This window comes from Bradyrhizobium sp. USDA 4011 (assembly GCF_054063415.1).
This window is the reverse complement of record NZ_JBSSGG010000001.1, coordinates 4,983,790-5,205,000: the sequence shown is the minus strand read 5'-3', so window position 1 is coordinate 5,205,000 and position 221,211 is coordinate 4,983,790. Positions and strand designations below refer to the sequence as shown.

Genomic DNA, 221,211 nt, shown 5'->3' with positions numbered 1-221,211 from the left:
AGCCTTTTTCAACAGGCACCCGTTCGGTCCTCCAGTGAGTGTTACCTCACCTTCAACCTGCTCATGGCTAGATCACTAGGTTTCGGGTCTAATACAACGAACTTGACGCCCTATTCAGACTCGCTTTCGCTGCGCCTTCGCCTATCGGCTTAAGCTTGCTCGTTAAATTAAGTCGCTGGCCCATAATACAAAAGGTACGACGTCACCCAGAACGTATCTTGGGCTCCGTCTGTTTGTAGGTGTCCGGTTTCAGGTCTATTTCACTCCCCTCGTCGGGGTGCTTTTCACCTTTCCCTCACGGTACTGGTTCACTATCGGTCGCTGAGGAGTACTTAGGCTTGGAGGGTGGTCCCCCCGTGTTCAGACAGGATTACACGTGTCCCGCCTTACTCGTGGATACATCATCGCATTACTCGTACGGGGCTATCACCCTCTGAGGCCCTGCTTTCCTGACAGGTTCCGATTGTCTTTGATGTATCACTGGCCTGGTCCGCGTTCGCTCGCCACTACTAACGGAGTCTCGATTGATGTCCTTTCCTCCAGGTACTTAGATGTTTCAGTTCCCTGGGTTTGCTTAAAACCTCCTATTTTATTCGGAAGTCTCATACCTTCTCTTGATAACCGGAAATCCAAAACCTCGCGGTCTGATTTCTTCCATTTCTGGTCGAACCCCAAAACACAAGGTCTTGGAGTTCCGGCTATCGAAGGTGGGTTTCCCCATTCGGAAATCCGTGGATCAAAGCTTCTTCGCAGCTCCCCACGGCTTATCGCAGCGTAGCACGTCCTTCATCGCCTCTCAGCGCCAAGGCATCCACCGAACACCCTTAAGGCACTTGATTGCTCTCATTATCAATGTCCACACACTCGGCAGAATGTTGTCTGCACAACTGCCACTTAAGGCGCGCATCCTCGATGAACGCGATTGCGCAGCCGGACATTGACTAGAAAGACCAGCTTGCTTCGTAAGATCGGCCCGATAGCGAGGCGGTCAAGCTTCGCTAAAAAGATCGTTTTACAACTCGCTCATCTCACTCATCTTGCGATGAGCTGCGATGCGCGAGCGCCGAAAACGATCTGGAGATTATGAATGGTACCCGCGAATTGCTTCGCAGATCCAAACTCGGATCGATCTCCTCTTTACGATGTCAGAAAACACGCACGTCACCGTCCATCCGGACCAATGAGTGCGAAGTGATGTTTCGCGGACGATATGAACAGAGCTTCCTGCACAAGGCGCAATGTCGAGCTTCAATTCCATCTGGTGGAGCCAGACGGGATCGAACCGACGACCTCATGCTTGCAAAGCACGCGCTCTCCCAGCTGAGCTATGGCCCCGTACCAGAAGACGAATGCTCCGCACTCGATCAAAATGGTGGGCCTGGGAAGACTTGAACTTCCGACCTCACGCTTATCAAGCGCGCGCTCTAACCAACTGAGCTACAAGCCCCTAACACGAGGGACATGCCGGCGCGCACACGATTTGTCGTCGATGCATCGCACAGCGCTCAGCCCTGGCGCGTGTTCGTCCGCGAAGAAAGAGAAACGAAGACGGCGAAATCCCGCCAATGGAGCTCAACAATCCTGAAACTGTTGGCCCCTGAATGTTTCTAAAACGGTTCGATAGTGAGCGTGAGCTCGCTGAAGAACCATCCTTAGAAAGGAGGTGATCCAGCCGCAGGTTCCCCTACGGCTACCTTGTTACGACTTCACCCCAGTCGCTGACCCTACCGTGGCCGGCTGCCTCCCTTGCGGGTTAGCGCACCGTCTTCAGGTAAAACCAACTCCCATGGTGTGACGGGCGGTGTGTACAAGGCCCGGGAACGTATTCACCGTGGCGTGCTGATCCACGATTACTAGCGATTCCAACTTCATGGGCTCGAGTTGCAGAGCCCAATCCGAACTGAGACGGCTTTTTGAGATTTGCGAAGGGTCGCCCCTTAGCATCCCATTGTCACCGCCATTGTAGCACGTGTGTAGCCCAGCCCGTAAGGGCCATGAGGACTTGACGTCATCCCCACCTTCCTCGCGGCTTATCACCGGCAGTCTCCTTAGAGTGCTCAACTGAATGGTAGCAACTAAGGACGGGGGTTGCGCTCGTTGCGGGACTTAACCCAACATCTCACGACACGAGCTGACGACAGCCATGCAGCACCTGTCTCCGGTCCAGCCGAACTGAAGAACTCCGTCTCTGGAGTCCGCGACCGGGATGTCAAGGGCTGGTAAGGTTCTGCGCGTTGCGTCGAATTAAACCACATGCTCCACCGCTTGTGCGGGCCCCCGTCAATTCCTTTGAGTTTTAATCTTGCGACCGTACTCCCCAGGCGGAATGCTTAAAGCGTTAGCTGCGCCACTAGTGAGTAAACCCACTAACGGCTGGCATTCATCGTTTACGGCGTGGACTACCAGGGTATCTAATCCTGTTTGCTCCCCACGCTTTCGTGCCTCAGCGTCAGTATCGGGCCAGTGAGCCGCCTTCGCCACTGGTGTTCTTGCGAATATCTACGAATTTCACCTCTACACTCGCAGTTCCACTCACCTCTCCCGAACTCAAGATCTTCAGTATCAAAGGCAGTTCTGGAGTTGAGCTCCAGGATTTCACCCCTGACTTAAAGACCCGCCTACGCACCCTTTACGCCCAGTGATTCCGAGCAACGCTAGCCCCCTTCGTATTACCGCGGCTGCTGGCACGAAGTTAGCCGGGGCTTATTCTTGCGGTACCGTCATTATCTTCCCGCACAAAAGAGCTTTACAACCCTAGGGCCTTCATCACTCACGCGGCATGGCTGGATCAGGCTTGCGCCCATTGTCCAATATTCCCCACTGCTGCCTCCCGTAGGAGTTTGGGCCGTGTCTCAGTCCCAATGTGGCTGATCATCCTCTCAGACCAGCTACTGATCGTCGCCTTGGTGAGCCATTACCTCACCAACTAGCTAATCAGACGCGGGCCGATCTTTCGGCGATAAATCTTTCCCCGTAAGGGCTTATCCGGTATTAGCACAAGTTTCCCTGTGTTGTTCCGAACCAAAAGGTACGTTCCCACGCGTTACTCACCCGTCTGCCGCTGACATATTGCTATGCCCGCTCGACTTGCATGTGTTAAGCCTGCCGCCAGCGTTCGCTCTGAGCCAGGATCAAACTCTCAAGTTGGACTTGAACTTTGAACCGGCTGATCACAACGTTTGACGAGGTCCCACCATTCTTCGCCGACCGAAGTCTGCGAGCTGCCTACGATTCACATCGCTGGCAACGATGGTGTAACCTTTAAACGTGTACCGCCGAAGTCTTTCGTCCACCCTCAGAAAGTCAAAAGCCGAAGCTTTCAAGTATTCCGAGAGACGCAAGGACTCCGCCGTCCACGTTTCTCTTTCTTCATCTTCACTTGTCAAACAGCCCGGGATCCGATGACCCCACACCCTTAGAGGGTGGTTCTACCCTTCAGCGACGAACAGTGAACCTCAACCGATTTATGTCGGCTGCTGTGTCACTCATCGAAGTGAGGAGCATCAGTGGCGCGTTCGCTCGCCTTGGTCAGTGACCCGGCGGCGCCGCGCTCAGTGGTTGGTTTATAGTCCGCACCCCTCGGGATTGTCAACGACCATTGTCAACAAATCGTCGCAAGCTCAAATCGCGTGTGCAGTGCGAAAAAATGCTCGCGTTCTCCATAGCTTAAGTCGGAGGTAAAAATTCGCAACCCAATGCTCGCGGCAAAAAACTTTAAAAAAAGTTTGTCGCCGAAGGGCTCGTGAGGCCCTCCGGAACGGGTCCCCCGGCGCTCCAGACCGGGCGGCGGCATCGACCTGCTTGAGGAAGATTTTCCATCTCAAATGCCGCACTTGAGCCACAATCCTGCGACGTTCTGGCTATAAGACATGCATTGAACCGCTCGTAACCTGTGGGGGCACGGGTGGTTTTTCTGAGGGACCAGGCGATTTTCTCCAAGAACCCGTCGCTTCTTCCCTACGCGGCCGAGCAACATCGAGAGATCTGCACACCATTGACGTTCGAGAGTGCGGCTAGCTAATGCCCATCGTCTTCTCGATTTCGATGCGTGTGGCTCGCCACACTGCCGAGATTCCTCTTCAGGGGATCGAGGTGGGGACGAGGACGAGCAGAGGTCGATCGCAGTTGCTGGAATTTGGGGGGATATCGGGTTGAGCCAACGGGCGTCACGCGGAAGCGGCATTGGGCGCGAGACCGGGATGATCGATCTCGGTCACGAACCGCCGCTTTCAGTCGACGGCACCGAGGCTGCGGTGATCGATCGCCGCCGTGTCTCCGTACAATGGTTCAGCGGCACCATTCTGACTGGACTATGTGGCGCGGCCCTGATCGGCGGCGCCGTTTTTGCGTCGCTCGATGGCGAGATGACCTTCGCCAAGGTGCCGGAGCGCGTCGAAGGCGCGCTGCGCGGCGCCTTTACCGGCAATGATCGCGTCGTCAGCCTGCACAAGGGCGACCGGCTGCCGCCGCCGAGCGAATCCTCCGCCTCCCGCAGCCTGGTGCGCGTGTCGACCGTAACCCGCGTCGGCAATCGCGACGTGATGCGGGTGCGGCCCTTCATCCGGATTTCCGGCAATCTCTCGATGACCACGAGCGATCTGTCGTCCAAGATTCCGGCGTTCAACGCGCAGCGTCTGTTGACCGATGTCGGCTCCGACACGCCGGCGGCGGCCGAGGATCCGAATGCGGCCGAGCCCGACGCCGAGGTCTCTTTCGTCACCAAGGATCTCGGATCCGTGCTGCCGAAAGCCAAGCTCGCCGCCGTGGTCGCGCTCGACGACGTGCTGATGCGGGTCCGCGACGCCGCCAATTGGCGCGGCTCCGGCGGCTCGGTGCGCTACGCCTCGCTGGCCAATGCCGCGGCCGATGCCACCGGCGCCGGCCCCGATATCAGGATGGCCTACGCCACCGAGGGCAACACCTCCGACCCCTATGCAGGCTTCGAGACCCGCGTGGTGCCGGAGAACGTCACCCTGCTGCCGAAGACCAAGGAGCAGGTCACCGGCGGCAATCCGGTCGGTGAACGGGTTCACCTCGTCAAGAAGGGCGACAGCATCACCTCGATCCTGCGCGATCAGGGCGCAACGCCCGACGAGGCGAAGGCGATTGCCGCAACGCTCGGCCCACGCGGCCGCGATGGCGGGCTGAAGGAAGGCCAGAAGGTGCGGATCCTGATGGCGCCGTCAGCACCGGGCGCCCGGCTGCAACCCTATCGGGTGATCGTCGCCAACGACTCCGTCGTCGAAGCCGTCGCCGCACTGTCCGATATCGGCAAATACGTTGCGGTCGACGTGCAGAGCATGAACACCACGACCGACACCGCCGACAATTCCAGCGACGATGACGAGGATGATGGCAGCGGCGTGCGGCTCTATCAGAGCATTTACGAGACCGCCCTGCGCAACAAGGTGCCACCGACCGTCATCGACGACATGGTCAAGATCTACTCCTACGACGTCGATTTCCAGCGCAAGGTCCAGCCCGGCGACTCGTTCGACGTGTTCTATGCCGGCGAGGACGAGGGCATCACCAGCACCGAAAAGACCGAAGTGCTCTACGCCGCGCTGACCGTCGGCGGCGAAACCAAGAAATACTACCGCTTCCAGAGTTCCGACGACGGCGTCGTCGACTACTACGACGAGACCGGCAAGAGCGCGAAGAAGTTCCTGGTCCGCAAGCCGGTCAACAACGCGATCATGCGTTCAGGCTTTGGCGGCCGCCGCCATCCGATCCTCGGCTATGTGAAGATGCACACCGGCGTCGACTGGGCCACCGCCTACGGCACGCCGATCTTCGCCTCCGGCAACGGCATACTCGAGAAGGTCGGGTACGAGGGCGGTTACGGCAAATATATCCGCATCAAGCATTCCAACGGCTACGAGACGGCTTACGGCCATATGTCGGCCTTCGCCAAAGGCATGGAGATCGGCAAGAAGGTGCGGCAGGGCCAGGTGATCGGCTTTGTCGGCTCGACCGGCCAGTCGACCGGCCCACACGTCCACTACGAAATCCTGGTCAACGGCCGATTCGTCGACCCGATGCGCGTGAAGCTGCCGCGCGGCCGCTCGCTCGAAGGGCCGATGCTGGCGAATTTCGAGAAGGAACGCGACCGGATCGAAGCCCAGATGTCCAGCCGCGGCAGTTCGCGCATCGTCTCGGACGCCACGAGTTCCACGTCGCAGACGCGCTCCATTACCAACCGCTGATGATGCAAGAGGCCGGCCTGTCCGGCCGCGCAGATGCCAGCAAACGTTGCAGGCGCAGATCAGAGGCGATGCCGTTTCCAGGCCGTCACGCTGCCAATTTCAATAAATTTCGTGCCCCAGGATGGGAACCCGAACGGCGAGCATCCAGTTGATTCGGCAGTAAAACCTCCAATGGAGGGTGTCATGGAGAACTGGACCAACGCAAAGCTGTGCGACGTCGCAAACCTGATCCTCGGCGCGATTCTCTTCCTGTCGCCGTGGCTGTTCAAGTTCGACGCCGGCACGGTTTCCACCAACGCCCACATCGTCGGCCTCGTGATGGCGGTCCTTGCGATCGCCGCGCTCGCGGCATTCGCGGTCTGGGAGGAGTGGCTGAACCTCATCGTCGGGCTTTGGGCAATGGTCTCGCCCTGGGTCCTCGGGTTCCAGGCAATGACCACCGCGACGACCGTGCACGTGGTGATCGGCATCGCCGTCGCGGTCCTTGCCGCGATCGAGCTCTGGGCGATGTCCCAGCATCCGCCTCGGCTCACAACACACAGCTGAGGGCTTGAAACGATGCGTCCCTACCCGCTGGCGCGGATCGCCGGCGGGCGGGGGTTTGGTCGTGCTCAACGAAGATATCCACAAGGATTTGCGCCATGACCCAGCTCACCCGCGACGATGTGCTTAAAGCCGTCGGCCACGCCGACGATGTCACCATCGCCAGGATCATCGCATCCGGCGCCACGATCACCGAGCTTGCCGAAGCCCAGGCCTGGCTTGCCAATGACGAGCCGCTGATGAACGCCGGCAGGCCGCTGGCCACAGGCCGCACCCGCGAGCTGGTCGATATTCTGTCCGAACTCGAACCCGCCGATGACGACGAGCCCGGTCAGCTCAGTCCACCGATCGTTCCGCAGGAATAGCCTTGATTACGAAGCCCTCCCCGCGACCGCGGGGAGGGCTTTTGCATGCGCGTGTCAGTTCAGCTTGCGCTTCGAGACGGGGGCATCGAACTGCACGATCTCGGCGGTTTTGGGCACCTGACCGTTGAAGGTCAGCACATTGCCCTTCTCCGAGATCAGCACGCGATCGCCGTCCTTGACGTCGCCGGCGAGGATCATCTCGGCCAGTGGATCCTGCACGCTGCGCTGGATCACCCGCTTCAGCGGGCGGGCGCCGTATGCCGGATCCCAGCCCTTTTCCGCGAGCCAATCCCGCGCCTTCGCCTCGAGCGTGAGCTCGATCTTGCGATCCTCCAGCAGCTTGCGCAGCCGCGCGAACTGGATCTCGACGATGCGGCCCATCTCGCTCTTCTGCAGGCGGTGGAACAGGATGATCTCGTCGATGCGGTTCAGGAATTCCGGCCTGAAATGCGCCCGCACCACGCCCATCACCTGATCGCGAACCGCCGCGGTGTCCTCGCCCTCCGGCTGATTCACCAGGAATTCCGAACCGAGGTTCGAAGTCATGATGATCAGCGTGTTGCGGAAGTCGACGGTGCGGCCCTGACCATCGGTCAGGCGGCCGTCATCGAGCACCTGCAACAACACGTTGAAGACGTCGGGATGCGCCTTCTCGATCTCGTCGAACAGCACGACCTGGTAGGGCCGGCGCCGCACGGCTTCGGTCAGTGCACCACCCTCGTCGTAGCCGACATAGCCGGGAGGCGCGCCGATCAAGCGCGAGACCGAGTGCTTCTCCATGAACTCGGACATGTCGAGGCGGACCATCGCGGTCTCGTCGTTGAACAGGTCAGCGGCGAGCGCCTTGGTCAGCTCGGTCTTGCCGACGCCGGTGGGGCCTAAGAACATGAACGAGCCGGTCGGCCGGTTCGGATCCTGCAGGCCTGCGCGGGCACGGCGCACCGCAGTTGCCACCGCACGCACCGCTTCGGCCTGGCCGACGACGCGCTTGGCGAGTGCGTCCTCCATTTTCAGGAGCTTGTCCTTTTCGCCCTCGAGCATCTTGTCGACCGGCACGCCGGTCCAGCGCGAGACGACCTGCGCGATGTGGTTGGCGGTGACCGCCTCCTCCATCATCTCACTGCCGTTCTGCTTGCCGCTTTCGCTGGCCTCGATCTCGGCGAGCTTCTTTTCCAGCTCGGGAATCCGGCCGTAGGCCAGCTCGCCCGCCTTCTGGAATTCGCCGCGACGCTGCGCATTGGCAAGCTCGACGCGGAGCGCATCGAGTTCGCTCTTCAGCTTCTGGGCGTTGGAGAGCTTGTTCTTCTCCGCGCTCCAGCGCGCCGTCAGCGCGGCCGACCTCTCCTCGAGCCCGGCGAGCTCCTTCTCCAGGGTCTGCAGGCGGCTCTTCGAGCCGGCATCGCTCTCCTTCTTCAGCGCCTCCTGCTCGATCTTCAGCCGGATGATGTCGCGATCCAGCGAATCGAGCTCTTCCGGCTTGGAATCGACCTGCATCTTCAGCCGCGCCGCCGCCTCGTCCATCAGGTCGATGGTCTTGTCGGGCAGGAAGCGGTCGGTGATGTAGCGGTTCGACAGCGTCGTTGCGGCCACCAACGCGGAGTCGGTGATGCGCACGCCGTGATGCTGCTCGTATTTGTCCTTCAGGCCGCGCAGGATCGAGATGGTGTCCTCGACCGTCGGCTCGCTGACATAGATCGGCTGGAACCGGCGGGCCAGCGCCGCATCCTTCTCGACATGCTTGCGGTACTCGTCGAGCGTGGTCGCACCGATACAGTGCAATTCACCGCGCGCGAGCGCAGGCTTCAGGAGGTTGGACGCGTCCATCGCGCCGTCGGTCTTGCCGGCGCCGATCAGGGTGTGCATCTCGTCGATGAACAGGATGACGCCGCCCTCCGCGGACGAGACCTCCTGCAGGACGGACTTCAGCCGCTCCTCGAACTCGCCGCGATATTTCGCGCCGGCGATCAAGGCGCCCATGTCGAGCGACAAGAGCTTCTTGTCCTTCAGGCTCTCCGGCACGTCGCCGTTGAGGATGCGCAGCGCCAAGCCCTCGACGATCGCGGTCTTGCCGACGCCGGGTTCGCCGATCAGGACGGGATTGTTCTTGGTCCGCCGCGACAGCACCTGGATGGTGCGGCGGATCTCCTCGTCACGGCCGATCACCGGGTCGAGCTTGCCGTCGCGCGCAGCCTGGGTCAGGTCGCGGGCATATTTCTTCAGCGCGTCGTAGGCGTTTTCGGCCGTCGCGGAATCAGCGGTGCGGCCCTTGCGCAGCGCTTCGATCGCCGCATTCAGGTTCTGCGCCGTGACGCCGCCCTTGCTCAGGATGGAGGCCGCCTCGCTGCCCTTCTCGAGCGTGAGCCCGAGCAGCAGCCGCTCGACGGTGACAAAGCTGTCGCCGGTCTTGTCGGCGGCCTTTTCCGCCGCATCGAAGGCGCGCGCCAGTTCCGGCGACAGGTAGACCTGTCCGGCTCCATTGCCCGAAACCTTCGGCAGCTTGTTCAGCGCCTCTTCGGTCGCTTTCAGGATCGCCCTGGAATTGCCGCCCGCACGGTCGATCAGACCGCCGGCGAGCCCCTCATTGTCGTCCAGCAGCACCTTCAACAGATGCAAGGGCGAGAACTGCTGGTGACCGTCGCGCATTGCGAGCGACTGGGCAGACTGGATGAATCCGCGCGAGCGCTCGGTGTACTTCTCAATGTTCATTCGTTTTCCCTCGGCCTGCCATCGTCACCCATTCAGGCATGACAACGGCATCTTCATTGGGTTTCCGCGGGCCGCGTTGACCTTCCTCAACCAGCCTCTGGTCGTCGCCATCATTTTTCAGGCTTGCCGCAGATGTGGGCACTTGGTTCCGAAACGGAAGAGCCACGGTCTGCGATTTCACCCGATCGAGCTCAGCGCCGCACGATGGCGACAAGGTAGCGGCAGGGCTGAGCAGTTTCGTTACGGAAGACGATATCCGATGGCGGCCCGAGCTCGACGCGGTCTCCCGCAGCGAGCTCATGGCGCTCCGCCCCTTCCATCAAGGTGAGGCAGCCGCTGATGACCCAGACCACCTGACGGATCAGGTGATAGGCGCTGGCCGGGAAGCCGGCTTCCTGCCCGGCAGGCAGCTCGACTTCCACCAGCTCCAGCGGATTGGCCGGATGCAGGAACACCTGCCGCCGCAGATAGGCCGCCTTCGGATCGCGCCACACCGGCTGATCCTTGGCCCGCTGCAGGCGGGAAGTGTGTGAGGCAACCTCGAACAGCGCGGCCATGGTCAGGCCATAGGCCGTGGCAATCCGCGACAGCGTCGCCGCCGTCGGGCTGGCCTCCGCCCGCTCGATCTTGCTCAGCATGGCCTTGGACACGCCGGCCCGCCCAGCGAGTTCCGCCAGCGACCAGCCGCGGCCCTCCCGTTCAGCGCGAACTCGCCGCCCGAGAGCCTCATCGGTGTCCCCTATAATTGACATAGCGTCTTATATAGTAGACGATGGGATCGCTTCAAGAGGCCCGTCGAGGAACTACCGATGATGATCCGCCCCGCCACCGAGCAGGACATTCCTGCGATCACCGCGATCTTCAACGAGGCGGTCGCCAACTCGAACGCGATCTGGACTGAGAAGCAGGATTCCGAGGCCGAACGGTTGGCCTGGATGAAGGCCCGGCTGGCACTGGGCTACCCAGTGCTGGTCGCGGCCGAAGGGCCTGTGGTGCTTGGGTACGGCACGTTCGGCGATTTCCGCGCCTTCCCGGGATACCGCTACAGCGTCGAGCACAGCGTCTATATCCATGCCAACCATCGCGGCCGCGGCCTTGGCCGCGTCATCGTCGACGAGCTCGTGGCCGCCGCGACGGCGCTGGGCAAGCACATCATGATCGCCGGCATTGACGGCGGCAATCCCGCCTCGCTGCGGCTGCACGCGCAGGCCGGCTTTGTCGAGGTCGCGCGGATGCCGGAGGTCGGGCGTAAGTTCGGCCGCTGGCTTGACCTCGTCTTCATGCAGCGCGTGCTGGATGCCGCAGGCGCGGCGCGGCCTGACTAGCTGCCTTCGCTTCGGCGACGGTTCTCCTCGCGCGCCAAACAGGCTAGAGGGAGCGGATGGACAGCACGCACACCTCCTCCGCCCGGATCACCGGCATCTACCGCTATCCCGTCAAGGGTCTGACGCCCGAGCCCCTGCCGCGCGCCGAACTCAAGGTCGGCGAGACGCTCCGCTCGGATCGCCGCTACGCGATCGAGAATGGCCCGAGCGGATTCGATCCGTCAGCGCCGAAATGGCTGGCGAAGCCGCATTTCCTGATGCTGCAGCGGGACGAATGGCTGGCGCCGCTGCGCGCCCATTTCGACGACGACAGCCACGTGCTGACCTTGCGCCGGCACGGCGCGATGGTCGCCCAGGGCGATCTCGAGACGGCAGCCGGGCGCGCGGCGATCGAGAGTTATTTCGCCGATCGTCATGCCGGCCAGATCAAGGGACCGCCGAAGGTGCTGGTGAGCGCCGGACACAGTTTTTCCGACGTGCCGCGCAAGGTGGTCTCGATCATCAATCTGGCGAGCCTGCGGGCGATCGAGGACATGGTGCAGGCGCCGGTGCATCCGTTGCGCTTCCGCGCCAATCTCTATGTCGACGGCTGGCCGGCCTGGCATGAGGCCAGCCTGCTCGACCAGACCATTGCGATCGGCAGCGCGCGGGCCAAGGTGGTGAAGCGCATCACCCGCTGCGCCGCGGTCAATGTCGATCCCGATACCGGCGCGCGCGACCTCTCGGTCCCGAACACGCTGATGCAGCGCTTCGGGAACAACGAATGCGGCATCTACGCCGAGATCATCAGCGACGGCGGCGCGGCCGTCGGCGACACGATTGCCGCCGAATAGCCTGTAGCGTCGCAGGCTGGGCAAGACGCGGATGCGCCCTGCCCAGCTTTCGACAGCTCAGTTCGTCGGCATCACATAGGCATAGATGCGGCCGCGCGAGACCGGCGCCTCGCGAACACGATGGCTGCTATTGCCCGAGATCATGATCGGATTGCCCTTGGCATCGACGCCGGTGATGATGCCGACATGACCGCCGCCACGGCGGCCCATCACGGCGATGGCGCCGACCTGCGGCCCCGAAACGCGCGTGCCGTATTTGGCGAACGAGCTCGCCATGTCGGAGCCCGTGCCGCGATGGCCGGTCTGCTGCAGCACCATGTTCATGAAGCGCGCGCACCACAGGCTGGAGCGGCCAGTCGGATTGCCGCCGAGATAGCGTCGCGCCGTGTCGACGATGCCGGAGGAGCCGAAGCCACCTGACGCGCTCACATCGGTGTTGGACGCGGCCTCAGCGCCGGGCATCACGGCCGCATTGGCCTCGCCGAATCCGCTCGCCTGCATCTGGGCGCGGCGCTCGGCGCGCGACAGCCGCGCTGTGTGCCGGTAGCGATGATGAGCGGAATGCCGCGCGTGATGGCCGGCATGGGCCGAATGCGCGTGACGCGAATGATGCGGACGGGCGGACGCCGGAGCGGCGGAGATCACGGCGAGCGTGAGCGAACACAGAGCCAGCGCCAAAACTCGAAGCGACCGGCGATACGCAAGCAACTGAACCATACTTCACGAGATCCTCTGAAACGCCCCCCCAACTCCCCGTCGCGTTCCCTCGGAAACGCGGCGGTGGTTTTGAAAATCGGGATGCGGCGTGAGGAAGACTTCATGCGGCGCATGGGAGAACGATTTCTGGGTCATTCCGCGCAAATTCCATGACGAAAATAGCCAGAACTGCCGCATTGCAGCCGCGGAAATTAATTGCAAATCTGGGGGCGGCCAACGAGAGGAGATTTCAATGCCCCATGCCGTCACGAAAGATAACGTCCGCCTGCATTTCGAAGAGGCGGGCAGTGGCACCCCGATCATCTTCCTGCACGAGTTCGCAGCGGATCACACCAATTGGGAACCACAGATGCGATACTTCTCGCGCGGACACCGCTGCATCGCCTATTCCGCGCGCGGCTACACGCCGTCGGACGTGCCGCCGAGCGCCGACGTCTACACCTACACGCACTTCTACACCGACGCGCTCGCGGTGCTCGACCATCTCGGCATCGCCAAGGCACATTTCATCGGCCTCTCGATGGGCTCCTATTCGTCGCTGCAGGTCGCGCTCAACGCGCCGGAGCGCGCGCTCTCGATGACGCTGGCCGCGGTCGGCTCCGGATCCAGCCTCGAGAATCTCGCTGCCTTCCGCGCGCAGTGCCGCGCCAATGCCGAGCAGTACGAGGCGATCGGCTCGGTCGAGGTCGCCAAGGTGACGCGCGAGGCGCCGAGCCGGATCCCATTCCTGGTGAAGGATCCGCGCGGCCACGCCGATTTCTACGCCGCGCTCGCCCGCCACGACGCCAAGGGCTCGGCCAACACGATGCGCAGCTTTCAGGGCGGCCGGCCCTCGATCTACACCATGACCGACGCCATCAAGCGCGTGCCGACGCCGGCGCTGATCCTGTGCGGCGATGAGGACGACAATTGCATCGCGCCGAGCATGTTCCTGAAGCAGCATCTGCCGGCCGCCGGCCTCGCCTTCTTTCCGAAGTCGGGCCATGTGCTCAACCTCGAGGAGCCCGCACTGTTCAACGAGATGGTGGAGCGCTTCATCGCGCTGGTGGAAGCCGGCCGCTGGCCGGTGCGCGATCCGCGGTCGCTGGTGGCGGCGCCGGTGTAAATCGTCATTGCGAGCGAAGCGAAGCAATCCATCTTCCCGCATGCGCGAAAGCATGGATTGCTTCGTCGCTATCGCTCCTCGCAATGACGGAAGCTATTTCGCCTTCCCACCCCGGCTGAGCAGGAACACGCCCTGTTCACCGAACATGTTCCACACCCACCAGGGCAGATTGAGCGGCACGGGGCGGCCGTAGAGGTCGAGCGCCACCGCGCGCTCCATCTTGACGTTGATCTCCTCGCAGAGCTGCACGAAATCCTTGATGGTGCAGAAATGGATGTTGGCGGTGTCGTACCAGCTCGCCGGCAGATTCTCCGTCCGCGGCATGTGGCCGCCGATCAGGAGCTGCAGCCGCATCTTCCAGAACCCGAAATTCGGGAACGAGACGATCGCGCGATGGCCGATCCGCAGCAGGTTCTCCAGCACCACCTTCGGCTGCCGCGTCGCCTGCAAGGTCTGCGACAGGATCACGTAGTCGAAGGCGTCATCGGGATAATTGACGAGGTCGGTGTCGGCGTCGCCCTGCACCACCGCGAGGCCCTTGGCGACGCAGCCATTGACGCCCTCGCGCGACAGCTCGATGCCGCGGCCGTCGATGCCGCGGCTCTCCAGCAATTGCAGCAGCTCGCCGTCGCCGCAACCGACGTCGAGCACGCGCGAGCCCGGCCGCACCATGTCGGCGACCAGCAGATGATCGGTGCGATAGCCGCCGGTCCGCTCCGGCGCGACGCCCGGCAAGGGAAGTGTCTGCTGCATGCTCATGATCGGCCGTCGTCTTTCAGTCCGCGCGCCTTGCCTGCGGCCAGCAGGAAGGCGCGGGAGATCTCCAGGAATTCCGGCACGTCGAGCAGGAACGCGTCATGGCCGCGATCGGTCTCGATCTCGGCGAACGACACCCGTGCGCTCGACGCGTTCAGCGCATGCACCAGCGCGCGCGATTCCGAGGTCGGAAACAGCCAGTCGCTGGTGAACGACACCACGCAGAACCGCGTCTTGATGCCGGTGAACGCTTTCGCAAGCACGCCATTGTGGTCGGCGGCAATGTCGAAATAGTCCATCGCACGCGTCAGATAGAGATAGGAGTTGGCGTCGAACCGCTCGACAAAGGACGAGCCCTGGTAGCGCAGATAGCTCTCGACCTGGAAATCCGCATCGAACGAGAAGGTCGGCAGCTCGCGGTCCTGCATCCGCCGCCCGAACTTGCGGTGCAGCGCGGCGTCCGAGAGATAGGTGATGTGCGCGGCCATCCGCGCCACCGCCAGTCCGCGATGCGGATGGGTGTCCTCGTCGACATAGCGGCCGCCGCGCCAGTCCGGATCGGCCATCACGGCCTGACGACCGAGCTCGTGGAACGCGATGTTCTGCGCCGAGTGCCGCGTCGAGCACGCGATCGCAAGCGTCGCGAACACGCGCTCGGGATAGGCCGCGGTCCATTGCAGTACCTGCATGCCGCCCATCGAGCCGCCGACCACGCAGAACAGCGTCGCGATGCCGAGCCGATCGATCAGCATCGCCTGCGCGCGCACCATGTCGGGGATCGTGATGATCGGGAAATCGAGCCCCCACACCTTGCCGGTCGCAGGGTTCAGCGACGCAGGGCCAGTCGAGCCCATGCAGCCGCCGATCACATTGGAGCAGATGATGAAGTATTTTTCGGGATCGATCGGCCGGCCGGCGCCAACCATGGTGTCCCACCAGCCCGGCTTGCCGGTGACGGGATGGGTGTTGTTGACGTGCTGATCGCCGGTCAGCGCGTGACAGATCAGGATTGCGTTGGATCTGTCAGCATTGAGCTGGCCATAGGTCTGATAGGCGATCTGGAACGGCGCGAGATCGACGCCGCAATCCAGCTTCAGCGGCTGATCCATGCCGAACTTCGCCACCAGTGACGACGGGTGATCGGCCTCATGGGCGCGATCGTCGCTCGAGGTTTGCGGGCTGGGTATCGGACGCACGTTGCTCATCTAGGCGACCCTGCCTCCGCGCGGGAGGGCTCGAACAGAAATCAGGCCATAAAAAACCCGGCCTGAACAAGGTTCGGCCGGGAGCTGATCTGTCCCCGGCCTGTTTAGCGAGTTGTTTAACGTGGCTGCAAGCCGGCCGGCTCAAATGACCACGGAGTGCAGCGAACCTAGTCCTCAGGCCCCCCGTCGTCAAGGCGGCCAGCGAACCTCCCCTTGCCGGGCGCCAATGGTTAACCGAATGCGCAAGGCACGCCTGCGACGTTTCTCTTTGCTTTCGCTGGCCGTCTTTCCTAATCAGGGACCCTGTCTGGCACGGCATCGGGCCGCCCGGACGACAAGGTTTGAGAGCATGTCCAATCCACCCCCGTCGCCGCCCTCGCTGCAGGAGCTGCGCAAGGAGATCGATGCGATCGACGAGCAGGTTCACCGCCTGCTGATGGCGCGCGGCGACATCATCGACCGCCTGATCCAGGTCAAGAAGACCCAGGAGGTCGGCTCGGCGTTCCGCCCGGCGCGCGAAGCCAGCATGATGCGCGAACTGGTGCAGCGTCATCGCGGCATCCTGCCGCTCGACACCATCGAGAGCATCTGGCGCGTCATCATCTCGACCTTCACCTATGTGCAGGCGCCGTTCGCGGTGCATGCGGACGTCTCGGTCGGCGAGTCCGCGATGCGCGACTCGGCGCGGTTTCACTTCGGCTTCGTGGTGCCTTACGTCTCGCATTTCAGCGCCCAGGCCGCGGTCGAGGCGGTGGCGAAGTCGAAGGGCGACCTCGCTCTGGTCTCCGCGATCGCGAGCCGCACGCCGTGGTGGAATGCGCTCGAGGCCGATGGCGCGCCGAAGATCATCGCGCGGCTGCCGTTCCTCGAGCGCGCCGACCATCCCGCTGCGCTGCCGGTGTTCGTGATCTCGCGGGTCGCCGACGACGCCATGGTCACCGAAGTGCAGACCTGGAGCGTGCGCGTCTCCGGCTGGAACGCCGATGTCGCCCGCGCGCTGGCCCCGCTCGCCGAGATCGTCGCGGTCCCCGACACCGCGTTCGACGGCGCGGCCCTGCTGGTCTCGGTCACCGGGCAAGACCTGACTAACAAGGGTTTCGAGAAGATCAAGCTCGCCTTGATCGAGGCCGGCGCCTCGGTGCGCTCTTCGGCCCTCGTCGGCAGCCACGCAACGCGCTATACGGTGCCGTCTAACGGATCGGCAAGGACCTGAAGCAAGAGCCAGCCGCCCGTAGTATATCCGGAGTTGATGATGTCCCGCCCCGTGCCGAACCCCGGCATCCTCGATATTGCGCCCTACACGCCCGGCAAGAGCCCGGTGCCGGAACCGGGCCGCAAGGTGTTCAAGCTGTCCGCCAACGAGACGCCGTTCGGCCCGTCTCCGAAAGCAATCGCGGCCTACAAGGCTGCGGCTGACCATCTCGAGGACTATCCGGAGGGCACCTCGCGCGTGCTGCGCGAGGCGATCGGCCGCGCCTATGGGCTCGATCCCGACCGCATCATCTGCGGCGCCGGCTCCGACGAGATCCTCAATTTGCTCGCGCACACCTATCTCGCCCCCGGCGACGAGGCGATCTCGACCACCCATGGCTTCCTGGTTTACCCGATCGCCACCATGGCGAACGGCGCCAAGAACGTGATTGCGGCCGAGACCGATTTCACGGCCGACGTCGATGCCATCCTCAAGGTGGTGACGCCGCGCACGAAACTGGTCTGGCTCGCCAACCCGAACAATCCGACCGGCACCTATATCCCGTTCGACGAGGTCAAGCGCCTGCGCGCCGCCTTGCCCTCGCATGTGCTGCTGGTGCTCGACGCCGCCTATGCCGACTACGTCTCGCGCAACGACTACGAGCTCGGCATCGAGCTGGTCGCGACCACGGACAACACGGTGGTGACGCACACGTTCTCGAAGATCCACGGCCTTGCCGCGCTCCGGGTCGGCTGGATGTTCGGCCCGGCGCATATCGTCGATGCCTGCAACCGTATCCGCGGTCCGTTCAACGTCACGACGCCGGCGATGCTGGCGGCGGTGGCGGCGATCGAGGACACGGCGCATGTGCAGATGTCGCGGACGCATACCGAACAGTGGCGCAACTGGCTGACCGAGGAGATCGGCAAGCTCGGGCTCAAGGTGACGCCGAGCGTCGCCAATTTCGTGCTGATCCACTTCCCGGCCGACAAGGGCAAGACCGCCGCGGAAGCCGACGCCTATCTCACCCGGCGCGGCCTCGTGCTGCGCGCGCTCAACAATTACAAGCTGCCGCATGCGCTGCGCATGACCATTGGCACCGAGGAAGCCAACCGCCTCGTGGTCGAGGGCCTGCGCGACTTCCTGGCCGGAAAGTGAACACCGACGTGACCACGGCTCCGCTCTTCAACCGCATCGCGCTGATCGGCTTCGGCCTGATCGGCGGCTCGATCGCGCGCGGCGCGCGCGCGCAAGGCCTGGTCGGCGAGATCGTGACCACCGCGCGCTCGGAGAAGACGCGGGTGCGCGTCGCCGAGCTCGGCATCGTCGATCGCGTCGTCGAGACCAATATCGAGGCGGTGAAGGACGCCGATCTCGTCATCCTCTGCATTCCGGTCGGCGCCTGCGGCCCGGTCGCGGCCGAGGTCGCCGGCCATCTGAAACCCGGCGCGATCATCTCCGACGTCGGCTCGGTGAAGGGCGCCGTGGTCAAGGACATGGCGCCGCATTTGCCTGACGGCGTGCACTTCGTCCCGGCGCATCCGGTGGCCGGCACCGAGCATTCGGGACCGGATTCCGGCTTCGCCGAGCTCTTCATCAACCGCTGGTGCATCCTGACGCCGCCCGAAGGCACCGATCCCGCGGCGACCGACCGGCTGCGCGCGTTCTGGGCCGCGCTCGGCGCCAAGGTCGAGATCATGACGCCGGATCATCATGACCTCGTACTCGCGATCACCAGCCATCTGCCGCATCTGATCGCCTACACCATCGTCGGCACCGCCGACGAACTGGCGCAGGTGACCGAATCCGAGGTCATCAAGTTCTCCGCCGGCGGCTTTCGCGACTTCACCCGCATCGCGGCGTCGGACCCGACGATGTGGCGCGACGTGTTCCTCGCCAACAAGGACGCCGTGCTCGAGATGCTCGGCACCTTCACCGAGGATCTGTCGAAGCTGACGCGCGCGATCCGGCGCGGCGACGGCGAAGCGCTGTTCGACCACTTCACCCGCACCCGCGCCATCCGCCGCGGCATCGTCGAGATCGGCCAGGATTCCGCCGCGCCCGACTTCGGCCGGCCGCATGCGAATTTGAGGAAGTAAGCGATCAGGCACGCGGCCTTCTCCACTTGGTCGTCCTGGCGAGAAAATGGCGGGCGCCTCGGGCTCGATCGGCGCCGCTGAGGCCGCGCGCGCGGCACCGGCAGCCTGCAAGATTGCGGTCACGTTTTTCTCATCGCGGCCGCGGGAATGTTTTGCCGCGACGGACGATATCGCGCGCGAGGGATTAAGGAGTCTATGCAATGCGTAGGGCGGATTAGCGTAGCGTAATCCGCCATCTTGGTGAGTTGGCGCGGCGGGTTACGGCTTCGCCTAACCCGCCCTACGAGCTACGAGCCCTCGACAGAACGCTGCTCAGAACAGCGGCGGAATCTGCGCGACTTTCAGCGGACCCAGAAACACCGCGCCATCGGCGAAGCGCAGCGGGAAGCTGCGCGCCTTCTTGCCTTCGAGCGTCGCTTCAGTGCCGAGCGAATTGATGCCGGCGGAAATGCCCGCATTGGCGTTCTGCTTGATCACCTTGCCGAGGCCGGGGATCGCGCGATCCAGCGCACCGAACAGATTGCTGAGGTCCTGGCTCTTCACGCCCGGTGCAACGCGATCGAGCGTCGCCTGCGGCACGCCCTCCTCCAGCATCTTGTCGATGCCGAGCGCGGGGATGACGCGCTCGAGGCCGGCGACCGTCATCTGCAGTTCGCCCTCGATGCGGCCTTGCGCATTGAGGCGGAGCGTGCCGGCCGCAACCGACAGCACATCGCCCTGCTCGATCCGCGACTGCTGGATCTCGACGCTGCCGCCGGCCGCCTGGATCTCGCGGAAGCGATCCGGCCAAGGCTTCGGCGAGAAATCCTTCAGGCCGTTCAGCCGCGCATGGATGTCGGCGTTGAACGGCTGGGTGAGCAGCGGATGCACGTCCTGCAAGGTGCCGCCGGCGATCTGCAGCACGGTCTCGATCGCGGGGCTGTCCGGCGCCGAGCCGTCGACCTGCCTGCCGTGCAGCTCGATGTGGTTGACCCGCATCAGCGGTGTCGGCGCGGGACCGCCGGTGCGGTCGATGGCGAGATCGTCGAACACCAGCGAGGCGCGCTGCGGCACCGCCGGCAGGCCGACCACGCTGCTGCGGCCCAGGCTCCAGTTGACCTGTAGCGTCGGCTGCGCGTTGCGCTCGGCGATCGTGGCCGGACCCTTGAACTCCGCGATCACAAGCTTGGGATCATAGATCTGCGCCACGACCAGGATCTCGGCGAGCCGCGCCACGAACGACATTTCCGGCGAGGCGGTCTGCGACACCAGCATCACGCTGGGCTGCTCGCAGCGGATTTCGAGCCGGAACGGGTAACCCGCGACCGAGCGCTTGTCGCAATCATAGACCCGGCCGGCCTTCGCCTCCTGCCCGCGCCAGGCATCCGCCTGCACGCCGACCTGCGAAGCGGCAAAGAACCAGAAGCCGCTCCAGAGCACCGCGGCGATCAGGACCACGACAGGGACGGCATAAAGGCCGAGGCGCGAGCGACGGCGGGGGGCGGAGGTCAAATCGGACATGCGGCGTCCTTTGGCGGTCGAATTTGTCAAAATCGAAGCGGCAGCAAGCCGCGGGCAACCCTTACGCACCTCTTGCGCAGCGCTTGCGCAATCCTCGCGCAACCTTTGCGTAACTCTTGCGTAACCCTTGGAAACATCACGGAATCTGCTTCGCTTCGACGGCGTGTTCTGCTAGCCCATCTGCGCGATGTCAGCAAATCCTCCCCATTCCGAAACCGACGGCGACCTCTGGGTGTTCGGCTATGGCTCGCTGATGTGGAAACCGGGCTTCGAGTTCCTGGAGCAGGTGCCGGCGCGGCTGATCGGCGAGCATCGCGCGCTCTGCGTCTATTCGTTCGACCACCGCGGCACGCCGGAGAAGCCGGGCCTGGTGCTCGGCCTCGACCGCGGCGGCGCCTGCCGCGGCATCGCGTTCCGCGTCGCCGCCCGCCTGCGCCACGACACCATCGCCTATTTGCGGGCGCGCGAGCAGACCACCAACGTCTATCGCGAGGTGATGCGCTCGGTGTGGCTGGAGAATGCGGCGCGCGATCGCGTCAGTGCGCTGGCCTATGTGGTCGATCGCGGCCATGTGCAATATGCCGGACGGCTGTCGCTCTCCGAACAACTGCGCCTGGTGCAGCAGGGCCACGGCCGCTCCGGCAACAACCGCGACTATGTGCTCTCGACGGTTGCCGCGATCGAGAAGCAGGGCTTTCGCGATCAGCCGCTGCACCAGCTGGCGGCGATGCTGCATGATTCGGGCACGCTGATGCATCGCGATGCCCGTGCGGCGGACGGGCACGATTCGGCCTGAGCGCGGCCGCGCCATTGATCGCGTGCATCGAGGAACTCCGCTCGCGAATTTTTGCCACGGCGCGAACAATATTGTGGTTTCAATTTCCGGTCGCTGGAATGGAATGACTGGAATGCGCCCCTCATTGCTGAAGCTCGCCGCGCTCGGCCTGCTGTTGCTGCTGAACTCACCATCTCACGCCGGTCTGAGAGAGGATGGCGCGGCGTGCGACGCCAGGGAGCCGCACGCGGAGCTCGCGATCCCGCCTGCACCCGCCTGATCGCGGCCAATCCCAGGGGGCGCGACCTCGCGATCACCTATTACAACCGGGCGCTGGCCTGGCATAACAAGGGCGATCTGGAGAAAGCCAAATCGGATTACGATCAGTCGATCGCGATCAATCCGTCGTTTGCACCCTCCTACGGCCAGCGGGCCAAGGTCTATCTGCAGAACCAGGCCTTCGCGCGCTGGCCGATTACGGCAAGTCCATCGAGCTCGATCCCAACTCGTGGTACGCCTATGTCAATCGCGCGCTGGTCTATGATTTCCGCGGCAAGGACCGGCTCGCGGCGCTGCATTGCCAGGATGCGATCAAGCTCGCGCCGCGCGCAGCCGGCCCCTATTATTGCCGGGCCGTGGTCGAGATCAGCGCCGGCGATCTCGACAATGCCGCGCGGGATATCGACCGCGCGATCGCGATCCAGGACGGGCAAGCCGAGTTCTACTCGCTGCGCGGCCTGACGCTGGCCAGCAGAGGCGAGCTCGACCAGGCGATGCGCGACTACGACCACGCCACGCAACTGAACGCACAGGGCGCGCTGAATTACGCACGCCGCGGTCTCGCCGACGAGAAGAAGGGTGATATCGACGCTGCGCGCGCCGACTTCCGGCATGCGCTCGACGTCATCGGCCTCGACCAGCTCGACCGCACCCAGGGCCAGCGCGTCGCCAGGGACGGCCTGCAACGGCTGGATCAGGTCGCCACCACGGAGAAGAGCGTCGTCGCAGATCACGGCGCGGCCAAACCTGGCACGGCCAATCCTGCTCCCGCGCTCGCCACGGCCGTTCCGATCGCGCCTGTCGGCGCGGGTGCAAAGGCAGCGATGACCGAGAAGCGCGTCGCGCTTGTCGTGGGCAATTCGAAATACCGCTCGGTGCCGGTGCTGCCGAACCCCAGCCAGGACGCCGCGGCGATTGCCGATACGCTGCGCGCGGTGGGCTTTCAGGACGTCCGCCTCGTCACCGACGCGACGCGGGACAGCCTGGTCGAGGCCCTGAAGTCGTTCGCCAACGCGGGCGACGGCGCCGACTGGGCCGTGATCTACTATGCCGGGCACGGCATGGAGATGGCAGGCGAGAACTATCTCGTGCCGGTCGACGCGAAGCTCGCGACCGACCGCGACGTGCCGTTCGAGGCCGTCGCGCTGACCCAGGTGATGGGCGCCACCGAAGGCGCGCGCAAGCTGAATCTCGTCATCCTCGATGCCTGCCGCGACAATCCGTTCGCCAACCAGATCAAGCGCACCGTCGCGTCACGCTCGATCGGCAGGGGATTGGCCCAGGTCGAACCCGACAGCGGTACGCTGGTGGTCTACGCCGCCAAGCACGGCCAGGTCGCGCTCGACGGCGAAGGCGGCCACAGCCCGTTCGTGACCGCGCGGATCAAGCGCATGCAGACTCCTCGGATCGAGATCCGCAAGCTGTTCGACCTCGTGCGCGACGACGTCATGGCGGCGACGGATCGACGCCAGCAGCCTTTCAGCTACGGTTCGGTGCCGGAAGCGAGGACTTCTACTTTGTCGGCGCGAGCCAGAATGCAGCCAAGTAGTCCGCCTCCGCGCGGTCGAGAACCAGCAATCGGGAATACGGCCATCGTCAGGCCTCTGTTGCGATCCGATAAATCGCGGCGGGCGTATGGCGGCGCCCTGTGACATTTAGGCTTTTGCATCGCAGCGCGGACGGATAGAAGCTCATCGGCAAACGCCGATCGCAAATGCAATGAACCTCTCCGCACCCTTCATCCGCCGGCCGGTCGGCACCACGCTGCTGTCTCTTGGACTGGTGGTGGCGGGCATCATTGCGTTCTTCAAGCTGCCGGTATCGCCGCTGCCCGACGTCGATATCCCGACCATCATGGTGCAGGCGACCCTGCCCGGCGCCAGCCCGGCCGACGTCGCCGCAACCGTGGCGAGCCCGCTCGAGCGTCATCTTGGCCAGATCGCCAGCGTTACCGAAATGACGTCGACGTCTTCGCTCGGCTCTGCCCGCGTCACGCTGCAATTCGACATCGACCGCGACATCAACGGCGCCGCGCGCGACGTGCAGGCGGCGATCAACGCGGCGCGCGCCGACCTGCCGACCAACCTCCGCGCCAACCCCACCTACCGCAAGTTCAACCCGGCCTCGGCGCCGATCCTGATCTACACTCTAACGTCGGACACGCTGACGCCGGCCGAGCTCTATGACGCCGCCTCGACCGTGCTGGCGCAGAAGCTGTCGCAGGTCGAGGGCGTCGGCGAGGTCTCGGTCGGTGGCGGCTCGCTGCCCGCGGTGCGCGTCGAGCTGATCCCGCCGGCGCTCTACAAATACGGGATCGGGCTCGAGGACGTCCGCGCCGCGCTCTCGAGCGCCAACGCGCACAGCCCGAAGGGCGGCATCGACGTCGGCGACCAGCGCTACCAGATCTACGCCAACGACCAGGCGCGGAAAGCCGCCGACTACAAGCCGCTGGTCGTCGCCTACCGCAACGGCGCGGCGGTGCGCCTGACCGATGTCGGCGACGTCATCGATTCCGTGGAGAATGTGCGCACGCTCGGCCTTTCCAACGGCAAGCCGGCCGTCGTGATGATCGTGTACCGGCAGTCGGGCGCCAACATCATCAAGATGGTCGACAGCGTGAAAGGGCTGATGCCGCAGCTCAGGGCCTCGGTTTCGCCCGCGATCGACATCACGCTGGCGATGGACCGCTCGAAGACGATCCGGGCCTCGCTGCACGATGTCGAGATCACGCTCCTCATCGCCGTCGCCCTGGTGATCCTGGTCGTGTTCGCCTTCCTGCGCAACGCCCGCGCAACGCTGGTGCCTGTCGTGGCGGTCGGCGTGTCGCTGATCGCGACCTTTGCCGTGATGTATTTGCTGGGCTACACGCTCGACATCTTCTCGCTGATGGCGCTGACGGTGGCGACCGGCTTCGTGGTCGATGACGCCATCGTGGTGCTGGAGAACATCGCCCGTCACCTGGATGCCGGGATGTCGCGGCTGGAGGCGACGCTGGTCGGCACCCGCGAGGTCGGCTTCACCGTGCTGTCGATGAGCGTGTCGCTGATCGCAGTGTTCGTGCCGATCCTGCTGATGGGCGGCCTGGTCGGCCGCCTGTTCCGCGAATTCGCCATGACCATCACCATCGCCATCGTGATCTCGCTGGTGGTCTCGCTGACGACGACGCCGATGATGTGCGCGGTGCTGCTGCGCAAGGAGGAAGGCCAGCCGCATGGCTGGATCTACCGGATCAACGAGCGCGCCTTCGAGCGGATGCTGAGCGGCTACCGCGCGACACTCGGCCTCGCGCTGCGACATCCGCTGCTGGTGATGCTGATCCTGGGCTGCACGCTCTATCTGAACGTGCATCTCTACAAGGTGGTGCCCAAGGGCTTCGTTCCGCAACAGGATACCGGGCTGCTGATCGGCTCGATCCAGGCCGACCAGAGCACCTCGTTCCAGCTGATGCAGCAGAAGCTGACCCAGTTCATCGACATCGTGAAGTCAGACCCGGCGGTCGATACCGCCGTCGGCTTCACCGGCGGCGGCGGCGTCGGTCCGGGCGGCACCAACACCGGCACCGTGTTCGCTTCGCTGAAGCCGATGGACGAACGCAAGCTGCGCGCCGACAAGGTGATCGAGCGGCTGCGCGACCCGTTGGCAAGGGTGGCGGGCGCCACCCTGTACCTGCAATCGATCGGCGATCTCGGCGCCGGCGGGCGCTCGGGCAACGCGGCCTATCAATACACGCTGAAGGGCTCGACCTTCGAGGAGCTGAACGAGTGGACGCCCAAGCTCGTCGCCGCGCTGCAGAAAGAGCCGACGCTCGCCGACGTCAACACCGACCAGCAGAACAAGGCGCTGCAAGCCAACCTGGTGATCGATCGCGACGCCGCCTCGCGACTCGGGATCACGGTCAGCCAGCTCGACAACACGCTCTATGACGCCTTCGGACAGCGCCAGGTCTCGACCATCTTCGTCGCGCGCAACCAGTATCACGTGATCATGGAGGTCGCGCCGCGCTTCTCGCAGGACCCGCAGACGCTGAAGGAGGTCTACATCTCGACTTCGGGCGGATCGGCGACCGGCACGCAGAGCACCAATGCGGTGGCCGGCACGGTGGCCTCGTCGTCGCAGAAGAGCTCGATCAGCGCGGTCGCCGCCAATGTGGTGCGCAATCAGGCGACCAACTCGATCGGCGCCACCGGCAAGGGCGTCGCCTCGACCGGAACCGCGGTCTCGACCAGCGCGGAGACGATGATCCCGCTGTCGAGCGTCGCCCGCTTCGAGCACGGCGAGACGCCGCTTGCGGTGAACCACCAGGATTTGCTGGTCGCCAGCACCATCTCGTTCAATTTGCCGCCGGGCGTCTCGCTCAGCACCGCGACCACCACGATCGAGAACGCGATGCATGCGCTCGGCATGCCGGCGGGCATTTCCGGCGGGTTCGCGGGCTCCGCGAAGATCTTCCAGCAGGCGCTGGCGAACGAGCTGTTCCTGATTCTCGCAGCACTCGCGACGATCTACATCTCGCTCGGCATGCTTTACGAGAGCTACGTCCACCCGCTGACCATCCTGTCCACTTTGCCCTCGGCCGGCGTCGGCGCGGTCGCGGCACTGATGCTGTCGCACACCGATTTCGACATCATCGGCATGATCGGGGTGATCCTGCTGGTCGGCATCGTCAAGAAGAACGCGATCATGATGATCGACTTCGCGCTCGACGCCGAACGCCAGCGCGGGCTGTCATCGCGCGATGCGATCTACGAGGCCTGCCTGATGCGGTTCCGCCCGATCATGATGACGACGCTCGCCGCGCTGTTCGGCGCGGTGCCGCTGATGATCGGCCTCGGCGAAGGCAGCGAGCTGCGCCAGCCGCTCGGTATCGCGATCTTCGGCGGGCTGATCCTGAGCCAGATCCTGACGCTCTACACCACGCCGGTGGTCTATCTCTATCTCGACCGCGCCAGGCTGTGGGTCCAGCGCCGCCGTGCGGCGCGGCGCGCACGGCGGGCCGCCGCCAGCGCGGCCGGTCGTTGACAGGCCGCCGGTCTTGCCAACCTGCCGCGAACCGAGCTGTGACTCCAGCACCTGATATCGCCGCGTCGCGCTGGTTCAACACCGGCGAGCCGCCGACCCTGGCCGGGCGACGCGGCCGCCCGGTGCTGCTGCACGCCTTCCAGATGCTGTGTCCCGGTTGCGTCTCCCACGGTATGCCGCAGGCCCGGCGCGCCTTCGAGCTGTTCAAGCATTCCGACCTCCAGGTGAGCGGGCTGCACACCGTGTTCGAGCACCACGCGGCGTGCGGCTTCCTGCTGTAATTCCCGGTGCGTGTTTCGCGCCTGACGGTTCCTGACCCGGAGCCGTACACGGTACCTTGGTACGACATCGTCCAATCGCTGCATGTTCTTCACGATGCGTTGCTTGCCGGACGGAGCTCAAGTAACAAGTGTTCGTGGTGGAGGTGCGATCGCGGACCTTCAGAAGACGTGGTTGACAACATGGCGCGAATGCCGATGACGGGCCGATCAACGTCCCGCAATTCTCATGCCCGTAGGACCGGTACCGTGCATTCGTGGCGCGCTGCGCTGTTGGCAACCGCCGCCTGGCTGGCCGTCGATACCCGCGCCGGCTATGCGCAGACCTACATCACCAATTATCAGGTGATCTCCAGCCCCAACCAGTTTGCCTCACCGATCTATCTGCAGGGCGGCCAGCTCAGTGCGGCGGCCTCGCTCGCGAGCATTGCGGCAGCCATCAACGTCGATGACAACCAGTCGGGCACACTCTCGGCCCAGAATGGCGGCTCTGTCGGCATCAACATCGGCAGGCTCGGCCAGAACGCGGTGCTGCACCTCGGCTCCGCCAGCGAGCAAGGCACCATCGTCATCAATGGGTTCGCCGGCAATGCGGTTAGCAGTCCACCCTCGCTGTACATCGACGGCGGCTATGTGCGGGCGGGATCCTGGCAGTTCGGCGTAGCGCCCTCCACCTTCGCCGGCACGACAGTGGCCGCGAATGCTTTCCTTGACTTCAATGTCTATGCCGGGAGTGTCCGCAACCTGCAGGGAGCGGGTACGATCGGAAGCCTCGACACCCAGATCACCGTGGACGGTGGCAACTATGCCGGCAGCATCGTCGGCGCGAGTCTGCTCGCATTCTATGGAACCACAATCTGGAGCGGGACCGCGAGCGGCATCCAGGCCTATCATGTGAACAGCGGCGCGACGCTGACAACCTCGGGCGGCGCAACCATGCTGCCCACAGCCCTGCTCACGGTCGACGGAACATACAACCTCAACACCAGCGAAACCGTCGGCTCGCTGGCCGGGGCGGGCAACGTGGTGATCGCATCCGGGCAGACGCTGACCTCCGGCAGCGACAATACCACCACCACCTTCTCCGGCGTCATTTCCGGTCCCGGCGGGCTGACCAAGAATGGCACCGGCACCCTCACTTTGAGCGGCTCCAATACCTATAGCGGCGACACCACGATCAACGCCGGTACGCTCCTGATGGGCACCGCCAATGCCATAGCCAACAGCCGCACGCTCGTCGTGTGGGGCGGCACCTACGACCTGAACAACTTCGACCAGAGCATCGGCGGCATCAACGGCAATTCCGCGACAACGATCGACCTGCGCTCGGCGACGCTGACGGTCGGGGGCGCCAACCAGAATTCGGGTTTTTTCGGCAACATCACCGGCTTCGGCGGCCTCATCAAGACCGGCACGGGCTACCAGGATCTGTACGGCATCAACAGCTACTCCGGATCGACCGTCATCAACAACGGCGTGCTGCGTCTGACCACCGGCGGCACTCTGCTCAATACGCCGACCATCGACGTCTACAACGGCGGCACTTTCATCCTCGGGACGGCCAATGGGCTGTCGACGTCCGTGGGGATCACGCTGCATGATGCCGGTTCGGGTCTGCTGCAGGGGGTCAATCAGACGATTGGATCCCTGGCCGGCAGCGACGGCTCGTTCGTCCTGCTGAGTTCAGCAAGCCTGCTGACCACAGGAACCAGCAATGGCAACGCCGTGTTCGCCGGCCGTATCGACGGCGACGGCGCGCTGACCAAGGTCGGCACCGGCGCGCTGACGCTGTCGGGCCACAACACCTACAGCGGCGCCACCACGGTGAGCGGCGGCTCGCTCTATGTGAACGGTTCGATCGCCGCCTCCTCCGGCGTCACCGTTGCGGCCGGCGCACTGCTTGGCGGATCCGGCACGGTGTCTTCCACCGTGGTGAACGGAACGCTCTCGGCCGGCAACTCGCCCGGCACGCTGACGGTTGCCGGCAACCTCGCTCTCAATGCGGGAGCTACCTCGATCTTCGAGCTGAACACGCCGGGCGTGGTCGGCGGCAGCAATCAGGGGACCGGAAACGATCTCGTCAACGTGAGCAACAACCTCACGCTCGGCGGCACCCTCGACGCGCGGATCGCCGCGGCGGGCTTCTATCGCCTGTTCACCTATGGCGGCGCGCTGTCCGGCGATTTCGCGGCCAAGACCCTCAGTTCCACCACCTCGGGCTTCACCATCGCCAGCGCGCAGCTGGAGACCACGATTCCTGGCCAGGTCAACCTCTCGGTGCTTGGCACCGGACAGAACCTGCAGTTCTGGGACGGCGCCGACAGCACCGGCAACGGCACCGTCAACGGCGGTGCAGGAACCTGGAGCGCCGGCGGCACCAACTGGACCGGCAAACCCGGACAGGCGGCGATCAACGGCACATGGGGCGGATCGGTCGGCGTGTTCGCCGGCGCGGCCGGCGGCACGGTGGTGGTGGCGGGCACACACAGCTTCGATACGCTGCAGTTCTCGACCAATGGCTACACGCTGAGCGGCGGCACCCTGGCGATCGCGCCGGCCAGCGGCAATACCGGCGTGTTCAATGTCGACAGCAACATCTCGGCCACGATCGCGTCGACGATCGCCGATGGCAGTGGCACCGCGCTGGCTAAGGCCGGAGGCGGCACCCTGGTGCTGACCGGCAGCAACAGCTACAGCGGCGGCACGATTCTCGCCGGCGGCACCCTTTCGGTCTCGTCGGATGCCAATCTGGGGCTTGCCTCCGGCGCGCTGACATTCACGGGCGGCATGCTGCAGGTTACCGGCACGTCGTTTACGACGACGTCCCGCGCGGTCACGCTTGCGGCAGGCGGCGGCGGATTCGATATCGCCGACGCGGCGAACACGTTCACGCTGAACCAGGCCGTCACCGGGGCCGGCGGCCTGACGAAATCCGGCGCGGGCACACTGGTGCTGGCAGGCGCCAATACCTATCAGGGCGGCACGACGATCAGCGGCGGCGTGCTGCAGGTCGCTGCTGACAACAACCTCGGGACGGCTGGCAGCGGCGTCACGTTCAATGGCGGCACGCTGAGCACGCAAGGCAGCTTCACCGCTGCTCGCGGGCTGGCTTTCACCGGCGCGGGCTCGATCACAACCGGCGGCGGCACGGTCGTCGACTTCGGCGGCGCCATCAGCGGCAGCGGTCCGTTCACCAAGAGCGGCGACGGACGGCTGACGCTCAGCGGCGACGGCAGCGCGTTCAGCGGCGCGACCACGGTTTCGGCTGGCACGCTGGCGGTCAACGGCGTTCTCGGCGGCACGCTCGCGGTGGACGCCGGCGCGCGGCTGCAAGGCAACGGCACGGTCGGGCCGGTGGCGCTCGCCGCGGGCGCGACCATCGCGCCGGGAAACTCGATCGGCACGCTCAATGTCGCCGGCAATCTCGCGTTCGCGCCCGGCGCGATCTACGAGGCGGACGTCAACGCCGGCGGGCAAAGCGACCGCATCGCGGCGAGCGGACTCGCGACGTTGTCCGGCGCCAGGGTCAGCGTCCTCGCCGGGAGCGGCAACTACGGGCTGCGGACCAGCTACACAATCCTCACCGCGGCCGGAGGGCTCTCCGGCACCTTCGCGGACGTCAGTTCCAACCTCGCCTTCCTGACGCCAAGCCTGGCCTACGATCCGCACAGCGTGACCCTGACGCTGACCCGCAACAGCACGGATTTCGCCGCTGTCGGCGCGACGCCGAACCAACGCGCCACCGGCGCGGCGATCGACCGTCTCGACATCGGCAGCCCGGTGTCGAGCGCCGTCCTCCAGATGGACGAAGCCACCGCGCGCCGCGCATTCGACCAGTTCTCCGGCGAGATCCATGCCTCGAGCCGCGCCGTGCTGCTGCAGGACAGCCACGTCGTACGCGACATGGTGATGGACCGTCTGCGCAATGCCTTCGCCACCGCCGGCGCACCGTCGCTGCCGATGATGGCCGATAGCGGGCAGCCGGCAAGCACGCCCAGCCATGACATCGTGGTGTGGGGCCAGGCGCTCGGCGCGTGGGGCTACCTGGCTGGTGACGGCAATGCCTCGCGCATCAACCGCACTACCAGTGGTGTGCTGGCGGGCGCCGATGCCCGCGTCGGCGACGGCGACTGGCGGGTCGGCTTCGTCGGCGGCTACAGCCAGACACGGCTCGACGTAGCACGGCTCGGTGCCTCGGGCACCAGCGACAACGCCCATGTCGGTCTCTATGCCGGCACCGAATGGAATGCGCTTGCGCTGCGCGCCGGCGTCGCCGGCAGCTGGCAGGACCTTGCTGCGAGTCGCACCATCGTGCTTCCCAATTTCGCCGATCGGCTGACCTCCTCGTACGGGGCCTGGACCACGCAAGTGTTCGGCGAGCTCGGCTATCGCCTGCGTGTCGGCCGGTTCGATCTCGAGCCTTTCGCCGGCGCCGCGTACGTCAATGCGGCGAGCGACGCCTTCCGCGAGACGGGGGGCGCTGCAGCGCTCACCGGCTATAATCCAACGATGGAGGCGACGTTCACCACGCTCGGCGCGCATGCCGCGACCGGCTTCGACCTCGCCGGCGTCTCCACCACCGCCCGCGCGACCGTCGGATGGCGGCATGCGTTCGGCGCCGTCACGCCGATCACCATGGTCAGCTTCGCCAATGGCGACCCCTTCACCATCGCCGGTACGCCGCTCGCCCGCGACGCCGCCGTGCTCGAGGCCGGGCTCGACGCGCGGGTGTCGGTGGACGCGACGATCAATCTCTCCTACAGTAGCCAGCTCTCCGGGGCCCTCATCGACCAGTCGTTCCGCACCGGGCTCAATCTGAAGTTCTAGCCTTGCGCCGACCAAAACCATCGCCTTGCTGGAGGATCTCATGAAGACCTATCAGCTCTACATCGACGGCCAGTATGTCGATCCCGCCAATGGCGAGTGGTTCGACACCATCGATCCCTATCGCGGCGAGGCCTGGGCCAGAATTCCGCGCGGCTCGGCCGCCGACGCCGACAAGGCGGTGAAATCAGCCAATGAGGCGATGTGGCGCGGCCCATGGGCGAAAATGACGGCGTCCGCACGCGGCAAGGCGATGCGCAAGCTCGGCGACCTCGTCGCCGCCAATGCGGAGCGTCTCGCCGAGATCGAGGTGCGCGACAACGGCAAGCTGATGGCCGAGATGCTGGGCCAGCTGCGCTACCATCCGGAGTGGTGGTGGTATTTCGGCGGCCTCGTCGACAAGCTCGAGGGCGGCCTGGTGCCGATCGACAAGGCGGATACCTTCGCCTACACGACGCATGAGCCGGTCGGCGTCGTCGCGGCCCTGACCGCCTGGAATTCGCCGCTGCTGTTCGTCGCCTGGAAATGCGCCGCAGCGCTTGCGGCCGGTTGCGCGGTGGTCGTCAAGCCCTCGGAATTCACCTCGGCCAGCACACTGGAATTTGCGGCGCTGACCAAGGAAGCCGGCATTCCGGACGGCATCTTCAACGTGGTGACCGGCTTTGGGCCCGAGGCAGGCTCCGCATTGATCTCGCATCCCGGCGTCGCCAAGATCACCTTCACGGGATCGGACACGACCGGCGCAAAGGTCTACGAGACTGCCGCCAGGAGCCTGAAGCGGGTCTCGCTCGAGCTCGGCGGCAAGTCGCCGAACATCGTGTTCGAGGATGCCGACCTCACGGCGGCTGCGGCCGGCGCGATCTCCGGCATCTTCGCCGCCACCGGCCAGACCTGCATCGCCGGTTCGCGCCTGCTGGTACAGAGCTCGATCAAGGAGAAGTTCGTCGCGCGCGTGCTGGAGCTGGCGAAATCCGCCAAGATCGGCGACCCCATGCAGGCCGACACCAATGTCGGCCCGATCACGACGCCGGCGCAGTACAAGAAGGTGCTCGACTACATCGATATCGCGAAGGCCGAAGGCGCGCGCTGCCTGCTCGGCGGCAAGCCGGCCTCCGGCGAGGGCATCAAGGGCGGCCAGTTCGTCGAACCGACCATCTTCACCGACGTCGACAACACCATGCGGATCGCCCGCGAGGAAGTATTCGGCCCGGTGCTGTCGATCATCTCCTTCGACACCGAGGAAGACGCCATCCGCATCGCCAACGACACGATCTACGGCCTTGCCGCCGGCATCTGGACCAAAGATCTGGCGCGCGCCATCCGCGTGCCGAAGCAGCTGCGCGCCGGCACGGTGTGGGTCAACACCTACCGCGCCATCAGCTACATGATGCCGTTCGGCGGCATGAAGTTCTCCGGCGTCGGCCGCGAAAGCGGCATCGACGCGGTGCGCGAATATCAGGAGACCAAGAGCGTCTGGATCTCGACCGCGACGGACGTGCCGGCGAATCCGTTCGTCATGCGGTAACTCTCCGCCTACCCCTTCGCCGCACTCGGCACACCGCCGAACAATTTCGCCTGCTCGGCGCGGCCGGCTTCGACGATGCGTGTGGTGGCGGTTTCGATCTGATCGCGCAGGCGGGTCATGAACTCGTCGCGCGGCAGGCCCGGCGGCAATGGATCGAGGAATTCGACCACCAGCGTGCCGGGATAGCGCATGAAGGTGCGGCGCGGCCAGAACAGCCCGGAATTGAGCGCGACCGGCAGGCACGGCACGCCGCTCTCGGCATAGATCTGCGCGACGCCGGCCTTGTAGTTCGGCGTAGCGCCGGGCGCGGTGCGGGTGCCTTCCGGGAAGATCACGAGTTGCCGGCCGAGCTTCACTTCGGCCGCCGCACGCTTGAGCGTCTTGACCAGCGAGCGCGGGCCGCCGCCGCGCTCGACCGAGATCATGCCGACCTTCTTCAGGTACAAGCCGAACACCGGGATCATCATCAGCTCGCGCTTGAGGATGAACAGCGGATACTCGAAGAAGCGCACCAGCGCGAACGTCTCCCAGAACGACTGGTGCTTGGAGGCGACGACCAGCGGCCCGCTCGGAATCTTCTCGACGCCGCGGAACTCGATCCTGATGTTGCAGATCACGCGCATCAGGAACAGGCTGGTGTTGGCCCACGCGGCCTCGATCGCCATCATCGCGCCGCGCGGCAGCAGCAGCGTTGGCAGCGCGACGATGCAGAGCAGCACCAGCACCAGGTAGAACAGCACGTTGAAGATCAGCGAGCGCAGGAAAATCATTTCAGTCCTTGTTTGAGCACGATCTCCGCGCAAACGCGTTCCGCGTCTGTCGCGAGGAAAACCGCTCCGCACCTTTCCGGGTCATGCCTAGTCCCTATTCGCCTGCGCCGTCGCCGGGCGGCGTGGTGCCGCTGCCGGCTCGGCGAGGTCGGAGGTCAGGTCGAGGCCGATATCGGCCAGCCGCACCCGGACCTCCGCGGCAACATATTTGGCGTATTCCGATAGCAAGAGACGGAACGTTCCGCCACTCGTCCACCACGGCTCGTCGCGCCATTTGTCGCCGACGACCGCGAACGGGATCAGCGTGATATCGGGCATCGCGTGTGACAGTTCCACGATCGCGCGCGGCATGTGGTAGTTCGAGGTCACCACGATCAGCGACTTGAAGCCGCGCTCGTGCGCCCAGCGCCGCGTCTCCGCCGCATTGCTGCGGGTATTCACCGCAGAGCGGTCGAGATCGACGCAGCACCGCATCAGCCCCTGGCTGTCCGGCACCGAGCGGGAAATGTCATTGGCGTCGTTGGTCGGATGCACGCCGGAGATCAGCAGGCGCTTGCCGTAGCCCGCCGCCAACAGCTCCATCGCGTCGGATACCCGCGACGAGCCGCCGGTCAGCACCACGATGCCGTCGGCGTTGTGCGGCGGGTCGGTCTCGACGCCGCGCAATTGCGACAGGAAGCCGATGAAGCCGACCGCGGCGGCGACGAAGGCAAGCGCCAGCGGCACGACGATGACGACGCGCAGCCAGCCGCGCGGGGGCGCGGCATGGCCTTTCGGCGACGTATCGTCGGGCTGCAAGCTCATGTGATGCTGATATCCTTCCCCCCGGGGATTTTAGAGCATGATCCGGAAAAGTGGAAACCGGTTTTGCCCGGCCAGGGCGGCGCAGATGCGCGCGAAATCACACTCTGGCGACGAAACGCGATCACGAAACCGGCCCCACGACTCTGATGCCGCGGGCCGTCAGTCGATGTCGTCGAGCGTGGCGAACAGGGTGCGCCGCGACGCCCATGCGGTGATCGCCGCGATCAGCACCGCCTGCAACGCCAGGACGAGGTAGCCCGACGGACGCAGCGAGAACGTGCCGAGCAGCGCCGCGAACTGGTCGCCCACCGGCGTGCCGGAGAACCAGTTGGCGATCGACTCGGAGAAGCCGAACGCCAGCATCGCCGCGCCGCCGCCGATCAGCCCGCCCTCGAGACCGAGCCGGAGGAAGTGCCGCAGGAAGCGGTTGGCGATGAAGCTGTCGCCGGCGCCGACGAAATGCAGCACCTCGACGATCGGACGGTTGGCGGCCATCGCGCCGCGGGTCGCGAACGACACCGAGATGATGGTGGCGATGATCACGAGGATCAGGATGCCGACGCCGGCAAACACCGTGGCGCCGGTCATCGAGCGCATGCGCTCGATCCAGGCGCGATGATCGTCGACACTTGCGGTCGGCGCCACCTGCGTCACCCGCGCGCGCAACGCGGCGAGATCGAGCGGGGTGCCGGGCTGCACCCGCGCCACGATGACGCGCGGCACCGGCAGCTCGTCGATCGAAAGCCCGCTGCCGAGCCACGGCTCCAGCAGCTTGGCGGATTCCTCCTTGCTGAACGGACGCACCTCGAGAATGCCGGACTGCGCCCGCATCGCCTCCACGGCGGCCTGCGTGTCGCGATCGAGGTCGCGGCCCGGCGCGGGGCGCACCTGGATGGTGATCTCGCTCGATACTTCCGATTGCCATTCGGCCGCCGACGCGCTGACCAGCAGTACGGTGCCCGTCGTCAGCGAGGCGAGGAAGGTCATGATCGCGACCACCGCGACCAGCGCGCGGCCCGAGATCGAGGCGCGCGGCACGATCGGCGACATGTTGCGCGCGGTGGCCGGGACCTGCGGACGCTCGCGCCCGAGATCGACCAACGACACTTTCTGGTCGCCGCTCCTACTCATAGATGTGCAGCCGTCCCTGATGCAGCACCAGCCGCCGCGCCTCGTATTGATCCATCAACGTGATGTCGTGGGTCGCGATGATAACCGCGGTGCCCGATTTGTTGAGCTCGATGAACAGCCGCAACAGGCGGCGCCCGAGCGTCGGGTCGACGCTGCCGGTCGGCTCGTCCGCCAGCAGCAATTGCGGCCGCGAGATCACCGCGCGCGCGATCGCCGCGCGCTGCTTCTCGCCGCCCGACAGAATCGGCGGCAGCGCGTCCATGCGCTCGCCGAGGCCGACCCATTTCAAGAGATCGATCACCTCACGGCGGTAGGTCGATTCCTCGCGGCCCATCACGCGGAACGGCAGCGCGACGTTCTCATAGGTCGTCATGTGGTCGAGCAGGCGGAAATCCTGCAGCACGATGCCGATGCGCTTGCGCAGGTCGGCGACCTGATCCTTGCTCAGCAGGGAGACGTCCTTGCCGAACAAATTGACCAGCCCGCGGGTCGGCCGCAGCGACAGGAACAATAGCCGCAGCAGCGAGGTCTTGCCCGCGCCCGACGGCCCGGTGAGGAACTGAAACGAATGGGCCGGGATCATGAAGGAGAGGTCGCGCAAAATCTCCGGGCCGAGCCCGTAGCGCAGACCGACATTTTCGAACCGAACCAATGCGCTAGCTCCGTTCGAGAGGGCCTGTGGCCCAATACCCAACTCCAGAGCCTTTTCCGTTCCGATGAAATCGGAACGGGGCTCTGGATTCTTGTTTGGACGCGTTTTCTTCACGCGAACCGGTACCCACTTCGCTCGAAAACGCTTTCGCGCCCCGAACCCCCACCGAGCGGCCGCGAACCGCACAGAAAGCTTGTGCGTCGGTTATGGTTTCCGATTCGTTAACGGTCGCTCGGTAACATGCGGGCATACCACACGGTGGAGATTCGGCTCCATGCATATCGTTTGCCCACATTGTACAACATCTTACGCCATCAATCCGGCCACCCTGGGCGAGGCCGGACGCACGGTCCGTTGTTCCCGCTGCCGCGAGGTCTGGCTGGCCCGGCCGGAGGACGCGATCGGGGCGACCGCACCCAGTTTGGCCTACGAGGCCGCGGGCTCCAATCTCGCCGCGGAATGGGAGGCGATGGGGCGCGAGGAGGCTGACGCGACCCCGATGGTCGAGAGCCCCTCGATTTCGGCCGATTTACCCGCCGACGAAGACGCCGCCACGGCGTGGCCGGCGGTGGCCGAGGCGGATGCCGCCGCCCATGCCGGCCCCCAGGACGCCCGAAAGCGCCGCTTCGGCCTGCCGCGGCTTCCCCGCCTGTTCCGCCTGCCCTCCCTGCCCCGCATTCCCTTCATGCCCGTGATCGGCGCCCTGCCGACCGCCTGCGCCGCGATGGGGGCACTGATCATTGCGCTGTTCGTCTGGCGCAACGACGTGGTGCGGCTGCTGCCGCAGACCGCGCTGTTCTACAAGATGGTCGGGCTCGACGTGAATTTGCGCGGCCTCGCCTTCAAGGACCTCAAGATCACCAACGAGACCGTGGACGGCAAGCCGGTGCTGGTGATCGAGGGCATGATCGTCGGCCAGACCAGGAAGCCGGTCGAACTGCCGCGACTGCGCTTCTCGGTGCGCGATGCGCAGGGCGCCGAAATCTATGCCTGGAACGCGGTGCTGGAGCAGCCGGTGCTCAATCCCGGCGAGCGCGCCTTCTTCAAGTCGCGCCTCGCCTCGCCGCCGCCCGAAGGCCGCAATATCGACGTACGCTTCTTCAACAAGCATGATCTCACCGGCGGCCGCGCCTGAGCCGCCGGCTAGCAGTTTCGGAAACCCGACCATCACCATGACGCGTGTTCTGATCGCCGACGACGAAGACTCGATGCGCTCGCTGGTCGCGCGCGCCATCGCCATGGACGGCCACGAGACCGTGACCGCGCAGGACGGCGCCGAGGCGCTGGAGATGCTGACGCGCGATGAGGGCGCGTTCGACCTCCTGCTGACCGACATCCAGATGCCCATCATGGATGGCATCGCTCTGGCGCTGACCGCGGCCCGCGATTTCCCCGAGCTGAAGATCCTGCTGATGACCGGCTTCGCCCATCAGCGCGAACGCGCCTCAGGCCTCGAGGCGATCGTGCATGACGTGGTGACCAAGCCGTTCTCAGTGGCCGATATCCGCACTGCGGTCGCGGATGCGCTGGCGGCAAGGAAGGCGAGCTAGCCGTCATTCCGGGCAACACGACCACCGCACACACATCTCGTCATGCCCCGCCACCGGGTCGCGCGAACGCGCGCCCGATGACAGGCTCCAGCGGGGCATCCAGTACGCCGCGGCTTCTCGATTCAATCGCTGGCGTCTCTGGAATACTGGATCGCCCGGTCCCGTCTTCGCCAAGGCTCCGACGAGGCCAGCGGTCCGAGGTGCGCCGAAGCCTTCGGCGAAGGCGGCGAGCCGGGCGATGACAGTGGAATGTGCGGCGGCTCAGTAATCCTTCAGCAGCCGCTCGATGTAGTCGAGCTCGATCTGCGGCCGTGACGGATCGGCGAGGCGGCGGCGCAGCTCTTCGAGGATGCGGCGGACGCGCTGGACGTCGATCTCGCCGGGGATCTTCACCGTGTAGTCGTCGCCGAATTCGCGGCCGTGCAGCGGGCGGCCGAGCGGATCGGTCTGGTTGCCGCCGCTCTGCTGGCGGCCGGCGCGGTTGCCGGGGCCGTCGCCGGGCTGGTCGCCATCGCCCTGCTGCATCGCGTCGGCGAGGCTCTGGGCGCCCTTGCGCAACGCATCCAGCGCGCGGCCTTGCGAATCCACCGCACCGTCGGCATTGCCCTCGCCAAGCCGCCCGGAGGCATCGCCCATCGCGGAGTCGGCCTGGTCGAGCCCGTCGCCGTCGTCATCACCCTGATCGCCGCCCTGGTCGCCCTGCTGCGCCTGATCGCCCTTCTGGCCTTGCCCCTTCTGCCCCTTCTGGCCGCGCTGCTCCGGACCCATGCCGCGCTTGGCGAGCTCCTCCTGCAGCTTCTTCAGGCGATCGCGCAGCGCCTGCTGATCCTGCTGCAGGTCGCCCATCGACTGGTCGCCCTGCTTGCCGCGCATCCGGTCGCGGCGGGAATCCTGGCCCTGCTTGAAGGTCTTGTCGCGCAACTGCTGCTGCTTGCGGATCATGTCGCCGAGCTCGTTGAGCGACTGCTGCATGTCGTCGTCGCCCTGGTTGGGCTGCGCCATCTGCAGGTTTTCCAGCATCTGCTGCATCTGTTCCAGCAACTGCCGCGCCGCATCCTTGTCGCCGGAGCGCGACAGCCGCTCCATGCGGTCGAGCATGTTCTTGAGATCCTGCTGGCTCAGCATCTTGGTGTTGGGATCGAGCGGCCGCGCCAGCTGCTGCGGATTGTTGCGGTACTGCTCGGCGAGCTGGCGCAGGAAATTGTCCAGCGCCGCGCGCAGATTGTCGGTGAGCTTCTTGATCTCCTCGTCGGTCGCGCCACGCTCCAGCGCCTGCTTGAGCGCGTCCTGCGCCGCGCGCAGCGCCTTGTCGACGTCACTGATGTTGCCGTCCTCGATGGTGACGGCGAGCGCCCACAGGCTGGCGACGACCTCGCGCAGCTGGTCGTCGGTGCGGGCGGCCTCGAGCTGGCGGCCCACGGTGTGGAGGCCGAGATAATAGCCGGTTTCCGGCATGAACATTTCCGGCGCGATCATCAGCGCGTCGAGCGCGGCATAGACCTGGCCGTTCTGGTTGGCATCGAGCGCCAGGATGCGGCGCTGCTCGATCAGCGCGCGCGCCAGGGGCTTGGTGAACAGGCGCTCGGGGAGGCGCATGTTGAAGGGCTCGCTCCTGCCCTCATTGCCGGCCTCGTCCTTGGCGGTCAGCGTCAGCGTCACGTCGGCGCCGGCGTAAGGGTCCTCGCTGAGGTCCTTGACGGTCTGGCCGACGCCGTTTCGCGTGCGCGCATTCGGCAGCACCAGCGCAAATTGCGGCGGCTCGAACAGCGGACGCGGCTGTGCCGCCTTGCCGTCGGTATCCTTCTTGCCGTCAGCGTCCTTCGGCGCATCGGTCGGCCGCGCCGCGAACTGCGCACGCGCTTCGGTGACGCCGTAGTCGTCCTCCAGCCTGTACGACATCTGCAAGGCGCCGCGCGCCTGCCGCTCCGGATCCTTGGCGAGCGCAATCGACGGCGGGCGGTCCGCCGTCGCGGTAAATTTCCACTGCGGCTGGCCGGCCGGCGCGCGGACATGCGCGGTGCCGTCGCCGGTGATCTTGAAATGCCGCTCATTGGTGCCCTTGGGCGCCTGCCCCTCCGGCGCGACCTCGGCGACGCCGCCACCGACCACGACGTCGATGGTGCCGCCGCTGGAGCGCACCAGCAGCGTGCTGCCGGCCGGAACCGCGAGCGGAGTGGAGTCCGCCGCGTTGGCGTCCTTGTTGGCGTTGGACAGGATGATCGGCGGCTTGCCGGTGTAGTTCGGCGGCGTCACCCAGGCGTCGACCCGGACATTGGCCGGCGCCATGATGCCGTTCCAGTCGAACGCGGAGGCGACCCGCAGGCCGCGCTCGTCGCCGGCGGCGACGTAGGTCGCGACCAGCATCACGATGACCAGCGCGCGCAGCGCCCAGGGGTCGTGCAGCGAGACGCGCGGCCGCGGTAGGCCGGCGCGGATGCGCTTGATCGAGGCCAGCGTGCGCTCGCGCTGCGCCTGCCACAGCACCAGTGCGAACGGATCCTTGTTGGTGAGCGTGTCGGAAAGCGTGGTCGCCGGGCGATGGCGGACGCCGGCGCCGCGGTCGAGCCGGCTCAGACCCTCCTCGCGGCTCGGCCAGCGGAAGCGCAGCAGCGGCGCCAGCACCACGAGCGCGGCAATGCCAAACAAGGCGGCACCGGCCACGCGTGCGGCAAACGGCAGCACCAACCACAGCCCGGCCCAGGACGCGACCAGGAACAAACCGGCGACCGTCAGGAACCGCGCCAGATATGGCCACGCCCGCTCCCACGCAATCGCGAATTTCGCCCGCTGCAGAGCCTCGGTCAGCTTCAATTGCGTCAGCTTCAGCCGCGCGTCCGCATCGCTGTCGCTGACGGCGCGTGACGGGGTGTCAGACGGGTCGATGTTGGCTCCGCTCAATAAGATCTCCGGGGTAGCCGGCAGGTCAGCCTAGCACAGCGGCGGCTTTGAGGCACCCGTTCCGGGGCGTAACCCACACCGGGAAATACGCATAACACGAAGGCGTGACTGCGGCAGCTCGACCCCGTAACGTCCCGGCCGAACCAACGCCTTACGCACGAGGAAACGACATGGATCAGAAGACGCACGACAAGGGGCTCGAAATCCGCAAGGCGGTGCTCGGCGAGGCCTATGTCAACAATGCGCTGAAGAATTCGGACAGCTTCAACAAGCCATTCCAGGAACTCGTCACCGAATATTGCTGGGGCGCGGTCTGGGGACGCGAGGAACTGCCGCGCAAGACCCGCAGCATGCTCAACCTCGCCATGATCTCGATCCTGAACCGCCCGCACGAGCTGAAGGCGCACATCAAGGGCGCGCTGACCAACGGCGTGTCGCGCGACGAGATCCGCGAGATCTTCATGCAGGTCTCGATCTATGCCGGCATTCCGGCCGGCGTCGACAGCTTCCGCATCGCGCGCGAAGTGTTTGCCGAGCTCGACAACAAAGCGTGAGGCGCTGCTGCCTTCGCATCGTCGTCCCGGCGAAAGCCGGGACCCATAACCACAGGCCTTCGTGGTGAGAACCCGCTGGGGCTCCAGCGGAGCACAGCAATCAAGCGCGGTGGTTATGGGTCCCTGCTTTCGCAGGGACGACATCAAGTACGGGGCGCGCGGCTCGGCACATAACGACGTAGAGGAAACAACACCATGGAAATCGGATTCATCGGCCTCGGGAAGATGGGCTTCCCGATGGCGCGCCGGCTGATCGAGGCCGGCCACAAGCTCACCGTGTTCGACATGCGCAAGGACGCCGTCGACCAGCTGGTTGCGCTCGGCGCCACTGCGGCAACTTCGCCCAAGGACATCGCCGACCGCGTCGAGACCGTGATGGCGAGCCTGCCCTCGCTGCAGGCCTCGCTCGAGGTCGCGACCGGCGCATGCGGTGTGATCGAGGGCAAGCGCGTCAAGCGCTTCATCGATCTCTCCACCGTCGGCTCGCAGATGGCGGTGAAGATCCACGACCTGCTGGCCAAGAAGAATGTCGTGCAGATCGACAGCCCGGTCTCCGGCGGCGTCTCCGGCGCCGAGAAGGGCACGCTGGCGGTGATGGTGTCGGGCCCGCGGGCCGATTTCGAGCTGGTGAAAAGCGCGCTCGACGTCATCGGCAAGGTGTTCTTCATCGGCACCAAGCCGGGCTCCGGCCAGACCATGAAGCTCGCCAACAACTTCCTGTCGGCGACCGCGATGGTCGCGACCTCGGAAGCCGTCGTGATGGGCGTCAAGTCCGGGCTTGATCCGGCCGTAATGATCGACGTGATCAACGCGGGCTCCGGACTCAACACCGCAAGCCGCGACAAGTTTCCGCGTTCGGTGCTGCCGCGCAGCTTCGACTTCGGCTTCGCCACCGGCCTCATGGTGAAGGACGTGCGGCTCGCGGTCGAGGAGATGCGCTCGCTCGGGCTGTCGATGGAAGTCGCCGAAGCGGTCGGCCGGCTCTGGGAAGTCATCATCCGCGAGGAGGGGGCGGAGTCGGATTTCACCGCCGCAATCAAGCCGATCGAGAAAGCCGCGGGCGTGATCGTAGGCGGAGCCAAGGGCGGCGCGCACGCGGCCAAATAAGCGTCGTCGACACAACAAACGCCGTCGTCCCGGGCAAGCGAAGCGCGACCCGGGACCCATAACCACAGGCGCCAGTGATTTAGTTGAACTGGCGCCCCAGCACAGCACAACAACCACGTTCGGTGGTTATGGGTCCCTGCTTTCGCAGGGACGACACCGTTGATGAGGCCAATGGGACGACACCGAATATGAAGCGCCGCTAGCAGCTCACAACCACGGCGCGGGCTTGTCCATCGCGATCAGCGCGTCGACGTCGATGCGCGGGCGGACCACGGCGTATTGGTCGTCCTTGACCAGCACTTCCGGCACCAGCGGCCGCGTGTTGTAGGTGCCGGCCTGCACCGCGCCATAGGCGCCGGCGGTCATGACGGCCAGCAGATCGCCGGCCTTCGACTGCGGCAGCGAACGGTCGAGCGCGAGATAGTCGCCGGTCTCGCAGACCGGGCCGACCACGTCGGCGACCATGGTCGGCGTGCCCAGTGCGGGCTGGCGCACCGGCAGGATATCGTGATGCGCCTCATACAGCGTCGGCCGAATCAGGTCGTTCATCGCGGCGTCGATGATCACGAAGTTCTTGGCATCGCCCGGCTTCACATGGATCACGCGGGTGACGAGGATGCCGGCATTGCCGACGATCAGGCGGCCAGGCTCGAACATCAGCGTGCAGCCGAGATTATGCGTGACGCGCTTGACCATCGCGGCATAGGCGGCCGGCGCCGGCGGCGCGGCGCGATCCATGTAATAGGGAATGCCGAGGCCGCCGCCGAAATCGATATGCGAGATGTTGTGGCCGTCGGCGCGCAGCGTCTGCACGAATTCGGCGAGCAGCCGGAACGCAGCCTCCAGCGGGCCGAGATCGGTGATCTGGCTGCCGATATGCACGTCGGTGCCGGTGACCTGGATACCCGGCAACTTCGCCGCGCGGGCATAGACCTCGCGGGCGCGCGCGATCGGAATGCCGAACTTGTTCTCCGACTTGCCGGTCGAGATCTTGGCGTGGGTGCCGGCATCGACGTCGGGATTGACCCGCACCGAGATGCGCGCGGTCGTCTTCATCTCGACCGCAAGGCGCGACAGCATTTCGAGCTCGGGCTCGGACTCGATGTTGATGCAGAGGATGTCGGCGGCGAGCGCGGCGCGCAGCTCGCCCTCGGTCTTGCCGACGCCGGAGAACAGGATCTTCGACGGCGGGATGCCGGCCGCGAGCGCCCGCTTCAACTCACCGCCGGACACCACGTCGGCGCCGGCGCCGAGCTTGGCCAGCGTGCGCAGCACCGACTGGTTGGAGTTGGCCTTCATCGCGTAGCAGACCAGTGTCTTCTCGCCGGCAAAGGCCTCGGTGAAGACGCGGTAGTGGCGCTCCAGCGTCGCGGTCGAATAGCAATAGAACGGCGTGCCGACGGCTTCCGCCAGCTCAATGAGATTGACCGCCTCGGCATGCAGCACGCCGTTGCGATAGTCGAAATGGTTCATGACGGGCTTTTAAATACTAGTTGCCGAGCAGCGGATCGAGGACGAAGGACCGTTTATTGCCTTTCGACGCGGCCGGCGCGGCATCCGAGCCATAGGTCGGATTGAACACGCTGGGCTGTGCCGCCCGCTCGCTCTCCGTGTCGCCCGGTGCTGCGGCCGGCGCGGCGTTCGCGGTCGGCGGCAGGTCGAGCGGTCCCTTGCGGCCGCAGCCGCCGAGCGCAAGCGTTGCGGCGCTCAGCACAATGATGGCCCATCCCGAGGGGGTCAGGCGGTTCTTGCTAATCACGACGAATTCCCCAATTTGGGCGGCACCATACAAACATTGGCGTGCTCTGGCGAGAGGCGGAGCGCCATGAAATCACGGCCAAAATTTCCGGATCAGCCCAATTTTCGCTCTTTTTCCAGCCGCTTGGCCCAGGCTTTGGCCTGCGCCATCACATTCTTCGGCGCCGTGCCGCCAAACGAGGTGCGGCTCTTGACCGAGGATTCGACGCTGAGCACCTTCAGCGCCTCTGCCGTAATCTTCGGCTCGACCTTCTGCATGGCCTTGAGCGGCAGCTCGTGCAGCGCCACGCCTTGGGCCGAGGCCAGACCGACGATGCGCCCGGTCACGTGGTGGGCGTCGCGGAACGGCATCTTCAGGGTGCGCACCAGCCAGTCGGCCAGGTCGGTCGCGGTGGCATAGCCCTCGCCGGCCGCGGCCTTCATCTTGGCTTCGTCCGGCACCAGGTCCTCGACCATGCCGGTCATGGCGCGGATCGCCAGCGACAGCGCCTCGAAGGCCTCCATGGCGCCCTGCTTGTCCTCCTGCATATCCTTTTGATAGGCGAGCGGCAGGCCCTTCATCACGATCAGGAGCGCGGTCAGCGCACCGATCACGCGGCCGGTCTTGGCGCGCACCAGCTCGGCCGCGTCCGGGTTGCGCTTCTGCGGCATGATCGACGAGCCCGTGGTGAACTTGTCACTGAGCTTGACGAGACCGACGAGCGGCGAGGTCCAGATCACGATCTCCTCGGCGAAGCGTGACATATGCACTGCGCAGATCGCGGCCGCCGACAGCGTTTCCAGCACGAAATCGCGATCGGACACCGCGTCGAGCGAATTGGCCATCGGCCGGTCGAAGCCGAGCGCCTTGGCGGTGGCAGTGCGGTCGATCGGAAACGAGGTGCCGGCGAGCGCGGCGGCGCCCAGCGGCGATTCGTTCAGTCGCTTGCGCGCGTCGGAGAAGCGGCCGCGGTCGCGGCCAGCCATCTCGACATAGGCCAAGAGGTGATGGCCGAAGGTCACGGGCTGCGCGGTCTGCAGATGGGTGAAGCCCGGCATGACGGTTCCGGCATGCTCCAGCGCACGATCGACCAGCGCCTGCTGGAACGCGGCCAGCGCGGCCTCGGTCTCGTCGATGGTGTCGCGGACATAGAGCCGGAAATCGGTCGCGACCTGATCGTTGCGCGAGCGCGCGGTATGCAGCCGGCCCGCAGCGGGCCCGATCAATTCGGACAGCCGCGACTCGACATTCATATGGATGTCCTCAAGCGCGCGCTTGAAATCGAAGTCGCCCTTGCCGATTTCTGACAAAATCGTGTCTAGACCTTTGCCGATATTTTTCGCATCAGCTGACGTGATGATGCCCTGCGCGGCGAGCATCGCGGCGTGGGCCTTGGACGCTGCAATGTCCTGGGCATAAAGGTGACGGTCGACGTCGATGGAGACGTTGATTTCCTCCATGATGGCGTCGGGGCGCTCCGAGAACCGGCCGCCCCACATCTTGTTGCTCATGACATCTCGCTCACGAATTCGTATTTCAGGCCTTGCGGTTTCATCGCCGGAGCGGCGAAACAGCGTGGCGGTTCCGATCGTATTAGTCCGTTGTTTGGGCATGATCTTTTCGGAAAACCGCTTCGCACTTGTCCGGATCATGCTCCAGCCACTGCATAGCCATATCTGACCCAGGATGACAAACGATATGCCCGAGACGACCCCATCCGAACCGACCGCCAAGCCGACTGCCAAATGGCGCATCCCGCTGGTGATCGGCGCCGTGCTGGCCGGGGCCGTGATCGGCTATGTCGGGGTCTCCGGCCTCAGGCATCCCGCCGGCGGCGACGCCGCCTGCAACAGCGCGGTGGATCTGGCGAAGAAGATCGCCCCGCTCGCCCATGGCGAGGTCGCGGCGCTGACCATGGCGACCACCCCCTTGCGGCTTCCCGACTTGACCTTCGAGGACGCCAACGGCCAACCGAAGAAACTCTCGGACTGGCGCGGCAAGACGGTGCTGGTCAATCTGTGGGCGACCTGGTGCGTGCCCTGTCGCAAGGAAATGCCGGCGCTCGACAGCCTGCAGACCAAGCTCGGCGGCAAGGATTTCGAGGTGGTCGCGATCAACATCGACACCCGCGACCCGGACAAGCCGAAAAACTTCCTGAAGGAAGCCAATCTGACCAATCTCGGCTATTTCAGCGACCAGAAAGCCAAGGTCTTTCAGGATCTTAAGAACATAGGCAAGGCACTCGGCATGCCGACTTCGGTGCTGGTCGACGGCAAGGGCTGCGAAATCGCCAATATCGCCGGTCCCGCCGAATGGGCGAGCGACGATGCGATCAAGCTGGTGAAGGCGGCGTTAGCCCCAGCCGCGGCGGGGTTCTGATCAGGCGACGGCGTTGAGGTTGCCGCCGACGCCGGGACCGAGATTGGCGGTCGACGGGGTGCCGAGCAGGGTTTGAACCGCGAACTTTTCCGCATCGAGGTTCTGCTTGGTCACGCGGGTCGCGATCTGACCCTGCAAATTGCCCTGCTGCATCGACAGGATGCTCGACACCATGCTCATCATGTCCATACGCGGCACTCCCAAACTTGCTCTTGCGTAGCGCGCGAAAGTTAATGCTTGGGCAACGGATGGCCGCGTCAGGCTGACGCATCGTCGTCCTCATGGCGCAAGAGATCGCCGGGCTGGCACTTCAGATAGGTGCAGATCCGCTCCAGCGTATCGAACCTGACGCCCTTCACCTTGCCCTGCTTGAGCAGGGACAGATTGGCCTCGGTGATCCCGACATATTCGGCGAGCTCCTTCGATTTCACGTTGCGCTCGGCGAGCATCACGTTGAGCCGGACCCGGATCGGCATCGCAACGGCCTCAGACGAATTGCGCGTGCTCGTCGGCGATCGCATTGGCTTCGGCCATCACCCAGGCCGTCACCGCGACCAGACCGGCGAACAGCAGCGCCAGCAGCGTGTCGGAGCCGAGCACGATGACGATGGACTTGCCCTGCGCGTAGGTTTGCCAGCTCAGCAGGATTGAAAGCAACGCGCCGATCACCGGCTTCAGCAGGGTCGACAGCAGCATCGCAATCGCAAGGTCACGCAACCCCGCGACGTTTGCGGCCGTGAAGAAGCGGCCTGCCGCGAACGAGGTGAAAGCGCGGCGCACGCGCGACAAGCCCCAGATCAGACAGCCGAGCGGCAACGCCGACACCATGAGACTCATCAGGCGGACAAGCCAACCGATCGGATGGAACGCAATGCCGGTCAGCCCTGCATCGCGCAGGATCGTCTCATCCGGGCTCGCCAGCCAATAGGCCAGCAATCCGACCGCAAGCACGAACGAGATGCCGGTGCACGCATACGCAAGCACCCGGCTGACCGCGCGGATGCGTTCGAGGCGGGCCGGCCGCGCGGATGGGGAAAGCTCTGACGAGAGGGACACGGACATGGCTCGACCTCGGGATTGCTGATCAAATGTTATTGTTTTACGATAATTAATATCTGCAAGTCAACATACCTCAGGAGATGAAGTCATGCTCGTTCGTCCGGCTCACGCCATCAGCGCCGTCCTTCTATTGACGACAACGGCGCATGCGCAGCCCTCGACATCGCGCGGACAAATCTCGGTTGCGCAGGTCAGGGCCATGCTGGACCAGGCCGCGACCAATCCGACCGCGCGGCAGACGTTGACGGCGTATCTGGCCGGTACCGGCGAAGCCGCCGGCTGGCTGCTCGACGCCGCGCGCGGCCTGCCGCCCTGCGCGCGGCGGCTGACACTCGACGCGCAGCAGGCCCGTGACGCGATCGCAAGCGCGGCTTCCGCTGCCGCGACCGAGACACCGGCAACACCGCTGATCATCCGCGACATGCTCAAGCGCGCAGGATGCCGCCTGCGAGAATGAGGAGCGGCCAATGCTTGCGAGGTCAGGCCGCGTTCGCGGCAAAGGCCGCACCGAGGGTGCGCAGCGCCTGCGACGCTTGCACGGCGCGGACACTGATATCTGACCAGAGCGCGTGGATTACCGCGTCGGGACGGGCTTGTCGCCGCGGTAATCGTAGAAGCCGCGCTGGGACTTGCGTCCGAGCCAGCCGGCCTCGACGTATTTCACCAGCAGCGGGCACGGCCGGTACTTGGAATCGGCGAGCCCCTCGTGCAGCACCTGCATGATCGACAGGCAGGTGTCGAGGCCGATGAAATCGGCGAGCTCGAGCGGGCCCATCGGATGGTGCGCGCCGAGCTTCATCGCGGCATCGATCGCCTCGACGTTACCGACGCCCTCATACAGCGTGTAGATCGCCTCGTTGATCATCGGCAGCAGAATGCGGTTGACGATGAAGGCGGGGAAATCTTCCGACACCGCGACCTGCTTGCCGAGCTTGGCAACGAACGCCTTGGCGGTGTCGAAGGTCGTGTCGTCGGTGGCGATGCCGCGGATCAGCTCGACCAGCTCCATCGCCGGCACCGGATTCATGAAATGAATGCCGATGAACTTTTCCGGGCGGTCGGTCGAGGCGGCGAGCCTCGTGATCGAGATCGACGACGAGTTGGTCGCGACGATCGCTTCCGGCTTCAGGACCGCACAGACGTCGTGGAAGATCTTGCGCTTGGTCTCTTCCTTCTCGACCGCGGTTTCGATCACGAGATCGCAATCGGCCAGCGCATCGATCGTCTCGGCGGAGGTGATGCGGTCGAGCGCCTGCTTGCGCTCGCCCTCGCTGATCGCCTTCTTGGCGACCTGGCGGGTCAGATGGCCGTTGATGGTCGCCAGCGCCGACTTCAGCCGGTCCGCGGAGACGTCATTGAGCACCACGTCGAAACCGGCCAGCGCCGCCACATGGGCAATGCCATTGCCCATCTGGCCCGAACCGATCACGCCGACCTTTTTGATTGCCACCGTCATCTTGTCATCCACCGGAACGGCGCGCATGTCGCGCCTGCCCAATTCCAACGATACCCGAAGTGAAGCCTTCCGGGTTGCCCAATCCGCCGGAAAACGTTTCCCGGGACCATGATGTGATTACGACGTAATCGCACCCGATCCATCTTCCCTGCCGGACACGATCCTTTCGGAAAACCGTTTCCGGATCGTTGCGCCCCAAGAATAGCAACACCGGCCGGAGCTTAGCCACCCGGCCGGTGTCTTGTCGCTTACTTTCCGAGCTTGCCGAGTGCTTCGGTCAGCTCCGGAACCGCCTGGTAGAGGTCGGCGACCAGGCCGTAATCGGCGACCTGGAAGATCGGTGCGTCCTCATCCTTGTTGATGGCGACGATCACCTTGGAGTCCTTCATGCCGGCCAGATGCTGGATCGCGCCGGAGATGCCGACCGCGACATAGAGTTCCGGGGCCACCACCTTGCCGGTCTGGCCGACCTGCCAGTCGTTCGGCGCATAGCCGGCATCGACCGCGGCACGCGAGGCGCCGACGCCGGCACCGAGCTTGTCGGCGAGCGGCTCGATGTATTTGGCGAAGTTCTCGCGGCTCTGCATGGCCCGGCCGCCCGAGACGATGATCTTGGCCGAGGTCAGTTCCGGACGGTCGCTCTTGGCGACTTCCTCGCCGACGAACGTCGACAGGCCCGGATCGGCGGCGGATGCGGCGTTCTCGATCGCGGCGCTGCCGCCCTCGCCGGCGGCGGCGAAGGTCGAGGTGCGGACCGTGATCACCTTCTTGGCGTCCTTCGACTTCACGGTCTGGATGGCGTTGCCGGCATAGATCGGCCGCTCATAGGTGTCGGGTGCGACGACCTTGATGATCTCGGAGACCTGCATGACGTCGAGCAGCGCAGCGACGCGCGGCATCACGTTCTTGAAGCGCGAGGTCGCGGGCGCGACGAACGCATCGTAGCCCGGCGCCAGCGCAACGATCAGCGCAGCCAGCGGCTCGGCAAGGTCGTGCTCATAGGCGGGACCTTCGGCCACCAGCACCTTGGTGACACCGGCAAGCTTGGCGGCCGCTTCGGCGGCCGCCTTGGTGCCCTGGCCACCACCGGCAACCAGCACATGGACGTCGCCGCCGAGCTGGCTCGCCGCGGTCAGCGCCTTGTTGGTCGAGTCCTTCAGGGTCTCGTGGTCGTGTTCAGCAATCAACAGCGTCGTCATCAGAGAACCCCGGCTTCGGTCTTGAGCTTGTTCACGAGTTCGGCGACGTCCTTGACCTTGACGCCCGCCTTGCGGCCTGCCGGTTCCGCGGTCTTCAGCACTTCCAGACGCGGCGTGAGATCGACGCCGTAATCCGACGCGCTCTTGTCGTCGATCGGCTTCTTCTTCGCCTTCATGATGTTGGGCAGCGACGCATAGCGCGGCTCGTTGAGGCGCAGGTCGGTGGTGACGATCGCCGGGCCCTTGAGCTTGATGGTCTGCAGCCCGCCATCGACTTCGCGCGTGACCTTGAAGTCAGAACCATCGACTTCGAGCTTGGAGGCGAAGGTCGCCTGCGACCAGCCGAGCAGCGCGGCCAGCATCTGGCCGGTCTGATTGCTATCGTCGTCGATCGCCTGCTTGCCGAGGATGACGAGGCCAGGCTGCTCCGCCTCGACCACCGCCTTGAGGATCTTGGCAACCGCGAGCGGTTCGACATTGCCTTCGGCCTTGACCAGGATGCCGCGGTCGGCGCCCATCGCAAGCCCGGTACGAATGGTCTCGGAAGCCTGTGCCGGTCCAATCGACACCACCACCACTTCGGTCGCCTTGCCGGCTTCTTTCAGCCGCAACGCTTCCTCGACGGCGATCTCGTCGAACGGGTTCATCGACATCTTGACGTTGGCGAGCTCCACGCCCGATCCATCGCTCTTGACGCGGACCTTGACGTTGTAGTCGACGACCCGCTTTACCGGCACAAGAACCTTCATCGATCCTCTTTCGCTTTGATTTTATGGGTTTCGGTTGGCTGGCGCGGAACCTAAAGGTCCCGTACCCCCCGGTCAACGCGGCAAAGCCAAAAAACCGTCCCCCGGTTTTGAACCAGTTTAGCGGTTCTGGCCCGGCACCCACAACACGTCTCCCGCCCCTTTCTTGTTCTGGAAGCGGCTGGCAACGAACAGGAAATCGGACAGCCGGTTCATATACTGGATGCCAGCTTCATTGACCGGTTCGCCGGGCCGGGCGGCGAGTTCCACCATCATCCGTTCCGCGCGGCGACATATCGTCCGGGCGAGATGCAGATATGCCGAAGCCGGCGTCCCGCCGGGCAGCACGAACGAGGTCAGCGGCGCGAGCTGGTCGTTGAGGCTGTCGATGTCGCGCTCGAGCCGCTCGACCTGGCTCGCCAGCATCCGCAGACGTTCAGCCTTGCCCTCGCGCTCGGGCACCGCAAGATCGGCGCCGAGATCGAACAGATCGTTCTGGATCCGGCCGAGCATCGCATCGACCTCGGGACTGTCGGCCAGATGCAGTCGCACCACGCCGATCGCTGCATTGGTCTCGTCGACCGTGCCATAGGCGGCAACCCGCAGATCGTATTTCGGCCGCCGCTCACCGGAGCCGAGCGCAGTGGTGCCGTCATCGCCGGTGCGCGTGTAGATCCGATTGAGTACGACCATGGCCGTGATCCTTTAAAGTTTGCGCATCGCGTCTACCGCCCCATCGCCCAGACCGCGAACATCGCGATGACGATGGCGACGAATTGCAGCAGCACGCGCAGCCGCATCAGCTTCTGCGATGTGTTCGGCGAGCCGCCCTTCATCATGTTGACGAGGCCGAGCAGGAGCACCAGCGCGACGGCGCCGACGGCAACGGGAAGCATGATCGTGCTGAGGACAGATGTCATCTGCGGTACATAACACTGCAGGACGCGAACTTCCACACAGGCGGCACATGCAACCAACTGGCTTTTCACTGCGTAATATCAGATGCTGGGTTCGTCCTCGGACCAAGCGATTTTCGACAATGCCGGGTGGAATGTGAAGCAGCTTCGTTACGTCTACCACGTCGTGATGGATGCCTTTTACACGTTCCTCGCCGACGACGGCTGGGCGATCGCGAGCCACATCGCGCTGTCGACCCTGATGGCGCTGTTTCCGTTCCTGATCGTGCTGACGTCGGTGGCCGGCTTCTTCGGCTCCAAGGAGCTTGCCGACCAGGCCGTCGGACTGTTGCTGCAGGTCTGGCCGGAGCAGGTCGCCGAGGCGCTGTCCGGCCAGATCCACGACGTGCTGACCAACACCCGCGGCGGCATCCTGACCATCGGCGCGGTGTTCGCGGTGTACTTCGCCTCCAACGGCGTCGAGGCGCTGCGAGTGGCGCTGAACCGCGCCTATGCCGTAATCGAGCCGCGGCGCTGGTACTGGCTGCGGCTGGAATCGATCGGCTACACGCTGGTCGCGGCGTTCACCTCGCTCGCGATGGCATTCCTGATCGTGCTGGGGCCGCTGATCATCGAGGCGGCGCGGCGCTATATTCCGTTCTTCGTCGAATCGAACGAGAGCCTGCTCAACACCGCCCGTTACGGCATCACGGTGCTGGCGCTGGTCATCGCACTCTTCATCCTGCATGCCTGGCTGCCGGCGGGCCGCCGCGGCTTCACGCAGATCCTGCCCGGCATCATCTTCACCGTGGTGGCGTCGCTGATCTCGGGCATCGGCTTCGGCATGTACCTGGCGCGCTTCGCCAACAATTACGTCACGATGTATGCGGGGCTCGCCTCGGTGGTGATCGCGCTGGTGTTCCTGTATTTCATCGCCGCGATCTTCGTGTTCGGCGGCGAGCTGAACGCGGCGATCATCAAGTCGCGGCTGCCGCGCGGCGTGTCGCTTCAAGCAGCGCAGTCGCGAGTGCCCGCGGAGAAACAGGCTTGACCAGGAACGCGTCGGCGCCGGCGGCGCGCGCCGCCGCCTCGTCCTCGGCGCGACCGGAGATCCCGACGATCACGATGCGGCCGTGCGGCGGCGGCAGCGCGCGGATGCGCCTGATCGCCTCGACACCGCCGATGCCGGGCAGCACCATGTCCATCAGCACGGCGTCGAAGGCCCCTTGTCCGAGCCGGTCCGGCGCTCCCTCGCCCTGACCGATGAATTCGACGTGGTGACCGAGTTCGGTCAGGATCGTGTTGAGCACGACGCGGCCGAACGGATTGTCCTCGACACTGAGCAGGCGCAGCCCCTGCGATGACGGCCCTGCCGCGCCTTCGCTCGGGGACGCACCGGCCGGTCCTGCGGCTGAAGCGAGCACCACGTTGAGCGTGAAGATGGTGCCGCCGCCTGCGCGTTGGGCCACGACGATGTCGCCGCCCATGGCGCGCGCGAACTGCTTGACCGAGGACAGGCCGAGCCCGGCGCCGCCGAACCGCGCGGCGATCGAGACATTGGACTGCGAGAACGGCCGGAATAGGCGCCTGACCTCCGATAGCGTCAGGCCGATGCCGCTGTCGGAGATCGCAAAGGCAACGTCGATCCTGCCGTCCGCCTTTCCCTTGACCCCGCGAACCGGCGCGACATGCAGCTCGATGCTGCCGTGCTCGGTGAACTTGACGGCATTGTCGATCAGGTTCTCCAGCGCCGCGCGCAGCCGGACGGGATCGCCGACCGCAAACGCCGGCAGCTTCGCGGAGATCTCGACCGAGGCCCGCAATCCCTTGGCTGCGGCGCGGCCGGCCAGCGAATCCCCGGCGTGGCGCGCCAGCGTGCGCAGGTCGAAGAAATCCTGCCGGATCTCGAGCCCGGGCCCCTCGCTCCGGGCAGCGTCGACAAACAAGGTCGCAAGGCTCGCCAGATGCTCGGCGCCGGCCTTGATGGTATCGACCCAGCGCCGCTCGCGCTCGTTGAGATCCGATGTCGCGAGCAGGTTGCTGATCGCAAGAATTCCGGTCAACGGGGTCCGGACCTCATGGGCAAAGGCGGCAAGCGCGGTCTCGATCAGGCCGGGACCGGCCTTCGGGGCCTTCGGCGCACTCCGCCTGCGGCCCGGCTTGGCCGCCGCCTTGATGGCGCGCGTCCGGGTAGCGCGCGCCTTGGCGGTGCGCGCTTTGGCTGCGCGCGGCTTCGGCGGCATCCGTTTGGATTGCCGCTTGCTGCGCCGTACGCGCGATTTTGACGCCATGGTCTCCGTGATCCCCGCCCCTGATAACAACATGGCATGCCCGGCGTGCCGGAGTCACGGCGCCGTTTGCGGCTCGCCGCAGCGGTGCCCCGTGATGGTAACCACCGTGCTTCGCGATCGAATGCGGCCGAGATCTATGGCAAGCCGACCAGGCGGCGGATATCGGCCGGGCTGGCGCCCTCCGCCCGCAGCTCGCGCAGCCCGGTCGCCTGGGTCGATTTCGACAGCTTTTGGCCGGCGGCGTCCCGGATCAGCGCATGGTGCCGGTAGGCCGGCACGAACAGGCCAAGCAGCTCCTGCAGCAGCCGATGCACGCTGGTCGACCAGAACAGGTCAACGCCCCTGACCACATCGGTGACGCCTTGCAAGGCGTCGTCGATCACGACCGAGAGATGGTAACTGGTTGGGGTCTCCTTGCGTGCCAGGATCACATCGCCCCAGGCCTCCGGCCGGGCCGCCACGTCCCCGGTCTCGCCGGCCGGACCCTCGCCGGCCTCCTGCCAGCGCAGGCCGCCGCTGCGCGCGCATGCCGCGGCCATGTCGAGCCGCAACGCGAACGGCGCGCCCTGCCCGATCAGCCGGTCGCGCTGCTCGACCGACAGCGATTTCGCCGCTCCCGGATAGAGCGGCGCGCCGTCCGGATCGCGCGGCCACGCGCCAGCGGCCTCGCGTTCCGCGACCAGCCGCGCGATATCGGCGCGGCTCTCGAAGCTCGGATAGACCAGCCGCTCGGCCGACAGGCGGTCGATCGCCGCGCGATAGGCGGCAAAATGCTCCGACTGCCGCCGCACTGGGGGCTCCCAGGCGATGCCGAGCCAGGCCAGATCCTCGTAGATCGCCTGCTCGAACTCTGCCCGGCAGCGCGTCGCGTCGATGTCCTCGATCCGCAGCAGGAAGCGTCCGCCCGACCGCTTCGCGAGGTCGTGGTTGAGCAGCGCCGAATAGGCATGGCCGAGATGCAGGTAGCCATTCGGACTCGGGGCAAAACGGAAAACGGGTGGCATGGCGTTCGATCGCGGGTCATTGCCGGGCTCGACCCGGCGATCCTTGTTCGGGCATGATCTTCGCGCAAACGCCTTGCGTTTGTCGCAAGCGAAAACCGGTTTCCACTTTTCCGGACCATGCGGCTGGACAAGACTCTGTTACGATAGGAGATGGATGCGCGAGTCAAGCCCGCGCATGACAAGCCGATGCAGATCCCGCAATGCTGATCCATCTCGAAACCCAGGCCGACCTCGACGACGCCATCCAGAAGCTGGTCGACCAGGATCGACGGCTGCGCCCGATCCTCGAACTGACCGGCATGCCGGCCATCCGGCAGCGCGAGCCGGGGTTTGCGGGGCTTGCCGCGATCATCTGCGGCCAGCAGCTGTCGACCGCGAGTGCTGCCGCGATCTGGGGCCGCGTCAGCAAGGCGTTCGACCCGTTCCACCATGATGCGATCCGCAAGGCGCGGGCCGACCGACTCGGCCGGCTCGGGCTCTCGGCAGCCAAGATCAAGACGCTGAAGCACATCGCGCGCGAGCTCGCCGAGGAGCGGCTGAACCTCGACGTGCTCGCCAACGAAGAGGCCGATGCCGCGCACAACACGCTGACCGCGCTGCCCGGGATCGGCCCGTGGACCGCCGACGTCTATCTCTTGTTCTGCCTCGGCCATGGCGATGCGTGGCCGGCGGGCGACCTCGCCGTGCAGGAAGCGGTCAAGGTCGGGCTCGGGCTGAAGGAGCGGCCGACGCCGAAGCAGATGGCACCGCTTGCCGAGCCGTGGCGCCCGCTGCGCGGCGCCGCCGCGCATCTGTGGTGGGCATATTATCGCGTACTCAGGAATCGCGAAGGCGTGATCGCCGGCGCGAAGTAGGTCGTCGAGAAAACATCCCAACTACGTGATCGCGTGATATAGCAAGAGCTGACGAATACTTATTCAATTTTCCGGCCTGGCGCATTGATGGCCCAGCACATCCTTCCTGCAAGGAGGACGGACCTGGCTTTGCTTCGCACCCCGCTGACGCTTCTCCTGATATCCTTGGGGGCTATCGCCGCGGCGTGGTGGTGGCTGGGCATCCCGGTCAGCCTGCCGCGCGCACCGATCGATCCGAACGATAAGGTGCAGTGCATCTCCTACGCGCCGTTCCGCAACAATCAGACATCACTTGCTCCCGCGACGCAGGTCACGCCGGAACAGATCGCGGAAGATCTCGCGCAACTCGCCAAGATATCGCACTGCATCCGCACCTACGCGACCGATCTCGGTCTCGACCAGATTCCCGGGCTCGCAGCCAGGGCGGGGCTGAAAGTCATTCAGGGCATTTTCCTCGACAGGGACCGAAAGAAGAATGCGACGCAGGTCGCAACGGCGATACGCCTCGCCAAGGAATATCCAGACACGGTCATTGCACTCGTGGTCGGCAACGAGGTCTTGCTGCGCAAGGAAATGTCGGCATCCGACCTCGCCGCCATGATCCGTGCGATCAAGGCACAGGTCAGCGTTCCCGTCACCTACGCCGACGTCTGGGAGTTCTGGCTGAGCAATCGCGAACTTTCCGACGTCGTCGACTTCATCACGATTCACATCCTGCCATACTGGGAGAATATCCCGATCCCCGCGGAACGTGCCGCCGCGCACGCGGACGAGATGCGCCGGCAGATCGCGGCGGTCTTCCCAGGCAAGGAGATCTTTATCGGAGAAGTAGGTTGGCCGAGCGAGGGGCGGATGCGCGAATCCGCGCTGCCCTCGCGCGTCAATCAGGCGCGGGTGGTCTCGGAGGTGCTCGACCTTGCCCGGCGCGAGCATTTCCGCGTCAACCTGTTCGAGGCCTATGACGAAGGATGGAAGCGGGAGATCGAGGGCACGGTCGGCGGATCCTGGGGCCTGTTCGATTCGGAAGCGCGCACGCTGAAATATCCGCCTGGCCTGCCGATCAGCAATTTTCCGTTCTGGAAACTGCAGATGTGCAGCGGAATGGCGCTGGCGATCCTGGCGTTCGGCGCGGCGTGGCTGACCTCGCGCCGCAAGCCGAAGGAGCCCGAATTCGTGTCGTGGCTTGCGGTCGGTCTATCGGCGACCACGGCCGGAATCCTGTTTGGGGTGGCCGCACAAAGACTGTTCTATGAAAGCTATGGAACGGGCGGCTGGCTTGTCTGGGGCTCGCTCCTGGTGGCGGCAACGGCCTCGCCGGTGTTCGGCGCCAACGCCCTGATGTCGGGTCGCGCACCGCCCAGTTTCCAGGAATTGTTGGGTCCGAAGGGCTACCACACGGAAACGGTGCTGGTGACCGTGCACGGATTGGCCTTGATCGTCACCACGGTGATCGGCACGGCGGCCGCACTGGGCCTCATCTTTGACCCGCGCTTCATCGATTTTCCTTTCGCGCCTCTGACCATGGCGGCGGTGCCGTTTGCGGCCATGACACTGCTCAATCCTGCCACGAAAGGAGTCCGCCCTCTGGCGGAAGCGATCTTTGCCGGCATTTTCGTCACAGCCGCCATCTATGTGGGCTTCAACGAAGGACCGGAGAACTGGCAGGCGCTGTGGACGTGCGCCGTCTTTATCCTGCTTGCGGTGACGCTGTGGCGGGCGCGAGCGTGAGAACCGGCTCTAGCCGCGCAGCCTGACGCGATCCTCGCGCGCGCAATCGGTAACGAAGCCGATGACGGCGCGCACCGCGGGAAGCTCGACCAGGTCGGGATGGGCGAGCAGCCAGAGATCGGAGAGGCTCGACAGCTTTTGCGGAGCGACCCGAACCAGATCGGGATAGTCGGCCCCGACCAGGCAGGACAGCGCGCAAATCCCGAGCCCGGCGCGCGCCGCCGCCAGCATGTCGCCCTGCGAGGAGCAGCGCATCACCAGCGTACCCTGCCGCGTGACGACATCGCTCCACCGCGCCAGCCGCACATTCGAGGCCTGGTCGGCAAACCCGATCACGCTGTGCCCCCGCCATTCGTCAGGCCGCTCCGGCAGCTTGCGCCCGGCGGCATAGCCGCGTGACGCGTAGAAGCCGGCGCCGAGCCGTCCGATCTTGCGTCCGATCAGGTTCTCGTCCCCGGCATCGACCGGCCGCAGCACCACGTCGGCCTCGCGGCGCCGCACACTCGCCGGAAACGGGTGGGTGATGATCTCGAGCTGGATGTTGGCGTGATCGCGCAGGAACGGTCCGAGACGCGGCATGAGCCAATGCGCCGCCAGCGTCGCGCCGATCGACAGCTTCACGACGCCGCGGGCCTGCGCACCGGTGGCGGACGCCGCCGCCTCCGCGCGCAGGGCCGCAGCGGCCATCACCTCGGTGTGCTCGCGGAACTTGCGGCCATGCGATGTCAGCGACAGGCCGTCATTCGAACGGGCGAACAGGCGGGTCCCGAGCTGCTTCTCGAGCGCCGCGACGTTGCGGCCGACGGTGGGGTGGCTGATGCGCAGCCGCCGCGCAGCGCCGGCGAAGCTGCGCGTCTCCGCCACCGCGACGAACGTCTTGCAAAGCTCCCAGTCCATGCCGCCCGCCCGCGCCTCTGTTCATTTCTGGCCAACAAGCTGTTCAATATTGAACGTCATGACGCAACCGTCCAGCCTTATATTGCCGCGCCAAGGGAGCCGCAGCTCCAGCCATCACAACAAATCGCGATCCGCCCGGCACCGGCCGGGCGGCGCACATGGAGGATCCGAACAATGTCGCTGCCCGCCTCGCTCGCCAACAGGCTTGAACTGCCGGTCGTCGGTTCCCCGCTGTTCATCGTCTCGGGGCCCGAGCTCGTGATCGCGCAGTGCAAGGCCGGCATCGTCGGCTCATTCCCGGCGCTCAACGCCCGCCCGGTCGAAAAGCTCGACGAATGGCTGACGCAGATCGAGAACGAGCTCGGCGAGTACCAGGCGAAGCATCCGGAGAAGAAGGTCGCCCCTTACGCGGTCAACCAGATCTGCCACGCTTCCAACGACCGGCTGATGCACGACATGGAGACCTGCGTGAAGCACAAGGTGCCCATCATCATCACCTCGCTGCGCCCGCCGTCCGAAATCGTCGAGGCCGCGCATTCCTACGGCGGCGTAGTGTTCCACGACGTCATCAACGTGAAGCACGCCCGCAAGGCCGCCGAGCAGGGTGTCGACGGATTGATCCTGGTCTGCGCCGGCGCGGGCGGCCATGCCGGCACGCTGTCGCCGTTCGCGCTGGTGCGCGAGGTCAAGCAGTGGTTCAAGGGCACCATCCTGCTGTCGGGCGCGATCTCCGACGGCTGGAGCATTGCTTCCGCACTCGCGCTGGGCGCCGACCTCGCCTATGTGGGCACCCGCTTCATCGCGACCGAGGAAGCCAACGCCGACGTCAGGTACAAGCAGGCGCTGACCGAATACGCCGCGCACGACATCGTCTATTCGAACCTGTTCACCGGCGTGCACGGCAACTACCTCGGACCGTCGATTGCGGCCGCGGGCCTCGATCCAAGCAACCTGCCGGTCGCCGACAAGTCCAAGATGAATTTCGGCTCCGGCGGCAACACGAAGGCCAAGGCCTGGCGCGATATTTGGGGTTCGGGCCAGGGCATCGGCCAGATCACCGACGCCCCGCCGGTCGCCGAACTGGTGGCGCGGCTGAAGGCGGAGTACACCGAGGCACGCAGCGATTTCCTTCGGGCCAGCGCCTGACGCTGAACGATCGCCTGGAGAGACCCGGTATGATCATCAGTGGCGACAGACGGATCAGCTATGGCGACATTCACGCCCGCATCGCGCGGGCGGCGACCGGCTTTCGCGCGCTCGGCGTTCAGGGCGGCAAGCCGGTCGGCATGATGTTGCGCAACGATTTCGCGCTGTTCGAGGTGGCCGCAGCCGCAGCCGCGCTCGGCAGTCCGGTAGTGCCGATCAACTGGCACCTGAAGGCCGACGAGGTCGCCTACATCCTGTCCGACAGCGGGGCCGACACGCTGGTCTGCCACGCCGACCTGCTGCCGCAGATCCGCGACGGGTTGCCGCCGGGGACCAAACTGCTGGTGGTGACGACGCCGCCGGAGATCGCCGCGGCCTATGGCGTGGCGGCGGCGTCCACGCGCGTGCCCGACGGCATGACCGATTGGGATATCTGGCGTGAAACGCATCAACCGCTGACCGACGCGCCGATCGGCGCAGCGCCGATGTTCTACACGTCCGGCACCACAGGCCTGCCGAAAGGCGTCAAGCGCAAGCCGATGCCAGCAGAGCAGCAGGCGGCGGCCGCGCGCGTCGGCGCCATCACCTATGGCGTCAAGCCGAACGAGGGCCAGGTGATCCTGATGAACGGCCCGATGTATCATTCGGCGCCGCACTCCTACGGCATGCTCGCATTCCGCAATGGCTGCGTGATCGTGCTCGAACCGCGCTTCGATCCCGAAGATCTGCTGCAGCTGATCGAGCGCCACCATGTCACCCACATGCACATGGTGCCGACCATGTTCGTGCGGCTGCTGCGCCTGCCGGAAGAGACGCGACGCCGCTACGACCTGTCGTCGCTGCGCTTCGTCGTGCATGGCGCGGCGCCCTGCCCGGTCGACGTCAAGCGCGCGATGATCGAGTGGTGGGGACCGGTCATCAACGAATATCTCGGCTCCACCGAGACCGGCATCCCGGTCTGGCATTCGTCGGCCGAGGCGCTGGCCAAGCCCGGCACCGTCGGCCGCGCCATCGAGGGCGGCATCGTCAAGATCCTCCGGCCCGACGGAACGCAATGCGACGTCGGCGAGCCCGGCGAGATCTTCATGCGCCAGACCGCGACATCGGATTTCGACTACCACGGCAACGCCAAGGCGCGCGCCGAGGCCGACCGCGACGGCCTCGTCAGCGTCGGCGATGTCGGCTATCTCGACGCGGACGGCTATCTGTTCCTGTGCGACCGCAAGCGCGACATGGTGATCTCGGGCGGCGTCAACATCTACCCCGCCGAGATCGAGAATGCCCTGATCGGCATGGCAGGCGTCCGCGACTGCGCCGTGTTCGGCGTGCCCGACGACGAATATGGCGAGCGGCTGTTCGCCTGCGTCGAGCCGGAAGCGGGTAGCACGCTGTCGGTCGCGGCGATCCAGGAATTTCTCCGCGGCAAGCTCGCCAATTTCAAGGTGCCGCGGGACATCCGCTTCATGGACGCGCTGCCGCGCGAGGCGACGGGCAAGATCTTCAAGCGCAAGCTGCGCGATCTTTACCGCGAAGGACAGCTTCGCTGACCAAGGTGATGGTGGTCCGAACGGCGTTTGAAACTTAGTTGCTGTTGCAAAAAGCAGGCGATCGACGCAACGATGCCGGCGCATTTGACGCCGGGATCATCGCCATGAACTCCACTGACTTCATCGTCATCCGCAACGACCTGCAGCAGAGCAAGGTGATCGAGACACAGCTACCCGATGCCGCGGCGCTGCCGGCCGACGCGCTGCTGGTCAAAGTGACTCGCTTCGCCTTCACCGCCAACAACATCACCTACGCCGTGATCGGCGAGCAGCTGAAATACTGGCACCTGTTCCCGGCGCCCGACGGCTACGGCATCATCCCGGTGTGGGGCTTTGGCGAGGTGCTGGCCTCGAAGCATCCCGCCGTCGCGGCCGGCGAAACGCTGTTCGGCTATTTCCCGATGGCGACGCATCTGGTGATCGAGGCCGCCGATGTCAGCAAGCGCGGCCTGCGCGACGGTGCCGCGCACCGGCAGGAGGTCTCGCCGGTCTACAATGCCTATGCCCGCGTCTCCGGCGATCCGACCTATGCCGGCCAGCAGGGCGACTTCCGCGCGCTGCTGCTGCCCTTGTTCATGCTGTCGTTCCTGGTGGACGACTTCCTGGCCGAGAATGAGTTCTACGGTGCACGCCGCGTCATCCTGTCGTCGGCCTCGAGCAAGACGGCGTTCGGGCTCGCCCATCTCCTGCACAAACGCGGTATCCGGGTGATCGGGCTGACCTCGAAGGGCAATGTCGATTTCGTCACCTCGCTCGGCTGCTATGACGACGTCGTCACCTATGACCAGGTCACCGCGATCCCGGCGGCCGAGCCTGTCGCCTATGTCGACATGGCCGGCAACAGCGCGCTGCGCGAGACCCTGCACCGGCACTTCGGCGCGCAGATGATCTATTCCGGCCGGGTCGGGCTCACGCATCGCGCGAGCGAGCCGGATGAGCCGACGCTGCCCGGCGCCAAGCCGGCGTGGTTCTTCGCGCCGGACCAGATCCGCAAGCGCGCCAGGGAATGGGGTTCCGGTGGCATCGACCAGCGTTTTGGCGCCGCATGGACGGAGCTCGTGCCGCACCTGCCCGATTGGCTCGATGTCGTCGAGCGGCGCGGCCCGGCCGCGGTGCGCGAGGCCTATCTCGATACCCTGCAGGGCCGCGTTCCGCCGGATCAAGGCCTGATCCTGTCGCTGGCCGAATAGGCGATATCCCGTCACGCCCTTTCTGCGGCCTCGCCAATGGGTATAGGCTTGCGGACAAGGGAACGCCGCCAAGAAAACGTCACCAAGGGCGGCCGATGACGAGAAACGCTCAATGCTCGACAAGACGGACGATATTTCGGTCGCCGCCGACAATTGGCTTGTGCAGTTCGAGGATGCGCTGGCGGGGCCCGACGATGTGCTGCTGAAGCCGCTGTTCCATCCCCAAAGCTATTGGCGCGACGTGCTGGCGCTGAGCTGGAACATCCAGACCGTCAACCGCGCCTTTGCGATCATCCAGGAACTGCCTGCGCATGCGCGCCGCAGCGCGCCGCATGACTTCCGCATCGATGCCGAGCGCGCGCCGCCCCGCCGGGTGATGCGCGCCGGCACGAGCGCGATCGAGGCGATCTTCAAGTTCGAGACCGCTACTGGCCGCGGCCACGGCATCGTGCGGCTGATCCCTGACGCCGCCGACGGCGATCGGCTGAAGGCCTGGACGTTGCTGACGGCGCTGGAGGAACTGAAGGGATTCGAGGAGCAGCAAGGAAACACAAGGCCGCGTGGACAAGCCTATTCCCGCGATTTCCGCGGTCCCAACTGGCTCGACCTGCGCAAGGCATCCGCCGAATATGCCGGCCGCGATCCCGACGTGCTCGTGGTCGGCGGCGGGCAGGCCGGGCTTGCGATCGCCGCGCGGCTGCAACAGCTCAAGATCGACGCGCTGATCGTCGACCGCGAGGCGCGCGTCGGCGACAACTGGCGCAAGCGTTACCACGCGCTGACCCTGCACAACCAGGTGCAGGTCAATCATTTGCCCTACATGCCGTTCCCGCCGAACTGGCCGACCTACATTCCGAAGGACAAGCTCGCCAACTGGTTCGAATCCTATGTCGATGCCATGGAGCTGAACTTCTGGACCGGCACGGAATTCGTCGGCGGCAGCTACGACGATGCACAGGGACGCTGGACCATCGAGCTGCGCCGCGCCGACGGCACGACGCGGAAACTGCAGCCACGCCATGTCGTGATGGCGACCGGCGTCAGCGGCATTCCGAGCGTGCCTGATATCCCCGGCTTGAAGACTTTCTCCGGAAAGGTGCTGCATTCGAGCGGCTATGAAGACGGCGAGCATTGGTCAGGCAAGCGCGCGCTGGTGATCGGCACCGGCAACAGCGGCCACGACATTGCGCAGGATCTGCACTCCTCCGGCGCCGAGGTGACGCTGGTGCAGCGCTCCTCGACGCTCGTCACCAATATCGAGCCGTCCGCGCAGCTCGCCTATGCCGCCTACAATGAAGGCTCGCTCGAGGACAACGATTTGATCGCGACCTCGATGCCGCTCGCGCTCGCCAAGCGCAGCCATGTGCTGATGACCGAGCAGTCGAAGCAGCTCGACAAGCCGTTGCTCGACGGCCTTGCGCGCAAGGGCTTCAAGCTCGATTACGGCGATGGCGCCACCGGCTGGCAGTTCAAATACCTGACCCGCGGCGGCGGCTATTACTTCAACGTCGGCTGCTCCGATCTCGTCGCGAGCGGCGCGATTGCCCTGAAACAATTTGCCGACATCGAGACCTTCGTGAGCCAAGGCGCACGGCTGAAGAGCGGCGAGACGGTCGCCGCCGACCTGATCGTGCTCGCGACCGGCTACCGGCCGCAGGAAGAGCTGGTGAAGAAACTGTTCGGCGAGGCGATGGCCGCGCGGGTCGGCCCGATCTGGGGTTTTGGCGACGGCCAGGAGCTGCGCAACATGTATACGCGCACGCCGCAGCCCGGCCTCTGGTTCATCGCCGGCAGCCTCGCACAATGCCGCATCAACTCGCGTTATCTTGCGCTGCAGATCAAGGCGATCGAGGAAGGCCTGTTGCCGCGCGACGTCGGGCCGGTGGCGAAGCTAACTTGATCAGCCGTCATTCCGGGACGCGCGTAGCGCGAGCCCGGAATCCATTGGGCGACAATCTCTGCGGATAAAGGGATTCCGAGCCTGCGCTTCGCGCATCCCGGAATGACGAGAAGAGAAAGAGGGCGAACAATGCCAACCATCCTCGGCACCGGTGAGCACCGCTATCGCGTGGTGGAGAACTTCGCAAAACTCCCCGACGGCTGGAGCCTGACGGATGTCGCCTCCGTCGCGGTCGACAGCAAGGACCGTGTCTATGTCTTCAACCGCGGCGAACATCCGATGGTGGTGCTCGACCGCGAGGGAAACTTCATCCGGAGCTGGGGCGAAGGCCTGTTCGCGCGCGCCCACGGCCTGCATATCGATGCCGACGACAATCTCTATTGCACCGACGACGGCGACCACACCGTGCGGAAATGTTCTGTTGACGGCAAGGTGCTGCTGACGATCGGCATCCCGAACAAGCCGGCGCCGTTCATGAGCGGCGAGCCGTTCCATCGCTGCACCCATACCGCGCTGTCGCCGAAGGGCGAGATCTACGTCTCCGACGGCTACGGCAATGCCTGCGTTCACAAATACACACCGGATGGAAAGTTGATCAAGACCTGGGGCGAGCCCGGCACCGATCCCGGCCAATTCAACATCGTGCACAACATCGCGACCGACGCCGACGGCTGGGTCTACGTCGCCGACCGCGAGAACCACCGCGTCCAGGTGTTCGACGGCAACGGCAGATACGAGACGCAGTGGAACAATCTGCACCGGCCCTGCGCGCTGTGCTGCTGCTCCGGCGGCAAGCAGCCGAACTTCGTGATCGGCGAGCTCGGCCCCGGCATGGCGGTCAACCGCAAGGTGCCCAATCTCGGCCCGCGGCTGTCGATCGTGGATCACACCGGCAAGCGCATCGCCCGGCTCGGCGGCGAGCACGGTCCCGGCGTCGAGATCGGAAAGTTCCTGGCGCCGCACGGCATCGCGCTGGACTCGCGCGGCGACATCTATGTCGGCGAAGTCGGCGTCACCGACTGGAAGACCAGCTTTCCGGACACCGAGATGCCGGCCGCGGTGCGCGTGACGCGGTGCTTGCAGAAGCTGGAGCGGGTGACGGTGTAGCGCCCGCCCCCGGTTTTTCCCCGTCATGCTGAGGAGCGCGGAACGCACGTCTCGAAGGATCGACGGCCCCGCTGCCGCAGCGCGGCCGTGCATCCTTCGAGACTCGCAAGAGCTCGCAGCTCAGGATGACGGGTCGAAGAACGCTCCCGCGACGATCAAATCTCGCCGATCACCTCACGGCGGCGCTGCTCGGATTCTTCTGCATAGCGCCGCATCGCGTGCGCTTCGGTGAGCAGGCCGATCGGCCGCCGGTCGCCGTCGTCCTCGACCACCGCGAGCGATTCCGCTTCGGCGGCGTCGAACACCGCGATCGCCTCCTGCACGTTCATGCCGGGATGCAGCACCACGTCGGCGTAGCGCAGGATGGCGGCAAGTCCCTTGCCGGCCTCGAGGTCGGGCGCGTGCGCCTCCGCGACCAGGGCGAGCCCGGCATAGCGTCCCTCGCCGTCGACCGCGACGACCTGGGTCTTCGAGCCGGGCGGGAATTCCTCGCGAAACGCCTCGATCGGCATCGCGGCGTTCACCGTCGTCATGTCCTGCCGCATCATCTTGCCGACCGTGAGATCGCGGATCCAGCCGATATCGGCGGCGCTGCGGATGGTCTCGCCGCGCAGATGCAGCCGCCAGGTCGCGAACGAATAGCCGAACAGCTCGCGCGTGATGGTGGTCGAGATGATGACCGCGACCAGCACCGCGGTGGTGAGCCAGAGATTGCCGGTGGATTCCAGCGCGATGAACGACATCGTCAGTGGACCGCCGATCACCGAGGCCGACAGCGCGCTCATGCCGATCACGGCATAGGCGTTGGGATCGAGGTTGAGCCCCGGCCACACGATGTCGACGCCGGCCGCGAACAGCCGGCCGCCGAGCGCGCCCATGAACAGCGTGGCGAAGAACAATCCGCCGCGGAAGCCCGAACCGAGCGACACGATCGAAGCGACCGCCTTCAGCGCGAACACGCCGGCAATGAAGGTGAGCGGCATCGCCACGATGCCGGCGAAGCGCAGCGCGCCGTGGCCCGATGACATCACCTGCGGCGTCAGCAGCGCCATTGCGCCGACCGCAAGCCCGCCCAGCGCCGGCCGCAGCGGCGGCCAGAGCCGGGTCTTGGCGAGCAGCGTCTCGCACAGCGCCACCCCGCGCATGATCGCAATCCCCGTCAGGGCCGCAACCACGCCGAGCAGCGCGGCGATCGCAAGATCCCGTCCGAGCACGTCGCCGACGGTTCCGACGCCGACGCCGAGCGGCAGCGGCTCGAAGGCATGGGCGACGAAATAGCCGGCCACCGCCGCCACACCGACCGGGGTCAGGCTCGCCGGCGTATAGCCGCCGATCACAAGTTCGAAAGCGTAGAACGCGCCCGCCAGCGGCGCGCTGAAGGCCCCCGCGATCGCCGCAGCCGCGCCGCAGCCGACCATGATTCGCTGGTCGTTGCGGCGGAGATGAAAGCCGCGGCCCAACGAGGCGGCCAGGCCGCTCGAAAGCTGGGTGTAGCCGGCCTCAAGCCCGACCGAGCCACCGACGCCGCTCGACCAGACGGTCTGCAGCGCCACGATCACGCTGCCGCGGAACGACATTCGGCCGCCATAAAGCGCGTTGGCCTCGATCGGGTCGATTTCCCGGGCTGGCCGGACCCTGAGCAGCAGCAGGAACGCGATTCCGAGCACCAGTCCGCCAACCGTGGGGACCACAAGCGCGCGCACGGGATCGATGCTGGGCTGGCTCGACAGCCGATCGCCCAGCGGCAGATTGAACAGCACCGAATGCAGCACCGTGACGAGGCCGCTCATGACCGCCACCACGAGACCGCCGATGGCGCCGATCAGCAGCGCCAGCACCACGAGGCTCGTCTCGTGCGCACGCACGAATGCGCGCAACCGGCGCGGCGCCTCGAGATAGCTTGTGGTCGTGGTCATCGGCAGGGTCCGTCACTGGCCGACAGGGCCTTGCGGCTCCCTTTACGGGCCTCGCGGGCGGGAGGCAATCGGGACAGGAACATGGCAGGGCATGGCGGATAAGCCGCTCATTGCTCTTCACAATCCCGTCACGCTGCCTGTAGTATGTGAGTGCATGCTGCTTCGCAGCTAATGGGAGATCAGGAGCGTTATTTGAACGCACATGTCTCGCAAGGCGGTTGGCCGGTGCTGGTCTTGAATGCGGACTTCCGGCCGCTGAGTTATTACCCGCTGTCGCTCTGGTCCTGGCAGGACGCGATCAAGGCGGTGTTCCTCGATCGTGTCAACATCGTCGAATATTACGACCGGGCGGTACGAAGTCCTTCCTTCGAAATCCAGTTGCCGAGCGTCGTCTCCCTCAAATCCTTCGTCAAGCCAAGCACCCACCCCGCCTTTACCCGGTTCAACGTTTTCCTTCGCGACCGATTCAGCTGCCAATATTGCCTGTCGGGCGACGACCTCACCTTCGATCACATCATTCCGCGCAGCAAGGGTGGCCAGACCACCTGGGAGAACGTCGTCGCCGCCTGCTCGCCGTGCAATCTACGCAAGGGCAATCTGACGCCGCAGCAGGCCAAGATGTTTCCGAAGCAGACGCCCTACGCCCCGACGGTGCATCAGCTCCACCGCAACGGCCGGCTGTTCCCGCCGAACTATCTGCACGAGAGCTGGCTCGATTATCTCTACTGGGATACTGAGCTCGATCCGTAGTGCGCGCTGTGCGGCTGGTCATCAGCCTGGCAGTGCAGAACACCAAGTCCGGCGCATTCACGATCCGCGCGATCGAAGATCGTGTTCCGGCGCGGTGATCGGCTGCTTTGTCTACTATGCGGCCCCGGAGCGGACCGCGCATGTTCTCAACATCCTGTCGCTTCCGGGCCAGGAGGTCGGCGTGCTCTGTGCGATGTTCCGCCACCTCGAGCGCACCGGCCACAAAAATATCGAAAACAACCCCATGCACAGTAGGGGTTGGGGCCACTCGTCATCCACCCACATCAGGTAGATGCCCATCCACATACCGACCCCCTGCTGCCTGATCGCATTTGCGTGAACATCGGCAATGCTCGAAGCAATATTATTGCAGCCTAATAGTTTGTATCCTATCTAATTTGCATGCCTCCTTCGCAGTCCCATATCCACGCCGAGATCGGCCGCCTGATCGCCAGGCTTGGGCGGATCTGGCGGCGCGAGTCGGATCAGGCGCTGTCCGATCACGGCCTGTCCTACGCGACGGCGATTCCGCTGCTGGTGCTGTCGCGGCAGGGCGAGAACGTCCGCCAGGGCGTGCTCGCCGACGAGCTGGGGATCGAGGGGCCTTCGCTGGTGCGGCTGATCGATCTGCTGCAGTCCGAAGGCCTGGTCGAGCGTCGCGAGGATCCGACCGATCGGCGCGCCAAGACGCTGCATCTCACCGCCGCCGGCGAAGCCAAGGTCGAGGAGACCAACCGGGTGCTGCGCCGCGTGCGGGCCAGCCTGCTGAAGGATATCGGCAGCGAGGACCTTACGGTAACCTTCGAGACGATGCAGCGCATCGAGGCGCGGGCGAGCCGCCTGCAAGACGCCAAGAGCGCCGCAGCCAAGACTGCTCTAGCCAAGACCGCTGCAGAGGCGAATTAGTCATGCGCGCGGAAGAGCCGTTCCTGGTCCGCCACGCGGACCTCATCTTCGCGTTGAAGACGTTCGCCGCGTCGATGCTGGCGCTTGTCATCGCATTGGCGATCGATCTGCCGCGGCCCTATTGGGCGATGGCGACGGTCTATATTACGTCGCAGCCGCTGGCCGGCGCGACCAGCTCGAAGGCGTTCTTCCGCGTGATCGGCACCCTGGCCGGTGCGAGCATGACGGTCGCCCTGGTGCCGAACCTGATCAATGCACCGGAGCTGCTGTGCCTCGCGATCGCGCTCTGGGTCGGACTGTGCCTTTATCTGTCGCTGCTCGACGGCACGCCGCGCAGCTATGTCTTCATGCTGGGCGGATATACCGTCGCATTGATCGGCTTTCCGTCGGTCGCCGACCCGGGCAGCATCTTCGATGTCGCGCTGGCGCGGGTCGAGGAGATCTCGCTCGGCATCATCTGTGCAAGCCTGGTGTCGACCGTGGTGTTCCCGCGCAGCGTTGCGCCGGCGGTCGGCGGTCGCGTCAGGAGCTGGCTGTCGGATGCGCGGCGCCTCTCCCGCGACGTGCTGCTTGATCAAGGGACCAGCGAGACGCGCCGGGCCCAACGCCTTCGCCTTGCGACCGACATCGTCGAGATCGATACGCTGGCGACCCATGTCGCCTATGACCGGCTGGCCGATGCCGGCACCGCGCGCGGCCTCGGCGAGGTCCGGCTGCGCATGCTGATGTTGTTGCCGATCATCACGTCGATCGAAGACCGGCTCGCCGCGCTCGGCGAAGCGGCGCTGCAAAGGCAGCCGGAGCTGCGGCGCCTGATCAGCGATCTCGCCACATGGATCGTGGACGAGGATCGCCAGCGGCAATCCGGCAACGAGATCCGCGCTGCGATCGCCGAGCGGCAATCTAGCCTCGACAGCCTTGCGCCGCGGGAGCGCATCATCACGATCAGCCTGCTGCTCCGGCTCCGCGAGCTCGTCGACATCTCGGCCGACTGCCGCGCAATCGGCGATGCGATTGCCGCGGGCCAGGATATCTCCACCGTCCCGCTGGCGTTCCACCCGGAATCGGGCGCCGCGCCGGTCCGGCATCGCGACCACGGCATAGCGCTGTGGTCCGCCGCGGGGGCGGCGGTCGCGGTCCTGATCTGCTGCGGCCTGTGGATTGCGACCGGCTGGCCGGATGGCGCCTCGGCGCCGATGATGGCGGCGGTCGCCTGCTCCTTCTTCGCCGCGCAGGACGAGCCGGCGCGCAGCATCCGGGCCTTCGGCCTGTTTTCGCTGGTCGCGATCGTCGTCGTTGCGATCTATCAGTTCGCGGTGGTGCCGGGCATCACCCATGTCGAGGTCCTGATCGCCGCGCTGGCGCCGACCTTCCTTCTCTACGGCTTCCTGATCGCACGGCCGAAAACCGCGCCGATCGGCTCGGCGCTCGCGGTCAACACCGCAACGCTGCTCGCGCTGCAATCGACCTACAGCGCGGATTTTGCCAGTTTTGCCAACAGCTCCGTCGCCTTCTTCCTCGGTATCGTGATTGCCGAGATCGTGACGCGGATCGCGCGCGGCGTCGGCGCCGAGTGGATCGCCAAGCGGCTGATGATTTCGAGCTGGCAGACCCTCGCGGTCGCCGCCGAGCGGCGCGGCCACGGCGATCGTGCGCAGTTTGCCGGCCTGATGCTGCATCGGCTCGGACTGCTGGTGCAGCGCATCGCCTTCATCTCCGAAAGCGACCGCCGCGATGCCGACAGCCTGGTCCAGCTGCGCATCGGGCTCAACATCATCGACCTCAGGCGGGCTCGCTACGGCCTCGCCGCATCGACCGTGCGTGCCATCGACGACATGCTGGACGACCTCGCGGCGGCGTTTCGCGCCCATGCGGACGAGGCCATGCCGGCCGAGCTGCTGTCCTGCATCGATACGGCGCTGACCTCGGTCGTCACGGATCCCAATGAGCGCGCGCGGGACGATGCATTGCTCGGCCTCGTCGGCATCCGCCGCGGCCTGTTTCCCGATGCGCCTGCGTATCGATCGCAGCCCGAGGAGAGTTTTGCTGCATGAGATATGAGCTCGACATCTACGGTGTCCTGGTCCCGGCACTGCTGCTGTGGCTGATCGTGGCCTATGCGCTGAGCGCCGGGATCAGCCGGATCATGCAGCGCTTTGGGCTCTACCGGCTGGTCTGGCATCGCGCGCTGTTCAATTTCGCCCTGTACGTATGCCTGCTGGGCATCGTCGTCTATCTTTCGGAGTTTCTGCCATGAAAGGGAATTTCGCCTGGCTCGGCCGGGTTGCACTGACCGCGATCGCGCTCGTCGCTGCGCTCGCCGTCGCTCACGCGCTCTGGGTCTACTATATGGAGTCGCCATGGACCCGCGACGGCAGGGTCCGCGCCGACGTGGTTCAGGTCGCTCCCGACGTGTCCGGCTTCGTCACCGACGTGTTGGTCAAGGACAATCAGCAAGTGCATCGCGGCGACATCCTGTTCCGGATCGATCGCGCACGCTTTGCCTTGGCGTTGCAGCAGGCGGATGCCGCGGTCGCCGGCCATCGCGCGACGCTGGATCAAGCCGACGCCGACCTCAAGCGCTACAGCGCGCTGACCACCGATGCGGTGTCGCAGCAGAAGCAGGAGCAGGTGCTGGCCACGCAGCTCCAGGCCAAGGCGGCCTATGACCAGGCGGTCGCCGATCGCGCGGTCGCGCAGCTCAACCTGGATCGCAGCGAGGTGCACGCGTCGGTGAACGGCACCATCACCAACATGGAGCTGCGGCCTGGCGCCTATGTCACCGCGGGCAAGGGCGTGATGGCGCTGGTCGACAGCGATACGCTGCATGTGGAAGGCTATTTCGAGGAGACCAAGCTCGCGCGCATCCACGTCGGCGACAAGGCCCAGATACGGCTGATGGGCGAACCGGTCCGGCTCACCGGCCATGTCGAGAGCATTGCGGCCGGCATCGAGGATCGCGACCGCGGGCAAGGCGCGAGCCTGCTCGCAAACGTCAATCCGACCTTCAGCTGGGTTCGGCTCGCACAGCGCGTCCCGGTGCGCATCGCGCTCGATCACCTGCCGGATCGCATCGCACTGGTCGCCGGCCGTTCGGCCACGGTCGAGATCATGGACTAGCCGGCCGGACCGGACGCGCTGGCGGCGGCGTCAAGCCGACCCGGCCGCGGTCTACGTCGACCATTCGCGCTATTGCACGCCGTAGCGGGTGAAGTCGTCGCTGATGCTGCCCTGGATCGCCTTGGCCGCCGAGATGTCGACATTGCCGCCGGCCTTGTCGCCCTGCTTCAGCTTCGCCAGCCCGCGTCCATAGAGTGCGCTTGCCAGCTTCGGATCGATGCGTAGCGCGGAGCTATAGTCGTCGATGGCTGCGCGGAGCTCGCCGGTCTTCAGATGGATCAGGCCACGCGAGTCGTAGGTCGCGGCATTGGCCGACCCCGATTGCAGCGCCTTGTTGCAGTCTTGCATTGCATCCTGCAAGGCACCGACGATGGCGCGGCTCCAGCAGCGTCCGTTCCAGACGCCGTCCAGGTTCGGCTCTAGGCGAATGGCCTGATCGTAGTCCTGCCCAGCGCGGGCATATTCATTTTTCTTCAGGTAGGCACCGGCTCGGTTGGCAAAGGCTTCGCCGTAGTTCGGGTTGAGCCTGATGGCCTGATCGAACGCGTCGGTCGCGCGATCGTATTCGCGCTTCCTGAAGTAAGCCACGCCGCGGTTGTTGAACGGCTTGGCGTAGGTTGGATTGAGCTCGATGGATCGATCGAAATCCCGGATGGCGCGGTCATAGTCTTCCTTGGCGGCGTAGGCGTTGCCGCGGTTGTTGTAGGCGATCGCAAGGCCGGCCGGCGTCATGTCCTGCCCCGCATCGATCAGCGCCGTGCATCCGTCAATGCGCGCGTCGAGGGGCGCATGGTCTCGGCCGCTGCACAGTTCGACGTTCCGCAGATAGCTGTCCTTTTGCTTAGGCTTCTGCGCGACCGCCGGCCACGCAAAGAGCGTAACGACAAGCGATATCAGGCCGGCAATTGCGCCCGCGTTTGCACGAAATTTCATGTCGGCCCTTGCTTGCTCGAAAAGGCCCACGCCTGGCCTAGCATCCTCGACAGATGTTTGGATTGAACTTGTGGGGGATGTTTTGCTCAGGTTGCTGCGTCGTTCGTATCCCAGTCTTTCTGACCTTGCTCTTGCCCTCTTCCACGAGCGTCGCGAACCTGACCGTTCCATCGTCGGATATTTCGATGCGCGGCGTGGTGCCTCGAATTCCCATCGTTGCGGCGGGCGTGTCGATCTTCATGTCACCGGTCTTCGCGATATTGCCGGCGACGAAGGTGAACGTTCCATTGGCCAGCTTGAACAAGGTCGAGTTCGACTTGCCGTTCGGGTCGTACACAAATTCGGTCATCGCCATCTTGGCGTTGCTCGACAGATTGAACGAGGTGCCATCGGTGAAGTTGATCCCCACCCGACCATCGGCTCCGGTCTGCACCACATCGCCCAAATAGACGGGGTCGCCAACCTGCGTCTGAGGCGGTTTGTCGGGCAGCCCTGCTTGAACGACGACTGCACCCGCGTGCTCGATCGTGACCGAACCGGTGGCCGCCACGACTCTCCCGATGAACTTCAACGGAGAATTCTGGACCGCGGGCTGCGCCGGCTCGGTTTGCGCCTGCACCTGGCCGGGCGCGAGGGTTGCGAGCGCCAGGACGAAGCCTGCAAGCAATTGAACAAGCAAATGGATGCGCACGATCCCCTCCTTTGAGAAGATTTCGTCGTGTCGCAGCGCGATGGTAGCCGGACCGTCGGGCCGAGACCGCAGGACCTGGAGTGCCAATTGAGTTGCCGCAGACAGGTCTAAGTACCTGACGCGGTTAGACTAAAAATTAACAAGTAGACAATTTGCTTGGTAATTATACTATTAATTATGCGGGGCTGCACGCGCGATAAAGGACAGCTGTTCTGCCATTTTCGTAAGGCTCCACTGGAATTCGATTTTCACGACCGAATTTAGTTTTAATCAGGACGTTTCGGCGGGCAAGCCTATGGCTGCTGACGCGAGGATCTTTCACCTCGCGGCGAGCCAAACCAAAAAACTACGGCAACCACGTTCCGTCTGAATTGCTTAGCAGGCGAAAAGCCAATGTCAGTTGCGTCCGGCGTCGAGTTCGGGGGCGTGTGCGTGGCCGCTTTGGGCCAGCCGCCCCGATTGATCGGCAATATTGAGACGGCGATTGGCTGCGGCACTATCAGGCGTGCAAGCGGCATCGCGGTTCGCGGCGCGATTGGCGACCCCGTTCGCGAGGGTGAAGTCATCGAGGTCGCAGCCGGCGGGCGGATCGAGATACGCTTGATCGATGGCGGGGTGCTCGACCTGCCAGGCGGCACCTGCCTCGAGCTAAATGGGTGCGCGCAGGACCCTAGCGACATCGCGCAACCGGGCCTGCTCGCGAAGACCAGGGGCATCTTCCGTTCCATTGGCAGTTGGCTGGCAAGGTCGGACACTCTGACAGCGGCCCCGTCGGTGGGCAACATTCGGGCGGGCGGTTTCGGCACGCTGTCGCTCACCGCGCTGACCTTCTCGCTGCTGAACGACGCCCGGGCTGCGGAGCCGAACGTCACGTTCCTGGACGACGACAGCATCACCTACAAGGACCTCCACCACGGCGTGTTTGAGCTCGTGACCAAGGAGGCGATTCCCCGGCACATCGTCGTCGACGATCCCGGAGTGACAATCATCTTGAGCGCCAAGGGGTCGTCGGTCGGGGTGAACCAGGTCACGAATAGCCCGGCCCATATGGAGGAACTGCGGGAGGCCCAACAGGAGGCGCTTGCCAATTTCGAGAAGGGAGCAGGATCAAAAGGGTCCGGCATGCCCGCTTCCGAAGGGTCGCCGTTGCTGCAACCGATCAATTTTCAACCTGGCGCGCCGCCGCTGACGCAAGATCCGCTCGCGCCCGTGCCGGAGGTTATCTTCGCCACCATTCAGACCTTCAAGCCACCGCCGGTGCCGCCGAGCCTGAACCTCGGAGCAGGGCTCGCAGAAATCGACACGGCGAAATTTGACGACTTCAATGCGGCGAGCGGGACCTTTTCCGCGAGCAGCAAGAACGGTGCAGTGACATTCGGCATCGGCGGAGGAACTGCCGGCAACGTGGTGCTGGGCCAGCTGACGTACAACGTGTCGAGCACCGGACAGTTTGGCACGCTCTACCTCAACAGCGAGACGGGAAACTACACGTTCGTTCCGAACAATGCCGCGATCAACGCGCTGAAGGTCAACTCGAGCCAAGATTTCGTTATCACCGTATCGGACGGCACGCTCTCGACGAGTGAGAGTTTCAACATCACCATTGTTGGTGTCGATGATGCCTCCATCATCTCCGGCGCCAAGGCTGGCGCGGTTGTGGGGGCAGTCGGCGTCAGCGGTGCCTCGCCCGGTCTGCTCGTCGCAAGCGGCACGCTCACCGACACCGATGTCGACGACCCCGCCAACACCTTCACCGCGGTGAACGTGCCGACGACAAGTGCGGGCGGCCATGGCACATTCACACTAACGACGGCCGGCGTGTGGACCTATACGCTCAACAACGCCGACAGCTCCGTGCAAGCCCTCCATGTCGGCGACACGCTGACCGACAGCTTCACGGTGACCACGATTGGCGGAACCCCGCAGGTGGTGACGATCACCATCCACGGCCCGCTGATCGAGGCCAGACCGGCGCCATCGCTGACGCTGAGCGAGACCCATCTGACAGCGACGGCGCTGGACGACAACATCGCCGGCTCGGCACCGGACGCCGCGTTGACTACGACCTCTGGCGAGTTCTCGGCGGCATTCGTTACCGAAGCGGGTCTGGCGGTCAGCTACGCGCTGACGATCACCGGCGGCAACGGTGCAGCGTCGGGGCTGATCGATTCGCACACCGGCCTCTCCGACGTGCTGGTTCTGAACGGTAACACCATCGAAGGCCATGTCGGCACAGCAAGCGGCACGCTCGCATTCACCATCACGGTCGATCCGGCCACCGGACGCGTAACCTTCGTCGAACACCGAGCGGTGGAACAACCGCTTGGCACCAGCCCGGACAGCGGCGAAGCGATCGCGCTGGGGGCGGGCATTGTAAACCTGATCGCGACGGTGACGAACAGCGACGGCCAGTACCAGGATGTAAGCATCGATCTCGGCAAGCAGCTGACGATCACCGACGATGGGCCGAGCATCAAGGCGAACGCAACCGCCCCGTCGCTGACGCTGAGCGAAACGCATCTGACGGCAACGGCGCTGGACGACCACATCGCGGGCTCGGCGCCGTGCGCGGCGTTGACGACGATTTCGGCCGATTTCTCGACGGCATTCACTTCGGTTCAAGGCGCCGATGGCGCGACGACCCACTATGCGTTGGCGATCAACGGCGGTAACGGCACAGCGTCGGGCCTGATCGACTCGCACACGGGCTGCGCCGACGTGCTGGTTCAGCACGGCAACACCGTTGAAGGCCATGTCGGCACGGCAAGCGGGGAGCTGGCATTCACCATCGCGCTTGATCCGGCCACGGGGAGCGTCACTTTCACCGAGTATCGCGCGGTGACGCATCCGCCCTGCACCAGCGCCGACGAAGCCGTGTCGCTGACCGCCGGCATCGTGAACCTGGTTGCCACCATCACAGACAAGGATGGCGATACCCAGAGCGCGAGCATCGACCTCGGCAAGCAATTGACGATCACGGACGATCACCCGACCATTTGCGGCTTCCCGGAGACCTTCGTCGCCGCTCAGGACAATCAGACCGCAACCGGCACGTACCATGTCGATTTCGGCGCGGATGGCGACGCCGCGATGCTCGTTGCCGTCCACAATGGTGCAGTCGGCTGCACGGGATACGATCTGGCCACCTCATGCCTGGGTGACGGCATCACCTCGGTGCACGTCACCGGACATGGCGATGACTACAGCTTCTATTATACGACCCATGAAGTGGGCGGCGGTGTCGAGCTCGACGCGTACCTCAGGGATTGCGGTGGTACGCTGGCCGATCCGTACTTCAAGTTGCTGATCGATCCGGATGGAACCTTTTGCTTTGATCTTGAGCACGCCGGACCGTCGAGGGACGTCACCGTTACCGGCTCCGATTTCGACGCCCCCGCCTGCGGCACGCCGTCATTGACCGCTCCGGACGGACAACTGGTGATTACCGGGTCCGACTGCGCCGGCCATCCGCTCGACGTCAGGGCGTCGGAGTGCGGTATCGCGGTGGGCGACAGCGGACTGCAAATGGACCCCACCGAGCAGTTGAATCTCGCGTTCTCCGGGAAGCAGTCGCAGGTCAGTTTCGATCTCACGCAATGGCAGGCTTACGGCACCGCCGGCGTGATCCTCAAGGTTCTTGACGGCAGCGCCGACGTTCACGACTTCTGCATCGATGTTCCCAAGCCGCTGTGCGGCAGTGCCAGCTTCGTGGTCCAGGAGACATCGGATGCTTCGTTGATCGACAGCTACACTTTTGATGCCACGACGACGACATACACGCTGTACGTTGACAAGGCTTTCAATCAAGTCCAGGTCGACTACGATCGGCCGGAGGCGGGGCACCCCACCTTCGCGGTCAACCACATCAACTATACTGAAAAGACGAGTATCAACACGGATCTCCTGTTCAATGTAACTGCGGTCGACGGAGATGGCGACTCGGCTACGACCAATCTTCAGGTCGATATTCAGTGCCACACGGCGGGGATGGACGCCTTCACATTCGCGCCCAGCCCGGACAATGCTGCTGTACCATCGGTCAGCAGCAGCACCAGCGCTCCGGCGCCCGACGTCAGCGCTACGTCAACGAGCAGCCACGAAGACGCAGCATGGTCGCAGGCGGTGGTGCCATTCGCAGGCGGCGGAACGTCCGGAACAACCGGGCAGTCCTTTCAATTCGCGGAGCAGCTTCCGAGCCTCGAGCAGCAAGGAGCTTCGGCCCCTCCACAATTCGATCAAACCGCCACGTGGTTCGGTCACCACCAGGATTCTGCTGGCTTTAGCCTGGCACAAGGGGCCGCAGATGGACCGCCCGCGACCGGGCCGGCGATCCCGGAGCACCAGCCCGATTATTTCTCAGTCCACATGCCGGACGCCGTCGTGACCAACACACCTCACGATCTGATCGTCTAGCTATCCCCTGCGCTCCGGTCCGGCAGCTGGCCCGCGCCATTTTTCGACGCGGGCCAGGATCATTTCTCGGGTCAGTGCCAGCCTTCGCCGGCCTTCAGCGCCGCCGAGAGGCTGCGCACCGGGCGCGTCACCAGCGGATCGAGATCGAAGCGCTTCTCGAGCAGCCGGAGGATCGACGTGGTGTCGAAGTCCTCATGCGCGACGCCCGACTTGTTGAAACGCTTGGCGATCAGCAGCGCCGGAACGCGGGTGCCCGGGCCCCACTGGTCCGCAGCACGGGCCTCGGCACCGCGGCGGTTGTGCGGCGGGGGCGGAACGTGGTCCCACTGTCCGCCGAATTCGTCATAGGTGATGACGATCAGCGTATCCTTGCCGTCCGGCCCTTCGACGATCGCCTTGACGAGATCGACGAGATGCTGGCTGCCTTCGGATTCGCTGGTGTAGCCCGGATGCTCGTTCTCCTCGCCGATCGGCTTGATGAAGCTCACCTGCTTCAGCCGGCCGTTCTTGGCCGCCTGGATGAACTCTGCCTCGTCCTTCAGGTGATCCCTGCGGGCCTGCGTTCCCGGCGCGTAGCTGGCGAAGTAGTTGAGCGCCTGATGGTGGAACTGGAAGTCCACATCCGGGCAGTTCGGGAACACCGCGGTGGAGAGGTGGTTCGGATCGGTGCAGGTCGTGCCGTTGCCGTTGGTCCAGCCGGACGCGCCGACATCGCCATTGGCGTTCGACCAGCCGCCCGAATACCAGGCCCAGTCAATGTGCTTGGCCGACAGCCGATCGCCGATGTTCGGCGTGTGGAGCGGCGGCAGGCGCTTGATGTCCGGAGTGCCCGGCGAATAAGGCTGATAGGTCGGCTGCGTCGTGTTGACCGCGTAGTCGCCGCAGGCGAGGCCAGCCGGCAGGCCGGCCTGGTTGCACTTCGCCGTCAGCTGCGCATCCTTCACGGTCGAGACCGGCGTATAGAGCGGCGTGCTGGTCGGCATGCCGTTGGCGTCGACGATCGAGTGAAAGTCATTGGCGCTGCCGTCGTTCAAGGCGCCGACGAACTGCGGCGCCGCCGCCGCGACCAGGAACTGGTGGTTGAGGAACGAACCGCCGAAGGCACCCTGGAAGAAGCTGTCGGCGATCACATAGTTCGGCGCACCGTGGCCGTGGAGATAGGTGTAGATCGGCAGCTTCTTGGTGTCGTAATAGCCCATCACCAGACCTGCGGCATCGCTGCCGGTCACGTAGCGGTTCTGCCGGCCGTCGTTGAGCTGGTACTGCTCGCTGTAGAATCGATGCACGATGTCCTCGGTGCAGCCGCCGGGCGCGCCGGTGCCGTTGAGGAAGCCGTGCGCCGCAAAAGACCCGAGCGGCTTCGGGCAGGTGGTCGCCGAGGTCGGGATGAAGTCGTTGATCTCGAACGGCTTGTTCTTGAAGGCGCTCAGGATCGCGACCGAGCCCGTATTGTCGGTGCAGGTCGTCGGCTGCGGCGACGGAGAGGTCAGGTTGACGTCAGTCTGCAACAGACAGGCATAGACGGTCTGGTTGTCCTGCCGGACCTGCAGCGTATGGGCCTGATCGGCGTCGGAGGTCCCATTGACCCGGTCACGGCCGACATCGCCCCAGTGTCCATAGAGGTTATCGAAGCTGTGGTTCTCCTGGTAGATGACGACGATGTGCTTGTACTGATGCACACCTTCATGGCCGCGCTCGCGCAGGTCACGCAGCTCGTCCCTGACCTCGTGCTTGAACTCATCAACGATCTTTTCGACCAAATTCTCGGCGTTTGCCACCGGTGAGACGGCAACGGCGCCAGCAACAACTGCGAGCGCCGGAATGGCTCCCCAAAGCCGCATAGTGCTCTCCTGATTCAGAAAGAAATAGAAATGGAGTTACACGCTATGCAAAACACATTTCGCCGGGATGACCGTTTTTCGACGCGCGCACAAACGCGTGAAAAGATGCACCCGCCGATAAATCTTCGTTTTGTCAAACGCAGATCGGCGGGCGCTTCATTGATCGATCGTCATCAAACCGCAATCAACGGTCGTCTATCCAAATAGATGGTCATTGATCCTGCCGACAGGAAACCGTCACCACCTCCGTGACATCTTCCGAGATACGGCAGCGCAAATGCATTGTGAAAGGGGACGTTTTCTCGCAATGGTTTGGCAAATTCTGGCGTCCGGTTCGGGGAAATGTCGTGCGGCATCGGCCGACCGTGGCGTTCGAAGCGCACGGGTCGCGTTGCTGGCAGTCGTCGTTGCGCTTCTCCCATCGCGCGCGATGGCATTCCCGCTCGGCGGCGACCAGACCGTGCTGCCGGCCGGCACTGAACTTTCCGAGGACGCGCTGGCGCGGCCGCGCGAAATCTTTCATTCGGAAGCGATGGGCGGGCGCAAGTCCTATCTGGTCAATCTCGGCGATCTCGCGTTCAATTCGCCTTCCATCCTGGGCGGCAAGGCCCGCCAGGCCGAGATGAGCTGCGGCACCTGCCACGTCAACGGCGCGTCGAACCCGAAATTGTTCGTTCCGGGCGCATCCTCCCGCCCCGGCACCTTCGACACGACCAGTCTTGTCTTCAACGCGAAGACGTTCAACAGCATCCTCGATCCGGTCAGGATCCCGAGCCTGCGGGGCGCCCGCTTCCTCGCCCCCTACGGACATGACGGGCGCATCACCTCGCTGCGCGACTTCGTCTATAATGTCATCGTCAATGAGTTTTCCGGACCGCGGCCGCGCGAAGAGGTTCTCGACGGCCTTGTGGCCTATATCAACGATATCGATTTCCTCCCCAATCCGAAGATTGCGCCGGGCGGCAGGCTTGCCGCGCAGGCAAGCCTCGCTGAGCGTCGTGGCGAGGCTTTGTTCTTCAAACCGTTCCCGAAGCAGGCCGAGCTGAGCTGCGCCGGCTGTCATATTCCGGCCGGAGCCTTCAACGACCAGCTGCGTCACGACGTCGGGTCGGGCGGGCTGGTCAAGACCCCCACTTTACTCAACGCCAATTTCAGTGCGCCTTACTTCCACGACGGCCGCTATGACAGCTACGAGCAGGTCGTCGATCATTTCGATCGCGTGTTCGACCTCGAATTGTCGACCCAGGACACACAGGACCTCGTGGCCTATCTGAATGCGGTCGGTGACGGCGAACGCCCCTTCGACAAGGACGGCGTCGTGCTCCGGATGAAGGAAGTGCTCGAGCTCTCGAGCGTGCTCGAGGTCGCGATCCCGGCCGCCGACACCGCAGTGGTGTCGCTGGCCGTGACCGGCGTCGGCGCCGAGCTGCGCGAATTGACCGAGCACATCCCCGACATCAGGAACACCTCGGTCGGCGGCAGGGACGAGCGGCTCGCCGCGCGTGCGATCCTGAAGGATCTCGTTCTGACCTTGCGCCGTATCGACCTCGAGGTCGGCGCCGGCCGGATCGACGAAGCGATGGCGGAATACCGCAAATTTGCCCAGCTGGTGAATTTCGACGTTCCGGTCGCGCTGAAGAAGGCCGAGCCCTGGTCCCTCTTCAACAGCAACGTGCATCAGTCGCACTACACGGCGCTCGGCCGGATACTGCCGGTGACAAGCCAGCAGCCGCAGTAGCTGCACGCGCTCACTGCGAGGCCGGCGGCGCGACCCATACATCGCTCTGCTGGATCCGGCGGATCAGCGCTTGCGGGTCGAACTTGCGCAGACCTGCGGGAATTTCGAAGGTTTGCGCCGGCTGCGGCTCGTCGCGGATGTGATCGGCGACGATCACGGTCCCATCCGCGGTCTTGATCTGCACTGGAAATCCGCGCGCGCGGTCGATCCAGCCAACAAAGCTCAAACCCGACGGTGCCGTGATTCGATAGACGTCGGTGTTGCGCTCCGCGATCACGTCCTCTCCATCGCGCTGGCAATGCCATGTCGCGAGATCGACCGGCGCGGAAAGCTGCGCCATCGCCAGCCATTGCCGGCAGGGATCGTCCGGATCGACCGGGACGAACAGCTGGGTGAGCGGGCTCGATTGCATGGCCTTCATATAGACGTGTGCGGCCGGACGGACGAAATAGGCAGCGGGCTTGGCCGTATCGAGCAGAAAGAAGCCGTCGGGCAGCGCGGTTGCATCAATCCGCACTTTTCCGCCCGAGACCCGCAGCGTTCCCATCGTGGTTGCCGTATCGACCTTCCGCGCGAGCAGGTCGGCGGAAAACCGCTGCGCCGCGGCCGGCATCGATACGTTGGCCAGGATGGCCATTGCGAACAGGCAAGCCATGGCGCTCCTGCTTCCCTTCGTCATCTCATTGGTCGTGCACATCGTCTCGTCGCGCTTCATCGCATTCCCCGGTCGATCGACTGGCAGGCAGGCAGAACATGACAGCGCCGACCAAACCAATGGTTCGATCGGCGCCGGCCTCGGATGGACTCAAGACCCCGTCCTGGACGAGAGCTCGATCACTCGGTGTAGGACAACGTGACCGGCTTGCTGAAGTCGAACGCGTCGAACAAGTCGGACAGTGCCGGGCTGTTGGTCGGAACGTACTCGTTGTTCTTCGAGTAGGTCGGGTTCGGCAGGTTGTCGCGGCTGCGGTTCGTGAGCGGCTGGAGGGCCCAGTTGCGCTCAATGAACTTCAGCAGCGAAACGTGGTCGGCGTAGCTGTGGTTGACCTTGCCGCCCGTCGAATAGGGCGAGAGGATCAGGGTCGGAATACGCGGTCCGTCACCGAAGAAGTCGATCGACTGCGTGTAGCCGGAGTCCCAGTAGCCGCCGGCTTCGTCCCAGGTGATGAAGACCGCGGTGTCCGCCTTCAGCTCCGGATTGTTGTCCAGCGCGTTGAGCACGTTCAGGACATAGGCCTCGAACAGATCGACCTTCGAGCTCTGCGGATGACCGTCGAGCAGGCCGTCCGGCTTGCCGAACGACACCGCGGGCAACGTGTTGTCCTGGATCGCCGTGATCAGATCCGCCGTGTCCTTCATGTGAGCCTGACGCACGGCCGGGTTGGCCATGATCGAGGTCGCATACTGGAACGGATTGCAGATCTGGCAGTAGGCAACACCGAGCGCGTGCGCCGGATCGGCGACCGCAGCGGCGCTGAGGTTGGGGTTCGAGGGGTTGGCGGCAACCGCGGCGTTGGAAAGCGCCACGGCGTCGTTGAACGCACCACCATAGAACGCCCAGGTGATGTTCTTCTCGATCAGAGCGTCACCGATCGTGCGAACCGACGACGGCGGGACGTTGTTGCCGCCGGACAGCGCGCCGTTCGGGAGATAGCCCGGATTGACGTTGTTGAGCATGTAATAGTGGTTCGGCTTGCAGTTCGGCTCCGCCGCGTACGGCAGATTGTTGAGGTAGGTGACGATCGGCTTCACGCCGGGCTGGAACACGTCCGAGCAGTTGCTCCAATTGCCGTCGACCGTGTAGCGGTTGACCGAGCCCGCGACCGGGTTCGGGTTGGCGATCAGGTTGGCCGGCGGCGTCACCGGATTGCCCTTGCCGTCGCTCCAGAAGGCCGCATCGCCGGTGCCGATCATGAAGTGGTTCGCACCGGTGCCGCCGTGGAACGACTGGTGGAAGTTGTCGCTCAGCGTGAAGCGGTCGGCGAGCATCTTCAGGATCGGGGCCTGACCTTGCTGGGCATTGTAGAATCCCATCGAGTTGGCCATGCTCTTGTTGGACGCCGAATAGGTCGCCATCACGAACGGGAACAGGTCGTTCAGGCAGCCCGAATTGTTCTTCTTGGTGGCGTTGGCGGCGCTGCAATCTTCCTGCTGCCAGTCCTGATAGAAGCGATGGGTCGAGTCGCCGGTGTAGTCGTCGTCGCTGATCTGCTCGCCCTGCAGCGAGAACGGTCCGTTGAGACCGCCCGCACCGGGAACGCGGGTATCAAGCACACCGGTCGGCAGGCCGCTGAAGCCGGTGGTCAGGATGTCGAGATCGACCGGGTCCATGTCCTTTTCGACGCTGGCTTCGGCGATCGTCTTGAACGGGGGCGAAGTGTCGCTCTGCGCGGTCGGCGTACCGTTGGTGTTCGGCTGCGGCATCACGTTGGTCGCGTTGTAGGGCGACTTCGCGATCGCCGGCGCGCCGATGTAGAAGGACGGCTGGCCCGCGACCGAGTATTGCTGCGCCAGCGCAAAGTTCGGTCCCGGCGTTCCATCTTCGTTGACGATGCCCTTCGACAACAGGTTGGAGATGGTCTGCCCCTTGCCCTTCGGCTTGTACACACCGAAGGTGTGATCGAGGCCGCGGTTCTCACCGATCAGGATGATGACGTGCTTGATCGGCGAAGCGGTCTTGCCCTTGCCGCCGAGATCCTTGTCGTCATGATCGTGGTCATGCTTGACGCGATCGGCTTCCTGATGCGCCTGGTGATTGTGATGCGGACGCTTGTCCCAATCACTGTGCCCGCCCGGATAGTGAGCCGCATATGCGGCTGTTGCGACGAGCACCGTTGACGCGATGCAGAGCGCGGTGCTGGTTCGCCAGTACTTTTTGTAGTTCAAACTCATTGTCGACCTCAGGGTGTTTGCGGTTAGCAACACACCCTGCTTAGTGCGACAATATGACGCATGGTTTTCGCTTGCGTGAAAGCGCGCGAGAAATTTCGAAACGTTCGAATGTCTTCTGTTGAGACATCTGCTGCTTCACGCCGCATCTCCGCGATTCGCGTTCTGCAACTGAAGATCGAAGGTAGATGAAGCGCTCCACGCAGCGACGCAGATCGCAAATGCCCCCACAATTCAGCTCAATCAATGCGAGACGTGCCTGGAGCGCATCACCTCGCGAAGCGCGGCGTAATGCTGATCATGCACATCTTGATTGAACAACGACCACGGCTCGGCACTCGCCAGCAACGCAGGCACCGCAGCCGCCATCAGATTGCGATAATTCCTGAACTCGGCTGCGGCATCCGCGTTGCGCCCCGCGGCGACGGCCATCTCGACTCGCCGCAGCGTGAGCACGAGTTCCTTTAGTCCGCTGCGCGCAAGCACGCGCTGCTGCTCGCCGCCGGACACGCTGGTGTTCTTGCGGTCGGGATATTGTTCGGTCAACTCGCGCAGCTCGCGGCCGATCGTATCGACTGCGAGCGCGACGATGTCCTTGTCGCCGGCGGGAATCGCGGTCGCGAGCACCGTCGAGAAATCGTTGATCTCCTTCAACGTTGCACCGGCACCGTCGCGTTCATAAGGCTGCACGCCGTCGCCGACGGCCGTGAGATAAGCGACGAGGTCGCCCTTGTCCTGCGCCGAGAGGTCGAGCTGAAAGGTCCGGTCGAAATAATCGACGACCTGGTTGAAATTGTCGAAGCGCCCATCGTGGAAATATGGCGCGTTGAAGTCGGCGTTGCGCAGGGTCGGCGTCTTGAACAGGCCGCCCGAGCCGACATCATGCTGCTGGTGATCGACAAAGCCGGACGACGGCACGTGGCACGCCGCGCAGCTCAGCGCGGGATCGTGCGGGAACGGCTTCGCGAACAGCGCTTCGCCGCGGCGCTCCGCGTCGGTGATCTTGCCGGCCAGCCGCCCGGCGGGACCAAGGCTCGGATTGGGCAGGAAATCGATGTCGTGAAGATAGGCCACGATCGCATCGAGCGTGGCCGGCGACGGCTCGGGACCTGCGAACTCGCTGGTGATGACGTTATGGACGAAGTCACGCAGGGAGGCGAACCGGCCATCGGCGCCGTAGGGTGCAAGATAGCGGGCGCCGCGCAGGCTCGGAATCCGCACCGGATCGAACGACAGGTTATTGGCCTTCGGATTGAACAGCCCCCCCGTGGTGTCGAACGTGCCGGGCCGGCTCGACATCTTCGGCATGAAGAATTTGGCGTTGTTCGCACCATTGACGTGGCAAGTGCCGCAGCTCACGCCGGCCTGCCGCGCCACCTCGCCGAGCAGCCCCGGCGAATTGAAGGCGAGATCGCCGAGATTCACCAGATACGACTTGGCTCCGGTGCGCTCGGACTGGAACACCTCGCGCGGCTTGTCGAGCGCATCCTCGTTCAACTCGGTCGCAACCGGCAGCACGGTCTTGTCGCCATCGACCGGAAACGCCGCCGCGCGCCCGAGCAGCGCAAGGGCGATGACCGCGGAGAGCAGCGGAGCCGGACGCAGGTGAAGCGATCTCATCGCGCCTGCGCCTCCAGCGTCGGGCGCTGCAGCCCGAGCTTTGCCGAGGCGCTCTGCAACGCGACGACCAGTTCCTCGCTGGTCTGGCGCAGATCGGCGATATTGACATGCGGCAGGTCGGGCGTGGCGACGATCGCCTCGAGCTGCTCGATCCGGTTCGTCACCATCTCGTCGAGCTTGCCGTCGACCGTGTTGAGCGCGGCAGAGAAAATCGTGTGATAGGCGAAGTCGATGCCGGCAATGTTGTTGCGCATATCGTCCAGCGAGGTGCCGCTGATGCGCGACTCGCCGCCATCGGCTTTGCTCTCGCCGACTTCGTAAGCGAGCCGCACGGTGCCATCCAGCAGGCCCTGCGGCGTCAGCTTGATATCCTTGAGCTTGCCGTGAAGATCGTTCAGGTGCTCGACAAGGCCAGTCGCATCGGTAGCGACGTCGGTACTACCCGCTCCGAACAGTTTCGCCTCGATAGCGTGAAACCCGCTGTCCGCGTTCGGCCAGGCGTCGATCTGCGCATCGAGCTCTGGGACGAAGCCTGCGGTGAACACCTCCGAGCGCTCCCAGCCGGCGCGCGCCGACAGCCAGGCCTTCCGTGCACCGGGCAGATCCGCCGCAGCGGCGCGCTCGCGCAACGCACGTGCACCTTCCAGCGCGCTGGCAACGCCCTCGATCAGATACGGCCGATAGCGTTCGGCGCCGTCCTCGAGAGCGCCCGCGTTCGCGGCGCGCACGCCTGCCGACGCTGCCAGCAAAGCAAGGCACGCCGCCACTCGCATCTTGTGCATAGCCAACCCACTCGTCTGCCGCAAAGGGCTCGCGGCACGTAACCGGCCGAACTATTGTCGGTGTCCTATGCGGATTTGTGACAACGCAGACTCTTTGTCGCATCTTTTCAGCTTCGCGATCGTTGTCGACGATCACATTTGCGCAAACGCATTGCTCGAATGAAAATGCACTGTTCATCGCGCGCGAGTTGTTGCAACACAGTGTGTTCACGCGTCACACTTGTCCCGCCACCATGCCAATCGATCGCGAAGCTCTCTATTTCATTGCATCTTACGGCGCGCTTTGCGTGCTGTGCTGCACCGTGGCGCTGATCGATCTGCGCCATGGCATCATTCCCGATTGGCTGAATCTTGCGATCGTGGCACTCGGGCTTGCACATGTCGTCATCACTGAAAGCACGACAGCCGCGTTCAGTGCGATGGCGATCGCCGCTCTCGTCGGCGCCCTGTTCTTTCTGTTGCAGCGCCTCTACTTCGCCTTGCGGCATGTGGACGGCTTGGGACTGGGCGACGTCAAGTTTCTTGCCGCCGCAACGATCTGGGTCGGCGCGGCGGGAATTCCGACCTTGCTGCTGATCGCGGCGCTCGCAGCACTTGCTGTCGCCGGCAGCCTGCAACTCGCAGGACACGAGATGAAGCGCCAGACGTCGATCCCGTTCGGTCCTTTTCTTGCGCTTGGTCTTCTCCTGACGCCGGCCCTGCAAAGCTGGCTGGGATTGAACTAGCGCGGGATCACCGCTGGATCCGCGCAGCCAACGGCCTCCTGTCGGTACTGACCGGAACGAGGCGGACATCGCCGCTCTGCTCGGTGCCCGGCTGGGGCAATGTGAGCACGGCATCGTGCTCGTCTTTCTGCATCGTGACTTCGCGTCCGCTGATGGCTCGCAGCTTCCATCCCTGGAAATCGTCGCCGAGCTTCAGCCGCAATGCGGTCTTGTTTGCTTGGTCGAGAAATATCCCGAAGCTTTCATCGTCTCCCGCGATCGTGCCGACGAGCGATAGCGGCGGCGGCTCGAGCGCGACCTTGCGTGGCGGCGGCAATGGCTTGCTGACTTCCGGTTCCGCAACGACGGCAGGCGGCGGCCGCCGCGACGGCGAGAACACCGGGCGGTCGCGGGTGTTGGACAGCGTCTTGAGCGGAATGCCCCACAGCGGATTTGCGCTGAGCGGCCGGGGCGTCGGCGCAGGCGAAGGCGCCACCCGGACCGATGTCACCGGTTCGGACGGCGAGGGTGAACTCAGCACCGGCCCACCCAGACGGGTATCGTCGAGCATCCCGGCATCCAGTGCATCGCCGGATGGGTCAGGCACCGCAGCCAGCGCCGAATAGGCCGACACCGCCAACAGCACGATGGTTGCAGCGAAGCGTCGCATCATTTGGCTCCTCGCCATTGTCCGGATACGCCGAGCAGCACGCGCAGCTTGCCGGGATCGGCGCCCTTCGCCGCCTCGTCGGCGACGGGTTGCACGACCAATTGGTCGATGAACAGGAACGGCATGCCGGCTTCGAGATCGTAGAGCACCTGCTGCAACTGCGCCTGTTCGATCTCGCTGCTCGCGACCATGCTGATGAAGCCGGCCTTGGCCGGCGCGTTGGGAACGTCGAGCTGCGTCGACAACACATTGCCGCCGGCCTTGATCACCGCGCCCGACACGCGCTGCAGCAGCGTGGCGCCGGCAACCGTGACGGTCGCCCCCTCGAGGTAGGCAGAACCGGTCGGCATGGGGGACTGACCGGGCGCAGTATTCGCCTTGGACCGTCCCTCCAGCTGTTCCAGCATTCCGGCCGATGCCGCAACATCGCTGCGCAGGCCGATGATATCCGAGAGCGACGAGATGACGACGAAGAGCAGCAGCACGAACAGGCCGAGATAGCTCGCGGTCGCGACCAGTGGCGAAGTGCTGACGGCTGTCAGCGATCGGGATGCTGCGCTCATGAGCCGGACCCAAAGAAAGCGGATATATTGGCCTCGACATGGAACCGCTCCGCCGATTCATTCGCGGCGCGGGTCGTCGGCGCGAAGAACGTCGCGCGGGTGAATTGCGGCGACTGTTCCAGCAGGCGGATCAGGGATGGCGCATCCTGGGTCAGTCCCACCACCTGCACCTTGTTGCCCTCGATGCGGAGCTCCGTCACATAGGTCGTGTCGGGCAGGACGCGCGAGATCGCCTCCAGAACCATGACGCTCGACGGCGTCGTCTGCTTGCGCTTGGCGAGCAGGCCGAGACCGGACGAGTCGCCATTGGCATCGAGACGCAGCGCGGCGCGGCGCTGCGAGATGCGGTGTTGCAGGTCCTCCTGCTCGGATTGCAGCCATCCGCCGAGATAGACGTTGAGCAGCAGGGACACCGCGGCCGCAGCCGCCGTCGAGATCAGACCGATGCGCAACAGGCGCGGAACCGCAGGTCCGGCAAGACCGCGCAGCGATCTGTCGAGCAGCGTCACCTGCTGCGGGGCGCCGTCGCCGCCAACGGCCGGCACCGAGACCGCAACGGTGGCGGCGCCGAGCATCCTGGCCATCCGGATCAGCGGATCGACCTTGGTCGCCGCGGTCGCACTGAACGCGACTTCGATACGGTCGTTGGAGATCGGCCGCGGCGCCCCCCAGCCAAAGACCGCATCGGCGGCGGTCCATGGCGTCAGCCGGTCGACCTGCGCGCGGATCATGCCACCGAGGAAGTCGCCCGCCTGGCTCGGGAAATCGAGCACGCGGCTGACGACGTGATCAGATCGCAATCGCACCTCGATGCGGCTGCCGTCGAACGCGGTCTTCCACTCTGTTGACAGCGGAGGCTGCGGCGCATCGTGATCGAGCCGGAACGAAACCGGAGCCGACGGCGAGCCATCTCTCGCCGTGGTGGCGCGGGCTGTGAACGTGCCGTCGGCATTTTCGTCGAGCTCGATGCTGCGCCGGCGCATGAACCTACCCGCAACGCCGTCGACGGCAGTCGCGACCGCGCCGATCCATTGCTCGAACCATTGCCGTGCTTCGGTGAGTATTGCCATCAACCTCTCCTCCGCGGCAGAACCGTGCTTCGCGGCTCGACATCGTTCTGCCAGGACAACACACGATATGGTTCGACCTTGTCGCCGAGCGCAATCACCGCTTCAGACGTGGTGCGGTGACCGTTGCGGAACCGGATCGAGATTGCGATCCGGTAGCATGGACTCTGCGCAGTCGATGCCGCAGTTTGCGGGTTCGGCGCCTGCGATCCGGCACTGAGGCCGCCGTTCGGCGAGGGAGCAGGCGCGCCGAAGCCGTCCTGCTGCTTCCCCGATGCCTTATCCACGGCAAGAGCGACTTCCGGCGCGGCGATGGCCGGATCGACATCCGGACTGCCGTTGAACACCGTCACGAACGGCAACACACGATCGACGAAGGCTTCGGGAATTCCGGCGACCAGCGCCAGCTCGTTGACATGGGTGAACAGCCCCTGCCGCGGCGAATAGCCGAGCGCGTTGTAGCGCGCGGCCTCCACATTCTCGCTGCCCGGCACCGGCCGGGTTCGCCAGCCGACGATCCGGTCGACGTATTCGCTGGCCGCGTCCTTCCGGGCGCCGAGCACGACAAAGAGGCCGATCAGCATTTCCTTCGACGCGTAGTTCAGGTCAACGCGGCCGGCCTCCGACATGAAGGAGACAGCGACGCTGGCGTCGTCCAGCCCGAAATGAAACGCCCCGTACTGCGGCCGCGTTTTCTCATCCGTCAGCGTCAGCTGATAGGCGGTGAGCTCGAGCCCGGCCGACACCAGCGCCTCGGTCTGCAACGACAGGTCGCTGGCCGCCAACGCGCGCGCCGACGCGGCAAGATAGGCCGAGAAGATGATCGCCAGCGACGATAGCGCGAGCAGGATCCAGAGCACCGCAACGATGACGAAGCCGCGATTGGGCGGCGATCGGCCGAGATTGCCGGATGCCGCCATCACGTCTTCCCCTGATCGGTGGCACCGTCGGAACTTTGCTTGTCGCCGCAATTGCCGTCCGGCTTGGTGCAGTCGCTCGGAATCTGCACATGGACCGGGGCGATGGTCGAAACCGACAGGATGCGCTGGCTCGCCGCGTCACGCACGGTCAACCGGATCATCGCCGGGAGCTTGTTGGCATCCTTCCACACGCTCTTCCAGGCGCGGTCAGGACCGGCATAGGCGAACGACAGGCGATAGGGTGCGCGCAGCAGCACGACGGGGCTGCCGAGATGCACCTGCTCCGACAGCGACACCCCGTCGGCCAGCGGCGTGAAGCGCGCCTGCGAACGAACCGTGACGAACTCGTTGCGATCCCGGGTTTCACCAAGATGCACCACGTCGAGCCCCGGCCCCGCATTCGGCCCCACCGACGTGCGCACGAACGTGACCGACAATTCCGATCCGTCGAACAGCGGCTTGTGGGTATCGCGGTTGGCGGCAACGAACTCCGCCGCGGCGAGATCGGCGCCGATCCGTTCCAGCGCGATCCCGATCAATTCGCTGCGCTGGATCCGGTCGAGCCCCCGGTTCCAGCTCGGCAGCCATTGCGCGGTGATGCTGGCGAGCGCCGATAGCAACAGCCCCATCAGCGCCAGCGCGACGATCGTCTCGATCAGCGTAAAGCCACGCTCGCCCGTTCGCTGTGCTGTCCTTGCCGGGGTCATTCCGCTGACCTCGGCATCAGGCGCACGGTGCGAATGTCGGACAACGCACCGCCCGGCGACTTGACGCGAATTCGTACCAGCTCAGGCGCCCAGGGCACGTTGCCCTCGGGCACCGTCCAGTCGCCACCGAGCGGACTGACCTCGATGGTCCAGCGGTAGCCCTCCGCCTGCCCCGTCGACGTGCCCGACTGCAGTTCGGCGCGCGGCGGAATGCCGACCGTCATCAAAGTGCGCACCGCCTGCATCAGCGCGACGTGCTGCTCCATGGCCCGGACGCCGCGCGTCTTGACGCCCATGACCGCGCCGATCGCAACGATCGAGACAGCCACCAGCGCCAGCGCCACCAGCACCTCGATGATGGTGAACCCCGCATCAGCGCGGTTAGTTGGCGGCGACGTCGCGAGCAACGATTTCAACCCTTCCGGTGAGCCAGTTGACGCGGACCTCATATCCTGCATCGAGCCGCGTCAGCGCGATGGAGCCGCCGCAGGAACCGCCGTTGGCGAAGAAGCGGATAGTCGACAGTGCGGCGCGGCGCTGACAGCTCTGCGGCAGCACCGCATCGAACCGCACGTCATCGGGGATTCGCACCGTCATGCGTGACGCGCCGGAGTGGATCACCCGGCTCGCCGCATCGACCAGCGTCGCAACGCTTGTGCTGCGCTCGATGGCGGCGTTGCGATCGGCTTTCAGCAGCGTTGCCGTCTGCAATGCATAGGCCTGCAAGCGCGATCGCGAGGTCTGGTGCGGAATGAACGGGAGCAGCACGGCCGCCAGCAGCGCGATGATGGCAAGCACGCACACCATCTCGAGCAGGGTAAAGCCTCGCTGCGTCGCCTCGTTCATGCTCGCCATGCATCCTATTGGTCGTTGTTGGCGGCTGTGGTCTTTTCGAGCGAGATGTCGGCCGAGGTGCCGCTGCCGCCCTCCTGACCGTCGGAGCCATAGGAGACGATGTCATACGGCCCGTGTTCGCCGGGCGAACGATAGAGATAGGGATGGTTCCAAGGATCGTTCGGAACGTTGCCGCCCTTCAGATAGGGGCCGTTCCAGGCGGCGACGCCCGGCGTGCGCCGGACCAGCGCGGCAAGTCCCTCCGCCGTGGACGGGAAGCGCCCGGCGTCGAGGTAGAACAGATCGAGCGCGCTGGAGAAGCTCTGCAACTGGATGCGCGCGGTCTTGACCTTGGATTCGCTGAGATAGTTGAGCACGCGCGGCCCGATCAACCCCATGATGAGGCCGATGATCGCGATCACCACCAGCATCTCGACCAGCGTGAAGCCTTCTTGCCCCGAACGCCCTGGCTGTCGTGAGCGCGCCGGATCGCGTCCCGCTCGCATGGAGAATGTTTCGATGATCGTGCTGCGCGATATCATGACCGATGACCCCTGCTCTAACCGACTAGTTGCGTGACCGAGAGCAGCGCCGTCATCACCGATACGATCAGTCCGCCGACGACGGTGCTGATCGTGATGATCGCCAGTGGACCCACGATACCGACGACACGGTCCAGGCTGCGCTGCAATTTTGCTTCGTAGAATTCCGCGACCCGCCCGGCCAGCACCGGCAGCTGCCCGGTCTCTTCACCGAGCCGCAGCATGCGGACCGCCATCGGCGGAAGGCTGTCCGCCACGGCGAGCGCGTCCGACAATTTTCCGCCATGGCGGACACGGTCGGCGGCGGCGGTCCAGTTCGCCCCGCTCCCGGTCACCGCCATGATGTCGACGAGAATGCGCAACGCGGCCGTGAGGTTGACGCCGCTGCCGAGCAGGACGCCCAGATTGCGGCAGAACAGGCTCGCGCGATAGAACTGGAAGGCGCTGCTGATGCCGGGCACCCGCGAGATCCCGCTGACCAGCGCGGCGCGCACGCGCGCCTGCCGCAGCAGCCACCATGCGAGCGCAATCGTGGCTGCACTGATCAGGCTCGCCGCCGTGGCATTGGCCCGCAGGAAATCCGACACCGCGATGAAGCTGGCGAGCGCCGTATCCGACTTGCCGCCGAAATCGCCCAGCACGGTCGAGAATTGCGGCAGCACGAACAGCAGGAAGAACAGCATCACGCCGGATGCAGCGACCAGCACGAAGGCCGGATATTGCATGGCGTCGGTCAGCTTGCGTCGCATCTGCTCGGAACGCGCGCGCTCGGTCCCCAGCATCTCGAGCACCGAGTCGAGCGTGCCGGAGATTTCCCCCACCCGGACCAGGGCGATGTACATCGGCTGGAATAGGGTCGGATGATCGGCCACCGCGTCGGCAAAGCTCTCGCCGGTGAGCAGAGCTGCGCGGATCTTGGCCACCACCGGACGCATCCGGCCGACATCGGCGTCGCCGGACAGCAGCTCCAGCGCGTCGTCGAGACGTGCGCCGGCCTTGAGCAGAAGGGCGAGATCGCGGGTGAAGGTGGTGACCTCGGCGGCACTCGGCCCGCCGAACAGGCTGCGGCCACCGGTGGCGCCGGATGCGCGCTTGTCCTCGGTGGTCTCGATCGGCAGCAGCTTGAGATATTCGATCCGCCGCGCCACCTCAGCCGCCGTCGGAGCCGAGATCGTGCCGTTCACGATCTCGCCGGCCTGGGTCAAAGCGCGATAGCGATAATTCGGCACGGCGTCACCGCACCGTTGCAACGCGGAGGATCTCGGCGGGCGAGGTCAATCCGGCGCGGCATTTGGCAACCCCGTCATCGAGCATCGTGGTCATGCCCGCCCGGATCGCCATCGTATCGATCTTCATTCCGTCGGTTCGCTCTCCGATCAGTTCGCGCAGCTCGCTGGATAGTTCGAGTAGCTCGAACACGCCGAGACGGCCGCGATAACCGGTCCCGCCGCAACGTTCGCAGCCGCATGGCTCCTGAATGATCTCCCCTTCCCGGAACCCGAGTGCGGCGAGCCGGGGATCCTCGGTGAAATCGGCCGTTGCCAGCGGCCGCGCCGTCTTGCAGCGCTCGCACAATTGCCGGACAAGGCGCTGCGCGATCACGCCGCGCAATACCGAACGCAGCAGATAGCCTTCGACCCCGAGGTCGAGCAGGCGCGGCACCGCGGCAGCCGCGGTCTCGGTGTGCAGCGTCGTCAGCACCAGATGCCCGGTCAGCGCCGCATGCACCGCGACATGCGCGGTCTCGGAGTCGCGGATTTCACCGACCATGATGACATCAGGGTCCTGACGAACGAAGGACCGCAGCGCGGTGGCGAAGGTCAGGCCGATCGCGGGCTTGACCTGGGACTGGTTGACGCCGGGGATCTCGTATTCGACCGGATCCTCGATCGTCAGAATCTTGCGGCTGGGCTCATTGAGGATCGAGAGGATCGTCGCCAGCGTCGTGGTCTTGCCGCTGCCGGTCGGCCCCGTGATCACGACCATACCGTACGGTAACTTCAGCAGCCGCCGCAGCTTGGCTTCGTCATTCTCCGAGAATCCCAGCTTTTCGACAACCAGCAGGCCGCGATCCTTGGGCAGGATGCGGATGACGGCGGATTCGCCGTGTTGCATCGGCATGATCGCGACGCGGATATCGATGTCGGTGCGCCCGACCCGCAGCCGCGCCGCACCGTCCTGCGGCAGACGGCGCTCGGCGATGTTGAGATTGGCGATGATCTTGATGCGGGAGACCACCGCCTGTGGCAGCACCCCCGACAGCGCCGCGACCGGCCGCAGCAGGCCATCGATGCGCAAGCGCACCATGAGGCCGGCGGCAAACGGCTCGATATGGATGTCGCTGGCGCGCAGCTCGACGGCCTTCTCGATCAGATCGTTGAGCGCGCGCACCACCGGCGCACCGCTGGCGAGATCGCGCAGGCTCTCGATGTCGTCCTCGCGGGGCAGCGTCGCCGCCGTATCGGCGGTCTCGGCCTCCTCGGCGCTGGAAGAGTTGTCCAGCGCGATGGCGACATCTTCCGACGATGCCACCTTCATGTTGATCCCGGCGCCAAGCACGATCTGCGCCGCCCGCAGCGTCGCCTGGTCGGTCGGGTCGACGACCGCGAGGACAGTGGTCCCATCGGCCGCCCGGCATGGATAGACCATGGTCTCGCGCAGGAAACGCGGCGAGAACGCCGCGACCAGCGGTTCGGCCGAGGTCATCTCCTGAAGCGTCAGGCGGCCGAGCGCGAAGAAGCGCGCGGCTTCGTCGGCGAATTCGGTCGGCGAGAGACTGGTGATCTCCCACAGTTTCAATTGCCTGACGTCAGCGCCCTGCGCGCTCCGCTCAGGCGATCCGTCGATCGGCGCCAGGTGATTGTTCTGACGAAGATAGTCCACGAACCGAATGGACAGGTCGTTGGCCATTCTCGATATCCCGCCACACTATCCCGGATCAGTCCGTGCCATCCGCCCTCGCGTTCGGGCTCCCGGCAATTCTGCGGTTATCGATCCGAAGTGTGACAGCTGTGCGAAGTCACATCGTTCGCCTCGCTCAAGAAACCTTGACGTGGCATCGCGGACACGGCCGCGAGCCGGCTGCACAGTTGTGATGCGATGGACGGGTCGCGAACGCCGATCATGTAACCAATTTATTTCTGTCATGTTCGATCGCTAAGAGTCCCAGCGGGGTAGGACCGATCGTCGCAAGCCGTCGAAATTTCAGTTAGTCAGAGCGAAGGGCCTTCATGCAACGCGTAGGCACAGTGGGCCGCTGCCCGACGATCCGCGGCGGCCTGGCAGCCATTTTTGCCCTGACGTCACTGGGGTTGCTGGCGTCCTGCAATTCCGCGACGGTCGGCGAGAGCGTGGACGCGTCCCAGGTCGACGTCACCGACAAGGTGCGATCGCTCGATCTCTTGCCGCGCCAGCCGCAACCGGTGAGCGGGCTGGCGGCGACGGGCGGCGGCCAGGGCGGCAGCGTCCGCGCGGCGATGTATGAGGGAAGCGAAGTGACTGCCGTGGCCGACGCGCGGCCGCAGCCGGCCTCGAACGGCAATGGCTTCGATCTGAATTTCGAGAGCACGCCGGTTGCGACCGTCGCCAAGGTCGTGCTCGGCGACATCCTGCATGTCGGATACACCATCGACCCGCGGGTGCAGGGCACGGTGAGCCTGGTGTCGGTCCGACCGGTGCCGAAATCCGACATGGTCTTCGTGCTCGAAAACGCGCTTCGCCTGAGCGGCGTGGTGCTGCTGAAAGATACCGCGGGCTATCGCCTGACGCCGCTCGGCGACGCCGTCGGCGGCGGCCGCGTCGATGCCGCGGCGGCCAATCCCGAACCCGGATTCGGCATCTCGGTGGTCCCCCTGCAATATGTGTCGGCGCAGACCCTGCTGAAGCTGACCGACAGCTTCGCCACCAGGGCGGGGTCGATCCGCGCCGACACGACGCGCAATCTGCTTCTGATCCAGGGCACCGGCGCCGAGCGCCGCACCGCCGTCGACACCGTGCTCAGCTTCGACGTCGACTGGATGCGCGGCCAATCGGTCGGCATCTTCCCGATCTCGAGCGGCTCGCCCGCGCCCGTCATCGCCGAGCTGGAGAAGATCGTCGATTCCGGCGAGAACGGCCTCAGCCAGAACGTCATCAAGTTCATGCCGATTGCACGCCTCAACGCGGTGCTGGTGGTGACCAAGAAGCCGGACATGCTGCACACGGCGGCGACCTGGATCAAGCGCCTCGACCGCAACGACACCGCGCGCACCTCGGTCCATGTCTACCGCGTCAAATACGGCGACGCGCGCCAGATCGCGCGGGTTCTGACCGACATGTTCCTCGGCGGATCGTCCGGCAACCTGCTCGACAGCGCCGACAGCCAGCTCGCGCCCGGCTCCGGCACCTCGTCGACCTCGAGCGTCGCCGACCGTCTGTCGGCGAACGGCAACTCGGGCTCGAACTCGAACAGCTTTGCCTCGCGAGGCACGTCAGGGACAGGCGCAATGGGCCAGGGCCTCGGCCAGGGATTTGGCGCCGGCGGGCAAGCGAACAATCCCAATCAGGGCCAGGGCAACAACGCCGCGCTGGATAGCGGACGCGGCGCAGGCTCGGGCAACGGCCAGCCCGTCATGCAGGACGTGCGGATCACGGCCGATGTCGTGAACAACAATCTGCTGATCTATGCCGACCAGGCCAACTACCGCATCATCGAGGCGACGCTGCAGCAGATCGACGAGCCGCAGCTCCAGGTCGCGATCGATGCGACGATCGCCGAAGTCACGCTCAACAACACTTTGTCCTATGGCGTGCAAACTTACCTCACCAGCCGGAACCTCGGCTTGAAGCCGAACACCGGCTCGATCCTCGGCACCCAAGCCACCACCGCGCCCGCAACCACCACGGACGCGACCACCGGCGCCGTCTCCGTCGCAGGCTCGGTCACCAATGCCTTCATCAACCGCGCCTTCCCGGGCTTCAACTTCCTGATCGGATCCGAGACGCAGCCGAGCCTGATCCTGGATGCGCTGCATGCCGTCACCAGCGTCAAGGTGCTCTCCAATCCGTCGCTGGTCGTGATCAACAACCAGGTCGCGACGCTGCAGGTCGGTGACGTCGTCCCGGTGTCGACCGGCAGCGCGACGGTGCTGACCGGGAGCAACACGGTGGTCAACACCATCGACTATCGCAACACCGGCATCATCCTGCGGGTCTCGCCGCGGGTCAGCGTGAACGGCACCGTGCGGCTCGATGTCGAGCAGGAGATCAGCAACGTTCCGCAGACCAGCGCGAACAGCCTGACCCCGACGGTGTCGGAGCGGAGGGTCAAGAGCCAGATCGCAGTCGCCAACGGCCAGACCGTGCTGCTGGCGGGCCTGATCAGCGAACAGCAGAGCGGCAACCGCAATGCGCTTCCCGTGCTTGACCAGATTCCCGGCCTCGGTGATGCCTTCGGACATCAGAGCAACGGCACCCAGCGCACCGAGCTGATCATCTTCATTCGCCCGCAGATCATCCGCAACGGTTCCGACGCCCAGATCGTGGCCGAGGAGCTGCGATCGAAATTGCGCGGCACCATCGCAACAACATCGACCAATGCGCCGATCACCACCACCTACCACTGAGCCGGGCCGCACGGTGCGCCCCGTGCTCACGCAACGGACCGCCCTCTGCGCCTCGCTTGCAGTCGCGCTTTGGGGCATGGCCGCGTCCGCTGCGAGCGCCGACAGCGTTGCGCGCGGAACGGCCGCCTTCCATCGCGGCGACTATGTCAGGGCCTCCCGGGAGCTCGCGCCGGCCGCCGAGCGCGACAACCCAAGGGCCCTCGGCCTGCTCGGCTTCATGTACGAGCACGGCTTCGGCGTCCCGCAGGCCTATGATGCCGCCGCCGACCTCTACTATCGCGGCGCGGTGCAGGGCGATCCGTTCGCGCAAGCCATGCTCGGCCTGATGTACGACAAGGGCCACGGCGTTCCGAACGACTATGTGCTGGCCTACAAATGGCTCAATCTGGCGGCGGCCCGCACCGGCGGGCGGCAGCGCGATGCCTATCTCCGATTCCGCGATGCGGTTGCTTCAAAGCTCTCGAGGAATGAGATCGTCGCCGGTCAACGGTTTGCATTGGGATGGGTCCACGGCCGGCCGGCGCCGGACGTGCGCCTGACGGTCAAGTAATCGCCGACCGCGTAAGCCGGGGCTGCGCACAAGGCGCTGGCGATTCCGGGAAAGCGACATTTGCATCGTGCTGTCGCTTCCCCCGGCCACGCTGCCTCGCGCATCACCTGCCCGACGAGCCCGTCGTCGCGTCGCCGAGCCCGATGACCTGGAACGCGCTGTTCTCGTTGTAGCTCTGCTTTTCGCGCGGTTTGCGCTGCTGCTCCGGCGGGTCCTGCGGCGGGCTCCCGTCACCGCCGCCATAGCCGAGCACTTCGACGATCACGACCGACGGCTGGTCGTTGTTCTTTGGCGGCGGCGCCGCGGCCTGCTGGCTGGCGGCGGTCGTATTTGACGCTGATGTCAGCGCCCCGACCGGCGGCCCCTGCACCGTCGGGATGCCGGTCGAGGTGCCCTGCACCTGGATGTTGGCGGCGTTGACCACCTGCAGCGCGGCGAGATTGACGTTGCCCGACACACGGATGCCGGCTTCGCCCGCATCGATGGTGCCGAGCGGCGCGATCAGGTCGATATTGCCGGGCGGGACTTCCGGAATCGGATTGAGCGTCGCGATACCCGCGCCCGTCGAGGGCACGGTCGGCGATAGCGTGACAGCGCCGTAGTTATCGTAGGTGCGCTTGGGCGGGGTAAAGATCGTCGTGGTCTTCGAGCCGCGGCCGGCGTTGATGTCGCCGGTCGCCGACCACGCCAGGATGTTGCCGCCGAACGTCGTCATGATGCGGCTCTGGCCAAGCAGTACGCTGCCGAGCGAATAGATATCGATATCGCCCTGCCCTTGCGTGATCAGGCCCGCACCGGCACCCGGCGTCACGCCCTCCACGCCGATGATCGTCTGCCCGCCCGGATTGAGGATCTGTATGCCGCCGCCGGACTGGGTGTTGATCCCGGCGTCGCTGGTCACAGGAACGGTGGCGCCATTGACCGTCGTCGAGCCGGTGACGCTGCTGAACATCGTGATCTTGCCCGAATACACCACCGGATCGCCTTGGGCATTCTGATCCGGGAACAGCGCGGCAATCGCCTGACGACCGCGCAAATAGCTTCTGTGGCGGCTGCTGTCCCCGTTGTTGTACTCGCGGCCGCTTTCCCTCAATTCGGTGTAATAGACCTGCCGGACGAAGACGCCCTGCTGCTCGACCGGCAAGGTCAGGAAGAAAGCAAGCGCATCTGCCTTCGTGCCGGTGAATACGTAGGCCTGGCCGTCTTGCGAATAGTTCCGGCTCGGCGAGAACCGCTCGCGCAGCCAGTCGTAGAGTTCGTCAGCATAGGTCTTTGCCACCTTGCCGCTGCCGGCGAGCGGCGTGCCGTCACCGGGAAGCTGGTTGGCGGCGTTGAAATACAGCTTGGCAAAGTCGGTGTAGTCAGGGCCGCCGGCGCCGACGCCGGCAATCGTGACGATGCCGGCACCGCCCGCGGTGTTGGACTGATTGACGATATCGCCCACGCTGAGCAGCGAGCCGTAATAGCCTTGGTACAGGTTGCGGCCGGCTTGCACTTGAAGCAGGCCAGGACCCAGAATATTGGCCGACTGAAAGAAGATGTCGCGGCCGGCCTGCATCAGCGAAATGTCGTTCGGTCCGGTGTTCAGGAACACACTGGGCACGGGACCGGTGCCGACGATATCGCGGCCGGCAATGACCTCGAAGGGCTTGGCAGCGGTATACCAGGTGCTGTGGGTGGGATAGAAATACTTGCCCCGATCGGGGTTCTGGGCCAGCGCCTGGCCGAGAGTGAGGTCGACGATGTCGATGCCCGCGTAGGCCAGCGCAGGCCGATCATCCGCTGCATGCAGATTGGAGACGAGCGTGTCCTCGCCGAAGGTGATTGGGCTGATGGGATTGATCCGATTTGCGGCATTCGCCCACGCGTTGCTGCTCCCGGAGCCGCCTGTGCCGGTCGAAAACACGGGATTGAACGGCGTCGCCAGCGTGCTCATGTCCGCACCCGACATCGCCACGACCTGGCTCGTCCCGAAGATTGACTCGGCTGCGAGCAGTTCAAGCTGGCCGAACGGCGACGGCATCAGTTCGATTGTCGGCGCCCCGCCGCCGGGTCCAGGCTCCGCAAACCGGATGTCGCCGTTGGCGGCCGCGACGATCAGCGTTCCCGGAAAGAAACCTGTGCCGCTGGACGAGATTCCATTCAGTACGGCCGCATCACCGCCCGCGGCGTAAAGATTGATCGCGGTCGCCGGCGTCCACAATGTGAAGTTCGCTTGCCCGCCGCTAAAGCGTGATGTGGTACCGTCCGCGTTGCGCATCGTATACGCTATGCCATTCAGATCGACCGATGCCGCCATGCCGGCGTCACCCGCGCCGCCAAGCACGAGGTCGCCGCGCGTAATAATGCTGACACTGCCGTCACCCGGCATGACCAGTGGCCCCGGTGTCTTGAGCGAGCGCTTGAAGACGTTGGGATCAACGGCGCGCGGATCGTACGAAACCAGATAGGATCCCCAGTTGTTCGGGGCCAGTGCGCCGACGGACCCGGCACTGACGATGGTATCGCCACGCAGGTTGGTGAACGAGCCGAAATAGTCTGGCGCCTGACCCTGACCGTCGGGCGTTGTCGGCACCACCGGATTGAGTCCGCCGCCGATCTTCACGACCAGATTGCCGCCACCAGTCTGCACCAGCGTGCCGTTCGGCAGAACACGGCCGGTCGAGGCGACCGCCAGATCAAGGGCGGTCGAGCCATTACCCGTCACGCCGGCATTGCCGCCCGCGATCACGGTCAGGTTGCCGCCACCGAGCGTGCCGATACCCTGGAAGCCGATGAGCTGTCGGTTGTTGCTCCACGCGCCGGTCTTTGCGAGCCCGCCGAAATTGATCCACCACGCGGCCGGGTCGGCAGAGGCGCCACCACCTTGCAGCCGGAGCCAGTTGGCGGTGACATTGGAGTCGACGTAGCGGGTGTTGTTGTCCGCGATCTGGATATTGCCGGTGATATCCCCTTGCGCGGTGAGCAGAAGGTCGCCGCCATGCTCGGTGTACCATGCGTGTGAATTGCCGCTGCTGGTGACACCGACAAGATCGTAGGGATTGCTGCCGTCGGCCGCCAGGATCGGCGCCGCCTGCGTGCCGGCTGTATAGACGCCATAAGGCGTGGCCTCGCTGAAGCTTCTGCCGGCCGACAGGTCGAGACTGCCGGTGCCGGTGCGCAGCACGCTAAAGAACGAACCGTTCAGCGACGCATTGTAGGCAGGATCGCTCAGCGTCAGGTTACCGCGCCCGTTCAGCGCCGACGTCGTCTGCAGCGCGCGCTGGTCGGCAGCTGCGAGGTCTGCGCCGGCGACGATGCGGATCGATGCGGACAGCGAGCCCGGCGCGAGCATCTGAGCTCCAGCCGCGGTGGCTGCAGCCGCAGGAATTGCAGGAGCTGTCACAACTGCGACAGTCGGCATGTTGCCGGGCTCAAACGCGAACCCATAGCTGTTGCTGGCGCTCAGTATTGTACCGGCAGCAATCGTATCTCCGGGGTTGTAGGAGTTGTTATTGGTATCGACCAGCGGGCCCCAGTAGTTGTTGATCCACCAAATGTAGAAGTCGTCGTTCGGAACCGTCCAACTGCTCACGACGTAAACGTCAGTCTGACCGTCGTACCAGTAGCTGTAGCCGCTGAATGAGCGCTGCGTGAAGTACCGGCTGTTGGTAACGTCGAAGATCCTGATGCTCGCCGGCGCTCCCGGTGATGATTTGAATCCGTCCGAGATGCTCCCCTTGACTGTCACATCGCCGCCAGCGCGGATCACAAGCGCCATCGGCTCGCCGGCGCCGTACGTTGCCGAGTTCGGATCACGATCGGCACCCACGCCGTAGCGATACTTTGCAAGATCGATATCGCCCGAGGTCGAGAGGTCTCCGCTCGACGTGATCTGGACGCCCGGCCGCAGATGGTAGGCGCTGCCATACGCGAACAGGCCTGCGACACGCGCCGCCAGTCCCGCGTTACCCAACGCGGCGTTGATGAACGTCGTGCTGGCGGTGTCGTAGCCGTCGAGTGTCGTCTGGGTGATGGTGCTGCCGCCCGGCAGATCATAAGTCCAGAACGCGTTGAGCGCGATGCTGTAGGCGCCTTTGATGTTGAGCGGACTTGCTGCGTTGATCGCGATATCGCCCGAGGTCTCGCCGGTGCGCTGCGCGTTCAGCACCACGTCGCCATAGGCGATGCCGTTCGGCGTCGTGAGATCCATGGTTGCGCCTGACGACAGGGTGAGCGCACCGCCCGCCGCGGTCAGTTCGATATGGCCGCGGTTCCTCGCCTCGATCGGCTGACCGTAGCTGTCGACCTGCAGCACCGTGCCATGAGCATCGAGCACGCTGCTCGATGCGAGCGTCAAACCGTTGCCGGCCGAGAGCCGGATCGTGCCGGGTGCGGCGCCGGATGCATCGATGGCGCCGACGATGGACAGGCTGCCGCTGTCGGTGGCGATCGTGACATTGCTGGCCTTGACGCCGTCGCCGACGACGAGATCGCCGTTCCTGATGTCGAAGCCGCGCGCATCGAAGAAGCCGCCTTGGGTCAAGAGCGCATTGAGCGCGGCGAAATCCGAACTGGACAGCCGGCCGGCGGTGACGCTGAAATCGCCGCTCGCGTAGCCATTTGTTGCCGCCCCGTTGAGCGCACCGCCGAGCGTGACCGGTCCATTCGCCGCCGCGATGCTGATCGACCCGGCACCGGCGTTGGCCGCGGAGACATCGATCACGGAGCCGGCAAGCTGCGTCAGACCACCCTGCGCGCTGTTGAAGATCGCCGTGCCGCCGAACCCGTAGACGGTCGCTCGCTGGATCGTGGACGGTTGACCGCTGAGATCGATGCGGCTTGCACCGTCGAGCACGATATCGCCGGTCGCATTAACGACGAGCTTGCCGCTCGGCAGCAAGATCGTCGTGCCGATAGCAATGCTGTCACCGGTCAGGTCGATCTCGGCGCCGGCCACCGTCGACTTGGCGAGGCTCGGCGCCGCGCCCACGGGCGCAACGACATCGAGCGCGCCGCCCGCTGAATAGGCCATGATCGACTTCTGCACGCCGGTCAGAATCGGCGTCGCCAGCGTCAGGTTGCCGCCGCTGCCGCTCTGGCCGAATACGGCGCCAGCATCGAAGCTCGGCGACTGATAGACGAACAGCTTGCTGTTGCCGGCCGAGACGATCCTGGAATTGCCGGTGATGTTGACGCTGCCGAAGCCGTAGATCACACGGCTCGCGGTCGAGGCATCGAGCGATGCGAACCGGCCGAAGTCGATCTCGTTGGCGACGAGATTAAGGATACCGGCTCCGGTTCCCGGCCCGCCTGCGGCGACGGCCGGCGGCGTGGCGCCGCTGATACCGTTCCAGGTGATCCTGTCGGCTGCGATGGTCGATTGATCGCCGGCCCCGCCGTAGCCATAGATCGCCGACGTGTTCAGCACCAGGTCGACACCGCTGCCGGTGGCATCCAGCCCCGCACTGCCGAACAGATTGATGGAGTTCGCCGCAGCCAGCGTGATGGTCTTCAGCGCGGGCGCGCGATGCAGCGGATCGCCATGGAGAAGCGTGTTGAACAGCGCCTGATCGAACAGCAACCCGGCCGCTGCGGCTGCCGCGCTGACCGTCGCGGCGTCGCCGATATTGATCGTGCCGACCGCGAGCGCGATGTTGCTCGATCCGAAATGGGCGGTCGGATCGATCGCGGAAGCGCCGTTGGTGACGAACGCCAGCGTCCCTTCGGAATAGAGCGACGAGCCGGCGCCGATCGTGATGGAGCCGTTGCCGACATTCGAGGGCAGGAAGTTGATGTTACCATTGGACAGCGCCAGCACAGTGAACTGGCTGACCGCATAGCTCATGCCAGTGGACACGGAATCGAACGGAACTGCGCCCTGTCCGATGGTACTGAGCGTCACGCCATTACCGACGTTGATATTGTTGCCGATAAAGAACATCTCCCCGGCGGAAAGGGAGACGCCATCGCGGATGAAAAGATCATGACCGTAGGGCTGATTAAGGAACAGCGTGCCATTCGAGACGAAGACGGTTCCGTTGACCAGGAGGCGCGGCGCCTTGAGCGCATTGAGATCGGCAGCGCCGACCGAGGAACCAGAAAAACCTTGGGTCGGCGCGTCAGCATAGATTTCACCGACATTCAGCAACGCCACCTGGCCGGCGCTACCGCCCGGCGCGCCCTGAAACAGCGCCGTTCCGTCGAAGGTGAGCGCGGCTCCAATCGAGGTTGACCCCGGCATCTCGAACATGATCTGGAGCGTCTTGCCGTCGCTAGGCAGCAGCGGACGCACGCCGCCGAATTGCGCCACGTTGGCAAGCAGGAAATCGCTGTAATTCTGCTCGTTGAATTGCGAGTATTTGCGGACGGAGGTACCCGCGGTGATCAGCGCCGTGACCGGCAGGCTGCCCTTGATCGCGGTGTTGGCGACGCCGGTGGTGACCGAAGCGGCGTAGGTGCCATTGCCGATTGTGATGGGGTTGCCAACCGGCGTCGTGGTGCTGGCCCCGAGTTCCACGCGGTATGCGCCGGGCAGCAGCGCGTAATTGGACGGCAACAGCGTATACGTCCCGGCCGGCAGCCCTGGGACGCCGGCTGGCACGGTGATCTGCTGGCCAATCGCGGGATCACCGGCGCCGTTTTCGGGTGCGACCGGCGCGTAACCTGAACCGTAGCCGGGGAGGATGGCGTAGACCTTGTCGCTCGCCTTGCTGACGGGGGTAGCGGGGTTGGCGTTGACGAGCGGCGTATTGATCACATTGACCGAGCCGCCGCGTCCGGAGACGAAGCCCGCACCGGCGAGGGTGCCACCGCCCGACATATCGAGGATCGCGCCGCTCGCGACGCTGATCGACTGCCCATCCAGAATGATGCCGGACTGCGACCCGTTACTGTTGAAATTGGTCAGGCTGATCGCACGAACAGCGCTGCCGTTGTACGTGTAGGTGACGCCGTCGATCGTGCCGCCATAGGGGATGGTCAGGCCAGCCATCGAGACGGAAGTCACGCTGCCGGGCAAAACATCAATATGCGGCGTGTAGACCGGCCAGCCCAGGCCGAAGGTCAAAAGCCCGAGCGGCGCGCGGACGATGCCGCCCTGCTCGATCACCGGCGCTTGGAACGCGAGCTGGCCGAACGCGGAGAACGGTGTATCCGGAATGGTGGCGGTGGTGCGTCCGATAGTGAGCGTCGTCGTGGGATCGGAATTTCCACTGCCAGCGATGACGGTGGCAACGGAGTTGGTCGCGGGATAGATCTGTGCGGCAAGAAGATCGAGATTTCCGCTGGTCGACAGCTGGGTCGCGACCACCCCGGGCATCGACAGGAAGCGGATGTCGCCCTGGCTGACCAGCTTGGTGGTCAGGAATCCCGGCGCGTACATGTTGTTCGGCGAACGCGCCGAAAATCCGATAAGGCCCTGGATGTCGATCTGGTTCGCGTCAGCCTCGAACGTCGCCGTGGTCGGCAAGGCCGCGCCGCCGGGATTGCGGATGCTGCCGCTGACGGTCCCATCGGGGACATTGGCCGTCGCTTCACGAAACAGGATGCAGGGCGCTGACACCTTCACGCTGCCAGCCGTGGCCGGCATCGAGGGATCGACCGGTCCGGTCACCGGAGCTCCCGACGTGAACGCTGCCGCGGTCAGCGTCAGGCTGCGGCCCAGCGCCAGCGACACATTGCCCGAGAACTGCATGTAGTCGCCGGAGGTGAGCGTCAGGCCGTCGAACCCGCCGGCCTTCACCATGTCGGCGCTCACCGTGGCCTGACCGAACGCAAGATGCGACGCGCCCATGCCCGGGGCGATATCGTCCGGCAGCGCGGAGTCCTGACGCGCCTGCACCACGGTCATCAGGCTTGGAACGATGACATTGGCCGGCGCCTGGCCGTTGGGGAAGGAATTCCCGTCGAAGGTCGGCGTGGTGAGCGCGATCGAGAGGCTGCCACCGGAAGCATTGCCTCCGCCGGAGAAGGCGTGGATGTCGCCGTCGAGATAGAGGCCGCTCTGCGACGCCAGCGTGATGGCGCCGCCATTCGTTGTTATCGCTTGCAGCCGGCTCGACGCTGCGGCACCGCCGGCCGCGAGATCGATTGCGACCTGCGTGCCGTCGGCATTGAGTTCGGCGCCCGGGCGCAAGATCACGAAGGCGCCCCCGCCGTTGATGGTGATCGAGCCGCCGTCGGTCGCCCGTCCGAAGCTGCGTCCAGCGACATCGGACGTCTGGTAGGCCAGACCCGAGACGTCGAGCTTGGCGGCAGAACCGACCCAGATCGACACGCCGCGGCCATTGCCGTTCAGATCGAAGTTACGCGCCGCCTCAGCCGTCGAACTGTAGGCATCGTTGACCAGATTGATGCTGCCGCCATGCGCGGTGAGACTGCCGAACACGTTGATCTGACCGAAGGCATCGAGCGTGATGCTCTGGCCCGGATCGACGCTGACCGAGGCGCCGTCACCAACCACGATCGCCCCGCCGCTCACGAGCGGACCGGTGCCGGACTTGATGAGCGAACGCAGCGTGAGACTCACGCCGCCGCGCTGGGCGATCGTGGCCTTGACCGGATCCGCGATGTACAGCGGCGGCGTCCACAGCGTCAACGTCGACGACGGGTCGCTGCCGGTAGCTACCGCATAGCTGTTCGCCGTGAACCGGTAGACCGGCATCGCGGCCGCAACCACGGTGTTGTTGGCAACCACAACACCCAGGCCGCCGTTGATGTCGTAATTCGAGAAGCCGGCGGTGAAGAACGAATACTGCAGCGACGGCGCAGGCTCGATCGCCACGGTTTGCGGCAACACCGCCGCGGTCGGAATGATCGAGCCGACCGGGTAGGTCATGGGCGTGGAGTAGATCGTTCCAGCGGCATAGGTGACCTGGTAAGGCTGGACCGGAAGTCCATTCGGAAAGACGTTTGACGGAACCACGGTGCCGGCAGGAATCTTTGAATTGCCTGCCCAGCTCGTGATGGTCGAACCGGCTGGTACGATTGACGACCCGCACGGCCAACTGCCGTAACAACCGTTGGCCCCACCGCTCGTTGCCCACACCAATAGCCCGGCCGGAACCTGCCAATCCGCCCCGGTCGGTCCGCTCGGCAACGTGTCGCTCAGCGTCACATCGGAGAGCAGCGGCGTATCGTAGGTCATCGTGGTGAGGGTCAGCGTCAGCGCAGCCGGCAATGGCTGCCCCGCGGGAATGGTCAAGGCCTGCTTGAGCTTCACCGCAGCCGGCGCCGGCATGCCGGCCGGCAAGATGCCACCAGCCAATTCGGCGTTGTCGCCGATCAGGATGTTGCCGGGCGTCGAGATCGTCAGCGTGCCGCCGCCCGTGACGCCCCAGGCGCGGATCGTCCCGTCGAGAACGAGATTCCCATTGCCCGGCGTTCCGGCATCCTGCTGGGTATTGCCCGCGATAATCGTGACGTTGCCACCCTTGCCGCCTTGCGTCTTGCCGTTGGCAAGAACGGCTCCGCCGGAGGACACGTCGATCACGCTGCCGGCCGCGAGCGTGACATTCTGAAGGGAATTCAAGGTGACGTTGCCACCGTCGAGGAAGCCGAGGCCCGACGCGCTGTTCGGATTCGTCAGTGCGTTGACCCACAGGCCGCGCATATCGACGACGGCGCCGGACTCCAGCGTCAGCGCCGCGCCTCCAGCCGCGTTCGTCAGCGTGACGGTGCCGTTTGCACCGTTGAGAATGTTGCTGATCGTGACGCTGCCGGACCGCGCAGTGATGCCGGCCGCGACATCGACAGTCGGAGCGATCAGCTTGACCTGCGCGCCCGATGAGAATTGCAGCGGCGCATCGATCGCGATCTTGCTGGCCGTGTTGATGTTGAGGCCGCCGAGGCCAAAGCTGTTGAGCGTCGGTGCGTCGAAATAGGCCGTGTTGACGCGACCGGCCGGCAGCGCCGAGGTCGGGTCCAGGCCGCCGGCGACCGGCGCAACGTTGCCGAACGACACATCGGTGGTGTAGGCGCCGGCAAGGCCATAGCTGTCATACCGCCCGAGTGCCAGCGTGCCGGCGAGCGGCACGCTGTTCTGCGTCAGCTTGTAGCCGTCGGTGACGCCAGCCGGACGCTTGGTGACCTGCTGCTCGCCATCGATCACATTGGCGAGGATCGCGCCCTCGAACACCGAGGTCGGCGTCGCGAGTACGAGACTGCCTGCGTCGCGGCCTACGGTGTAGCCGTTCTCCCAGCGCGAGCTGCCTTTGCCGAACGGACTGAGATAGACCTCGACGACGTTCCAGTGCGCGTGATTGACGATGAAGCCGTTTGCCACCGCGACATAGGTCAGGTTGGCCGGAGCATCGTCGGCGCTGTAGATGCGGCCGTCATTGCCGAGCAGCAGCGTCTGCCGCACGTAGCCGCTTTGATACTGCACCGCTCCGCCGGAGATGTTGAAGATCGAGCCGCGCTGCGCCACCACCTCCGGCGCCGACAGGGTGATGGTGCCGCCCACCGCGGTCCATTCGCCGATCTTGTGGCCGGTGTTGTTGAGATAGCCCGAGACCTCGAGCAATCCGCCCGCGGTGTAGTAACGGTCCGTCGCATAGCCGCCGGTGCCGGCCGGCACCAGGGTCAGGTCGCGGGCGTCGATCCACATGTTGCTGTTGATGAGCGTGCCGCTGTCACGGTTCTGCGGGCTGTCGCGCAGCTCGTTGCCCTGGACGTTGACCTTGATCGAATTGGCCGACACCGGCAGCACGGTGCCGGTGGTGCCGGAGACGTCGATGACCGATCCGCTTTCGGCGAACACGCGCTTGCCGGCGGAGGCCGTCACCTGGCCGCCCTGCGCCATGGTCAGCGAGCCATTCCTGAAATCGATGGTGCCGCCGGTGACGATCTCGATGCGCGACTGATCGGGCCGATCGGACAGTGTCGAGAGGTTGTTGAACTGGCCGGTCGCCAGCAGATTCGGCTTAGCCGCGGCGATGAGGGCATCGCGCTGCGAATTGAGCGCGGTCACGCTCGGATCGATGCCGGACACCAGCCCGGCCGCCGCATCGGTCTCCGGCAGGATCAGGCTGATGCCGTTACCGGTCAGCGTGACGCTGCCCGTGGTGTCGGACGCCGCGTTGAGCAGATGGATGGTGCCGCGCTGATTGACCGAGGTGGTGGAGAGCAGGATGCCATCCTGGGTGACGGCATGGCCGGCGAGCGTGATATCGCCCTGCTGGGCGAGGACGAGACCTGTGTTGGTGACGGTCCCGCTGCCGCTCCTGGGATAGAGCACCGGCGCGATCTCGTTGCCGCGCGTGGTCGAGTTCTGGTTGGTGTTGGTGCCGTAGCCGGCACGCAGGATGAAATCGTCGCCGGCCGCGAACTGGGTCTGCCCTTTCGGCGTGGTGATAGCGCCGGCATTGTCGACCTCGGTGCCCATCAGCAGCACGAAGCCGCCGCCCGCCGTGACCGAGGACGGCGCATTGGTGGTGATCAGCGCGCCGCTCTCGACCACGATCTTGCCGCCGGCGCCGGTGAAGCTCGGCAGATACTTGGTGCCGCTCTGGGTCGAATAGATGCCGTTGGCGAGGAATTGGCTGTCGGCGATATTGGCGCTGGACGCGATCAGCGAGCCGACATTGATCTGGCTCGCGCCGCCGAAGATGATGCCGTTCTGGTTGATCACCAGCACCTGCCCCGGCGCGGTGATGCGGCCGAGGATCTGACTCGGTCCGGCATTGCCCACCACGCGATTGAGCGCGGTCCAGTTGCTGGCCTGCTGGTTGAAGTTGAGGGTGGTCTGGCTGCCGACGTTGAAGCTCTGCCAGTTGAGGATCGCCTGCGGCGCGGTCTGATTGACGGTGACCGTGGTCTGGCCGCCACTTGCGGCCTGGCTCGGCAGGGCGGCACCTTGCCAGAGGCTCGAACCGGGCACGGCGCCCGGCGCAACCTGAAGCCCGCCCGGCGCGAGGCCGTTCGGCACCGCCACCTGCGGCAACGTCGTCGATCGCTGCGAGGCGGCGGCCGCGTTGCGTGCGGCGGACTGCGCGGCCTGCAACGCCTGGATGGCCTGGGTCGCCCGCGTTAGCGCGCCCTGGCTTTGCCTCGCGACGTCGGTGGCCTGCTGGGCCGCGGCAGCTGCGGCATCGCTGGCGATCGCCGGCGCCGAGTTCGTCGTTGCGAAATTGCCGAATGGACGCGCGGATGCGCCCTCAAGCCCGCCCAGCAACAGCGCCAGCGTGCTTGTTCCCGCGAGCAGCATCGAGCGGGATGCCAATCGGATCCGCTGCCGCGACGGAAACGGCGCGACCCGATGCGGATCGAGGCGGGGACGACGGGCAACGCGCTGACGAGACGGCATGGGATGTCCCCTGGGAACAACGGACGGAAAGATGCGCGGATCGGATCCGCGCAGGCGCTCGTCACACGGCTTGACCGTATGCCAGGCTTCTCGTCTCCAAGGACGCCATTTGATCGGCGGGACCGAACGACAAAATCGCGGGCTGCATCACAATTCCTGCGCAGACATGATGCTCACTTTCATGGCTCGCTCGACATCAACTCAGCAGCACGATGCCGCCGGGCAGATGTCGCGCCTTCGCGCCGAAGATTTGCTGGAACATGGTCAGGATGCCATCGACATTGTCGATGCGGAACCGGCCGTTGACGAGACGGCGTTCCAATTCCGCGTTCGTCACCATGACCTTGCCCGACCGGTAACGGTTGATCTCCGTCACGACGTTGCCGAGCGGAGCGTCATGAAAGATCAGCATTCCGTCGCGCCAGGCTGTCACCTCGGCGGGATCGACCGGCATGGGCGCCGCGAGACCAAGCGCTGCATAGCTGACCTGTTGCCCCGCGCGCAGCGCCGCGACGGAGCCGTGACGGGTGATGCGGACCTCGCCATCGAGGCACGTCACGCAGGTGCTGCGCGGCTCATGACGCACGTTGAACTGCGCCTGACGCGCACTCATCTCGCCGTCGCCGGCAACCACGCGCACTTCGCGACTTGCGGAGGCCGCCGCGATCACGGCTTCTCCGGTCAGGATCTCGATGCGATCCTGGCTGCTGTCGCCCGACTGAACATTGACGCTGGTTCCGGTGTTCAGCGTCACCTTGACACCGCCATCGATCGTGAGCTTGCGCTGCTCGCCGGCGGCGGTGCGATAGTCCGCCATCACATCCTGCAGCGACGGCCACAGCTGCAGCGGTGGCGACACCACGAGATAGGCGGCCGCCGACGTCGCCAGCGCGCCTCCGAGCATCGCCCGCCGCGTCATGCGCGGCTGCCGCCGGACGTCCGCCAGCATGGAATCGCCGCGCCGCTTCAACAGGTTGGCGCCGGCCGGGCCGAGCTGATCCCAGAGCAGGCTGGCCTGCGCCAGCGCCTCCGAATGGGCGCTGCTCTGGCTTCCCCAGTGCCTGGTTTCCTCGATGTCCCGCCGGGTAGCCTGCCCCGAACCAAGCCGCTGGACGCGCGCAAGCGCCTCGCTCTCGACCGCGGTCAGTTCCTCCGACGGTTCGTCGCTACGTGTCATCGATCGGGCGTTTCCCTTGGCAGCACGTCCATCCAAATACGCAACACTCTGACGCTCTCCTATCAGGACGTTTCCCGCGGCGCCGGACCGAAACGCCTTGTGACCTTTTTGTTAAACCGCTTGGCGCAATGCTCGAGCGCGGCTTTCAGCTCAAGCTCCACCAAGCGCTGCGAAACGCCGAGGCGCGCGGCGATCTCCCGGAGCGGCGTGCCTTCCAGGCGGGATGCGAGCAGGATCGTGCGGCGACGCGGCGTCAGTTCCTCAAGCACCTGCTCCAGATGCGCAATCTGCTCCCGCGATTCGACCTCGCGTTCCGGCCCGGGCGCCGCGTCGGCGATCTCGAGCATTGGCTGCACCTCGAACCGCTTGATCCGGCGTGACTCCTGACGCTCCCGGCTGATCGCAAGGTTGAGCGCGCTGCGCAGCAGATAGCCGATCGGGCTGTCCACCACGCCCGGGCCGTTCTTGTCGCGAAGGTGCAGCCACGTCTCGTGAAGGGTCTCGCGCGCTCTTTCGTCGCCGAGACGCCGCGCGAGGCGGCGGCGAAGCTCGTCGTAGCGCTCGACGAGCAGGTGCCGAAGAATGGTCGAAGTCGTTTCCGTCATCGCGCGACCGGTCCCGGGCGCCTTGGGTCACGCGCGGCACAGTCGCCGGTCTCGGAAGGCGGCCGCGGCGAAACCGCCATCATGACGGGCTGCGGCATGTCCGGCGGCGGCGGCCGGCCGATGACGACAGCACGCAACAGGGCGGCGATCGCCTGGTCACGCGCGCTGTCATCGGTCGAGCCGAGCAGCTGCGGCTGCAGCACCTCGCCGGCATGCCCGATCCAGAACCTGAACTTGATCCGATAGCCGCCCGGCGCGGTCAGCGCGGACCGGCAGAATGCCTCCTCGACGCTGCTCTGGACGGCCGCAAGATACAGCATGAAGCCACGCATCGACGCCGTCTGCGGCGCAGTGGCCGCAGGTACAATCGTGAAGGCGTTCGCCGCGGCATAGACCGCGACCAGACCGGTTCCTTCGAGCAGGAGCTGCAACGCCATATCGGGCGTCATCGATCCCTTGACGGCCTGCGCGCGGCGCCCCTCGGCCAGTGTGGCGTCATAGACAACCTGAAGACCGGTGGCCGCGCTGTAGGCGTCGAGCGCGGAGACCAGAGGCTGGCTGCCAATATCGAAGTCGACCGTTGCCGGCGTCCGAACTGATTCAAGGCTTGCGGCCATCGTTACCGTCTGGATATTCCCGGCAACGAGAGTGCCTATGACCAGGCCAAGAAAGCGCTGCCACATCCGATCATGCTTCGAGCGCAGCCCGATCTTCCGACCCGTTGAACAAACTGCATGAGGCGCCGCCTTGATCCTCAAGCCCAGCCGAACAGCACGATCTATCGGTGATCGATAGAGCTGTTCGTCAAACCCCGCGGCAGGCGCAACATAGAAACAGATTGTGACAATCTGCTAACAAGGGCGGAGACCTCGCGCCGGCCGCACCTTGCGCCGCCGCAGCCGGCGCCAGCCGATCACGATACCGCTGATCGAGACGATCGTGCCGACCGCCGACAGCAGCCAGACCACGACATCGCGCGCCGGCCAGATGCGCAGCAGAACGGGAAAGTCCAGGCTGTGCAGCGCATTGAACAGCCAGCGATAGGACCTACGGCTGTCGTCGCTGCGGTCGAGGATCTCGGCGGTGACCGGGGAGATGTGCAGCCAGGTATGGGCGGGATCGTCGAAGCCGATCCGCAGCACCGGAAGCTCGCGCACTTGGTGCAGCGTGTACCAGTGGGCGTCCGGTTCATCGAGCTGTCGCGCCGATATCATCGCAGCTCCCGGCATCGCGCGCCGGGCAGCCGCGATGATCTCATCCTGCGAGAGCGTCACGGGCGCGCCGGTCACGGGATCCGCGAGGCTGCGGCGGCCACTACTGCCGTCGAGCACCATCAGCCGGCGTCCGCCGATCCAGACGAAGCGCGCCTCCACCGCCGATACCTGCGGCGGCGACTGCAAGCCGGCGACGATATCGGGTGCATCATGGCCGTTGTAGCCGACTTCGATCTCGCGCGTGAGGCCACGACCGGAGAATGCACCGCCGGGATTGAGCGACAGCCAGCCGCTGAACATCCAGGTGATGACGAAGATGCCGCCGACGAGGCCGGCAATATGATGCCAGGCTATCCAGCCGCGATAGGGCGAGACGGCGCCATCAGCGTAACGGCGCGTCAGCCGCAGGCGAAGAATGCCGATCCAGAATCCGGTGACGGCGACGACGAGGCAGATGCCCGATATCCACAGCACCACGTCCCGCCACAACGGCCCGTCCTTGCGCAACACGGTAGGATAGATCCAGTGCGGGATCGAGCCGAGCCAGTTCCAGACGCGCTCGCGCCGCGTGGTGTCAAGTGCGATCTCGCCGGTGCGCGAGGAGACATAAAGTTCGGTGCCATCCGCGTCGCCGAGGCCGATCAAATAGAGCGGCCGCCGCGGATCGAAGTGCGCCGTCACCGTCCATTGATCGCGCGTCAGGGTATCGAGCAGTTGCGGCTGCACGGCACGCGGGTGATGCCGGGCAACGGCAAGCGCCTGGTCCGGCGCGATCCGGTCGATCACGCTGCCGTCGATCGCCGAGATGGTGACGGCGGCTCCCTTCCAGCCGGTCACGCGATAGACCGGAACGTCGTCCAGCATCGAGAGCCGCAGATCGCGCGGATAATGCTCCGTGCCCGCGATCGCCATCGCGCGATCAGGTGCGATCTGTACCTTGCTCCAAACGATGCCAGGGAGTGCAGAGAGGCGCTCGTCGTCAGTGAAACGCGGAAACGCCACGTACATCATGACGAGGCCGGAGATGAACCACATCGCGAAGAAGAGACACGTCGCAATGCCGATCCAGCGATGGACGACATAGAGCCATCGCCGCGCTCGCCGGATCAGAGCGTTGCGCATGGTCAGAACTTCACGTTGACGGATAATTCGGCGGTGCGCGGCATGCCGAGCAGCCACTGCCCCGTCCCGTTCGAGGTCACCGCGTAGACCTTGTCGAACAGATTGTAGACCCGGAACGCGACCGTGGTGCGGTCATCCGGCTTCCACCTGATGCCGCCATTGACCACATTGTAGCCCGGCCGCAGCTGGGTGTTGGCGAGATCGGAGTACATCGCGCCGACGATCTGCACGCCGCCATAGACCGACCAGTTCGGCGCGAAGTCCCAGGTCAGCCAAACGTTCGAGACCTGCTGCGGCACGTTGACCGGAACATTGCCGTTGTAGCTGACGACTTTGCCGCCGACCACCTGGCTGTTGTTGTCGTATCGGGCACGCAGCAGCGCAAGATTGGCGTCGACGCGCCAGCCGTCGTTCAGCGCGAGCCCGATCGTTCCTTCGACCCCGCGGGATGATTGCTGGCCGATCTGCAGTGCCAGGCCGGCGGTCGGATTGCTGGGATCGGGAATGGTCAGGCCGGTCTTGACGATCTCGTACCCTGCCAGCGTCCACTCGCCGCGGCCGCCCCAGAACGACTGCTTGACGCCGATTTCGGTCTGCTTGCCGGTCGCGAGCTGGAAGGTTTTCTGCGAGGTCGACAGCGAGATCAGGTTGCTGACCGGATCGACGCCGACCGCATACTGGCCGTAGAACGCGAGGTTCTTGATCGGCTCGTACACCAACCCGGTTCGCCAGCTGGTGCCCGACAGCGTGGTTTCAAAACTGTTCGCCGGCGTCTTGTAGTCGGTGCGATCGACCTCGGGACGATCGTACCGGACGCCGGTGACGAGCGACAATTGATCGGTCAGCGACAGGCGATCTTCGGCGAACAGCGCGTATTGATTGACGATCGCGTTGAAGCCCGGCGTCGTCGCCGTGGTCGTCGCGAAGAACGATCCGGGATCGAACACGTAAGGATTGACCGACGACGCGCCGCCATAGGGCGAATTGTTGGTGTGGGTGAAGTCGATCCGGTTGACGTCGAACCCGGCGACGAACTGGTTCGCGAGCCCGAGAACGTGACCGCTGAAGGTCGCATCCATCCGGTTGCCGAGCTGCTTCTGGTCGTGGAATATCTCGATGTAGCTGGAGCGGTCGATCAGCTGGGTCTTCGGATTCCAGGTGTAATTTTCGATGTCGCGCCAGTGCCGCTCGCTGGTCAGATAATACAGCGTGTTGTTGACCTTGATGCCGTCGGCGACATCCCACTCGGTCTTGAACTGGGTCCAGCTGTCCTGGTAGCGGATCGCGCTGTCTGATGCGTTGTAGTTCTTGAAACGCAATGCATCCTGGATCGACCCGTTGATCAGCGGCGTGCCGAAATAGCGCGACGGGCTGCGATCGCCATAGTCCTCGGAGAGCGTAAAGGCGAGATTGTCCGATGCCTGCACCCGCACGGCGGCGGCGACCACCGCATTCGAGGTCTTGTCGCGATCGACCCAGCCGTCCGACATGTTGCCGGTGGCGTTGATGCGGTAGGACACATTGGGATCGATCGGACCGGTGCTGTCCACCGACAGCCGTCGCGTCATGTTGCTGTCGAGCGAGACCTCGGCCTCGTTATAGGGCGTGCCCTGCGGCTTTTTCGGAACAACGTTGATGACGCCGCCGATCGCACCCTCGCCGTACAGCACCGAGGCCGGACCGCGCAGCACTTCAACCCGTTGCGTCGACCAGGTGTCGTAGGGGAACGTCAGGGTGCCCGAACCGATATAGAAGCGCGTGCCGTCATACAGCGTCATCACCGAGTTGCTGCCGGCAAAACCGCGGGTGCTGAACGACAGGCCGCCATTGCCGGGCGCCGGCGTCGCGATGAACCCTGCCGCGTTCTGGGTGACGGCATCGAGCACATTGTGCTGGCCGCGTTCGGCGATGGTCTGCGACGTGATGATCTCGACGCTGGCCGGCGTCTGCAGCGGCGTCAGATTGAGGCGACTGCCGGTGCCTCCCTGTGTGGTGGCGTTGAGCGTCGGCGATGCCGATCCCGATGCACCCGACGCCGCGGTGCGCGGCGCGCCAGCGGTTGCCGCCGCCGTTGCAGGTCTGGCGCGCGGCCGCGACGACGTCGCCGAGTTGCGGCTTCGCACCGTGGGCTTGGGCTTTGCGGATGTCGAGGGTGCGACCTCGATCGGATCGAGCGTCGTAGGTGGAGCTGTTTGCGCCGAAGCCTCAGTCGGCAGCAGCAGCGATGACAGGGAGCAAACGAGACCGAGGCGCCAACGGCGCGCGGCGGGAGATGACGGAGACATGAGAAGACTCGCGGTAACGTGGCACGTCACCGCGAACGCGGACTGGCGCATTGCCCCAAAGGCAATGCTCCGATCCCACCAGGACGCCCCCGCCCGATGTGCTCGCGTGTGACCACGACTGACGGCAGGTCTCCTGGCTCACGGGTCATCGCCTGTCGACGCCTTCCCGGGCTTGATAGCCCAGTGGCAAATTGACGAAAGGCTCGCCGTTTACAGTTGCGGGGACAGCTGCGGCATTGGGGTTACCCTCGCACCGCATTCCCTTTTGATCCCCGAAGGGAACCGTCGGCAGAAACGATAGGTGGTGCGGGATGGGGTGTCAATTCGATGCGATTGTCGCACACATGCTTTGCGGGATGATGCTGCTGCGATGACACAGCGACAGCGCGGGCCGACGCGAGGATTCTCTATTCCGTCATCCTGACAGCTTGTGAATCTTTTTGTTTCGCCAATTTCTGGTGTGTTGGCGGGATAGCCGAAGCTTCAGATTTGATGGCCTTGCAGGATGTTGTTGGCGAGTGCGTACCAGAGCACGACAGCGCGGACCTTTTCGATGCCGCGCACGGTCAGTTGCCGCAGGTTCCAGTTTCGCCAGCGGGCATGGATGCATTCGCAGATCGAGCGAAGCTTGTACTGAGCCTTGCCGGCCTCGCTAGCCATCCGAGCCCGCCAAGCCAGGACACCCGGGCCATCCCCGCGCCGCGGCAGGGAGGGATCGGTGCCGTGCTTGGATTGTGTCGGTGGACAGAAGACCTCAACTCCCTGGCTGTGCGCCCATTCGATGTCGTGGGCGCTGCTAAAGCCGCCGTCGACGAGATGGCGCCCCGGAAGACGACCAATCCGCACGCGCGTCCGCTCGAGCATCGGCCGCATGAGGCCGCGGTCTGAGCCGGCATTGGTGATCTCGAACCCGACGACGATCTGCTCTCCGGCCACGCTTGCCACTTGCAAATTGTACCCCGGGCGGAAGCCGCCATCGGCCATCTTCATGACGCGCGCCTGTGGGTCCGTGGTGGAGGCGCGCGGCTCCTTGGGCGTCTTGCCGTTGTTGCGCTCTTCCGCGCGCGCTTGACGCTGGCGCTTGATCTCCTCAAGCGCTGCCTGTGCCGCCTTCAGCCGCTGCGCGCGCTCACGTGCTGCGCGCTCCTTGGCCGCCTTGATGCGCTGGTTGCTCGCGTCGGAGCGCGCATCGACCTCTCGCTTGAGTTCCTCCACGACCCCCTGCGCCACCCCCAGATGCCGGTCGAGGGTTGCCTGGCGCCGGAACGAGGCTGCTCCGGCGCTCGCCCGAATCCGCACGCCATCCTGCGCCAGCGTGTCGAGATCGACTAAGCCGACTTCGGCCAGCGCCGCCAGATGTTCTGCCAGCAGCCGGTCGAGCAAATCGGCATATCCGACCCGGAAGTCCGCCAGCGAGTGATAATTCACCGACACCCCGCCGCACAGCCAGCGATAGACATCGTGGCTCTCGCACAGCCGCTCCAGAGCCCGGGCACTCCCCCACCCCCTCGCTGGTCGCATAGAGCCACAGCGCCAACAAAAGTCGCGGCGAGGTCGCCGGATGACCAGGCCTGTGGCCCCGGGCCTTGATCCGATCCTCAAGCTCGCTCAGGTCGAGACCTTCGACATAGGACCAGATCACCCGCGCCGGATGACCCTCCCCAATGAGGCTCTCGATATCGACCGCTCGCAGCTCAACTTGATCGCGCTTCGGTTCGCGCAGCCGCGGCGAGCCCAACGGCGCCCCATCAGTTTGCGGCTTCGACCGCTCAGGCAGTTCTCCGAACAGCTTGTCCCCGGCCATCTTCCATCCCCCGCAACTCGCTCCGTGCAGAGAATCACATCCCGACCGAACCGGCTACATCGGCAGTCTAAAACAGGAAAAATTCACACGCTCTGAGGTGCGAGCCTTGCGGCGCAATTGCGCCGCTGGGCGAGCCTCGAAGGATGCACGGCCACCAGCCGGGCCGTCGATCCTTCGAGACGCCGCTTCGCGGCTCCTCAGGATGACGGAATACCTAATTCGCATCACCCTGCTTCGACACATCCCTGCATCACCTCATCGATCTCGGCCCGCGACAGAGCGCCCATCTCGGCGATGAACACGATTCGCGTGCGTGGCACACCGGGTGCCGGCACGCCGCCGGCAGCCAATGTCGCGCGGCCGCCGGCGAGTTGAAACACCGTCAGCCGTCCGGGCTGCTCCACCGTCTCGAACAATCCCTTCGCCCGCGCCAGCTTCGGCGCCAGTTTGCCGATCGCCTGCTGCAAGCGCGGCAACCGCACCGGCCGCTCCGAGGTCCAGCTCAGCGTCTCGAACCGGTCGGATCCCGGCCGTCGCGGCGCGGTCTCGCGCGGCGCCGGCACATGATCGAGATCCGCCGGAAACAGCAACGCCTCCGGCACCTCACCATGCAAGGCATCAACGACCACGGCCGCCGGACGCGCTGCCCGTACCGCGTCGCGGATTGCGGCGCACGCGGCTGCATCGGCCAGATCGACCTTGCTCAGCGCCACCACATCGGCCGCCCGCAACTGCGAGCGCAGCAGCGCATCGTTCAGCATCGCCGCCGGCTGGGTCGCGTCGACCACGCACAGCACGGTCTCCAGCGGCGCCTCCTTCCAGATCACCGGGTCCATCAGGTTGCGCACGATGTCGGCGGGATCGGCGATCCCGCTGGTCTCGATCACGATGAATTCGGGACGCGGATCGCGCCGCAGCAAGGTTGCGAGCGTGCGCAGCAGATCGCCCTCCAGCGTGCAGCAGATGCAGCCATTGCTCAGGCTGACCACACCATCGCTGGCGCCCGCGACCAGCTCCGCGTCGATATTGATCGCGCCGAAATCGTTGACCACGGCCGCGATGCGCCGGCCTTGCGCATGCGCCAGCAGATGGTTGACGACCGTGGTCTTTCCCGCCCCGAGAAAACCCGCGACCAGCAGGATCGGGACCGGCACCTCAGCCCCCGGTGACGGGCCGGCGCACCGGCCGGCCGGGCCGTGCCGCGACATCGAGCACGCCATCATTGATCAGCGGCTGGCCGCTGACCACGAGATGCCGCACGCCTTCCGCCGGGCGGTTCATCGCGGAGAAGGTCGCACGATCGCTGAGCGTCTCGAAGTCGAACGCCACGACGTCAGCGTCGGCGCCGACCTGCAACCTGCCCTTGGCGCGCATCGCCGGCGTGCTCGCGGATAGGATTTCCGCCGGAATCAGCGCGCATTTGCGGATGCCCTCGAGCAGGGACACCTTCCGGCGCTCGCGGACCCATTCGCGGATGAAGCGGGTGAAGCAGCCGGCCGAACGCGGATGCGAGGTGGCATCGTCAGGCAGCGGCCAGGCGTCGCCGGTGTAGGGGCGGCCGTCCGATAGCGCCCACGGCATCGCGTCGGACGCGATCGCACCGCCCGGATACAGCACCGCCATGTCGAGCAGATCGCGATGATGCGCGTTGTTCTCGATATCGAGCACATGCCACAGCACCAGCGTCGAGGGTTCCGCGGCCTGCGCCGCCAGCAACTCCTCGCGGCTGCCGAAGCGGTGACCGTCGGTCACGCGCTGCACCGAATCATAGCCGAGGCCGTTGCGCTCCTCGAATTTGGGATCGCTGAAGAAGGTCGCCGCCAGCACGGTCGAGCCGGTGCCGTAGGGATAGGCCTCCACCGTGATCGGCAGGCCCTGCGCCTGCGCTTTCGCGATCAGCGCAACACAGCGCTCGATGTCCGTCTTGCTCGACGAGTTGAAATGGCAGATGTGCATGTGCGCGCCGGTGGCACCGGCATAGCCGATCAGGCGGATATAGGCCTCGACCGCGCTCTCGGGATCGATGCGGGACATGTAGGCGACGTGGGTGAAGGTCGGCACCGCATGATCGGCGGCGAGCTGGCAAACTGCAGTCAGTTCCTGCACGCCGGCGCCCGGCGCATAGGCGTTGAGAATGCCGATGCCGATGCCGCCCTCGTTCAATCCGTTGGCAAGGCGCGCGAGGATGCCGCCGACCTCACCCTCGGTCGCCACGTTCTCGATCCAGCGGCGATCGCGCATCGCGGCGCCGAATGATTCCAGCGAGCTTTCCGCATTCGAGCCGGTCATCGCGCCGATCCGCGCGAACGCCCAGTTGGCCGCGGCGCCGTAGTTCAGCACCCGCCCCTTCTCGGCCTGGCGCTCGTACCAGGATGCCACCGGCAACACGCCGGCCTCGAGGTCGAGCGATGTCGTAACGCCGTCGAACGCCTGCATGCGATCGGCCGGAATGGTCTGGCCATGCGCGTGCAGGTCGATGAAGCCGGGCGCCACCACAAGCCCGGTGGCATCGATCTGCCGCTCGGCGCCGCCGAGCCCGGTGCCGACCGCGGCGATCTTGCCGTCGACGACGGCGACGTCGCCGATCGCATCCATCCCGCTGGCCGGATCCACCACCCGGCCGCCGCTGATCACCAAACCACCCATCGCCACTCCCCGCATTGTCCGACACCGGCCGGTCTCATTTCGAGCACAGAGAAGCGCATCGCACTCATCGCAGCAAGCCGGGCCAGGGTTGTGGCGACATGCTGTAGCGGAATATCCGCCGCGCCGTGACGGCGATTGCAGAGAGCCCCTCGTTACGTTCCGGTTGCACGCCGCGACGGCAGTCCCCGCCAGAGATCGTTGCCGGGTCTCATGCGGCTCGCCACGAGTTTCGGCGGCGTGCGGTCCCTGGCGATCGCCGCTTCGACCGCGCGCTTGAGCCTGACATTGTCGATTTGTGCCAGGAATCGCCGGATGACGGCATCCTGATCCGCGCCCTGACCGGAGATCGCCGCGCACAGCTCCGCGGTCGTCCGGCGGAAGAAGTGGAAGGCGTCATCGGCCGCGCCGCCCAGCCGGTCGACCTCGCCGGCCACATTAAGCGCCTGCATCCGATCGTCGTCGTCGAGCGTCACTGCGAAGCGCAGCACGGCAAGCTGCCAGGCACGGAGCAGCCTGCTCTCGGGTTTGGTCGCGTCCTCGCGCATCAGTCGAACACCCCGCGCGCCGATGCCCCCGGGCTGTCGAGGGAGGTCAGGCGCGGCGCGACTATCCTTGCGCGGGAATAGGTTTTCGAGGGGAGCGCGCGCTCGATCGCATAGGAATCGCATAGGCGGAGGGCACAGCGTCCCAATTCGTTCAAATCCCCTCGAACTGCAACCGCGCCAGCCGCGCATAGAGGCCGCCCGCGGCAACCAGCTCGGCGTGGGTGCCCTGCTCGACGATCCTGCCCTGGTCCATCACCAGGATGCGGTCGCAGGACAGCACGGTCGCCAGGCGATGCGCGATCACAAGCGTGGTGCGATGGCGCATCAATTCCTCCAGCGCGGTCTGCACCAGCGTCTCGCTCTCGGCGTCGAGCGCCGAGGTCGCCTCGTCGAGCAGCAGCAGCGGCGCATCGCGCAGGATCGCGCGCGCGATCGCGATGCGCTGGCGCTGGCCGCCGGACAGCGTCACGCCGCGCTCGCCGAGCTGGGCGTCGAAGCCGTCGGGCAGCCGGCGCACGAATTCGGTGGCATGGGCGAGGTCGGCGGCGCGCTCGACCTCGGCGTCGGTGGCGTCGGGCCGGCCGAACCGGATGTTGTCGCGGGCGCTCGCGGCGAACACCACGGAATCCTGCGGCACCAGCGCGATCCGCACGCGCACGTCGGCCGGATCGGCCTGCCGGATCGGCACGCCGTCAAGCGAGATGGTGCCCGATTTCGGATCGTAGAAGCGCAGCAGCAGATGGAACAACGTGCTCTTGCCGGCTCCCGACGGGCCGACGATTGCGACCTTCTCGCCGGAGCGCACCTCCAGCGACACGCCGTCGACGGCAAGCGCGTTGGGCCGGGTCGGATAGGCGAAGCTGACATTGTCGAAGCCGACGTCGCCGCGCGCGGGCTGCGGCAGCGCGCGCGGCGAAGCGGGAGCTGCGATCTGCGGCCTGACGCGCAAAATCTCGAACAGCCGTTCGGCGGCGCCCGACGCGGCCGAGACCTCGCCCCAGACCTCGCTGAGCTGGCCAAGGCCGCTCGCGGCGAAGGCCGTATAGAGAATGAACTGGCCGAGCCGGCCGGGGCTGATGGCGCCGATCAACACGTCGTGCGAACCGACCCAGAGGATCACGACGACGCTGGCGAACACGATGAAGATGACGATCAGCGTCAGCACCGCGCGCGCCTTGGTCGAGCTGCGCGCCGCCTCATAGGCCTGCTCGACCTCGCGGGCAAAGCGCGTCCGGGCGAGCCGCTCGCCGGTGTAGGCCTGCACGGTGCGGATCGCGTTGACCAGCTCGTTCGCATAGGCGCTGGCATCGGCCAGCGTGTCCTGTGCGTTGCGCGACAGCCGCCGCACCCAGCGACCGAACGCGACCAGCGGAATCACGATCATCGGAATCGCGAGCAGCACGAAGCCCGAGAGCCGCGGGCTCGTGATCACCATCATCGCGGCGGCGCCGAAGAACAGCATCACATTGCGCAGCGCGATCGACACCGAGGCCCCGACCGCGGACTTGATCTGCGTGGTGTCGGCAGTGAGCCGCGACACCAGTTCGCCGCTTCGTGCGGAATCGAAGAACGAGGGCGACAGCGAAATCAGATGCGCGAACACGTCACCCCTGAGATCGGCGACGATGCGCTCACCGATCGTCATCACGAGGTAGTAACGCGAGGCGCTGGCACAGGCGAGCACCGCGACGACCGCGAGCATCACGCTGAAATAGCTGTTGACCATCGCGATGCCTTCGGGCGTGAAGCCGAGGTCGATCATCCGCCGCACCGCGACCGGCACGATCAGCGTAGTGATCGCCGCGATCGTCAGCGAGATCAGCGCGAGGATCGCCCGTCCCTTGTAGCGCGCCACATAGGGCGCGAGCGCGAGCAGCGGCCGCAAGCGGGCACGGCTCTTCGCCGGCTCGGTGATCTGGCTCTCGATGAAGGCCTCCTCATCGAGCAACGCATCTCGCGGCGGCTCGGGGGGGCCGCGAGGGGGCTCAAGCTGTTCGGCTACACTCATTTATCTGGACCGGTTCTATCGCCCCCCACATAGGCCCGCCGACCCCGGCTGGCAAATCCGGTAAAGTCCCAATCCGGTGATGGGCTTAAGCTCCCCTTTCTTGGCTTGTTTTGGGGGGCTCCATGGGTTATAGAGCCGCCCAAATCCCGTACCTAGATGTCTTGAGACGGGCGCTGGCGCGCCGAAGGAACTGTCATGAAAGCCGATATTCATCCGAATTATCATACGATTAAGGTCGTCATGACCGACGGCACCGAGTACCTGACCCGCTCGACCTGGGGCAAGGAAGGCGACACGCTGAACCTCGACATCGACCCCAAGTCGCACCCGGCCTGGACCGGCGGTACCCAGCAGCTGATGGACCGCGGCGGCCGTGTCTCGCGCTTTCAGAAGAAGTTTTCGGGCTTCCTCAAGAAGGACTAAAGTCCGCTTCGGGATCGCCCCTGCGATCACACAAAACGCCTCCATCTCGGGGGCGTTTTTGTTTTGGGGGTTGGCGGACCGGCCGGACGGGCGAGCGCGCCACTCTCTCCATGCGTCGTCCTGGCGAAAGCCACGCCCTATAACCCCCGCATTCGATGATGAACGGGATCGTGGCCCCAGCGCGCGAAACAATTGAGAAATGGGGGTCCTGGCCTTCGCCAGGACGACACTGAATGTGTGGCACGGCCTGCATCCACAATTGTCGTCCCTGCGAAAGCAGGGACCCATCACCACAGGGTTGTGTTGTTGGAGAGGGCTGTGGCCCCAGCGTCGCGCACCAATTGCAATTTGTGGTTATGGGTCCCGGGTCAAGCCCGGGACGACACTGAGTGGCACGATCTCGAGCGAGTTCGGTGTCATCACCCGCGCATGCGGGTGATCCAGTATTCCAGAGGCGTCTGTGCTTGAGCCGAGGTGCCGCGGCGTACTGGATCGCCCGGTCAAGCCGGGCGATGACAGGCGTAGTTGGGCACGCAGCGTCGCATTCTCGCGACATGAATCGTCCGAGTTTTGGATTTCGTTTCGCCCTCTCTTGAACAGAGGGCGCAGGGAAAGCCGGGTGCCGATCGCACCCATGGGTCCGGTGCAAATAAAAAGCACCGGAGGTCGGACCACAGGTGTAACCGGAGCAATCCGGCTTTCCCTGCGCGATGGGTTACGGCTTACTTCGTGCTCTCCCCGGTGAGACCGGGCTTGTTTGTCACCGCCCTTGCAACGACGCTTACGCGTCTTGCAAGAGGACACCAGCCGCTGGGCGTCAGGACCACACGACTTCACCGTCCGCTTCATGTGCCCTCGTCAGTCGCACAATCTGCGTCCACCGCATCTCACCGCAACACCCGTGACGATGCGCAGCGCCCCTCGATCGGGTGAGACGAGCAATTCATACACTGAGTTGCGCTTCTGATAAAGCGAAATGTTTTTGCACGAGGGGCTTGCGTCGTCGGGCAACTCAGTGGCACGCGCGCGAGGCGGGGCACTGGCAGACGGAGCGCCGCGCCCCTAGCGATCCTGGAAGGCGAGCCGCGCGCCGAGCGCGACCAGGATGCTGCCGCCGATCCGTTGCATGATCCGCTGTGACCTGAGGGAGCGCTGCAGCCTTGCCATCACGGCAGTGGCGAAAAACACGCAGACGATATCGACTGCCGAGAACGTCAGGTTGACGATGGTGCCGAGCAGGAACAGCTGGGCCCAGACCGGCACGCTGGCCGACGCATCGACGAATTGCGGCAGGAACGCCAGGAAGAAGATCGCGGTCTTCGGATTGAGCACTTCGACGACGATGCTTTGCGCGAAGGCGCGCTCCACGGAGAGCGGCGTCAACTCGGGACGCTTTGCATTGTCGCGATCGCGGAACAGCGACAGCCCGAGCCAGGCCAGATAGGCCGCACCGGCAAGCTTCATCGCCATGAATAGCGGCGGCACCGCATGAAACAGCAGCGCGAGGCCCGCGGCCGCGGCGATGACATGGACATAGCCGCCGAGATGCAGGCCGAGCGAGGCCATCAGCCCCGCGCGCCGGCCACCCGCCAGGGTGCGGGCCGCGGCGTAGAGCATGGCCGGACCGGGAATCAACGCGAAGGTTGCGGTCGTGACCGCAAAGGCAAGGTACAATTCCATCGGTGACCTTCGTCTTAGCTCGCGGGGATCATCGCCGCGACCTCGCGGTCGGCAGGATTGTCGCTGGCACCAAGGCCTGCGATGACGCCGGCGCGATCCTCGAGCTTGCGGTTCTGACTCATCTTCTTCTTGGCGTCGATCCGTGTGATCGGCATCCGGAAGCCGACGATGCCGCGCAGCTGCGCCTTGATGAAATCATCGGGCGCATCGCTGACTTGCCAGACTTCCTGCCGCGAACTCTCGTGCAACGCAGTCAGCCGGGTCACGATGTCGAGCAGGCGATCCGCATCCTCGAAGAACTCGGCCACGCCGTAGGCGTGGACGGCGACGTAATTCCAGGTCGGCACCACCTTGCCGTGCTCGGCCTTGGTCACATACCAGGACGGCGTCACATAGGCGTCGGGCCCCATGAAGATCGCCATCGCCTCACCCACGGCGGGCAGCTTCCATTGCGGATTGGGCCGCGCGACATGACCGTACAGCGTGCCGTAATCGCCCTCGTTTTCGCTGAGGATCAGCGGCAGCGGCGTTCCGATCAGCCCGTCCGCGGTCGCGGTAACCAGTGTCGCGAGCTTTGAGGCCCGCATCGCGGCGTGGATCGCGCCGAGCTCATCCATCTTGAAATGCGGCGGCAGGTACATGGCAGGCCTCTTGGCAAACCTCATCGAATTGTTGCTCGCACAATAGCGCCGAAGTGGCCTATGATAAGAGCCACTTTCGATCATCATGACTGGTCCACTATGCCCCGCCTGCGCGCCACCATCAGCATCCCCTCGCTGCGGGCGGTCGACCGCGCCGCCGGACAGGTCGGACGCCAGATCGCGCAGTCCCTGCGCGCAGCCATCGCCAGTGGCGAACTGAAGGCCGGCGAATATCTGCCGTCGACGCGCGCGCTGTCGGCCTCGCTCGGCGTGGCGCGCGGCACGGTGACGGAAGCCTTCGAGCAATTGCAGGCCGAGGGCTATCTGCAATCGCAGGTCGGCGCCGGCACCCGCGTCGCGCCGACGCTTGCGGAACAAGCACGGCCACCTCGCCCGCCGGCTGGCCGCAGCCCGAACAAGACTGCGCCGATCGAGTTGCCGCCGCGCGCTGTGCGACTTGCCAAGGTTGTGGCGGCCTTCACGCCGATGCCCGAAGTCCCGTTTGCGATTGCGGTCCCCGGAGGCGCCGTCGCCCCTGATGACAATTGGCGCCGCCTCGGCAACCGCGTGCGGGCATCGCGCGCGGCAGCGCCTGCAAGCTACGGCGATCCGCGCGGCCTGATGGCGCTGCGGCAGGCGATCGCCGACTATGTGCGCAAGTCCCGCGCGGTGCATTGCGAGCCCGAGCAGGTCGTGATCACGGCCGGCACGCAGCAGGGCCTTTATCTGGCCGGCCGCGTGCTGCTGTCTGCGGGCGATCGGGTCTGGGCCGAGGATCCGGCCTATCCCGGCATGACGGCGGTGCTCGACGATCTCGATCTCGTCACCACGCGCGTTGCAGTCGATGCACAAGGCGTCGACGTCGATGCGGCGATTGCCGCGTGCCCGAATGCGCGCGCGGCTTTCGTGACGCCCTCGCATCAGTACCCGCTGGGCATGCCGATGAGCATGGCCCGCCGCAACGCGCTGGTGGCGTGGGCGCAGCGAAGCAATGCGTGGATCGTCGAGGACGACTATGATAGCGAGCTGCGCTATGCCGGTCATCCCTTCCCGTCGATGCAAGGGCTCGCGCCGTCACGCGTGATTTATCTGGGCACGCTCAGCAAGGTGCTGTTTCCCTCGCTGCGGCTCGGCTACGTCGTAGCGCCGCTGCCGCTGATCGACGCCTTCGCCGGCGCGCGGGCGCTGCTCGACCGGCATTCACCGACCGCCGACCAGCATGTGCTGGCGGCCTACATGCGCGAGGGATTGTTCGAAGCGCATATCAGGCGGATTCGCGGCGTCTACGCCGCGCGCCGCGCGACACTGATCGCATCGATGACGCGTCACATGCCTGATCACGTTACGCTGCAGCCGAGCGACCAGGGCATGCATCTGTTGCTGTGGCTGCCGCAGGGCTTCGACGACGTGCAATTGGCGAAGGCCGCACTTGCCGACGGCATCGTCCTGCGGCCGATCTCACCCATGTACGAGGCTGCCGCGCGGCCCGGCCTCATGCTCGGCTTCGGCGGTTTCGAACCGGAGGAGCTGGAGGCGGCGGCGATACGGCTGCGGCAGGTGATCGATCTGCACACGCCGCAGCGGCTGGCCAAGCCACGCCGCAATGAGGCTTCACACTGAGTTGACGGTTCGAATTTTACTGCTCGAACGCAGCCTTGAGCCGGTTGAGCTGCGGCACCAGCGGGTTGCCGATCGATGAGCGATCCGGCGCCGGCGCATGGATCGTGGTGTCGAGGCGGCGGACGCGCGCCTGCAGATCCATCGAGCGGGCGATCAGCTGCTGCAATTGCTCCGGCAGCTTGGTCACCATGTCGGCCGGGCCGGGATCGGCGGCCGACAGCTTCACCTTGGTCTTCTCGCGATTGGCCTGGGTCAGCGTCATCTCGCCTTCCTTGACCGCGCGATGCAATAGCAGCCACGACGCGAGCTGCATCAGCCGCGTGGTCAGGCGCATGCTCTCGGTCGCATAGGTCAGGCTGACGGAGCGTTCCAGCGCCTTGGCCTCGGCACGGCCGTCGCCGTCGAGATAGGCGGCGGTCTGCTCGACCAGGTCCATGCCTTCCCGGAACAGCACGCCAAATGCCGCAGAATTGGTCAGCCGTTCACTGAACAGCACAAGCCCGGCTTCGTTCTGGGAACGATCCGCCATGGTTAACGCCCTCACACCATCGTAACGCCCGCTGGCATCTGACGCGCCAGCTTATGATGAACAAATCATTGCGCGGGCGCGCCGAAGAGTCCAGCCGCAACCGGATTTATGGTTTCCAACGGATAGGACGCACAAAAAAGAGCCGCCGTTTCCGGCGGCTTTGAAGTTGATAACAGGGAGGCGTCAAACAGAGTGGACAGGAGCCACTCGGTGTCCAAACGAGGACAATGCAGTCATAATCGAGAAAGCTTAACCGATCGTAAATGAACGGATTTCTTCAGGCTTTGTTTGCCATGTCGGCCATTGACCTAGTTTGGCACAGATGCGTGCACGCCAGCGCGTAGCTCGGGCAGCGCTTCTGCTCCTTCCCCCTGAAAGGGGGAAGGTCGGGATGGGGGTCAGCCGCAGGCGACGCTGCAAGTGGAGAGCGCAGATCCCCACCCGCTTTGCTCTGCGAGCAAAGCGACCTCCCCTTTTCAGGGGAGGTTTGGAGCTGCGTAGCCCGCATGATATCGCTGGCTATGACTTGAAGAACGCGTTCGCGGCGTCCTTCGACGCGCGCTTCTTCGTCATCGCTTCTTTCAGGCGATCGATTTCGGTCGTGAGCAGCGCAATACGCTCGGTCAATTCCTCGACCGACAGCAGCGAGAGATCCTGCCCGATCTCGTGCGTGATCTTCTTCCGCGGCCGGTCCTCGTCCTCAATCGGCATGTGTCCTCCCGGCGATGCTGATCTGGCGCCTCGGCTCCAGAGAGAAAGTGAATATCCGCGCGCAGGAGAATTTTGCAGTGACTTTCGTGTGCGCGCAACATCTGACGCTTCCGCGCCGCGCTGATCCCAGCGGCTCACTCATTCCGCTGCCGGAGCGCGGGCGCAGACACACCAGCCGCAAGGCTCGGCCCGCTGGTCGAGAAGATCACGCCCGAAAAGCCGACCATCTGACGAGGCGGTTCGGGACTTAATGGCGTTTCGCTTCGTTGGAAAAGGCGGTATGCCACAAGCCAATCCTCTTCACTGACCAGGGACGAACCATGCCAAACCTGCCCGCGCAAATGACCGTCGTAGCCATCAGCAAGCCAGGTGGCCCCGAGGTGCTGGTGCCGGAGACCCGCGCGCTGCCGGTTCCGGGTGCCGGCGAAATCCTGGTCAAGGTCGCGGCCGCCGGCGTCAACCGCCCCGACGTCGCGCAGCGCTCCGGCTCCTATCCGCCGCCGCCCGGCGCGAGCGATCTGCCCGGCCTCGAGATCGCAGGCGAAGTGGTCGCGCTCGGCGAAGGCGCAAAGCATGAGATCGGCGACAAGGTGATGTCGCTCGTCGCCGGCGGCGGCTACGCGCAATATTGCATCGCGCAGGACGCGCAGGCGATGACGGTGCCGCCCTCGCTGTCGATGCAGGAAGCCGGCGCGATTCCGGAAACGCTGATGACGGTGTGGCACAACGTGTTCGAGCGCGGCGCGCTGCAAGCCGGCGAGACGCTGCTGATCCACGGCGGCTCGTCGGGCATCGGCACGATGGCGATCCAGCTTGCCAAGGCGTTCGGCGCCAAGGTGATCGTCACCGTCGGCTCGCAGGACAAGGCGGATGCCTGCCTCAAGCTCGGCGCCGATCACGCGGTCAATTACAAGGCCGAGGATTTCGTCGAGGCGGTGAAGAAGGCGACCGGCGGCAACGGGGCCAATGTCATCCTCGACATGGTGGGCGGCGAGTATATCGACCGGAACTATGACGCCGCGGCGGTCGAGGGCCGCATCGTCCAGATCGCGTTCCTGTCGGGAACACCGAAGGCCACAGCCAATTTCGCCAAGCTGATGGTCAAGCGGCTGCACCACACCGGCTCGACCCTGCGCCCCCGTAGTAATGCGGACAAGGCGGCAATGGTCGCGGCGATCGAGGCAAAGGTGCTGCCGTTGTTGCGCGAAGGCCGCGTCAAACCGCTGATGGACAGCACATTCCCGCTGGAAAAGGCCGCCGATGCGCACCGGCGCATGGAGACCAGCGAACATATTGGCAAAATTGTGTTGGCGGTTTAACTCTCGCAGCGGAAGCAGGGGCGGAAACCCTTTGATTCCCTTCGCTTTCGTGTCATTTATCGCGCCACCTCCGGGCCGGTCGCCGGGCCCGGGCAGTTTGTCGATCGCGGAGTACTGACATTGCGTCTGATCAGGTGCCTTGCGCTGCTGGCGCTGGGCCTCATGATGTTTGCCGCTGCGCCTGACGCGTATGCGATCGACGCGGTCAGCGTGCGCAGCGATGCGCCGGCGATCGACCTCACCGCGGTTCTCGACCATCAGCGCAGCGAAACCGACCGCATCCAGGTCTCCACTGCACCGGGAACCGACGGCATCGTGCGACGCATCGAAGTTCGCGCCCGCGAAGGCGGCCAGAACTGGGTGGTGTTCGCGCTCGCCAACAACACCGACGACCAGCTCGACCGCCTGATCGTCGCGCCGCACTATCGCATCGTGTCATCAGGCCTGTTGTGGCCCGACCTTGGCCTGTCGCGCATCGCCACCATCACGCCGTCGGTCGGCGATCGTCCCGAGCGGCAGGAGAGCCCGACCGCCGACGTGTTTCGCATCACGCTCGATCCCGGCGCTGTCGTCACCTATGTCGCGGAACTGCGCACCGACAAGCTGCCACAGCTCTATCTGTGGGAACCCGACGCCTACAAGGACAAGGTCAATTCGTTCACCTTGTATCAGGGCATCGTGATCGGCATCTCGGGCCTGCTCGCGCTCGTGCTCACGATCTTGTTTGTGGTCAAGGGCAGCATCATGTTCCCGGCCGCCGCGGCGCTGGCCTGGGCGGTGCTGGTCTATATCGGCGTCGACTTCGGCTTCTGGGGCAAGGTGCTCGACATGTCGAACAACGCCGAGCGCGTCTGGCGCGCGGCGGGCGAGGCGATCCTCGCGGCGACACTGCTCGTGTTCCTGTTCGCGTACCTGAATCTCAGTCGCTGGCACGTCCGCTACTCGCATATCACGATCGGCTGGCTCGTCTTCCTCGGCTCGCTGGTTGCGCTGGCGCTGTTCGATCCGGCGGTCGCCTCCGGCATCGCACGGATGTCGCTGGTGATGATCGCCTTCGCCGGCTTCGCGCTGATCGTCTATCTGTCGACCCACGGCTTCGACCGCGCGGTGCTGTTGATCCCGACCTGGTTCCTGCTGGTGGTCTGGGTGGTCGCGGCCGGCATGACGGTCGCGGGCTCCGTCACCAACGACATCGTCGGTCCGGCGCTGCTCGGCGGTTTGGTGCTGATCGTGATGCTGATCGGCTTCACGGTCATGCAGCACGCCTTCGCCGGCGGCGGCGCCACCACCGGCGTGGTCTCCGATGTCGAGCGCCGCGCCCTGGCACTGACCGGCTCCGGCGATCTGATCTGGGACTGGGACGTGTCCGCCGACAAGGTGTTCACCAGCCCGGAGACCGAGGCCCTGCTCGGCCTGAAGCGCGGCACGCTGGAAGGCCCGGCGGCGAAATGGCTTGAGGTACTGCACCCGCTCGACCAGGACCGCTTCCGCGCCGCGCTCGACAGCGTACTCGACCAGCGCCGCGGCCGCCTGGTGCAGGATTTCCGACTGCGCACGCCCGACGGCCACTTCATGTGGTTCGCGCTGAAGGCGCGGCCCGTGGTCGGCTCCGACGGCGAGGTCTCGCGCGTGGTCGGCACCCTGACCGACGTTACCGAGTTCAAGAACTCCGAAGAGCGGATGCTGCATGACTCGGTGCACGACAATCTGACCGGGCTGCCGAACCGACGGCTGTTCATGGACCGGCTCGGCGCGGTGGCGAACCTCGCCAAGACCATGCCGAACCTGCGGCCGACCTTGATGGTGATCGACCTCGATCGCTTCAAGCAGGTCAACGATTCCGTCGGCATCGCGGTCGGCGACTCCATCCTGCTGACGCTGGCGCGACGTCTGACCCGCATCCTCAAGCCGCAGGACACGCTGGCGCGCATGGCCGGCGATCAGTTCGGCCTGATCCTGCTGTCGGAGCAGGACCCGGCACGGATCACCAACTTCGCCGAGACCATCCGCAAAACCATCCGCGCCCCGATCGCGTTCAACGACCGCGAGATCTTCCTGACCGCGTCGATCGGCCTTGCGCTGTCCGACCCGGCTGCGCCGCTGACCGACGAAATCATCAAGGACGCCGAGCTTGCGATGTATCATTCCAAGCGGATCGGCGGCGACCGCATCGACGTCTACAAGCCGGCGATGCGGGCGCGGAAGACCGACCGCCTGACCCTGGAAAGCGACCTGCGCCGCGCCATCGAGCGCCAGGAGCTCACGATCCTGTACCAGCCGATCGTGCGGCTGGAAGATCGCGCGATCGCCGGCTTCGAGGCGCTGGTGCGCTGGGACCATCCCAAGCTCGGCCGGATGTCGCCGTCGGAATTCATCAACGTTGCCGAGGAGACCGGCCTGATCGTCGATCTCGGCATGTTCGTGATGGACCAGACCGCACGCCAGCTCGCGGTGTGGCAGCGCGCGATGCGGGCGCGCGAGCCGATCTTCGCTTCGGTCAACGTGTCGTCGCGGCAATTGCTGCGCCACGATTTGATCCACGATATCCGCACCGTGCTGTCGCGCTCCTCGGTGGCGCGCGGCACGCTGAAGCTGGAGCTGACGGAATCGCTGGTCATGGAGAACCCGGAGCACGCCGCCCAGATGCTGGCGCGGATCCGCGAGCTCGGCACCGGACTGTCGCTCGACGATTTCGGCACCGGCCACTCCTCGCTGTCCTATCTGCAGCGCTTCCCGTTCGACACCATCAAGATCGACCAGTCTTTCGTCCGCACCACGAGCCGCGGCACCCGCCCGGTGATCCTGAAATCGATCATCGCGCTGGCGCACGATCTCGGCATGGAAGTGGTCGCGGAAGGCGCCGAGACGGATTCGGACGCCGTCGAGCTCTACCAGCTCGGCTGCGAATACGCGCAAGGCTTTGCCTTCGGCGAGCCGATGGACGCCGACGCCGCCACACGCCTCCTCACCGAGGAACGGCTGGAAGCCGCGAGCTAGGCTCTGGCGAAGGCACCCTGCACCCCTTCACGGATGTCATACTCCGCGAAAGCGGAGTATCCAGTACGCTGCGACTTATCCGTATTGCGTCGATGTCTCTGGAATACTGGATCGCCCGCATTCGCGGGCGATGACAAGCTAGGGCGTGGCGTCTCTCCTGCCCTTGGGCATTCGCTTGAACCTGACACTCTTGCCGTCGGCCTGGCGGGTGGCGATGTAGCCGGCCTCTAGGCAGGCTTCGCGCTGCGGCATCTTCTCCTGCGGGCTGCGCAGGGTTTCCCACCACGACGCCCGGTGTGCGGCGCGCGGCAGCGCCGCATCGATGATCGCCTCGATCTCGTCGAAGGTCAGCGCGAATTCAGGCAAATGCTGCTTCTTCAGATAATCCCGCAGCGCGTCGTAGTCGTTCACAACATCCTCAATGACAAAAAGCCAGGGTCCGGCAACCACCCGTTAACCCATTCGGCGGCCGCTGTCGCCATTTAAGGCGACAACAAGATTTCCCGTTGCATGACGGCGGCTTGGAGCGGGACATGCTATTTCAACGGGGAAACGACGCAAGGCGGCGCTGGCGGCTATCGGCAAAGCTGCTGATCGCTGCATCCGTTGCGACCGTCCTCGGCTTTTCCGCGGTCTGCGCCGGCGTGATGTTCGACATGCGCCGCGGCGAGGAGCAACTGGCCCGCCGAACCCTGGAGAATCTGGCGTCAGGCATCGAGGCCGACATCAGCCGCAACATCGAGCTCTACGACCTGTCGCTGCGCGCGGTCGCCAGCAATCTGGAAGTGCCGGAGGTCCGCGGCGTCAGCAGGGAACTGCGCCAGCTGATCCTGTTCGATCACGCCGCGACCGCAAAGCATTTCGGCGCGATCCAGGTGTTCGACACCAAGGGCAATCTGACCATCGACGCGGCGAGCCTCGATCCGCAGCCGGAGAACCGCAGCGACGAGGAGTATTTCACCATCCAGCGCGACCATCCCGACACCGGGCTGTATGTCAGCCGGCCGATGCTGCATCGCGGCGCCTACGCCATCGTGCTGAGCCGGCGCATCACCGGCGACGACGGCCGCTTTCTCGGCGTCGTGGTCGGCTCGATCCGCTTCAGTTATTTCCACGATCTGTTCGGGCGGCTGAACCTCACGCCGGGCGACACCATAACGGTGCTGCGCAACGACCGCACCATCATCATGCGGACGCCGTTCGATCTCGACGTGATCGGCAAGAACCTCGCCGAGCAGCTGGATTGGAGTTCCGAGAACCTGAAGGGGGGCGGCGCGTTCTCCGGCAAGGGCCTGGTCGACGACACGCCGCGGCTCTATGTCAGGCGCAGTAGCAGCAGCGGGCCGCTTTACGTCGTGGTCGGCAAGCCGCTCGAAGCCGTCTTCAATCTCTGGCGCACCGAGGCGATCCGGATCGGCACGATCATGGCCGTTCTGGTGCTGTTCGTGCTCAGCGCGACGCTGGTGCTGGCCCGCGAGATCGTCCGCCGCGCCGACGCCGAGGACAAGCTCGAGGAGCTCGCGACCACCGACGCGCTCACCGGCCTGAAGAACCGGCGCAAATTCGATGCCGAGATCGACCGCGAATGGCGCCGCGCCGGCCGGTACGGCCAGCCGGTCGCTCTGCTGATGATCGATGCCGATCACTTCAAGGCCTATAACGACACCTATGGCCATCAGGCCGGCGATCAGGTGCTGGTGGGAATCGCGATCTGCATTTCGGATGCGGTGCGCCGCGCCGGCGATTGCCCGGCGCGCTTCGGCGGCGAGGAATTTGCTGTACTGCTGCCCAACACGACCGCGCTCGAGGCCTTCAACCTGGCAGAGACCATCCGCGGCAAGGTCCAGCAATGGTGCGAGGGCGAGCTGATCACGACGGTGAGCATCGGCGTCGCCAGCATGCGGCCGCTCGCCGGCCAGCCATGGTCCGACCTGATCGAAGCCGCCGACAAGGCGCTCTACGCCGCCAAGGCCAACGGCCGCAACCAGTCGGTGCTCGCCACCGTGCCGAAGATCGCGCTGGTCGCGTGAGGCGGAGTGGGCCGCGGCAAGACACGGGGCCGCACACGCAGTCAGGTTCGTCGCGCAAGTCTCTCCGCATCGTCGTCCCGGCGAAGGCCGGAACCCATAACCACAGGCCTTCGTTGTTGAAGCGAGCTACGGCCCGAGCACTATGCAACAACGAGCATCGGTGGTTACGGGTCCCGGGTCGCGCTGCGCTTGCCCGGGACGACACTGAACTTGTTGCAGTGCTCGAGACCCATACATCGGCGTTCTGAACGCGCAGCGCCGCCGCTGGCGCCAACTCAGCCGCGATGCTTCTTCTTTGGCTTCTTGCCGAACTTCGGTTTCGCCGCCGATACGTCTGGCCAGTGTCCGGCCTGGCCGGGCTTGCTCCGATGCTTCTTATTCTTGCCGAACCTTGGCTCATCGCCAGATTTCGGCTTCGCGCCTTTGCCGTCCCGGTCGAACCGGAACGCAGCTCTCGGTTCCTGCCTTGGCGCGTAGTCTTCACGCGAACGGCCCGCGCCTTCGCTCGAAAACGCTCGCGCCTCGCGGTCCGGCTTGCCGCGTCGCTTGGCTGCCGCGTCGTCACGCGGCTCGTCGCGGCGCGGTGCGCTGTGGCCGCCGTCATCCTTGTCACGCCAAGGTTCGTGCCTGGGCTTGCGCGCCGGCTTGTCGGAGGGTGCCTGCCGCTGCGGAGCGTCCGCCAGCGGCTCGATGCGGATGGTGTCTTCCTTGTCCGGACGCTTGATCTTGACGGCGAAGGAATCCGCGACCCGCGCAGCGATCTCGAACTCGGTGGTCGTATCCAGGATCTTGATGGCGCCGATGTCGTGCTTGTCGATGCCGCCGCGGCGACAGATCATCGGCAACAGCCAGCGGGCTTCGGCATTCTTTCTGCGTCCGATCGAGGCGCGGAACCAGACGGTCGCCTCCTCCATGCCGTGACGTGGGGAGGCTTTGCCAGTCTTCGATCGCGGCCCGGCGGCACGATCATCGCGGCGCGAAGCGCGCTCGCCGCGGCGATCGTCGCGATCGCGGCCCCGGCCCTCGCCGGGATCGAGAATGTCTTCGGGCGCAGGCAGCCGCGCGCGATAAAACCGGGCCAGCGCCGCGGCGATCGCCTCGGGCGACCGTTCGGCAAGCAAGGCTTGCGCGAGCACCTGATCGTCGGAGGTCATCTCCTCGGAGAACACCGCGTCCTGCAGCAGGCGGTCATGGTCGAGCTTGCGGATCTCGTCCGCCTGCGGCGCAGAGCCCCAGACCACATCGATGCCGGCGAGATCCAGCAGCAGTTCGGCGCGCCGCCGCCGTGCCGGCGGCACCAGCAGGATGCTGACACCCTTGCGGCCGGCGCGGCCGGTGCGGCCCGAGCGATGCTGCATGACCTCCGGATCTTTCGGCAGATCCGCATGAATGACGAGGTCGAGGCTCGGCAGGTCGATGCCGCGCGCCGCCACGTCGGTCGCGACGCAGACCCTGGACCGTCCGTCGCGCAACGCCTGCAGCGCCTGGGTGCGCTCGTTCTGGGTCATTTCGCCCGACAGCGAGGCCACGGAGAACCCGCGCTCCAGCAGCGCCGCCTGCAAATGCCTGACGGCTTCTCGCGTGTTGCAGAACACCAGTGCGCTCGGCGCCTCATGGAAGCGCAGCACGTTGACGACCGCGTGCTCGACATCGTCGGCCGCCACCCGGATGGCGCGGTACTCGATATCGGCATGGCCGCCCTCGTCGCCCGCGACCTCGATCCGGAACGCCTGCTGCTGATACTGCTTGGCCAGCGCGACGATGCCGCGCGGAAACGTCGCCGAGAACAGCAAAGTGCGGCGCGTGTCCGGCGTGGTCTCGAGGATGAATTCCATGTCCTCGCGGAAGCCGAGATTGAGCATCTCATCGGCCTCGTCGAGAACGACGACCCGCAATCCAGAAATGTCGAGACGGCCCCGCCGCAAATGGTCGCACAACCGGCCGGGCGTGCCGACCACGATGTGGGCGCCTGCGGCAAGCTCGCGCTGCTCGCGGCGCGGGTCCATGCCACCGACGCAGGAAACCACGCGACCGTCCGCATACTCATAGAGCCAGGCGAGCTCGCGCTGAACCTGCAAGGCGAGCTCGCGGGTCGGCGCGACGATCAGCGCCAGCGGTGCGGCGGCCGGCTCGAACCGCTCGGCACCGTCGAGGAGGTCCTTTGCCATGGCCAATCCGTAGGCAACGGTCTTGCCCGAGCCGGTTTGCGCCGAAACGAGGAGATCACGGTCAACGGCGTCGTTCGCGAGCACGGCGAGCTGGACAGGGGTCGGCTGATCGTAGTTGCGCTCAGCCAAGGCGCGGGCGAGCGGCGAACTTGTGGTCGGAAAGGGCACGAGATGGGAAACCTTGATTGGTCCGGGTGCAGAACGTCGAGCAGGACGACCTGAGGCTGCGTACCCGGCAGGCGGCACAGCCGCATGACGATTTGGGCTGCTTTACGCCAAGAACAACCAAACCGCCATGCCCCCAAGGCCCCCCAAGCCGGAAAAGGTGCCGGATCAGGCCGGTTGTCCGACCGGGGCCTGGCTGCCGGCGATCCGGTCCATCAATCCGGACAGCCGCGACGGCGGCGGGCTCGCTGCGGCAATCAGGCCGCCCGCCCCGCGCAACGCGCCCGGCACGAGTTCGCAGGCCAAAAGGCGGTCGCGCTGATACGGGCCGGGCATGCGAAGCGCGCCGGTTTTCGCCGCCGAGAAGTCGAAGCGGTCATAATAGGCTGCATCGCCGACCAGGATGACGGCGCGGTGGCCGAGCCGCTGCGCCCGCTGCAAGGCCTGCCGCATCAGCACTGCGCCGATGCCGAGACACCGCGCCTCCTCCGCCACAGCGAGCGGGCCGAGCAGCAGGCAGGCGTGACCGGTGCCGGTCACGACCGGCCACAGCCGTAACGTGCCGACCAGCCGGCCGTTGCGCCGCGCGACCAGGGCAAGGCCGCGCGCCGGCTTGCGCCCTTCGCGCAGCCGCTCCGAGGTCTTTGCGAAGCGGCCAGGGCCGAACGCGGCATCGAGCAGGGCTTCGCGCGCTGTCACGTCGGAACGGCGCTCCCGGCGGATCGCGATCCGTTCGCGGTTCGGGGAACCAAGCAGCGGCGTCACGCGACCCTCGCCAGATAGATGAAGACCTCGTCGAGGTCCCGGCACTTGAAGCGCTCGGCGAGCTCGCCCGGACGTCCCATCGCGACGACGCGGCCGCGGCTCATGATGACGACGAAGTCGCAAAGCTGCTCGACCTCGGTCATGTTGTGCGAGGACAGCAGGATGGTGGCGCCGCGGCGCTTTTGATAGGCGCGCAGCCGGCTGCGCACCCACTCGGCGCGGTCAGGATCGAGCGATGCGGTCGGCTCGTCGAGCAGCAGCACGTCCGGGTCGTTGATCAGCGCCTTCGCGACGGCGACGCGAGTCTTCTGGCCGGCCGAGAGCCGCCCGGTGACGCGGTCGAGCACGTCGCCGAGCTCGAAATCCTCGATCAGTTGCTCGATCCGCGCCTTGAGATTGGCGACACCATAGAGCCGGCCGAACACGGTCAGGTTCTGCCGCACGGTGAGCCGCCCCGGCAACGCGACATAGGGGCTTTCGAAATTCATCCGGCTCAGCACCTTGTGACGCTCGGTCGCCATGTCGTGGCCGAGCACCATGGCGCGGCCGAAGCTCGGCACCACCAGGCCCATGATCATGGCGATGGTGGTGGTCTTGCCGGCGCCGTTGCCGCCGAGCAGGCCGACGGTCCAGCCCTTCGGCACGTTGAAGTTCACGTCGTCGACGGCCCAATGGGAGCGGTACTTCTTGCAGAGGTCCTCGACCGCGATGGCTGGCGCCTCATCGATACCGAGGCTCACAGGCGCATTGTCCTGCGCGGGCGTGGTGTTTGGCGACACCGGTGTCAGATGTCTGCGGGGCAAGAAGCGTTCGATGCGGCTCATGGATGTCTCCCCTTACTCGCCCATGGTGAGCAGGCCGCCCTTGTGGCGGGCGCTCTGCAACAGGGCAACGAATGTGGCGAAGCCCAAGCCGAGATAGACGGCATTGAGCGCGAGGCCTTCGATCATCAAGTCGGTGCGGAAGGTGCGGTCGAGCAGCACGGCGCGCATGCCCTCGAACACATAGGTCGGCGTCAGCGACCAGGCGACCGGATGCAGCCAGGCCGGCAGCGCCTCGACCGGGTAGTAGACGCAACACAGCGGCAGCAGCACGATCATGATCGAGTAGGCGAGGCTTTCGGCGCCGAGGCCCTGGCGGATCACGAGGCCGGCGACGACGAGCCCGATCGCCCAGCTGGTCAGAACGAGGTTGAAGAAGAACGCGATCAACCCCGGTCCCATCGCATAGACGTTGAAGCCGAACAGCAGCAGCGTCAGCAATGTCACCGGCAACGTGCCGATCACCAGCCGGATCAGGCTCATCAGCATCAGCGAGGCCGCAAGCTCGAAAGGCTGCAACGGGCTCATCATCAGGTTGGCGAGATTGCGCGACCAGATCTCCTCCAGGAAGGTGAAGGTGAAGCCGAGCTGGCCGCGAAACAGCACGTCCCAGAGCAGGACGGCGCCGAGCAGCAGGCCGGCGGTCGAGGCCATCGCCGACTTGCTCTGATAGAGGTAGGTGTAGAGGAAACCCCACACCAGCATCTGCATCGCCGGCCAGTAGACGATCTCGAGCAGCCGGAGCCATGACGAGCGCAGAATGTAGTAATAGCGCGCCGTCATGGCGGCGATGCGGTTCAGTGACTGTGTCATGGCATCCACCCGCGCGGCTGGCATTAGTCGATCTCGCGGCGGATCGGGCGGCGCTTGCCGACCTTGGGTGGAAACGCCAGCAGCGCGTTGGCCTGCACCCGGACCGGATGCTCGAGGCAGGCCGCGAGCAGATCCTCGAGATGCGCGACCGAGCCGTGCAGACGTGACATCGGCGTATCCTGGCCGAGCACGACGCGCGCCTCGACGAAGTCGACGCCGCGTTGCACGATCTCGAACTGCGCCAGATGCAGATTGCAGTCGAACATCCAGCGATAGGTCGCATCCAGGATGCTGCCGGCCGGGACCTTGCGGCCGTCGCGGTTGACGAAGGCGTCGTTGAGCCGGCCGTCGATGCTGGCGATCTGCGACCAGTTGATATCAGACGGCGCGGGATTGGCGGGCCGGGTGATGTAGTCGCCCTGCACGTAGCGGATGAACGGCATCGCCTCGTTGAGCAAATTGGTGATCACGGCGATGCCGGAGTGGCCGGCAGCCTGCGGCTCCATCGTGACGGGGTCGAGCACGTCGAGATGCACGGTGTCCTCGCAGACGTGATACTGGCCGTTGGGCATCTCGAGCGCGATCCGCGTCGCCTCCTCGGAGGAATATTCGTCGAGCACGGGCACGCCGAGCTGACGCGACCATTCCTGACGGGCAGTACGCGAGGAGTATTCCGAATGCGTCACCGCGAGATTGAGCGAAGAGCGGAACTCGTCGACATGCGGCATCAGCGCATCGAGGCTCGACGGATAGAGCGAGAGGATCTTCGGCCCGAGATAGCGCAGATGCTGGGCGACGCGCGCCGGCGGGATCAGGTTCGAGATGAAGGCAGTCGGATAGTCGCCGCCGATCGAATCGAACCACCATGGCACGGTATAGACATGGGCGAGCAGATCGTCAGTGCGATAATTGCCGCCGCTCTGCATCGCGAACTGGCGGACGCCCTGGATGGTGTCGGTGATCACCGCATCGTAATCGACGCGGATCAGCAGGGTCTGCCCGGACGAGCCCGATGAGCGGGTCGGAAACAGATTCTCCGGTTTGTACTTCTTGTTGACGCACTGGTCCGGAAAGGCCGCGACCAGTTCGGGCTTGGTGATAACGGGGATCTTCTGGATGTCGTCATAGTCGCGCAGATGCTCCGGCTTGAAGCCGGCCGCATCATACTTGGCGCAGTAGACCGGAATGTCGCGATAGGCGAGCTCGACCAGCTCCTTGATCCGGGCGAACTGCCGCGCGCGGATTTCGGATACCGGCAGATAGGGATGCCGCATGCATTCGCCGAGATAGTTCGCGGTGGCCGCGACCAGCTCGGGTGCTGCCTCGTTCGAGGGCTGGAAGTCCGGACGGGTGTGCTCGGTCTCCCAGAACTGGCGCTGCGGCGCGCCGGCCGCATCGGCGGGGACGAGGGACGCGGCAGCTTGATCATGCTCCGGCACCAGAGCAAGGCCGTCATCGGAAACACTGATCGCAAGGGAGGACGTCATCTTCAGCTCCATGATTGACGGGAGACCGCCCGTTCATGGCGCTATCAATGGCTCGCTGCGCGCGCGGCCGCCGTGACGCGTGTCACACGCGGTCGCACCCCGCGATCACCGCAGCTGCACAGGGCGGGTTACGCTAACGCTAACCCGCCCTACAGGACCGATTTGCTTCAGGCGGCTATTTCCCCCAGGTCGCCTTCCTGATCCGCCCCTTGCCGCCGCATTTCTTGCAGGGCTCGGGATAAATCCTCCGTCCCGGCTCGCCCGGCTGCTTCACCGCTGGAAAGCCGGTCCCGTTACACGCGTCACACTTCTCTTCATCGGAAACAAGGTGCTTCACCATCAACCGCCTTGGATTGAATAATCCGGAAGCCCGGGGGCGCGGACTTCTGCCACCCGTTGGTTACGAACGGCAGCGGGTTATGGTTTCAAGCGCATGGCAGCTCTGCGCAGCGACGCGGCAGAGAGAGATCGGGGGAACGACAACGGCACGATCGCCGTTGCCAGCCTCCACTTGACGCGACCTCACTTCGCCTTGAGCGCCTTGTCGTGGCTCTCGAGCGCGGATGCCATCAGCTTCGGCAATTGCGCGGCATAGATCTCGATGAAGGTGGCATCGCCACAGGCCTCCGGATCGCGCGCGGCCTGCTCGGCGACCCGCGCGGCCTTGGCCTCGCATTTCGCGAACACGTGCCAGAACCAATCCGGGCTCTTGCCGAGCGCCGGCTTGTACTTCTTGATGACGGCGGCGCCGACCGCACTCATCGCGTTGACGACGCCGGCGCCCAGCGTGCTGATGGCCCGCGCGTTCAGGATATCCTCGCGCGATTGCGCGGTGGCGTTGCTCGCAGTCGCTCGTCCGATCGTTCGTGCCTTGGCCGGCATGCTCAAGCTCCTTGTCGATCCCTGGTCCGTCCTGTGCGGCGGGCAAAGCATCAGCCTGGGAAGTTGAGGAAGGCTCAAGGGGCATGGTTGAAAACCGCTATGGATTTCATTCCGGTTTTAGGCGCTTCCGAGCGATCCGGCCTGGAGAGGTTTTTGGGTTCCCGTCAGGCGCGCGATCCGTCAGGAGCCGTTACCCTTTCGGCCTGACGCGGCCGGCGCTGAAAGCATTCATCGAATTCCTCCGCATGTCATCGACCGGGTCTCCGGCCTGCCGAGGAGGGTCTGACACCAGGCGGCTCGGCATTGTTCCGCCAGACCGAAAGGACCATCCGGATTTGGCCAACTTATCCCCGGCGGCTCATCAAACTAACTCCCCGGATGAACGCGCGTCCGCGCGATGCGCAAATCAGGCCTCGAAAGGAGTCCCATGAGAGCATTACCAGCATTGTTGATTGGCGCACTCCTCGCTGGAGGCGCCGTCGCCGTGAACGCAACGGCGGTTGCCCCCGTCGACCCGGTCTGGAGCACCGAGCGGATCGAACGACTCCCTGCCGAGATTCAACATGCGGTCCTCGCAAAATGCAGCGCAGGCCCCGAAGCCGGTCACTATTTCGCGACCTTCGACAATAATGCCACCGTCATCCACCTCGACTATTCAGCCCTGCAATGCGGCGACCAGCCAAGGCTCTGCACCGCGTCCGGATGCCTTCACCAGACCTTCGCGAAGGTGCGCGGCAGATACGTCCTGACCCGGTCAGACCACGAGTGACCCATCGAGGCCCGTTGAGTGCCGCAGACTCGACTTGTAGGCTGCCGGCCCTGCGCCGCCAACGCGGGCGGGTTGCATCGCGAAGACCTCTTAGGGGGACGAGATGAGCTTTCGGGTTCTGGCCGGGATCGCCGTTGCCGTCGCGGCGACATGCACGGCGATTCCGCTGCTGCTCGCGCGAGACGGCGCGGGCCCGCTGTCACCGGCAACGCTGGCCGAGATCGCCCGCGTGGAGGCGGAGATCGACCGGATCGAAGGCGATACGTTGACTCGTCTGACAGCCGTTCCCGACAACCAGGTGCAGCAGATCGAGCTGCTCGGCAAGTTGCTGCTCTTCGACAAGCAGCTGTCGGTGAATCGCAACGAAGCCTGGCCTTCTGCCATACGCCGGAGACCGGATTCACTGACCGATCTCGGAGATCAACCGGACCACGGGCTCTTATCCCGGCTCGGTCCGCACCCGCTTCAGCGAACGCAAGCCACAGACCCACACCTACGCCCGCTGGCGCCGGTCCTGCACTACAACGAAGGCCAGGGTGATCTGGTCGGCGGCAATTTCTGGGACATGCGCGCGACCGGACGGCGCCTCGGCAATCCCGCCGCCGAGCAGGCCGAAGGACCGCCGACCAATCCGGTCGAGCTGGGCCTGCCCGATATCGCCTGCGCGGTGTATCGCGTCTCGCAGCGCCCCTATCGCAGCTTGTTCGAGGCCGTTTGGGGCGCACAGGCGTTCGCCATCGACTGGCCTGCCGACGTTGAGACTGTCTGCAGCACGCCGGGACCTCCAACCGCCGTCGATCCGCTCCCGGTGCATCTCGGCAATGTGGATCGCGGCCGCGCTGCGACCACCTTCGATCAGATGGCGCAGTCGATCGCGGGCTACGAGGCCTCGCACGAGGTCACGGCGTTTTCCTCGAAATACGATGCCGTACAGGCTGGAAAAGCCACCTTCACTTCGCTGGAGCAGCAGGGATACGAGGTCTTTCGCGGCAAGGGCCGGTGCAACGAATGTCATCGCGACGGCGGACCCGGAGAAGATCCGCTGTTTACCGACTTCACCGCCAGCAATATCGGGACGCCGGCGAACCCGGAGCTGCCATATTACGCGGAAAACACGCCTGATGATCGCGGCTATGTCGCGAGCAAGGATGGCGCTGCGTTCGTCGATGGCGGGGTCGGCGCCTTCCTGGCGAACGGTCATCCGCTCAGTCAGCCCTCCGCAGTCGACGCGCGCTGGAAGCCGCTGGCGCCGCAGACCCGCGGCCGATTCCAGGTACCCACGCTGCGCAATGTCGACAAGCGGCCGTCGCCCGATTTCGTCAAGGCCTACGGCCATAACGGCTACTTCAAGAGACTGAAAGAGATCGTCCGCTTCTACAACACGCGCGACGTGCTGCCGCGTTGCGCCGTGCATGATCCACGCGAAGGCACCGGCTGCTGGCCTGCGCCGGAGTCCCCCGACAACATGAACACCAGCAAGACCGGCCATCTCGGCCTCACCGACCAGGAGGAAAATGCGCTGGTCGCGTTCATGCAAGCGCTGACGGACGGGTACACGCCGCCGAAGAACTAGCTCGCTTGCCACTACGCTCCCGTGACGCGCCAGATCACGTTGCCGACATCGTCGGCCACCAGCAGCGAGCCGTCGGGTCCGAGCGCGACACCGACCGGGCGGCCGTACGACACCTTCTCGTCGGGCGCGAGGAAGCCGGACAGGATGTCGCGCGCCGGTCCCGAGGGTCGGCCGTTCGCGAACGGCACGAACACCACCTTGTAGCCCGACAACGTCGAGCGATTCCACGAACCGTGCTGGCCGATCGCCATGCCGTCGGGGAAACCCGGCAGCGTGCCGGCGGGCATCCAGCACAGGCCGAGCGAGGCGGTGTGGCCGCCGAGCGCGTAATCCGGCTGGATCGCCTTGGCGACCATCGCCGGATCCTGCGGCACGCGATCGTCCACCGTCTTGCCCCAGTAGCAATAGGGCCAGCCATAGAAGCCGCCGTCGCGTACCGAGGTCAGATAGTCCGGCGGCGTCTCGTCGCCGATGCCGTCGCGCTCATTGACGACGGTCCACAGCACATTGGTGGTCGGCTCCCATGCGAGCCCGACCGGGTTGCGCAGGCCGCCGGCGAAGATGCGGCTGGTGCCGGCGACGAGATCGAGCTCATAGATCGCGGCACGGCCTTCCTCGACCTTCATGCCGTTCTCGGCGATGTTGCTGAGCGAGCCGACGCCGGCATAAAGTTTCTTGCCGTCGGCGCTCGGCAGCAGGCTGCGCGTCCAGTGTCCGTCGGGCTTGAAGGTGACGAGCTTGCGCCCTTCCGCCGTGATGCGGTCTGCGCCCGCGGTGTAGGGAAACGCGACCACGCCGTCGGTGTTGCCGACATAGAAGGTGTCGCCGATCAGCGCCATGCCGAACGGCTGGCGCAATCCTTCCATGAAGGCACCGCGGCTTTCGGCAACGCCGTCGCCATCGCGGTCGCGCAGCAGCGTGATGCGGTTGGCGCTGACGCCGAGGGCTGCGGCGCGGCGCATCGTCGCCTGCATCGCATAGTGGAAGACGCTGCGCGGCGTGCCGGCGATTTGCGTCGCCTCCGCGATCAGGACATCGCCATTCGGCAGCACGTTGATCCAGCGCGGATGATCGAGCCCGGTTGCAAAGGCGTTAACCTTGAGCCCTGGCGCAGCGGTCGGAAGCTGGCCCTTGTCCCACCCCCGTGCGGTCGGCATCTTCAGCGTCGGGATTGCGCCCTGTGACTTCGCCGCCGGGATTTGCGGCGCACTGCCCCACGCCGGCACGGGCTCGGCGCCCTGCATCCGCCGCCATGCCACGGCACAGGCCCCGATCGCCGCGACGACGCGGGCGAAAACTCCAGACGTGCTCATGAACTTCCCCTGTAATTGCGCCGTGTTGCCACGCATTTCCGCCTGCGGCCCGCACGAGCATTCGCATAATGCCGGCCCGGATGACAGTAATTATACGATCTTCGCAGCCGCCCTCGAATCGGCGAGACTGACTGTACGCTCCCTTGTCAGAGCGTTTTCCTCCCTGAGACCTTGCCCGCCCGGTCGGCGGGCTCCCTTTTGCGAACCGCCCGGCTCGGGCGCAGCCTGCTTGGACCGTTATAGCTAGAAAAGCATAGCGATCCAGCGAGTGCATGCGACCGGGCAGAGCCGGCGCGCCAATCCCACAGCGCAAGGCTCAATCCTGATCCCACCTCCGTGCAAATTCACCTTCGTCCGCTGCATGGCGGATCAGGAACGCCGGTCCGCGGCGGTCGTTGGTCGCGACACCAGCAAGGAGTGTATGAATGCAACGGAACACCAAGATCCTGGCTCTGGCCGCGGCGTCGCTGATCGCAACGACGGCCGGTGCGTTCGCGCAGGGCTACTATCCTTAAGGGAACCCCGGCCCACGATACTACGGCGGCCCGCGCTACGAGACCTATCAGCCGCAGGTCATGTACAATGAACCCGGTTGGTATGGCGCGATGAACGGCAGCAACCATCCGGCGCCCAGCTCGACACAGGGCGACGTTGGTCCGGAAGGGAACAACAACGGCACGCTGACCGGCGTCTCCCAGCAGTGGTAGCCCACGCAAATTTGAAGGCCCGTCGCTCGGATTGAGCGACGGGCATTTTGCTATTTCGGCGAACCGACATCTGTGAACGACTCTCCAGAAACTTGGAGGACGATCACTTCACCATCGCGCCGTAGACGATGTCCTGCACGTTCTCGCGATAATATTTGCGCAGCTCGCCGGGCGCTGCGGTTCCGACCACCACGACGAGGCGCTCCTTCGGATCGCAGAAGAACTGCGTGCCGTAGGCGCCGTTCCAGGTGAACTCGCCGGGATTGCCCGGCACCGACGACAGCCCCTCGCTCGTCCGCACCGCGACCGCCAGCCCGAAGCCGAAGCCGCCGCGATGCGGCTCGACCGCGGCGACGTTATTCTTGATCTCGGGCCCGAGATGGTTCGACGTCATCAGGCGCACCGTATTTGGGCTAAGGACGCGCTTGCCGTCGAGCTCGCCGCCATTGAGCAGCATCTGTCCGAACCGGACATAGTCGCCGACGGTCGCGAACGAGCAGGCGCCGCCGCAGTCGAATTTGGTCGGCGCGTCGAGCAGCTTGATGGCTTGCGGCTTGCCGGTGAGCGGATCGTTGGGGAACGGACGCGCCAGACGGGCGCGCTGTGCGTCGGTCGGGTGGAACGTCGCTTCCTTCATGCCGAGCGGCTTCCAGACATTGGCCGAAAGATAGTCACCGAGCCGCTGGCCGGAAACCTTCTCGACGACGGCGCCGAGCACGTCGATCGAGAAGCCGTACTCGAACTCGGTGCCGGGCTGATGCACCAGGGGCAGCTTGGTGATGCGGTCGATGAAGGCCGCCGTGTTGCCTTCGACCGCCGGCGCCGTGCCGTCGGGATAGAGCCGCGCCAGCGCGCTCGAGCTGTCGGGCCGGCCGCCATACATCAGGCCCGAGGTGTGGCGATACAGATCATGGATGAAGATCGGCCGGGCCTGCGGCTCCATCGTCAGCGACCCGTCGGCCTGCTGTACGCCCACCTTCATGTCGGCAAACGCCGGATAGAACTCGGCGACCTTCGCCTGCAGCGGCAACCGGCCCTGCTCCATCAGCGTCAACCCCGCGACCGCCGCCATCGGCTTGGTCATCGAGGCCAGCGCGAACACCGCATCGATCGGCATCGGCGTGCCCTTGACCGGATCGAGCTGGCCGTAGGCTTTGTAGTGCACGAGCTTGCCGTCGCGTGCGATCGCCACCACGGCGCCGGGCACGCGCTTGGCCGCGATCTCGCGCGCGAAGAAGTCGTCGAGCCGCGCCAGCCCCTGATCCGAGAAACCGGCCTGATGCGCCGAAGCTTCCGCCAGCGGCGGCGCGGCGTGGGCGATGTTGACGGCAAGACATGTGGCGGCGGCAGCCGCGGCAATGGCGATCTTTCTCATTGTTTCCTCACCGGGGACTGCGGGCGATTGTGATGAATTTCGCTGCCCGCTCCGGCAGGCTTAGATCACGCCGGCAAAGGCGACAAGGCGTGGCGACGCGCGGCGGTGTCGCCGAGGCGCATGTCTCCACCAGCGAAGTCTCCTGCAGCAAAGAATGGCTCGACCTCGCGCTCGGACGTCTTTAGTGCGGCGCCGATCGCCTGGTGCATGTCGAGATACTTGTAAGAGCCGAGCCGACCGCCGAAGACGACGTTCGGATGCGATGCCTTCATGGCATGATAGGATGCGAGCATCGCGGCCTGATCGGACCGTCATTTCCGTGGCCGCCTTGCGCCGGCTGCGCTACCGTGGGCCCGTCACCACCGACCGGGTCCAGCATGAACCGCCGCGCGTTTGTCTCGGGACTGGCCCTCGCCGCAGCGCTCGCGGGCCTTGCCGCGCCGCCGGCCGCCGCCGACGGCAGGCGTGTGGCGCTGGTGATCGGCAACGGCGCCTACAGAAGCGTGCCGGCGCTGTCCAATCCGCCGAATGATGCCGGCGATATCGCCGCGGCGCTGAAGCGCCTCGGCTTCGCCGTCACCCTGATCACCAACGGAAGCTTCGACGAGATGCGGCGCGGCCTGATCGCGTTCGGACGCAATGCCGCCGGCGCCGACATGGCCGCGGTGTACTTCGCCGGCCACGGCATGGAGATCAACGGCGACAATTGGCTGATCCCGGTCGATGCCGAGCTGAAGCGCGACACGGATGCGGCCAATGAAGCGATCAGCCTGCAGAGCGTGATGCTGCAGGTCTCCAGCACCGGAAGTCTCGGCCTCGTCATCCTCGATGCCTGCCGCAACAATCCGTTCGCGGCGAAGATGAGCCGCTCGCTCGCCACCCGCGCCACCGCGAGTAGCGGGCTCGGCCGCATCGAGCCGGTCGGCAACGTGCTGGTCGCCTATGCCGCGCGCGACGGCACCACGGCGCTCGACGGCAACGGCCGCAACAGCCCGTTCGCCGCGGCGCTGTTGCGCAACATCGAGGCGCCGGGCGTCGAGGTCACCTTCATGTTCCGCAACGTCCGCGACGACGTGATGGAGGCGACGCGCAACGAGCAGCAGCCCTTCGTCTACGGCTCGCTGTCGCGCAAGGCGATCTACCTGGCAGCGCCGCCGGCCGACACAACGGCGCCGAAACAGGCGAACGCGACGCCGGCGGCCGCGGCTCCCACCCTGTCGGCACCACCGGCGACGTCAGCCGGCGCGATCGATCCCGCGCTGGTGGGCACCTGGGAAATCATGGTGGCGGGCAGCCGCGGCCAATCGCGCTGGATCTGGCAGATCATGGCCGACGGCACCTACAAATTTCGCGCCGAGCCCTTCCGCTCGGCGCAATCGCATGAAGGCACCGTCACCTTTGCCAACGGCCGCTGGACGCTGCATGCGCTGAGGGGACTGAGGAATTATAGTGATGCCGGCTCCTACGAAATCCACGACAGCATCGCGGTGATCACCGGCAAGCTCGGCACCGGCTATTGGAAACGCAGCGTGGAGTAAAGGCTGCGCGATGCAAGGGTGCAGCCGCGGGCTTCGCAGGCCTATAAGTCCAGTTGACCCGTCGCCGGATACACCACTGTACCATCGCCCTGCACGACGGCGCCTTCAGTGAGGCGGGCGGGCTCCTGGCGCCCCTCCCCCATGAGGTGGACGACGGTCTCGCCGGACGCAATGAGATAGTCGGCGACGATGCGGCGGTGGCAGCGCCACCACACGGCTTCCGAGCACATGACCGCGCAACGCAGCCGGTGACCCTCGTCGCGCAAATGCTGCAGGCTCTTCTGGAATTGCGGCGACAGCGCGTAGTCGGCGTAGTTGTGGAAGCTCTCGTTGCTCCAGAATCCGTTGACCGAAGGCGGCACGCTTCGCGCTTTGCCGCGCAGCCCGCCGAGATCGGCCAGATGTTCGTACGAGATGCCGGCGGCGGCCAGCGGATCGGGGAGCGTGTCCTTGTTGAACTGCGGATTGGTCCGCGACCGCGGCACCGTTCTGATGTCGACGACACGGTCGATCCTCGCCGTCGCGAGGAGGACGATGAAGTCCTCGAGGCCGCGGTTGGAATGACCGATCGTGAAGAACGGCAGCGCCGCGCCTGTGCTAGGCATGATGGAGGGCGCTGCCCTTGTGCGCCGCGACGTGATCGGTCTTGTCGCTCTTGATTTCGTACTGCGGATCGGCCTCCGAGGCGCGGTGCATGTGCCCCTTGTAGTCGAAATCGCTGGTGTGAACCGCGATGATGGTGCCCGAGACGCGGCCGGCCTCGGAATTCCACCTGACGTGATCGCCGACCTTGAATCGTCTGGCCATCTCGCAACCTCCTTCAGGCGCAGGGTGCCAAATTGCAACGCCGGAATCAGAATGTCCGCTGCTGCAAACGGGTTGGCAGCCGGCCAGGTTCCTGCCTTGCGTTCCGGATCGTATCCGCTGTCGGGCTGGTCAGAATTGCTGCGAGCTGAATGATGCCCAGGGAGGGAAACATACGCAACCACCGACACGACGAACCGCTGTTTGTCCTTAGTATGGTAGCGTGAGCGCTTGGGAGTGGCGGAGCTTTGCTGCATCGCGAAATGCACAATTGCGGGAGCTTTCGTTATTGGCGGGCAGCCTGGCCCGCTGGGAAGCACCTTTTTGTAGCCTGCCGAAGCCGCTGCTTGTCCGACCTCCTGGCTGCGCCCGATCTTACGAAATGGCCGCCAAAAAAACGAACGGCGACCCTCTCGGATCACCTGCGCGATATCGCAAGAATCGTTGGTTGCGGGGGCTCACACACCCGATTCTTGTGATTGGCGGAACAGCGAGCTCCAAGACTCGTTGCCTGAACAAGTCCAACCGTCACCTTCGGAAAACTGGCGCTAAGACCAGTTTGTGGCGCGTTCGAAGGGGGAGACGCCATGGCCCCTCCGAAAGCGCAAGCACTTGACTTCCGTCAACGCCCTTTAGGCTTGGCGTGAAATTCTGCATGACCATGGAAACAGGGCCCGCAATCTGAGCGGGGGGCTTATCATGCTCAACTTGATCGAAGGTCTGCCACCGGACGTGCTGGGCATCGAAGCTGCCGGGAAAGTAACCCACGGGGATTATCGGGAGGTTCTGATTCCGGCCGTCGAGGCGAAGATTGTCCAGGGACCGATCAGGATGCTTTATGTCGCCGGGCCAAATTTCACCGGCTACGAACTCGAAGCCTTGTGGGATGATGCGGCATTCGGCTTCAAGCACTGGCATCAGTTCAAGCGGATCGCTGTCGTGACGGATAGCGCCTGGCTCCGTGCCGCGATCACAATGTTTCGCCCGTTCTTCCCCAGCCAAATCCGGTTGTTCAAACTCGCCGAGCTGGCCGCTGCCAAGGACTGGATTATCCGCGTGGAGCAAGTGAGTAATGGCGGACGCATCGCTTGATACGGAGCCCTCGGGACACCTGACCGCGATCCATGGCTCCGTCGTCGATGTCCGGTTTCCCGAAGGGGCGTTACCGGACATTAACGAGGGCATCGCGATCGATCGCGATGAACCGACGCCCCTCATAGCGGAGGTTCAACAGCATCTTGATCTCGTGACAATCCGGGCCGTCGTGCTGGGCAATACGGCCGGGCTCGCCCGCGGCGCGTCCGCGCGCGCCTTGGGCGCACCCATCCGGGTCCCGGTTGGCGGTGCAGTGCTCGGGCGTCTGCTGAACGCCGTCGGTGAGCTAGTAGACCGCGGACCGGAGCTGCCCCCAGGTACAGTTTTTCGTCCCATTCATGCATCCGCTCCTGCACTGGAGCGGCTCGGCGCGTCTCAGCAAATCTTCCACACCGGGATCAAGGTCATCGATTTGCTCGCCCCGCTCGTCAAGGGCGGCAAGGCGGCTATGTTCGGCGGCGCCGGCGTCGGCAAGACCGTGCTGATCATGGAATTGATCCGTACGACCGTCGAACGCCACTCCGGAATCTCCGTGTTTGCCGGCATCGGCGAGCGCTCGCGCGAAGGGCACGAGCTTCTGCTCGAACTTAGGGAGTCGGGCGTGCTGGCGCGCACCGCTCTCGTGTTCGGCCAGATGAACGAACCTCCGGGCGCGCGCTGGCGCGCTGGGCTTACGGCATTGACCATCGCCGAGCACTTCCGCGATGAAAAACACGAGAATGTGCTGCTGCTGATCGATAACGTCTACCGGCTAGTACAGGCGGGCGGCGAGGTCTCGGGCCTGCTTGGGCGTCTGCCGTCGCGCGTCGGCTATCAGCCGACGCTCGCTAGCGAAATCGCCGAACTGGAAGAACGCATCGCCTCGGTTGCCGGTGCGGCGATCACCTCGATTCAGGCTGTCTATGTGCCGGCGGATGATTTCACCGACCCGGCCGTCGCCGAAATCTTCAGCCATCTCGATTCATCGATCGTGCTTTCGCGCGAGATGGCCAGCGAAGCCATGTATCCCGCCGTCGATCCGCTCGCCTCGACCTCGGCTCTGCTAGATCCCCGCCTCGTCGGCGAGGCGCATTACCGGATCGCGCAGGATGTGCGCCGGACCATCGCGCACTACCGCGATCTTCAGGAGATCATTGCGCTCCTCGGGATCGAGGAGCTCAGCGCCGTCGATCGTCAGGCCGTCAAGCGGGCACGGCGCCTGATGCGGTTCTTGACGCAGCCCTTCATGGTCACCGTCGCCTTTACCGGCAAGGAAGGCCGAACGGTCGAGATTGCCGACACACTGGCCGGATGCCGCGCCATTCTCGACGGTGAGGCCGACAATTGGGGGGAGAGCTCGCTTTATATGATCGGCGGACTCGAGGAAGCGCGGGAGCGGGAGCGTGCCAGCGCCAAGGCGACGTCATGAAACTCACTGTCACCACGCCGCTGGCGATCATCACAACAGCCGATAATGTCGTGCATGTGCGCGCAGAGGATGACACCGGCGCCTTCGGCATTCTGCGCGGGCATGCGGATTTTCTGACGGCGTTGGCGATCTCGGTTCTGAGCTGGCGCGATGAGGGCGGCGGCGAGCATCACATCGCGGTGCGTGGCGGCATGCTCGCGGTGAACGGCGGGAACAGGATCACCATTGCGACCCGTGAAGCCGTCGCCGACGATGATCTGCACCGCCTCGAATCCGAAGTGCTCGCAAGCTTTCAGCGACGCAGCGAAGAGGAAGTTACGGCGCGCACCGATGCGCAGCGCCTCTATCTCGCAGCGATCCGGCAGATTTACCGCTTCCTACGACCCGACCGTCCCGTCCCCGTGCCGCGGTTGACCCGCCCGGTGTCGCAAGAGGGGCTGGAGTCATGACTATGCGGCCCGAAAATCACGAGCGGCTGGGACATGCGGTCAGAAGACGGCAGGAACGCCGCGAGCGCTGGCGGCGCGAGGGCGAACGGTCGCTGGGCCAGAACCTCGCCATGGTCGGAGCGCTGGGCTGGACCATCGTGGTTCCGACGCTGCTCGGCATCTTCGCCGGTCGCTGGCTCGACCGGACCTTCCACAGCGGGATCTTCTGGACCCTCGGCCTGCTCGTGGCGGGCCTGGCAGTGGGCTGCACATTTGCGTGGAAGAGGATGCACAGCGCATGACCCGCACCAGTTTGATCACTCATCCCGAACTCACGCTGTTGACGGCATTTGCGGGCCTGACGTTTGGGCTGGCGTATTTTGCGGCTCTCAAGCGCAGCGTGACGCTGCTTGTCGGCAGCAATAGCTGGTTTGGTCCGCTGGCCTTGACGCTTGGACGCGTCGGCGCTGCAGTCGGCTTCCTGCTCATCGCGGCGAAATTCGGAGCAGCGCCGTTGCTCAGCGGCTTCGCCGGGTTCCTGGTGGCGCGCGCGCTGGCGCTGCGCGCAGAAAGGAAGGTCGGCTGATGCAATCCTCGCCTCTCACCAGCACGCTGCTTTTTCATATTGGTCCGGTGGCGATCACGCGTCCGGTGGTGACGACGTGGATCATCATGGCTGCGCTGGCTCTCGTCTGCCGGTTGGTCACGCGCCGTCTGGCAATCCTGCCCGACGGGCGGCAGGCGGTGCTTGAGGGCATCGTTATCGGCATTGCCGGCCAGATCGAGGATGTCATTGGCAAGGATGCGCGGCCGTTCCTACCCTTGGTGGGTACATTATTTATCTTCCTGGTGGTCGCCAATCTCTCCGGTGTACTCCCCGGCGTCGAGGCGCCAACCAGCAAGATCGAGACACCGGCGGCCCTGGCGTTGATTGTCTTTTTCTCGGTGCATTACTTCGGGGTACGCGCGCGGGGTCTACGCGGCTATCTCGCCAGCTTCGCCGAACCCAAGCTGATCATGCTGCCACTCAACATTCTCTCGGAGATCACGCGCACCTTGTCGCTGATGGTGCGTCTGTTCGGCAACGTCATGAGCGGCGAGTTCGTCATCGGCCTCGTCGTGGCCCTGGCCGGTCTCTTCGTCCCGATTCCGCTCATGGCACTGGAAATTCTCGTGGGCATCGTACAGGCCTACATCTTCACCGTACTTGCGACCGTCTTCATTGGCGCTGCCGTCGGCAGCGTCGCGAAGGGATAGGAGGTTCAATGGATCCCAAGCTCATTTCGATCATCGGCGCGGTCATTGCCGTCTCGATCGGTTCGATCGGCCCGGCGCTGGCAGAGGGCCGATCGGTGGCGTCGGCGATGGACGCCATCGCGCGCCAGCCCGAAGCGGCCGGTACGATATCGCGCACGCTCTTTGTCGGCCTCGCGATGATCGAGACCATGGCGATCTACTGCCTTGTCGTCGCGCTGCTGCTGCTGTTCGCCAATCCATACGCCGGGTAAGCGATGCACCTCGACTGGTGGACCATAGGTCTCCAGACCATCAACTTCGGCATCCTGGTCTGGCTGCTGCACCGGTTTCTGTACAAGCCGGTGCTGACGATGATCGACGCGCGAAAAGCAGAGATCCACGGGCAGTTCGACGTCGCCAAGGATGCCGAAGCGAAAGCGAAAGCGGAGCTGGCAGCGGTCGAGGCCGAGCGCGCCGGCATCGCGGCCGAACGCGAAGCCGCGCTCAAGGCCGCCGCAGCCCAGGCGCAGGAGATGGCCGAGGCGCGCCGGGCGCAAGCCGAGCGCGACATCGAGGCCCTCATGGATTCGACGCGCAAGACTTTGGCATCCGAGCGCGAGGGCGCGCTTGATGAAGCGCGACGGGTCGCGCTCGATCTTGGTTCCGACTTCGCCCAGAGGCTCCTCGCGGAGGTGCCTATGCAATATCGCGCAGAAGCCTGGATCGAGAGGATCGAGCAGCATCTGAAGGCAATGCCGCAAGCCGAACGCGAGGCTTTGGTGCACCAGCTTGCCAACGGCAAACCGCTGGCGATCGTCACTGCCTGCGCTCTGCCCGCGGCGACGGCCGATCACTGGAATGCGCGGTTGCGCCGGTCCCTTGGCGTCTCCAGCGCTATGACGTTTGCGGTCGACCCCGCCCTGATCGCGGGCGCAGAATTACATTTTCCGACCGCGATCTTGCGGTTTTCATGGCAGAGCGCACTAACGGCTGCGCGCATGGAGGCAGGTGCCCATGGCCAGCCTCGCTGAGGAGCTGAAAGGATGGGCACAAACGAGCCGCCAAAAACTGGCGGGGCTGCCGCTGCCCCCCCATCTCGAACATATCGGCCGCGTCCTTCAAGTCGGTGATGGCGTCGCGATGGTCGCAGGGCTCCCGCAAGCACGACTGGACGAATTGCTCGTCTTCGAAGGCGGCGTGCGTGGCCTTGCGGTCGATCTCGGGGATGATGCCATCGGCTGCATCCTGCTGGGAGACACCGCCGGCATTCCGGCCGGCAGCGTTGTCCGTGGCACCGGAGAGGTGGCCCGCGTTCAGGTGGGCCAAACGCTGCTTGGCCGCGTCGTCGACGCGCTTGGGACGCCGCTTGACGGAAAGGGCGCGATTGAGGGCGCGCAACTCGCGCCAGTGGAGCAAGCGGCACCCGTCATCGTTGATCGCGCGCTGGTAACCAAGCCGCTTGCCACCGGGCTGCTCGTCGTCGATGCGATGATTCCGCTCGGCCGCGGGCAGCGCGAGCTCGTTATCGGCGACCGCGAGACGGGCAAGACCGCCATTGCGGTCGATACGATCATCAACCAGAGATCCAGCGATGTGATCTGCGTCTATGCGGCCATTGGACAGAAGGCATCGTCTGTCGCCCGCGTTATCGACGCCGTGCGCCAGTATGGTGCATCGGAGCGATGCATTTTCGTCGTCGGCGAAGCCGACGCTTCGCCCGGACTGCAGTGGCTCACGCCCTATTCGGCCTTCACCATGGCGGAATATTTCATGATGCGCGGACGCGACGTCCTGGTCATCCTCGACGATCTGACCAAGCACGCCGCCTGTTACCGGCAGGTCTCGCTGCTGTTGCGCCGACCACCGGGCCGCGAAGCCTATCCTGGCGATATTTTTTACATCCATTCGCGGCTACTGGAGCGGGCGGCGAAGCTGGGGCCGGAGCGCGGCGGCGGCTCGTTGACCGCGCTGCCTATCGCCGAGACGCAAGCCGGCAATATCAGCGCCTACATCCCCACCAATCTGATCTCCATCACCGACGGGCAGATCTATCTCGATCCGCGCCTGTTTTACGAAGATCAAAAGCCGGCGGTCGATGTCGGCAAGAGCGTCTCGCGTGTCGGCGGCAAGACGCAGGCACCCGTCTTGAAAGCCCTCTCGGAAAGTCTGCGGCTCGAATATGCACAATTTCTGGAGCTCGAAGTGTTTACGCGCTTCGGGACCATGGTGGACGAGCGCACCCGCAAGGTCATCGAGCATGGACGGCGCATTCGCGCCGTTCTAGGTCAGCGGCAGTTCGCGCCGCAGTCGCTGGGCGAACAGGTGGCACTGCTGTGCGCCGTCGCCGACGGCGTGCTGGATCCCGTGCCACTGGATCGCATCGACGCGTTTCGTGCCGGCCTGGCCCCCTGGCTTGGGGAACACTGTCCCGAGATCCGGACGCTCGGCGACGAAGCCAAGCCGCTCCCCGACGCCGTACGCGCGCGGCTCAGGGAGAGCCTGATCGCTCTGGTCCAATCGGTCGGCGGGAAGATTTCCCAGGAGAGAGCGCGATGACGCACCTTTCGGAAATCCAGAGCCATATCGCAAGCATGGACGAGTTGCTCGACATTGTTGGCGCAATGCGTTCGCTGGCCGGCATGCGAGTGCAAGAGGCGCAGCATGCTCTGCCCGGTATTCGAAGCTACGCCAATTCGATGGCGGCCGGGGTTGGCAGCGCGCTTCTGCTCATGCCGCAGCCCGTCACAGAGACTGATCAGGAGCAGTGTCGCCGCGCCCTCATTGTGTGCACCGCCGAGCATGGTTTCGTCGGCGGCTTCAATGAGAGGATGCTTGAGGCGGCCGAGGGGACCCTCGAACCCTCCGATCTGCTCTTCGTGCTGGGGAGCCGCGGGGCGGCGCTCGCGTTCGAGCGTGGCCGCAAAGTGGCCTGGACCAGACCCATGGCGACCCGTCCGGCGGGAGCACCCGATGCGGTCAACCGTCTGACGGGCGAGATTTACGCTCGCATCGCGCGAGGTGAGATAGCACGGGTGGACATCATGTTCGGCCGTTATAGTCAGGGCGCCGCATCGACGATCGAGCGTCGTCTACTGCTTCCACTCGACACGGCGACGCTGGTTGCCAAGCCCGCGCGTCAAGTCCCCCTCCACAATCTGCCGCCGCGCCCTCTGCTCGAAAAGCTGATGGCCGAATACATATTTGCGCTGCTGACCGAGGCTGCCGTCGAGTCCATCGCGAGCGAGAACGCCGCCCGCTTTGCCGCCATGGAGTCGGCACACGACAATGTCAGCAACAAGCTCGCGGGATTGCAAGGGAACGCGCGTCAGGCGCGTCAGACCGAGATCACCGCGGAGCTGCTCGATTTGATGACCGGCACAGAAGCGATGCAGGTTGGCTCGAGACGCGTCATTTGCCGGTCGACAGCGCTCTAACATTAGCCTGCCATATCGAACGCCTGCCACACGCAGCGCGCCCACGGCACCCTGCCTGCATGTCCAAAACAGGTGGCCGTGCTTGTCCGAAGAGCGGGCCGAGTCCACAAATGTCGGCGCGGAGGCCGCTCTTGTCGGCGGGGCGACCTCGCGGCGCCCGTTGCAGCGCGACAATAACTCCAGCGTGGAAAAGCTCAGTTTGGTGCCCAGGGAGGGAAACATACGCAACCACCGACACGACGAACCGCTGTTTGCCCTTAGTATGGTGGCGTGAGCGCGTGGCACGGCGATAGGTGCGCCACACCCGAAAAAAGGCGACCCTTCCGGGTCTCTTGCGCTGATATCGCGAGAATCGGTGATCGTGAGGTTCGCAACACCCGGTTCTTGCGGCTGGTTGAGCAACAAATTCCGAGGCTTGTTGCGTGCAGCCCAGCGTGCCGAATGCGGCGTCGTAGAGACCGAGACCCATGCCGATGCCGAGCAGCAACCAGGCCATCGACATCGTCCAGACCGACATCGATGCGCCGAGGAGCGCGAGGCCCGCGGCAAGAACGACGTTCGAGGCGCAGAGCACGTGCCGTCCGCCGACGCGGTCGATCTGGCGCCCGACGCGCGGACCAAGCAGTCCGGAGACCACCAGCGACGCCGAGAACGCGCGAAGAACCAGTTTCTTGATATCCCGAGATCGCGCGCGATCGGATCGGCGAGGATCGCGGGCAGGTAGTAGCTCGATCCCCATGCGAGCGTCTGGGCGGTGCCCAGCGCCGCGACAACCTTCAGTCGCCCCCGATTCATCAGGAGCAACAGCAGCCGGACTTGCCGGCCATCTTGGCCGAGGCGTCCTCGGCGCAGCAGGCTTCCACGCCTACAGGAGCGGGGCCGCCGCAGCATCCGGGTGCGGCGGCGAGGCCCTCGATGCCGCCGCGGGTGTAAATGCCGGTCTCCGGCAATTCGAGCTCCACCCGCGCAGCGGCTTCCGCGTCGCCAGCGATGTCGGCGGCAATCGAGCGGACCTGTTCGTAGCCGGTGATCATCAGGAATGTCGGCGCCCGCCCGTATGATTTGATGCCCGCGAGGTAGAAGCCGGGGTCGTCCTGAACCAGCTCGCGCGCGCCGTGCGGACGCCCGATGCCGATTGTCGGGCAGGTTCCCAGGAATTTCGGATTGACGCTCGCGAAATAATTCCATAAGTCTGGATATATGGAAACCGAAGAAGCCGTCCTGGCGCTCGCCGCCCTGTCTCAACCGACCCGTCTGGAGGCCTTCCGGACACTGGTCCGGCACGAACCTGACGGCCTTGCGGCCGGCGACCTCGCCCGCCTGTTGGAAGTCCCGCCCAACACGCTCTCGGCCCATCTATCGATCCTGACCCGCGCGCGCCTGGTGACATCCGAACGGCGCAGCCGCTCGATCGTCTACCGCGCCCACCTCACCGAATTCCGAGATGTCGCGGTTTTCCTGCTTCGGGATTGCTGCGGCGGGCGGCCGGAAGTTTGCCAGCCGGTCGTCGAGAGTCTGCAATCTTGCTGCCCTCCAAAGCGAAAGGAGCGAAGCCGTGCCTGATCACCCGTACAACGTTCTGTTCCTGTGTACCGGCAACTCGGCGCGCTCGATCCTCGCCGAGTCAATCCTTCGGAAGGACGGAGCCGGACGCTTCCAGGCCTTCTCCGCCGGTAGCACGCCAAGAGGCGCGATACACCCGCTGGCGCTGCGCACACTCGAGAGCATGGATTATCCCATTGACGCGATGCACTCGAAAAGCTGGTTGGAATTCGCCGCTCCCGATGCGCCGGTGATGGATTTCGTCTTCACCGTTTGCGACAATGCCGCCGGTGAGGCCTGCCCCGTCTGGCCGGGTCAGCCGATGACCGCGCACTGGGGCATCGAGGATCCCGCCGCGGCTGAAGGCACGGAGCTGGAAAAACAGGCGGCGTTCATCACCGCTTTTCGCTACCTGAGGAATCGGATTGATACCTTCGTGAGCCTGCCGCTGAGGAGCATCGACAAACTCTCGCTCGGCACCAAGCTGCGCGAGATCGGTCGCTCCGAGGGTGCGACACGTCCAACGCCAAAGGCCGGCTGATGGACACGTTCGACCTTTCGCGGCGCCTGGCAGCCGAAGCGCTCGGCACAGGCGTTCTCGTCGCCACGGTCGTCGGATCCGGCATCATGGCCGAGACGCTGACCAAGGACGTCGCGCTGGCTCTGCTCTGCAACACGCTCCCGACGGGCGCGATCCTCGTCGTGCTGATCACCGTTCTGGGACCGATCTCCGGCGCGCACTTCAATCCGGCCGTCACGCTGGTGTTCACCGGCAAGCGCGAGCTGCCGCCTCAGGAAGCCATGCTCTACGTCATCGCGCAGATCGCCGGCGGTATCGCCGGCACGATGGCGGCTCACCTGATGTTCGCCCTTCCCCTGATCGACTTCTCGATGAAGGCCCGCACGGGCGGCGCGCAATGGTTCGCGGAAGCCGTCGCCGCCTTCGGCCTGGTGGCCACCATCCTCGCCGGCATCCGCTTTCAGCGCGCAGCCGTTCCCTGGCTCGTCGGCCTCTACATCACGGCGGCGTACTGGTTCACCGCCTCGACCTCGTTCGCGAATCCGGCGGTGGCGATCGCGCGTTCGCTGACGAACACCTTTTCCGGAATTCGCCCGGTGGATCTGCCGGGCTTCATTCTCGCCGAGCTGGCCGGTGCTTTCGCCAGCATGCTTCTGATGAACTGGATGCTGGGGCGGCCGAAGGCGCGCGGCCCGGTACCGATCGCGGAGACACCAAGATGACCGTCACGGTCTACCACAACCCCGACTGCGGCACGTCCCGCAACACCCTCGCCATGATCCGCCAAAGCGGCGTGGAACCGACCGTCATCGAATATCTGAAGACGCCGCCGACCCGCGAGAAGCTGGTGGAATTGATCGCGGCCATGGGAATCCCCGTCCGTGCCGTGCTGCGCGAGAAAGGCACTCCCTACAAGGAGCTCGGACTCGACGATCCGAAGTGGACCGACGACGATCTGCTCGACTTCATGGTGAAGCATCCGATCCTGATCAACCGCCCGATCGTCGTCACGCCGAAAGGGGTGAAACTCTGCCGGCCGTCCGAAGCCGTGCTGGAGATTCTGCCCAATGGCAAAATCGGCCGGTTCGTGAAGGAAGACGGTGAAGTGATTGATGCCTGAGTTGCCCGACCTGCCGAATCTCTCTTCGTCCGCCGTATCGCTTCCCGATCTCGCCGGACTAAGGCCGGTACCGTCCACGCATAAACCGCGGATCCTGCTGTTGTACGGATCTCTGCGTCAGCGCTCGTTCAGCCGCTTTGCCGCCGAAGAAGCTGCCCGCCTGTTGGAGGCGTTCGGCGCGGAATGCCGGATCTTCAACCCGTCCGGTTTGCCGCTGCCGGACGATGCCCCGGCGGATCACGCGAAGGTCGTCGAACTGCGCGAACTGTCGGCCTGGTCCGAAGGACAGGTCTGGAGCAGTCCGGAGCGCCACGGCAGCATCACCGGCATCATGAAGGCCCAGATCGACTGGATCCCGCTGGCGATCGGGGCGGTGCGCCCGACCCAGGGCAAGACACTTGCCCTCATGCAGGTGAGCGGCGGCTCGCAATTCTTCAACGCGGTCAACCAGCTTCGCATCCTCGGCCGCTGGATGCGCATGATCACGATCCCAAACCAGTCTTCCGTGGCGAAGGCCTACGAGCAATTCGACGACGCGGGACGCATGAAACCATCACCTTACTACGACCGCATCGTCGACGTGATGGAAGAACTGATGAAGTTCACGCTGCTGACGCGCGATTGCTCGGCCTATCTCACCGACCGATACAGCGAACGGAAGGAAGAGGCGGCCAAGCTGCAGGAGCAGCTCGCCTTGAAGAAAGCGTTGTAAAGCGGGGCGGCCCCGACGCACGGTCGGGGCCGTTCTGCCCTCAAGCCCTGTAGTCCAGCGACTTGAAGCTGAGATGCTTCACGCCTTCGGGCGCATCGGCGAGCTTCCGGATGTTCGCCCAGGTCTGCTTGTAATTCGGGATGATGAATTCGTTCACCCCGGGCGAAACCACGTTGCCCTGCACGCCGGACGCTTGGGCGAAGAGCATGAACGTTTGCTTCGTTTTGGCGTCCGGCGTCGGATAGACCATGGCCTGGGTCGAGCCGTTGTCGTTGTAAAGCTCGACCAGGTCACCGGGCTTGAGCCGCAGCTCGTCCATGTCCTGCGGGTTCATCTGGAGGTAGGGATAGGGCATCCGATCCGTGACGAACTCGTTGTCCTGGTCGAGATAGGAGCTCTGCCAGGTGACGTTGGCGCGGCCGTTGTTGATGAGGAACGGGAATTTCTTCATCTCGGCCTCTTTGCCGGGCGCCTGCAAGCCGCGCCACTGCGTCTCCATGAACTTGGCCTTGCCGTCCTTGCCGCTGAACTTGCCGTCGACGTAAAGCCGCTTGGTGCCGACGATTCGCTCTGCGGCCCCCGCTGCTCCCGTCGTTGTGCCGGCCGCCGCGCCAGCGGCGGCTGCGCCGGTCTCAAGCCCAACGGCGGGCTCCTGGAAGCCGTTCGTCCCCATGGCCCGCAGCCGGGCATAGGTAACGAATTCGCCGCCCTTCTCATGTTGATGATAGCCGTCCATGAAGGCATCCTCTTCGGTCCTCCAGTCGAAGCCCTTGAAGTGGTCAGCAATCTCAGCCTTACCCTGTTCTCGCAGCACCCGCTCCATGTGATTGGCGATGCGCGCGGCGATCAGGCAATCGGGCATCGCCTGACCGGGCGGGTCCATATACTTCTCGGTGAGCCGCATGCGTCGCTCGCCATTCATTGAGGTGAGATTGGCCTCTCCCGAGGTCGCCGCCGGCAGCCAAACGTGGCTCGCCTCGCCGATCTTGGTTGGCACGATGTCGACGTCGACCGCAAACAGACCGCCCTTCTTGACCGCATCGGAGATCGCGCTGATCATCGCAGGACGATCGCCGTATGGTGCCGACATCATGGCGTCCTTCACCATGTCGGTACGCTTCTTGTAGGCCTGCTTGAACTTGAATGCGTTCAGCGTGGTCTTGTAGTGGTCGCATCCCCAGATGTGATGGACACCACCCTTACCTTCGATCAGGAGCTGGTCGACGTAGGCAGCGGGCCGTCCCACATGCGCATCCGACGGCCGAGAGTAGCCTTCCTGGTGCCCGCCCATGCGGACGCAACCTCCACCAGGCCGACCGACGTTTCCCGTCGCAAGGGCGACATTCACCAGCGCGCCGTTGGTCCGGTAGTTGTCGTTGCCCCAGATCAGGCCCTTCTCATACGCAAACATGGCCCGACGACGAGCATTGCCTGCCTTGGGCTGCGCAATCCACTCAGCGGATTTGCGAATTTGATCGGCGGTCAAGCCCGTGATCTTCGCTGCGTCGTCCAGGCTGATCTTGTTGGCAGCCTTCATCTGGTCGAAGTTGGTCGTCGAAGCATCGATGAAGGCTTTGTCGATCCAGCCCTTCTCCGCGATGTAGGTCATCCACGCATTGAACAAGGCGAGATCCGTGCCGGAATTGATCGCCAGATGCATGACGTTGTCTTTGCCGGCTTCGACCTCGCAGGCGTTGACCGTCACCGTCCGACGCGGATCGACGATGATGACCTTCGCGCGCTCCACCGGTTCCGAGCCAAATTCGGCCTTCTTCTTGTCGAGCGAGGTGCCGCGCAGGTTCGGGATCCAGTGATTGAGGAAATAATTGGTCTGGGTCTCGAGGGCATTGGTCCCGACCGCAACGAGCGTGTCGGCAAGCTCGGCATCTTCGTAGCAGTTGTTGAGCTCTCCCACGCCCATGTCGCGGGTGGCGTGGACCTCCGAGTTGTACGCCGGCCGATTGTGAATCCGGATATTCTTCACCTTCATGGCGCCGAAGTAGAGCTTGCCGGTGCCCCAGGTGTTCTCGTAGCCGCCGCCGGCGCCGCCATGGTCGAATGCAGAGACGAACACGCCGTCTTCGCTCATGTCGTTCATGACGGCGACGGTGACGCGCGCGACGAGGTCGAGCGCATCGTCCCAGCTTGTCGGCTGCATCTGCCCGTAGCGCCAGACCATGGGATCTGTGAGGCGCTGCAATTGCGTATTGCGCTGCTGGGAGTAGCTCATCTCCGCCATGCGCGCGCCGCGGATCGAGCCCAAGCCCGAATTCACGACGCAGTCCTTGTCGGGCTTGATGACGATGTGCACATCCTGCCCGTTCTGGCGAACGATATTGTACATTGAAGGCGAATACCAGGCTGCGGTCTCCGCGCCCTGCTGCTTGCTCAGGTCGACACCGAACTTGTTCTGATTTGGCGCCGTACCGCCCTGTGTACTGGCTGACCAAGTGTACGCTTTGTAGCCGCATCCGACGATGCAATAGTGGCAAGTGACGTTGGATTCCTTGGCGTCCGCGGGGATGATCGGGAGCCGGTCGATTTGACGCTTGTAGGCCATGGTCGTTCCTCCCCTAGAGCACGTTGGAAAGGCGGCCGTAGAGCAACTCATCCACGCCTTCGGCGTAGATGTCGCCCCTGTCGTCGACGCGCAGCACGTATTGCGGGAGGTTCTGGGTAGCCTGGCCCCAGACCTGCTGGCCACCCGCCTCGCAGTCGAACCGCGAATAGTGGCCGGGACAGTTCATTGTCCGATCGGCCGCGGTGTAGTTGAGGGTGAAACCCTTGTGGGGGCAGATCGTCGTGAAGCCGACAATATCGCCCTCGGCACCGACCCCGCCCTGCACTTTCGTGCCGAGCTTCAGAAGCACGCCGGGAGCATTGGCGTCTGGATAGGAGACGTTCAGCGGCTCGTTGAGCTTGAGATCCTTGATGTTGGCCAGACGATTGACGGGATAGTCCACTCTCGCGGCGGCTGTCGCAGCTTTGGTGGGGGATGGCGAAATTGAGCTAACGGCAACGCCGGCGGCGGCAAGACCCGCCCCGCTCATGAAACGACGGCGGCCGACGTCGACCATACGATCGCAGCGCGACATGGTGAGAGCTCCTCGGGTTCGCCAGTACGCCTACTGGCTTGGCCATTTCCTCGAGATCGGACCGGTACGCCTACCGGGCCGGAGCGCTCGTTATTTTTCCGTCGCACGCCCATCACATCGAGGCAGTACGATGTGTCGAGACGTCTCGACATATTCAATAGTCGAAACGTGCTAGCTTGTCACCTGCTCCGCGGGGTAAAGATGACGCACCTAGACGACGCACGCGGAGACCATGGAATGCGGAAATCGATGCTGGCCGTTGCCAGCCACGCCAGCGCCCGGCCCGTCCAGGGAGAGCTGTCTGAGCCCCATGCGATTTCCACTCTTGCTGCACTTGCTCAGCCCACGCGCCTCGCGATCTTTAGGCTGCTCATCAAGCATGAGCCGGTCGGCATCACTGCTGGCGTGATCGCCGACACCATCGGTGCGCCGCACAATACACTGTCGTCGCATCTGGCCATCCTTGTCCGGGCGGGCCTGCTCCGGAGCACGCGCGAGGGACGTACCATCATCTACCGCTCAAACGTCGAGGGCATGCGGTCGTTGATCGCCTTCCTGGTGAACGACTGTTGCGACGGACATCCCGAGCTCTGCAATCTGGTCGCGGCTGACGCAACAGCCTGTTGCGCAGCTGCCCCGAAGGCCCGAAGCGCGAAGAAGGTCGTCAAGCGCAAGAGTTGACCGGCGGGGCCGATGTCTTGGACTTTGTTGGGACTAGCCGCTCAGACTATCGCGGGCTTTTTCGGCGCGCATGCTGCAGCGAGCGCCAGCCGGCTTGTCGGTCACAGCATCGTGGGTCTAGTCGACAGGCTCTCGAAATCGATCTGGGGAGAGAAATCCGCGAGCGCTCTTCGCGTAGGTCATCTGCGAACGCAATCGTGCAAGATCGTATTCTAGCGTGGAAAAGCGTAAGTTTGGTGCCCAGGGGCGGGATCGAACCACCGACACTGCGATTTTCAGTCGCATGCTCTACCAACTGAGCTACCTGGGCAAACCCGCGGGGCCGAAAAGGCCGCAGCGAGCGGGCGGTTTATAGAGAGGTCGGGGCGCTGTGTCCACCCGCCTTCGCCAAAGGCTCCGCCGAGCGCCGCCCGCCTGGCATTGTTTCCCCAACTTGTTGGGAAATCTTGGCTATTCCGGGTCCTCCACGTCGTCCTCACGGCCGGGAACGACATAGCGGCCGCTGAGCCAGCGGTTGAGGTCGACGTCGCGGCAGCGCGACGAGCAGAACGGGAGAAAGGCCTGCTGGGCGGGCTTGCCGCAGATCGGGCAGGTGCGCGCGGTGGCCGGGGGTGTTCGGGCTTGGTCAGTCATGGCTTCGGCGCAGCTTACACCAATTGGCAATCGAGGAGGCGGCCGCATGTTCCGCCGCGTGCCCTCTCCCGCTTGCTTGCGGGAGCGTTGCAGGCGCCGCAGCCGCGCGAAGGCGGATCACACCGCGACGGCGTTGAGCCAGCCGTGGCGGATCGGAAAACCCTCGCCGCCGAGCAGGGTCACGGTCTCGTAGAGCGGCAGGCCGACGACGTTGGTGTAGGAGCCGACCATCTTGACCACGAAGGATCCGGCGATGCCCTGCACGGCGTAGCCGCCGGCTTTGCCGCGCCATTCGCCGGAGCCGATATAGGCCTGGATATCGTCGTCGCTGAGCCGCTTGAAGCGCACGCGGGTCTCGACCAGGCGCTGGCGGAACGCCTCGCGCGGCGTCACCACGCAGATCGCGGTGTAAACGCGGTGGTTGCGGCCCGACAGCAGGCGCAGGCATTGCGCGGCTTCATCGACCAGATTGGCCTTGGGCAGGATGCGGCGGCCGACCGCCACCACGGTGTCGGCCGCGATGATGAAGGAGCCGCGCAGATCGTCGTCGAGCTGCACCGACTTCAGCGCCGCGTCCGCTTTCGCACGCGCCAGGCGGTTGGCGCAGGCGCGCGGCAACTCGCCCCGCCGCGGGGTCTCGTCGACATCGGCCGGGCGCAGCGCGTCGGGCTCGATGCCGGCCTGGTTGAGCAGGGCCAGCCGCCGCGGCGAACCGGAAGCAAGAACGAATTTGGGACGGCCTAGCATGCGGGCTTTTGGGCTGAATCGGGGGGACGGACGCGGGCGGAACCTATCGGATGGGGCATGGATGCACAACCTTGGAACCGGTCGCGAATCGCGCTTCCCCGTGGGCGACAAGGCCCCATAAGCACAGCTGTTTGTCAGTCTGGCGACAAGGGGCGGACCGGCGAATCGGAACACGCGGGTCTCTACGTTGAGCCTCACAGGTTCGCGACGCCGGCCTTGGTGAAGCGCCGGCGGATGCGCAGCAACAGGCCGTCGCAGACCTCGCGATAGGCGGCGAGCTTCTGCTCGCGATTGCCGCTGGTGCCGGTCGGATCAGGGGTCGGCCAGTATTCGACAGCGGCGGCGAGCGTCCGGGTCAGATCCAGCGCCTTGTGGTGTGCCTCGGGCGACAGCGTGATGATGAGGTCGAAGTTCAGCCCCTCCCAATCCTCGAGCTCCTCGAAGGTCTGCGGCTTGTGGCCGGAAATGTCCTGGCCGAACTCGGCCATCACCGCGACCGCGAACGGATCGAGCTCGCCCTTCTTCACGCCGGCGGAGCGGACATAGACGCCTTGCGGGAACATCTGCTGCAGCAGGCTTTCGGCCATCGGCGAGCGCACGGCGTTGTGACCGCATGCGAACAGCACGGCCTGCGGGGTGCGCGCGCGCGGCGCTTCCATGCGATCAGGCTTTTTTTGGCCGGGGCAAAACCCCGTCCATCACCTTTGCGACGATCATCCGCCCTCGCCTTTCCAATGCAGAACGGTGATCAGCGTGAACAGCCGCCGGGCGGTCTCGAAATCGACCCGCACCTTGCCCTTGAGCCGCTCCTGCAGCGTGCGCGAGCCCTCGTCATGGATGCCGCGGCGGCCCATGTCGATGGCCTCGATCTTGTCCGGTGTCGCGGTCCGGATCGCCTGATAGTAGCTGTCGCAGATCATGAAGTAGTCCTTCACGACGCGGCGGAACGGCGTCAGCGACAGCAGATGCGCCACCACCGGCGTGCCGTCTTCTTTCCTGATATCGAACATCAGCCGGTTGCCGGTGATCGCGATGTGCAGGGTGTAGGGCCCCGGCCCGGCTGCGCCTTCGGGCGCGAACAGGTTCTGCTCGACCAGGTCGTAGATGGCAATCGCCCGCTCATGCTCGATGTCGGGACCGGAACGGCCGATCGATTCCTCGTCGAGCGTCACCGCGACGATGCGATTGTTGGAATCCTCGTCGTCTGGTGGCTTGTTCATGAGAGGTTGAGGCGCAATCCGACGGAACGTGAATGGGCATCGAGACCCTCGGCCTGGCCGAGCGTCATCGCGGCAGGCCCGAGCGCACGAAGCTGATCCGGCCCGCAGCGCAGGATCGAGGTTCGCTTCATGAAGTCAAGCACCCCGAGGCCCGAGGAGAACCGGGCCGAGCGCGCGGTCGGCAGCACGTGGTTGGAGCCGCCGACATAGTCGCCGATCGCCTCCGGGGTATGGGGCCCGAGGAAGATCGCCCCGGCGTTGCGGACCTTTTTCGACAGGCCCTCGGCGTCCGCGGTCATGATCTCCAGATGTTCGGCCGCGATCGCATTGGCGAGCTCGATGGCGTCGTCGAGCTTTGCCACCATGATGACGGCGCCAAAATCATCCCACGAGGCGCGCGCAATCGCCGCACGCGGCAGCGTCGCAAGCTGCGCCTCGACCGCGCGTTCGACATCGGCCGCGAGCCGCGGGCTGTCGGTGATCAGGATCGACTGCGCGCTGACGTCATGCTCGGCCTGCGCCAGGAGATCGGCCGCGATCCAGTCCGCATTGCCTGTGTCGTCGGCAATGACCAGCACCTCGGAGGGGCCGGCGATCATGTCGATGCCGACCTTGCCGAATACCTGCCGCTTGGCCGCGGCGACATAGGCGTTGCCGGGGCCGACGATCTTGGCGACCGGCGCGATCGTCGCGGTGCCATAGGCCAGCGCCGCCACCGCCTGGGCGCCGCCGACGCGGTAGATTTCCGAGACACCGCCGAGATGGGCGGCCGCGAGCACCAGCGGGTTGAGCTTGCCGTCCGGCGCCGGCACCACCATCACCACCCGCGGCACGCCGGCGACCCGGGCCGGCACCGCATTCATCAGCACCGAAGACGGATAGGCCGCGGTGCCGCCGGGCACGTAAAGTCCGACCGCATCGACCGCGCTCCAGCGCCAGCCGAGCTCGACGCCGGCGGCATCGGTGAAGCGCTCGTCCTTGGGCAGCTGGCGGCGATGGAAGGTCTCGATCCGGTCGCGCGCGAATGTCAGCGCCTCGATGGTTTTGGCGTCGCAGGCCGCAACCGCGGCGTCGATCTCGGCGGCGGTGATGCGCAGGCCAGCTGCGTCAAGTTCGAGCCGGTCGAACTTTTTGGTCGCCTCAAGCAGCGCCGCATCGCCGCGGGCGGCCACATCGTCGACGATGGCGCGGGTGGCGCGCTCGACGTCGGCCGATACCTCGCGCTTGGCCGCCAGGAATTCGCGGAAGCGTTGCTCGAAATCGGCGCTCTGTCGGTCCAGGCGAACGGGCATGGCGGCTTTCTGAAGAGGACTTTGGGTCCCTGCTCAATGGCGCGGCGGATAATGGCCGTCAACCCTTGGGGGGCACGCAATCTCCCCGTCGTCCAGGCGAAGGACTACTCCGGCCCCACCCCGAGATCGTCGGGCCCGAGATCGGTCAATTCGCACTCCAGGCACTCGACATCGAGCCGCAGCGCCGCACCCTGGCCGAACATCAGCAGCGCACTGCCGCCCGGCGGGTCGGAGGCGTGGAATTCGATCCCGAGCAGTTCCAGGGTGGCCGCCGGGGCCTCCAGGTCGATGTTGCGCGACTTGCATGCCAGCACCCGGTCGAACCTGAGCGCGGCGATCAGCCGGCGCGAAGAAGTGGCGCCGGCCAGGGTCTGCTCCCAGTCCAGCCGGTTCAGGCCGACCACGAGGCGCTTCTCGTCCTGCCGCCAGACGATGTCGGCGGGCTGAACGCGGGCGTCCTGTACATGGGCAGAGATGACCGCGAGGTCATCGGCATCGAGGGCGATCAGCTTCAGGGGGGCGGGCGGGGACATGATGGTCCTTATAACGCCTTGCGGCCGCGGGCGGTACCGCATGGCCTCAAGGAACCCCCGCTCAGCGGAACCGGCGAGCGCACAGGCAAAATATCGAAAACAACCCCATGCAAAGCATGCCGACGGCACCCGGGATCGGCAAGGCAACTTGACACGCCGGGCAAATCAGGGATAAATTTCCATTATTCCGAAATCTCTCCGCGCTCGCAATGGCCCCCCAAGGCGGGAACCTTGCCGTCGGTGGCAGCCTCACTTTGGAGGGGGTGAAGCTGCGCGGCGTTGGGACAAGCGGTACGACGCGCAGCGCCAGCCGCCTCACCCCTTGATGAACGCCAGCAGATCCTTGTTGATGGTCTCGGCCTCCGTGGTCGGCATGCCGTGCGGAAAACCATGGTAGGTCTTCAGCGTGCCGTTCTTCAGGAGCTTGGCCGACAGCGGAGCGGAATCGGCGTAGGGCACGATCTGGTCGTCGTCGCCATGCATCACCAGCACTGGCACGGTGATCTTCTTCAGATCCTCGGTGAAGTCGGTCTGCGAGAACGCGACGATGCCGTCGTAATGCGCCTTGGCGCCGCCCATCATGCCCTGCCGCCACCAGTTCTGGATCACGGCTTCCGACGGCTTTGCGCCGGGCCGGTTGTAGCCATAGAACGGCCCGGTCGGCACATCGCGGTAAAACTGTGAGCGGTTGGCCGCGAGCTGCGCCTGCAGGCCGTCGAACACCGACTTCGGCAGGCCGCCGGGGTTGGCCGCGGTCTGCACCATCAGGGGCGGCACCGCGCTGAGGATCGCGGCCTTCGCCACCCGGCTCTCGCCGTGGCGCGCGATGTAATGCACCACCTCGCCGCCGCCGGTGGAATGGCCGACATGGACGGCATTCTTCAGATCGAGATGCGCGGTGACGGCCGCGAGGTCGTCGGCGTAGTGGTCCATGTCATGGCCGTCGGCGACCTGGGCGGAGCGGCCGTGGCCGCGGCGGTCATGGGCGATCACGCGAAAGCCCTGACTCACGAAGAACAGCATTTGCGCGTCCCAGTCGTCCGACGACAGCGGCCAGCCATGGCTGAACACGATCGGCTGGCCCGAACCCCAATCCTTGTAGAAGATCTCGACGCCGTCTTTGGTGGTGATGGTGGGCATTTGATTGCTCCTCCTGTTGCGTTACGTCATTCCGGGGCGACACGCAGCCTGAACCCCGAATCTTGATCGATTGACTCTGGATTCCGGGTTCACGCTGACGCGTGCCCCGGATTGGCGAGGCATGAACAGATGTGTCAGATCAGGCGAATGTGACCGGCCGGAACCGGCGCCACGCGCCGATGATCACCACGGCAAAGAACACCAGCACGATGCCTTGCACCACCGCAAATACCGGCCCGGACGGCGGGTTCGGCGGCACGGCCGGCGCCAGCGCCTGCAGCGCAGGCACCTTGAGGAAGCTCTGGATGACCAGCACGAAGACGTTGAGATAGAGCGAGACCATCGCGGTCACGATATAGATCGGGCGCCAGGCGCCCTTGAGCTGCATCGCATACAGCGCGATGCAGGCGATCGCGAGCAGCACCAGCGAAAGGCCGCCGATGATGTGCGACGGCAGCAGCTTCTCGGTCACCAGAGGAGGGATCACGAAGCCGGTGGCGTTGGTCAGGATCGTGAGGACGAGGAAGATCGCGGTCAACCCGGGCATTGCGCGCGAGCCGAGCAGGCCAAACATCACGATCACGCCGGCGACGATTGCAATAAGGCTGATAATGACGTGCACAAGCACGAGCGTCGTCATATGGCCCACTCCCCGTTGAGAAACCCGCACCACGTTACGATGCGTCTTTGAAAATTGCTACATGGTTCGATGGCGGGACCGCCGACACGTCATGCGAAAATTTGCCGGCGCCGGATTTTAGTTGCCCCGTCATCCTGACGTGCGCGCCCTTGCGGCGCAATTGCGCCGCAAGGCTCGCACCTCCAGCGACAAAGGCGAAGCCTTTGCGCGGGGATGACGGGGATGGTCCTTGCGTCCGTCACGCGCCGGCGACGCGTGCGCCTCGTGAGAAGTTGAATCAGTAAGAGCGCGGGATCGGGCCGCTATGCGGCGTCTTGCGCGTCGACAGGTCGAACAGCACCTCGTCGACATAGCACCAGCCCCAGCCTTCCGGCGGATCGTAGCCTTCGATCACGGGATGGCCGGTGGCGTGGAAATGCGCCGTCGCATGCCGGTTCGGCGAATCGTCGCAGCAGCCGACATGACCGCAGGTCCGGCAGATCCGCAAATGCAGCCAGCGGCTGCCGCTCCTTAGGCACTCCTCGCAGCCGAGCGCACTCGGCGTGACATCCCGGATGCCGGCGATATGGGTGCAGCCTTTTGTCATTTTGATCTCTCGTTCGGATGCTGTTGCTTCGAATTCCGCTCGTTCGCCTGCCTGATCCGTCATCCTGAGGCGCTCGCGCAGCGAGCCTCGAAGGATGAATCGGCCACCAGCGGGGCCGTGCATCCTTCGAGGCTCGCTCCGCTCGCACCTCAGGATGACGGGATAGCTCGTGCTCGCCGCATCGATCGCCCATTGCGGCGGCTACAGCGACGGGCTCCCGTCATCGGCGAGATAGCCGTGCAGCGCGGCGACGACTTGCGCGCCCTCGCCGATCGCGCCGCCGACGCGTTTGACCGAACCGGAGCGGACGTCGCCGACCGCGAACACGCCGGGCACCGTGGTCTCGAGCAGCGGCACGGCGGGCGCGCCGTCGCCTTTCTGCACACCGGTCATCACGAAGCCGCCGCGGTCGACCTGCACGCCGCAGCCCTCGAGCCAGCCGGTCGCCGGATCGGCGCCGACGAACAAAAAGAGATTGCGGATATCCATGGTGAACTCGTCGGGCGCGAGCCGGCTGCGCCAGCGCACGCGCTCCAGCGTCTCCGCGCCTTCGAGCCCGATCACCTCGGTGTTGAACATCAGTTCGATGTTCGGCGTCGCCTCGATGCGCTCGATCAAATAGCGCGACATGCTGGCCCCGAGCCCGCCGCCGCGGATCATCATGTTGACCCGGCGCGCATGCGCCGCGAGGTAAACCGCGGCCTGCCCGGCGGAGTTGCCGCCGCCGACCAGCACGACGTCCTGCTGGGCGCAGAGCTTCGCCTCGATCGGCGAGGCCCAGTACCAGACACCGCGGCCCTCATAGCTCTCGAGATTGTCGATCGCCGGCCGGCGATAGCGCGCGCCACTCGCGACCACCACCGACTTGGCGCGCAGCGTGTGCCCGCAGCCGGTGGCGAGCGTGAACGCGCCCGACGCCTTCGAGCAGTCGAGCGATTTGATCGAGACCGGGATCAGCATCTCGGCGCCGAATTTCTGCGCCTGGTTGAAGGCGCGCCCGGCCAGCGCCTGGCCGGTGATGCCGGTCGGGAATCCGAGATAGTTCTCGATCCGCATGCTGGCGCCGGCCTGGCCGCCGAAGGCGCGGGAATCGAACACCGCGACCGACAGGCCCTCGGAGGCCGCGTAGACCGCGGTGGAGAGCCCGGCCGGGCCGCTGCCGACCACGGCGACATCGTAGAGCTTCTCATGTGCGCTGCTGCCGATCATGCCGAGCGCCATCGCAAGCGCGGTCTCGGACGGATTGCGCAGCACGGTGCCGTTCGGACAGACCACCAGCGGCAGCTCGGCGCGCGTCGGCGAATAGCGCGCGACGAGGTCGGCCGCATCCTTGTCGGTCTCGGGATCGAGGACGTGATGCGGCTGGCCGTTACGCGCCAGGAAATTCTGCAGCGGCGCCATATTGCCGACCGACGCGGAGCCGATCAGCACCGGCCCGCCGGCGCCGCCCTGGATCAGGCTGACGCGGCGCAGGATCAGCGCGCGCATGATGCGCTCGCCGAGATCGGCCTCGGCGACCAGCAGCGCGCGCAGCCGCTCGGGCGGCAGCAACAGCGTCTCGACGGGGCCCTCGGCATGGCCGTCGACCAGCGCGGCGCGGCCGGAGAGCTGGCCGATCTCGGCAAGGAATTGCCCCGGCCCCTGGTCGATGATCGGCGTGACACGGCCGAGGCCATCGCGCTGGGAGATCGACACGTTGCCCGACAGCACCACGAACATGCCGGGCCCCGGCTTGCCGGTCTCGAACAGCGCCTCGCCATCCCCATACGACCGCGGCTCGCCGAAGCGGCGCATCCGCTCGATCTCATGCGCGGTCAGGGTCGGAAAGGTCTGCTCATGGCGCGGGAAGGCGGTGGCGGTGGCGTTCAGCCGATCGATCGTCGTCTCATCCATGGCCATCTCGGCGACTCTCTTCTTGTTGCAACAAATGCCAACCGGCCGGAGTTTCGATTCTCACTAGAACCAGAACCCAGGCCCTGGCTTGTCGTTTTGCCGGATTTTCTGCACGAACTGATGTCCATCTCGCAGAAATCGATCTAGCGGCCCGGCTCGCTTCCGCCAGCGTCGTCTCGTGAGCCGTCATCCAACGAGGCGTCATCTAGCGAGGCGTCATCTAACGAGGCTTGGGCTGGTTCGGAAGCCACATCCTCGCGACCGCGTGCCTGCGATTTTCGCCGCTTCAGATTTTCGCGCAGCGCCAGCTTGAGACGATCCTGTCGCGAATCCTTCACGCGGGCTCCGGCCTGCCCGCCGCCCTTGTCGTGCTCACCTGTCATTGCAAAACTCTCGAACCGCCGTCGCGCCTTCCGCGAGGCCGAACATAGCCAATGGCCGCCGCCTGCGCACCCTGCCCGGTCGGCCAGTTGCGCCAGGCCGCATGATTCGGCGGCCGGGCGAAATCCGGCTTCCCGGCAGGATCGGAACCCAATCGGACCGGAATCGGCCGGATTGGGTAGAATCACCGGCCAGGAACGTCAGTTTCTGCCGATTTCATCGGCAACAGGGGCGCTGTTTCGCTTGCGCCAACGGGAGGCCTGTGGCAAGAACCGCCCGCTTGGACAGGCCCTTGGGGCCGATTCAATTTTTCCCGGGCACGCTGCCGTAGCTCAGTGGTAGAGCACTCCATTGGTAATGGAGAGGTCGACAGTTCAATCCTGTCTGGCAGCACCAGGATCTCGCTGAAAAATCAACATTTTATCCAGCCACATAGTTTCTTTAGCCGCCCCGGACGGCCACACAGCGAATCCGCGAACGCCGACGGCATGGCATCTATCTGATTGATGCGCATGGAAGCTCAGAATCCGTTACCGAGGTTGATGTCCAAACTGATGACCCATCGCTGCAAAAACTAACGACTTTGCACGCTTGACGGGTGCTAGAGTGCGCTACTCAATCTGCTTATATGCGGAGGACCGGAGATTAGTGTGCCAGACGTTAGCTTAGAGCAAGCAGCAGACATTTTAAGGCGAAGCACAGATTTTCGAGTTCTGCGACGCCTAACCGGCAAGGCCGCTGTCCGACGTTCGTTGTGCCAGATTGTCAACCTCGAGGATGATAGCTTCGCGGGCTTAGCATCGCGCAATGCGTTGCTCGCTGCTGTCGCCTACGCGACAAAAGTCATCTCCCGCAGGAGATCCAGACAAAATATGGATCTACTCGCAGCTATGCTAGAGGCACCGGACTTGACGGCCTCTTCAGCCGATTGGCGAACACGAACAGGCTCGCCGATAGGCGTTTGGGTGCATTGGCTGGACTCTTTGCGGCCCGACAGAGATTTTGGTCCCGGCCTTGCTTGGCAGCTCACACGAGATAGCCACAATCCAAACTACTTATTTGATCGCCGTAGTTTGAGAAAGGGACCCAAGCAAATGCCGCTCAAGGGTTCAACCTATTGGAGCGAGCACCCAAAGCGGCTCAAAATGTCTGACGCGGGCTGGCTTCTCGAACAACAGCAATCTTCTCATCCAATTGAGATTGCGGGAATGCGGCGCCGTCCCGCTGTATTTCGCAAACTCGCTAAGCACTCACAAAGCTTGGCGAGATCAAGAAACATTTCGCTTGAGAGCTGGCTCTCTTCTATTGCCACGTTCTCGGTCGAAGATCCGCGTATCGGCGAATGGACCGCCCTGGAGATCGTACGGCAATTGGTCGCGTTGGTGGAGGTCTTTCCCACCGGTAGACTTGAGATACTCGACGAGCTTCATCCATCGAACGTCTTAATTCCCGCATCGTGGCTCGAAGAACGCCCCTCAGGGAGTTTCACTCTGCCTCTATGGACGTGGGAATCGTGGAGACAGAAGGTTCGCGAGAACAATGGCTTGAACGTCGGCGTTGTCATTCAAACGACAGTTCATGCTGCGAATGCGTGGAAAAATTCGCTGCAGATGGCTCCTATCGAAGAACGCGCGGTGATCGCTCAGATGCAGCACCAATTGGCTGCCCTTGCACAGGAATCGACACCGCCTCAAATTGTGTTGTTGCCCGAGCTAACAGTGCCTGTTGGCTTTTTGCCAAATCTGCGGGTAATCGCCGCGCAAATGAACGCGGTCCTTATCGCTGGAATGGACTTCGACAAATCAAGGAATGCGAAGAAAGTTAGAAACCGCGCTGCTGTGGTAATTCCAAATGCGTGGGGCACCGGGAAGCTCTCATCGAGAGCTACCGTTAGATACGTCGGAAAGACATATGCAGCTTACCGGGAACAGGAGCTAATAAAGAAGCACGGCTTCGACTTCCAATCCGTCCCGGAAGTTTGGGTATTTGACGCCGGCAAATTTGGGAAGTTTGCAGTCGCCGTATGTTATGACTTCTTAGACCTCGAGCGAGTTGCTATGTACCGCCTTGGCATTCAACACTTGTTCATACTTGCCTACAACACCGATATACCCACGTTCGATCACGCGGCAGAAGCGCTTTCTCGGATGATCTTTTGCAATGTCGTCGTTTGCAATACAGGCACGCATGGTGGCTCCCTTGCCGTCTCACCGTACAGGGGAGCGGGAAAGCGCGTAATCTATCGCCATACTGGCTCCCTATTAGCCACTGGACAAACAGTTTCGCTTCCCGTCGCTGACCTCATCTTAGCGCAACAGAATGCTTGGCCCGCAGGTCGCGATAGAGAGTTTAAAAGTCTTCCGCCGGGGGCTGAAGGTGTTCAGCAGCTTGTACCGCGCCAAACAGCAATATAGAGCGCCGTAGTAACGCAAATCGACTTCCGTAAGCGCGCACACCCGTCAATGCGCGAGCAGCAGACCCGCCCCGCCGATCGTCAGCACTACGTAGACCACGAACACACTGCCGACCCATTTCCAATCGATCTGTCCGTGCTCGGGGCTGAGGCTTTCGATAATGCCGTGCATGATGGTTTCCTTGAGGAGTCGCATGCGCGGCGTATAGCCTGCGCCTCGATCACATCATGTGACTCACTTCACACTTCAAAGTCGCGGAACGGACTCAAGAGTGACTGGCCCAGAACTGAAGAAACTGCGCGAACATCTCGGCGAGGCGCTCGGCCGCAAGCTGACGGCGGCGGACATGGCGAAGCTGTGCGGGTTGCCGGCGGCCGGCGGCGCCGAAAAGCTCCGCAAGTGGGAAGTCACCGGCCCGACCCCGAAGGTCGCCGCGCTGCTGCGCGTGCTGGCGATGGCGAGCGAGCACTATCCGATCCTGGAGAAGTTCGACGTGTTCGATCGCCACGACGTTCCGGTCAAGGATCGCGCCGCGCGCCGCCAGGCGTTTCGCGAGCAGATGCGCGACGACGTGCGCAAGCGGCTCGACTAGCAGACGGCTTGGTTAACGGATCAAGCGCGCCGCGCGCGGCCCCTTAAGCCTTCCGTCATTCCCGCTTAAGCATTCGTTAGGCACAACAAAACGTTTCGCCGCAAAGGGTGCGACTTAACGCTCCAAGCCGCCTTTCGGTGAGAAATTTTATTCAAATGCGGTCTAACGCATCGCCATGGATGGCGCCATTCACGCTGCGCCTCATGACTTGTCCGGAGACTGCCCCATGAAGAAGTTCCTGCTCGCAACCGCAGCCGCAGCTGTTGCCGTCGCTGCCTTTGGCGCGACCGCCCAGGCCGCCGACCTCGGCTCCCGTGGCTATTACCAGAAGGCGCCCGCGCCTGTTTACGCCGCGCCGCTCTACAACTGGACCGGCTTCTATCTCGGCGGCCATCTCGGCGGCGTGTTCTCGCAGAACAACACGTTCAACGGCCTCGCGCTGTCCGACTCCAGCGCCCGCTTCATGGGCGGCGTCCAGGGCGGCTACGACTGGCAGCTGTCGCCGATGTGGGTGATCGGCCTCGAAGGCCAGTATTCCTGGGTCGGCGGCCACCAGCTCAATGCGATCTTCCCGGGCGGTTACGTCTACAACAACAACCAGCGCGGTATCGCCTCGATCACCGGCCGGGTCGGCTACACCTGGGGCCCGGGCCTGATCTATGTGAAGGGCGGTTACGCCTATTCCGACAACAACGAAACGGTGACTTTGGGCGGCGCGCAGGTCCCCTTCGCGCTCACCGATAACCACAGCAACGGCTGGACCATCGGCGGCGGCGCCGAATACATGTTCGCGCCGAACTGGTCGGCCAAGGTCGAGTACCAGTACTACGACTTCGGCGACAGCCGCTTCACCGCACCCGGCGCGCTGGTGCCGGTCGGCAGCTTCCACAATGACGAGCACACGGTGAAGGCGGGCCTCAACTACCGCTTCAACCTCGGCAACCTCGGCGGTCCCGCTTACGGCCGCTACTGAGGTTTCCGACCACCACAACCGAGAGTGGAAAGGCCGGCTCACGCCGGCCTTTTTGCGTCCGATCGCGCGCATCGATTCCGCACAGCGAACCAACACGGCGCCGACGCGCGGCAGCCGCGAAAAATCCGGCAGATCGTCGCAATTTTCCCGATTTTGTTAACCCGCCGCATTGATACTCCCGCGCCGGGGAAACATCCAAGAGTAGTGGCCAAGCTAGTGGGCCAGGGGGATACGGGGCAATGGCGTTTCGGTTCAAGCTCGGCAAACCAAATCTCAAGCGCATCCGCCTGCCGCAGATGGGCGTCAGGGGCAGCCTGTTCGCGGCATTCGCCGTGATCGCAGGCATGACACTCGTGATCAGCGCAGGCGCCGGCATCGTGCTGCACCAGCTCGGCGGCACCATGGGCGATCTCTCCGGCCGCGACATTCCGCGGCTCGCCGCGAGCCTGCAGCTTTCCGCGCAAAGCGCCTCGCTCGCGGCCCAGGGACCCGGCCTGCTCGCCGTGCAGAGCGAGGATGCGCTCAACGATCGCACCAAGAAGGTGCAGGAGGTCGCGCAGCAAACCAATGCCAAGCTTGGCGAGATCATCGAACTCGGCGCCGACAAGTCCGTCGTCAGCGCGCTGCAGGAGAACGTCAAGAACACCGACGAGGCGACCAGGAGCCTGATCTCCGCCGCGCACGAGCGGCTCGACGTCGGCGCACTGCGCGACAAGCAGTACAACGCGCTGCGCAAGGCGCAGGGGGCCTTCGCATCCGCCGCCGGTCCGGCGATGCTCGACGCGCAGACCCGGCTCAACGCCATCCTCGCCGCAGCCGAAGTCTCCGCGGACGATGCCACGGAAGCGGCCCGCACCGTCGGTCAGATCAGCAACGTGCTGTCCATCGGCAATCTGATGGCGGCCGACATGACCGCGGCGCTGTCGGCCAATTCCAGCGACACGCTCGATGCGATCGAGGCGGAGTTCAAGAAAGGCCGCGAGCGGATCAAGTCCAATCTCGAGGACCTGCCGAACAATCCGGCGATCGTTGCCGTGCGCGACACCGCGCAGAAGCTTCTGGTGCTTGGCGAAGGCAAGACCGGCGTGTTCAAGATTCGCCAGAAGGAGCTCGACTCGATCGATTACGGCCAGACCATCCTGGAAGAGACCCGCAAGCTCAATGTCGGGCTCGGCATCAGCGTCCAGCAGCTGGTCGACGCCGTACAGAAGGACACCGACTCTGCCACCTTCCAGGCGCGGCAGCAGATCTCGCTCGCGACCACGGTGATGATCGGGCTCGGCGCGCTGACGCTGGTCGGCTCGTTCCTGTTCGTCTGGCTCTATGTCGGGCGCAACATCCTGCGCCGCATCCGCGGCCTGCAGCGCTCGATGCAACTGTTGTCCGACGGCGACCTCGACACCGAGATCCCGCAGAGCCGCCAGCGCGACGAGATCGCCGTCATGGCCGACTCGCTGCAGGTGTTCCGCGAGAGCATGATCGAGGGCCGCGAGCTCACCGAAAACCAGAACAAGGACCGCACCGCCAAGGCCGAGCGTGCCTCGCGCATGGAGAAGCAGATCGCGACGTTCGAATCGACGGTCCGCACCGCGCTCGGCAGCCTGCAGAGCGCGGCGAACTCGATGCAGTCGACCGCGCAGAGCATGTCGGCGACCGCCGACCAGTCGAGCGCATTGGTCAACGCGGTCGCCTCGGCCGCCGAGGAGACCTCGGTCAATGTGCAGACGGTGTCGGCCGGCACCGAGGAGCTGTCGTCGTCGATTGCCGAGATCGGCCGCCAGGTCGTCACCTCGGCGGAGATCGCCCGCAAGGCGGTCGAGGAAGCCAGCGCCACCGACACCACCATGCAGGGGCTTGCCGACAATGCCGCGCGGATCAGCGTCGTGGTCGACCTGATCCAGACCATCGCCTCGCAGACCAATCTGCTCGCGCTCAACGCCACCATCGAGGCGGCGCGCGCCGGCGAGGCCGGCCGCGGCTTTGCCGTCGTCGCCTCCGAGGTGAAGAACCTGGCGAGCCAGACCGCCAAGGCGACCGAGGAAATCCGCCAGCAGATCGTCAGCATGCAGGAGGTGACGACGACGGCGGTCACCGCGATCCGCAACATCTCGAGCACGATCGGCGAGATCAACGACGTCACCACCGCGATCGCCGCCGCGGTCGAGGAGCAGGGCGCGGCGACCCGCGAGATCGCCCGCAACATCCAGCATGCGGCGGGCGGCACCAGCGAGGTGTCGAGCAACATCGTCGGCGTCTCGACCGCTTCGGCCGAGGCCGGCACTGCTGCCGGCGAAGTGCTCAGCGCCTCGGACGCGCTGCGCCGCGAGGCCGACCTGCTGCGCTCCGAGATCGACGGCTTCCTGTCGAACATAAGGGCGGCGTAGGCCCGCCGCTTACGCGCCCCAACCTCCCCTTGAAAAGGGGAGGTCGCTTTGCTCGTCAGAGCAGCGGGTGGGGATCTGCTCTCTCCACATGCACCGTTGCCTGCGGCTGACCCCCATCCCGACCTTCCCCCTTTCAGGGGGAAGGAGAAGAGAAGGCTCTTCGCTTGATCCGGGCTACGGAATTCGGGCTCACGCCGTCCCCTTTTCTCCGGACGGCTATCTGATTTTTCGGCTGGCGCGGCGGCCCGGGTCCCGCTAAGTCGGTAGCATGCATACGAAGACCGACAGCCTTCCCTCTTCGGCGGAGGCATTGCGATACCCCTGGGAGAACCATCCGGGCCACGACCAGGTCGTGGAGGTGGCCCCCGGCGTGCTGTGGGCGCGGCTGAAGCTGCCGTTCCGCCTCAACCATGTGAACATCTACCTGCTCGCCGACGGCGACGGCTGGACCATGGTGGATGCCGGCTTCGGCAATGAGGAATCGATCGCGGCCTGGACCACGCTGTTCGAGGGACCGCTGAAGCACGTCAAGGTCAGGCGGCTGATCGTGACGCATTCGCATCCCGACCATGTCGGTCTCGCCGGCTGGATCACCGAGCGCTTCGACTGCCCGCTGTTCATGTCGCAGGTCGAATACCTGCAATCAGTCTATCACCAGAACCGCGGCACCGAGGAACGGCGCAACGCGCAGCGGCTGTTCTTCCGCCGCCACGGCATGGACGAGGACCTGACCGAGAAGCTGCTCGGCCGCGGCCAGGATTACCTGAAGCGCGTGTCGGTGCTGCCGCCGTCCTATCACCGCCTCACCCATGGCGACGAGGTCGTGATCGGCACGCGGCGCTTCAAGGTGATCACCGGCGGCGGACACGCGCTCGACCAGGTGATGCTGTATTGCGCGGCCGACAAGCTGTTCCTGTCCGCCGACCAGGTGCTGAGCAAGATCTCGCCCAATGTGAGCGTCTGGGCGGTCGAGCCCGAGCAGAACTCGCTCGGCGAATATCTGGCCTCGCTGGCGAGCCTGACCACCACCCTGCCCTATGACGTGATGGTGCTGCCCGGCCACGGCGTGCCGTTCTACGGGCTGAAGACCCGGATCAAGCAGCTCGCCGATCACCATGAGGAGCGCTGCCGGCTGATCGCCGAGGCCTGCCGGCAGGTGCCGCAGACCTCCAAGGAACTGGTCCCGGTGGTGTTCCACAAGCACGTGCTGGACGAGCACCAGATGGGCTTCGCCGCCGGCGAGCTGGTCGCCCACGTCAATTACATGCTGGTCGAGGGCCGCCTGACGGCCGAGATGCACGACGACGGCATGCTGCGCTTCAAGACGACCTGAGACCGGCCGGCCCGTAAATGGCTCGGGCAATTTGACCGAAATCAAGCCGGATAGACGGCCGCTAGGGCAATTTGCCCAACTGTCGCGCATGCCCAGATGTGGGCCAATGCATGGACATTGGAGCTGGAAAAGCTCTAAGAAGAGGCAGCTTTTCCGGTCAGGTTCCGCTTTCTGGGTTCGCCGATGAATTACAGCCAGTTTTTCCAAACCGCCCTCAACCGCCTGCATGACGAGCGGCGCTACCGGGTGTTCGCCGACCTCGAGCGGATCGCGGGACGCTTCCCGCACGCGACCTGGCACTCGCCGAAGGGCAGCCGCAACGTCGTGATCTGGTGCTCCAACGACTATCTCGGCATGGGCCAGCATCCCAAGGTGGTCGGCGCCATGGTCGAGACCGCGACCCGCGTCGGCACCGGCGCCGGCGGCACCCGCAACATCGCGGGCACCCATCATCCGCTGGTGCAGCTCGAAGCGGAGCTCGCCGATCTCCACGGCAAGGAGGCCTCGCTGCTGTTCACCTCGGGCTATGTCTCGAACCAGACCGGCATCTCGACGCTCGCCAGGCTGATTCCGAACTGCCTGATCCTGTCGGATGCGCTGAACCACAATTCGATGATCGAAGGCGTGCGCCAGGCCGGCTGCGAACGCCAGATCTTCCGCCACAACGATGTCGCGCATCTCGAAGAGCTGTTGATCGCCGCCGGCCCCGACCGGCCGAAGCTGATCGTCTGCGAGAGCCTTTACTCGATGGACGGCGACGTCGCGCCGCTCGCCAGGATCTGCGATCTCGCCGAGAAATACGGCGCCATGACCTATGTCGACGAGGTGCATGCGGTCGGCATGTACGGCCCGCGCGGCGGCGGCATTGCCGAGCGCGACGGCGTGATGCACCGGATCGACGTGCTCGAGGGCACGCTTGCGAAAGCGTTCGGCTGCCTCGGCGGCTATATCGCGGGCCGCGCCGAGATCATCGACGCGGTGCGTTCCTACGCGCCGGGCTTCATCTTCACCACCGCGCTGCCGCCGGCGATCTGCTCGGCCGCCACCGCTGCGATCCGCCATCTGAAGACCTCGAACTGGGAGCGCGAGCGCCACCAGGACCGCGCCGCCCGCACCAAGGCGATCCTGACCGCCGCCGGGCTGCCTGTGATGTCGAGCGAGACCCATATCGTGCCGCTGTTCGTCGGCGATCCCGAGAAGTGCAAGCGCGCCTCCGACCTGCTGCTGGAGGACCACGGCATCTACATCCAGCCGATCAACTATCCGACGGTCGCCAAGGGCAGCGAGCGGCTGCGCATCACGCCCTCGCCCTACCATGACGACGGCCTGATCGACGCGCTGGCCGAGGCCCTGCTCCAGGTCTGGGACCGGCTCGGCCTGCCCCTGCACCAGAAGTCGCTGGCCGCCGAGTAACCCTATCCTTTCCTACCCTCGAATTTGGGCCGGCCGTGCATCGCACGGCCGGTCCTTTGCGTTATAATCCCGGCACCCGGCCCTTCCTGCGGCCGGGACAGGAGGTGAGCAGCGATGCTGCACGACTGGGGCGTCATCGCCACGGCGTTCGCCTACATCGGATTGTTGTTCTTCATTGCCAGTCGCGGCGACCGGATGTCGCCGGGCGCGCGCGGCCGTGCCAGCCATTGGATCTATCCGCTGTCGCTGGCGATCTACTGCACCTCCTGGACCTTCTTCGGCTCGGTCGGCTTCGCCACCCGCACCAGCGTCGACTTCCTGGCGATCTATGTCGGCCCGATCGTGATGATCGGGCTGTGCACCCCGCTGCTCCGCCGCGTCATCGCGCTCGCCAAGTCGCAGAACATCACCTCGATCGCCGACTTCATCGCCGCGCGCTACGGCAAGAGCCAGGCGGTCGCGGCCACCGTGGCGCTGATCGCGATCATCGGCTCGGTGCCCTACATCGCGCTGCAGCTCAAGGCGATGGCCTCATCGCTGGAAACCATCCTGAGCGAGGATCCGGCGTTCTCGAAAATCCCTGTTATCGGCGATATCGCGCTGATGGTGACGCTGGCGATGGCGGTGTTCGCGGTGCTGTTCGGCACCCGCCACGCCGACGCGACCGAGCACCAGCACGGGCTGATCCTGGCGATCGCCGCCGAATCCATCGTCAAGCTGGTCGCCTTCATCGCCGCCGGCGCCTTCGTCACCTTCTGGATGTTCTCCCCGGTCGAGCTCTATGAGCGCGCGCTGAAGACGCCGGAGGCGGTGCGCGCGATCGAATATGTGCCGTCGATCGGCAACTTCCTGATCATGACGCTGCTGTCGTTCTGCGCGATCATGCTGCTGCCGCGCCAGTTCCATGTCAGCGTGGTGGAGAATTCGACCGGCGCCGAAGTCAGCCGGGCACGCTGGCTGTTCCCGCTCTACCTCGTCGCCATCAATATCTTCGTGATTCCGATCGCGATCGCGGGCCTCATCATCTTCCCGTTCGGCGCGGTCGATGCCGACATGTTCGTGCTGGCGCTGCCGATCGAGGGCAATTCGCAGCTGCTGAGCCTCGCCGTGTTCGTCGGCGGGCTGTCGGCGGCGACCGCGATGGTGATCGTCGAATGCGTCGCGCTGTCGATCATGGTCTCCAACGACATCGTGCTGCCGCTGGTGCTGCCGCGCAGCGACGACGCCCGCGCCGGCCAGAAGGATTTTGGCGACTTCCTGCTGAAGGCGCGCCGCTTCTCGATCTTCGCCATCATGGTGATGGCGTATTTCTACTATCGCGCGCTCGGCAACACCCAGCTGGTTGCGATCGGCCTGCTGTCCTTTGCCGCGATCACCCAGCTCGCGCCGGCGTTTTTCGGCGGCCTGTTCTGGCGCCGCGCGCCACCGCACGCGGCGCCATGGCCGGCATGCTGGTCGGCTTCGCGATGTGGCTCTACACGCTGTTCATCCCGAGCTTCCTGGAAAACTCGACCACCGGCCTGATGCTGCTGCAGCATGGGCCGTTCGGGATCGAGGCGCTGCGGCCGCAGGCGCTGTTCGGCGCCGATTTGCCGCCGCTGCTGCACGGCGTGCTGTGGAGCCTTGCGCTCAACGTCCTCACCTACGTCGTGTTCTCGCTGGCGCGCGCGCCGTCCGCGATCGAGCTGTTGCAGGCCGACGTGTTCGTGCCCAATGCGCTGGCCCCGATCGCGCCGAGCTTCCGGCGCTGGCGCACCACGGTGACGGTGCAGGACATCGAGAGCACGGTGACGCAATATCTCGGCCCCGACCGCACCCGCGAGGCGTTCGCCGCGTTCGCCGTCGACCGCAACGTCGTGCTGCTGGCCTCGGCACCGGCCGATTTCGAGCTGCTGCAGCACGCCGAGCGCCTGATCGCGTCCTCGATCGGAGCGGCGTCCTCGCGCCTCGTGATGTCGCTGCTGCTGCAGCGGCGGACGGTGTCCGCCAAGGCCGCGCTGAAGCTGCTCGACGACTCGCACGCCGCGCTGCATTTCAACCGCGAGATCCTGCAGACCGCGCTCAACCATGTGCGCCAGGGCATCGCGGTGTTCGACGCCGATTTGCAGCTGATCTGCTCCAATCGCCAGTTCTCCGAACTGCTCGCGCTGCCGCCGCACCTGGTGCAGCTCGGCATCCCCTTGCCCGAGATCCTCGATTTCATGGGCGCGAGCAGTCCGCCGCCGGCCGGCGACAGCGACAACCTGCTGCAACTGCGGCTGCGCGCCTACACCACCGAGGGCGAGCCCTATCTGGAACGCTTCTCCGACCGCCATCTGGTGATCGAGGTGCGCGCCAACCGCATGCCGGGTGGCGGGCTCGTCATCACCTTCTCCGACGTCACGCCGAGCTTCGAAGCCGCGGAGGCGCTGGAGCGCGCCAATGCGACGCTGGAAAAGCGCGTCCGCGACCGCACCGAGGAGCTGACGCGGCTGAACTCGGAACTCGCGCACGCCAAGGGCATCGCCGAGGACGCCAACGCCTCCAAGACGCGTTTCCTGGCGGCGGCCAGCCACGACATCCTGCAACCACTCAATGCGGCGCGCCTCTATGTCACGAGCCTGGTCGAACGCCAGAACGGCGGCGAGGATTCGCGCCTGGTCGAGAACATCGACGACTCGCTCGAGGCGATCGAGGACATCCTGGGCGCGCTGCTCGATATCTCGAGGCTCGATGCCGGCGCCATGACGCCGGCGATCACGAGCTTCCGGATGGCCGATTTGATGCGCTCGCTGGAGATCGAGTTCATGCCGATCGCCCGCGACAAGGGCCTCGATCTGCGCTTCGTGGCCTGCTCGCTGCCGGTCGAATCCGACCGCTCGCTGCTGCGCCGGCTGTTGCAGAACTTCATCTCCAACGCGATCAAATACACCCCGCGCGGCCGCGTGCTGGTCGGTTGCCGCCGCCGCGGCGATAGGCTGCAGATCAGCATCTTCGACACCGGCGTCGGCATTCCCGTGCAGAAGCGCGGCGAGATATTCAAGGAATTCCATCGCCTCGAGCAGGGCGCCCGGATCGCCCGCGGCCTCGGTCTCGGCCTGTCGATCGTCGAGCGGCTGGCGCGCGTGCTCAACCACCGCATCGCGATTTCGGCCAATGTGAGCGGCGGCTCGGCATTCTCGGTCACCGTGCCGGTCGCCACCGCCGTCAACCATACCGCGGCCGTCACCACCGCTACGCCGCTGTCGAAGACGCCGATGAGCGGCTCCCTGATCGTCTGCATCGAGAACGATCCCGCCATTCTCGACGGCATGAAGACGCTGCTGACGGCCTGGGACGCCGAGGTGATCGCGGTGCTCGATGCCGACGGCGCGATCAGCGCGATCGAGGCCGCCGGCGGCCGCGTCACCGGCGTGCTGGTCGACTATCATCTCGACCGCGGCAACGGCATCGCTGCAATCCGCGAGATCCGCCGCCGCTTCGGCGACGGCATTCCGGCGATCCTGATCACCGCCGACCGCAGCCCCGCGGTGCGCCTGGCCGCGCGCGAGGAAAACATCGCGGTGCTGAACAAGCCGGTCAAGCCGGCCTCGCTGCGCGCCCTGCTCGGACAATGGCGCACCCAACAGATGGTGGCGGCGGAGTGAGCGCAGCGCGCAAGCCGGGCGCGCGTCGAACGTCGGTTTAGTTCGGTCCCATTCTGGCCGACGCCGGATGCCCCGGCACCTGAAAGCGCTTGCCTGTGTCGGTGACGTTGGTTCCGTCGACCTTGAGGATCGAGAAGTCCTGGCTGAGGTAGTTCCCCACCAGGACGTATTTTCCGTCGGGCGTGAAGACCGCAGCCTCAGGCAATCCGCCGACCTCGATATCTCCCGTCTTGGTCACCTTCTTGCCGTCGATCTTCAGCACCGAGACGCTGCCGTTCTTCTCATGGAAGAACGCATTCTTCATGTTCGAGCCGCGCAGGATCACCGAGACCGCGAGATCCCCCTTCGGACTGACGGCAAGCCCCTCCGGCCCGTCGCCGACCACCACGCGGTCAATGATGCGCGGCGGCTTCGCTTCGAGATCGATGATGCTGGTCGTGTCGACGCTGCCGTCCGACGCGCCTGCATTGCCATTGTCCGAAGTCAACGCGATCTGGCCGTTCGGAGTCACGGCCACGTTGTAGGGCCATTGGCCGGTCGGCAAATCTATCTTGGCGTAAGTGACCTTGTCGCCGGCGATATCAAGCACCGATATCTTGTGCGCGGGAAAACGCGCGACCAGCGCGCGCTTGCCGTCTGGCACGAACGCGACATGCGCGACACTGTCGGGCATCGATACGGTGTCGGCGATCTTGACGTCAGTGCCGTTGACCGAAAGGACGCTGATCGAATTGTCCCCGCGATTGGCGACCAACGCCATTTTGCCGTCGGGACTGAAACTCACCCCTGACGGCTGCTTTCCCCCGGTAAGGGTCGCTGCCAGCTTCGGCGGGGTCGCCTTGAGATCGATGATATAGATTTTGTTGTCCGGCACCTGCTTGAGGGCGTCGGCCTCTTTCACGACGTCGACCGAATCGGCGACCAGCGCCACTGTCCCGGTCGGATCGATAGCGACGTTGACCGGAGGGCCGACCACCGAGTTCTTCAATGGGAGTGCAGCAGCAATCTTCGGATTCTCGGGATCGGCGAGATCGACGATCAGCACTTGATCCTTGCCGGGCGCTGACAGCACCGGCTTGCCGTCGTCGTCCCACAACAGCTTCTCGTCCATGCCGACGATCATCAGGGGCTTGGCCTGAGCGCAGTTGAAAAAGCCGGCACCGAGAAGGATTGCCGCAGCCAGAGACAATCCGGCGGCACGAGTTGCAGACATCATGGCGTTCTCCCCAAAAGCACACGGCCTCTCACGGGCCGGTACCGGGCAGGATACCCGGTTTTCGACCGAAGCGCACTTTGAGTGGGGAGTTGGATGGATTGGCGGACGCTTGCTATCGGACGCAGCCGCTCCACCCGTCGGATCGCAATGCCGCGACGCGAACCGGCAATGGAGTTGCGGGGACTACGTCGACGGCGTGCCCTGGCGCCACTGGCCGCCCGCGATCTTGGCGGCGGCGATCACGGCCTGGGTGCGGCTTTCGACGCCGAGCTTCTGCAGGATGGCCGAGACATGGGCCTTGATGGTCGCCTCGGAGACGCCGAGCTCGTAGGCGATCTGCTTGTTGAGCAGCCCCTCCGACAGCATCATCAGCACCCGCACCTGCTGCGGGGTCAGCGTCACCAGACGGTCGCGCAGCCGCGTCATGTCGGGATCGCCGGCCGCCGACAGATCGGTGTCCGGCGGAACCCAGACGTCGCCCTCCATCACCTTCATGATGGCGTCACGCAGCGTCTCGACGCCGAAGCGCTTGGGGATGAAACCGGAGGCCCCGAAATCGAGCGAGCGGCGGATGGTTCCGGCATCGTCGCTGGCGGAGACGATGACCACTGGAATCGCCGGATACTGCGCCCGCAGATAGATCAGGCCGGAAAAGCCGCTGATCCCCGGCATGCTCAAATCGAGCAGGACCAGGTCGACCTCGGACTCCCGTTCCAACAGCGCGGTCAGCTCCTCGAACGATCCGGCCTCGCTGATCGTGGCCGAACTCACGACGCTCGACACCGCCTGGCGCAACGCATCGCGGAACAGCGGATGGTCGTCGGCGATGACAAGGTGAGTCTTGGAAGCAGTAGTCATCTCAGTCCCACAAGCGGGCTTTGGCAAGCCCGCGCCGTTCGGTTGTCGCCCGCGCGGCAGTATCACGCAAGCCCTTGATAATACCAGATGCCAACGCAGTTAACCCGTCGGACTTGTGCGCCGCAACAGACCTACGCTGGCGGGCCGATCCCACTCGTTCTCTAGAAGATTGGTCGGACTTGAAAAAGCTAAAAGTCTTATTGGGGCGGGTTTCACTGCGATGTTACGTTCGGGCGAGTCCCCCATATTCGATCCGGCACGGCCGGGCGTGTGGGAAAGGTCGCATAGGCACTGGGGAGCAAGCGCATGACGATGGCAGCAGCTACGGGCGGAAACGTCCGTTCGGGTGGAATGACCGCCGAGGAGAGAAAGGTTATCTTTGCCTCCTCGCTGGGTACCGTGTTCGAATGGTACGACTTCTATATCTACGGAACACTTGGCGCCTTTCTGGCGAAGTACTTCTTCTCGAACGTGCCACCGAATGTCGGCTTCATTTTCGCGTTGCTGGCGTTCGCCGCGGGCTTCGCTGTGCGCCCGTTCGGCGCGCTGATTTTCGGCCGTCTCGGCGACATGATCGGTCGCAAATACACGTTCCTCGTCACTATGACCCTGATGGGCATCGGCACCTTCTTCATCGGCTTGCTCCCCGGCTATGCAAGCTGGGGCATTGCCGCGCCCATCGTGTTGATCGCATTGCGCCTGATCCAGGGTCTGGCGCTTGGCGGTGAGTATGGCGGCGCCGCCACTTACGTTGCGGAGCATGCGCCGCAGAACAAGCGCGGCTACTACACGTCCTGGATCCAGACCACGGCAACGCTCGGCCTGTTCATGGCCTTGCTGCTCATTCTGGGCATCCGAACCTGGATGGGCGAGGCAGCATTCGGTGACTGGGGCTGGCGCATACCGTTCCTGCTCTCGGGCATCCTGCTAATCGTCTCGATCTGGATTCGGCTGAGCCTGAACGAGTCGCCGATCTTCCAGCGGATGAAGGAAGAGGGCAAGACGTCGAAGCGGCCCCTCACCGAATCGTTTGCCGAGTGGTCCAACGCCAAGGTCGCGATCTTCGCGCTGTTCGGCGCCACGGCTGGCGAAGCGGTCGTCTGGTACGGCGGACAATTTTACGCGCTGTTCTTCCTGACTCAGACCATCAAGGTCCCGGCCGTCACGGCACAGATCATGATCGTGGTGGCCCTGGCGCTGGGAACGCCCGGCTTCGTCCTGTTCGGCTGGCTGTCCGACAGGATTGGCCGCAAGCCGATCATTCTGGCCGGCTTTCTGCTCGCGGCGCTAACCTACTTCCCGATCTTCAAGGGCATTACTCACTTCGCCAATCCGAAGCTCGAAGCCGCGTTGGCGTCCTCCCCAGTGACGGTGATCGCCGACCCGAAGGAGTGCTCGTTCCAGTTCAAGGCAACTGGCACGGAAAAGTTCACCACGAGCTGCGACGTGGCCAAGTCCGCGCTCGTGAACCTGTCGGTGAACTACACCAATGAAGCCGCGCCCGCCGGCACCAAGGCCACGGTCAAGATCGGCGATCAGGTGCTCGCAGCCGACAGCCCGGATTTCGCCAAGGCACTGCCAGCGGCAATCTCGAAGCACGGTTATCCGGCGTCGGCCGATCCGAACGAGATCAACACCGTGATGACGACGGTGCTGCTCTGGATCCTCGTGATCTACGTGACCCTCGTCTACGCCCCGATCGCGGCATGGCTGGTCGAGTTGTTCCCGAGCCGCATCCGCTACAGCAGCATGTCGCTGCCCTACCACATCGGCAACGGCTGGTTCGGAGGCTTCTTGCCGGCAACCGCGTTCGCGATCGCGGCGGCCACCGGCAACATCTATTCGGGCCTCTGGTACCCGGTCGGCGTCGCCCTGATGAGCCTCGTGATCGGCTTCCTGTTCCTGCCGGAAACCAAGGACGTCGACATCACCAAGACCTGATCGCAAGGCCTGATCAGTCGAGATCCCGATACATCGGCCGCGGAGCGATCCGCGGCCGATGTCGTTTCGAACAGCCTGTCGAACGCATCAGCGCGTGGCGCCGATGAATTGCAGCACGATCTCGCGCCGGTGCGGGTGGGCTCGATGCTCGATCAGATAGATGCCCTGCCAGGTACCGAGCGCCATCTCGCTGTCGAGGACCGGGACCTGCAGCGAGGTTGCCGTCAGCATGGTCTTGATGTGCGCCGGCATGTCATCGGGACCTTCGGTGTCGTGACGCCAGCCGCCGTCTTCGGGCGCCGCGCGATCGAGCGCCGTCATCAGATCGACCAGCACCGTCGGATCGGCATTCTCCTGGATCGTCAGCGAGGCCGAGGTGTGACGGATGAACAGCGACACCGCACCCTCGCCGGCGCGCACCTCGCGCAGGAATTTTGCGACCTCGCGCGTGATGTCGGTGAAGCCGGCGCCGGACGTTTCGACCGTCAGGCGCGACGTGACGACGCTGGTCGCTGCGACAGACGATGGCGCCGAGCGCGACATTCTCGTTGAGTTCATCTGTACTTTCCCGTCACGTCGTCCCGGCGTTCGCCGGGACGACATTGCGCAAGCAACCTCAAATCTTGCCGCCATTGACGTCGCGCTGCACGCGGTTGGCCATCTCGATCAGCCGCCGCCAGGCCCGCTCGACGAACGACATCATGCGATCCATGTCGCGGTCGCTCGGCAGCGGAATCTCGATCTTGCGCTCGCCCTCGGCGACCTTCGGCTCAGCCTTCTTCAACGAATCCGATTTCGGCAATGCCTCGTCGGTCTTGGCCGACGGTGCGCGCGCGGCGAGTTCGCCTTTCAGCTTGTCATTGTCGGCCTGCAGGCGGCCGATCTCGGCATCCAGCGCCGCCCGCTCGTCGGGCACCATGTAACAGGCCCAGCCGGCGCTGGAATTGGTGCAGGTCGACACCGCGCCGGTGCGGGTGTCGAGCCGCAGGAAGCCATCGCCGGCCGGCGACAACGCGTAGCGGCCGTTCTCGGTATCGGGTGCGGTTTGCGCGAGCGCGGCGCCGCTTGAGATCAGGATGGCAACGATTGCGATGGACAATTTCGAGGACGACATCGCGATGGGCATGGCTTGCTCCGCCTCAACCTGATTCCTGCCCCTCAACCACAGAGCTATAGGGCTTGCGGCCTGACTTCAACGCGTCCTCGAGCAATTCGATCCGGTCCTGCCCCCAGAACACCTCGCCATCGAGCACATAGCCGGGCGAGCCGAACACGCCGGCGTCCAATACATTCTGGCGATTCTGCTCATAGGCCGCGCTGATCGCATCGGAGCCCGAGCGCTCCACCAGCTGCCGACCCGGCAAGCCTGCATCGTCGGCGAGCTTCACCAGCGTCGCGGCATCGGCAAGATTGAGCTCAAGCTCCCACACCGCGGGATACGCGCGTTGCAGGAACGGCTCGGGGTCGAGGCCGGCCTCGAGCAGCGCGATCACGACGCCATCGGCAAGCCGCCCATTGAACGGCCAATTGGCCGGCTGCAGGTGAAAATTCAGCCCGCGCTTGTCGCGCCAGCGCTGCAACTCGAGCATCCGATAGCGCTGCCGCACCGGATGGCGCTGGGCGAGCGGCAGCCCGCCGGTCTCCGAGAACAAATCGACCAGCAGCACGGGCCGGTAATTTACCTTGAGATCGTAAGTGCTTACGAGCCGCACGAAGGGCTTGTGACCGATATAGGCCCAGGGCGATTGCAGCGAGAAGTAGTAATCGATCTGGCGTGACATGCGGAACCCTGACTGCAGGAGAGGATAAAGACTTTCGGCGATCCCAGCAGAGCCGGACATGCCAGGCAACAGCGCTTCTAAGCATACAAGCTGTTGCACTGCGAACACTGCGTCACTCTGACCTTGAATATCTCCAAATAAATCCAGCAAAATCAAAGCAATAACTGGTTACGACGCAATCTTGACTTGATTAGACGCGGTAAGTATGGTCCGCGCGGCTTTTGACGGGGACGGGCGCAATTTCCATCATCCGCGGCTTCGGTTAGTGTTCGCAGCATGGCTGAGAACACCAACGACGGCGCAGGTGGAAGTCGCGATCAATCGCCTCCTGACGAAGCTGCGCTTTCCGCAAGGCTCGGAAGTCTCGATCATCGGTTGTCAGAATTTCGCGACAGCCGCAGGAGCAAGACTGATCAATCCGGTACTGAAAGCGGGGACAGTGCCGCCAGAGCTTCGGCGATGGCGCTCGGTTTTCGTCTTTCCTCGGAGCTGATCGCGGGCGTTGCCGTCGGAGCGGCGATTGGCTGGGGATTCGACCGTTTGCTGTCGACGTCGCCATTCGGCTTCATCGTGTTAACGCTGCTCGGCTTCGTCGCCGGCGTGTTCAACGTGGTGAGGTCCGCGGGCGTGGCCTCGGGCAAGCGCTGAGCGCTGGCGGGAAGTCACGACATTTGAAATTCGATTACCGGCACGATGGCCGGTGGACCAAGAGCCGCGCGGATGAAAATCGACCCGATCCACCAGTTCAATATCGAGCCCCTCTTCACGCTCGGCCACATCGGCAATCACACGATCGCCTTCACCAATTCGTCGCTCTACATGTTCATCGCGGTGCTGCTGATTGCGCTGCTGATGCTGGCGAGCGGCCGGGAACTGATTCCGGGACGGCTGCAGTCGGTCGCCGAAATCTCCTACGAGTTCGTCGCCAGCACGGTTCGCGGCAACGCCGGTGCGGAAGGCATGAAGTTCTTCCCGCTGATCTTCTCGCTCTTCATGTTCATCTGCGTCTCGAACCTCGTCGGCATCATCCCCTACACCTTCACGATCGCGAGCCATCTGATCGTCACCGCGGCCCTTGCGCTCCTGGTGTTCTTCACCGTGCTGATCTACGGCATCTACAAGAACGGCCTGAAATTCTTCAAGATCTTCGTCCCCTCCGGCGTTCCGCTGTACATCCTGCCGCTGGTCATGTTCATCGAGATCCTGTCGTTCTTCCTGCGGCCGGTCTCGCACAGCGTTCGTCTGTTCGCCAACATGCTGGCCGGACACATCGCGCTCAAGGTGTTCGCGGGCTTCGTCGCGATGCTCGGCTTCTCGCTCGGCGCGCTCGGCTGGGTCGGCGGCGTGCTGCCGCTGGCGCTCACGATTGCGCTGTACGCGCTCGAACTGCTGGTCGCGTTCCTGCAGGCCTACGTGTTCGCGATCCTGACCTGCATCTACCTCAACGACGCCATTCATCCGGGACACTAAGCGGTCCGGGGAATCTCCACCCACCAATCTGTCTATCTTTCTCAAGGAGCTACAAATGGAACCGGCAGCAGCAAAACTTATCGGCGCGGGCATCGCGTGCATCGGCATGGGCGGTGCGGGCGTCGGCGTGGGCATCATCTTCGGCAACTACCTCGCCGCTGCGGTGCGTAACCCCTCGGCCGCTCAGGGCCAGTTCGGCAACCTGATCTTCGGCTTCGCCGTGACCGAAGCGCTCGGCATCTTCTCGCTGCTGATCGCGCTGCTTCTGCTGTTCGTTCCGCTCTGAGCGGCACCCCGGTTCCGCTTTAGCGGCAACCGGTTCCGCTCTCGCGGTAACCCGTCGCGCCGCCCAGAAGTCATCTCAAGGGCGGCGCGCATGACAGCAACAGGAGAACACCGTGGCTGAGAGTCATGGCGAGGCAAAAAGCCAGAATGCCGGCGCCCACACCGAGGCCGATGGCGGACATCACGGCGGAACCTTTCCGCCGTTCGATTCCTCCAATTACGCCTCGCAGCTGGTGTCGCTGGCGATTGCATTTGTCGCGCTCTACCTGATCGTGTCGCGTATCGCCCTGCCGCGGGTCGGCGGGACGATCGATGCACGTCAGAACAAGATCGAGGGCGATCTGGCCGAGGCGCAGAAGCTGAAGGACGAGTCCGACGCGGCGCTGAAGGCCTATGAAACCGAGCTGGCGAATGCGCGCTCCAACGCGCAGGCGATCGGCAACGAGACCCGCGAGAAGCTGAACGCGGCCTCGGAAGTCGAGCGCAAGGCGCTGGAAGAGAAGCTGGCGGCAAAGCTCGCCGACGCCGAGAAGCAGATCGCAACGACCCGGACCAACGCCATGAGCAACGTCCGCGGCATCGCGGCGGATGCGGCCGGCGCCATCGTCCAGCAACTCGCCGGCGTCACGCCGGACGCGAATGCGGTCAACAGCGCCGTCGACGCGTCGCTGAAGGGATAGACGATGTTTTACGAACCGGAAACCTGGGTTGCGATCGCCTTCGTCATTCTGCTGGTCGTGTTCGGCTACCTCGGTGTCCATCGCACCCTGCTGACGGCGCTGGATCATCGTGCCGAGCGCATCAAGGCCGAGCTGGATGACGCCCGCCGTCTGAAGGACGAGGCCAACAAGCTGCTCGGCGAGTACAAGGCGCGCCGCGCCAGCGCGGAGCGCGAGGCCGCCGACATCATCTCCAACGCCAAGGCCGAAGCCGAACGGATCGCGGCTGAAGCCAAGGCGAAGATGGAAGATTTTGTCGCCCGGCGGACCAAAACCGCAGAAGGCAAGATCGCCCAGGCCGAGGCGCAGGCCGTGGCCGATGTGCGCGCCGCCGCGGCCAACGCCGCCGTGACCGCCGCCTCGACCATCCTGTCGCAGTCGGTCAAGGGCTCGGTTGCCGACGACCTTGTCGGCAAAGGCATCGCCGAAGTCCGCTCCAAGCTGAACTGACGCGATCACAACGCCTTCAAGAAAAAGGCCGGCGCGAGCTGATCGCGCCGGCCTTTTTCTTTGCTCCTGCTGCTTCTTATTCCACCAGCCCCGTCGCGGCGGCCGCTACTTCTTCTTGTGCGGCGCGCGGGGCTTGGGCTCCGGCTTCAGCGCCTGCGGATCGAAGCCGATATAGAAGATGTAATCGTCATTGTCCGCGGGCGACGGCGCCGGATAGACGACATCCTCGGCGACCAGGCTGAACGGGACGCTGCCGGTGTCGTCCATCTGCACCGTGGTGGTGTAGGCCTTGGTCGCAATCGTCTTCTCGCCGACGCCGCCCTTCACCACGGCGACGCGCAGCGGCACCTGGATGGTCGGCGGCGCGCCCGAGGGGCCGACGATGACCCGCCCCTGGATACCGATCTTGGCCGTGATCTGGCCGCTGTTCAGATTGCATTGCCGCGCCGTGCGGGTGATCGAGGCCAGGAACTTGACGTCGTTGCCGACCGCCTCCTTGCCGTCCACGGCCACCGAATAGGTCGAGGCCCCGGAGCGGATCTGCACCGGGGGGCAGGTCAGCTCGGCGTCGGCGTCGTTGAGCGGCTGCGGCGCCGCCGGCGTCGCCGGCTTCGAATCCGACGAACCGCCGCCGAACAGGCTCTTGAAGCGGTCGGTCAGCGACTGCGCCGAGCTGGCCTCCGGCAGCAGGGTGGCACCGAGACCGATCGATACCGCCGCCGCGAGCGCGAACCTGATCACCCTGTCACCCATGCGATATCCCTAAAGCCTCCAAACCGGAGTTCCCCGTTTCGCGCGCGTTATAGCAAGCCAATGGCGGCGAACCCAAGGCATGTTGAAAAGCCATGGTGCAAAGGCATGTTGAAAGCATCCTGAAATGGCTCGGATAGGGCCCGCCATCAGCCAACAGGCTTAAGATTCAACAGATTCAACCGCGGAAATCCTCGTGCAGCAGGCCGAACAGCAGGTGGTCCTGCCAGATCCCGTTGATGCAGAGATAGCGCCGCGCCAGGCCCTCGCGGGTGAAGCCACACTTCTCCAGCACGCGGATCGACGACGCATTGGAGGGAATGCAGGCCGCCTCGATGCGATGCAGGTTGAGCTCGCCGAACAGCGAGGGCAGCAGCACCCGCAGCGCCGTCGTCATGTAGCCGCGATGGGCGTGCGGCAGGCCGACCCAATAGCCGATCGTGCCGGCCTGCACGATGCCGCGGCGGACATTGGCGAGCGTGATACCGCCGATCATCACCCCGTCCGATTCGCGGAAGATGATGAACGGATAGGAGCGGTCGGCGGCGATATCCTCGCTGTAGCGGCGCAACCGGCGGCGGAAGCCGGCGCGGGTCAGGTCGTCGGACGGCCAGATCGGCTCCCATGGCGTGAGATAGGCGCGGCTGGACTCGCGCAATTGCGCCCATTGCGGGAAATCCGACATCTGCGGCGCACGCAGCAAAAGCCCGTGCCCCCGCGGCATCAGTGCAGCGGGTCCATTAGACGGCAAACGAAACAGGGCCATGGCCCAACACTCCCCGCCAAGCTTGTCCCCCTCGCCCCGCCCTTGCGGGGAGAGGGTCGGGGTGAGGGGCTCCGTCCACGAGCGAGCCGATCGCTGGGAACCTGAACCCCCTCACCCGGATTGCATAGGACGATGCTTTCGCATCGCCGAGAGCAATCCGACCTCTCCCGGCAAGCGGGGAGAGGTAAATCCTAGTGCAGCAGCGTCTTTGCCTTCGACTTCGTCAATCCTTCCGCAAAAGACACCGCCGTGTCCAGACCCCTGCCGCTGCCGAGTGCAACGACGGCGGGCCGGCTGCGCGACAGCAGCGCGCGGGCGGCGTTGCGGCTCGATTCGACCGAGACCGCGTCGATCCGCGCCACCAGCTCTTCCACCGTCTGCGGCCGGCCATAGGCTAGCACATGGCGTGCCAGCTGCTCGGCCCGGGATGAGCAGCTTTCCAGCGCCATCAACAGGCCGGCCTTCATCTGCGCCTTGGCGCGGGCGACCTCGGCCTCGGTCAGGGTCTCGACCGCGTCATTGATGACGTCGACGATGACTTCCATCATTTCCGGCGCGTCGGCGGGATCGGTCCCGGTGTAGAGGCCGAAGAAGCCGGTGTCGGTATAGGGGGCGTGGAAAGTGTAGATCGAGTAGCACAGCCCGCGCTTCTCGCGCACCTCCTGGAACAGCCGCGACGACATCCCGCCGCCGAGCGTGTTGGTGAAGACCTGCAGCGAAAACAGCGACAGGTCGGTCTGCGGCACGCCTTCGAGCGCCAGCGTCAGATGCGCCTGCTCGAGATCGCGATGCACCACCCGCGAGCCGCCCTTGCCGAACATCGCAGGCTGCGGCTTCGGCGCCGGCGTGGCGTCGAAGCTCGCGAATTTCCCGGCGACGTCCTCGACGACGCGCTTGTGATCGACGGCGCCGGCGGCGGCGACCACCATGTCCGGGGCACGGTAATGCGTCGACAGATAGCCGCGAAGCGTGTCGCGGTTGAAGGCCTTCAGCGTCTTGGCGGTGCCGAGCAGGGAGCGGCCCATCGGCTGGTCCGGATAGCAGAGCTCGTTGAGATGCTCGAACACGACGTCGTCGGGCGTATCCTGCGCTGCGCCGATCTCCTGCACGATGACGCTCTTCTCGCGCTCCAGCTCGTCCGGCACGAAGGACGGATTGGCGAGGATGTCGGAGAGCACGTCGAGCGCCAGCGGCACGTCGGCCTTCATCACCCGCGCATAATAGGCCGTGGTCTCGGTCGAGGTGCCGGCATTGAGGTCGCCGCCGACCGCCTCGATCTCCTCGACGATCTCGCGCGAGGAGCGCCGCGCGGTGCCCTTGAACGCCATGTGTTCCAAGAGATGCGAGATGCCGTGCTCGTTCGGCTTCTCGTCGCGCCCGCCGACGCCGGCCCAGACCCCGAGCGCCGCGGTCTCCAGATGCGGCATGGTGTCGGTGACGACGGTCAGGCCGCTCGGCAGCTTGGTGATTTCAACGCTCATCAGGCAACTCCCTGCTTGGCGGCACGGCTGACCGACAGCACGAAGCGCTCGACCTCGGCGGAATCGTTCTTCATCACAGTCATATGTTCGGACTTGGTCATCAGGCTTCCGAGCCAGGCCGGCAGCTGCGGACGCACCCCGCAGGCGGCCTCGACCGCGTCGGGGAATTTGGCCGCATGTGCGGTCGACAGCACGATGTTCGGGATCTTGGAGTCCGAGGTGTCGCGGTCGGCGACCGCAAGCGCCACCGCGGTGTGGGGATCGACGAGATCGCCCGCCTCGCGCCAGGCGGCGCGGATCGCGGCCGCCGTCTCGGTCTCGTCGGCGCGGCCGGCGTCGAAATCGCGGCGCACCGCGGCCAGCGTCGCATCCGGCAGCACGAAGCGGCCGGACTGCTTCAGCGAAGCCATCAGCCGGCGAACCTGATCGGCGTCGCGGCCGCTGGCCTCGAACAATAGCCGCTCGAAATTCGAGGACACCTGGATGTCCATCGACGGCGACGCCGTGGCGTGCACCTCGCGCACCTCGTAATTGCCGGTCTTCAGCGTGCGCGGCAGGATGTCGTTGACGTTGGCGGCAATCCGCAACCAGCGGATCGGCAGCCCCATCCGCTTCGCCACATAGCCGGCGAAGATGTCGCCGAAATTGCCGGTCGGCACCGTGAAATCCACCGTCCGCTGCGGCGCGCCGAGCGCGACCGCCGAGGTGAAATAATAGACCACCTGCGCCACGATGCGCGCCCAGTTGATCGAGTTGACGCCCGACAGCGCCACCCGGTCGCGGAAGCGATGGTTGTTGAACATCTCCTTCACCAGCGCCTGGCAATCGTCGAACGTGCCTTCGATCGCCAGCGCATGGACATTGGCGGCGCCGGTCGTCGTCATCATGCGGCGCTGCACCTCGGAGATGCGCCCGTTCGGAAACAGCACCACGAGATCGACATTGTCGAGATTGGCAAACGCTTCGACCGCGGCGCCGCCGGTATCGCCCGAGGTCGCGACCACGATGGTGGTGCGTTGCGCGCGCTTGGCCAGCACGTGATCCATCAGCCGCGAGATCAGCTGCATCGCGACGTCCTTGAACGCCAGCGTCGGCCCGTGGAACAGCTCAAGCAGGAACTGGTTCGGGCCGATCTGGTCGAGCGGCACCACGGCGGGATGGCGGAAGGTGGCATAGGCCTCGTTCGCCATGCGGCCGAGCTCGGCGTCGGAAATCTCGCCGGCGGCAAACGGCCGGATGATCTCGACCGCGACCTCCCAATAGGGACGGCCGAAGAAGGCGGCGATGGTCTCGGGCGACAATTGCGGCCAGGCCTCGGGCACGTAAAGCCCGCCGTCACGGGCAAGCCCGGTCAGCATCACATCGCAGAAGCCAAGCGCCGGGGCCTCTCCCCGGGTCGAAATATACCGCGTCAAACCGCCCTCCAAAGGCCTCGATCCGAGCCTTAAGCCTTTGATATCATGGATTTATCGAGTTCGCCGCATGCGACCCGAAGTGGTCACCATAGAAGATCGGACCGGCAATGGGTAGCCCGAAGCACGCGCCTCGGGGGCGCGCGGAGTGGTGTGGGGCATTGCCCGCGACCCACCGCCAGCGCCGCATTCACAACCGTCGTCCTGGCGAAGGCCAGGACCACCGCGTTCGATGATGAACGGGATAGCGGCCCCAGCGTCGCGCAACAATTGAGATTTGGGGTAATGGGTGCTGGCTTTCGCCAGGACGACGTTGAGTGTGTTGCACGATCCTGAGCAAGCCCGGTGTCATCACCCGCGCACGCGGGTGATCCAGTATTCACCCCTAACCGCTCGGCGGCGCCAGCGGTTGCACGATCTCCTGGAACGGCGGCAACGCTTCGCAGCGCGCAGCGTGGGCCTTCAGCGCCGGATAGCGCGCATCGAACAGATGCGGATGCGCCTCGCCGGTGAAGCGCAGCGTGCAGGCCACCGCGATGTCGGCGTGACCGATGCGATTGCCTAGCCAGTACGGCGTCTCGACCGCCGCACGCTCCTGCTCCAGCACCGCGAGCACGCCCGAAATCTGCGCCTCGCAACGCTCGACCCAGAGCTTCAACTGCTCCTTGCGCAGCACGCGCTCATAGACCAGGCTCACCGCCTTGTCGGCGAGCCCGGTCGCCAGCGCCGTGATGCGCAGATGCCTGCGCCGTTCGGGCCCTGAACGCGCAATCATCGCGCGCTCCGGCCCGACCAGCTCGTCGAGATAATCCAGGATCGCACCGCTCTCAATCAGCGCCTCGCCATCATCGAGCACCAGCGTCGGCACCCGCCGCACCGGATTGTAGGCCGCAACCTTCTCCGCATCGCCAAACGTCGACCACGGCTTGTGCTCGAACGGCAGACCATAGAGCCGCAACGCGATCGCGGTGCGGCGGACAAAGGGCGAGTCGTACTGGCCGATCAGGAACATCTGTCATCTCGTCGGATATGCCGCGGCAAGCCGTACCTCGAAAGCAGGGCTTTCGAGGGGTGGGCTACGCCGGGTACAAAGGTTGCGCTTTGGACCATCCTAGATGGCTCTCGCCGCGTTGCAACCGGATCATGATCGGTCTGGCTATCCGATCACCGGCACATGCCTCGCCGCATCGCGCGGCAATCTGCCGTCGAGCCTTGGATCGTCGGCCACCTCGATCTGCCGCCTGAACGCACGGAAGCCGGAGCGCTGGTAGAACGCGACCGCGGAGGGATGATCGAAGGTGCAGGTGTGCACCCAGACGCGGGCAACGTCGCGCGACCAGGCGATCTCGAGCGCGCGATTCATCAGGAAGCGCGCGGCGCCGGTGCCGATGAATTTTGCGGTGACGCCGAAATAGAGCAGCTGGCACTCACCGGGCTCGCTGAAATCGAGTTCGAGCAGGCCTTCGTCCCGGCCATCGACGACGAGCCCGTAGAGTTCGACCCCGGGCGCGTGAATCCGACCCGCGAGATCGGCGTCATCGAGCCCCGTGCGGGTGAACCACAGCCACTCCTCGCCGACGCGGCGGTAGATATCGCGATACCAGTCGAGCGCTGGCGGCTCGACCTTGCGCAGGCGCCACGTGCCGGGCGGATCGTCGCGCAGCTCCGGACGCTCGGTCATTTCCAGATGCGTGACGACGGCGGCAATCTTGCCGTGCGGAATGTCGGAGTAGCCGTCGGGCAGCAGCATCGCGCGACCTTTGTTTCGATACGATCGGCGCGACATATCCGCATGTCGCGGCAGATGCAATGCAACGCTGCGTAACAATGTTACGGATTTGTCAGTGGGTGTTTTGCCGAATCAAGCGCTCGATGTGGAGAGGCCACCGGAGCAACGACCGTGTCGCGCCACCACACGCTGCCGCCGATCATCACTACGCCAGCGCCACCGAAGCCGAAGCCCGTGCGGCGGCGGCGCGGCGTTGGTTATACCCATGGTGCCGGTCCGGCTGACGAGGCCGCCGACATCGAGGATGGTGCAGCGGCGCGCAGCACTCCGGCGCTTCCGCAACACACGCGTCCGGTCGAGACCGTCGAGTGGCGCACGCCGTCGCCGAACGGCAAGCTCGGCGACGACACGCTGCGCGCGATGCTTGAGATGCAGGAGAAGCAGACGGGGTGAGCGCGCGGCGGCTACCACATATTCGCTGTCGTCCCTGCGAAAGCAGGGACCCATAACCACAGGGTTGAGTTGCTGAAGGGAGCTGTGGCCACAGCATCGCGCGACAACGCGACCCTGTGGTTATGGGTCCCGGGTCGCGCTTCGCTTGCCCGGGACGACAGCGGAGATTTGGGCCACCGCCTTGCTCACTTCGGCGGCTGCGCCCTCACCTTGGCGTCAGCGTGATCGCCTCGGCGGTTGCGGCTTCCACCGCCGGGCGGCTGTAGAGCAGCGGGACATATTGGCCGGTGGCCCAGAGCGGTGCGAGGTCGCGGTAGTGGCCGCTGAACGGATCGCCGGATTGGCCCGGCGTGTTGATGGTGCGGCTCGCATCCCAATTGCCGACATCCAGCACCATGCGGAACGAGGCGCCGGAGATCAGATGATAGTCCGAGCGGCGATAGGTGGCGGCGCGCGGCACGTTGGCGGCGCCGCCATAGGCGAGCGGGCCGACCGACATTTGCGCCGCGGTCGCCTTGTCGGCGAGCGGCATCAGCGCGTGATCGAACCTGGCGACATGCAGACGGCCCCAGCGCCAGGTCGATGCATCGCTCCCGAGCTTGTCGGCGACGTCGGCGACGGCCTCACCGAGGCTGTCGCGCAGCACGCGGTCACGTTCGCCGGCGGGATCGCTGCCGAGGGCGGAGTCGGGCTTTTCGAGATAGCCGACGATGGCGGAAATGCTGGAGGCTTCCGGCGCGATCAGCTCGGCCGCCTTCGGCGCCGTGGTCTTGAGCAGCACCGGGCCGAGATGGTTTGCGATCCAGACCTCGTACACCGCGGCCGCCGCGCTGTCAGCCGCGTCACGCGCGTCCCACGCCTTCAACAGATCGAGGCCCTTCTTCACATTGGCATCGTCGGATGACAGCGGCTTCAGCAGGGCGACGAGGCGCCGCGCCAGCATGCCGGTGTCGTCGTTCTGCAGCGCCATCGCGTCCGCCAGCGTCACCTTGCTGTTGGCCTGCAGCACCTCGACGATGCGCTGCCAGCGCGCGCTGTCGGACCATTCGAAGCCGACCCTGCGCTCGCCCACCGGATAGTCCGCCGGCAGGTTCATCTGGTTGGCGGTGGCGATGAAGCCCTGCTTCGGCTGGTATTGCTTCGGCAATTCGTCGAGCGACAGAAAGTCCTGCCACTCGTAGCGGCCGTCGCCCGGCACCGGCATCAGGCCATCGAAGCTGGTCCGGCGCGGCGTCTTGCCGGCGGCGACCCAGCCGATATTGCCTGACGTGTCGGCATAGACCTGGTTCTCCGATGGCGCGCCCCAGCGCCGCATCGCATCGAGGAAGCCGCCCCACGTCTTCGCGGTCATATAGTCGGAGGAGCCGAAATAGGCCGAGGTGCCCGGCTCGAACCAGATCGAGCGCACGGCGAAGGCATGCTTCTTGTCGGCGTCGACAAGGATCACAGGTCCGTGGCGGGTGAACTTCAGCTCGAGGTCGCGGTCGGCCTCGCCCTTCACGGCTTCCTTCTCATGCAAGATGCGCATGTCCTCCCAGCCCGTGCCGTAGCGATACTGGTTCGGGTTGTCCGGGTTGAGCTCGTAGACGTAGAGGTCTTCCTGGTCGACGTTGAAGATGGTGAGGCCGAACGCGATGGTGTCGTTGTGGCCGATCGAGATGCCCGGCAGCGCCGGCTCGCCGGCGCCGATCACGGAGATGCCGGGCGCGTTGAGGCCGACGATGTAGCGCAGCGACGGCACCGAGTGCTCGCGATGCGGATCGTTGGCGAGGATCGGACGCCCCGTCGCGGTGCGCGATGCGGCGATCACCCAATTGTTGGAGCCGATGGTGTCGCGCTGCTGGTCGGCCTCGGCGAGGTACGTGTCGGGATCATGCGCCAGCGCGGCCTTCTGGTCCTTCGGCGCGGCGAACTTGACCGGGCGCGTGGCGAGGTCATAGGCCGCGAGCACGCCCTTCGGCACGCTGCAGGGGTCGAGCCCATCGGGAATCTTCGTGGTCCAGGCCGGCTCCAGCTTGACGCGGAAGCGATCGGCATCGAGACCGGCGGCGCAGGCGACCAGCGAACGCTTCACCTCGGAGGCGACGTTGCGCGTGAGACCATGGCTGCGGATGCGCACGACATCCTCTGCCGACCACAGGTCCGGCATCGTGCCCGCGATCCTGAACTCGATCGGCAGCGGCCGCTTGCCCGCCTTGACGTCGGCCACGTAGGCGTTAACGCCGGCGACGAAGGCCTCCGCATAAGTCTTCGCCTTCGGACCATAGGCCGCCCATTCCGCGTTCATGTCGCCGCGATAGAGGAACAGGCGCAGCGCCTTGTCCTGCTCGGCATAGGCGGGACCGAAATCCTTTGCCAGCAGGCCGAGCCCGCGCTTGCGCCAGAGGTCGATCTGCCAGAGCCGGTCGCGCGCGGCGTTGAAGCCCTGCAGGAAGAACAGGTCATGCTCGTTGCCGGCATAGATGTGCGGGATGCCCCAGACGTCGACCAGGATCTGGCCGGGCGCCTTCAACCCGGCGACGTCGGTCTTGACTTCGCGCGCCGCGACGAGCGGGCTCGGCTTCTCGCGCGCGACGGCGGGCGCGGCAAGCCATGCGGTGCAGAGCGCGGCGGTGAGTAGTTTCGCGACGCGGTTGATATCCGTGTTCATGTTTGTTCTCCGATGGTTGTTATTGGTTGATGCGTTGCCGGTCACCGCGAAGGAAGTGCGCCCCCTCTCCCGCTCGCGGGGGAGGGCTGGGGTGGGGGTGTCGCCGCGATGGGACTAGTCATGATGCGGAGAGAGCCCCCACCCGGATCGCATCTTTCGATGCGATCCGACCTCCCCCGCAAGCGGGAGAGGTGCAGCAAGTCTGCCGCTTGAGCGATTCAAACCTCACTCGCTTACTCCCCCTCGTCGCTCGCCAGCACGCCCTTCACCGCGCGGGCCCAGCCGGCGAGCTTGCGCTCGCGCGTCGCCTCGCTCATCGCCGGCCTGAAGCGGTGTTCGAGCCGCCAGTTGTCGGCGAACTTCGCGGGCTCCGGATAGACCCCGGCCTCGAGGCCGGCGAGATAGGCGGCCCCTAGCGCCGTGGTTTCCTGGATCATCGGACGGTCGACCGGAGCGTTGAGCAGATCGGCGAGCCGCTGCATGGTCCAGTCGGATGCGGTCATGCCGCCGTCGACGCGCAGCACGGTGTTGGCAGCGTTGGCCTCCGGCCAGTCGGTGCGCATCGCGGCCCACAGGTCGAAGGTCTGGTAGCAGACGCTTTCCAGGGTCGCATGCGCGAGCTCGGCCGGGCCGGTGTTGCGGGTCAGCCCGAACAGCGCGCCGCGCACCCGCGGATTCCAGTAGGGCGCGCCCATGCCGACGAAGGCCGGCACCAGGTAGACGCTCTGCATGCTGTCGGATTTATCGGCAAGGGGCCCGGTCTCGGCGGCGTGCTTGATGATGCCGAGCCCGTCGCGCAGCCATTGCACCGCGCTGCCGGCGACGAAGATCGAGCCCTCGAGCGCGTAGGTGCGCTGGCCATTGAGCTGATAGGCGATCGTGGTCAGCAGCTTGTTCTTCGACGCCACCGGCGTGGTGCCGGTGTTGAGCAGCGCGAAGCAGCCGGTGCCGTAGGTCGACTTCATCATGCCGGGCTCGAAGCAGGCCTGGCCGATGGTCGCGGCCTGCTGGTCGCCGGCGATGCCGGAGATCGCGATCGGGCCGCCGAACAGATCCGCGGTGCTCTCGCCGAACCGGGCGGAGGAATCCTTCACCTCAGGGAGCATCGAGCGCGGCACGCGCAAGAGATTGATGAGGTCGTCGTCCCACGCCCCGGTGTGGATGTTGAACAGCAGCGTGCGCGAGGCGTTGGTGGCGTCGGTGGCGTGCACCCGCCCGCCGGTGAGCCGCCACAACAGATAGCAGTCGACCGTGCCGAACAGGAGCTCGCCGCGCTCGGCGCGTTCGCGCGCGCCCGGCACATGATCGAGGATCCAGGCGACTTTCGTGCCGGAGAAATAGGGGTCGATAATGAGACCGGTCTTGGCCGAGATCGCCGGCTCATGACCTTCGGCCTTGAGCTTCGCGCAGATGTCGGCGGTGCGGCGGTCCTGCCAGACGATGGCGCGGTGCACGGCCTGGCCGGTGGCGCGATCCCATACCACGGTAGTCTCGCGCTGGTTGGTGATGCCGATCGCGGCGATGTCCTTCGCCTTCAGCCCGGCCTTCTCCAGCGCTTCGCGGCACACCATCACGGTCGAGGTCCAGATATCCTCCGGCTCGTGCTCGACCCAGCCGGAGGCCGGGAAATGTTGCGGAAACTCCTGCTGCGCGACCGCGGCGATGGAGATGTCGCCGCGAAACACCATGGCGCGCGACGATGTGGTGCCCTGATCGATGGCCAGCACGAAAGACATGAGCGTTTCCCTTAAGGCGTCGTAACAGGCGCCAAGGGAGCGGATTACCGCGGCGAGGTCAAGATTGCTGGTGCGTGTGGCGGGATGGTCGAGGCAAGCCCCGCCACGGTATCAATCCCGTCATCCTGAGGAGCGCGAAGCGCGTCTCGAAGGATGCACGGCCACAGTCGGGCCATCGACCCTTCGAGACGGCCGCTACGCGGCCTCCTCAGGGTGACGGTGACAGACTCGATGCTGGGAGAGAAGCAGCGGCGCCGATCACATCGGCCGGTAGGTCCGCACGTCGCCGGGGACGTTGACGCCGATCTTGATCGCGCCGACCGAGCGGATGATGTCGTCGCCGAGCAACTGGGCGAAGCAGGCATAGCCCCAGTCGTTCATGTGCAGGCCGTCGGCGATGACGAAATCGTCGATCGGGATCGCCTGCCTCTCGTGCCAGTCGCGCATCACCTCGAAGCGCGGGAAGATGCCGACATGGCGCAGCGCGGCGATGCGGCCGAGCAGCTTCACCATGCCGCGCGCGCTCTCGGGGCGCTCGGTGACGCGCGGCGAATATTGCGGATCGACCAGCACGACATCGGCGCCGTTGGCCTGGATGCGCGCGACGCCGTCCTCGACCTGCTTGGCGGTCTCCGACGGATCGAGGTTGCGCAGCACCGCGTTGGTGCCGACCTGCCAGATCACCATGTCGGGATGCACGTCGATCACTTCGGTCTGCAGCCGCCTCATCATTTCGGGTGCATCCTCGCCGCCCTTGCCGCGATTGAGCACGCTGATGTCGACCGACGGATACTGCCGGCGCAGCTGCGCGGCGAGCCGGCTCGGATAGGTGAATTCCGGCGACGACGAACCGTAGCCCTGGGTCGAGGACGAGCCGAACGCGACGATGACGACCGGCTTGCCGGCGGCGAGCTTGGCTGCGACATGCGGCAGCGAGCCGGTGCTGTTCGGCACGCCGGTGGGCTGATGGCAGGGCACGCGGTGGAAAATGTCGCTGGCGGATTTCGCGACCTGCCTCACCTTGTCGAGCGCCTTGGCGGCGACGCCCGGTTGCGGCGGCGGATTGGCCGCGTCGGCTTCGATCGCGGCGGGCTTCGCAGCATCCGCCCTGGTTGCTTCAGCCTTTGCTCCCGATGACAACGCCGCATGCTGGTCGGCCTGGCCGGTCTGCGCGCACAACGGCACGGCCGAGAGCGGCGCAAGCAACACGAGCGCCGCAGTGGCGCGCAGGCTCCGCCCTGCTTTGAGGCGAAAAGGGAAGGCAAAACGCATCAACTCGGCTTCCTCTAATTCTGCTGCACCGGGCCCAGATGGGCCGCATCGATCACGAATTTCGCCAGTGCGCGGCCCAGACAGGCGTGAACCTTCTTGGCCAGGTCGACACCATGCGAGGTGCTGAACAGGTCAAAATATCCGGCGTCGCTCCACTGCTTCATAATCGCGAACCGGTCGAACAGCGGAACGTCGTGCTGTTGCGCAACCACCTTCATATTGTCGAGATATGGCGGCGCAGAGATCATCGTTTCCGTACGCGGGCTGTATTGCAGATTGACCAGCACCACGTCGGCCCCGGCGCCCCGCAACGCAACAACGCCGTCATCGATGGCGGTGCGGAAATCGTCAGGATCGACGGCTCGCATAGCATCGACCGTCCCGGTCTGCCAGATAACCAAAGTAGGCTTTTTCGCGTCAACAAGCTTAACAAGGGTTCCCGCGGTCTCTTCGGCGGTGGTCTTTCCCTGTAATTCTACGGATAGATCGATCGTGACCGCCGGCAACGCCTCCTTCAGCGCCGCCTGCAGCGTGGCCGGATAGGCGCTCGCCTCGTTGCCTGGGATGGTCGAGGAGCGGCTGCCCACCACCAGCACGCTGAGCGGCTTGTTGGCCTTCACCGCATCGGTGACCTTCGGCAGCGAACTCTCGCTCGCCAGGAGATAGGCCGGCACATCGCACGGCGGCGCCGGTGCCGGCTCGACGGTATCGCCGGCGCGGACGGGCGCGGCCGCCAGACAGGCGGCCAGCAGCGTCAGGCCCAGCATCGTCCATGCGGACTTCATGCTCCCCCTCCCGCCAGATCGGCGTTGCCGCCGGCGCCTTTTTTCGAGGCGCCTTTGTCGGCGGAGTGCTTGTACCACGAAATAATCCACGCCATGCCCCACATGATGAGGATGCCGCAAACGCTAATCAGGGCGTGCAGTGCGGCACCGCCGGACACTTCGGCAAGCACGAAGTGACCGGCAAAGGCGAGGAAGACCCCGAGGCAGAATATCTCAAGCGAATGCTGGCCACACAGGATCAATGGTCGCAGCCAGGGCGACTTCAAGCCCGGCCAGTCCCTCGGCAGGAAGCGCACGGTGAGCGCGGCGAGCGCCAGGAAATGCGCGAACCGCAACACGTCCAGGTCGGTCTTGTTGATCGGATACATCCATTGCTCGATCACCTTCGGCATGATGTGGCCGAGCTGCGGCACGTACCAGGTGAGGGTCACGAAGAACGCGGCGACCAGATAGACGATGCAGATCCACATCGTGATGTTCGACGACAGGATGCGCGACATCCGCCGCGCGCCGCCGAGCGCGCACCAGGCGCCGAACACGAACAGCAATTGCCAGGCGAACGGATTGAACGCCCAGAAGCCGTTCGGATAGGCCGAGAGGTAGAGATCGAACTGCCAGGTCAGCGCGTAGAGCAGGACCGACAGGCCGAGCGTGACATCGGGCTTCCACTTCATCAGCCACAGGATCAGCGGCAGGAACAGCATCAGCACGATGTAAAGCGGCAGCACGTCCATGTTCACGGGGCGGAAGCGCAGCAGCAGCGCCTGCACGATGGTGACGTCGGGCTGCTTGAGGAAATCCATGATCCCCATTTCTTCGCTGTAGAGCGGGTTCTCGAACGAGGTCGCGACATAGGAGATCTCGGCGAGAAAGATCGTGAACAGGAAGACATGCGCGACATAGATCTGCCAGACCCGGCGCAGGATGCGCGCGGTCGCGATCACGAAGCCGCCCTCCAGCATCGCGCGGCCATAGACGAAGGCGGCAGTGTAGCCGGAGATGAAGATGAAGATCTCGGTGGCGTCGGAGAAGCCGTAGTTGCGGATCGTCAGCCAGGTCAGAAGATTGGTCGGCAGATGGTCGATGAAGATCAGCCACAGCGCGAGCCCGCGGAACAAATCGAGGCGGAGCTCGCGCTCGCCGGTCGCCGGCAGCGTGATCGCGGGCGCCGCCGCCACGGCTTTTGCCTTGACCTCAGCATCAGCCTTTGCCCCGGTTTTGGCGTCGGCCACCGGCGAACCGGCTATGGGATCGGCAATCGAGCTCATCAAACACCGTGTCGGCTGCGGGCGCCCGCAGGTCGTGCTGAAAAGATAATATCGGCCCACAACTTGCCGACAAAGCACAGAGTGCGGCGACATGCGGCCGCGCTTTAGAGCGGAACTATGTTGAAACCACGATGAACAGCAGGTCCCAGGACCGGCTTTTCACGGCCTGCCCGGCGATTGGTTCCGGCTGACCAATTGGCTATGATGGGCGCCTGTTTGCGCATGATCCGGCCGGAAGCGGATGTTGCGCCGAGATCATCGGATTGAGCCGTATGTACCGCGCCGTTACCCGCCAGATCGAAGTCACTGTCGAGCCGAACTTCATGCCGGAGCGCTCGTCGATCGACCGGCGCGAGTATTTCTGGTCCTACAGGATCGTGATCGTCAATTCGGGCCCGGAAACCGTGCAGTTGCGGACGCGGCACTGGATCATCACCGACGCCACCGGCCGCCGTCAGGAGGTGCGCGGCGAGGGCGTGGTCGGCGAGCAGCCGGTGCTCGCGCCCGGCGAACGCTTCGAATACACCTCAGGCGTGCCGCTGCCGACCGCCTCCGGCTTCATGACCGGCAGCTACCAGATGGTCACCGAGGCCGGCGAACGCTTCGACATCGACGTGCCGACGTTCTCGCTGGATAGCCCAAGCCCGGACGGGAAGCGGGTACTGAACTAGCCATGCCGTCGATGCCGCCGCGGTCGTACCTGTTGAATCCGGGGCACGAAACTTCCGAGAGATGGAAAGTAATTTCGGGATTTCCGATCGGCCCGACGGGCGAACCCGGCACGAGTGCATTCAACCCGTCAGCGTTGTCTCGCGTGATCCGATCGAAGCCGCCGGTTTCAGAAATTCGCGGCGACCAGATCGTAAGACCCCCTGCTTCCGCGGACATAGACCCTGGCCGCAGCGGCACATATCCGATCGCGGTTGGCATCGAAGGCGTGCAGAAGGCCCGGCTCGTCGAGGTAGGCATCCGATTGAAGTCGCTTCAATGCGCCTTCGGTGACGAAGAACGATGCCTCAATAGCACTGTCATATCCCCAAAACCGCACGGCGCGCCGCGTTCGATCGTATGAACGACTATGATTTGGAAATTCAATCATGGTTAAGGCCTATCAGGTTGTTGCCACAGCTTGTCGTGATCCGTGACGCGCGCATTGCAGCGACGTGACGTCTCGTCGATCGGTTACAAGATTTGGCAGCTAAGGCTGCGCGCTTCCGCAAGGGGGATGCTGTAACAATACAGTTGCGCTGCTGATCAGGTGGCTACTCCGCTATCGAATGACAAGGCCACTCGGCACGTATCGGGGCAACCGCTCGCGTTCTTCGTACCGGATACGTCCAGATTCGCTCGATTGCGCAGAAAACATTCGCCGAAGGGCCAGCTTATGATGATACGGTCGGTGATGTCTCCAGCCGACCTCCGCCCAGACCCGCGCGCTGCAAGCAGCTTGGCACCGCTGACTGCGAATTGAGTCGACTACCGGACGTAAGGGGTATCTACTGCGGTGATCACTGCTCCGCCTCTGGCCGATACCGGTGACTGAGAGTGCTGCAAGCTCCCGCCAGTAACCAGGAGAGCTTTATGCCGATTGCTCAACACAGCCAGCCCGAACCGCCGCCTCATGATCTGCCGGCGTTGGAGGCCGTGAGGACAGGAGATGCTGCGAAGCCATTCCTGTCCGGCCTTCAGCGCGACGCGATGCTTCGCAAGGCCCGGCTGGTCGATACGGCCTCGCACATCAATGATTGGCTCACATCTCCCGGCCTGCGAACGCCGAGCTGACTGCCGATCTTGAGGAGAAAGCCCCGGTACGGCGCCGACTGAGGCCGCCATTCTTCCGATGCTACTGGGGCCCGGCCTCCAGTCGCCTCTCACCAAGCGACGGCTTCGACATCGCTTCCAACTGTGCTTCAGGAACAGGCGACCGCGGTGAACGTTGTCGCGGTGCAGATATTCACGCGCGCCATCCGATTGGCTTGTGCCCGATGATTTCTTGAATCTGAGCGGTCTCGTGCGCGAGACCCTGCCGCCCGCGTTTCGCCGGCTGAGTTGAGATCGATTCAGGAGGATTCCCATGACGACGAAGAAATCCCTGCTCTCCATTGAAGAACCAGAACCGAAGAAACCACTGCGCGCCGACCGGCCTCCCACCGAAGGCTTCGTGATCATTGTCGACAAACAGTTCAAGTCGGAGTTCGACACCGCCGAGGCTGCTGAAACCTCCGGCCGACAACTGAAGGCGGCGTATCCGATGCTTCGGATCGAAATCTATGACGCCGCCGGCAAGACCCGTACTTTGCTGAGCTGACGGGCCTGGCTACCCGGCCGCCTGTTCCACGCCGGCTTCCTGCGGCGTGAATTCGTAGACCGACGAGCAGAACTCGCAAGTCACGACCACCTTGCCGTCCTTGACCATCTCGGCGCGATCGTTCGGCGTAAAGCTCTTCAGCATCGACGACACCGCATTGCGCGAGCAGGAGCACTGCGCACGCAGCGTTTGCGGATTGAAGACGCGCACGCCGCGTTCGTGGAACAGGCGGTACAGCAGCCGCTCGCCGGAGAGATCGGGATCGATCAGCTCGATATCCTCGACGGTGGAGATCAGCGACTGCCCCTCGACCCAGGCGTCGTCATCCGGCACGCTGTGCGCGGCCGTGCCCTCCGGCGCATCGCCGGGATGCAGATCGGCCTGCTTGGCGCGTTCGGGGGCCTTGGGCAGGAATTGCAGCAGGATGCCGCCGGCGCGCCAATGCAGCTTGCCGCCTTCGCCGCCGCGCATCTCCTCGCCGACCGCGAGCCGCACCCGCGTCGGAATCTGCTCCGAGCGCAGGAAATATTCGTGGGCCGCCTCTTCCAGGCCGTCGCCATCGAGCGCGACCAGGCCCTGGTAGCGACTGGTGTTCGCGCCCTGATCGATGGTCATTGCAAGGTGGCCCTTGCCGAGCAGCTCGCCCGAGCTCTGCCCATGCTTGAGCCGCGCCACATCGTAGCGCGCATAGGCACGGAGCCGGTCGGGCGCCTGGAAATCGACGATCAGGAGCGAGACCGGACCGTCGGTCCGGGTCTGCAGGATGAAGCGGCCCTCGAACTTGACGGAGGAGCCGAGCAGCGTGGTGAGCACGATGGCCTCGCCGAGCAGCTTGCCGACCGCCGGCGGATAATCGTGCTTGTGCAGGATCTCGTCGAGCGCGGGGCCGAGCCGGGTCAGCCGGCCGCGCAAGTCCAGCGCGCCGACCTCGAAGGCGAGCACCGCATCGTCGACAGGAACCGCCGAGGGCGCGCGAATGGGCGTCTCGGCCTGGATTTTGATGTCGGGGGATTGTGAAACCATGGCGCTCTATCTGGGGTCTCGGACCATGAAATAAAGGGGTTCAGCAAAACCGTCTATCCGTCGTCCCTGCGAAAGCAGGGACCCATAACCACCGATGTCAGTTGCTGCATCAAGCTGGGGCCCCAGCCTTCACAACAATTGGCAGCGATGGTTGATGGTGTGGACGGCCCCCTACGGCATCAGTGTGCCAGAATGAGGTTGTTGCAAATCTCAGACATGGGAGCCGTCCGTGAACCAGATTATCCGCATTGGGATGGATACGTCGAAGCATATTTTTGTGCTGCATGGGGTTGATGCGTCCGAGCAGCCGGTCTTACGCAAGAAGCTTTCGCGCAAACTCGTGCTGGAGTTCTTCGCCAAATTGCCGCCGACGGTGATCGGGATGGAGGCCTGCGGGGCGTCGCAATATTGGGCGCGAGAGCTTTCCAGGCTGGGCCATGAGGTGAAGCTGATGGCACCGCAATTGGTGAAGCCCTACGTGATGCGGAACAAGAATGACGGGCGAGACGCAGAAGGCCTGTGTGAGGCGATGAGCCGGCCGAGCATGCGCTTTGTGCCGGTGAAAAGCGCCGAGCAGCAGGCTGCGCTGATGCTGATGGGGGTCCGCGACGGACTGATCGCCCGGCGCACCCAATTGACCAACACGATCCGCGGCCATGCGGCGGAGTATGGCCTGATCGCGCCCAAGGGGCTGGAGGCGATCGAACCGCTGCTGGCGCGGATCGCGCAGGACGAGACGCTTCCCGCTCTGGCGCGCGAGCTGTTTGCCATGCTGGGCCGGGAGTGCGTCAGGCTCGAGGACGAGTTGGAGGCGGTTGAGGCCAAGCTGATGGCCTGGCACCGCGGCGATGCCACGGGCCGGCGCCTGGCGCAGATTCCGTCGATCGGTCCGATCATTGCAACGATGCTGGTGATGAAGACACCTGATCCGGCCGCGTTCCGCTCAGGTCGTCACTTTGCGGCTTGGCTCGGCCTCACGCCCAAGGACCACTCCACCGCAGGCAAGACCAGGCTTGGCAAGATCACGCGGGCGGGCGATGAGGACCTGCGCCGTCTGCTGGTCGTCGGGGCCACGGCGGTGATCCAGCAGGCCAGGCGCGGACGCGGTCATCACTCGCGCTGGCTACTGGCGCTGATCAAGCGCAAGCCGCCGAAGCTTGCGGCCGTAGCGCTTGCCAACAAGGTGGCGCGCATCGCCTGGAAGCTGATGGTGACGGGTGAGAGTTATGACGCCGCACGGCTGAATGCCGCTACGACGGGTACCGCTTAACAGATTGGCCGGCCGGCGGGCTCGCTCGCCGACCGACCGACCGGAGCTGCAAGAGCAGATGGAGCGATCGATCGAGCAACGATGCGAGACAATCCGTGGGACCCATCGGCCGTCAACAGGTCGCGTGGTTGTTTGGAACTCGCATCGCGCAAACCATCTTGGCCAGCGATTCATTCGATCGCACTCAACAGGCCGGACATATGGATGCAAGCGATCCGATCAATCCCAGAAAGCTCTTGTGCCACGGGGGCCGTCCACATATGGGTCCCGGGTCGCGCTGCGCTTGCCCGGGACGACAACGTTAATGACCTACAATTACGCGACCGTGTCGAAACACCAGGCCAGGATGCCCTTTTGCGCATGCAGACGGTTTTCCGCCTCGTCGAACACCACGGATTGCGGGCCGTCGATCACCTCGTCGGTGACCTCCTCGCCGCGATGCGCGGGCAGGCAGTGCATGAACAGCGCGTCCGGCTTGGCGAGCGACATCAGCTTGGCATTGACCTGATAGGGCTTCAGCACGTTGTGGCGGTGCTCGCCCTCCTTGTCGCCCATCGACACCCAGGTGTCGGTGACGACGCAGTCGGCGCCGCGCACGGCGGCTTCCGGATCGGTGCCGAGCCTGATCGGCGCGCCGGTGGCCTTGATCCAGTCCCGCATCGGCTTCTTCGGCGAGAGCTCCGGCGGGGTCGCAATGTTGAGATTGAACTTGAACCGCTCGGCGGCGTGCGCCCAGGAGGCCAGCACGTTGTTGTCGTCGCCGGTCCAGGCCACCGTCTTGCCCTCGATCGAGCCGCGGTTTTCCTCATAGGTCATGAGGTCGGCCATCACCTGGCAGGGATGCGAACGCCGGGTCAGGCCGTTGATGACGGGCACGGTGGCGTGAGCGGCGAGCTCGAGCAGCGCGTCATGATTGAGGATGCGGATCATGATCGCATCGACATAACGCGACAGCACGCGCGCGGTGTCGGCGATGGTCTCGCCGCGGCCGAGCTGCATCTCGGCGCCGGTCAGCATGATGGATTCACCGCCGAGTTGGCGCATGCCGACGTCGAACGACACCCTTGTGCGGGTCGACGGGCGCTCGAAGATCATCGCCAGCGTCTTGCCTTCGAGCGGCTTCCTGCCCTTCTCATGCGCCTTCAGCTTCGCCTTCATGGCGGCTCCGGCTTCGAGCATGTTGCGCAGCTCGGCGAGCGGCAGCTCGTTGATGTCGAGGAAGTGACGGACCGGCTTGCTCATTATCCAGCCGCCTTCTTCGGCTGCGGCGCTGACAGCACAGAGCAGGCGCGCTCGAGCGCTGTGATCGACTGGTCGATCTCGGCCTCGGTCACGATCAGGGGCGCCAGGAACCGCACCACATTGTCGCCGGCGCCGACGGTGAGCAGCTTCTCGTTGCGCAGCGCGGCGATCAGATCGCTCGACGGCACCACCGCCTTGACGCCGATCAACAGGCCCTCGCCGCGCACCTCCGACAGCACGCCGGGATAGCGGTCGACCACGGAAGCGAGCTTCTGCTTGAGCAGCAGCGACATCTTCTGCACGTGCTCGAAGAAGCCGGGCTTGAGCATGACGTCGAGCACGGCATTGGCGGCGGCGACCGCGAGCGGATTGCCGCCGAAAGTCGAGCCGTGCGAGCCCGGCGCCATGCCGGCCGCAGCCTGCGCGGTCGCCAGCACCGCGCCGATCGGGAACCCACCGCCGAGCGCCTTCGCCAACGACATTACGTCCGGCGTGACGCCGGTGCGCTTGTAGGCGAACAGCTCGCCGGTGCGGCCCATGCCGGTCTGCACCTCGTCGAACGCGAGCAGCAGGCCATGCTCGTCGCACAGCGCGCGCAGCGCTTTGAAGAACGCCTGCGGCGCCGAGCGCACGCCGCCCTCGCCCTGCACCGGCTCGATCAGGATGCCGGCGGTGTGCGGGCCGATCGCCTTCTTCACCGCCTCGATGTCGCCGTGCGGCACCTGGTCGAAGCCGTCCATCGGCGGGCCGAAGCCCTCGAGATATTTCGCCGAGCCGGTCGCAGCCAGCGTGCCCAGCGTGCGGCCATGGAAGGCGCCTTCGAAGGTGATGATGCGGTATCGTTCGGGATGGCCCTTGGAGAAGTGATGATGGCGGACCAGCTTGATCACGCCCTCCATCGCTTCGGCGCCGGAATTGCAGAAGAACACGAAGTCGGCAAAGCTCTGCTCGCACAGCCGCGCGGCCAGCACCTCGCCGTCCGGGCTCTTGAACAGGTTCGACATGTGCCAGAGCTTGGTCGCCTGCTCCTGCAGCGCCTTGACCAGATGCGGGTGCGCATGTCCGAGCGCGTTCACCGCGACACCCGAGGTGAAATCGAGATAGCGGTCGCCGTTGGTTGCGATCAGCCAGGCGCCCTCGCCGCGCTCGAAGCCGAGATCGACCCGGGCGAAGACGGGGAGCAGATGCGACGAGGCGTTGGTCATGGCGTTCACTGCCGGTTTGAAGCCGTCAATTGCTGCGCGCCTTGACGCCAACGCAGCAACCGCCAGCTTCGGAAAACAAAACGGCCGCCTTTGCGGGCGGCACGTGCGGGTCATTCTATGCGGCGGCCGGTAAGTGTCAATCGCCAGGAGCTAGCCTTTGCTGGCCTTCCTGCAATGCGAAACTAGCGCAATCCGGAGCATTCCGGTGCGGTGGAAAAGCCTCACAGCAATGCTTAACTTTGTGGGAACATGTGGACGCACGGCCGCGGACTCTTGCGCCAGAGTCACGCCATATTGTAGCGTTTGGCCTGTCGGGTACGACATCTCGTGCGGCAGTACTGGACCCTCTAAGTAGCCTTCGTGTCTCGCGTAAACGTTCGGGCGCAACACCGTGCCCGGCGAGGGCTAAGGGATTCTGGCCGCAGGGATATTTGTCCAGATTGGCTCGCAGCGCCGCTCCGATGAGTGGCCGGCGCCATGCGAAAGGAAGAATGCGATGACTGTATTGACCTGGTCCGACGATCGCGTCGAGCAGCTGAAGAAGCTCTGGGAATCCGGCCTCTCAGCCAGCCAGATCGCGGCGGAACTTGGCAATGTGACGCGAAACGCCGTGATCGGCAAAGTACATCGGCTCGGCCTCTCCGGCCGTGCCAAGGCGCCCTCCACGGCTGCGCCGCGGCAGCGCAAGGCCCGTCCCGCCCAGCACATGATGCGGGTGGCGCGCCCGGTGTCGCGCGGCAACACCGCGCTGGCGCACGCCTTCGAGGTCGAGATGGAGCCCGATCCGATCTCCTTCGACAATGTGGTGCCGATGAGCCAGCGGCTGTCGCTGCTCGAGCTCAACGAGGCCACCTGCCACTGGCCGGTCGGCGATCCCTCGAGCCCGGAATTCTTCTTCTGCGGCGGCAAGGCGCTCGCCGGCCTGCCCTATTGCGCGCATCACTCGCGCGTCGCCTACCAGCCCGCCGCCGATCGCCGCCGGCCATCGGCGAAGCCACAGATCAAGTAGCACTCGGGAAACTTGCCTGGACTGCAAAAGCAAATCCCCGCGAAAGCGGGGATTTTTTTGTGGTTGCCGTCATTGCGAGGAGCGAAGCGACGAAGCAATCCATCGTTCCGCATTTGCGGTAGGATGGATTGCTTCGCTACGCTCGCAATGACGGGACCGTTGTTGCGATTGGCGGCCAGCCTTACGGCTGCGGCTCGGCTTTGGCGAAGCGGTCGTCGAGCGCATAACCGGCGCCGCGCACGGTGCGGATCGGATCCTGCTCGCGGCCCGGATTGAGCAGCTTGCGCAGGCGGCCGATATGCACGTCGACGGTACGCTCATCGATATAGATGTCGCGGCCCCAGACGCTGTCGAGCAGCTGCTCGCGGCTGAACACGCGGCCGGGATGCTCGAGGAAGAATTCGAGCAGCCGATACTCGGTCGGACCGAGATCGATCGGACGTCCCGAGCGCGCCACGCGGCGCTTCTCGCGGTCGAGCTCGATATCGCCATAGGTGAGCACGGTCGCCAGCCGCTCCGGGCTAGCCCGCCGCAGCAGGCCCTTCACTCGCGCCAGGAGCTCCGGCACCGAGAACGGCTTGACGATGTAATCGTCGGCGCCGGTGGCAAGCCCGCGCACGCGCTC

General features: G+C 65.0%; 186 protein-coding genes, 4 tRNA genes, 2 rRNA genes, 5 pseudogenes and 2 riboswitches (2 of these 199 cut by a window edge). Of the genes and pseudogenes, 85 read left to right on the top strand and 112 right to left on the bottom strand.

What is annotated here, in order from left to right; genetic code table 11:
* From ACVW1C_RS24320 to ACVW1C_RS24305, 4 genes are all read right to left on the bottom strand, one after another.
* Nucleotides 1-839, bottom strand: a 23S ribosomal RNA gene (locus ACVW1C_RS24320) (it extends 2,007 nt beyond the left edge of the window).
* A 420-nt stretch (nucleotides 840-1,259) separates the two neighbouring features.
* Nucleotides 1,260-1,335 (bottom strand) — tRNA-Ala (locus ACVW1C_RS24315).
* 35 nt (nucleotides 1,336-1,370) lie between these two features.
* Nucleotides 1,371-1,447: transfer RNA gene (locus ACVW1C_RS24310), tRNA-Ile, on the bottom strand.
* A gap of 209 nt (nucleotides 1,448-1,656) precedes the next feature.
* Nucleotides 1,657-3,147, bottom strand: a 16S ribosomal RNA gene (locus ACVW1C_RS24305).
* Together the 16S and 23S rRNA genes with 2 tRNA genes alongside form the textbook arrangement of a ribosomal RNA operon.
* Before the next feature lie 1,004 nt (nucleotides 3,148-4,151).
* Between ACVW1C_RS24305 and ACVW1C_RS24300 the strand changes: the two genes are divergently transcribed.
* The 3 genes from ACVW1C_RS24300 (at nucleotide 4,152) to ACVW1C_RS24290 (ending at nucleotide 7,114) form a co-directional block, all read left to right on the top strand.
* The gene (locus ACVW1C_RS24300) at nucleotides 4,152-6,206 is read left to right on the top strand and encodes a M23 family metallopeptidase (RefSeq protein WP_456760564.1); all 2,055 of its coding nucleotides are present in this window, start codon (nucleotides 4,152-4,154) and stop codon (nucleotides 6,204-6,206) included.
* A gap of 183 nt (nucleotides 6,207-6,389) precedes the next feature.
* Nucleotides 6,390-6,752, top strand: a complete 363-nt coding sequence (locus tag ACVW1C_RS24295; RefSeq protein ID WP_176533764.1) for an SPW repeat protein — start codon at nucleotides 6,390-6,392, stop codon at nucleotides 6,750-6,752.
* 95 nt (nucleotides 6,753-6,847) lie between these two features.
* Nucleotides 6,848-7,114, top strand: a complete 267-nt coding sequence (locus ACVW1C_RS24290) for a hypothetical protein (RefSeq protein ID WP_456760563.1) — start codon at nucleotides 6,848-6,850, stop codon at nucleotides 7,112-7,114.
* Nucleotides 7,115-7,168: 54 nt separating this feature from the next.
* Here ACVW1C_RS24290 and clpB read toward each other — a convergent pair whose 3' ends face one another.
* On the bottom strand, nucleotides 7,169-9,820 hold the full coding sequence (clpB, locus tag ACVW1C_RS24285; protein ID WP_456760562.1) for an ATP-dependent chaperone ClpB: 2,652 nt from the start codon (nucleotides 9,818-9,820) through the stop codon (nucleotides 7,169-7,171).
* Nucleotides 9,821-10,011: 191 nt separating this feature from the next.
* A complete protein-coding gene (locus ACVW1C_RS24280; RefSeq protein WP_456760561.1) occupies nucleotides 10,012-10,572 on the bottom strand; it encodes a helix-turn-helix domain-containing protein in 561 nt (186 codons plus the stop codon).
* A gap of 57 nt (nucleotides 10,573-10,629) precedes the next feature.
* Here ACVW1C_RS24280 and ACVW1C_RS24275 point away from each other — a divergent pair, with 57 nt between their 5' ends.
* Nucleotides 10,630-11,145 (top strand): N-acetyltransferase family protein, encoded by a 516-nt coding sequence (locus tag ACVW1C_RS24275; RefSeq protein WP_456760560.1) that lies wholly within the window; start codon nucleotides 10,630-10,632, stop codon nucleotides 11,143-11,145.
* 56 nt (nucleotides 11,146-11,201) lie between these two features.
* Nucleotides 11,202-11,978, top strand: coding sequence for an MOSC domain-containing protein (locus ACVW1C_RS24270; protein WP_456760559.1), 777 nt, complete (start codon nucleotides 11,202-11,204; stop codon nucleotides 11,976-11,978).
* 57 nt (nucleotides 11,979-12,035) lie between these two features.
* Here ACVW1C_RS24270 and ACVW1C_RS24265 read toward each other — a convergent pair whose 3' ends face one another.
* Nucleotides 12,036-12,695 carry a TIGR02594 family protein gene (locus ACVW1C_RS24265; RefSeq protein WP_456760558.1) on the bottom strand — a complete coding sequence of 220 codons (660 nt, stop codon included), beginning with the start codon at nucleotides 12,693-12,695 and terminating at the stop codon, nucleotides 12,036-12,038.
* A 232-nt stretch (nucleotides 12,696-12,927) separates the two neighbouring features.
* On the opposite strand from ACVW1C_RS24265, the gene ACVW1C_RS24260 reads away from it, so the two are divergent.
* On the top strand, nucleotides 12,928-13,800 hold the full coding sequence (locus tag ACVW1C_RS24260) for an alpha/beta fold hydrolase (protein ID WP_456760557.1): 873 nt from the start codon (nucleotides 12,928-12,930) through the stop codon (nucleotides 13,798-13,800).
* A gap of 93 nt (nucleotides 13,801-13,893) precedes the next feature.
* Here ACVW1C_RS24260 and metW read toward each other — a convergent pair whose 3' ends face one another.
* Nucleotides 13,894-14,559: a methionine biosynthesis protein MetW gene (metW, locus tag ACVW1C_RS24255; RefSeq protein ID WP_176533773.1), complete on the bottom strand. Its 666-nt coding sequence runs from the start codon at nucleotides 14,557-14,559 to the stop codon at nucleotides 13,894-13,896.
* Nucleotides 14,556-15,761, bottom strand: coding sequence for a homoserine O-acetyltransferase MetX (gene metX / locus ACVW1C_RS24250; protein WP_456760556.1), 1,206 nt, complete (start codon nucleotides 15,759-15,761; stop codon nucleotides 14,556-14,558). The genes metW and metX overlap by 4 nt, the downstream gene beginning before the upstream one ends.
* An 83-nt stretch (nucleotides 15,762-15,844) precedes the next feature.
* A riboswitch (SAM riboswitch) is annotated at nucleotides 15,845-15,924 on the bottom strand.
* 186 nt (nucleotides 15,925-16,110) lie between these two features.
* Here metX and ACVW1C_RS24245 point away from each other — a divergent pair.
* The 3 genes from ACVW1C_RS24245 to ACVW1C_RS24235 are packed head-to-tail and all read left to right on the top strand — an operon-like array spanning nucleotide 16,111 to nucleotide 19,052.
* Nucleotides 16,111-16,974 carry a chorismate mutase gene (locus ACVW1C_RS24245; RefSeq protein ID WP_456760555.1) on the top strand — a complete coding sequence of 288 codons (864 nt, stop codon included), beginning with the start codon at nucleotides 16,111-16,113 and terminating at the stop codon, nucleotides 16,972-16,974.
* A 39-nt stretch (nucleotides 16,975-17,013) separates the two neighbouring features.
* Complete coding sequence (gene hisC, locus ACVW1C_RS24240; protein ID WP_456760554.1) at nucleotides 17,014-18,111, top strand: histidinol-phosphate transaminase; 1,098 nt, start codon at nucleotides 17,014-17,016, stop codon at nucleotides 18,109-18,111.
* An 8-nt stretch (nucleotides 18,112-18,119) separates the two neighbouring features.
* Nucleotides 18,120-19,052 carry a prephenate/arogenate dehydrogenase family protein gene (locus ACVW1C_RS24235; RefSeq protein ID WP_456760553.1) on the top strand — a complete coding sequence of 311 codons (933 nt, stop codon included), beginning with the start codon at nucleotides 18,120-18,122 and terminating at the stop codon, nucleotides 19,050-19,052.
* A gap of 312 nt (nucleotides 19,053-19,364) precedes the next feature.
* On the opposite strand, the gene ACVW1C_RS24230 is transcribed toward ACVW1C_RS24235, so the two are convergent.
* On the bottom strand, nucleotides 19,365-20,552 hold the full coding sequence (locus tag ACVW1C_RS24230; protein WP_456760552.1) for a DUF2125 domain-containing protein: 1,188 nt from the start codon (nucleotides 20,550-20,552) through the stop codon (nucleotides 19,365-19,367).
* A gap of 187 nt (nucleotides 20,553-20,739) precedes the next feature.
* Between ACVW1C_RS24230 and ACVW1C_RS24225 the strand changes: the two genes are divergently transcribed.
* The 8 genes and pseudogenes from ACVW1C_RS24225 (at nucleotide 20,740) to ACVW1C_RS24190 (ending at nucleotide 33,252) form a co-directional block, all read left to right on the top strand.
* Nucleotides 20,740-21,348, top strand: coding sequence for a gamma-glutamylcyclotransferase (locus tag ACVW1C_RS24225; protein ID WP_456760551.1), 609 nt, complete (start codon nucleotides 20,740-20,742; stop codon nucleotides 21,346-21,348).
* Between the two features lie 112 nt (nucleotides 21,349-21,460).
* Nucleotides 21,461-21,607 (top strand): hypothetical protein, encoded by a 147-nt coding sequence (locus ACVW1C_RS24220; protein WP_456763300.1) that lies wholly within the window; start codon nucleotides 21,461-21,463, stop codon nucleotides 21,605-21,607.
* Nucleotides 21,553-22,068, top strand: a complete 516-nt coding sequence (locus ACVW1C_RS24215) for a tetratricopeptide repeat protein (protein WP_456763158.1) — start codon at nucleotides 21,553-21,555, stop codon at nucleotides 22,066-22,068. The genes ACVW1C_RS24220 and ACVW1C_RS24215 overlap by 55 nt, the downstream gene beginning before the upstream one ends.
* On the top strand, nucleotides 21,963-23,258 hold the full coding sequence (locus tag ACVW1C_RS24210; RefSeq protein WP_456760550.1) for a caspase family protein: 1,296 nt from the start codon (nucleotides 21,963-21,965) through the stop codon (nucleotides 23,256-23,258). Before ACVW1C_RS24215 ends, ACVW1C_RS24210 begins: the two co-directional genes overlap by 106 nt.
* Nucleotides 23,259-23,325: 67 nt before the next feature.
* The gene (locus ACVW1C_RS24205; protein ID WP_456760549.1) at nucleotides 23,326-26,625 is read left to right on the top strand and encodes an efflux RND transporter permease subunit; all 3,300 of its coding nucleotides are present in this window, start codon (nucleotides 23,326-23,328) and stop codon (nucleotides 26,623-26,625) included.
* A 38-nt stretch (nucleotides 26,626-26,663) separates the two neighbouring features.
* Nucleotides 26,664-26,888, top strand: a pseudogene (locus tag ACVW1C_RS24200) (TlpA family protein disulfide reductase); the annotation flags it as partial.
* Between the two features lie 264 nt (nucleotides 26,889-27,152).
* Nucleotides 27,153-31,730, top strand: coding sequence for an autotransporter outer membrane beta-barrel domain-containing protein (locus ACVW1C_RS24195; protein ID WP_456760548.1), 4,578 nt, complete (start codon nucleotides 27,153-27,155; stop codon nucleotides 31,728-31,730).
* 40 nt (nucleotides 31,731-31,770) lie between these two features.
* The gene (locus ACVW1C_RS24190) at nucleotides 31,771-33,252 is read left to right on the top strand and encodes an aldehyde dehydrogenase (protein ID WP_456760547.1); all 1,482 of its coding nucleotides are present in this window, start codon (nucleotides 31,771-31,773) and stop codon (nucleotides 33,250-33,252) included.
* An 8-nt stretch (nucleotides 33,253-33,260) separates the two neighbouring features.
* Here ACVW1C_RS24190 and ACVW1C_RS24185 read toward each other — a convergent pair whose 3' ends face one another.
* From ACVW1C_RS24185 to ftsE, 4 genes are all read right to left on the bottom strand, one after another.
* A complete protein-coding gene (locus tag ACVW1C_RS24185; RefSeq protein WP_456760546.1) occupies nucleotides 33,261-34,022 on the bottom strand; it encodes a lysophospholipid acyltransferase family protein in 762 nt (253 codons plus the stop codon).
* Nucleotides 34,023-34,109: 87 nt separating this feature from the next.
* On the bottom strand, nucleotides 34,110-34,826 hold the full coding sequence (locus tag ACVW1C_RS24180) for a YdcF family protein (protein ID WP_456760545.1): 717 nt from the start codon (nucleotides 34,824-34,826) through the stop codon (nucleotides 34,110-34,112).
* Between the two features lie 159 nt (nucleotides 34,827-34,985).
* Complete coding sequence (locus ACVW1C_RS24175) at nucleotides 34,986-35,957, bottom strand: cell division protein FtsX (RefSeq protein WP_456760544.1); 972 nt, start codon at nucleotides 35,955-35,957, stop codon at nucleotides 34,986-34,988.
* The gene (gene ftsE / locus ACVW1C_RS24170; protein WP_021079468.1) at nucleotides 35,950-36,609 is read right to left on the bottom strand and encodes a cell division ATP-binding protein FtsE; all 660 of its coding nucleotides are present in this window, start codon (nucleotides 36,607-36,609) and stop codon (nucleotides 35,950-35,952) included. The genes ACVW1C_RS24175 and ftsE overlap by 8 nt, the downstream gene beginning before the upstream one ends.
* Before the next feature lie 274 nt (nucleotides 36,610-36,883).
* Here ftsE and ACVW1C_RS24165 point away from each other — a divergent pair, with 274 nt between their 5' ends.
* Together ACVW1C_RS24165 and ACVW1C_RS24160 are read left to right on the top strand one after the other, a co-directional pair.
* A complete protein-coding gene (locus ACVW1C_RS24165; protein ID WP_456760543.1) occupies nucleotides 36,884-37,744 on the top strand; it encodes an MJ0042-type zinc finger domain-containing protein in 861 nt (286 codons plus the stop codon).
* A gap of 37 nt (nucleotides 37,745-37,781) precedes the next feature.
* Entirely contained in the window at nucleotides 37,782-38,159 is a 378-nt protein-coding gene (locus tag ACVW1C_RS24160; protein WP_176533789.1) for a response regulator, read from the top strand.
* A 261-nt stretch (nucleotides 38,160-38,420) separates the two neighbouring features.
* On the opposite strand, the gene ACVW1C_RS24155 is transcribed toward ACVW1C_RS24160, so the two are convergent.
* A complete protein-coding gene (locus ACVW1C_RS24155; protein ID WP_456760542.1) occupies nucleotides 38,421-41,057 on the bottom strand; it encodes a TIGR02302 family protein in 2,637 nt (878 codons plus the stop codon).
* Nucleotides 41,058-41,227: 170 nt separating this feature from the next.
* On the opposite strand from ACVW1C_RS24155, the gene ACVW1C_RS24150 reads away from it, so the two are divergent.
* Both ACVW1C_RS24150 and ACVW1C_RS24145 read left to right on the top strand, forming a co-directional pair.
* Nucleotides 41,228-41,611: a carboxymuconolactone decarboxylase family protein gene (locus ACVW1C_RS24150; protein WP_018268955.1), complete on the top strand. Its 384-nt coding sequence runs from the start codon at nucleotides 41,228-41,230 to the stop codon at nucleotides 41,609-41,611.
* Between the two features lie 195 nt (nucleotides 41,612-41,806).
* Nucleotides 41,807-42,718: an NAD(P)-dependent oxidoreductase gene (locus tag ACVW1C_RS24145; protein ID WP_456760541.1), complete on the top strand. Its 912-nt coding sequence runs from the start codon at nucleotides 41,807-41,809 to the stop codon at nucleotides 42,716-42,718.
* Nucleotides 42,719-42,925: 207 nt separating this feature from the next.
* On the opposite strand, the gene lysA is transcribed toward ACVW1C_RS24145, so the two are convergent.
* The 3 genes from lysA to argH form a co-directional block, all read right to left on the bottom strand.
* A complete protein-coding gene (gene lysA / locus ACVW1C_RS24140; RefSeq protein ID WP_456760540.1) occupies nucleotides 42,926-44,191 on the bottom strand; it encodes a diaminopimelate decarboxylase in 1,266 nt (421 codons plus the stop codon).
* A gap of 16 nt (nucleotides 44,192-44,207) precedes the next feature.
* On the bottom strand, nucleotides 44,208-44,477 hold the full coding sequence (lptM, locus tag ACVW1C_RS24135; RefSeq protein WP_298378076.1) for an LPS translocon maturation chaperone LptM: 270 nt from the start codon (nucleotides 44,475-44,477) through the stop codon (nucleotides 44,208-44,210).
* A 92-nt stretch (nucleotides 44,478-44,569) separates the two neighbouring features.
* A complete protein-coding gene (gene argH / locus ACVW1C_RS24130; protein WP_456760539.1) occupies nucleotides 44,570-45,967 on the bottom strand; it encodes an argininosuccinate lyase in 1,398 nt (465 codons plus the stop codon).
* Between the two features lie 187 nt (nucleotides 45,968-46,154).
* Between argH and tlpA the strand changes: the two genes are divergently transcribed.
* Nucleotides 46,155-46,835: a thiol:disulfide interchange protein TlpA gene (gene tlpA, locus ACVW1C_RS24125; RefSeq protein ID WP_456760538.1), complete on the top strand. Its 681-nt coding sequence runs from the start codon at nucleotides 46,155-46,157 to the stop codon at nucleotides 46,833-46,835.
* Here tlpA and ACVW1C_RS24120 read toward each other — a convergent pair whose 3' ends face one another.
* The 3 genes from ACVW1C_RS24120 to ACVW1C_RS24110 form a co-directional block, all read right to left on the bottom strand.
* Entirely contained in the window at nucleotides 46,836-47,024 is a 189-nt protein-coding gene (locus ACVW1C_RS24120; protein WP_092123268.1) for a putative motility protein, read from the bottom strand.
* Between the two features lie 68 nt (nucleotides 47,025-47,092).
* Nucleotides 47,093-47,311: a helix-turn-helix domain-containing protein gene (locus ACVW1C_RS24115; protein ID WP_021079458.1), complete on the bottom strand. Its 219-nt coding sequence runs from the start codon at nucleotides 47,309-47,311 to the stop codon at nucleotides 47,093-47,095.
* Between the two features lie 10 nt (nucleotides 47,312-47,321).
* A complete protein-coding gene (locus ACVW1C_RS24110) occupies nucleotides 47,322-47,897 on the bottom strand; it encodes a DUF2975 domain-containing protein (protein WP_456760537.1) in 576 nt (191 codons plus the stop codon).
* 85 nt (nucleotides 47,898-47,982) lie between these two features.
* Between ACVW1C_RS24110 and ACVW1C_RS24105 the strand changes: the two genes are divergently transcribed.
* The gene (locus ACVW1C_RS24105; protein ID WP_456760536.1) at nucleotides 47,983-48,351 is read left to right on the top strand and encodes a chlorophyllide reductase; all 369 of its coding nucleotides are present in this window, start codon (nucleotides 47,983-47,985) and stop codon (nucleotides 48,349-48,351) included.
* 117 nt (nucleotides 48,352-48,468) lie between these two features.
* Here ACVW1C_RS24105 and ACVW1C_RS24100 read toward each other — a convergent pair whose 3' ends face one another.
* The 5 genes from ACVW1C_RS24100 to ACVW1C_RS24080 all read right to left on the bottom strand — a co-directional run bounded on the left by ACVW1C_RS24100 (nucleotide 48,469) and on the right by ACVW1C_RS24080 (nucleotide 52,215).
* Complete coding sequence (locus tag ACVW1C_RS24100) at nucleotides 48,469-49,350, bottom strand: 3-hydroxybutyryl-CoA dehydrogenase (RefSeq protein WP_456760535.1); 882 nt, start codon at nucleotides 49,348-49,350, stop codon at nucleotides 48,469-48,471.
* A 248-nt stretch (nucleotides 49,351-49,598) separates the two neighbouring features.
* The gene (locus ACVW1C_RS24095; RefSeq protein WP_063695509.1) at nucleotides 49,599-50,549 is read right to left on the bottom strand and encodes an electron transfer flavoprotein subunit alpha/FixB family protein; all 951 of its coding nucleotides are present in this window, start codon (nucleotides 50,547-50,549) and stop codon (nucleotides 49,599-49,601) included.
* Nucleotides 50,549-51,298, bottom strand: coding sequence for an electron transfer flavoprotein subunit beta/FixA family protein (locus ACVW1C_RS24090; RefSeq protein ID WP_456760534.1), 750 nt, complete (start codon nucleotides 51,296-51,298; stop codon nucleotides 50,549-50,551). The genes ACVW1C_RS24095 and ACVW1C_RS24090 overlap by 1 nt, the downstream gene beginning before the upstream one ends.
* Nucleotides 51,299-51,415: 117 nt before the next feature.
* Entirely contained in the window at nucleotides 51,416-51,988 is a 573-nt protein-coding gene (locus ACVW1C_RS24085) for a cob(I)yrinic acid a,c-diamide adenosyltransferase (RefSeq protein WP_456760533.1), read from the bottom strand.
* 32 nt (nucleotides 51,989-52,020) lie between these two features.
* Nucleotides 52,021-52,215, bottom strand: coding sequence for a twin transmembrane helix small protein (locus tag ACVW1C_RS24080; protein WP_456760532.1), 195 nt, complete (start codon nucleotides 52,213-52,215; stop codon nucleotides 52,021-52,023).
* Nucleotides 52,216-52,381: 166 nt separating this feature from the next.
* Here ACVW1C_RS24080 and ACVW1C_RS24075 point away from each other — a divergent pair, with 166 nt between their 5' ends.
* Nucleotides 52,382-53,242, top strand: coding sequence for a YihY/virulence factor BrkB family protein (locus ACVW1C_RS24075; protein ID WP_456763157.1), 861 nt, complete (start codon nucleotides 52,382-52,384; stop codon nucleotides 53,240-53,242).
* Here the strand turns inward: ACVW1C_RS24075 and ACVW1C_RS24070 are convergent.
* Entirely contained in the window at nucleotides 53,169-54,482 is a 1,314-nt protein-coding gene (locus ACVW1C_RS24070; RefSeq protein WP_456760531.1) for an ATP-binding protein, read from the bottom strand. The two genes, ACVW1C_RS24075 and ACVW1C_RS24070, sit on opposite strands and share 74 nt — an antisense overlap.
* Before the next feature lie 134 nt (nucleotides 54,483-54,616).
* Nucleotides 54,617-55,486, bottom strand: coding sequence for a tRNA glutamyl-Q(34) synthetase GluQRS (gene gluQRS / locus ACVW1C_RS24065; protein ID WP_456760530.1), 870 nt, complete (start codon nucleotides 55,484-55,486; stop codon nucleotides 54,617-54,619).
* 200 nt (nucleotides 55,487-55,686) lie between these two features.
* Between gluQRS and ACVW1C_RS24060 the strand changes: the two genes are divergently transcribed.
* Both ACVW1C_RS24060 and ACVW1C_RS24055 read left to right on the top strand, forming a co-directional pair.
* Nucleotides 55,687-56,340 carry a DNA-3-methyladenine glycosylase family protein gene (locus ACVW1C_RS24060; protein ID WP_173639056.1) on the top strand — a complete coding sequence of 218 codons (654 nt, stop codon included), beginning with the start codon at nucleotides 55,687-55,689 and terminating at the stop codon, nucleotides 56,338-56,340.
* Nucleotides 56,341-56,427: 87 nt separating this feature from the next.
* Nucleotides 56,428-58,068: a glycoside hydrolase family 17 protein gene (locus ACVW1C_RS24055; protein ID WP_456760529.1), complete on the top strand. Its 1,641-nt coding sequence runs from the start codon at nucleotides 56,428-56,430 to the stop codon at nucleotides 58,066-58,068.
* 9 nt (nucleotides 58,069-58,077) lie between these two features.
* Here ACVW1C_RS24055 and ACVW1C_RS24050 read toward each other — a convergent pair whose 3' ends face one another.
* Nucleotides 58,078-58,965 carry a LysR family transcriptional regulator gene (locus ACVW1C_RS24050; protein ID WP_456760528.1) on the bottom strand — a complete coding sequence of 296 codons (888 nt, stop codon included), beginning with the start codon at nucleotides 58,963-58,965 and terminating at the stop codon, nucleotides 58,078-58,080.
* A gap of 174 nt (nucleotides 58,966-59,139) precedes the next feature.
* Between ACVW1C_RS24050 and ACVW1C_RS24045 the strand changes: the two genes are divergently transcribed.
* From ACVW1C_RS24045 to ACVW1C_RS24025, 5 genes are all read left to right on the top strand, one after another.
* On the top strand, nucleotides 59,140-60,111 hold the full coding sequence (locus tag ACVW1C_RS24045; RefSeq protein ID WP_456760527.1) for an NAD(P)H-dependent flavin oxidoreductase: 972 nt from the start codon (nucleotides 59,140-59,142) through the stop codon (nucleotides 60,109-60,111).
* A gap of 29 nt (nucleotides 60,112-60,140) precedes the next feature.
* Complete coding sequence (locus tag ACVW1C_RS24040; protein ID WP_456760526.1) at nucleotides 60,141-61,658, top strand: acyl-CoA synthetase; 1,518 nt, start codon at nucleotides 60,141-60,143, stop codon at nucleotides 61,656-61,658.
* Between the two features lie 104 nt (nucleotides 61,659-61,762).
* Nucleotides 61,763-62,848 (top strand): DUF2855 family protein, encoded by a 1,086-nt coding sequence (locus tag ACVW1C_RS24035; protein WP_456760525.1) that lies wholly within the window; start codon nucleotides 61,763-61,765, stop codon nucleotides 62,846-62,848.
* Between the two features lie 112 nt (nucleotides 62,849-62,960).
* Nucleotides 62,961-64,748 (top strand): flavin-containing monooxygenase, encoded by a 1,788-nt coding sequence (locus tag ACVW1C_RS24030; protein ID WP_456760524.1) that lies wholly within the window; start codon nucleotides 62,961-62,963, stop codon nucleotides 64,746-64,748.
* A 129-nt stretch (nucleotides 64,749-64,877) separates the two neighbouring features.
* The gene (locus ACVW1C_RS24025) at nucleotides 64,878-65,855 is read left to right on the top strand and encodes a peptidyl-alpha-hydroxyglycine alpha-amidating lyase family protein (protein WP_456760523.1); all 978 of its coding nucleotides are present in this window, start codon (nucleotides 64,878-64,880) and stop codon (nucleotides 65,853-65,855) included.
* Nucleotides 65,856-66,010: 155 nt separating this feature from the next.
* On the opposite strand, the gene ACVW1C_RS24020 is transcribed toward ACVW1C_RS24025, so the two are convergent.
* On the bottom strand, nucleotides 66,011-67,771 hold the full coding sequence (locus tag ACVW1C_RS24020; RefSeq protein ID WP_456760522.1) for a chloride channel protein: 1,761 nt from the start codon (nucleotides 67,769-67,771) through the stop codon (nucleotides 66,011-66,013).
* A gap of 192 nt (nucleotides 67,772-67,963) precedes the next feature.
* On the opposite strand from ACVW1C_RS24020, the gene ACVW1C_RS24015 reads away from it, so the two are divergent.
* From ACVW1C_RS24015 to ACVW1C_RS23995, 5 genes are all read left to right on the top strand, one after another.
* Entirely contained in the window at nucleotides 67,964-68,521 is a 558-nt protein-coding gene (locus tag ACVW1C_RS24015; RefSeq protein ID WP_456760521.1) for an HNH endonuclease, read from the top strand.
* Between the two features lie 402 nt (nucleotides 68,522-68,923).
* A complete protein-coding gene (locus ACVW1C_RS24010) occupies nucleotides 68,924-69,427 on the top strand; it encodes a MarR family winged helix-turn-helix transcriptional regulator (protein ID WP_456760520.1) in 504 nt (167 codons plus the stop codon).
* A gap of 2 nt (nucleotides 69,428-69,429) precedes the next feature.
* Nucleotides 69,430-71,481 (top strand): FUSC family protein, encoded by a 2,052-nt coding sequence (locus ACVW1C_RS24005; RefSeq protein ID WP_456760519.1) that lies wholly within the window; start codon nucleotides 69,430-69,432, stop codon nucleotides 71,479-71,481.
* Nucleotides 71,478-71,684 carry a DUF1656 domain-containing protein gene (locus ACVW1C_RS24000; RefSeq protein WP_207833444.1) on the top strand — a complete coding sequence of 69 codons (207 nt, stop codon included), beginning with the start codon at nucleotides 71,478-71,480 and terminating at the stop codon, nucleotides 71,682-71,684. The genes ACVW1C_RS24005 and ACVW1C_RS24000 overlap by 4 nt, the downstream gene beginning before the upstream one ends.
* Nucleotides 71,681-72,547, top strand: a complete 867-nt coding sequence (locus tag ACVW1C_RS23995) for an efflux RND transporter periplasmic adaptor subunit (RefSeq protein ID WP_456760518.1) — start codon at nucleotides 71,681-71,683, stop codon at nucleotides 72,545-72,547. The genes ACVW1C_RS24000 and ACVW1C_RS23995 overlap by 4 nt, the downstream gene beginning before the upstream one ends.
* Nucleotides 72,548-72,616: 69 nt before the next feature.
* On the opposite strand, the gene ACVW1C_RS23990 is transcribed toward ACVW1C_RS23995, so the two are convergent.
* Both ACVW1C_RS23990 and ACVW1C_RS23985 read right to left on the bottom strand, forming a co-directional pair.
* Nucleotides 72,617-73,480 (bottom strand): tetratricopeptide repeat protein, encoded by an 864-nt coding sequence (locus ACVW1C_RS23990; RefSeq protein WP_456760517.1) that lies wholly within the window; start codon nucleotides 73,478-73,480, stop codon nucleotides 72,617-72,619.
* 37 nt (nucleotides 73,481-73,517) lie between these two features.
* Entirely contained in the window at nucleotides 73,518-74,171 is a 654-nt protein-coding gene (locus tag ACVW1C_RS23985) for a FecR family protein (protein WP_456760516.1), read from the bottom strand.
* A 393-nt stretch (nucleotides 74,172-74,564) separates the two neighbouring features.
* Between ACVW1C_RS23985 and ACVW1C_RS23980 the strand changes: the two genes are divergently transcribed.
* A complete protein-coding gene (locus tag ACVW1C_RS23980) occupies nucleotides 74,565-78,584 on the top strand; it encodes a DUF5801 repeats-in-toxin domain-containing protein (protein WP_456760515.1) in 4,020 nt (1,339 codons plus the stop codon).
* A 71-nt stretch (nucleotides 78,585-78,655) separates the two neighbouring features.
* Here the strand turns inward: ACVW1C_RS23980 and ACVW1C_RS23975 are convergent, their stop codons facing one another.
* Nucleotides 78,656-80,425: an alkaline phosphatase family protein gene (locus ACVW1C_RS23975; protein ID WP_456760514.1), complete on the bottom strand. Its 1,770-nt coding sequence runs from the start codon at nucleotides 80,423-80,425 to the stop codon at nucleotides 78,656-78,658.
* Between the two features lie 430 nt (nucleotides 80,426-80,855).
* Here ACVW1C_RS23975 and ACVW1C_RS23970 point away from each other — a divergent pair, with 430 nt between their 5' ends.
* The gene (locus ACVW1C_RS23970) at nucleotides 80,856-82,163 is read left to right on the top strand and encodes a cytochrome c peroxidase (RefSeq protein ID WP_456760513.1); all 1,308 of its coding nucleotides are present in this window, start codon (nucleotides 80,856-80,858) and stop codon (nucleotides 82,161-82,163) included.
* 10 nt (nucleotides 82,164-82,173) lie between these two features.
* Here the strand turns inward: ACVW1C_RS23970 and ACVW1C_RS23965 are convergent, their stop codons facing one another.
* The 4 genes from ACVW1C_RS23965 to ACVW1C_RS23950 all read right to left on the bottom strand — a co-directional run bounded on the left by ACVW1C_RS23965 (nucleotide 82,174) and on the right by ACVW1C_RS23950 (nucleotide 87,454).
* Complete coding sequence (locus ACVW1C_RS23965) at nucleotides 82,174-82,878, bottom strand: hypothetical protein (protein WP_456760512.1); 705 nt, start codon at nucleotides 82,876-82,878, stop codon at nucleotides 82,174-82,176.
* 119 nt (nucleotides 82,879-82,997) lie between these two features.
* Entirely contained in the window at nucleotides 82,998-85,055 is a 2,058-nt protein-coding gene (locus ACVW1C_RS23960) for an alkaline phosphatase family protein (protein WP_456760511.1), read from the bottom strand.
* 240 nt (nucleotides 85,056-85,295) lie between these two features.
* Nucleotides 85,296-86,672 (bottom strand): cytochrome c peroxidase, encoded by a 1,377-nt coding sequence (locus ACVW1C_RS23955; protein WP_456760510.1) that lies wholly within the window; start codon nucleotides 86,670-86,672, stop codon nucleotides 85,296-85,298.
* Complete coding sequence (locus tag ACVW1C_RS23950; RefSeq protein WP_176533846.1) at nucleotides 86,669-87,454, bottom strand: EfeM/EfeO family lipoprotein; 786 nt, start codon at nucleotides 87,452-87,454, stop codon at nucleotides 86,669-86,671. The genes ACVW1C_RS23955 and ACVW1C_RS23950 overlap by 4 nt, the downstream gene beginning before the upstream one ends.
* 233 nt (nucleotides 87,455-87,687) lie before the next feature.
* Here ACVW1C_RS23950 and ACVW1C_RS23945 point away from each other — a divergent pair, with 233 nt between their 5' ends.
* Nucleotides 87,688-88,179: a prepilin peptidase gene (locus tag ACVW1C_RS23945; RefSeq protein ID WP_456760509.1), complete on the top strand. Its 492-nt coding sequence runs from the start codon at nucleotides 87,688-87,690 to the stop codon at nucleotides 88,177-88,179.
* 7 nt (nucleotides 88,180-88,186) lie between these two features.
* Here the strand turns inward: ACVW1C_RS23945 and ACVW1C_RS23940 are convergent, their stop codons facing one another.
* The 10 genes from ACVW1C_RS23940 to ACVW1C_RS23895 are packed head-to-tail and all read right to left on the bottom strand — an operon-like array spanning nucleotide 88,187 to nucleotide 96,371.
* Nucleotides 88,187-88,828: a hypothetical protein gene (locus ACVW1C_RS23940; protein WP_456760508.1), complete on the bottom strand. Its 642-nt coding sequence runs from the start codon at nucleotides 88,826-88,828 to the stop codon at nucleotides 88,187-88,189.
* Complete coding sequence (gspM, locus tag ACVW1C_RS23935; RefSeq protein WP_224944000.1) at nucleotides 88,828-89,391, bottom strand: type II secretion system protein GspM; 564 nt, start codon at nucleotides 89,389-89,391, stop codon at nucleotides 88,828-88,830. The genes ACVW1C_RS23940 and gspM overlap by 1 nt, the downstream gene beginning before the upstream one ends.
* The gene (locus ACVW1C_RS23930) at nucleotides 89,388-90,461 is read right to left on the bottom strand and encodes a PilN domain-containing protein (protein WP_456760507.1); all 1,074 of its coding nucleotides are present in this window, start codon (nucleotides 90,459-90,461) and stop codon (nucleotides 89,388-89,390) included. The genes gspM and ACVW1C_RS23930 overlap by 4 nt, the downstream gene beginning before the upstream one ends.
* Nucleotides 90,461-91,378, bottom strand: coding sequence for a general secretion pathway protein GspK (locus tag ACVW1C_RS23925; RefSeq protein ID WP_456760506.1), 918 nt, complete (start codon nucleotides 91,376-91,378; stop codon nucleotides 90,461-90,463). Before ACVW1C_RS23925 ends, ACVW1C_RS23930 begins: the two co-directional genes overlap by 1 nt.
* Nucleotides 91,378-92,085, bottom strand: coding sequence for a PulJ/GspJ family protein (locus ACVW1C_RS23920; protein WP_456760505.1), 708 nt, complete (start codon nucleotides 92,083-92,085; stop codon nucleotides 91,378-91,380). The genes ACVW1C_RS23925 and ACVW1C_RS23920 overlap by 1 nt, the downstream gene beginning before the upstream one ends.
* The gene (locus ACVW1C_RS23915) at nucleotides 92,082-92,492 is read right to left on the bottom strand and encodes a prepilin-type N-terminal cleavage/methylation domain-containing protein (RefSeq protein ID WP_456760504.1); all 411 of its coding nucleotides are present in this window, start codon (nucleotides 92,490-92,492) and stop codon (nucleotides 92,082-92,084) included. The genes ACVW1C_RS23920 and ACVW1C_RS23915 overlap by 4 nt, the downstream gene beginning before the upstream one ends.
* On the bottom strand, nucleotides 92,467-92,931 hold the full coding sequence (locus tag ACVW1C_RS23910) for a type II secretion system protein (protein ID WP_106323207.1): 465 nt from the start codon (nucleotides 92,929-92,931) through the stop codon (nucleotides 92,467-92,469). Before ACVW1C_RS23910 ends, ACVW1C_RS23915 begins: the two co-directional genes overlap by 26 nt.
* A gap of 14 nt (nucleotides 92,932-92,945) precedes the next feature.
* The gene (gspG, locus tag ACVW1C_RS23905) at nucleotides 92,946-93,425 is read right to left on the bottom strand and encodes a type II secretion system major pseudopilin GspG (RefSeq protein WP_456763156.1); all 480 of its coding nucleotides are present in this window, start codon (nucleotides 93,423-93,425) and stop codon (nucleotides 92,946-92,948) included.
* A gap of 53 nt (nucleotides 93,426-93,478) precedes the next feature.
* The gene (locus ACVW1C_RS23900) at nucleotides 93,479-94,690 is read right to left on the bottom strand and encodes a type II secretion system F family protein (RefSeq protein WP_456760503.1); all 1,212 of its coding nucleotides are present in this window, start codon (nucleotides 94,688-94,690) and stop codon (nucleotides 93,479-93,481) included.
* Between the two features lie 4 nt (nucleotides 94,691-94,694).
* Entirely contained in the window at nucleotides 94,695-96,371 is a 1,677-nt protein-coding gene (locus ACVW1C_RS23895) for a GspE/PulE family protein (RefSeq protein ID WP_456760502.1), read from the bottom strand.
* Nucleotides 96,372-96,691: 320 nt separating this feature from the next.
* On the opposite strand from ACVW1C_RS23895, the gene gspD reads away from it, so the two are divergent.
* Together gspD and ACVW1C_RS23885 are read left to right on the top strand one after the other, a co-directional pair.
* Nucleotides 96,692-99,064 (top strand): type II secretion system secretin GspD, encoded by a 2,373-nt coding sequence (gene gspD / locus ACVW1C_RS23890; RefSeq protein ID WP_456760501.1) that lies wholly within the window; start codon nucleotides 96,692-96,694, stop codon nucleotides 99,062-99,064.
* Nucleotides 99,065-99,140: 76 nt separating this feature from the next.
* A complete protein-coding gene (locus ACVW1C_RS23885) occupies nucleotides 99,141-99,614 on the top strand; it encodes a tetratricopeptide repeat protein (protein ID WP_456763155.1) in 474 nt (157 codons plus the stop codon).
* Between the two features lie 103 nt (nucleotides 99,615-99,717).
* Here ACVW1C_RS23885 and ACVW1C_RS23880 read toward each other — a convergent pair whose 3' ends face one another.
* From ACVW1C_RS23880 to ACVW1C_RS23830, 11 genes and pseudogenes are all read right to left on the bottom strand, one after another.
* Nucleotides 99,718-111,900: a filamentous haemagglutinin family protein gene (locus tag ACVW1C_RS23880; protein ID WP_456760500.1), complete on the bottom strand. Its 12,183-nt coding sequence runs from the start codon at nucleotides 111,898-111,900 to the stop codon at nucleotides 99,718-99,720.
* A 196-nt stretch (nucleotides 111,901-112,096) separates the two neighbouring features.
* Nucleotides 112,097-113,077 carry a FecR family protein gene (locus tag ACVW1C_RS23875; protein ID WP_456760499.1) on the bottom strand — a complete coding sequence of 327 codons (981 nt, stop codon included), beginning with the start codon at nucleotides 113,075-113,077 and terminating at the stop codon, nucleotides 112,097-112,099.
* A 62-nt stretch (nucleotides 113,078-113,139) separates the two neighbouring features.
* Nucleotides 113,140-113,682: an RNA polymerase sigma factor gene (locus tag ACVW1C_RS23870; RefSeq protein ID WP_456760498.1), complete on the bottom strand. Its 543-nt coding sequence runs from the start codon at nucleotides 113,680-113,682 to the stop codon at nucleotides 113,140-113,142.
* Entirely contained in the window at nucleotides 113,679-114,299 is a 621-nt protein-coding gene (locus ACVW1C_RS23865) for an STN domain-containing protein (protein WP_456760497.1), read from the bottom strand. Before ACVW1C_RS23865 ends, ACVW1C_RS23870 begins: the two co-directional genes overlap by 4 nt.
* 234 nt (nucleotides 114,300-114,533) lie before the next feature.
* Entirely contained in the window at nucleotides 114,534-116,018 is a 1,485-nt protein-coding gene (locus ACVW1C_RS23860; protein ID WP_456760496.1) for a PepSY domain-containing protein, read from the bottom strand.
* A 2-nt stretch (nucleotides 116,019-116,020) separates the two neighbouring features.
* Nucleotides 116,021-118,303: a TonB-dependent receptor gene (locus tag ACVW1C_RS23855; RefSeq protein ID WP_456760495.1), complete on the bottom strand. Its 2,283-nt coding sequence runs from the start codon at nucleotides 118,301-118,303 to the stop codon at nucleotides 116,021-116,023.
* 106 nt (nucleotides 118,304-118,409) lie between these two features.
* Nucleotides 118,410-118,605: riboswitch (cobalamin riboswitch) on the bottom strand.
* A 181-nt stretch (nucleotides 118,606-118,786) separates the two neighbouring features.
* Nucleotides 118,787-120,107: pseudogene (locus tag ACVW1C_RS23850) on the bottom strand (IS1182 family transposase).
* A gap of 224 nt (nucleotides 120,108-120,331) precedes the next feature.
* On the bottom strand, nucleotides 120,332-121,261 hold the full coding sequence (locus ACVW1C_RS23845; RefSeq protein WP_456760494.1) for a CobW family GTP-binding protein: 930 nt from the start codon (nucleotides 121,259-121,261) through the stop codon (nucleotides 120,332-120,334).
* Between the two features lies 1 nt (nucleotide 121,262).
* Nucleotides 121,263-122,753 carry an amidohydrolase family protein gene (locus ACVW1C_RS23840; protein ID WP_456760493.1) on the bottom strand — a complete coding sequence of 497 codons (1,491 nt, stop codon included), beginning with the start codon at nucleotides 122,751-122,753 and terminating at the stop codon, nucleotides 121,263-121,265.
* Nucleotides 122,754-122,905: 152 nt separating this feature from the next.
* On the bottom strand, nucleotides 122,906-123,298 hold the full coding sequence (locus ACVW1C_RS23835; protein WP_456760492.1) for a hypothetical protein: 393 nt from the start codon (nucleotides 123,296-123,298) through the stop codon (nucleotides 122,906-122,908).
* 151 nt (nucleotides 123,299-123,449) lie between these two features.
* Complete coding sequence (locus ACVW1C_RS23830; protein WP_456760491.1) at nucleotides 123,450-125,306, bottom strand: ABC transporter ATP-binding protein/permease; 1,857 nt, start codon at nucleotides 125,304-125,306, stop codon at nucleotides 123,450-123,452.
* 195 nt (nucleotides 125,307-125,501) lie between these two features.
* Between ACVW1C_RS23830 and rpmE the strand changes: the two genes are divergently transcribed.
* Nucleotides 125,502-125,729, top strand: a complete 228-nt coding sequence (gene rpmE, locus ACVW1C_RS23825; protein ID WP_016845230.1) for a 50S ribosomal protein L31 — start codon at nucleotides 125,502-125,504, stop codon at nucleotides 125,727-125,729.
* 1,062 nt (nucleotides 125,730-126,791) lie between these two features.
* On the opposite strand, the gene ACVW1C_RS23820 is transcribed toward rpmE, so the two are convergent.
* Nucleotides 126,792-127,409 carry a LysE family translocator gene (locus ACVW1C_RS23820; RefSeq protein WP_456760490.1) on the bottom strand — a complete coding sequence of 206 codons (618 nt, stop codon included), beginning with the start codon at nucleotides 127,407-127,409 and terminating at the stop codon, nucleotides 126,792-126,794.
* Between the two features lie 14 nt (nucleotides 127,410-127,423).
* Nucleotides 127,424-128,050, bottom strand: a complete 627-nt coding sequence (locus tag ACVW1C_RS23815; protein ID WP_456760489.1) for an FMN-binding negative transcriptional regulator — start codon at nucleotides 128,048-128,050, stop codon at nucleotides 127,424-127,426.
* Nucleotides 128,051-128,149: 99 nt separating this feature from the next.
* Here ACVW1C_RS23815 and pdxR point away from each other — a divergent pair, with 99 nt between their 5' ends.
* Nucleotides 128,150-129,670, top strand: a complete 1,521-nt coding sequence (gene pdxR, locus ACVW1C_RS23810; RefSeq protein ID WP_456763154.1) for a MocR-like pyridoxine biosynthesis transcription factor PdxR — start codon at nucleotides 128,150-128,152, stop codon at nucleotides 129,668-129,670.
* Between the two features lie 16 nt (nucleotides 129,671-129,686).
* Here pdxR and rcdA read toward each other — a convergent pair whose 3' ends face one another.
* The gene (gene rcdA, locus ACVW1C_RS23805; RefSeq protein WP_021081334.1) at nucleotides 129,687-130,199 is read right to left on the bottom strand and encodes a protease adaptor protein RcdA; all 513 of its coding nucleotides are present in this window, start codon (nucleotides 130,197-130,199) and stop codon (nucleotides 129,687-129,689) included.
* A 519-nt stretch (nucleotides 130,200-130,718) separates the two neighbouring features.
* Complete coding sequence (locus ACVW1C_RS23800) at nucleotides 130,719-130,910, bottom strand: DUF1192 domain-containing protein (RefSeq protein ID WP_456760488.1); 192 nt, start codon at nucleotides 130,908-130,910, stop codon at nucleotides 130,719-130,721.
* Nucleotides 130,911-131,230: 320 nt separating this feature from the next.
* Here ACVW1C_RS23800 and ACVW1C_RS23795 point away from each other — a divergent pair, with 320 nt between their 5' ends.
* Complete coding sequence (locus tag ACVW1C_RS23795; RefSeq protein ID WP_456760487.1) at nucleotides 131,231-132,229, top strand: NAD(P)H-quinone oxidoreductase; 999 nt, start codon at nucleotides 131,231-131,233, stop codon at nucleotides 132,227-132,229.
* A 120-nt stretch (nucleotides 132,230-132,349) separates the two neighbouring features.
* The gene (locus tag ACVW1C_RS23790) at nucleotides 132,350-135,226 is read left to right on the top strand and encodes an EAL domain-containing protein (protein ID WP_171947977.1); all 2,877 of its coding nucleotides are present in this window, start codon (nucleotides 132,350-132,352) and stop codon (nucleotides 135,224-135,226) included.
* A 138-nt stretch (nucleotides 135,227-135,364) separates the two neighbouring features.
* Here the strand turns inward: ACVW1C_RS23790 and ACVW1C_RS23785 are convergent, their stop codons facing one another.
* Nucleotides 135,365-135,637 carry a DUF7662 domain-containing protein gene (locus tag ACVW1C_RS23785; RefSeq protein ID WP_456760486.1) on the bottom strand — a complete coding sequence of 91 codons (273 nt, stop codon included), beginning with the start codon at nucleotides 135,635-135,637 and terminating at the stop codon, nucleotides 135,365-135,367.
* 122 nt (nucleotides 135,638-135,759) lie between these two features.
* Here ACVW1C_RS23785 and ACVW1C_RS23780 point away from each other — a divergent pair, with 122 nt between their 5' ends.
* Nucleotides 135,760-137,256 (top strand): sensor domain-containing diguanylate cyclase, encoded by a 1,497-nt coding sequence (locus ACVW1C_RS23780; RefSeq protein WP_456760485.1) that lies wholly within the window; start codon nucleotides 135,760-135,762, stop codon nucleotides 137,254-137,256.
* A gap of 275 nt (nucleotides 137,257-137,531) precedes the next feature.
* Here the strand turns inward: ACVW1C_RS23780 and ACVW1C_RS23775 are convergent, their stop codons facing one another.
* From ACVW1C_RS23775 to ACVW1C_RS23750, 6 genes are all read right to left on the bottom strand, one after another.
* Complete coding sequence (locus ACVW1C_RS23775) at nucleotides 137,532-139,592, bottom strand: DEAD/DEAH box helicase (protein ID WP_456760484.1); 2,061 nt, start codon at nucleotides 139,590-139,592, stop codon at nucleotides 137,532-137,534.
* 165 nt (nucleotides 139,593-139,757) lie between these two features.
* Nucleotides 139,758-140,354 carry a GNAT family N-acetyltransferase gene (locus tag ACVW1C_RS23770; protein WP_456760483.1) on the bottom strand — a complete coding sequence of 199 codons (597 nt, stop codon included), beginning with the start codon at nucleotides 140,352-140,354 and terminating at the stop codon, nucleotides 139,758-139,760.
* Nucleotides 140,351-141,178 (bottom strand): ABC transporter ATP-binding protein, encoded by an 828-nt coding sequence (locus ACVW1C_RS23765; RefSeq protein WP_456760482.1) that lies wholly within the window; start codon nucleotides 141,176-141,178, stop codon nucleotides 140,351-140,353. Before ACVW1C_RS23765 ends, ACVW1C_RS23770 begins: the two co-directional genes overlap by 4 nt.
* Before the next feature lie 12 nt (nucleotides 141,179-141,190).
* Nucleotides 141,191-141,988, bottom strand: coding sequence for an ABC transporter permease (locus ACVW1C_RS23760; RefSeq protein WP_456760481.1), 798 nt, complete (start codon nucleotides 141,986-141,988; stop codon nucleotides 141,191-141,193).
* Nucleotides 141,989-142,011: 23 nt separating this feature from the next.
* Entirely contained in the window at nucleotides 142,012-143,475 is a 1,464-nt protein-coding gene (locus ACVW1C_RS23755; RefSeq protein ID WP_456760480.1) for a phenylacetate--CoA ligase family protein, read from the bottom strand.
* 522 nt (nucleotides 143,476-143,997) lie between these two features.
* A complete protein-coding gene (locus ACVW1C_RS23750; protein WP_456760479.1) occupies nucleotides 143,998-144,357 on the bottom strand; it encodes a hypothetical protein in 360 nt (119 codons plus the stop codon).
* Between the two features lie 484 nt (nucleotides 144,358-144,841).
* Here ACVW1C_RS23750 and ACVW1C_RS23745 point away from each other — a divergent pair, with 484 nt between their 5' ends.
* Nucleotides 144,842-145,126: a hypothetical protein gene (locus ACVW1C_RS23745; protein WP_456760478.1), complete on the top strand. Its 285-nt coding sequence runs from the start codon at nucleotides 144,842-144,844 to the stop codon at nucleotides 145,124-145,126.
* Between the two features lie 103 nt (nucleotides 145,127-145,229).
* Nucleotides 145,230-146,699, top strand: coding sequence for a cytochrome-c peroxidase (locus ACVW1C_RS23740; RefSeq protein WP_456760477.1), 1,470 nt, complete (start codon nucleotides 145,230-145,232; stop codon nucleotides 146,697-146,699).
* Between the two features lie 11 nt (nucleotides 146,700-146,710).
* On the opposite strand, the gene ACVW1C_RS23735 is transcribed toward ACVW1C_RS23740, so the two are convergent.
* Nucleotides 146,711-148,012, bottom strand: coding sequence for a PQQ-dependent sugar dehydrogenase (locus ACVW1C_RS23735; RefSeq protein WP_456760476.1), 1,302 nt, complete (start codon nucleotides 148,010-148,012; stop codon nucleotides 146,711-146,713).
* A 575-nt stretch (nucleotides 148,013-148,587) separates the two neighbouring features.
* Between ACVW1C_RS23735 and ACVW1C_RS23730 the strand changes: the two genes are divergently transcribed.
* Nucleotides 148,588-148,719, top strand: a complete 132-nt coding sequence (locus ACVW1C_RS23730) for a hypothetical protein (protein WP_456763299.1) — start codon at nucleotides 148,588-148,590, stop codon at nucleotides 148,717-148,719.
* A gap of 103 nt (nucleotides 148,720-148,822) precedes the next feature.
* Here the strand turns inward: ACVW1C_RS23730 and ACVW1C_RS23725 are convergent, their stop codons facing one another.
* Both ACVW1C_RS23725 and ACVW1C_RS23720 read right to left on the bottom strand, forming a co-directional pair.
* Nucleotides 148,823-150,094 (bottom strand): serine hydrolase domain-containing protein, encoded by a 1,272-nt coding sequence (locus ACVW1C_RS23725; protein ID WP_456760475.1) that lies wholly within the window; start codon nucleotides 150,092-150,094, stop codon nucleotides 148,823-148,825.
* Between the two features lie 65 nt (nucleotides 150,095-150,159).
* Nucleotides 150,160-150,387, bottom strand: coding sequence for a hypothetical protein (locus ACVW1C_RS23720; RefSeq protein WP_456760474.1), 228 nt, complete (start codon nucleotides 150,385-150,387; stop codon nucleotides 150,160-150,162).
* Nucleotides 150,388-150,471: 84 nt separating this feature from the next.
* Here ACVW1C_RS23720 and ACVW1C_RS23715 point away from each other — a divergent pair, with 84 nt between their 5' ends.
* Nucleotides 150,472-151,632 (top strand): caspase family protein, encoded by a 1,161-nt coding sequence (locus ACVW1C_RS23715; protein ID WP_456760473.1) that lies wholly within the window; start codon nucleotides 150,472-150,474, stop codon nucleotides 151,630-151,632.
* A gap of 41 nt (nucleotides 151,633-151,673) precedes the next feature.
* Here ACVW1C_RS23715 and ACVW1C_RS23710 read toward each other — a convergent pair whose 3' ends face one another.
* Together ACVW1C_RS23710 and ACVW1C_RS23705 are read right to left on the bottom strand one after the other, a co-directional pair.
* Nucleotides 151,674-152,237: a DUF488 domain-containing protein gene (locus ACVW1C_RS23710; RefSeq protein ID WP_456760472.1), complete on the bottom strand. Its 564-nt coding sequence runs from the start codon at nucleotides 152,235-152,237 to the stop codon at nucleotides 151,674-151,676.
* Nucleotides 152,230-152,439 (bottom strand): DUF2945 domain-containing protein, encoded by a 210-nt coding sequence (locus tag ACVW1C_RS23705; protein ID WP_456760471.1) that lies wholly within the window; start codon nucleotides 152,437-152,439, stop codon nucleotides 152,230-152,232. The genes ACVW1C_RS23710 and ACVW1C_RS23705 overlap by 8 nt, the downstream gene beginning before the upstream one ends.
* A 696-nt stretch (nucleotides 152,440-153,135) precedes the next feature.
* Between ACVW1C_RS23705 and ACVW1C_RS23700 the strand changes: the two genes are divergently transcribed.
* The 10 genes from ACVW1C_RS23700 to ACVW1C_RS23655 are packed head-to-tail and all read left to right on the top strand — an operon-like array spanning nucleotide 153,136 to nucleotide 160,037.
* Nucleotides 153,136-153,528, top strand: coding sequence for an STAS/SEC14 domain-containing protein (locus tag ACVW1C_RS23700; RefSeq protein WP_456760470.1), 393 nt, complete (start codon nucleotides 153,136-153,138; stop codon nucleotides 153,526-153,528).
* A complete protein-coding gene (gene atpD, locus ACVW1C_RS23695) occupies nucleotides 153,509-154,939 on the top strand; it encodes a F0F1 ATP synthase subunit beta (RefSeq protein WP_456760469.1) in 1,431 nt (476 codons plus the stop codon). Before ACVW1C_RS23700 ends, atpD begins: the two co-directional genes overlap by 20 nt.
* Complete coding sequence (locus ACVW1C_RS23690; protein WP_456760468.1) at nucleotides 154,936-155,388, top strand: F0F1 ATP synthase subunit epsilon; 453 nt, start codon at nucleotides 154,936-154,938, stop codon at nucleotides 155,386-155,388. Before atpD ends, ACVW1C_RS23690 begins: the two co-directional genes overlap by 4 nt.
* Nucleotides 155,385-155,669 carry an AtpZ/AtpI family protein gene (locus ACVW1C_RS23685; protein WP_456760467.1) on the top strand — a complete coding sequence of 95 codons (285 nt, stop codon included), beginning with the start codon at nucleotides 155,385-155,387 and terminating at the stop codon, nucleotides 155,667-155,669. The genes ACVW1C_RS23690 and ACVW1C_RS23685 overlap by 4 nt, the downstream gene beginning before the upstream one ends.
* Nucleotides 155,666-155,953: an N-ATPase subunit AtpR gene (locus ACVW1C_RS23680; protein ID WP_456760466.1), complete on the top strand. Its 288-nt coding sequence runs from the start codon at nucleotides 155,666-155,668 to the stop codon at nucleotides 155,951-155,953. The genes ACVW1C_RS23685 and ACVW1C_RS23680 overlap by 4 nt, the downstream gene beginning before the upstream one ends.
* Nucleotides 155,953-156,624, top strand: a complete 672-nt coding sequence (locus ACVW1C_RS23675; RefSeq protein ID WP_456760465.1) for a F0F1 ATP synthase subunit A — start codon at nucleotides 155,953-155,955, stop codon at nucleotides 156,622-156,624. The genes ACVW1C_RS23680 and ACVW1C_RS23675 overlap by 1 nt, the downstream gene beginning before the upstream one ends.
* An 8-nt stretch (nucleotides 156,625-156,632) precedes the next feature.
* Nucleotides 156,633-156,875, top strand: coding sequence for a F0F1 ATP synthase subunit C (locus ACVW1C_RS23670; protein WP_456760464.1), 243 nt, complete (start codon nucleotides 156,633-156,635; stop codon nucleotides 156,873-156,875).
* A gap of 3 nt (nucleotides 156,876-156,878) precedes the next feature.
* The gene (locus ACVW1C_RS23665; protein WP_456760463.1) at nucleotides 156,879-157,634 is read left to right on the top strand and encodes a F0F1 ATP synthase subunit B family protein; all 756 of its coding nucleotides are present in this window, start codon (nucleotides 156,879-156,881) and stop codon (nucleotides 157,632-157,634) included.
* Nucleotides 157,618-159,159, top strand: a complete 1,542-nt coding sequence (locus ACVW1C_RS23660; protein WP_456760462.1) for a F0F1 ATP synthase subunit alpha — start codon at nucleotides 157,618-157,620, stop codon at nucleotides 159,157-159,159. Before ACVW1C_RS23665 ends, ACVW1C_RS23660 begins: the two co-directional genes overlap by 17 nt.
* Complete coding sequence (locus tag ACVW1C_RS23655) at nucleotides 159,156-160,037, top strand: F0F1 ATP synthase subunit gamma (protein ID WP_456760461.1); 882 nt, start codon at nucleotides 159,156-159,158, stop codon at nucleotides 160,035-160,037. The genes ACVW1C_RS23660 and ACVW1C_RS23655 overlap by 4 nt, the downstream gene beginning before the upstream one ends.
* Before the next feature lie 427 nt (nucleotides 160,038-160,464).
* Here ACVW1C_RS23655 and ACVW1C_RS23650 read toward each other — a convergent pair.
* Nucleotides 160,465-160,832 (bottom strand): annotated as a pseudogene (locus tag ACVW1C_RS23650) (MFS transporter); the annotation flags it as partial.
* A pseudogene (locus ACVW1C_RS23645) lies at nucleotides 160,832-161,170 on the bottom strand (FAD-dependent oxidoreductase); the annotation flags it as partial. The pseudogenes ACVW1C_RS23645 and ACVW1C_RS23650, both read right to left, overlap by 1 nt.
* Before the next feature lie 67 nt (nucleotides 161,171-161,237).
* Between ACVW1C_RS23645 and ACVW1C_RS23640 the strand changes: the two are divergent.
* Genes ACVW1C_RS23640 through arsH form a run of 5 tightly spaced genes read left to right on the top strand, consistent with a single transcriptional unit; the run spans nucleotide 161,238 to nucleotide 163,931 of the window.
* Nucleotides 161,238-161,600 (top strand): ArsR/SmtB family transcription factor, encoded by a 363-nt coding sequence (locus ACVW1C_RS23640; protein WP_456760460.1) that lies wholly within the window; start codon nucleotides 161,238-161,240, stop codon nucleotides 161,598-161,600.
* Entirely contained in the window at nucleotides 161,593-162,120 is a 528-nt protein-coding gene (locus ACVW1C_RS23635; protein WP_456760459.1) for an arsenate reductase ArsC, read from the top strand. Before ACVW1C_RS23640 ends, ACVW1C_RS23635 begins: the two co-directional genes overlap by 8 nt.
* Nucleotides 162,120-162,821: an aquaporin gene (locus tag ACVW1C_RS23630; protein ID WP_456760458.1), complete on the top strand. Its 702-nt coding sequence runs from the start codon at nucleotides 162,120-162,122 to the stop codon at nucleotides 162,819-162,821. Before ACVW1C_RS23635 ends, ACVW1C_RS23630 begins: the two co-directional genes overlap by 1 nt.
* Entirely contained in the window at nucleotides 162,818-163,219 is a 402-nt protein-coding gene (gene arsC / locus ACVW1C_RS23625) for an arsenate reductase (glutaredoxin) (protein WP_456760457.1), read from the top strand. Before ACVW1C_RS23630 ends, arsC begins: the two co-directional genes overlap by 4 nt.
* Nucleotides 163,212-163,931 (top strand): arsenical resistance protein ArsH, encoded by a 720-nt coding sequence (arsH, locus tag ACVW1C_RS23620; protein ID WP_456760456.1) that lies wholly within the window; start codon nucleotides 163,212-163,214, stop codon nucleotides 163,929-163,931. The genes arsC and arsH overlap by 8 nt, the downstream gene beginning before the upstream one ends.
* Before the next feature lie 40 nt (nucleotides 163,932-163,971).
* Here the strand turns inward: arsH and ACVW1C_RS23615 are convergent, their stop codons facing one another.
* Nucleotides 163,972-166,491 (bottom strand): arsenate reductase (azurin) large subunit, encoded by a 2,520-nt coding sequence (locus ACVW1C_RS23615; protein ID WP_456760455.1) that lies wholly within the window; start codon nucleotides 166,489-166,491, stop codon nucleotides 163,972-163,974.
* A 13-nt stretch (nucleotides 166,492-166,504) separates the two neighbouring features.
* Nucleotides 166,505-167,026, bottom strand: a complete 522-nt coding sequence (locus ACVW1C_RS23610) for an arsenate reductase (azurin) small subunit (protein WP_456760454.1) — start codon at nucleotides 167,024-167,026, stop codon at nucleotides 166,505-166,507.
* 237 nt (nucleotides 167,027-167,263) lie between these two features.
* Between ACVW1C_RS23610 and ACVW1C_RS23605 the strand changes: the two genes are divergently transcribed.
* Nucleotides 167,264-167,707 carry an ArsR/SmtB family transcription factor gene (locus ACVW1C_RS23605; RefSeq protein ID WP_456760453.1) on the top strand — a complete coding sequence of 148 codons (444 nt, stop codon included), beginning with the start codon at nucleotides 167,264-167,266 and terminating at the stop codon, nucleotides 167,705-167,707.
* Between the two features lie 234 nt (nucleotides 167,708-167,941).
* Here ACVW1C_RS23605 and ACVW1C_RS23600 read toward each other — a convergent pair.
* The 12 genes from ACVW1C_RS23600 to ACVW1C_RS23545 all read right to left on the bottom strand — a co-directional run bounded on the left by ACVW1C_RS23600 (nucleotide 167,942) and on the right by ACVW1C_RS23545 (nucleotide 176,774).
* Nucleotides 167,942-168,017, bottom strand: a tRNA-Phe gene (locus ACVW1C_RS23600).
* A gap of 140 nt (nucleotides 168,018-168,157) precedes the next feature.
* Nucleotides 168,158-168,340: a DNA gyrase inhibitor YacG gene (gene yacG / locus ACVW1C_RS23595; protein WP_092123134.1), complete on the bottom strand. Its 183-nt coding sequence runs from the start codon at nucleotides 168,338-168,340 to the stop codon at nucleotides 168,158-168,160.
* Nucleotides 168,341-168,457: 117 nt separating this feature from the next.
* Nucleotides 168,458-169,087: a Maf-like protein gene (locus tag ACVW1C_RS23590; RefSeq protein ID WP_050403368.1), complete on the bottom strand. Its 630-nt coding sequence runs from the start codon at nucleotides 169,085-169,087 to the stop codon at nucleotides 168,458-168,460.
* A 194-nt stretch (nucleotides 169,088-169,281) separates the two neighbouring features.
* The gene (locus tag ACVW1C_RS23585) at nucleotides 169,282-169,746 is read right to left on the bottom strand and encodes an arsenate-mycothiol transferase ArsC (RefSeq protein WP_456760452.1); all 465 of its coding nucleotides are present in this window, start codon (nucleotides 169,744-169,746) and stop codon (nucleotides 169,282-169,284) included.
* Between the two features lie 54 nt (nucleotides 169,747-169,800).
* Nucleotides 169,801-170,307 (bottom strand): UPF0262 family protein, encoded by a 507-nt coding sequence (locus ACVW1C_RS23580; RefSeq protein WP_456760451.1) that lies wholly within the window; start codon nucleotides 170,305-170,307, stop codon nucleotides 169,801-169,803.
* Nucleotides 170,304-171,599, bottom strand: coding sequence for a histidinol dehydrogenase (gene hisD, locus ACVW1C_RS23575; protein WP_456760450.1), 1,296 nt, complete (start codon nucleotides 171,597-171,599; stop codon nucleotides 170,304-170,306). The genes ACVW1C_RS23580 and hisD overlap by 4 nt, the downstream gene beginning before the upstream one ends.
* Before the next feature lie 104 nt (nucleotides 171,600-171,703).
* On the bottom strand, nucleotides 171,704-172,132 hold the full coding sequence (locus tag ACVW1C_RS23570) for a DUF2948 family protein (RefSeq protein WP_456760449.1): 429 nt from the start codon (nucleotides 172,130-172,132) through the stop codon (nucleotides 171,704-171,706).
* A 315-nt stretch (nucleotides 172,133-172,447) separates the two neighbouring features.
* A complete protein-coding gene (locus ACVW1C_RS23565; protein WP_456760448.1) occupies nucleotides 172,448-173,272 on the bottom strand; it encodes an alpha/beta fold hydrolase in 825 nt (274 codons plus the stop codon).
* A 139-nt stretch (nucleotides 173,273-173,411) separates the two neighbouring features.
* Entirely contained in the window at nucleotides 173,412-173,912 is a 501-nt protein-coding gene (locus ACVW1C_RS23560) for a hypothetical protein (RefSeq protein ID WP_456760447.1), read from the bottom strand.
* A gap of 277 nt (nucleotides 173,913-174,189) precedes the next feature.
* Nucleotides 174,190-174,498: a UBP-type zinc finger domain-containing protein gene (locus tag ACVW1C_RS23555; RefSeq protein ID WP_456760446.1), complete on the bottom strand. Its 309-nt coding sequence runs from the start codon at nucleotides 174,496-174,498 to the stop codon at nucleotides 174,190-174,192.
* 201 nt (nucleotides 174,499-174,699) lie between these two features.
* The gene (locus ACVW1C_RS23550) at nucleotides 174,700-176,397 is read right to left on the bottom strand and encodes an FAD-dependent oxidoreductase (protein WP_456760445.1); all 1,698 of its coding nucleotides are present in this window, start codon (nucleotides 176,395-176,397) and stop codon (nucleotides 174,700-174,702) included.
* 137 nt (nucleotides 176,398-176,534) lie between these two features.
* The gene (locus ACVW1C_RS23545; protein WP_456760444.1) at nucleotides 176,535-176,774 is read right to left on the bottom strand and encodes a hypothetical protein; all 240 of its coding nucleotides are present in this window, start codon (nucleotides 176,772-176,774) and stop codon (nucleotides 176,535-176,537) included.
* A gap of 319 nt (nucleotides 176,775-177,093) precedes the next feature.
* Between ACVW1C_RS23545 and ACVW1C_RS23540 the strand changes: the two genes are divergently transcribed.
* Nucleotides 177,094-177,168 (top strand) — tRNA-Thr (locus ACVW1C_RS23540).
* Nucleotides 177,169-177,422: 254 nt separating this feature from the next.
* A complete protein-coding gene (locus ACVW1C_RS23535) occupies nucleotides 177,423-179,186 on the top strand; it encodes a hypothetical protein (protein ID WP_456760443.1) in 1,764 nt (587 codons plus the stop codon).
* A gap of 45 nt (nucleotides 179,187-179,231) precedes the next feature.
* Here ACVW1C_RS23535 and ACVW1C_RS23530 read toward each other — a convergent pair whose 3' ends face one another.
* Nucleotides 179,232-179,357 (bottom strand): hypothetical protein, encoded by a 126-nt coding sequence (locus tag ACVW1C_RS23530; RefSeq protein WP_456760442.1) that lies wholly within the window; start codon nucleotides 179,355-179,357, stop codon nucleotides 179,232-179,234.
* Nucleotides 179,358-179,457: 100 nt separating this feature from the next.
* Between ACVW1C_RS23530 and ACVW1C_RS23525 the strand changes: the two genes are divergently transcribed.
* The 6 genes and pseudogenes from ACVW1C_RS23525 to ACVW1C_RS23500 all read left to right on the top strand — a co-directional run bounded on the left by ACVW1C_RS23525 (nucleotide 179,458) and on the right by ACVW1C_RS23500 (nucleotide 189,507).
* Nucleotides 179,458-179,778 carry a hypothetical protein gene (locus ACVW1C_RS23525; RefSeq protein WP_092123112.1) on the top strand — a complete coding sequence of 107 codons (321 nt, stop codon included), beginning with the start codon at nucleotides 179,458-179,460 and terminating at the stop codon, nucleotides 179,776-179,778.
* A 226-nt stretch (nucleotides 179,779-180,004) separates the two neighbouring features.
* The gene (locus tag ACVW1C_RS23520) at nucleotides 180,005-180,751 is read left to right on the top strand and encodes an outer membrane protein (protein ID WP_212317193.1); all 747 of its coding nucleotides are present in this window, start codon (nucleotides 180,005-180,007) and stop codon (nucleotides 180,749-180,751) included.
* Between the two features lie 239 nt (nucleotides 180,752-180,990).
* The gene (locus ACVW1C_RS23515) at nucleotides 180,991-183,135 is read left to right on the top strand and encodes a methyl-accepting chemotaxis protein (protein ID WP_456760441.1); all 2,145 of its coding nucleotides are present in this window, start codon (nucleotides 180,991-180,993) and stop codon (nucleotides 183,133-183,135) included.
* A 268-nt stretch (nucleotides 183,136-183,403) separates the two neighbouring features.
* Nucleotides 183,404-184,468, top strand: coding sequence for an MBL fold metallo-hydrolase (locus tag ACVW1C_RS23510; RefSeq protein WP_456760440.1), 1,065 nt, complete (start codon nucleotides 183,404-183,406; stop codon nucleotides 184,466-184,468).
* A 183-nt stretch (nucleotides 184,469-184,651) separates the two neighbouring features.
* Complete coding sequence (gene hemA / locus ACVW1C_RS23505) at nucleotides 184,652-185,881, top strand: 5-aminolevulinate synthase (RefSeq protein WP_456760439.1); 1,230 nt, start codon at nucleotides 184,652-184,654, stop codon at nucleotides 185,879-185,881.
* 114 nt (nucleotides 185,882-185,995) lie between these two features.
* A pseudogene (locus ACVW1C_RS23500) lies at nucleotides 185,996-189,507 on the top strand (PAS domain-containing hybrid sensor histidine kinase/response regulator).
* A gap of 37 nt (nucleotides 189,508-189,544) precedes the next feature.
* Here ACVW1C_RS23500 and ACVW1C_RS23495 read toward each other — a convergent pair.
* Nucleotides 189,545-190,723 carry a beta-propeller fold lactonase family protein gene (locus tag ACVW1C_RS23495; RefSeq protein ID WP_456760438.1) on the bottom strand — a complete coding sequence of 393 codons (1,179 nt, stop codon included), beginning with the start codon at nucleotides 190,721-190,723 and terminating at the stop codon, nucleotides 189,545-189,547.
* Between the two features lie 183 nt (nucleotides 190,724-190,906).
* Nucleotides 190,907-191,581: a response regulator gene (locus ACVW1C_RS23490; protein WP_456760437.1), complete on the bottom strand. Its 675-nt coding sequence runs from the start codon at nucleotides 191,579-191,581 to the stop codon at nucleotides 190,907-190,909.
* 312 nt (nucleotides 191,582-191,893) lie between these two features.
* Between ACVW1C_RS23490 and ACVW1C_RS23485 the strand changes: the two genes are divergently transcribed.
* Nucleotides 191,894-193,522: an MFS transporter gene (locus ACVW1C_RS23485; protein WP_456763153.1), complete on the top strand. Its 1,629-nt coding sequence runs from the start codon at nucleotides 191,894-191,896 to the stop codon at nucleotides 193,520-193,522.
* Nucleotides 193,523-193,609: 87 nt separating this feature from the next.
* Here the strand turns inward: ACVW1C_RS23485 and ACVW1C_RS23480 are convergent, their stop codons facing one another.
* Genes ACVW1C_RS23480 through ACVW1C_RS23470 form a run of 3 tightly spaced genes read right to left on the bottom strand, consistent with a single transcriptional unit; the run spans nucleotide 193,610 to nucleotide 195,303 of the window.
* Nucleotides 193,610-194,080, bottom strand: coding sequence for a secondary thiamine-phosphate synthase enzyme YjbQ (locus tag ACVW1C_RS23480; RefSeq protein WP_456760436.1), 471 nt, complete (start codon nucleotides 194,078-194,080; stop codon nucleotides 193,610-193,612).
* A 58-nt stretch (nucleotides 194,081-194,138) separates the two neighbouring features.
* Nucleotides 194,139-194,648, bottom strand: a complete 510-nt coding sequence (locus ACVW1C_RS23475; protein WP_176533910.1) for a hypothetical protein — start codon at nucleotides 194,646-194,648, stop codon at nucleotides 194,139-194,141.
* 13 nt (nucleotides 194,649-194,661) lie between these two features.
* A complete protein-coding gene (locus tag ACVW1C_RS23470; RefSeq protein ID WP_456760435.1) occupies nucleotides 194,662-195,303 on the bottom strand; it encodes a DsbA family protein in 642 nt (213 codons plus the stop codon).
* A gap of 276 nt (nucleotides 195,304-195,579) precedes the next feature.
* Here ACVW1C_RS23470 and ACVW1C_RS23465 point away from each other — a divergent pair, with 276 nt between their 5' ends.
* The 5 genes from ACVW1C_RS23465 to ACVW1C_RS23445 all read left to right on the top strand — a co-directional run bounded on the left by ACVW1C_RS23465 (nucleotide 195,580) and on the right by ACVW1C_RS23445 (nucleotide 198,227).
* Nucleotides 195,580-195,951 (top strand): AtpZ/AtpI family protein, encoded by a 372-nt coding sequence (locus tag ACVW1C_RS23465; RefSeq protein ID WP_456760434.1) that lies wholly within the window; start codon nucleotides 195,580-195,582, stop codon nucleotides 195,949-195,951.
* A 72-nt stretch (nucleotides 195,952-196,023) separates the two neighbouring features.
* Nucleotides 196,024-196,773 (top strand): F0F1 ATP synthase subunit A, encoded by a 750-nt coding sequence (locus tag ACVW1C_RS23460; protein WP_456760433.1) that lies wholly within the window; start codon nucleotides 196,024-196,026, stop codon nucleotides 196,771-196,773.
* A gap of 55 nt (nucleotides 196,774-196,828) precedes the next feature.
* Nucleotides 196,829-197,059 (top strand): F0F1 ATP synthase subunit C, encoded by a 231-nt coding sequence (locus ACVW1C_RS23455; RefSeq protein ID WP_016847054.1) that lies wholly within the window; start codon nucleotides 196,829-196,831, stop codon nucleotides 197,057-197,059.
* Between the two features lie 112 nt (nucleotides 197,060-197,171).
* Entirely contained in the window at nucleotides 197,172-197,738 is a 567-nt protein-coding gene (locus ACVW1C_RS23450) for a F0F1 ATP synthase subunit B (RefSeq protein WP_456760432.1), read from the top strand.
* A gap of 3 nt (nucleotides 197,739-197,741) precedes the next feature.
* Nucleotides 197,742-198,227, top strand: a complete 486-nt coding sequence (locus ACVW1C_RS23445; RefSeq protein ID WP_092123087.1) for a F0F1 ATP synthase subunit B family protein — start codon at nucleotides 197,742-197,744, stop codon at nucleotides 198,225-198,227.
* A gap of 105 nt (nucleotides 198,228-198,332) precedes the next feature.
* On the opposite strand, the gene ACVW1C_RS23440 is transcribed toward ACVW1C_RS23445, so the two are convergent.
* The 6 genes from ACVW1C_RS23440 to ACVW1C_RS23415 form a co-directional block, all read right to left on the bottom strand.
* Entirely contained in the window at nucleotides 198,333-198,980 is a 648-nt protein-coding gene (locus ACVW1C_RS23440; RefSeq protein ID WP_456760431.1) for a hypothetical protein, read from the bottom strand.
* 175 nt (nucleotides 198,981-199,155) lie between these two features.
* Nucleotides 199,156-199,743: a GNAT family N-acetyltransferase gene (locus ACVW1C_RS23435; protein WP_456760430.1), complete on the bottom strand. Its 588-nt coding sequence runs from the start codon at nucleotides 199,741-199,743 to the stop codon at nucleotides 199,156-199,158.
* Nucleotides 199,744-199,934: 191 nt separating this feature from the next.
* A complete protein-coding gene (locus tag ACVW1C_RS23430; protein WP_456760429.1) occupies nucleotides 199,935-201,224 on the bottom strand; it encodes a M16 family metallopeptidase in 1,290 nt (429 codons plus the stop codon).
* Nucleotides 201,224-202,639: a threonine synthase gene (gene thrC, locus ACVW1C_RS23425; protein ID WP_456760428.1), complete on the bottom strand. Its 1,416-nt coding sequence runs from the start codon at nucleotides 202,637-202,639 to the stop codon at nucleotides 201,224-201,226. The genes ACVW1C_RS23430 and thrC overlap by 1 nt, the downstream gene beginning before the upstream one ends.
* Nucleotides 202,640-203,021: 382 nt before the next feature.
* The gene (locus tag ACVW1C_RS23420; protein ID WP_456760427.1) at nucleotides 203,022-203,648 is read right to left on the bottom strand and encodes a glutathione S-transferase family protein; all 627 of its coding nucleotides are present in this window, start codon (nucleotides 203,646-203,648) and stop codon (nucleotides 203,022-203,024) included.
* Between the two features lie 144 nt (nucleotides 203,649-203,792).
* A complete protein-coding gene (locus ACVW1C_RS23415) occupies nucleotides 203,793-204,386 on the bottom strand; it encodes a GNAT family N-acetyltransferase (RefSeq protein WP_456760426.1) in 594 nt (197 codons plus the stop codon).
* 150 nt (nucleotides 204,387-204,536) lie between these two features.
* Here ACVW1C_RS23415 and ACVW1C_RS23410 point away from each other — a divergent pair, with 150 nt between their 5' ends.
* Nucleotides 204,537-204,818, top strand: a complete 282-nt coding sequence (locus ACVW1C_RS23410) for a hypothetical protein (RefSeq protein ID WP_456760425.1) — start codon at nucleotides 204,537-204,539, stop codon at nucleotides 204,816-204,818.
* A 205-nt stretch (nucleotides 204,819-205,023) separates the two neighbouring features.
* Here the strand turns inward: ACVW1C_RS23410 and ACVW1C_RS23405 are convergent, their stop codons facing one another.
* From ACVW1C_RS23405 to ACVW1C_RS23385, 5 genes are all read right to left on the bottom strand, one after another.
* Nucleotides 205,024-207,468: a penicillin acylase family protein gene (locus ACVW1C_RS23405; RefSeq protein ID WP_456760424.1), complete on the bottom strand. Its 2,445-nt coding sequence runs from the start codon at nucleotides 207,466-207,468 to the stop codon at nucleotides 205,024-205,026.
* Between the two features lie 233 nt (nucleotides 207,469-207,701).
* On the bottom strand, nucleotides 207,702-209,204 hold the full coding sequence (gene glpK, locus ACVW1C_RS23400) for a glycerol kinase GlpK (RefSeq protein ID WP_456760423.1): 1,503 nt from the start codon (nucleotides 209,202-209,204) through the stop codon (nucleotides 207,702-207,704).
* A gap of 258 nt (nucleotides 209,205-209,462) precedes the next feature.
* Nucleotides 209,463-210,476: an SGNH/GDSL hydrolase family protein gene (locus ACVW1C_RS23395; protein ID WP_456760422.1), complete on the bottom strand. Its 1,014-nt coding sequence runs from the start codon at nucleotides 210,474-210,476 to the stop codon at nucleotides 209,463-209,465.
* A gap of 14 nt (nucleotides 210,477-210,490) precedes the next feature.
* Nucleotides 210,491-211,261: an SGNH/GDSL hydrolase family protein gene (locus tag ACVW1C_RS23390; RefSeq protein ID WP_456760421.1), complete on the bottom strand. Its 771-nt coding sequence runs from the start codon at nucleotides 211,259-211,261 to the stop codon at nucleotides 210,491-210,493.
* Nucleotides 211,258-212,529 carry an OpgC domain-containing protein gene (locus tag ACVW1C_RS23385; protein ID WP_456760420.1) on the bottom strand — a complete coding sequence of 424 codons (1,272 nt, stop codon included), beginning with the start codon at nucleotides 212,527-212,529 and terminating at the stop codon, nucleotides 211,258-211,260. The genes ACVW1C_RS23390 and ACVW1C_RS23385 overlap by 4 nt, the downstream gene beginning before the upstream one ends.
* A 272-nt stretch (nucleotides 212,530-212,801) precedes the next feature.
* Between ACVW1C_RS23385 and apaG the strand changes: the two genes are divergently transcribed.
* Nucleotides 212,802-213,200 (top strand): Co2+/Mg2+ efflux protein ApaG, encoded by a 399-nt coding sequence (apaG, locus tag ACVW1C_RS23380; protein ID WP_456760419.1) that lies wholly within the window; start codon nucleotides 212,802-212,804, stop codon nucleotides 213,198-213,200.
* A 167-nt stretch (nucleotides 213,201-213,367) separates the two neighbouring features.
* On the opposite strand, the gene ACVW1C_RS23375 is transcribed toward apaG, so the two are convergent.
* On the bottom strand, nucleotides 213,368-213,628 hold the full coding sequence (locus ACVW1C_RS23375; RefSeq protein WP_106324132.1) for a DUF1488 family protein: 261 nt from the start codon (nucleotides 213,626-213,628) through the stop codon (nucleotides 213,368-213,370).
* Between the two features lie 975 nt (nucleotides 213,629-214,603).
* Here ACVW1C_RS23375 and ACVW1C_RS23370 point away from each other — a divergent pair.
* A complete protein-coding gene (locus tag ACVW1C_RS23370; RefSeq protein WP_456760418.1) occupies nucleotides 214,604-214,837 on the top strand; it encodes a hypothetical protein in 234 nt (77 codons plus the stop codon).
* A 9-nt stretch (nucleotides 214,838-214,846) separates the two neighbouring features.
* Here ACVW1C_RS23370 and ACVW1C_RS23365 read toward each other — a convergent pair whose 3' ends face one another.
* Entirely contained in the window at nucleotides 214,847-215,860 is a 1,014-nt protein-coding gene (locus ACVW1C_RS23365) for an Hsp33 family molecular chaperone (RefSeq protein ID WP_456760417.1), read from the bottom strand.
* Nucleotides 215,861-216,089: 229 nt separating this feature from the next.
* On the opposite strand from ACVW1C_RS23365, the gene ACVW1C_RS23360 reads away from it, so the two are divergent.
* Nucleotides 216,090-217,130 carry an IS110 family RNA-guided transposase gene (locus ACVW1C_RS23360; protein ID WP_456759367.1) on the top strand — a complete coding sequence of 347 codons (1,041 nt, stop codon included), beginning with the start codon at nucleotides 216,090-216,092 and terminating at the stop codon, nucleotides 217,128-217,130.
* 315 nt (nucleotides 217,131-217,445) lie between these two features.
* Here ACVW1C_RS23360 and argF read toward each other — a convergent pair whose 3' ends face one another.
* Both argF and ACVW1C_RS23350 read right to left on the bottom strand, forming a co-directional pair.
* The gene (gene argF / locus ACVW1C_RS23355) at nucleotides 217,446-218,372 is read right to left on the bottom strand and encodes an ornithine carbamoyltransferase (protein ID WP_456760416.1); all 927 of its coding nucleotides are present in this window, start codon (nucleotides 218,370-218,372) and stop codon (nucleotides 217,446-217,448) included.
* On the bottom strand, nucleotides 218,372-219,577 hold the full coding sequence (locus ACVW1C_RS23350; protein WP_456760415.1) for an acetylornithine transaminase: 1,206 nt from the start codon (nucleotides 219,575-219,577) through the stop codon (nucleotides 218,372-218,374). The genes argF and ACVW1C_RS23350 overlap by 1 nt, the downstream gene beginning before the upstream one ends.
* Nucleotides 219,578-220,073: 496 nt before the next feature.
* Here ACVW1C_RS23350 and ACVW1C_RS23345 point away from each other — a divergent pair, with 496 nt between their 5' ends.
* Entirely contained in the window at nucleotides 220,074-220,586 is a 513-nt protein-coding gene (locus ACVW1C_RS23345) for a GcrA family cell cycle regulator (protein ID WP_021076557.1), read from the top strand.
* Nucleotides 220,587-220,767: 181 nt separating this feature from the next.
* Here ACVW1C_RS23345 and phoB read toward each other — a convergent pair whose 3' ends face one another.
* Nucleotides 220,768-221,211, bottom strand: the 3' portion of a protein-coding gene (phoB, locus tag ACVW1C_RS23340; protein ID WP_016844067.1) for a phosphate regulon transcriptional regulator PhoB. The gene runs 267 nt beyond the window's last position; 444 of the gene's 711 nt are visible here — the last part of the coding sequence; the start codon falls outside the window, past its right edge — the gene reads right to left on this strand; it ends in the stop codon at nucleotides 220,768-220,770.

Bases quoted from the DNA above. Each gene is read 5' to 3' on its own strand.
- ACVW1C_RS24295 (WP_176533764.1), top strand. From the start codon at position 6,390: ATGGAGAACTGGACCAACGCAAAGCTGTGCGACGTCGCAAACCTGATC.
- ACVW1C_RS24290 (WP_456760563.1), top strand. From the start codon at position 6,848: ATGACCCAGCTCACCCGCGACGATGTGCTTAAAGCCGTCGGCCACGCC.
- clpB (WP_456760562.1), bottom strand. From the start codon at position 9,820: ATGAACATTGAGAAGTACACCGAGCGCTCGCGCGGATTCATCCAGTCT.
- ACVW1C_RS24280 (WP_456760561.1), bottom strand. From the start codon at position 10,572: ATGTCAATTATAGGGGACACCGATGAGGCTCTCGGGCGGCGAGTTCGC.
- ACVW1C_RS24275 (WP_456760560.1), top strand. From the start codon at position 10,630: ATGATGATCCGCCCCGCCACCGAGCAGGACATTCCTGCGATCACCGCG.
- ACVW1C_RS24270 (WP_456760559.1), top strand. From the start codon at position 11,202: ATGGACAGCACGCACACCTCCTCCGCCCGGATCACCGGCATCTACCGC.
- ACVW1C_RS24265 (WP_456760558.1), bottom strand. From the start codon at position 12,695: ATGGTTCAGTTGCTTGCGTATCGCCGGTCGCTTCGAGTTTTGGCGCTG.
- ACVW1C_RS24260 (WP_456760557.1), top strand. From the start codon at position 12,928: ATGCCCCATGCCGTCACGAAAGATAACGTCCGCCTGCATTTCGAAGAG.
- metW (WP_176533773.1), bottom strand. From the start codon at position 14,559: ATGAGCATGCAGCAGACACTTCCCTTGCCGGGCGTCGCGCCGGAGCGG.
- metX (WP_456760556.1), bottom strand. From the start codon at position 15,761: ATGAGCAACGTGCGTCCGATACCCAGCCCGCAAACCTCGAGCGACGAT.
- ACVW1C_RS24245 (WP_456760555.1), top strand. From the start codon at position 16,111: ATGTCCAATCCACCCCCGTCGCCGCCCTCGCTGCAGGAGCTGCGCAAG.
- hisC (WP_456760554.1), top strand. From the start codon at position 17,014: ATGTCCCGCCCCGTGCCGAACCCCGGCATCCTCGATATTGCGCCCTAC.
- ACVW1C_RS24230 (WP_456760552.1), bottom strand. From the start codon at position 20,552: ATGTCCGATTTGACCTCCGCCCCCCGCCGTCGCTCGCGCCTCGGCCTT.
- ACVW1C_RS24225 (WP_456760551.1), top strand. From the start codon at position 20,740: ATGTCAGCAAATCCTCCCCATTCCGAAACCGACGGCGACCTCTGGGTG.
- ACVW1C_RS24220 (WP_456763300.1), top strand. From the start codon at position 21,461: ATGCGCCCCTCATTGCTGAAGCTCGCCGCGCTCGGCCTGCTGTTGCTG.
- ACVW1C_RS24205 (WP_456760549.1), top strand. From the start codon at position 23,326: ATGAACCTCTCCGCACCCTTCATCCGCCGGCCGGTCGGCACCACGCTG.
- ACVW1C_RS24190 (WP_456760547.1), top strand. From the start codon at position 31,771: ATGAAGACCTATCAGCTCTACATCGACGGCCAGTATGTCGATCCCGCC.
- ACVW1C_RS24185 (WP_456760546.1), bottom strand. From the start codon at position 34,022: ATGATTTTCCTGCGCTCGCTGATCTTCAACGTGCTGTTCTACCTGGTG.
- ACVW1C_RS24180 (WP_456760545.1), bottom strand. From the start codon at position 34,826: ATGAGCTTGCAGCCCGACGATACGTCGCCGAAAGGCCATGCCGCGCCC.
- ACVW1C_RS24175 (WP_456760544.1), bottom strand. From the start codon at position 35,957: ATGAGTAGGAGCGGCGACCAGAAAGTGTCGTTGGTCGATCTCGGGCGC.
- ACVW1C_RS24165 (WP_456760543.1), top strand. From the start codon at position 36,884: ATGCATATCGTTTGCCCACATTGTACAACATCTTACGCCATCAATCCG.
- ACVW1C_RS24160 (WP_176533789.1), top strand. From the start codon at position 37,782: ATGACGCGTGTTCTGATCGCCGACGACGAAGACTCGATGCGCTCGCTG.
- ACVW1C_RS24150 (WP_018268955.1), top strand. From the start codon at position 41,228: ATGGATCAGAAGACGCACGACAAGGGGCTCGAAATCCGCAAGGCGGTG.
- ACVW1C_RS24145 (WP_456760541.1), top strand. From the start codon at position 41,807: ATGGAAATCGGATTCATCGGCCTCGGGAAGATGGGCTTCCCGATGGCG.
- lysA (WP_456760540.1), bottom strand. From the start codon at position 44,191: ATGAACCATTTCGACTATCGCAACGGCGTGCTGCATGCCGAGGCGGTC.
- argH (WP_456760539.1), bottom strand. From the start codon at position 45,967: ATGAGCAACAAGATGTGGGGCGGCCGGTTCTCGGAGCGCCCCGACGCC.
- tlpA (WP_456760538.1), top strand. From the start codon at position 46,155: ATGCCCGAGACGACCCCATCCGAACCGACCGCCAAGCCGACTGCCAAA.
- ACVW1C_RS24120 (WP_092123268.1), bottom strand. From the start codon at position 47,024: ATGGACATGATGAGCATGGTGTCGAGCATCCTGTCGATGCAGCAGGGC.
- ACVW1C_RS24115 (WP_021079458.1), bottom strand. From the start codon at position 47,311: ATGCCGATCCGGGTCCGGCTCAACGTGATGCTCGCCGAGCGCAACGTG.
- ACVW1C_RS24110 (WP_456760537.1), bottom strand. From the start codon at position 47,897: ATGTCCGTGTCCCTCTCGTCAGAGCTTTCCCCATCCGCGCGGCCGGCC.
- ACVW1C_RS24105 (WP_456760536.1), top strand. From the start codon at position 47,983: ATGCTCGTTCGTCCGGCTCACGCCATCAGCGCCGTCCTTCTATTGACG.
- ACVW1C_RS24100 (WP_456760535.1), bottom strand. From the start codon at position 49,350: ATGACGGTGGCAATCAAAAAGGTCGGCGTGATCGGTTCGGGCCAGATG.
- ACVW1C_RS24095 (WP_063695509.1), bottom strand. From the start codon at position 50,549: ATGACGACGCTGTTGATTGCTGAACACGACCACGAGACCCTGAAGGAC.
- ACVW1C_RS24090 (WP_456760534.1), bottom strand. From the start codon at position 51,298: ATGAAGGTTCTTGTGCCGGTAAAGCGGGTCGTCGACTACAACGTCAAG.
- ACVW1C_RS24085 (WP_456760533.1), bottom strand. From the start codon at position 51,988: ATGGTCGTACTCAATCGGATCTACACGCGCACCGGCGATGACGGCACC.
- ACVW1C_RS24080 (WP_456760532.1), bottom strand. From the start codon at position 52,215: ATGACATCTGTCCTCAGCACGATCATGCTTCCCGTTGCCGTCGGCGCC.
- ACVW1C_RS24075 (WP_456763157.1), top strand. From the start codon at position 52,382: ATGGATGCCTTTTACACGTTCCTCGCCGACGACGGCTGGGCGATCGCG.
- ACVW1C_RS24070 (WP_456760531.1), bottom strand. From the start codon at position 54,482: ATGGCGTCAAAATCGCGCGTACGGCGCAGCAAGCGGCAATCCAAACGG.
- gluQRS (WP_456760530.1), bottom strand. From the start codon at position 55,486: ATGCCACCCGTTTTCCGTTTTGCCCCGAGTCCGAATGGCTACCTGCAT.
- ACVW1C_RS24060 (WP_173639056.1), top strand. From the start codon at position 55,687: ATGCTGATCCATCTCGAAACCCAGGCCGACCTCGACGACGCCATCCAG.
- ACVW1C_RS24055 (WP_456760529.1), top strand. From the start codon at position 56,428: ATGGCCCAGCACATCCTTCCTGCAAGGAGGACGGACCTGGCTTTGCTT.
- ACVW1C_RS24050 (WP_456760528.1), bottom strand. From the start codon at position 58,965: ATGGACTGGGAGCTTTGCAAGACGTTCGTCGCGGTGGCGGAGACGCGC.
- ACVW1C_RS24045 (WP_456760527.1), top strand. From the start codon at position 59,140: ATGTCGCTGCCCGCCTCGCTCGCCAACAGGCTTGAACTGCCGGTCGTC.
- ACVW1C_RS24040 (WP_456760526.1), top strand. From the start codon at position 60,141: ATGATCATCAGTGGCGACAGACGGATCAGCTATGGCGACATTCACGCC.
- ACVW1C_RS24035 (WP_456760525.1), top strand. From the start codon at position 61,763: ATGAACTCCACTGACTTCATCGTCATCCGCAACGACCTGCAGCAGAGC.
- ACVW1C_RS24030 (WP_456760524.1), top strand. From the start codon at position 62,961: ATGCTCGACAAGACGGACGATATTTCGGTCGCCGCCGACAATTGGCTT.
- ACVW1C_RS24025 (WP_456760523.1), top strand. From the start codon at position 64,878: ATGCCAACCATCCTCGGCACCGGTGAGCACCGCTATCGCGTGGTGGAG.
- ACVW1C_RS24020 (WP_456760522.1), bottom strand. From the start codon at position 67,771: ATGACCACGACCACAAGCTATCTCGAGGCGCCGCGCCGGTTGCGCGCA.
- ACVW1C_RS24010 (WP_456760520.1), top strand. From the start codon at position 68,924: ATGCCTCCTTCGCAGTCCCATATCCACGCCGAGATCGGCCGCCTGATC.
- ACVW1C_RS24005 (WP_456760519.1), top strand. From the start codon at position 69,430: ATGCGCGCGGAAGAGCCGTTCCTGGTCCGCCACGCGGACCTCATCTTC.
- ACVW1C_RS24000 (WP_207833444.1), top strand. From the start codon at position 71,478: ATGAGATATGAGCTCGACATCTACGGTGTCCTGGTCCCGGCACTGCTG.
- ACVW1C_RS23995 (WP_456760518.1), top strand. From the start codon at position 71,681: ATGAAAGGGAATTTCGCCTGGCTCGGCCGGGTTGCACTGACCGCGATC.
- ACVW1C_RS23990 (WP_456760517.1), bottom strand. From the start codon at position 73,480: ATGAAATTTCGTGCAAACGCGGGCGCAATTGCCGGCCTGATATCGCTT.
- ACVW1C_RS23980 (WP_456760515.1), top strand. From the start codon at position 74,565: ATGTCAGTTGCGTCCGGCGTCGAGTTCGGGGGCGTGTGCGTGGCCGCT.
- ACVW1C_RS23975 (WP_456760514.1), bottom strand. From the start codon at position 80,425: ATGCGGCTTTGGGGAGCCATTCCGGCGCTCGCAGTTGTTGCTGGCGCC.
- ACVW1C_RS23970 (WP_456760513.1), top strand. From the start codon at position 80,856: ATGGCATTCCCGCTCGGCGGCGACCAGACCGTGCTGCCGGCCGGCACT.
- ACVW1C_RS23965 (WP_456760512.1), bottom strand. From the start codon at position 82,878: ATGAAGCGCGACGAGACGATGTGCACGACCAATGAGATGACGAAGGGA.
- ACVW1C_RS23960 (WP_456760511.1), bottom strand. From the start codon at position 85,055: ATGAGTTTGAACTACAAAAAGTACTGGCGAACCAGCACCGCGCTCTGC.
- ACVW1C_RS23955 (WP_456760510.1), bottom strand. From the start codon at position 86,672: ATGAGATCGCTTCACCTGCGTCCGGCTCCGCTGCTCTCCGCGGTCATC.
- ACVW1C_RS23950 (WP_176533846.1), bottom strand. From the start codon at position 87,454: ATGCACAAGATGCGAGTGGCGGCGTGCCTTGCTTTGCTGGCAGCGTCG.
- ACVW1C_RS23945 (WP_456760509.1), top strand. From the start codon at position 87,688: ATGCCAATCGATCGCGAAGCTCTCTATTTCATTGCATCTTACGGCGCG.
- ACVW1C_RS23940 (WP_456760508.1), bottom strand. From the start codon at position 88,828: ATGCGACGCTTCGCTGCAACCATCGTGCTGTTGGCGGTGTCGGCCTAT.
- gspM (WP_224944000.1), bottom strand. From the start codon at position 89,391: ATGAGCGCAGCATCCCGATCGCTGACAGCCGTCAGCACTTCGCCACTG.
- ACVW1C_RS23930 (WP_456760507.1), bottom strand. From the start codon at position 90,461: ATGGCAATACTCACCGAAGCACGGCAATGGTTCGAGCAATGGATCGGC.
- ACVW1C_RS23925 (WP_456760506.1), bottom strand. From the start codon at position 91,378: ATGGCGGCATCCGGCAATCTCGGCCGATCGCCGCCCAATCGCGGCTTC.
- ACVW1C_RS23920 (WP_456760505.1), bottom strand. From the start codon at position 92,085: ATGACCCCGGCAAGGACAGCACAGCGAACGGGCGAGCGTGGCTTTACG.
- ACVW1C_RS23910 (WP_106323207.1), bottom strand. From the start codon at position 92,931: ATGAACGAGGCGACGCAGCGAGGCTTTACCCTGCTCGAGATGGTGTGC.
- gspG (WP_456763156.1), bottom strand. From the start codon at position 93,425: ATGCGAGCGGGACGCGATCCGGCGCGCTCACGACAGCCAGGGCGTTCG.
- ACVW1C_RS23895 (WP_456760502.1), bottom strand. From the start codon at position 96,371: ATGGCCAACGACCTGTCCATTCGGTTCGTGGACTATCTTCGTCAGAAC.
- gspD (WP_456760501.1), top strand. From the start codon at position 96,692: ATGCAACGCGTAGGCACAGTGGGCCGCTGCCCGACGATCCGCGGCGGC.
- ACVW1C_RS23885 (WP_456763155.1), top strand. From the start codon at position 99,141: ATGGCCGCGTCCGCTGCGAGCGCCGACAGCGTTGCGCGCGGAACGGCC.
- ACVW1C_RS23880 (WP_456760500.1), bottom strand. From the start codon at position 111,900: ATGCCGTCTCGTCAGCGCGTTGCCCGTCGTCCCCGCCTCGATCCGCAT.
- ACVW1C_RS23875 (WP_456760499.1), bottom strand. From the start codon at position 113,077: ATGACACGTAGCGACGAACCGTCGGAGGAACTGACCGCGGTCGAGAGC.
- ACVW1C_RS23870 (WP_456760498.1), bottom strand. From the start codon at position 113,682: ATGACGGAAACGACTTCGACCATTCTTCGGCACCTGCTCGTCGAGCGC.
- ACVW1C_RS23865 (WP_456760497.1), bottom strand. From the start codon at position 114,299: ATGGCCGCAAGCCTTGAATCAGTTCGGACGCCGGCAACGGTCGACTTC.
- ACVW1C_RS23860 (WP_456760496.1), bottom strand. From the start codon at position 116,018: ATGCGCAACGCTCTGATCCGGCGAGCGCGGCGATGGCTCTATGTCGTC.
- ACVW1C_RS23855 (WP_456760495.1), bottom strand. From the start codon at position 118,303: ATGTCTCCGTCATCTCCCGCCGCGCGCCGTTGGCGCCTCGGTCTCGTT.
- ACVW1C_RS23840 (WP_456760493.1), bottom strand. From the start codon at position 122,753: ATGGGTGGTTTGGTGATCAGCGGCGGCCGGGTGGTGGATCCGGCCAGC.
- ACVW1C_RS23835 (WP_456760492.1), bottom strand. From the start codon at position 123,298: ATGCGCGAGGACGCGACCAAACCCGAGAGCAGGCTGCTCCGTGCCTGG.
- ACVW1C_RS23830 (WP_456760491.1), bottom strand. From the start codon at position 125,306: ATGAGTGTAGCCGAACAGCTTGAGCCCCCTCGCGGCCCCCCCGAGCCG.
- rpmE (WP_016845230.1), top strand. From the start codon at position 125,502: ATGAAAGCCGATATTCATCCGAATTATCATACGATTAAGGTCGTCATG.
- ACVW1C_RS23820 (WP_456760490.1), bottom strand. From the start codon at position 127,409: ATGGAATTGTACCTTGCCTTTGCGGTCACGACCGCAACCTTCGCGTTG.
- ACVW1C_RS23815 (WP_456760489.1), bottom strand. From the start codon at position 128,050: ATGTACCTGCCGCCGCATTTCAAGATGGATGAGCTCGGCGCGATCCAC.
- pdxR (WP_456763154.1), top strand. From the start codon at position 128,150: ATGCCCCGCCTGCGCGCCACCATCAGCATCCCCTCGCTGCGGGCGGTC.
- rcdA (WP_021081334.1), bottom strand. From the start codon at position 130,199: ATGGCGGATCGTTCCCAGAACGAAGCCGGGCTTGTGCTGTTCAGTGAA.
- ACVW1C_RS23800 (WP_456760488.1), bottom strand. From the start codon at position 130,910: ATGCCGATTGAGGACGAGGACCGGCCGCGGAAGAAGATCACGCACGAG.
- ACVW1C_RS23795 (WP_456760487.1), top strand. From the start codon at position 131,231: ATGCCAAACCTGCCCGCGCAAATGACCGTCGTAGCCATCAGCAAGCCA.
- ACVW1C_RS23780 (WP_456760485.1), top strand. From the start codon at position 135,760: ATGCTATTTCAACGGGGAAACGACGCAAGGCGGCGCTGGCGGCTATCG.
- ACVW1C_RS23765 (WP_456760482.1), bottom strand. From the start codon at position 141,178: ATGAGCCGCATCGAACGCTTCTTGCCCCGCAGACATCTGACACCGGTG.
- ACVW1C_RS23760 (WP_456760481.1), bottom strand. From the start codon at position 141,988: ATGACACAGTCACTGAACCGCATCGCCGCCATGACGGCGCGCTATTAC.
- ACVW1C_RS23755 (WP_456760480.1), bottom strand. From the start codon at position 143,475: ATGACGTCCTCCCTTGCGATCAGTGTTTCCGATGACGGCCTTGCTCTG.
- ACVW1C_RS23750 (WP_456760479.1), bottom strand. From the start codon at position 144,357: ATGCCGGCCAAGGCACGAACGATCGGACGAGCGACTGCGAGCAACGCC.
- ACVW1C_RS23740 (WP_456760477.1), top strand. From the start codon at position 145,230: ATGAGCTTTCGGGTTCTGGCCGGGATCGCCGTTGCCGTCGCGGCGACA.
- ACVW1C_RS23735 (WP_456760476.1), bottom strand. From the start codon at position 148,012: ATGAGCACGTCTGGAGTTTTCGCCCGCGTCGTCGCGGCGATCGGGGCC.
- ACVW1C_RS23730 (WP_456763299.1), top strand. From the start codon at position 148,588: ATGTACAATGAACCCGGTTGGTATGGCGCGATGAACGGCAGCAACCAT.
- ACVW1C_RS23725 (WP_456760475.1), bottom strand. From the start codon at position 150,094: ATGAGAAAGATCGCCATTGCCGCGGCTGCCGCCGCCACATGTCTTGCC.
- ACVW1C_RS23720 (WP_456760474.1), bottom strand. From the start codon at position 150,387: ATGCTCGCATCCTATCATGCCATGAAGGCATCGCATCCGAACGTCGTC.
- ACVW1C_RS23715 (WP_456760473.1), top strand. From the start codon at position 150,472: ATGAACCGCCGCGCGTTTGTCTCGGGACTGGCCCTCGCCGCAGCGCTC.
- ACVW1C_RS23710 (WP_456760472.1), bottom strand. From the start codon at position 152,237: ATGCCTAGCACAGGCGCGGCGCTGCCGTTCTTCACGATCGGTCATTCC.
- ACVW1C_RS23705 (WP_456760471.1), bottom strand. From the start codon at position 152,439: ATGGCCAGACGATTCAAGGTCGGCGATCACGTCAGGTGGAATTCCGAG.
- ACVW1C_RS23700 (WP_456760470.1), top strand. From the start codon at position 153,136: ATGCTCAACTTGATCGAAGGTCTGCCACCGGACGTGCTGGGCATCGAA.
- atpD (WP_456760469.1), top strand. From the start codon at position 153,509: ATGGCGGACGCATCGCTTGATACGGAGCCCTCGGGACACCTGACCGCG.
- ACVW1C_RS23690 (WP_456760468.1), top strand. From the start codon at position 154,936: ATGAAACTCACTGTCACCACGCCGCTGGCGATCATCACAACAGCCGAT.
- ACVW1C_RS23685 (WP_456760467.1), top strand. From the start codon at position 155,385: ATGACTATGCGGCCCGAAAATCACGAGCGGCTGGGACATGCGGTCAGA.
- ACVW1C_RS23680 (WP_456760466.1), top strand. From the start codon at position 155,666: ATGACCCGCACCAGTTTGATCACTCATCCCGAACTCACGCTGTTGACG.
- ACVW1C_RS23675 (WP_456760465.1), top strand. From the start codon at position 155,953: ATGCAATCCTCGCCTCTCACCAGCACGCTGCTTTTTCATATTGGTCCG.
- ACVW1C_RS23670 (WP_456760464.1), top strand. From the start codon at position 156,633: ATGGATCCCAAGCTCATTTCGATCATCGGCGCGGTCATTGCCGTCTCG.
- ACVW1C_RS23665 (WP_456760463.1), top strand. From the start codon at position 156,879: ATGCACCTCGACTGGTGGACCATAGGTCTCCAGACCATCAACTTCGGC.
- ACVW1C_RS23660 (WP_456760462.1), top strand. From the start codon at position 157,618: ATGGCCAGCCTCGCTGAGGAGCTGAAAGGATGGGCACAAACGAGCCGC.
- ACVW1C_RS23655 (WP_456760461.1), top strand. From the start codon at position 159,156: ATGACGCACCTTTCGGAAATCCAGAGCCATATCGCAAGCATGGACGAG.
- ACVW1C_RS23640 (WP_456760460.1), top strand. From the start codon at position 161,238: ATGGAAACCGAAGAAGCCGTCCTGGCGCTCGCCGCCCTGTCTCAACCG.
- ACVW1C_RS23630 (WP_456760458.1), top strand. From the start codon at position 162,120: ATGGACACGTTCGACCTTTCGCGGCGCCTGGCAGCCGAAGCGCTCGGC.
- arsC (WP_456760457.1), top strand. From the start codon at position 162,818: ATGACCGTCACGGTCTACCACAACCCCGACTGCGGCACGTCCCGCAAC.
- arsH (WP_456760456.1), top strand. From the start codon at position 163,212: ATGCCTGAGTTGCCCGACCTGCCGAATCTCTCTTCGTCCGCCGTATCG.
- ACVW1C_RS23615 (WP_456760455.1), bottom strand. From the start codon at position 166,491: ATGGCCTACAAGCGTCAAATCGACCGGCTCCCGATCATCCCCGCGGAC.
- ACVW1C_RS23610 (WP_456760454.1), bottom strand. From the start codon at position 167,026: ATGTCGCGCTGCGATCGTATGGTCGACGTCGGCCGCCGTCGTTTCATG.
- ACVW1C_RS23605 (WP_456760453.1), top strand. From the start codon at position 167,264: ATGCGGAAATCGATGCTGGCCGTTGCCAGCCACGCCAGCGCCCGGCCC.
- yacG (WP_092123134.1), bottom strand. From the start codon at position 168,340: ATGACTGACCAAGCCCGAACACCCCCGGCCACCGCGCGCACCTGCCCG.
- ACVW1C_RS23590 (WP_050403368.1), bottom strand. From the start codon at position 169,087: ATGCTAGGCCGTCCCAAATTCGTTCTTGCTTCCGGTTCGCCGCGGCGG.
- ACVW1C_RS23585 (WP_456760452.1), bottom strand. From the start codon at position 169,746: ATGGAAGCGCCGCGCGCGCGCACCCCGCAGGCCGTGCTGTTCGCATGC.
- ACVW1C_RS23580 (WP_456760451.1), bottom strand. From the start codon at position 170,307: ATGAACAAGCCACCAGACGACGAGGATTCCAACAATCGCATCGTCGCG.
- hisD (WP_456760450.1), bottom strand. From the start codon at position 171,599: ATGCCCGTTCGCCTGGACCGACAGAGCGCCGATTTCGAGCAACGCTTC.
- ACVW1C_RS23570 (WP_456760449.1), bottom strand. From the start codon at position 172,132: ATGTCCCCGCCCGCCCCCCTGAAGCTGATCGCCCTCGATGCCGATGAC.
- ACVW1C_RS23565 (WP_456760448.1), bottom strand. From the start codon at position 173,272: ATGCCCACCATCACCACCAAAGACGGCGTCGAGATCTTCTACAAGGAT.
- ACVW1C_RS23560 (WP_456760447.1), bottom strand. From the start codon at position 173,912: ATGACGACGCTCGTGCTTGTGCACGTCATTATCAGCCTTATTGCAATC.
- ACVW1C_RS23555 (WP_456760446.1), bottom strand. From the start codon at position 174,498: ATGACAAAAGGCTGCACCCATATCGCCGGCATCCGGGATGTCACGCCG.
- ACVW1C_RS23550 (WP_456760445.1), bottom strand. From the start codon at position 176,397: ATGGCCATGGATGAGACGACGATCGATCGGCTGAACGCCACCGCCACC.
- ACVW1C_RS23545 (WP_456760444.1), bottom strand. From the start codon at position 176,774: ATGACAGGTGAGCACGACAAGGGCGGCGGGCAGGCCGGAGCCCGCGTG.
- ACVW1C_RS23530 (WP_456760442.1), bottom strand. From the start codon at position 179,357: ATGCACGGCATTATCGAAAGCCTCAGCCCCGAGCACGGACAGATCGAT.
- ACVW1C_RS23520 (WP_212317193.1), top strand. From the start codon at position 180,005: ATGAAGAAGTTCCTGCTCGCAACCGCAGCCGCAGCTGTTGCCGTCGCT.
- ACVW1C_RS23515 (WP_456760441.1), top strand. From the start codon at position 180,991: ATGGCGTTTCGGTTCAAGCTCGGCAAACCAAATCTCAAGCGCATCCGC.
- ACVW1C_RS23510 (WP_456760440.1), top strand. From the start codon at position 183,404: ATGCATACGAAGACCGACAGCCTTCCCTCTTCGGCGGAGGCATTGCGA.
- hemA (WP_456760439.1), top strand. From the start codon at position 184,652: ATGAATTACAGCCAGTTTTTCCAAACCGCCCTCAACCGCCTGCATGAC.
- ACVW1C_RS23495 (WP_456760438.1), bottom strand. From the start codon at position 190,723: ATGATGTCTGCAACTCGTGCCGCCGGATTGTCTCTGGCTGCGGCAATC.
- ACVW1C_RS23490 (WP_456760437.1), bottom strand. From the start codon at position 191,581: ATGACTACTGCTTCCAAGACTCACCTTGTCATCGCCGACGACCATCCG.
- ACVW1C_RS23485 (WP_456763153.1), top strand. From the start codon at position 191,894: ATGGCAGCAGCTACGGGCGGAAACGTCCGTTCGGGTGGAATGACCGCC.
- ACVW1C_RS23480 (WP_456760436.1), bottom strand. From the start codon at position 194,080: ATGAACTCAACGAGAATGTCGCGCTCGGCGCCATCGTCTGTCGCAGCG.
- ACVW1C_RS23475 (WP_176533910.1), bottom strand. From the start codon at position 194,648: ATGCCCATCGCGATGTCGTCCTCGAAATTGTCCATCGCAATCGTTGCC.
- ACVW1C_RS23470 (WP_456760435.1), bottom strand. From the start codon at position 195,303: ATGTCACGCCAGATCGATTACTACTTCTCGCTGCAATCGCCCTGGGCC.
- ACVW1C_RS23465 (WP_456760434.1), top strand. From the start codon at position 195,580: ATGGCTGAGAACACCAACGACGGCGCAGGTGGAAGTCGCGATCAATCG.
- ACVW1C_RS23460 (WP_456760433.1), top strand. From the start codon at position 196,024: ATGAAAATCGACCCGATCCACCAGTTCAATATCGAGCCCCTCTTCACG.
- ACVW1C_RS23455 (WP_016847054.1), top strand. From the start codon at position 196,829: ATGGAACCGGCAGCAGCAAAACTTATCGGCGCGGGCATCGCGTGCATC.
- ACVW1C_RS23445 (WP_092123087.1), top strand. From the start codon at position 197,742: ATGTTTTACGAACCGGAAACCTGGGTTGCGATCGCCTTCGTCATTCTG.
- ACVW1C_RS23440 (WP_456760431.1), bottom strand. From the start codon at position 198,980: ATGGGTGACAGGGTGATCAGGTTCGCGCTCGCGGCGGCGGTATCGATC.
- ACVW1C_RS23435 (WP_456760430.1), bottom strand. From the start codon at position 199,743: ATGGCCCTGTTTCGTTTGCCGTCTAATGGACCCGCTGCACTGATGCCG.
- ACVW1C_RS23430 (WP_456760429.1), bottom strand. From the start codon at position 201,224: ATGAGCGTTGAAATCACCAAGCTGCCGAGCGGCCTGACCGTCGTCACC.
- ACVW1C_RS23420 (WP_456760427.1), bottom strand. From the start codon at position 203,648: ATGTTCCTGATCGGCCAGTACGACTCGCCCTTTGTCCGCCGCACCGCG.
- ACVW1C_RS23415 (WP_456760426.1), bottom strand. From the start codon at position 204,386: ATGCTGCTGCCCGACGGCTACTCCGACATTCCGCACGGCAAGATTGCC.
- ACVW1C_RS23405 (WP_456760424.1), bottom strand. From the start codon at position 207,468: ATGAACACGGATATCAACCGCGTCGCGAAACTACTCACCGCCGCGCTC.
- glpK (WP_456760423.1), bottom strand. From the start codon at position 209,204: ATGTCTTTCGTGCTGGCCATCGATCAGGGCACCACATCGTCGCGCGCC.
- ACVW1C_RS23395 (WP_456760422.1), bottom strand. From the start codon at position 210,476: ATGCGTTTTGCCTTCCCTTTTCGCCTCAAAGCAGGGCGGAGCCTGCGC.
- ACVW1C_RS23390 (WP_456760421.1), bottom strand. From the start codon at position 211,261: ATGAAGTCCGCATGGACGATGCTGGGCCTGACGCTGCTGGCCGCCTGT.
- ACVW1C_RS23385 (WP_456760420.1), bottom strand. From the start codon at position 212,529: ATGAGCTCGATTGCCGATCCCATAGCCGGTTCGCCGGTGGCCGACGCC.
- apaG (WP_456760419.1), top strand. From the start codon at position 212,802: ATGTACCGCGCCGTTACCCGCCAGATCGAAGTCACTGTCGAGCCGAAC.
- ACVW1C_RS23375 (WP_106324132.1), bottom strand. From the start codon at position 213,628: ATGATTGAATTTCCAAATCATAGTCGTTCATACGATCGAACGCGGCGC.
- ACVW1C_RS23370 (WP_456760418.1), top strand. From the start codon at position 214,604: ATGACGACGAAGAAATCCCTGCTCTCCATTGAAGAACCAGAACCGAAG.
- ACVW1C_RS23365 (WP_456760417.1), bottom strand. From the start codon at position 215,860: ATGGTTTCACAATCCCCCGACATCAAAATCCAGGCCGAGACGCCCATT.
- argF (WP_456760416.1), bottom strand. From the start codon at position 218,372: ATGAGCAAGCCGGTCCGTCACTTCCTCGACATCAACGAGCTGCCGCTC.
- ACVW1C_RS23350 (WP_456760415.1), bottom strand. From the start codon at position 219,577: ATGACCAACGCCTCGTCGCATCTGCTCCCCGTCTTCGCCCGGGTCGAT.
- ACVW1C_RS23345 (WP_021076557.1), top strand. From the start codon at position 220,074: ATGACTGTATTGACCTGGTCCGACGATCGCGTCGAGCAGCTGAAGAAG.